This is a genomic window from Bradyrhizobium sp. 137, assembly GCF_023074095.1.
GTDB lineage: Bacteria > Pseudomonadota > Alphaproteobacteria > Rhizobiales > Xanthobacteraceae > Bradyrhizobium.
Map to the genome: position 1 here is coordinate 1 of NZ_JADPKU010000026.1, position 165,696 is coordinate 165,696.

Annotated in this window: 171 protein-coding genes and 1 tRNA gene; 87 read left to right on the forward strand and 85 right to left on the reverse strand. The window is 64.3% G+C overall.

Going from position 1 to position 165,696, the window contains the following annotated elements; all coding sequences use genetic code 11:
• Positions 1 to 117 precede the first annotated feature (117 nt).
• Positions 118 to 1,332 carry an NADP-dependent isocitrate dehydrogenase gene (locus IVA78_RS04370; RefSeq protein WP_247280674.1) on the reverse strand — a complete coding sequence of 405 codons (1,215 nt, stop codon included), beginning with the start codon at positions 1,330 to 1,332 and terminating at the stop codon, positions 118 to 120.
• A 336-nt stretch (positions 1,333 to 1,668) separates the two neighbouring features.
• Here IVA78_RS04370 and IVA78_RS04375 point away from each other — a divergent pair, with 336 nt between their 5' ends.
• Both IVA78_RS04375 and cynS read left to right on the forward strand, forming a co-directional pair.
• Positions 1,669 to 2,877: a TrmJ/YjtD family RNA methyltransferase gene (locus tag IVA78_RS04375; protein WP_247418770.1), complete on the forward strand. Its 1,209-nt coding sequence runs from the start codon at positions 1,669 to 1,671 to the stop codon at positions 2,875 to 2,877.
• 263 nt (positions 2,878 to 3,140) lie between these two features.
• A complete protein-coding gene (gene cynS, locus IVA78_RS04380) occupies positions 3,141 to 3,629 on the forward strand; it encodes a cyanase (protein ID WP_247280676.1) in 489 nt (162 codons plus the stop codon).
• Positions 3,630 to 3,762: 133 nt separating this feature from the next.
• On the opposite strand, the gene IVA78_RS04385 is transcribed toward cynS, so the two are convergent.
• Positions 3,763 to 4,086, reverse strand: a complete 324-nt coding sequence (locus tag IVA78_RS04385) for a DUF1476 domain-containing protein (RefSeq protein ID WP_247280677.1) — start codon at positions 4,084 to 4,086, stop codon at positions 3,763 to 3,765.
• A gap of 309 nt (positions 4,087 to 4,395) precedes the next feature.
• Here IVA78_RS04385 and purC point away from each other — a divergent pair, with 309 nt between their 5' ends.
• Complete coding sequence (purC, locus tag IVA78_RS04390) at positions 4,396 to 5,163, forward strand: phosphoribosylaminoimidazolesuccinocarboxamide synthase (RefSeq protein WP_173015815.1); 768 nt, start codon at positions 4,396 to 4,398, stop codon at positions 5,161 to 5,163.
• 15 nt (positions 5,164 to 5,178) lie between these two features.
• Entirely contained in the window at positions 5,179 to 5,418 is a 240-nt protein-coding gene (gene purS, locus IVA78_RS04395) for a phosphoribosylformylglycinamidine synthase subunit PurS (RefSeq protein ID WP_247280678.1), read from the forward strand.
• 12 nt (positions 5,419 to 5,430) lie between these two features.
• Here purS and IVA78_RS04400 read toward each other — a convergent pair whose 3' ends face one another.
• Positions 5,431 to 6,447 (reverse strand): magnesium and cobalt transport protein CorA, encoded by a 1,017-nt coding sequence (locus tag IVA78_RS04400; RefSeq protein WP_247280679.1) that lies wholly within the window; start codon positions 6,445 to 6,447, stop codon positions 5,431 to 5,433.
• Positions 6,448 to 6,616: 169 nt separating this feature from the next.
• Here IVA78_RS04400 and purQ point away from each other — a divergent pair, with 169 nt between their 5' ends.
• Together purQ and IVA78_RS04410 are read left to right on the forward strand one after the other, a co-directional pair.
• Positions 6,617 to 7,318 (forward strand): phosphoribosylformylglycinamidine synthase subunit PurQ, encoded by a 702-nt coding sequence (purQ, locus tag IVA78_RS04405; protein ID WP_247464614.1) that lies wholly within the window; start codon positions 6,617 to 6,619, stop codon positions 7,316 to 7,318.
• Positions 7,315 to 8,286 carry a tripartite tricarboxylate transporter substrate binding protein BugD gene (locus tag IVA78_RS04410; RefSeq protein ID WP_247280681.1) on the forward strand — a complete coding sequence of 324 codons (972 nt, stop codon included), beginning with the start codon at positions 7,315 to 7,317 and terminating at the stop codon, positions 8,284 to 8,286. Before purQ ends, IVA78_RS04410 begins: the two co-directional genes overlap by 4 nt.
• A gap of 180 nt (positions 8,287 to 8,466) precedes the next feature.
• Here IVA78_RS04410 and IVA78_RS04415 read toward each other — a convergent pair whose 3' ends face one another.
• Entirely contained in the window at positions 8,467 to 9,432 is a 966-nt protein-coding gene (locus IVA78_RS04415) for a DMT family transporter (protein ID WP_247280682.1), read from the reverse strand.
• A 74-nt stretch (positions 9,433 to 9,506) separates the two neighbouring features.
• The gene (locus IVA78_RS04420) at positions 9,507 to 9,986 is read right to left on the reverse strand and encodes a PaaI family thioesterase (RefSeq protein WP_247280683.1); all 480 of its coding nucleotides are present in this window, start codon (positions 9,984 to 9,986) and stop codon (positions 9,507 to 9,509) included.
• A 184-nt stretch (positions 9,987 to 10,170) separates the two neighbouring features.
• On the opposite strand from IVA78_RS04420, the gene purL reads away from it, so the two are divergent.
• Positions 10,171 to 12,381, forward strand: a complete 2,211-nt coding sequence (gene purL / locus IVA78_RS04425) for a phosphoribosylformylglycinamidine synthase subunit PurL (protein WP_247280684.1) — start codon at positions 10,171 to 10,173, stop codon at positions 12,379 to 12,381.
• A gap of 33 nt (positions 12,382 to 12,414) precedes the next feature.
• Here the strand turns inward: purL and IVA78_RS04430 are convergent, their stop codons facing one another.
• Entirely contained in the window at positions 12,415 to 13,602 is a 1,188-nt protein-coding gene (locus IVA78_RS04430) for an acyltransferase (RefSeq protein ID WP_247280685.1), read from the reverse strand.
• 169 nt (positions 13,603 to 13,771) lie between these two features.
• Here IVA78_RS04430 and IVA78_RS04435 point away from each other — a divergent pair, with 169 nt between their 5' ends.
• The gene (locus IVA78_RS04435; RefSeq protein WP_007612121.1) at positions 13,772 to 13,945 is read left to right on the forward strand and encodes a DUF1328 domain-containing protein; all 174 of its coding nucleotides are present in this window, start codon (positions 13,772 to 13,774) and stop codon (positions 13,943 to 13,945) included.
• A gap of 73 nt (positions 13,946 to 14,018) precedes the next feature.
• Here the strand turns inward: IVA78_RS04435 and IVA78_RS04440 are convergent, their stop codons facing one another.
• Positions 14,019 to 14,378: a DUF427 domain-containing protein gene (locus IVA78_RS04440; RefSeq protein WP_247280686.1), complete on the reverse strand. Its 360-nt coding sequence runs from the start codon at positions 14,376 to 14,378 to the stop codon at positions 14,019 to 14,021.
• Positions 14,379 to 14,553: 175 nt separating this feature from the next.
• Here IVA78_RS04440 and IVA78_RS04445 point away from each other — a divergent pair, with 175 nt between their 5' ends.
• Together IVA78_RS04445 and IVA78_RS04450 are read left to right on the forward strand one after the other, a co-directional pair.
• On the forward strand, positions 14,554 to 14,808 hold the full coding sequence (locus IVA78_RS04445) for a BolA family transcriptional regulator (protein ID WP_028137365.1): 255 nt from the start codon (positions 14,554 to 14,556) through the stop codon (positions 14,806 to 14,808).
• Positions 14,809 to 14,847: 39 nt separating this feature from the next.
• The gene (locus tag IVA78_RS04450; protein ID WP_247280766.1) at positions 14,848 to 16,029 is read left to right on the forward strand and encodes a low temperature requirement protein A; all 1,182 of its coding nucleotides are present in this window, start codon (positions 14,848 to 14,850) and stop codon (positions 16,027 to 16,029) included.
• A gap of 11 nt (positions 16,030 to 16,040) precedes the next feature.
• Here the strand turns inward: IVA78_RS04450 and egtD are convergent, their stop codons facing one another.
• The gene (egtD, locus tag IVA78_RS04455; protein ID WP_247280687.1) at positions 16,041 to 17,012 is read right to left on the reverse strand and encodes an L-histidine N(alpha)-methyltransferase; all 972 of its coding nucleotides are present in this window, start codon (positions 17,010 to 17,012) and stop codon (positions 16,041 to 16,043) included.
• A 51-nt stretch (positions 17,013 to 17,063) separates the two neighbouring features.
• Complete coding sequence (gene egtB, locus IVA78_RS04460; protein WP_247280688.1) at positions 17,064 to 18,362, reverse strand: ergothioneine biosynthesis protein EgtB; 1,299 nt, start codon at positions 18,360 to 18,362, stop codon at positions 17,064 to 17,066.
• A 235-nt stretch (positions 18,363 to 18,597) separates the two neighbouring features.
• Here egtB and grxD point away from each other — a divergent pair, with 235 nt between their 5' ends.
• The 4 genes from grxD to IVA78_RS04480 are packed head-to-tail and all read left to right on the forward strand — an operon-like array spanning position 18,598 to position 22,075.
• A complete protein-coding gene (gene grxD, locus IVA78_RS04465) occupies positions 18,598 to 18,924 on the forward strand; it encodes a Grx4 family monothiol glutaredoxin (RefSeq protein WP_247280689.1) in 327 nt (108 codons plus the stop codon).
• Positions 18,925 to 18,927: 3 nt separating this feature from the next.
• Complete coding sequence (locus IVA78_RS04470) at positions 18,928 to 19,479, forward strand: O-acetyl-ADP-ribose deacetylase (RefSeq protein WP_247280690.1); 552 nt, start codon at positions 18,928 to 18,930, stop codon at positions 19,477 to 19,479.
• A gap of 45 nt (positions 19,480 to 19,524) precedes the next feature.
• On the forward strand, positions 19,525 to 20,811 hold the full coding sequence (locus IVA78_RS04475; RefSeq protein WP_247280691.1) for a serine hydrolase domain-containing protein: 1,287 nt from the start codon (positions 19,525 to 19,527) through the stop codon (positions 20,809 to 20,811).
• A gap of 1 nt (position 20,812) precedes the next feature.
• Positions 20,813 to 22,075, forward strand: coding sequence for a serine hydrolase domain-containing protein (locus IVA78_RS04480; protein ID WP_247280692.1), 1,263 nt, complete (start codon positions 20,813 to 20,815; stop codon positions 22,073 to 22,075).
• A 45-nt stretch (positions 22,076 to 22,120) separates the two neighbouring features.
• Here IVA78_RS04480 and IVA78_RS04485 read toward each other — a convergent pair whose 3' ends face one another.
• From IVA78_RS04485 to IVA78_RS04520, 8 genes are all read right to left on the reverse strand, one after another.
• Positions 22,121 to 23,188, reverse strand: coding sequence for a threonine aldolase family protein (locus tag IVA78_RS04485; protein WP_247280693.1), 1,068 nt, complete (start codon positions 23,186 to 23,188; stop codon positions 22,121 to 22,123).
• A 274-nt stretch (positions 23,189 to 23,462) separates the two neighbouring features.
• Complete coding sequence (rpsD, locus tag IVA78_RS04490) at positions 23,463 to 24,080, reverse strand: 30S ribosomal protein S4 (protein WP_247280694.1); 618 nt, start codon at positions 24,078 to 24,080, stop codon at positions 23,463 to 23,465.
• 199 nt (positions 24,081 to 24,279) lie between these two features.
• Positions 24,280 to 25,047, reverse strand: coding sequence for an acyltransferase (locus tag IVA78_RS04495; protein ID WP_247280695.1), 768 nt, complete (start codon positions 25,045 to 25,047; stop codon positions 24,280 to 24,282).
• 112 nt (positions 25,048 to 25,159) lie between these two features.
• Positions 25,160 to 25,543 carry a cupin domain-containing protein gene (locus tag IVA78_RS04500; RefSeq protein ID WP_247280696.1) on the reverse strand — a complete coding sequence of 128 codons (384 nt, stop codon included), beginning with the start codon at positions 25,541 to 25,543 and terminating at the stop codon, positions 25,160 to 25,162.
• 67 nt (positions 25,544 to 25,610) lie between these two features.
• On the reverse strand, positions 25,611 to 26,384 hold the full coding sequence (locus IVA78_RS04505) for an aldolase/citrate lyase family protein (protein WP_247280697.1): 774 nt from the start codon (positions 26,382 to 26,384) through the stop codon (positions 25,611 to 25,613).
• Between the two features lie 61 nt (positions 26,385 to 26,445).
• Entirely contained in the window at positions 26,446 to 27,243 is a 798-nt protein-coding gene (gene murI / locus IVA78_RS04510) for a glutamate racemase (RefSeq protein ID WP_247280698.1), read from the reverse strand.
• Positions 27,244 to 27,477: 234 nt separating this feature from the next.
• Positions 27,478 to 28,284, reverse strand: a complete 807-nt coding sequence (locus tag IVA78_RS04515) for a cyclic nucleotide-binding domain-containing protein (RefSeq protein WP_247280699.1) — start codon at positions 28,282 to 28,284, stop codon at positions 27,478 to 27,480.
• Positions 28,285 to 28,546: 262 nt separating this feature from the next.
• Complete coding sequence (locus tag IVA78_RS04520) at positions 28,547 to 29,623, reverse strand: preprotein translocase subunit SecD (RefSeq protein ID WP_247418786.1); 1,077 nt, start codon at positions 29,621 to 29,623, stop codon at positions 28,547 to 28,549.
• Positions 29,624 to 29,868: 245 nt separating this feature from the next.
• Between IVA78_RS04520 and IVA78_RS04525 the strand changes: the two genes are divergently transcribed.
• Together IVA78_RS04525 and IVA78_RS04530 are read left to right on the forward strand one after the other, a co-directional pair.
• A complete protein-coding gene (locus IVA78_RS04525; protein WP_247464617.1) occupies positions 29,869 to 31,776 on the forward strand; it encodes an acyl-CoA synthetase in 1,908 nt (635 codons plus the stop codon).
• Positions 31,777 to 31,980: 204 nt separating this feature from the next.
• Positions 31,981 to 33,786 carry a caspase family protein gene (locus tag IVA78_RS04530; protein WP_247280702.1) on the forward strand — a complete coding sequence of 602 codons (1,806 nt, stop codon included), beginning with the start codon at positions 31,981 to 31,983 and terminating at the stop codon, positions 33,784 to 33,786.
• A 428-nt stretch (positions 33,787 to 34,214) separates the two neighbouring features.
• Here IVA78_RS04530 and IVA78_RS04535 read toward each other — a convergent pair whose 3' ends face one another.
• Positions 34,215 to 35,384, reverse strand: a complete 1,170-nt coding sequence (locus tag IVA78_RS04535; protein WP_247451541.1) for a M20 aminoacylase family protein — start codon at positions 35,382 to 35,384, stop codon at positions 34,215 to 34,217.
• 147 nt (positions 35,385 to 35,531) lie between these two features.
• Entirely contained in the window at positions 35,532 to 36,839 is a 1,308-nt protein-coding gene (gene purB / locus IVA78_RS04540; RefSeq protein WP_247280704.1) for an adenylosuccinate lyase, read from the reverse strand.
• Positions 36,840 to 37,405: 566 nt separating this feature from the next.
• Here purB and IVA78_RS04545 point away from each other — a divergent pair.
• Entirely contained in the window at positions 37,406 to 37,993 is a 588-nt protein-coding gene (locus tag IVA78_RS04545; RefSeq protein ID WP_247280705.1) for a TetR family transcriptional regulator, read from the forward strand.
• Positions 37,994 to 38,026: 33 nt separating this feature from the next.
• Here the strand turns inward: IVA78_RS04545 and IVA78_RS04550 are convergent, their stop codons facing one another.
• The 3 genes from IVA78_RS04550 to IVA78_RS04560 all read right to left on the reverse strand — a co-directional run bounded on the left by IVA78_RS04550 (position 38,027) and on the right by IVA78_RS04560 (position 40,468).
• The gene (locus IVA78_RS04550; protein ID WP_247280706.1) at positions 38,027 to 38,332 is read right to left on the reverse strand and encodes a hypothetical protein; all 306 of its coding nucleotides are present in this window, start codon (positions 38,330 to 38,332) and stop codon (positions 38,027 to 38,029) included.
• A 104-nt stretch (positions 38,333 to 38,436) separates the two neighbouring features.
• The gene (locus IVA78_RS04555; protein ID WP_247280707.1) at positions 38,437 to 39,090 is read right to left on the reverse strand and encodes a response regulator transcription factor; all 654 of its coding nucleotides are present in this window, start codon (positions 39,088 to 39,090) and stop codon (positions 38,437 to 38,439) included.
• A gap of 7 nt (positions 39,091 to 39,097) precedes the next feature.
• Positions 39,098 to 40,468, reverse strand: coding sequence for a histidine kinase (locus tag IVA78_RS04560; RefSeq protein WP_247280708.1), 1,371 nt, complete (start codon positions 40,466 to 40,468; stop codon positions 39,098 to 39,100).
• Positions 40,469 to 40,682: 214 nt separating this feature from the next.
• On the opposite strand from IVA78_RS04560, the gene IVA78_RS04565 reads away from it, so the two are divergent.
• The 5 genes from IVA78_RS04565 (at position 40,683) to IVA78_RS04585 (ending at position 45,021) form a co-directional block, all read left to right on the forward strand.
• On the forward strand, positions 40,683 to 41,453 hold the full coding sequence (locus tag IVA78_RS04565) for a MotA/TolQ/ExbB proton channel family protein (protein WP_247280709.1): 771 nt from the start codon (positions 40,683 to 40,685) through the stop codon (positions 41,451 to 41,453).
• Complete coding sequence (locus IVA78_RS04570) at positions 41,450 to 42,121, forward strand: hypothetical protein (protein ID WP_247280710.1); 672 nt, start codon at positions 41,450 to 41,452, stop codon at positions 42,119 to 42,121. Before IVA78_RS04565 ends, IVA78_RS04570 begins: the two co-directional genes overlap by 4 nt.
• The gene (locus tag IVA78_RS04575) at positions 42,114 to 42,719 is read left to right on the forward strand and encodes a hypothetical protein (protein ID WP_247280711.1); all 606 of its coding nucleotides are present in this window, start codon (positions 42,114 to 42,116) and stop codon (positions 42,717 to 42,719) included. The genes IVA78_RS04570 and IVA78_RS04575 overlap by 8 nt, the downstream gene beginning before the upstream one ends.
• Before the next feature lie 116 nt (positions 42,720 to 42,835).
• Positions 42,836 to 43,576, forward strand: coding sequence for a metallophosphoesterase family protein (locus IVA78_RS04580; protein ID WP_247280712.1), 741 nt, complete (start codon positions 42,836 to 42,838; stop codon positions 43,574 to 43,576).
• Between the two features lie 5 nt (positions 43,577 to 43,581).
• Positions 43,582 to 45,021 (forward strand): bifunctional serine/threonine-protein kinase/universal stress protein, encoded by a 1,440-nt coding sequence (locus IVA78_RS04585; RefSeq protein ID WP_247280713.1) that lies wholly within the window; start codon positions 43,582 to 43,584, stop codon positions 45,019 to 45,021.
• 22 nt (positions 45,022 to 45,043) lie between these two features.
• On the opposite strand, the gene IVA78_RS04590 is transcribed toward IVA78_RS04585, so the two are convergent.
• Positions 45,044 to 45,235 carry a hypothetical protein gene (locus IVA78_RS04590; RefSeq protein WP_247280714.1) on the reverse strand — a complete coding sequence of 64 codons (192 nt, stop codon included), beginning with the start codon at positions 45,233 to 45,235 and terminating at the stop codon, positions 45,044 to 45,046.
• Between the two features lie 50 nt (positions 45,236 to 45,285).
• On the opposite strand from IVA78_RS04590, the gene IVA78_RS04595 reads away from it, so the two are divergent.
• The gene (locus IVA78_RS04595) at positions 45,286 to 45,471 is read left to right on the forward strand and encodes a hypothetical protein (RefSeq protein ID WP_247280715.1); all 186 of its coding nucleotides are present in this window, start codon (positions 45,286 to 45,288) and stop codon (positions 45,469 to 45,471) included.
• Positions 45,472 to 45,733: 262 nt separating this feature from the next.
• On the opposite strand, the gene rpe is transcribed toward IVA78_RS04595, so the two are convergent.
• Positions 45,734 to 46,435 carry a ribulose-phosphate 3-epimerase gene (rpe, locus tag IVA78_RS04600; protein ID WP_247280716.1) on the reverse strand — a complete coding sequence of 234 codons (702 nt, stop codon included), beginning with the start codon at positions 46,433 to 46,435 and terminating at the stop codon, positions 45,734 to 45,736.
• A gap of 252 nt (positions 46,436 to 46,687) precedes the next feature.
• On the opposite strand from rpe, the gene IVA78_RS04605 reads away from it, so the two are divergent.
• Positions 46,688 to 47,485, forward strand: coding sequence for an EF-hand domain-containing protein (locus IVA78_RS04605; protein ID WP_247464619.1), 798 nt, complete (start codon positions 46,688 to 46,690; stop codon positions 47,483 to 47,485).
• A gap of 112 nt (positions 47,486 to 47,597) precedes the next feature.
• On the opposite strand, the gene IVA78_RS04610 is transcribed toward IVA78_RS04605, so the two are convergent.
• From IVA78_RS04610 to IVA78_RS04620, 3 genes are read right to left on the reverse strand one after another with little or no spacing between them, the layout of a single operon-like run.
• Positions 47,598 to 47,810, reverse strand: a complete 213-nt coding sequence (locus IVA78_RS04610; protein WP_247280718.1) for a KTSC domain-containing protein — start codon at positions 47,808 to 47,810, stop codon at positions 47,598 to 47,600.
• A gap of 36 nt (positions 47,811 to 47,846) precedes the next feature.
• Positions 47,847 to 48,857 carry a P1 family peptidase gene (locus IVA78_RS04615; RefSeq protein ID WP_247280719.1) on the reverse strand — a complete coding sequence of 337 codons (1,011 nt, stop codon included), beginning with the start codon at positions 48,855 to 48,857 and terminating at the stop codon, positions 47,847 to 47,849.
• A gap of 58 nt (positions 48,858 to 48,915) precedes the next feature.
• The gene (locus IVA78_RS04620) at positions 48,916 to 51,753 is read right to left on the reverse strand and encodes a PAS domain S-box protein (RefSeq protein WP_247280720.1); all 2,838 of its coding nucleotides are present in this window, start codon (positions 51,751 to 51,753) and stop codon (positions 48,916 to 48,918) included.
• A gap of 233 nt (positions 51,754 to 51,986) precedes the next feature.
• Here IVA78_RS04620 and IVA78_RS04625 point away from each other — a divergent pair, with 233 nt between their 5' ends.
• On the forward strand, positions 51,987 to 52,373 hold the full coding sequence (locus tag IVA78_RS04625) for a response regulator (RefSeq protein ID WP_247280721.1): 387 nt from the start codon (positions 51,987 to 51,989) through the stop codon (positions 52,371 to 52,373).
• Between the two features lie 76 nt (positions 52,374 to 52,449).
• Here the strand turns inward: IVA78_RS04625 and IVA78_RS04630 are convergent, their stop codons facing one another.
• The 5 genes from IVA78_RS04630 to IVA78_RS04650 all read right to left on the reverse strand — a co-directional run bounded on the left by IVA78_RS04630 (position 52,450) and on the right by IVA78_RS04650 (position 57,562).
• On the reverse strand, positions 52,450 to 53,568 hold the full coding sequence (locus IVA78_RS04630; RefSeq protein WP_247280722.1) for a branched-chain amino acid ABC transporter substrate-binding protein: 1,119 nt from the start codon (positions 53,566 to 53,568) through the stop codon (positions 52,450 to 52,452).
• Positions 53,569 to 53,741: 173 nt separating this feature from the next.
• Positions 53,742 to 54,485, reverse strand: coding sequence for an ABC transporter ATP-binding protein (locus tag IVA78_RS04635; protein WP_247280723.1), 744 nt, complete (start codon positions 54,483 to 54,485; stop codon positions 53,742 to 53,744).
• A complete protein-coding gene (locus IVA78_RS04640) occupies positions 54,482 to 55,315 on the reverse strand; it encodes an ATP-binding cassette domain-containing protein (protein ID WP_247280724.1) in 834 nt (277 codons plus the stop codon). Before IVA78_RS04640 ends, IVA78_RS04635 begins: the two co-directional genes overlap by 4 nt.
• Positions 55,312 to 56,613, reverse strand: coding sequence for a high-affinity branched-chain amino acid ABC transporter permease LivM (gene livM / locus IVA78_RS04645; protein ID WP_247464666.1), 1,302 nt, complete (start codon positions 56,611 to 56,613; stop codon positions 55,312 to 55,314). Before livM ends, IVA78_RS04640 begins: the two co-directional genes overlap by 4 nt.
• Before the next feature lie 31 nt (positions 56,614 to 56,644).
• A complete protein-coding gene (locus IVA78_RS04650; RefSeq protein ID WP_247280725.1) occupies positions 56,645 to 57,562 on the reverse strand; it encodes a branched-chain amino acid ABC transporter permease LivH in 918 nt (305 codons plus the stop codon).
• Positions 57,563 to 57,838: 276 nt separating this feature from the next.
• Here IVA78_RS04650 and IVA78_RS04655 point away from each other — a divergent pair, with 276 nt between their 5' ends.
• Together IVA78_RS04655 and IVA78_RS04660 are read left to right on the forward strand one after the other, a co-directional pair.
• The gene (locus IVA78_RS04655) at positions 57,839 to 58,000 is read left to right on the forward strand and encodes a hypothetical protein (protein WP_164934786.1); all 162 of its coding nucleotides are present in this window, start codon (positions 57,839 to 57,841) and stop codon (positions 57,998 to 58,000) included.
• A 183-nt stretch (positions 58,001 to 58,183) separates the two neighbouring features.
• Positions 58,184 to 58,708 carry a hypothetical protein gene (locus IVA78_RS04660; protein WP_247280726.1) on the forward strand — a complete coding sequence of 175 codons (525 nt, stop codon included), beginning with the start codon at positions 58,184 to 58,186 and terminating at the stop codon, positions 58,706 to 58,708.
• Here the strand turns inward: IVA78_RS04660 and IVA78_RS04665 are convergent.
• From IVA78_RS04665 to IVA78_RS04675, 3 genes are all read right to left on the reverse strand, one after another.
• Positions 58,670 to 59,062, reverse strand: coding sequence for a carboxymuconolactone decarboxylase family protein (locus IVA78_RS04665; RefSeq protein WP_247280727.1), 393 nt, complete (start codon positions 59,060 to 59,062; stop codon positions 58,670 to 58,672). The two genes, IVA78_RS04660 and IVA78_RS04665, sit on opposite strands and share 39 nt — an antisense overlap.
• A 106-nt stretch (positions 59,063 to 59,168) precedes the next feature.
• Complete coding sequence (gene pcaD, locus IVA78_RS04670; RefSeq protein WP_247280728.1) at positions 59,169 to 59,951, reverse strand: 3-oxoadipate enol-lactonase; 783 nt, start codon at positions 59,949 to 59,951, stop codon at positions 59,169 to 59,171.
• A 27-nt stretch (positions 59,952 to 59,978) separates the two neighbouring features.
• Positions 59,979 to 61,334: a 3-carboxy-cis,cis-muconate cycloisomerase gene (locus tag IVA78_RS04675; RefSeq protein WP_247280729.1), complete on the reverse strand. Its 1,356-nt coding sequence runs from the start codon at positions 61,332 to 61,334 to the stop codon at positions 59,979 to 59,981.
• Positions 61,335 to 61,503: 169 nt separating this feature from the next.
• Between IVA78_RS04675 and IVA78_RS04680 the strand changes: the two genes are divergently transcribed.
• The 10 genes from IVA78_RS04680 to IVA78_RS04725 all read left to right on the forward strand — a co-directional run bounded on the left by IVA78_RS04680 (position 61,504) and on the right by IVA78_RS04725 (position 69,345).
• A complete protein-coding gene (locus IVA78_RS04680) occupies positions 61,504 to 61,950 on the forward strand; it encodes a carbon monoxide dehydrogenase subunit G (protein ID WP_247280730.1) in 447 nt (148 codons plus the stop codon).
• A gap of 135 nt (positions 61,951 to 62,085) precedes the next feature.
• A complete protein-coding gene (locus tag IVA78_RS04685; protein WP_247280731.1) occupies positions 62,086 to 62,571 on the forward strand; it encodes a (2Fe-2S)-binding protein in 486 nt (161 codons plus the stop codon).
• A gap of 33 nt (positions 62,572 to 62,604) precedes the next feature.
• Positions 62,605 to 63,411, forward strand: a complete 807-nt coding sequence (locus IVA78_RS04690; RefSeq protein WP_247280732.1) for a xanthine dehydrogenase family protein subunit M — start codon at positions 62,605 to 62,607, stop codon at positions 63,409 to 63,411.
• A gap of 61 nt (positions 63,412 to 63,472) precedes the next feature.
• Positions 63,473 to 64,396 (forward strand): MoxR family ATPase, encoded by a 924-nt coding sequence (locus IVA78_RS04695; RefSeq protein ID WP_247464622.1) that lies wholly within the window; start codon positions 63,473 to 63,475, stop codon positions 64,394 to 64,396.
• Between the two features lie 116 nt (positions 64,397 to 64,512).
• Positions 64,513 to 65,715 (forward strand): VWA domain-containing protein, encoded by a 1,203-nt coding sequence (locus IVA78_RS04700; protein WP_247280734.1) that lies wholly within the window; start codon positions 64,513 to 64,515, stop codon positions 65,713 to 65,715.
• A gap of 10 nt (positions 65,716 to 65,725) precedes the next feature.
• Positions 65,726 to 66,049 (forward strand): XdhC family protein, encoded by a 324-nt coding sequence (locus tag IVA78_RS04705; RefSeq protein ID WP_247280735.1) that lies wholly within the window; start codon positions 65,726 to 65,728, stop codon positions 66,047 to 66,049.
• 2 nt (positions 66,050 to 66,051) lie between these two features.
• Complete coding sequence (locus IVA78_RS04710) at positions 66,052 to 66,753, forward strand: XdhC family protein (protein ID WP_247280736.1); 702 nt, start codon at positions 66,052 to 66,054, stop codon at positions 66,751 to 66,753.
• Positions 66,750 to 68,354, forward strand: a complete 1,605-nt coding sequence (locus tag IVA78_RS04715; protein WP_247280737.1) for a molybdopterin-binding/glycosyltransferase family 2 protein — start codon at positions 66,750 to 66,752, stop codon at positions 68,352 to 68,354. The genes IVA78_RS04710 and IVA78_RS04715 overlap by 4 nt, the downstream gene beginning before the upstream one ends.
• Before the next feature lie 110 nt (positions 68,355 to 68,464).
• Positions 68,465 to 68,854 carry a DUF4189 domain-containing protein gene (locus tag IVA78_RS04720; RefSeq protein WP_247464625.1) on the forward strand — a complete coding sequence of 130 codons (390 nt, stop codon included), beginning with the start codon at positions 68,465 to 68,467 and terminating at the stop codon, positions 68,852 to 68,854.
• Between the two features lie 80 nt (positions 68,855 to 68,934).
• Complete coding sequence (locus IVA78_RS04725) at positions 68,935 to 69,345, forward strand: DUF2000 family protein (protein ID WP_247280739.1); 411 nt, start codon at positions 68,935 to 68,937, stop codon at positions 69,343 to 69,345.
• Positions 69,346 to 69,430: 85 nt separating this feature from the next.
• Here IVA78_RS04725 and IVA78_RS04730 read toward each other — a convergent pair whose 3' ends face one another.
• The 3 genes from IVA78_RS04730 to IVA78_RS04740 are packed head-to-tail and all read right to left on the reverse strand — an operon-like array spanning position 69,431 to position 70,662.
• A complete protein-coding gene (locus IVA78_RS04730; RefSeq protein WP_247280740.1) occupies positions 69,431 to 69,844 on the reverse strand; it encodes a GFA family protein in 414 nt (137 codons plus the stop codon).
• A 12-nt stretch (positions 69,845 to 69,856) separates the two neighbouring features.
• Positions 69,857 to 70,330 carry an SRPBCC domain-containing protein gene (locus tag IVA78_RS04735; protein ID WP_247280741.1) on the reverse strand — a complete coding sequence of 158 codons (474 nt, stop codon included), beginning with the start codon at positions 70,328 to 70,330 and terminating at the stop codon, positions 69,857 to 69,859.
• Entirely contained in the window at positions 70,327 to 70,662 is a 336-nt protein-coding gene (locus IVA78_RS04740; protein WP_247280742.1) for a metalloregulator ArsR/SmtB family transcription factor, read from the reverse strand. The genes IVA78_RS04735 and IVA78_RS04740 overlap by 4 nt, the downstream gene beginning before the upstream one ends.
• Before the next feature lie 108 nt (positions 70,663 to 70,770).
• Between IVA78_RS04740 and IVA78_RS04745 the strand changes: the two genes are divergently transcribed.
• The 6 genes from IVA78_RS04745 to IVA78_RS04770 all read left to right on the forward strand — a co-directional run bounded on the left by IVA78_RS04745 (position 70,771) and on the right by IVA78_RS04770 (position 76,914).
• Positions 70,771 to 71,463 carry a TetR/AcrR family transcriptional regulator gene (locus tag IVA78_RS04745; protein ID WP_247280743.1) on the forward strand — a complete coding sequence of 231 codons (693 nt, stop codon included), beginning with the start codon at positions 70,771 to 70,773 and terminating at the stop codon, positions 71,461 to 71,463.
• On the forward strand, positions 71,460 to 72,407 hold the full coding sequence (locus IVA78_RS04750) for an efflux RND transporter periplasmic adaptor subunit (RefSeq protein WP_247280744.1): 948 nt from the start codon (positions 71,460 to 71,462) through the stop codon (positions 72,405 to 72,407). Before IVA78_RS04745 ends, IVA78_RS04750 begins: the two co-directional genes overlap by 4 nt.
• Entirely contained in the window at positions 72,404 to 73,336 is a 933-nt protein-coding gene (locus tag IVA78_RS04755; RefSeq protein ID WP_247280745.1) for an ABC transporter ATP-binding protein, read from the forward strand. Before IVA78_RS04750 ends, IVA78_RS04755 begins: the two co-directional genes overlap by 4 nt.
• Before the next feature lie 12 nt (positions 73,337 to 73,348).
• Positions 73,349 to 74,512 (forward strand): ABC transporter permease, encoded by a 1,164-nt coding sequence (locus IVA78_RS04760; RefSeq protein ID WP_247280746.1) that lies wholly within the window; start codon positions 73,349 to 73,351, stop codon positions 74,510 to 74,512.
• A 30-nt stretch (positions 74,513 to 74,542) separates the two neighbouring features.
• Entirely contained in the window at positions 74,543 to 75,850 is a 1,308-nt protein-coding gene (locus IVA78_RS04765) for an adenylate/guanylate cyclase domain-containing protein (protein ID WP_247464628.1), read from the forward strand.
• Positions 75,851 to 76,008: 158 nt separating this feature from the next.
• Complete coding sequence (locus IVA78_RS04770) at positions 76,009 to 76,914, forward strand: PhzF family phenazine biosynthesis protein (protein ID WP_247418795.1); 906 nt, start codon at positions 76,009 to 76,011, stop codon at positions 76,912 to 76,914.
• 130 nt (positions 76,915 to 77,044) lie between these two features.
• Here the strand turns inward: IVA78_RS04770 and IVA78_RS04775 are convergent, their stop codons facing one another.
• Positions 77,045 to 77,506, reverse strand: coding sequence for a DUF488 domain-containing protein (locus IVA78_RS04775; RefSeq protein WP_247280749.1), 462 nt, complete (start codon positions 77,504 to 77,506; stop codon positions 77,045 to 77,047).
• 8 nt (positions 77,507 to 77,514) lie between these two features.
• The gene (locus tag IVA78_RS04780) at positions 77,515 to 78,351 is read right to left on the reverse strand and encodes a DUF72 domain-containing protein (protein ID WP_247280750.1); all 837 of its coding nucleotides are present in this window, start codon (positions 78,349 to 78,351) and stop codon (positions 77,515 to 77,517) included.
• Positions 78,352 to 78,451: 100 nt separating this feature from the next.
• Between IVA78_RS04780 and IVA78_RS04785 the strand changes: the two genes are divergently transcribed.
• From IVA78_RS04785 to IVA78_RS04800, 4 genes are all read left to right on the forward strand, one after another.
• Positions 78,452 to 78,832, forward strand: coding sequence for a hypothetical protein (locus tag IVA78_RS04785; RefSeq protein ID WP_247280751.1), 381 nt, complete (start codon positions 78,452 to 78,454; stop codon positions 78,830 to 78,832).
• Positions 78,833 to 78,920: 88 nt separating this feature from the next.
• Entirely contained in the window at positions 78,921 to 79,124 is a 204-nt protein-coding gene (locus tag IVA78_RS04790) for a hypothetical protein (RefSeq protein ID WP_247280752.1), read from the forward strand.
• A 259-nt stretch (positions 79,125 to 79,383) separates the two neighbouring features.
• Entirely contained in the window at positions 79,384 to 80,517 is a 1,134-nt protein-coding gene (locus IVA78_RS04795; RefSeq protein WP_247280753.1) for a glycosyltransferase family 2 protein, read from the forward strand.
• Between the two features lie 6 nt (positions 80,518 to 80,523).
• Positions 80,524 to 82,026, forward strand: coding sequence for a glycosyltransferase family 39 protein (locus tag IVA78_RS04800; RefSeq protein ID WP_247280754.1), 1,503 nt, complete (start codon positions 80,524 to 80,526; stop codon positions 82,024 to 82,026).
• 5 nt (positions 82,027 to 82,031) lie between these two features.
• On the opposite strand, the gene IVA78_RS04805 is transcribed toward IVA78_RS04800, so the two are convergent.
• Both IVA78_RS04805 and IVA78_RS04810 read right to left on the reverse strand, forming a co-directional pair.
• Positions 82,032 to 83,921 carry an adenylate/guanylate cyclase domain-containing protein gene (locus IVA78_RS04805; RefSeq protein WP_247280755.1) on the reverse strand — a complete coding sequence of 630 codons (1,890 nt, stop codon included), beginning with the start codon at positions 83,919 to 83,921 and terminating at the stop codon, positions 82,032 to 82,034.
• A gap of 61 nt (positions 83,922 to 83,982) precedes the next feature.
• Positions 83,983 to 84,507, reverse strand: a complete 525-nt coding sequence (locus IVA78_RS04810; protein ID WP_247280756.1) for a FecR domain-containing protein — start codon at positions 84,505 to 84,507, stop codon at positions 83,983 to 83,985.
• A 671-nt stretch (positions 84,508 to 85,178) separates the two neighbouring features.
• On the opposite strand from IVA78_RS04810, the gene IVA78_RS04815 reads away from it, so the two are divergent.
• A complete protein-coding gene (locus IVA78_RS04815; protein ID WP_247280757.1) occupies positions 85,179 to 86,285 on the forward strand; it encodes a DUF2778 domain-containing protein in 1,107 nt (368 codons plus the stop codon).
• A 7-nt stretch (positions 86,286 to 86,292) separates the two neighbouring features.
• On the opposite strand, the gene IVA78_RS04820 is transcribed toward IVA78_RS04815, so the two are convergent.
• Both IVA78_RS04820 and IVA78_RS04825 read right to left on the reverse strand, forming a co-directional pair.
• The gene (locus IVA78_RS04820) at positions 86,293 to 86,922 is read right to left on the reverse strand and encodes a glutathione S-transferase N-terminal domain-containing protein (protein ID WP_247280758.1); all 630 of its coding nucleotides are present in this window, start codon (positions 86,920 to 86,922) and stop codon (positions 86,293 to 86,295) included.
• Between the two features lie 11 nt (positions 86,923 to 86,933).
• On the reverse strand, positions 86,934 to 87,527 hold the full coding sequence (locus IVA78_RS04825; RefSeq protein WP_247280759.1) for a cysteine hydrolase family protein: 594 nt from the start codon (positions 87,525 to 87,527) through the stop codon (positions 86,934 to 86,936).
• Between the two features lie 128 nt (positions 87,528 to 87,655).
• On the opposite strand from IVA78_RS04825, the gene IVA78_RS04830 reads away from it, so the two are divergent.
• The 4 genes from IVA78_RS04830 (at position 87,656) to lepB (ending at position 89,406) form a co-directional block, all read left to right on the forward strand.
• A complete protein-coding gene (locus tag IVA78_RS04830; RefSeq protein ID WP_247280760.1) occupies positions 87,656 to 88,489 on the forward strand; it encodes a LysR family transcriptional regulator in 834 nt (277 codons plus the stop codon).
• A 170-nt stretch (positions 88,490 to 88,659) separates the two neighbouring features.
• Positions 88,660 to 89,070, forward strand: coding sequence for a S26 family signal peptidase (locus IVA78_RS34265; protein WP_253075130.1), 411 nt, complete (start codon positions 88,660 to 88,662; stop codon positions 89,068 to 89,070).
• Positions 89,001 to 89,183: a S26 family signal peptidase gene (locus tag IVA78_RS34270; protein ID WP_253075131.1), complete on the forward strand. Its 183-nt coding sequence runs from the start codon at positions 89,001 to 89,003 to the stop codon at positions 89,181 to 89,183. Before IVA78_RS34265 ends, IVA78_RS34270 begins: the two co-directional genes overlap by 70 nt.
• Positions 89,113 to 89,406, forward strand: a complete 294-nt coding sequence (gene lepB, locus IVA78_RS34275) for a signal peptidase I (protein WP_346275286.1) — start codon at positions 89,113 to 89,115, stop codon at positions 89,404 to 89,406. The genes IVA78_RS34270 and lepB overlap by 71 nt, the downstream gene beginning before the upstream one ends.
• Positions 89,407 to 89,581: 175 nt before the next feature.
• Here the strand turns inward: lepB and groL are convergent, their stop codons facing one another.
• A complete protein-coding gene (groL, locus tag IVA78_RS04840; protein WP_247458406.1) occupies positions 89,582 to 91,222 on the reverse strand; it encodes a chaperonin GroEL in 1,641 nt (546 codons plus the stop codon).
• 42 nt (positions 91,223 to 91,264) lie between these two features.
• Positions 91,265 to 91,579, reverse strand: a complete 315-nt coding sequence (locus tag IVA78_RS04845; RefSeq protein WP_247280104.1) for a co-chaperone GroES — start codon at positions 91,577 to 91,579, stop codon at positions 91,265 to 91,267.
• A 379-nt stretch (positions 91,580 to 91,958) separates the two neighbouring features.
• On the opposite strand from IVA78_RS04845, the gene IVA78_RS04850 reads away from it, so the two are divergent.
• Both IVA78_RS04850 and IVA78_RS04855 read left to right on the forward strand, forming a co-directional pair.
• Positions 91,959 to 92,246 carry an usg protein gene (locus IVA78_RS04850; protein ID WP_247280103.1) on the forward strand — a complete coding sequence of 96 codons (288 nt, stop codon included), beginning with the start codon at positions 91,959 to 91,961 and terminating at the stop codon, positions 92,244 to 92,246.
• Between the two features lie 164 nt (positions 92,247 to 92,410).
• Positions 92,411 to 92,938 carry a cupin domain-containing protein gene (locus tag IVA78_RS04855; RefSeq protein ID WP_247280102.1) on the forward strand — a complete coding sequence of 176 codons (528 nt, stop codon included), beginning with the start codon at positions 92,411 to 92,413 and terminating at the stop codon, positions 92,936 to 92,938.
• Between the two features lie 134 nt (positions 92,939 to 93,072).
• On the opposite strand, the gene IVA78_RS04860 is transcribed toward IVA78_RS04855, so the two are convergent.
• Positions 93,073 to 94,323 carry a nucleoside transporter C-terminal domain-containing protein gene (locus IVA78_RS04860; protein ID WP_247280101.1) on the reverse strand — a complete coding sequence of 417 codons (1,251 nt, stop codon included), beginning with the start codon at positions 94,321 to 94,323 and terminating at the stop codon, positions 93,073 to 93,075.
• A gap of 184 nt (positions 94,324 to 94,507) precedes the next feature.
• Between IVA78_RS04860 and IVA78_RS04865 the strand changes: the two genes are divergently transcribed.
• Entirely contained in the window at positions 94,508 to 95,746 is a 1,239-nt protein-coding gene (locus IVA78_RS04865; protein WP_247280100.1) for an MFS transporter, read from the forward strand.
• Positions 95,747 to 95,905: 159 nt separating this feature from the next.
• Here IVA78_RS04865 and IVA78_RS04870 read toward each other — a convergent pair whose 3' ends face one another.
• The 5 genes from IVA78_RS04870 to IVA78_RS04890 all read right to left on the reverse strand — a co-directional run bounded on the left by IVA78_RS04870 (position 95,906) and on the right by IVA78_RS04890 (position 100,957).
• Positions 95,906 to 96,664 carry an SDR family oxidoreductase gene (locus tag IVA78_RS04870; RefSeq protein WP_247280099.1) on the reverse strand — a complete coding sequence of 253 codons (759 nt, stop codon included), beginning with the start codon at positions 96,662 to 96,664 and terminating at the stop codon, positions 95,906 to 95,908.
• A gap of 24 nt (positions 96,665 to 96,688) precedes the next feature.
• Positions 96,689 to 97,447, reverse strand: coding sequence for a proteasome-type protease (locus IVA78_RS04875; protein WP_247280098.1), 759 nt, complete (start codon positions 97,445 to 97,447; stop codon positions 96,689 to 96,691).
• Positions 97,448 to 97,618: 171 nt separating this feature from the next.
• Positions 97,619 to 98,467: a transglutaminase family protein gene (locus IVA78_RS04880; protein WP_247280097.1), complete on the reverse strand. Its 849-nt coding sequence runs from the start codon at positions 98,465 to 98,467 to the stop codon at positions 97,619 to 97,621.
• 124 nt (positions 98,468 to 98,591) lie between these two features.
• Positions 98,592 to 99,536, reverse strand: coding sequence for an alpha-E domain-containing protein (locus IVA78_RS04885; RefSeq protein WP_247280096.1), 945 nt, complete (start codon positions 99,534 to 99,536; stop codon positions 98,592 to 98,594).
• A 2-nt stretch (positions 99,537 to 99,538) separates the two neighbouring features.
• Positions 99,539 to 100,957: a circularly permuted type 2 ATP-grasp protein gene (locus IVA78_RS04890; protein ID WP_247280095.1), complete on the reverse strand. Its 1,419-nt coding sequence runs from the start codon at positions 100,955 to 100,957 to the stop codon at positions 99,539 to 99,541.
• A gap of 277 nt (positions 100,958 to 101,234) precedes the next feature.
• On the opposite strand from IVA78_RS04890, the gene IVA78_RS04895 reads away from it, so the two are divergent.
• The 3 genes from IVA78_RS04895 (at position 101,235) to IVA78_RS04905 (ending at position 103,273) form a co-directional block, all read left to right on the forward strand.
• Positions 101,235 to 101,972 (forward strand): molybdopterin-binding protein, encoded by a 738-nt coding sequence (locus tag IVA78_RS04895; RefSeq protein ID WP_247280094.1) that lies wholly within the window; start codon positions 101,235 to 101,237, stop codon positions 101,970 to 101,972.
• 42 nt (positions 101,973 to 102,014) lie between these two features.
• Positions 102,015 to 102,542 carry a xanthine phosphoribosyltransferase gene (gene gpt / locus IVA78_RS04900; protein ID WP_247280093.1) on the forward strand — a complete coding sequence of 176 codons (528 nt, stop codon included), beginning with the start codon at positions 102,015 to 102,017 and terminating at the stop codon, positions 102,540 to 102,542.
• A gap of 113 nt (positions 102,543 to 102,655) precedes the next feature.
• Positions 102,656 to 103,273, forward strand: coding sequence for a hypothetical protein (locus IVA78_RS04905; protein ID WP_247280092.1), 618 nt, complete (start codon positions 102,656 to 102,658; stop codon positions 103,271 to 103,273).
• Positions 103,274 to 103,291: 18 nt separating this feature from the next.
• Here the strand turns inward: IVA78_RS04905 and IVA78_RS04910 are convergent, their stop codons facing one another.
• A complete protein-coding gene (locus IVA78_RS04910) occupies positions 103,292 to 104,314 on the reverse strand; it encodes a methionine synthase (protein WP_247280091.1) in 1,023 nt (340 codons plus the stop codon).
• Positions 104,315 to 104,419: 105 nt separating this feature from the next.
• Here IVA78_RS04910 and IVA78_RS04915 point away from each other — a divergent pair, with 105 nt between their 5' ends.
• The gene (locus IVA78_RS04915) at positions 104,420 to 105,028 is read left to right on the forward strand and encodes a 2-hydroxychromene-2-carboxylate isomerase (protein WP_247280090.1); all 609 of its coding nucleotides are present in this window, start codon (positions 104,420 to 104,422) and stop codon (positions 105,026 to 105,028) included.
• Complete coding sequence (locus tag IVA78_RS04920; protein ID WP_247280089.1) at positions 105,028 to 106,005, forward strand: NADPH:quinone oxidoreductase family protein; 978 nt, start codon at positions 105,028 to 105,030, stop codon at positions 106,003 to 106,005. The genes IVA78_RS04915 and IVA78_RS04920 overlap by 1 nt, the downstream gene beginning before the upstream one ends.
• A gap of 91 nt (positions 106,006 to 106,096) precedes the next feature.
• On the opposite strand, the gene IVA78_RS04925 is transcribed toward IVA78_RS04920, so the two are convergent.
• From IVA78_RS04925 to IVA78_RS04960, 8 genes are all read right to left on the reverse strand, one after another.
• Complete coding sequence (locus tag IVA78_RS04925) at positions 106,097 to 106,987, reverse strand: crotonase/enoyl-CoA hydratase family protein (RefSeq protein WP_247280088.1); 891 nt, start codon at positions 106,985 to 106,987, stop codon at positions 106,097 to 106,099.
• A gap of 139 nt (positions 106,988 to 107,126) precedes the next feature.
• Complete coding sequence (locus IVA78_RS04930) at positions 107,127 to 108,548, reverse strand: amidase (protein WP_247280087.1); 1,422 nt, start codon at positions 108,546 to 108,548, stop codon at positions 107,127 to 107,129.
• On the reverse strand, positions 108,541 to 109,713 hold the full coding sequence (locus IVA78_RS04935; protein WP_247280086.1) for a M20 aminoacylase family protein: 1,173 nt from the start codon (positions 109,711 to 109,713) through the stop codon (positions 108,541 to 108,543). Before IVA78_RS04935 ends, IVA78_RS04930 begins: the two co-directional genes overlap by 8 nt.
• A 13-nt stretch (positions 109,714 to 109,726) precedes the next feature.
• The gene (locus tag IVA78_RS04940) at positions 109,727 to 111,232 is read right to left on the reverse strand and encodes a M81 family metallopeptidase (protein ID WP_247420734.1); all 1,506 of its coding nucleotides are present in this window, start codon (positions 111,230 to 111,232) and stop codon (positions 109,727 to 109,729) included.
• A 276-nt stretch (positions 111,233 to 111,508) separates the two neighbouring features.
• Positions 111,509 to 113,158 carry an ABC transporter ATP-binding protein gene (locus tag IVA78_RS04945; protein WP_247280085.1) on the reverse strand — a complete coding sequence of 550 codons (1,650 nt, stop codon included), beginning with the start codon at positions 113,156 to 113,158 and terminating at the stop codon, positions 111,509 to 111,511.
• A 129-nt stretch (positions 113,159 to 113,287) separates the two neighbouring features.
• Positions 113,288 to 114,175 carry an ABC transporter permease gene (locus IVA78_RS04950; protein ID WP_247280084.1) on the reverse strand — a complete coding sequence of 296 codons (888 nt, stop codon included), beginning with the start codon at positions 114,173 to 114,175 and terminating at the stop codon, positions 113,288 to 113,290.
• Between the two features lie 19 nt (positions 114,176 to 114,194).
• The gene (locus IVA78_RS04955; protein WP_247464632.1) at positions 114,195 to 115,136 is read right to left on the reverse strand and encodes an ABC transporter permease; all 942 of its coding nucleotides are present in this window, start codon (positions 115,134 to 115,136) and stop codon (positions 114,195 to 114,197) included.
• 232 nt (positions 115,137 to 115,368) lie between these two features.
• The gene (locus IVA78_RS04960) at positions 115,369 to 116,499 is read right to left on the reverse strand and encodes a M20/M25/M40 family metallo-hydrolase (RefSeq protein WP_247280082.1); all 1,131 of its coding nucleotides are present in this window, start codon (positions 116,497 to 116,499) and stop codon (positions 115,369 to 115,371) included.
• 268 nt (positions 116,500 to 116,767) lie between these two features.
• On the opposite strand from IVA78_RS04960, the gene IVA78_RS04965 reads away from it, so the two are divergent.
• Both IVA78_RS04965 and IVA78_RS04970 read left to right on the forward strand, forming a co-directional pair.
• Positions 116,768 to 118,378, forward strand: a complete 1,611-nt coding sequence (locus IVA78_RS04965) for an ABC transporter substrate-binding protein (RefSeq protein WP_247464635.1) — start codon at positions 116,768 to 116,770, stop codon at positions 118,376 to 118,378.
• 206 nt (positions 118,379 to 118,584) lie between these two features.
• Positions 118,585 to 120,225 carry a glycosyltransferase family 39 protein gene (locus IVA78_RS04970; protein ID WP_247280080.1) on the forward strand — a complete coding sequence of 547 codons (1,641 nt, stop codon included), beginning with the start codon at positions 118,585 to 118,587 and terminating at the stop codon, positions 120,223 to 120,225.
• On the opposite strand, the gene IVA78_RS04975 is transcribed toward IVA78_RS04970, so the two are convergent.
• Together IVA78_RS04975 and IVA78_RS04980 are read right to left on the reverse strand one after the other, a co-directional pair.
• Complete coding sequence (locus IVA78_RS04975) at positions 120,216 to 120,353, reverse strand: hypothetical protein (RefSeq protein WP_247280079.1); 138 nt, start codon at positions 120,351 to 120,353, stop codon at positions 120,216 to 120,218. The genes IVA78_RS04970 and IVA78_RS04975 overlap by 10 nt on opposite strands.
• 54 nt (positions 120,354 to 120,407) lie before the next feature.
• On the reverse strand, positions 120,408 to 121,658 hold the full coding sequence (locus IVA78_RS04980; RefSeq protein WP_247280078.1) for a multidrug effflux MFS transporter: 1,251 nt from the start codon (positions 121,656 to 121,658) through the stop codon (positions 120,408 to 120,410).
• Between the two features lie 368 nt (positions 121,659 to 122,026).
• Here IVA78_RS04980 and IVA78_RS04985 point away from each other — a divergent pair, with 368 nt between their 5' ends.
• Positions 122,027 to 123,316, forward strand: coding sequence for a hypothetical protein (locus IVA78_RS04985; RefSeq protein ID WP_247280077.1), 1,290 nt, complete (start codon positions 122,027 to 122,029; stop codon positions 123,314 to 123,316).
• Between the two features lie 114 nt (positions 123,317 to 123,430).
• On the opposite strand, the gene IVA78_RS04990 is transcribed toward IVA78_RS04985, so the two are convergent.
• Positions 123,431 to 123,519: transfer RNA gene (locus IVA78_RS04990), tRNA-Leu, on the reverse strand.
• Between the two features lie 173 nt (positions 123,520 to 123,692).
• Here IVA78_RS04990 and IVA78_RS04995 point away from each other — a divergent pair.
• The gene (locus IVA78_RS04995) at positions 123,693 to 124,115 is read left to right on the forward strand and encodes a twin-arginine translocation pathway signal (RefSeq protein ID WP_247280076.1); all 423 of its coding nucleotides are present in this window, start codon (positions 123,693 to 123,695) and stop codon (positions 124,113 to 124,115) included.
• 25 nt (positions 124,116 to 124,140) lie between these two features.
• Here IVA78_RS04995 and IVA78_RS05000 read toward each other — a convergent pair whose 3' ends face one another.
• Together IVA78_RS05000 and IVA78_RS05005 are read right to left on the reverse strand one after the other, a co-directional pair.
• Positions 124,141 to 125,343, reverse strand: a complete 1,203-nt coding sequence (locus IVA78_RS05000; RefSeq protein WP_247280075.1) for an FAD-dependent monooxygenase — start codon at positions 125,341 to 125,343, stop codon at positions 124,141 to 124,143.
• 19 nt (positions 125,344 to 125,362) lie between these two features.
• Positions 125,363 to 125,608 carry a zinc-finger domain-containing protein gene (locus IVA78_RS05005; RefSeq protein ID WP_007602543.1) on the reverse strand — a complete coding sequence of 82 codons (246 nt, stop codon included), beginning with the start codon at positions 125,606 to 125,608 and terminating at the stop codon, positions 125,363 to 125,365.
• A gap of 305 nt (positions 125,609 to 125,913) precedes the next feature.
• On the opposite strand from IVA78_RS05005, the gene IVA78_RS05010 reads away from it, so the two are divergent.
• Both IVA78_RS05010 and IVA78_RS05015 read left to right on the forward strand, forming a co-directional pair.
• Entirely contained in the window at positions 125,914 to 127,050 is a 1,137-nt protein-coding gene (locus tag IVA78_RS05010; protein WP_247420733.1) for a hypothetical protein, read from the forward strand.
• Between the two features lie 165 nt (positions 127,051 to 127,215).
• Entirely contained in the window at positions 127,216 to 127,971 is a 756-nt protein-coding gene (locus IVA78_RS05015) for an alpha/beta hydrolase (RefSeq protein WP_247280110.1), read from the forward strand.
• Here the strand turns inward: IVA78_RS05015 and IVA78_RS05020 are convergent.
• Positions 127,957 to 129,333 (reverse strand): hypothetical protein, encoded by a 1,377-nt coding sequence (locus IVA78_RS05020; RefSeq protein ID WP_247280073.1) that lies wholly within the window; start codon positions 129,331 to 129,333, stop codon positions 127,957 to 127,959. The two genes, IVA78_RS05015 and IVA78_RS05020, sit on opposite strands and share 15 nt — an antisense overlap.
• A gap of 276 nt (positions 129,334 to 129,609) precedes the next feature.
• On the opposite strand from IVA78_RS05020, the gene cysE reads away from it, so the two are divergent.
• Positions 129,610 to 130,434: a serine O-acetyltransferase gene (gene cysE / locus IVA78_RS05025; RefSeq protein WP_247464638.1), complete on the forward strand. Its 825-nt coding sequence runs from the start codon at positions 129,610 to 129,612 to the stop codon at positions 130,432 to 130,434.
• A gap of 126 nt (positions 130,435 to 130,560) precedes the next feature.
• Positions 130,561 to 130,779, forward strand: a complete 219-nt coding sequence (locus IVA78_RS05030; RefSeq protein ID WP_007602550.1) for a DUF3126 family protein — start codon at positions 130,561 to 130,563, stop codon at positions 130,777 to 130,779.
• A 584-nt stretch (positions 130,780 to 131,363) separates the two neighbouring features.
• Here IVA78_RS05030 and IVA78_RS05035 read toward each other — a convergent pair.
• The gene (locus IVA78_RS05035) at positions 131,364 to 132,071 is read right to left on the reverse strand and encodes a hypothetical protein (RefSeq protein WP_247280071.1); all 708 of its coding nucleotides are present in this window, start codon (positions 132,069 to 132,071) and stop codon (positions 131,364 to 131,366) included.
• 222 nt (positions 132,072 to 132,293) lie between these two features.
• Here IVA78_RS05035 and IVA78_RS05040 point away from each other — a divergent pair, with 222 nt between their 5' ends.
• Positions 132,294 to 132,623, forward strand: a complete 330-nt coding sequence (locus IVA78_RS05040) for a hypothetical protein (RefSeq protein ID WP_247280070.1) — start codon at positions 132,294 to 132,296, stop codon at positions 132,621 to 132,623.
• A 95-nt stretch (positions 132,624 to 132,718) separates the two neighbouring features.
• A complete protein-coding gene (locus IVA78_RS05045; protein ID WP_247280069.1) occupies positions 132,719 to 133,249 on the forward strand; it encodes a gamma carbonic anhydrase family protein in 531 nt (176 codons plus the stop codon).
• Positions 133,250 to 133,300: 51 nt separating this feature from the next.
• Here IVA78_RS05045 and IVA78_RS05050 read toward each other — a convergent pair whose 3' ends face one another.
• Positions 133,301 to 133,465: a hypothetical protein gene (locus tag IVA78_RS05050; protein WP_247280068.1), complete on the reverse strand. Its 165-nt coding sequence runs from the start codon at positions 133,463 to 133,465 to the stop codon at positions 133,301 to 133,303.
• 95 nt (positions 133,466 to 133,560) lie between these two features.
• Between IVA78_RS05050 and IVA78_RS05055 the strand changes: the two genes are divergently transcribed.
• Positions 133,561 to 133,932, forward strand: coding sequence for a hypothetical protein (locus tag IVA78_RS05055; RefSeq protein ID WP_247449062.1), 372 nt, complete (start codon positions 133,561 to 133,563; stop codon positions 133,930 to 133,932).
• Between the two features lie 103 nt (positions 133,933 to 134,035).
• A complete protein-coding gene (locus IVA78_RS05060) occupies positions 134,036 to 134,386 on the forward strand; it encodes a hypothetical protein (RefSeq protein ID WP_247280066.1) in 351 nt (116 codons plus the stop codon).
• Positions 134,387 to 134,573: 187 nt separating this feature from the next.
• On the opposite strand, the gene IVA78_RS05065 is transcribed toward IVA78_RS05060, so the two are convergent.
• The 6 genes from IVA78_RS05065 to IVA78_RS05090 form a co-directional block, all read right to left on the reverse strand.
• Positions 134,574 to 135,068, reverse strand: coding sequence for a hypothetical protein (locus tag IVA78_RS05065; RefSeq protein ID WP_247280065.1), 495 nt, complete (start codon positions 135,066 to 135,068; stop codon positions 134,574 to 134,576).
• A gap of 178 nt (positions 135,069 to 135,246) precedes the next feature.
• Positions 135,247 to 135,978 (reverse strand): aspartate/glutamate racemase family protein, encoded by a 732-nt coding sequence (locus tag IVA78_RS05070; protein ID WP_247280109.1) that lies wholly within the window; start codon positions 135,976 to 135,978, stop codon positions 135,247 to 135,249.
• Positions 135,979 to 135,982: 4 nt separating this feature from the next.
• The gene (locus tag IVA78_RS05075) at positions 135,983 to 136,861 is read right to left on the reverse strand and encodes an ABC transporter permease (protein WP_247280064.1); all 879 of its coding nucleotides are present in this window, start codon (positions 136,859 to 136,861) and stop codon (positions 135,983 to 135,985) included.
• A 3-nt stretch (positions 136,862 to 136,864) separates the two neighbouring features.
• The gene (locus IVA78_RS05080) at positions 136,865 to 137,824 is read right to left on the reverse strand and encodes an ABC transporter permease (protein ID WP_247280108.1); all 960 of its coding nucleotides are present in this window, start codon (positions 137,822 to 137,824) and stop codon (positions 136,865 to 136,867) included.
• Complete coding sequence (locus IVA78_RS05085; protein ID WP_247280063.1) at positions 137,824 to 139,113, reverse strand: extracellular solute-binding protein; 1,290 nt, start codon at positions 139,111 to 139,113, stop codon at positions 137,824 to 137,826. Before IVA78_RS05085 ends, IVA78_RS05080 begins: the two co-directional genes overlap by 1 nt.
• 42 nt (positions 139,114 to 139,155) lie before the next feature.
• Positions 139,156 to 140,142 carry an ABC transporter ATP-binding protein gene (locus tag IVA78_RS05090; RefSeq protein WP_247280062.1) on the reverse strand — a complete coding sequence of 329 codons (987 nt, stop codon included), beginning with the start codon at positions 140,140 to 140,142 and terminating at the stop codon, positions 139,156 to 139,158.
• Positions 140,143 to 140,398: 256 nt separating this feature from the next.
• Between IVA78_RS05090 and IVA78_RS05095 the strand changes: the two genes are divergently transcribed.
• A complete protein-coding gene (locus IVA78_RS05095; protein ID WP_247280061.1) occupies positions 140,399 to 141,106 on the forward strand; it encodes a GntR family transcriptional regulator in 708 nt (235 codons plus the stop codon).
• 33 nt (positions 141,107 to 141,139) lie between these two features.
• Here IVA78_RS05095 and IVA78_RS05100 read toward each other — a convergent pair whose 3' ends face one another.
• Positions 141,140 to 141,334: a hypothetical protein gene (locus tag IVA78_RS05100; protein ID WP_247464641.1), complete on the reverse strand. Its 195-nt coding sequence runs from the start codon at positions 141,332 to 141,334 to the stop codon at positions 141,140 to 141,142.
• A gap of 365 nt (positions 141,335 to 141,699) precedes the next feature.
• On the opposite strand from IVA78_RS05100, the gene glsA reads away from it, so the two are divergent.
• The 4 genes from glsA to IVA78_RS05120 all read left to right on the forward strand — a co-directional run bounded on the left by glsA (position 141,700) and on the right by IVA78_RS05120 (position 146,729).
• Positions 141,700 to 142,695 (forward strand): glutaminase A, encoded by a 996-nt coding sequence (gene glsA, locus IVA78_RS05105; RefSeq protein ID WP_247420731.1) that lies wholly within the window; start codon positions 141,700 to 141,702, stop codon positions 142,693 to 142,695.
• A gap of 69 nt (positions 142,696 to 142,764) precedes the next feature.
• Positions 142,765 to 144,432 carry an MFS transporter gene (locus IVA78_RS05110; protein ID WP_247464659.1) on the forward strand — a complete coding sequence of 556 codons (1,668 nt, stop codon included), beginning with the start codon at positions 142,765 to 142,767 and terminating at the stop codon, positions 144,430 to 144,432.
• A 359-nt stretch (positions 144,433 to 144,791) separates the two neighbouring features.
• A complete protein-coding gene (locus IVA78_RS05115) occupies positions 144,792 to 145,355 on the forward strand; it encodes a DUF308 domain-containing protein (RefSeq protein ID WP_247280058.1) in 564 nt (187 codons plus the stop codon).
• Positions 145,356 to 145,412: 57 nt separating this feature from the next.
• Entirely contained in the window at positions 145,413 to 146,729 is a 1,317-nt protein-coding gene (locus IVA78_RS05120) for an amidohydrolase family protein (RefSeq protein WP_247464670.1), read from the forward strand.
• Between the two features lie 107 nt (positions 146,730 to 146,836).
• Here the strand turns inward: IVA78_RS05120 and IVA78_RS05125 are convergent, their stop codons facing one another.
• Positions 146,837 to 147,064 (reverse strand): hypothetical protein, encoded by a 228-nt coding sequence (locus IVA78_RS05125; RefSeq protein ID WP_247280057.1) that lies wholly within the window; start codon positions 147,062 to 147,064, stop codon positions 146,837 to 146,839.
• A 130-nt stretch (positions 147,065 to 147,194) separates the two neighbouring features.
• On the opposite strand from IVA78_RS05125, the gene IVA78_RS05130 reads away from it, so the two are divergent.
• Entirely contained in the window at positions 147,195 to 148,742 is a 1,548-nt protein-coding gene (locus tag IVA78_RS05130) for an FAD-dependent oxidoreductase (protein WP_247280056.1), read from the forward strand.
• Positions 148,743 to 148,866: 124 nt separating this feature from the next.
• Here IVA78_RS05130 and IVA78_RS05135 read toward each other — a convergent pair whose 3' ends face one another.
• The 3 genes from IVA78_RS05135 to IVA78_RS05145 form a co-directional block, all read right to left on the reverse strand.
• Positions 148,867 to 149,490, reverse strand: a complete 624-nt coding sequence (locus IVA78_RS05135; protein ID WP_247280055.1) for a transglutaminase-like cysteine peptidase — start codon at positions 149,488 to 149,490, stop codon at positions 148,867 to 148,869.
• A 332-nt stretch (positions 149,491 to 149,822) separates the two neighbouring features.
• Positions 149,823 to 150,434 (reverse strand): PilZ domain-containing protein, encoded by a 612-nt coding sequence (locus IVA78_RS05140; RefSeq protein ID WP_026312634.1) that lies wholly within the window; start codon positions 150,432 to 150,434, stop codon positions 149,823 to 149,825.
• Between the two features lie 169 nt (positions 150,435 to 150,603).
• Entirely contained in the window at positions 150,604 to 151,845 is a 1,242-nt protein-coding gene (locus IVA78_RS05145) for an MFS transporter (protein WP_256468109.1), read from the reverse strand.
• Between the two features lie 170 nt (positions 151,846 to 152,015).
• Here IVA78_RS05145 and IVA78_RS05150 point away from each other — a divergent pair, with 170 nt between their 5' ends.
• Positions 152,016 to 152,777 (forward strand): class I SAM-dependent methyltransferase, encoded by a 762-nt coding sequence (locus IVA78_RS05150; protein ID WP_247280054.1) that lies wholly within the window; start codon positions 152,016 to 152,018, stop codon positions 152,775 to 152,777.
• Here the strand turns inward: IVA78_RS05150 and IVA78_RS05155 are convergent.
• A complete protein-coding gene (locus tag IVA78_RS05155; protein ID WP_247280053.1) occupies positions 152,761 to 153,240 on the reverse strand; it encodes a GNAT family N-acetyltransferase in 480 nt (159 codons plus the stop codon). The two genes, IVA78_RS05150 and IVA78_RS05155, sit on opposite strands and share 17 nt — an antisense overlap.
• A 182-nt stretch (positions 153,241 to 153,422) precedes the next feature.
• On the opposite strand from IVA78_RS05155, the gene IVA78_RS05160 reads away from it, so the two are divergent.
• The 4 genes from IVA78_RS05160 to IVA78_RS05175 all read left to right on the forward strand — a co-directional run bounded on the left by IVA78_RS05160 (position 153,423) and on the right by IVA78_RS05175 (position 157,865).
• Positions 153,423 to 154,574, forward strand: coding sequence for a zinc-binding dehydrogenase (locus tag IVA78_RS05160; RefSeq protein WP_247280052.1), 1,152 nt, complete (start codon positions 153,423 to 153,425; stop codon positions 154,572 to 154,574).
• Positions 154,575 to 154,662: 88 nt separating this feature from the next.
• A complete protein-coding gene (locus IVA78_RS05165) occupies positions 154,663 to 155,088 on the forward strand; it encodes a VOC family protein (protein WP_247280051.1) in 426 nt (141 codons plus the stop codon).
• Positions 155,089 to 155,183: 95 nt separating this feature from the next.
• Positions 155,184 to 155,696 (forward strand): hypothetical protein, encoded by a 513-nt coding sequence (locus tag IVA78_RS05170; protein ID WP_247280050.1) that lies wholly within the window; start codon positions 155,184 to 155,186, stop codon positions 155,694 to 155,696.
• 216 nt (positions 155,697 to 155,912) lie between these two features.
• A complete protein-coding gene (locus tag IVA78_RS05175; protein ID WP_247280049.1) occupies positions 155,913 to 157,865 on the forward strand; it encodes a DEAD/DEAH box helicase in 1,953 nt (650 codons plus the stop codon).
• Between the two features lie 94 nt (positions 157,866 to 157,959).
• Here IVA78_RS05175 and IVA78_RS05180 read toward each other — a convergent pair whose 3' ends face one another.
• From IVA78_RS05180 to IVA78_RS05190, 3 genes are all read right to left on the reverse strand, one after another.
• Positions 157,960 to 158,250, reverse strand: a complete 291-nt coding sequence (locus IVA78_RS05180) for a hypothetical protein (protein WP_247280048.1) — start codon at positions 158,248 to 158,250, stop codon at positions 157,960 to 157,962.
• Between the two features lie 151 nt (positions 158,251 to 158,401).
• A complete protein-coding gene (locus tag IVA78_RS05185) occupies positions 158,402 to 159,541 on the reverse strand; it encodes a DJ-1/PfpI family protein (protein WP_247280047.1) in 1,140 nt (379 codons plus the stop codon).
• 146 nt (positions 159,542 to 159,687) lie between these two features.
• Positions 159,688 to 160,242, reverse strand: coding sequence for a PAS domain-containing protein (locus IVA78_RS05190; RefSeq protein WP_247280046.1), 555 nt, complete (start codon positions 160,240 to 160,242; stop codon positions 159,688 to 159,690).
• 453 nt (positions 160,243 to 160,695) lie between these two features.
• Between IVA78_RS05190 and IVA78_RS05195 the strand changes: the two genes are divergently transcribed.
• Both IVA78_RS05195 and IVA78_RS05200 read left to right on the forward strand, forming a co-directional pair.
• On the forward strand, positions 160,696 to 161,517 hold the full coding sequence (locus IVA78_RS05195) for a rhomboid family intramembrane serine protease (protein WP_247280045.1): 822 nt from the start codon (positions 160,696 to 160,698) through the stop codon (positions 161,515 to 161,517).
• A 247-nt stretch (positions 161,518 to 161,764) separates the two neighbouring features.
• Positions 161,765 to 162,193: a CBS domain-containing protein gene (locus IVA78_RS05200; protein ID WP_247420719.1), complete on the forward strand. Its 429-nt coding sequence runs from the start codon at positions 161,765 to 161,767 to the stop codon at positions 162,191 to 162,193.
• A 6-nt stretch (positions 162,194 to 162,199) separates the two neighbouring features.
• Here the strand turns inward: IVA78_RS05200 and IVA78_RS05205 are convergent, their stop codons facing one another.
• Complete coding sequence (locus tag IVA78_RS05205) at positions 162,200 to 163,231, reverse strand: patatin-like phospholipase family protein (protein ID WP_247280043.1); 1,032 nt, start codon at positions 163,229 to 163,231, stop codon at positions 162,200 to 162,202.
• A gap of 235 nt (positions 163,232 to 163,466) precedes the next feature.
• On the opposite strand from IVA78_RS05205, the gene IVA78_RS05210 reads away from it, so the two are divergent.
• Together IVA78_RS05210 and IVA78_RS05215 are read left to right on the forward strand one after the other, a co-directional pair.
• Entirely contained in the window at positions 163,467 to 164,555 is a 1,089-nt protein-coding gene (locus IVA78_RS05210) for a hypothetical protein (RefSeq protein ID WP_247464664.1), read from the forward strand.
• Between the two features lie 136 nt (positions 164,556 to 164,691).
• Positions 164,692 to 165,126, forward strand: a complete 435-nt coding sequence (locus IVA78_RS05215) for a hypothetical protein (protein ID WP_247280041.1) — start codon at positions 164,692 to 164,694, stop codon at positions 165,124 to 165,126.
• Positions 165,127 to 165,696: the final 570 nt, after the last annotated feature.

The window sequence follows — 165,696 nt, forward strand, 5'->3', positions numbered from 1 at the left end:
TGCGCTCAATCGTCCGGTCATAGCTGTTGTCGCGCATCGGATCGTCCTCCGCTGGAGCGATCCAATCAGCGAATTAGTGAACATGCACAGCAATGACGGTTGAGGCGAGACGCCAGCTTACGCTGCCAGCGCCTTCGTGAGGTTCTCGGCGACCTTGTCGAGAAAGCCGGTGGTCGAGAGCCAGCGCTGGTCGGCGCCGACCAAGAGTGCGAGATCCTTGGTCATGTAGCCGGCTTCGACGGTGTCGACGCAGACCTTCTCCAGCGTGTTCGCGAACTTGGCGAGCTCGGCATTGTTGTCGAGCTTGGCGCGATGCGACAGGCCGCGCGTCCAGGCGAAGATCGAGGCGATGGAATTGGTTGAGGTCTCCTTGCCCTTCTGGTGCTCGCGGTAGTGGCGGGTCACCGTGCCGTGGGCGGCTTCGGCTTCCACCGTCTTGCCGTCGGGGGTGAGCAGCACCGAGGTCATCAGGCCGAGCGAGCCGTAGCCCTGCGCAACCGTGTCGGACTGCACGTCGCCATCGTAATTCTTACAGGCCCAGACGTAGCCGCCGGACCATTTCAGCGCCGAGGCCACCATGTCGTCGATCAGGCGGTGCTCATAGGTCAGGCCCTTGGCGTCGAATTCCTTCTTGAACTCGCGGTCGAAGATATCCTGGAAGATGTCCTTGAAGCGGCCGTCATAGACCTTCAGAATCGTGTTCTTGGTCGACAGATAGACCGGGTAGCCGCGCAGCAGGCCGTAGTTGAAGGAGGCGCGGGCGAAGTCGATGATGGAGTCATCGAGATTGTACATCTCCATGGCGACGCCGGCGCCCGGCGCCTTGAACACTTCCTTCTCGATCACGGTGCCGTCCTCGCCGACGAACTTCAGCGAGAGGGTGCCCTTGCCCGGGAACTTGATATCCGTGGCGCGGTACTGGTCGCCATAGGCGTGGCGGCCAATGATGATCGGCTTGGTCCAGCCGGGAACGAGACGCGGCACGTTCTTGCAGATGATCGGCTCGCGGAAGATCACGCCGCCGAGGATGTTGCGGATGGTGCCGTTCGGCGACTTCCACATCTGTTTGAGATTGAACTCCTTCACCCGGGCTTCATCAGGGGTGATGGTGGCGCACTTGACGCCGACGCCGACCTTCTTGATCGCCTCGGCGGCGTCGATGGTGACCTGATCGTTGGTGTGGTCGCGGTATTCCATCCCCAGGTCGAAATAGAGCAGCTCGACGTCAAGGAACGGGTTGATCAGCTTGTCCTTGATGTACTGCCAGATGATCCGGGTCATCTCGTCGCCATCGAGTTCGACGACGGGATTGGATACCTTGATTTTTGCCATGATCGGGGAAGCCTCTTGGGAACGGCGCTTTGGGCGCGCCACGGGAATATCCGGCGCCTCTTAGCACCGCCGCGCGGCGGGCGAAAGCCAAGGGATTATGCACTTTTAGCCCATCCAGCTTGCGCAGACGGGAAGCGGCAGCCGGCTCCCCGGCCGGGCCGGGCTGACGTTCCAGGCGAGATTCAAAAGTCGAATCCAAGCCGTTATTTCCCTTGAGAATTCTGTCAGGACAGGCAAACGACAAGCGGCGATGCGGCCGGTCCGGTGGGCCGGCTTGAATCAACTCCTGAAGCGGCCTCTGCAAGGCCTTGAGAGACAGCGTGAAAGCGAAGTGAGATGTCGGGGACTGACAAGAGCAAAGCGGGGCTTTCCCTCGACGGTCCCATCGTGATCCTGGTCGAGCCGCAGCTCGGGGAAAACATCGGCATGGCCGCGCGCGCCATGGGCAATTTTGCGCTTGCCGCCTTGCGCATCGTCAATCCCCGCGACGGCTGGCCCAACATCGCCGCGCAGCGCGCCGCGGCCGGCGCCGACCACATTCTGGAAAAGGCCGAACTGTTCGAGACGGTGGAAGAGGCCGTCGCCGATCTCGATCTGTTGTTCGCCACCACGGCGCGGGCCCACGACCAGGCCAAGCCGGTGGTCGGGCCGGAGGCGGCAGCGGCCGAGATCTCGGGTCACATCGCCACAGGGGGCAAGGCCGGTATCCTGTTCGGCCGGGAGCGCTGGGGCCTGACCAACGAGGAGGTCGGGCTCGCCAACCGTATCATCACCTTCCCGGTCAATCCTGGCTTTGCCTCGCTCAACCTCGCCCAGGCCGTGCTGCTGGTCGGCTATGAATGGTTCAAGCGCGCCACGTCAGGCGAGCTGCCGCACGGCATGCCCGAGCGCTCCGAACGCGCCTCGCAGCACCAGATGCAGGCCTTCTTCGACAACCTCGTGCGCGAGCTCGACAAGGTGGAATTTTTGCGCCCGGCCGAGAAGCGGGACACCATGCTGGTCAACCTGCGCAACATCTTCACCCGGATGGAGCCGACCAAGCAGGACATGCACACGCTGCACGGCGTGGTGATGGCGATCGCGGAAGGCCGCAAGGGCCCGGCCAAGGGCGGCGTGCTCGACGGCGAGCAGGCGACGCGCCTGCGCGCGCTCTTGGCCGAGCACGGGCAGGGCGGCAGCGTGCCTGACAGCGGCTCGACTGTGCGCGGGCTCGCGCGCCTGCTCCGCCGCAACCCGACCGACGCCGAGCGCCTGCTGTGGCAGGCGCTGACCCGCGACCGCCGCTTCGCCGGCCAGTTCAAGCGCCAGACCCCAGTGGGGCGGCACATTCCCGACTTCGTCTCCTTCCCGCACCGGATCGCGATCGAGCTGGTCAACGCGGGCGAAGGGGAAGCCATTGCGGCAGATCGCGCGTCGCGGCAGGCTTGGCTGGAGGCGCGGGATTATCGCGTGCTGGAGATCCGGGCGGCGGACGTGGAGCGCGATCTGGAGGCGGAGCTGGTGCGGCTGCAGGGGCTGATGTCGGAAGGATCGAGCGCTTCGTAGCAGGTAGCCTCAGACAGGGTGCCACCATCGAACAAAGACTATTGGCTGCTTCGTCGAGCAACGTCTTCGATAACGTTGCTCTTATCGCAGTCGCTGGAGAACGCGCGGAGAGGACATCATCGACGAGCGGGCGGTCAGGCGGATTCACGGACTTGCCGTCACGAGAGGCGCCGCCATGAAGCGCTAGCCTCATTTATTGGCACGCTTCGTGCCTCCCAAAGCGGCAGGCCCGGCACAATGCCGAACCAAGAGGAGACCCTGACATGAAACGCGAAGACCTCACCGAAAAGCTGCTCGACATCAAGCGCGAGAAGGGCTGGAGTTGGAAATACATCTGCGAGAAGATCGGCGGCTATTCCGAAGTGCTGATAACGGGCGCGATCCTCGGCCAGATGAAATTGACAAAACCGCAGGCCGCCAACGCCGGCGAGCTGTTCGGCCTGTCGAAGGCGGAAGTTGCGATGCTCAACGAGGTGCCGATGCGCGGCACCGGCACGCCGATGCCGCCGACCGATCCCCTGATCTATCGCTTCTACGAAATGGTGATGGTGAACGGCCCGGCCTGGAAGGCGCTGATCGAGGAAGAGTTCGGCGACGGCATCATGTCGGCGATCGACTTCGACATGGGAATCGAGCGCGTCGCCAACCCGAAGGGCGACCGCGTCAAGATCACCATGAGCGGCAAGTTCCTGCCGTACAAATATTACGGCGCCAGCGGTAACGTGCCGGAATACGGCTTCAAGGAGGGGTGATTCAGCTCTGTCATTCCAGACGCCGCGCCAGCGGCGATCCGGAATTCCGAGATTCTCAGGTGCGCACTTGCGCACCTGAGTTCGGACCTGCGGACCGCCCCGGAACGATGGTGTGTGTGGATGCGCCTCGCGTCTACTTTCCCGCCTTCACCTCGGCGGCCGCCACTGCGAGCAATTCGCTCATCTTGGCGCGAATCGCCTGCTCGGTGACGGCAACGTTCTTGGCGGCGAAATCGGCCATGATCTTGCGCAGGACGTCGGCATCGCCGGCCTCCTCGAAATCCGCCGCGACCACCTCCTTGGCATAGGCAGTGGCGGCATCGCCGGTGATGCCGAGCTTTTCCGCCGCCCACAGGCCGAGCAGCCGGTTGCGGCGGGCCTCTGCCTTGAATTTCTGCTCCTCGTCGAGGGCGAACTTCTTCTCGAAACCTTCCTGCCGCTTGTCGAACTCGCTCATGCCTTGTTCCAAATCCCTCTGAATGGAGCGGAGCCTTCCGTTGCGGCGCCCCGACTGCATGCCTACATAGATAGCAGATATCGGCAAAACAACGGGCCGTTAAGCCGCAGTCAAGGCGGTATAAGTCGGCGTCGGATGGACCGGATCGATTGTGCTGGGACAGCCAATCGGATAGGTTGCCTGAAGGTTTGGTTCCTGTTCTGTTTCCAGAGGTTCCAGGCCGTTCACGGCAGCTCCGCTGTGGGTCGTAATCCTAGTCAACCGGAGCACACCAGATTCATGGATTTCAACAAAACACGGTACATCCCAATGAGCCGTCGGCGTCGCATTTATGAAGGCAAGGCAAAGGTTCTCTATGAAGGCCCGGAGCCCGGTACCCTGATCCAGCACTTCAAGGATGACGCCACCGCGTTCAATGCGAAAAAGCATCAGGTGATCGAGGGCAAGGGTGTCCTCAACAACCGGATCTCGGAGTACCTGTTTCAGCACCTCAACGACATCGGGGTGCCGACCCATTTCATCCGCCGGCTCAACATGCGCGAGCAGTTGATTCGCGAGGTCGAGATCGTGCCGCTGGAAGTGGTGGTGCGGAACGTTGCCGCCGGCTCGCTGTCGCAGCGCCTCGGCATCGAGGAGGGCACCCAACTGCCCCGTTCGATCATCGAGTTCTACTACAAGAATGACCAGCTCAACGACCCCATGGTGTCGGAAGAGCACATCACTGCGTTCGGCTGGGCGACGCCGCAGGAGATCGACGACATCATGGCGCTCGCCATCCGCGTCAACGATTTCCTCACCGGCCTCTTCCTCGGCATCGGCATCCGCCTCGTCGACTTCAAGATGGAGTGCGGCCGCCTGTTCGAGAACGAGATGATGCGGATTATCGTCGCCGACGAGATCTCGCCGGACTCCTGCCGTCTATGGGACATCAAGTCGAACGAGAAGCTCGACAAGGACCGCTTCCGCAGAGACCTTGGCGGCCTGCTCGAGGCCTATACCGAAGTCGCAAAGCGCCTCGGCATCCTCATGGAGAACGAGCGTCCGCAGGGCTCCGGCCCAGTGCTGGTGAAAAGCTGAAAGAGGATCTTTGACGTGAAGGCACGTGTTACCGTTACCTTGAAAACGGGTATCCTCGATCCGCAAGGCAAGGCCATCGAAGGCGCGCTGAAGTCGCTCGGCGTCGACGGCATCGCCAGCGTCCGGCAAGGCAAGGTGTTCGACATCGAGCTCGCCGGCGCCGACAAGGCCAAGGCGGAAGCCGCGCTGAAGGAAGCCGCCGACAAGCTGCTGGCGAACACCGTGATCGAGAATTATCGGGTCGAGATCGTCTAATGCGCGTGCCGCTCACAGCCATCCCACGCTGCGAAAACGCCAGTACAGCGCGCCGCATGCCGTCAGCATCACGCCGAGCAGCATGTAATAGCCGTATTCCCATTCCAGCTCCGGCATGTGCTTGAAGTTCATGCCGTAGATGCCGGCGAGGGCAGTCGGGATGGCGATGATCGCGAGCCAGGAGGCGAGCTTCTTGGACACCGCCGTCTCCTGCGCCTGGCCGACCAGCAGGCTCGCCTCGAAGGCGAAGGCCAGCACCTCGCGCATGGAATCGATGCGCTCCTGGATGTTGCGGACGTGGTCCGTGACGTCGCGGAACAGCGGCTGCATGGCTTGGCGCACCATGGCGAGTTCGTCGTGCTCCAGCCGGCGGCAAACCTCCACCAGCGGGCCGATCGCGGTCCTGAGCCGCAACAGGTCGCGGCGCAGCATGTAAAGCCGCTCGATCTGCGCCTTGCTGATCGGCTTGGAGAGCACGTCGTCCTCGATGGCCTCGACTTCATCGTGAATGCTTTCGAGCACGGGCGAGTAATTGTCGACGATGAAATCGAGGATGGCGTAGAGGATGTAATCCTCGCCGCGCGCCAGCGCCCGCGGGCAGCTTTCGCAGCGTTCGCGTACCGGCGTGTAGGAGGTCGAAGCGCCGTGGCGCACCGACACCAGATAGCCTTCGCCGACGAAGATGTGCGTCTCGCCGAAGGCGATGCGGCCCTCGATCAATTGCGCGGTGCGCGCGACGATGAACAGAGCCTCGCCATATTGCTCGATCTTGGGCCGCTGATGGGCGTGGTTGGCGTCCTCGATGGCGAGCTCGTGCAAATCGAACTGCTTCTGCACGGCGCCGAGGAGCGCCATGTCGGGTTCGTGCAGGCCGATCCAGACCACGTGTCCGGGCTTGGCCCGCCAGCTCGAGGCCTCGCTGATGGCGATATTGGCAACGCGGCGGCCGTCGACATAGGCGCCGGCCGCGACGACGCCCTCGGCGGACACCGGTTCGGCAGGAGATGCGGACAGCGACGGGACGTTCATGGCTTCAATCCCGGGCAATTCGAGCGGCCAAACCGCATGCGGCCATGGCCTGTGTACAAGGCCCTTTGCCGAGGCTAGCACTGGTAAAATCCCCGTCAAATCGTTATGTCTCTTGGCGAATTGGCCCTCCCTGCCATCTCGATTCCAGCCACCGTCGGAACATTACGCCATGAAAGCCGCCATCCTCGTCTTTCCCGGAATCAACCGCGAGCGCGACATGGCGCGTGCCTTGAGGCTGATCTCCGGCCGCGAGCCCGTGATGGTGTGGCACGCCGAGACTTCACTGCCTGCGGGCACCGACCTCGTGGTGGTGCCGGGCGGCTTCTCCTATGGCGACTATTTGCGCTGCGGCGCGATCGCGGCGCGCGCGCCCGTAATGGACGCGGTGCGCGACTATGCAGCCAAGGGCGGCCTCGTGCTCGGCGTCTGCAACGGTTTCCAGATCCTCTGCGAATCCGGCCTGTTGCCGGGCGTCTTGATGCGCAATGCGCGGCTGAAATTCATCTGCCACGACGTGCATCTGCGGGTCGAGCGTTCCGACACGCCGTTCACCCGCGGCTACAATGCCGGGCAGGTGATCCGCGTGCCCGTCGCGCATGGCGAGGGCAATTACGAGGCGGACGAAGAGACTATCAAGCGGCTCGAAGGCGAGGGGCGGGTGCTCTATCGCTACTGCTCCCCTGAGGGCGTGGTTGATGAGACCCATAACATCAACGGCGCGGCGCATTCCATCGCCGGCATCGTCAACGACAAGGGCAACGTGCTCGGCATGATGCCGCATCCGGAAAACCACGTCGAAGACATCATGGGCTGCACTGACGGCCGCGGCCTGTTCGCCGGCCTCGTCCAGTATTTGGAAAAAGCCGCGTGATCTGGTTCGTGCTGAAGCGCTCGCTCGCCGCGCTCGCGGCGCTGTCGTTCGCGACCGTTGCGTTCGCGCAGGATTATCCCAAGCGTCCAATCACCATGATCGTGCCGTTCGCGGCCGGCGGCACCTCGGACGTGATCGCGCGGACCGTGGCCGAGCAGATGGGCATCGCGCTCGGCCAGACCATGGTGATCGAGAACGTCGCCGGCGCCGGCGGCTCGACGGCGCTGGCACGCGCCTCCCGCGCCGAGCCCGACGGCTACACCATCGCGATCGGCAATGCCGGCACCAACGCGGCGACCTACACGATCTATCCAAAGCTGCCGTTCACGCCGGAATCGTTCGTGCCGATCGCCATGGTGGCGAAGACGTTCGGCGTCGTCGCCGTGCGCAAGGATTTTCCGGCCAAGGACCTGAAAGAGTTCATCGCCTACGCCAAGGCCAATCCAGGCAAGATCAATCTCGGCCATGCCGGCGTCGGCTCCTCGAACTATCTGATCTGCAAGAGCTTCGTCACCGCCGCCGGGATCGACGCGACGCTGGTCGGCTATCGCGGTGCCGCGCCCGCGCTGACCGATGCGATCGGCGGCCAGATCGACGGCGTCTGCGATGCGGCCGCCTCCGTCTCGCAAGCAATCAACGACAAGCTGGTAAAGGGCCTCGTGGTCGGCTCGACCGTGCGGCTGGCCTCTTTGCCCGATCTGCCGACATCAGCCGAAGCCGGCCTAGCCGAATTCGAGGCGCAGGGCTGGAACGGCCTGTTCGCGCCCAAGGGCACCCCGCCGGCCGTGATCGCCAAGCTGAATGCCGCCGCGCGCACGGCTGTGGAATCCGACGCGGTGAAGAAGCGCTTCGCTGACCTCTCGACCGTTGCGCCCGATCCCGACGAGCACACGCCGGAAGTGCTGCAAAAGCTCGTGACGCGCGACGTGGAAAAATACCGGAAAATGCTCGCGGACGAGGCCAAGTAGCGGCCAGCCTTCGATCGACAATCATTCATTTGTTTCAGGCGGCGCAGCTATGGTTGCGCATCACTAGCGCCTGACCGAAAGTCAGCTCAATCAGGAGGGGTCGGGCTCGTCACAAAAATGGAGCGGAAGAAGGGGGCGCATCTTCCTCGTGGCGGCCGCTACGCCCCATCTCATCCCGCTCTAGCGCAGCTTCAGCCGTTCGGTCGGCACCGTCATTGCCGCAACACCGGCCATGACCAGCAGCAGACCCAGCGCGAGGTTCGACGGCACGCTCTCGCCGAGCAGCAGCACGGAGAGGCCGACGCCGATCGGGATGCGCAAATAGCCTTGGGCGTTCGTCGTGAGCGTGCCGAGCCGCCCGAGGCAGACATAGAACAGCATCAAGCCCAATGCGCTCGACACGATGCCCATGACGATGGTGGCGGTGATCGCGGTCGGCGTCGGGTGCAGCGTCCAGGGCTGGTCGATGAGAAGCGAGGGCGGCAGCAGGATGATGCCGCCGAACAGCAGCGAACCGGCCGCCACCACCATCGGGTCGTAATCGGACAGGCGCAGGCCGAAGATCGTGGCGCAGGCAAACGAGATGGTGGCGAAGAGGATCGCGACCTCCGCGATGATCTCGCGACTGAGCCCGCGCAGCGCATCGAGGCCGACGATGAGAATCGTGCCGGCAAGCCCGAGGATCGCGCCCGCGAGCTTGAGCAGCGTCGCCGGCTCGTGCCGCGTGATCAGCGATGTGATCAGGAAGGCGAAGATCGGCGTCGTCGAAGCCAGCACCACCGTGTTCGACGCCGGCACATATTGCTGCGACCAGGTGATGATCAGGAACGGAAAGGTCGAGTTGATCAATTGCTGGGTCGCGAACAGCTTCCAGGCTTTCGCGTCGGTCGGGATCGTGACGCCGCGCATCCACAGGATCGCGAACAGGAAGGCGGCCGCGATCAGCGAGCGCGCCGCGATGAAGGTGATGGGTGGGATCGTGTCCAGCGCCAGCTTGGCCAGCGGATAGGTCGAGCTCCAGCAGCAGGCCAGCGCCAGCAGCAGCGCGAAGTCGCGCCAGCTGCGTGCCCCGGTGGTGGCGATTGACGGCAACGGCGTTGATGCGGACGCCGTCGTGCGACCCGCCTCCGATGTGCTCTGCGGCACCTTGTTCTTGCTCCCCGGCGCACAAGCGCTTGACCAACTCTGGGCGAGGGAGCGTGAAAAGGGAAGGCGTCGAGCTATGCGTTTGGCTGGGGCTGCGGCTTCCGCTTCACCCGCTTGATCGTCCCGGAAAAAGTGAACAGCGGCCGTCCGTCGGAGGCCAGCTTGCCACGCAGGAAGATCAGCGAGCCGCCGGCGCGAGACACTTCGCCCACGCATTCGATCAACTCGCCCTCGCGTGCTGCATCGAGGAAGTCGCAGGCGAAATTGGTGGTCACGGCAGGCCCATCCAGCTCATGGGTGGCGATTGCAAACAGGCAATAATCGGCGAATGCCATGAAGCAGCCGCCATGGACGTTGCCGGAGCCGTTGAGGTGCTTCCTCTCCACCCGGAAGGCGCAGCGGACGCTGCCGTCCGCCTCGATCCGGTGCCAGAAGGGGCCGACATGGGATTCAAAACTGTCGCGAATCCAGGTCCGCCAGCCCTTGAATTCGCCGTCTGTGGCGACGTGGAGGTCGGGGCGGCGGGGCGGAGGGGCTTTGGTCAATTCGTGCAAGGACGTGGGCCTTCAATTGCGGGTCTTTAGCCCTTAAATCCGATCCGTCCGCGCCGTGCAATTCCTGTTCCCGCAGGTCGCCTGCCGCAAAACGTGGGACAGCGGGAAAATGCGCCACAAAGGGCTTTTCGTGAGCCCCCGATGTTCCTAAGAACGGCCAAACGCTGCCGAAAGCCCCCAATCCATGAAGAATGAACCCAAGATCACCCCAGAACTGGTTGCCGCCCACGGGCTCAAGCCCGACGAGTATGAGCGCATCCTCAAGCTGATCGGGCGGGAGCCGACCTTCACGGAACTCGGCATCTTCTCGGCGATGTGGAACGAGCATTGCTCGTACAAGTCCTCACGCATCCATTTGCGTGGTCTGCCGACCAAGGCGCCCTGGGTGATCCAGGGGCCCGGCGAGAATGCCGGCGTGATCGATATCGGGGATGGGCAGGCTGTGGTCTTCAAGATGGAGAGCCACAACCACCCGAGCTACATCGAGCCGTACCAGGGCGCGACCACCGGCGTCGGCGGCATTTTGCGCGACGTCTTCACCATGGGCGCGCGTCCGGTCGCTTGCCTCAATGCGCTGAGCTTCGGCGCGCCGGAACATCCCAAGACGCGGCATCTCGTCTCGGGCGTGGTGGCTGGCGTCGGCGGCTATGGCAATTCCTTCGGCGTGCCGACGGTCGGCGGGCAGGTGCGCTTCCACACCCGCTATGACGGCAACATCCTCGTCAACGCGATGGCCGTGGGCCTCGCCGATGCCGACAAGATCTTCTATGCGGCTGCCTCCGGCGTGAACATGCCGATCGTCTATTTGGGCTCCAAGACCGGGCGCGACGGCATTCATGGCGCCTCGATGGCGTCGGCCGAGTTCGACGACAAATCCGAGGAGAAGCGCCCGACCGTGCAGGTCGGCGATCCCTTCGCCGAGAAGCTGCTGCTCGAGGCCTGCCTCGAGATCATGGAGAAGGGCTGCGTCATCGCGATCCAGGACATGGGCGCGGCGGGCCTGACCTGCTCGGCGGTCGAGATGGGCGCCAAGGGCGACCTCGGCGTCGATCTCGATCTCGATGCGGTGCCGACGCGCGAGACCGGCATGAGCGCCTACGAGATGATGCTCTCGGAGAGCCAGGAGCGCATGCTCATGGTGCTCAAGCCCGAGAAGGAGAAAGAGGCCGAGGCGATCTTCAGGAAGTGGGGGCTCGACTTCGCTGTCGTCGGCTACACCACGCCGAGCAAGCGTTTCGTGGTCAAGCATGGCGGCGACGTCATGGCTGATCTGCCGATCAAGGAGCTCGGCGACGAGGCGCCGGTCTATGACCGCCCGCATGTCCCCTCCGCCGCGCTGCCGATCGTGCACGCCCGCGACGTGCCGGCGCCGATGGGCCTCGGTGCGGCCTTGGAGAAGCTGATCGGCACGCCGGACATGTGCAGCAAGCGCTGGATCTGGGAGCAGTACGACCACGTCATTCTCGGCAACACCATGCAGCGTCCCGGCGGCGATGCCGCCGTGGTGCGCGTGCAGGACGGGCCGAAGGGCCTGGCGCTCACTGTCGATGTCACGCCGCGCTATTGCGAGGCCGATCCGTTCGAGGGTGGCAAGCAGGCGGTGGCGGAAGCCTGGCGTAACATCACCGCGGTCGGCGGCAAGCCGCTGGCGATCACCGACAACCTCAATTTCGGCAATCCTGAACGGCCCGAGATCATGGGCCAGTTCGTCGGCTGCCTGCAGGGCATCTCGGAAGCCTGCCGTACGCTCGACTTCCCGGTCGTCTCCGGCAATGTCTCGCTCTACAACGAGACCAACGGCCGGGCGATCCTGCCGACACCCTCGATCGGCGGCGTCGGTCTGCTCGACGATTTCACCAAGTCTGCCTCCCTGGCCTTCAAAGCCGAGGGCGAAGCGATCCTGCTGATCGGCGAGACCCATGGCTGGCTCGGCCAGTCGGTGTACCTGCGCGACATCTGCGGTCGCGAGGAGGGCGCCCCGCCGCCGGTCGATCTTAGCGCCGAAAAGCGCAACGGCGATTGCGTGCGCGGCATGATCCATGCGGGCACCGCGACGGCCGTGCACGACCTCTCCGATGGCGGTCTGCTGGTCGCGCTCGCCGAAATGGCGATGGCGAGCGGCATCGGCGCAAGACTGCTCGCAGCACCGACCGCGCTCGTTCCGCAGGCCTATTGGTTCGGCGAGGACCAGGCGCGCTATCTCGTCACCGTGCCGGAAACGGAGGCCGGCCGCGTGCTCGCCAAGATGCGCGGCTGCGAGGTGCCCTGCGTGCGCATCGGCACCACTGGTGGCGATGCGGTTGCGATCTCAGGTGAAGCGGCGGTGGCGATCGACGTGTTGCGTCAGTCGTTCGAGCGCTGGCTGCCGGAGTATATGGGCGGGAAGGTGGCCTGAGCGGCTTCCGCATACTCAGACCCGGATTACGCCTCACAACACGTGCGACGCGCCCGGAATCTTCCGCAACGCCGCAGTCAGGCCCCAGCTCAGGATCACCGTGAGCACGAAGCCGATCGCCGCCTTCGCGATCGCAGGCCACGCATAGTCGAACAGGGCGTACTGGATCCACAGCGCGATCGGATAATGCACCAGGAACATGCCGTAGGCATCCGCCTGCATGCGGTCGAGCAGGGTCGACCCCGGCGCCTTCGAATGCAGGAAGAAGGCGAGAATCGCGAGCAGGATCGAGGCCGAGAACAGCACGACGAAGGTGCCGTAGAACACATGATACCAGTGCGGCAGCCGATCCGGATTCCCGAGGATCTCACGCTTGATATAGATCATGCCCCACATCAGGCAGTAGGGGATCAGCGTGACGACCACCCACAGCCAGCGGGTTTTCGGCAACTGGCCCTCGGCGCTGAGCACACCGCGGTCGAAGTTCGCCGCACCGACGCTGACGCCTATGAAGAAATACGCGAAATAGAGCAGGATGCGGCTCGCCTGCACCGAGAACGGCCCGAACTCGAACCACTTGTTGGCCCCGAAATAGACCAGCGCCGGCACGTAGACGATGACACTGATGGCCGCGAGCAGCAGCCAGAATAGGGCCGGCTGCTCGAAACCGCGCACCGAGATGCGGTTGACCGGATCGACCAGATGCGCCGAGACCCGGTAGAGCAGGCTCGCCGTCAGGTCGAACGCCAGCAGCACCCAGACGAACCAGATCGGGCCGCTCGGCCACGGGCCCGCCGTCACCGTCTTCCACCAGAACGAAGCGAAGGTCAGCTCCGGCTCCTGCCGCAGCGCGATCGCGTAATAAGCGAGCGGAATGACGGTGAAGGCCGCGATCACGAACGGCAGCCCGAGGCGCAACAGGCGGTCGCGGAGAAAGACTGACGGCGCCTTGCGCGCGATGCCCGGCCAGGTGAACAGTCCCGACAGGAAGAAGAACATCGCCATGAAGAAGCTGTCAGTGGCGAGCACGATCACGTCGAAGCCGGCCCAGGAGGCCGGATCGGTGTGACCGAAATGCGTGTAGGGGATCACCGCGTGATGCAGCAGCACGACCAGCGTCAGGAAGGTGCGGGCGCGATCGAGCGACAAATTGCGCGCCTTGCTCTTGGGCGCAGCATGCGCCTCCGCGCCGATCGTCGCTGAATGTGACATCGTGATCATCGTTGCCCCGCGCTCCCGCTCCCGGTGCGGACTGTGCCGCCGGGAACCAGATTCATCAAGGGCCCTTTGGGCCGCCCCCAGTCATAGGAACCAGTTCCGCGCAGCGAAGTTAGCGTTCGCGAAAAAGGTGTGAGGGCCGCGAGGGGGCGGCACCAATTCGGAGGCGGCGATGACGATCCTGAAGTGGGCGCTGATCTTCTTACTTGTCTCGATCGTGGCCGGTGTGCTCGGCTTCACCGGCATTTCGGCCGCCTCCGCCGATATCGCCCGCTTCCTGTTCTACGTCTTCGTCGTGATCTTCCTGGTGCTGCTAATATTGGGGCTCACGATCTTCAGGGCGTAGCCCCGCGGCATCCATGCTTACACTCGTCATGGCCGGCGACGAGCCCGGCCGTGACGGCGGCGTCTAGCCAGGGCTAGCCCACTTCCTCGATCTTCACCTTGTCCGGATAGAAGGCGAGATGGCCGGAAATCTCCGTCATCGCGGGGAAGGGCGTCTCGTAGGTCCAGATCGCATTGTCCAGCGTCTTGCCATCGGCCTTGATGCTGTAATAGCTCGCGTCGCCCTTGTACGGGCAGTGGGTGACGCGGTCGGTGCGCTCGAGCAGCGCCATATTGGCGTCCTCCCGCGGTACATACTGCACCGCCGGATATTTGGCCTCCTTTAGAGTCAGCGCCTTGCTGGTCTCGGCAATCACGATGTCGCCGGCCGTGACGCGGACGCGCCGGGGATTTTGGGTGATGGTGATGGGGTGGTCGGGCCCTGGAAGCTTCATGATGTCACGCCTTTTCGATCAACCTGCCGCGCGCGGCACTTTGTCGTGCCTTCCTGTTGCGATCAGGGATATAGTGCCGGACGGCGTGACGGTGAAGGCCGTCCACGCTAAGTTTGGCCGTGCCGGTGAGGGGACCCCGGCAAGCGATTCGAGACCAGAAGGAGCAAGACCCGAAATGCCCATGGACGCCCACGATATCGAGGCGATGATCAAGGCAGCGATCCCCGATGCCGAGGTGACCATCCGAGACCTCGCCGGCGACGGCGATCACTATGCCGCGACCGTGATCTCTGAATCCTTCCGCGGCAAGTCCCGCGTCCAGCAGCACCAGATCGTGTATCAGTCCCTGCGCGGGCAGATGGGCGGCGTCCTGCACGCCCTGGCGCTGCAAACCGGGGTACCTGGCGGACCCGGGGCGCCGGGCACCTGATCTGAACGGCACCTGATCTCGGCGCGACGGGGGACGATGATGGCTGCGGACAACCCGCGCGGCGCAATGTTTCGCGTCATCGGTCCGAACCAGCACGGCCGCGTCACCAATGCCGAGCTGTTCTTCGACCTCGTCTTCGTCTTTGCCGTCACGCAAATCTCCCACACGCTGCTGCACCATTTCACGCCGCTCGGCGCGGTCCATGTCGCGGTGCTGTTTCTGGCGGTGTGGTGGGTGTGGGTCTACACCGCCTGGGTCACCAACTGGCTAAATCCCGAGCTGACGCCGGTCCGCATCCTGCTGTTTGCGATGATGCTGGGCGGCCTCGTGCTGTCGACGACCATCCCAACCGCCTTCGAGGGCCGGGGCCTGTGGTTTGCGATTGCCTATGCGGCCATGCAGGTCGGACGCACGGCGTTCTGGCTGTTCGCGACCCCGCATCATCGCACCGCGGTGCGGCACAACGCTATTCGCATCCTGACCTGGCTCTCGCTCTCCGCTGTGTTGTGGATCGCAGGCGGCTTGTCCGAGGGAGACACCCGGCTATGGCTGTGGATCGCAGCAGTGACCTGGGAGTACATCTCGCCGGCCGCACGCTTCTGGGTCCCGAAGCTGGGCTTCTCGTCGGTCGAGGCCTGGGCCGTCGAAGGCGCGCACATGGCCGAGCGCTGCTCTTTGTTCGTCATCATCGCGCTTGGCGAAGCCGTCGTCGTCAACGGCGCCACTTTTGCTGAGCTGACCTGGACCGCGGGCAACATCCTCGCCTTCGTCTCGGCCCTGGTCGGCGCCATCGCGATGTGGTGGGTCTATTTCCACAAGGGCGCGGAGGCCGGCTCCGAGCGCATCTCCAAGTCCACCGAATCCGGGCGGCTGGCGCGGCTCGCCTACACCTATCTGCACATGCCGATCGTCGCCGGCATCATCCTGACCGCGGTCTCGGACGAGCTGGTGCTGAAGCATCCCACTGGTCATTCCGACCTGCGGATCATCCTGAGCACGATCGGCGGGCCGCTGGTATTCCTGGTCGGCACCATCCTGTTCAAGCACGCCATTCGCGGCTTCCTTCAGCTCTCCCACGGCATCGGCATCATCCTGCTGCTGGTGCTGTGGTGGTTCGCCGCCGACCTCTCGCCGCTCTGGCTGTCGGTCGCGACGTCCGTGATCATGATTGTCGTTGCGGTGTGGGAATCGGTGTCGCTCGGGTCGGCAACCGAGGCCTAAGCGCGGAAGGCCTAGTCGGCGACCTCCAGCGCGTGCACCGAGAACATCTTGGCCGCATCGGTCCAGCTGTCGCGCACGCGCCAGCCTGCGTCTTGCGCCAACGCAGCAAAGCGCTCGAGGCTGTATTTGTAGCTGTTCTCGGTGTGGATGCTCTCACCGGCGCGGAACGAGAAGCTGGTGCCGAGCAGGCGCACGGTCTGGCTCTTCTTGCTGATCAGGTGCATCTCGATCCGATGACGCTCGCGATTGTAGATCGCGCGATGGGTGAACGCGGAGAGATCGAAATTGCCGCCGAGCTCGCGATTGATGCGGACCAGCACATTGAGGTTGAAGCGCGCGGTGACGCCGGCGGCATCGTTATAGGCATCAAAGAGCACCCGCTCGTCCTTCTCGAGATCGGCGCCGATGATCATCTGCGCGCCGCGGCCGAGGATCTTGCGTGCGCTCTTCAGGAAGCCCTCGGCTTCCTGCGGCTCGAAATTGCCGATGGTCGAGCCAGGGAAGAAGCCGACCTTGGACATGGACGCGACCGCCCTGGGCAGCTCGAACGGCGTGGTGAAGTCGGCCGCCACCGGGTGGATGCCGAGCGCGGGAAAATCCCGCTTCAAGCCGTTCGCCTGCGCCTTCAGGAAATCGCCGGAGATGTCGACCGGCACATAGGCTGCAAACTTGCAGTGGTTCAACAGCAGCCGGACCTTCGTGGTCGCGCCGGCGCCGAACTCGACCAGGGCCGCATGCTCTGGGATGATCTTCGCGATCTCGCTGCCGCGCTCTTTCAGGATCGATAGCTCGGTGCGCGTCGGATAATATTCCGGCAGGCGCGTGATCGCCTCGAACAATTCCGATCCGGTCGCATCGTAGAAATATTTCGGCGACAGTTTTTTCGGCTGCTGCGAGAGATTCTCGATCGCCTCGCGGGCGAAGGCAGTCGTCTGCTCGTCGGGGAGATGGGCTTCGGCCAAAGCGCTGGCGTGCACATTCATGATACTCTCCTGAACGCGCTGTCCGGCGCGCATTTGTCGTCGGAAGTTTTTTTACTCGTAGCCGGCAAGCCGCAGCCCCGTGAACTGCCAGCGGTGGTGCGGATAGAAGAAGTTGCGATAGGTGATACGGCTGTGGCCTTCGGGAGTTGCAAGCGAGGAGCCGCGCAGCACCAACTGGTTGACCATGAATTTTCCGTTGTATTCGCCGAGCGCGCCTTCGACGGCGCGGTAGCCGGGGTAGGGCGCGTATGAAGAGCGGGTCCATTGCCAGACAATGCCGAAAGCATCGTTGAGCTGGCCCGTGCGGGCCGCGACCTCCCATTCTATCTCGGTCGGCAGGTGCTTTCCGGCCCAGCGCGCGAACGCATCCGCCTCGTAATAGCTGACGTGGCAGACCGGCGCGTTCGGATCGATCGGCTTGAGGCCGGCCAGCGTCATCACGTGCCAGGCGCCATCGACCTCGCGCCAATGGCCCGGAGCGTCCCAGCCCTCGTTGCTCACGGTGGCAAAACCGTCCATCAGCCACAGCGTTGCGGTCCGGTAGCCGCCGGCGCGCATGAAGGCGAGCCATTCGCCGTTGGTGACGAGATGGCGGGCGATCTTGACCGGGCCGACGAGGGCGCGATGCGGCGGCTTCTCATTGTCGAAATGGAAGCTGTCGTCGACGTGGCCGACGGTGTGGATGCCCTCGTTCAGCGTCAGCCAGTCCTCGCCGCCCCGGGTCGCGGCCGGGAAACGCCAGTTCGCATCGTAGGCCGGCGAGACCGGGTTTTGCGCGAAGGCGTGCAGGATGTCGGTGAACATCAATTCCTGATGCTGCTGCTCGTGATTGAGCCCGACCTCGACCAGCGGTGCGATCTCGCGCAGCTTGTCCCAGCCGGCCTCGCGGAAGAATTTGACGACGGCCGCATCGACATAGTTGCGATAGGCGCCGACCTGGTCGGCGCTGGGACGGGTGATATCGCCGCGGCGATGCCGGGCATGACGCGGGCCGGCGCTGACGTAATAGGAATTGAACAGGAACGCGAAATCGGGGTGGAAGGGCCGGTAATCAGGACAGTGCTCGCCGAGCAGGAATTGCTCCCAAAACCAGGTGGTATGCGCGCGGTGCCATTTCGTCGGGCTCGCATCGGGCATGGACTGGATCTGTTGGTCCTCCGGCGACAGGGGGGCGGCGCGGCGCTCGGTCTCGTCGCGGACGGTCAGAAACGCGTCTTGAAGCCGCTGGGCGAACTTGCCCGGATCGGAGGACAGCGACGAAAGCTGGGGGGCGGCCGTAGCGGAGGCTGGTTTCGTCACGGTTTTCTCCAGACAGGACAAGAGAACGTTGTTCGCGTTTCCCGGTTCCATGACCAGGGTTCGTCCTAGATAGGGGCTCCGTTACGGTATGAAAGTCCTCCCCGGCGATGATATTGTTGTCATCAGCCTATGGACCGGCGCGGTTCAGACCGGCCGCCGCCGACCGTTCGCCGCCATTTTACTTTGGATGCACAACGGTTTGGGCTACATATATGACAGATATCGGGTTAGATCGGCTGAGCCGGCCCGACGTGAAAGAAGGGCTCCGCCCCAGAAGGACACGGATATGAGCATCGAGGAATTCATCGCCAACGAAGTGAAGTCGAACGACGTGGTTCTGTTCATGAAGGGCACGCCGCAATTTCCGCAGTGCGGGTTCTCCGGCCAGGTCGTCCAGATCCTCGACCACATCGGCGTCGGCTATAAAGGCCTCAACGTCCTCGAATCCGCCGAGCTGCGCAACGGCATCAAGGAATACTCGAACTGGCCGACCATCCCGCAGCTCTATGTGAAGGGCGAGTTCGTCGGCGGATGCGATATCGTCCGCGAGATGTTCCAGGCCGGCGAATTGCAGCAGCTCCTCTCCGAGAAGGGCGTCGTCGTCGCGGCTTGATGCATGGCCCGGCTGACGCGCCGGATCGGCGGCGCCGAGCTCGAGGTCATCGTTGCCGACATCACCACGCTCGGCGTTGACGCCATCGTCAACGCCGCAAATTCGTCTCTCCTTGGTGGAGGCGGTGTCGACGGGGCGATCCACGACGCTGCCGGTCCCGAGCTTCTCGCCGAATGCCGGACGCTCGGAGGATGCCCGACCGGCGATGCCAAGATCACCAAGGGCTATCTTCTGCCTGCGCGCCATGTGATCCATGCGGTCGGCCCCGTCTGGCACGGCGGGGGCCGCGGCGAGGCGGAGGCGCTGCGCTCGTGCTATCGGCGCGCGCTTGAGCTCTGTCAGGCCAACGGGCTGACTTCGCTGGCCTTCTCCGCGATCTCCACCGGCGTGTATCGTTTCCCGGCTGACCAGGCCGCGACGATTGCAGTTCATACGACCATCGACACGCTGCCGGCCACGCCCTCGGTCACCCGCGTCATATTCTGTTGTTTCTCGGAGAGAAGCGCCGCTCTTCACACGGCCGTTCTGGCGCGATACGGCAGCCCTTGTGCCTGACAACGCGGTCGGTACACTCCGCGGGCCATGTTCCGGGGAGGGGATATGATTTCACGATCAGGATTGCGTGCGCTGGTCTGCGGCGCGCTGATGTCGCTTGGCCCCGTGTCGCTGGCGCGGGCGGAGGGCATTTACGAGATTCCAGCCGGCGCGCATTTCAACCAGGACAAGCTCGCGAGGATCAGCGAGTTCTTCAAGAACGAAGTCGCTACCGGCAAGATCGCCGGCGCGACCGTGCTGATCAAGCAGCACGGTAAGCCGGTCTTTCACGAAGCGTTCGGCGTTCAGGACGTGGTCAGCAAGGCCCCGATCACCGATAAGACGATCTTCCGCCTGTTCTCGATGACCAAAGCGATTACCTCGGTGGTCGCGATGCAATTGGTCGAGGAGGGCAAGATCAAGCTCGACGATCCCGTCGCGAAATACATCCCGTCCTTCGCCAATGTGAAGGTCGGCGTCGAGAAGAAGGCCGAAGACGGCAGCAGGTCGCTCGAACTGGTGTCGCCCAACCGGCCGATGACCGTGCTCGACCTGATGCGCCACACCTCGGGCATCACCTATGGCTTCTACGGCGACAGCCTGGTGCGAAAAGCCTATCGGGAGGCGAATATCTATGCCGGCGATTTCGACCTTGCCGAGTTCGCCGAGCGGATCGCAAAACTGCCGCTGCACAACCAGCCGGGTGCACTCTGGCAATATGGCCATTCCACCGACGTGCTGGCGCGCGTGATGGAGATCGCGGCCGGCAAGCCGCTGATCGATATCATGCGGGAAAAGCTGCTCGATCCGCTCGGCATGGTCGATACCGGGTTCTTCGTCACCGACCCGGAGAAGCAGAAGCTGCTGGCGAAGCCGGTGCCGAACGACGGCGATTTCCGGGTCGGCCGGATCAACGATCCAACAGTCGTCAAGAAGATCCAATTCGCCAGCGGCGGCATGGTCACGACCATGGCCGACTATGAGCGCTTTGCGCAGATGCTACTCAACGGCGGCAGCCTCCACGGCAAGACCATTCTCAAACCCGAGACCTTCAAGCTGATGGTGACCGATCAGGTCGGACCAGGCTCCGGCGTCGAGCGCGACTACTTCTACTTTCCCGGTGACGGTTTTGGCTTCGGCCTCGGCCTTGCCGTCCGCACTGATCCCGGCAATGCCAAGCCGCCGCCCCCGGGCAATCTCGGCGAATTGAAGTGGGACGGCGCCTCCGGCTGCTATTTCGTGATCGACCCCAAGCAGGACATGTTCTTCGTCCTCCTGGAACAGACCCCGACCGAGCGCCAGCGCGTGCAACGGACATTGAAGCAGTTGGTCTATGAAGCCATGGAGAAGTGAAGTGCGCGGGCGCCGCGCGCTGATCGCGGGGCTCGTTGTTCTGGTCGGTGCCTTCGGTGCGAAGGCCGGCTCTGAGGGACGGGCCGCGCGCAGCTTCTCGCCCGAGGGGTTGGCGAAGGTTTCCGACTACATCCGAAACGAGATCGCCACCGGCAAGATCCCCGGCGCCATCCTGCTCCTCCAGCAGCACGGCAAGCCGGTCTATTACGAAAATTTCGGCGTCCGCGACGTCGCGACCGAGATCTCGATGAGCGCGGACACGATCTTCCGGCTCTATTCGATGTCGAAGCCGATCACCTCTGTCATGGCGATGATGCTGGTCGAAGAGGGCAAGCTTTCGCTCGACGATCCCGTCTCGAAATACATTCCGGCCTTCGCCAAGATGAAGGTCGGCGTCGAGAAGAAGGCCGAGGACGGCAAGGTCGCGCTGGCGTTGGAAGCGCAGAATCGTCCCGTCACGATCAAGGACCTGCTTCGCCACACGTCGGGTCTGCCCTATGGCTATTATGGTGGCGGCATGGTGCGGGAGCTCTATGCCGAGGCCAATCTGTTCCAAAGCAATCTCAGCAATGCCGACTTCGTCGCGAAGATCACCACGCTGCCGCTGGTCGAGCAGCCGGGCACCGCGTGGGATTACGGCTTTTCCACCGACGTGCTCGGCCGCGTCATCGAGGTGGTCGCGGGAAAGACCCTGCTTCAGTTCGAGAAAGAGCGGCTGCTCGATCCGCTCGGCATGACCGAGACCGCGTTCTTCGTCGCCGATCCCGCCAAATTCCCGCGCATTGCCGAGCCGATGCCCGAGGATCGCAACATCAACCCGACCACGCCGGTTCGCGACATCAGGCGGCCGTCGAAATGGGAATCGGGCGGCGGCGGCATGGTCGGCACGGTCGGCGACTACGCCCGTTTCGCGCAGATGCTGCTCAGTGGCGGCATCTATGAGGGACGGCGTTATCTCAAGCCCGAGACGATCGCGCTGATGGCATCCGATCACATCGGACCTGAGACGAAGATCGCGCGCGACCAGAACTATTACCCGGGCGCCACCAGCGGATTCGGCCTCGGCTTCGCCGTACGTACCGCGGTGCCGCCGGGGACTTCCTGGCCGCTTGGCGAATATCGCTGGGACGGCGTCGGCGGCACATTCTTCTTCATCGATCCCGAAGACGACCTGTTCGGGATCTTCATGGTGCAGACCCCCTCGCAGCGTGGCCGGATCCAACTGGCGCTGAAGACGCTGATTTATCAAGCGATGGGGCGGTGATCGCGAGCGGTTGGTTGGTCGGCCCGTTACTCCATCTACGCGACTTTACGCCCCGCGCACGATCTCGCGCACGTATCCGATCGTCTCCTCGATCTGGCTCGCATTGACGTCGAGATGGGTGCAGGCGCGGATGCGGCCGTCCATCATCGCAAGCGTCACGCCGCGCTGGCGCAACGCTGCGACCATCTTGTCGCCGGGAATGCCGGCGCCGTCGGGCTTGAAGAACACCAGATTGGTTTCGGGCTCCTGCACCTCGATGCCTGCGATCTGCGACAGCCCGCGGGCGAGCGCGCGCGCATTGGCGTGATCGTCGGCAAGGCGCTCAACGTGATGGTCGAGCGCGTAGATGCAGGCGGCCGCACAGATGCCGGCCTGCCGCATCGAGCCGCCGAGGCGCTGCTTCCATTGCCACACCGCGTCGATGAAGACGCGTGAGCCTGCAAGCACGCCGCCAATCGGCGCGCCGAGGCCCTTGGAGAAGTCGATCCAGGCCGAATCCCATCCCGCGGTCATGTCACGCGGCGAGATTCCGCTCGCCACGGTGGCGTTGAGCAGGCGCGCGCCATCCATGTGCGTGATGAGGCCGTGCTGCTTGGCGATCGCGACGATCTCGTCGAGCGCCGCCTTCTTCCAGATCGTGCCGCCGCCGATATTGGCGGTCTGCTCGACGCTGACGACGGTCTGCGGCGGCTGATAGCGCGTGCGTGGATGCAGCGCCTTACGGAGAGTCTCCGGCGTGAACTGGCCGTTGGCGCCCTTGAGCTGCGTCACCTGGAAGCCGCCGATCGCGGCATGCGCGCCGCCTTCGCGGGCGATGATGTGCGCGGTCTCGTGCGCAAGGATCTCGTCGCCGGGACGGCAATGCACAAGCGTCGCGGTGACGTTGCACATCGTGCCCGAGGGCATGTAGACCGCCGCTTCCTTGCCGAGCAGATCCGCCACGCGCTCGCACAGCGCGTTCACCGTCGGATCGTCGCCGACCTGCTCGTCGCCGACCTCCGCCCGCGCCATCGCCTCGCGCATCGCAGCCGTCGGCTTGGTCTGCGTGTCCGAGAGCAGATTGATGCGCACCGGCGGTGCCTTGGGGTCGATGGGGGGAGGGGTGTAGAGCATCAACTTGCTCCCTGAGGGATTGGCATTCACTCGCGGTCAGCGAGTTCTAGGTGGACGCCGAGCGGCGTGACGAAACCGCATAATAGCGATTTCTGTCTCGGTCACACGATAATCGATCAGATAAGGATAAGCGTTGACCGGCAAGCGACGGACGTATGCACGCGTGGTCTGCCGCCCTGCATAAGGATGCGGATGGGCTGAGACATCGGAGTGGCTGCCTGAACGAAAAAGGCCCCGGAAACCGGGGCCTTTAAACTTCGATCTGCCGAAACGATTAGCGCGAATAGAATTCGACGACCAGATGCGGCTCCATCTGCACCGGGAACGGCACGTCGGAGAGGTTGGGGATGCGCGTGTATTTCGCGGTCATCTTGCCATGGTCGACATCGAGATAGTCGGGCACGTCACGCTCGGGGAGCTGGCTGGCTTCGAGCACGTGGGTGAGCTGCTTGGAGGCTTCCTTGACCTCGACGACGTCGCCGACCTTGAGCTGGTAGCTCGAGATGTTGACCTTGCGGCCGTTCACCTTGATGTGGCCGTGGTTGATGAATTGGCGCGCGGCGAAGATGGTGGAAACGAACTTGGCGCGGTACACGACCGCGTCGAGACGGCGCTCCAAAAGGCCGATCAGGTTCTCGCCGGTGTCACCCTTGAGGCGGCTGGCTTCCACGTAGATGCCGTGGAACTGGCGCTCGCTGATGTTGGCGTAGTAGCCCTTCAGCTTCTGCTTGGCGCGCAGCTGCACGCCGAAGTCGGAGAGCTTGCCCTTGCGACGCTGGCCGTGCTGGCCGGGGCCGTATTCGCGGCGGTTCACGGGGCTCTTCGGGCGGCCCCAGATGTTCTGGCCCATACGACGATCGATCTTGTACTTCGCCTCACTGCGCTTAGTCATCGCGTCCTCTTCAGGTACATGGTTTGAGGAAACGCGCCCTCCTGTGTGACGGGGAAATCCCGGCACCGACAGGTCCGATCCCCAAAGCTTAAGGGACAGAACCACGGGTCGCGAAACGCTTCGCGGGCCGAAATCGGCCCGCGAGCAGGCGGCTTTTAGGGGAGTTTGGGGTTCGCTGTCAATGCGAATGGACCCGGAATCAGGTACCCACCGCCCGGATCGGCTTTGGCCCGGCCGCACGCAATTCGCCAGCGATTTCAGTGTTCAGGACCTGTTCCAGCCGGGTCAGGACCCGGGCGATCGGGGCGGCATCCGTCACCCGATGGTCCCAGCGGATCACGACATGGATGGTCTGGTCCGCCTCAACCACCCCATAGCTGACGATGAAGGGTCCCGGCGTGATGGGGTGGAGCTCGCCGCCGCCATAAGCGGCCACCGAGCTCACCGCGAAGCTGCCGAACCAATTGCCGCGCTGCCGGCCGAAATTCAGCCCCACCGCCCAAGACAGGCGTCGCAGCGGCAACGGGAGGCGGGTCGCCCGCATGATCTTGCGGTACATGGGAACCTCCTCAACCGGTGCCGTCTTGGCGCGCCGGATCTCGGCGTCGACCGCCGCCAGCGTCATGGCCTCGGGGGCCGCAATTCGCTGTGGCATCACGCATTCCTCGCCATCCTCGACGCGGGCGACCGCCACCAGTGCCACGCTCCTGGGCAGTTCATAGAGGGCTGGCCGGGGCCATTTGGCGTAGAGCGTGCGGAGGATCGGCTCCTCACTTGCAACCAGGGCGAAAGCCTTCACGAACATCGCTGCCCAGCCGGCGCGCGCCGTTGCGCCCGCGCGAGCTTCCAGCAGAGGGCGGACGTTGAGCGAACGGGATAGCGAAACGAAGGGCACGCCCATCGAAGCGTGCATGAGGTCGCAGATCAGACGGCGCCGCAGGGAGATGGTCTTGGGCGTCCCGCGCATTGGTCTCCGGGTCCTGGGGATCAAAGATGAAAGTATGTGCAGCGAGTGGGTCGTCCGCTCGCCGCGTGCTCTAGCACGAACCAACGGGTTTGGACCCGGTCGGTTCGCCGCATCAGGGTGCCGGCGACGCCAGCGGCTTGGTTTTGTCGACGACGTAAATTCCAAGCACTTTCAATGATTTGTCACCATGGGTCTTGGCGTCGTGCACGGAACCCGCCGGGATCTGGTAGGAATCGCCGGCTTTCAGGCGCTTGTCCGGCTGGGCGTCGATGAGGAGGTCGAGCTCGCCCTCCAGGACATAACCCGTCTCGATCCCCGGATGGGTATGCCGGCCGGCGGCGCCGCCGGCCGGCACCTCGGCGATGGCGGTCACGGTCGTGTAGCCCTCCGGAAAGTCGATCTTCTGGAGCGGGGTGCGCTTGATGCCGGATTGCTGGGCAGAGGCCGCGACGGCGATGCCAGTGAAAGCGAGCGCAAGCAAAGTCTTTCTGAGCATGGTTTTTCCTCCCTGGAGCCGACGACCCTAGCAGCGCCGCGGTTCCCAGCAAGGCCGTATCGGCGATTCAGCGCCTGACCCCTTCGAACGCCGCCATGATGCCGCGCTGGAACAGCGACCAGTCGAAGCCGAGCGCGATCGCGCGGTAGCCACGGTCAATCAGAGCGTTGGCCTGGTCGGCGGTGCGGGCCACGCCGCCGATCGGCACGCCGCTTCTGAGGATGCCGACTTCCGCACGGGCGACCAGCTCGAGCAGCTCCGGATCGTCCATCTGACCGCGCTTGTTGATGGAGGTGGCGAGATCGCCCGGACCGATGACCGCGACGTCGACGCCCGGCGTCGCCATGATCTCGTCGATGCGATTGACGGCGTCGACATGCTCGATGGTGATCATGCAGATCATCTCGTCGTCGGCTGTAGCCATATATTCCGGCATCGACTGGCCCCAGCGGAATGGCGCGTGGAAGGGACCCCAGAGTCGATCGCCGCGCGGCGGGTAGCGCACGCTGCGCACCGCTTTCTCGGCATCGTCGCGGTTGGTGATCATCGGGAAGTTGATGCCGAAGGCACCGATGTCCATCGGTGCTTTCGCAAGCCATGGCTCGTTCGCGGCGATCCGAACCAGCGGCGTGCACGGCGTGCCTGTGGTCGCGGCGATCATCGCATGTGCTTCGGTCAATCCAATCGGGCCATGTTCGAGATCGACGATGATCCAGTCGAGCGAGCGCGCCATGATCTGCACCATCTGCACACTCGGGATCGTCGCGATCGCGCCAAAGGCGGGGCGCCCCTCGCGCCAGAGCTGGCGAAGACGGTTGAGTGGTGTGGAGGGGACCGACATGGGAAGGCCTGCGGCAAGGTGACGACGGCAAAGCCTAGCAGCGCGCCGTTGCCGCGCAAAGTCAGGCGAGGGCGCGGCCGCCGAAGAACGGCGTCAGCATCGCCGAAAGGCTATGCACGCGGTTCGAAGTAAAGATCATCTCGGCGCCGGACTGCGCGATGCCGACGATCCGCCGGCCAAGCAGATCCGAGACGCGGCGGGCGATCGCGGGCGCCGGGTCGATCCAGTCAACCGGCCAGGGCGCCAGCCGCTTGAGCCGGCCGAGCAGCAGCGGATAATGCGTGCATGCGAGCACCACCGTGTCGGTGCGCGATGTCGCATCCCCGGCGTCGCCCACGAAGCAGGGAGCGAGTTCGGCAAGGATGGCCTCATCGCTGATCGGAGCGCCGCTCAGCTCGGCTTCAGCCAGCGAGGCAAGCTGGGGCGAGCCGACCAGCGTCACCTCGCAGCCCTGCGCGAACTCGCGGATCAAAGCTTTCGTATATTCCCGCTTCACCGTGCCCTTGGTGCCGAGCACCGAGACGCGGCGGGTCTTCGACTGCGCGCAGGCCGGCTTGATCGCCGGCACCGTGCCGACGAAGGGCAGGGAGTAAGCGGCGCGCAAGTGAGACAGTACCAGGGTGGATGCCGTGTTGCAGGCGATAACGACGAGGTCGGGATCATGCGTGCCGATCAATTCCCCCATCAATGGCACCACGCGGGCGATGATCTCGTCCTCGCCATGGTGGCCATAGGGGAAGAAGGCGTCGTCGGCGACATAGACGTAATGCGCGTCCGGGCGTGCGGCGACGACCTCACGGAGCACCGTGAGTCCGCCAAGGCCGGAATCGAACACCAGGATCGTCGGAGAATTGGTCACGTCATTATCCTAAGGCGCCATGGTTACCAATCTGTTTTTAGGGCGGTTTTGCGGCGGGGCCGCTTGGGGCGGATCTGGATCGGCTGAATGCCCTGCGGAGGGCGACACATCCGCAAAATTCCCGGGGGGCACCGCTGAAGCGCTGCGCTGCGTCCGGCGCAGGAGGAAATGTGGCACGCGCAACGACGGAGCAGATGTGTCCCCGCCATTCCGTATCGGCGCCGGCCGCAGCGGTCACGCGATCCTGTTCGTCGTTGCCGCTCGCTCGGCCGCGAGCTGGCTCTGCAGACGCTCGATGTTTTGCAAGAGGCGCTGGCTGGTTAGCACCAGGAAGTAATAGCCGAACTGCGGATCCTGGAAATAAATCTCGAGCAGCCGGTCATAGGTGATCGTCAGCACGTGTCCGTCTTCGATGCATTCGACCGTTCCGGTACGCCGGTTGTCCGGCGTGAGGAAGCCCAGTTCACCCATCAGAGCTCCGGGCAAAATTTCGACGTTGATCTCCTTGACCAGAAACTTGCCCGTGACCGTGAGGAACATTTCGTTAGCGGGGTCGCGCAGCTTGAAGAGGATGTCGCCGCGGCGGTATTTGCGCTCGGTCATGAACGGCTTGAGCCATTCGATCGACATGTCGCCTTCGGCGGCATGGCGCGCCTTCTTGACCAGCTTGAGCATCTGCCGCAGGCGCAGGGCGTTGATCGGAAGCAACAGAAGATACAGCAGGAACGTCGCGACGTTGGCGGAGAGCGCGCCGAAAACGGCGAACAACGCGCAGCCGACCATGTTCGCGACGCGCAGCGGCACCATCGTCCGCATCAAGAGGGTGGCGACGAAGAAGCCGGCGCCGACCGCGGCAAACAGATTGGCCAGCGTGATGTTCTGGACAAAGATCTCCAGCAGCCGATTGAAGATGGCGTCGTAGGTGACGTTGTTGGGATCGAGGCCCATCTGGACCAGGATCTTCGCGATCCTGAGGTTGTCCGTTGCCGCGTCGAGAATGCGGTCGAGGATCGACGAAACGTCTGCGCTGCCGGACGGCATGATACTAACCCCGCGTAAGGCCTTCAGTCCTGGTCGGTATGCTCGACACGTGTAGCCCAAATCGAATGACGGCTGGCTGAAATGAAGCCTTTGGCCGTCATGCCGCAAGAGGCAAATTTTAGCTCGATCGGGCGTTTCGGCAATTGCCCGTTGGTTTGCGCGTCTGGCCGCGGCGCGCTGATGATTCGAGGCCTCGGCGCGGGCTTTGGTGCCGGGGATGGACCCGGGCGCCGCAACAACGCGGGGCCGCCCGATCTCCGCCTCAGGGCCTGGCGGCGGGCTGCACGACCTGCTGCTCGACGAGGCCAAGGCGTCCGGGCAGTGAGCCCGCGCGCAACAGCATGGCGATGCTGTTGGCCTCTTCCAGGCTGAAGTTGCCGGAGATCTGGCCGGAGCCGCCGGTGATGGGCTCGCGGATCACGGGGGTGGAGAGCACCCTGTCTTCGAGCACGATGGCGAAGGGCTTGCCGATGTTCTCTGCGGTGATGTGGGCGAAACGCCGCGTGCCGCGGCCGTTGAAACGGAACGAGGCGATCGGCTCTTTCGTGCTGCTCGCAAATCCCGGTCCCGCATAGCTGATGTCGTCGCCGTCGAGCACGCTGGCCTTCACCAGATAGGGGAGCTTGTCCTTGAAGCCGAGCAGGACTTCCGTGCCAGCGGGCGGCGTGCCGGATTGCGCCTGCTCCGGCGACATCGAGAGATCGATCAGGCGGAAGCTAACCCGCACCTTCTTGGCGAAGATCGCGGTGATGCGCTCGGGCTGCATCGTGCCCGGCAGCAAGATGCGGATGCGGTCTGTTCCCTCAACCTGGACGCTGGCGAGCGTGATGCCGGCGTCCTTGAGGCGCTGCTCGATCATGGCGATGGAATCTTCGACTAGGTCGTGCAGCCGTGCGGCAGATGCGGCGTCGGTCGGCGCGAGCCTGATCAGTCCATCTCCGGCATCGGTCACGCTGAGCGCTTGCGTGGCCAGCCCCTCCGCCGCCGAGGTGAGCATGTGCGTGAGCTGTTCGCGGCCCTTCGCGTCCGGGATTTTAACGTCGACGCCGCCGTCACGGATCGCAAGCCCGGAGAAGGCGATCCGGCCCTCGCGCAGGATCTTGTAAATGTGGTCGCGCAGGTCCGTGACAACCGCCTCGCGCAGGGCGTCGGTGTCGACCTTGTAGATGATGCGGGACCCGCCCAGCTTCTCCATCTTGTCGGCGACGAAAGCCGCGACCTTGGCGCGCATCTTGTCGAATTGAGTGTCGGCGAACGCCGCGCGAGGCAGCACGATCGTCGATGCCATCGCGAGCACGACGAGCAGGCTTGTGATGCGGTTCCGCAGATGCGTAGGCATAATCACCTCAAGTCTTGCGGCAGGACGCTGGTAGGCGAATCCGACGCCAGTTCTTGGTCCCGGGATCGGGCGCGGAGGTTCAAATTCGGTCTAGATCGAGCCTAACCGCCGCTGTCCACGGCCATGGACGAACGCCAAATCATCCATCATTCTGTCCGCGCTCGACGGGCCATCGGTCGAGGCCCCGCCGAACCAAATGTCAAAAGAAGGGGTGGGGACATGCATCTGAGGGAGGACGGAAATCCATGGCGGGCATCCACGCGCTCGATCGGCTCATCGGCAACGACTATCCGGATTTGTTGACAGACGCGGAGGTCCGGGCCTTCGAGCAGGTTCCTTACGCCGATCGCGTCGCGGCCGAGAGCACGTATGACGCGATCCGGCTGGGTGCAACGCGCAACCCCGACGGGGCGGCGATCCAGTTCCTGCAAAACGCCGATCCCGCCGACACGCCGGTCGTGGTCACGTATCGCGATTTCATGGCGCGCGTCATGCAGGCCGCCAACATGTTTCACGCGCTGGGCGCGGAGAAGGGCGACGTCATCAGCTTCATGCTGCCGCTGGTGCCGGATGCTTTCGTGACATTGTTCGGCGCCGAAGCCGCCGGCATCGCCAATCCCGTTAATCCGCTGCTCGAGCCGCACCAGATCGCGGAGATTCTGGAGGCTGCGAACACGAAAATCCTGGTGGCGCTTGGGCCGATGCCGGGCACCGACATCTGGCAGAAGGTCGAGCAGATCCGGCCGCAACTCAAGCATCTCAAGGCAACGGTCCAGGTGTTCGGCGGCGGCGATCCGGCGAACGGCATCTTTGCCTTCAGCGACCTGATCAAGCTGCAACCGGCGGACCGGCTTATCAGCGGCCGCAAGATCTTGGGCAGCGACATCGCCGCCTATTTCCACACCGGCGGCACCACCGGCACGCCGAAGCTGGTGCGGCACACCCATGCCAACCAGGTCTATCAGGCCTGGGCGCTCAATCTGCTGCTGAAGGCCAAGCCGGGCGCAAACCTGCTGTTCGGCATGCCTCTGTTCCACGTCGGGGGCTCGCTGACACAGGCGTTGCTGACGCTGTCAAGCGGCGGCTCGCTGGTCGTGCTGTCGCCGAGCGGCTGGCGCAATCCGAATGCGGTGAAGAACATCTGGGGGCTGGTCGAGCGCTTCAAGCCCGAGGCGCTGTCGAGCGTGCCGACGGTGCTCGCTGCCGCGCTGGCGGTGCCGCCGGGCAAGGCGGATATTTCGAGCCTGAAATATGCGGCAGGTGGCGGCTCGGCGATTCCGGTCGCGGTCGGCTCGGCGATTCAGAAGAAACTGAAGCTGCCGGTGATCGAGGTCTACGGCATGACGGAGACCTCGAGCGTGCACACGCTGGCCTATCCGTCGCGGCCCATCCGGCTCGGCTCGGTCGGCCTTCCCATGCCTTACGCGCGTGTGCGCATCGTGCAGCTCGATGCCGAGGGACGCCTGATCCGCGATTGCGCGCCCGACGAGATCGGCGTCGTCATCATGGCCGGGCCCGGCGTGTTCGGCGGCTATCTCAACGACGAGCACAACAAGGGCGCCTTCATCGATGAGGTCTGGGTCAATTCCGGCGATCTCGGTCGCCTCGATGCCGACGGCTATCTCTGGATCACAGGCCGCGCCAAGGACCTCGTGATCCGCGGCGGCCACAACATCGATCCGGCGCCGATCGAGGAGATCATGTTCAGACATCCCGCCGTCGGCTTCGCCGCCGTGGTCGGCCAGCCCGACGCCTATGCCGGCGAATTGCCGGTGGGGTATGTGCAGTTGAAGCCCGGCGCGAGCGTCGAGCAGGGCGAGCTCGAAGCGTGGGTGCGCGAGCGCACCCCGGAGCGCGCCGCCGTGCCGGTGCAGGTCATTCCGATCGATCCGATGCCACTGACGGGCGTCGGCAAGGTGTTCAAGCCGCAGCTGCGCTGGGACGCAGCGCAGCGTGTGTTCACCAAGGTGCTGGCACCGCTGGTCGAGCGCGGCATCGATTGCAAGGTCAAGGTCGGTCCGCACGGCAGCCACGGCTCCATCGCCACCGTGACGCTGACCGGCTTGCCGGCGGGTCAGCGCGAAGCGGTCGAGGGCGAGGTGCACGCGCTGCTGGCACCGTTCGTGATGCGCCACGAGGTGGTGCAAGCGTAGCAGCCCCGAAGGACCGTGGCGTCAGCTGGGGCAGCAGGGCGACGCTTCGCCGCATTATCCATACCCCTGTTTGAGGACCTCTATGTGACCGGTATCACATAGGAAGAATTAGCAATCGGCGACGCTACCGAATAGTCTCAGGGAATTGCATCCGGGGGGACGCAAGTGATTCCGTTTCGGCTATTTGCATTGTTGATATTGGCGATGAGCCTTGCGTGCGGACCGGCACACGCCGACCGGCGGGTCGCGCTCGTCATCGGCAATTCCGCCTACAAGAGCGCTCCGAAGCTCGGCAATCCCGTGAACGACGCCACCCTGGTCGGCGGCATGTTCAAGAAGGCCGGCTTCGATTCTGTCGACGTCAGGCTCGATCTCAGCGCCAGCGAGATGCGGCGCATGCTGCGCGAATTTGCCGGCAGGTCGCGTGATGCGGAGATGGCGGTGATCTATTACGCCGGCCATGGTATCGAGCTCGACGGCAACAACTATCTCATCCCGACCGACGCCACGCTGGAGACGGATGGTGACGTTCTCGATGAGACCATTCCGGTCGAGCGGGCATTGTTCGCGGTCGAACCGGCCAAGCAGCTGCGGCTGATCATCCTGGACGCGTGCCGGGACAATCCGTTTGCGAAGACGATGAAGCGCACGCTGGCCTCGCGCGCGGTCGGGCGCGGCCTCGCCAAGGTCGAGCCCACCAGCCCGAATACGATGATTGCATTCGCCGCCAAGGCAGGATCGACGGCATCGGATGGCGATTCCCGAAACAGCCCGTTCGCCGCCGCGCTGGTCGAGCACCTGCCGAAGCCGGGTCTTGATCTGCGCAAGGCCTTCGGCTTCGTGCGCGACGACGTTTTGAAAGCGACCGGCTACAAGCAGGAGCCCTATGTCTACGGCTCGCTCGGCGGCGACGACGTGCCGTTGGTCGCGGTCAAGCCGGCCGCGACTGGTCCGCAGGCCAACCCGCAGGAGGCCGTTCGCAGGGATTACGAGCTGGCGCTCCAACTCGGCACGCGGGACGGCTGGGAAGCGTTTCTGGCGGCGTATCCGGAGGGCTTCTACGCCAACCTGGCCAAGGGGCAGTTGAACAAGATCGCCGCCGAGGAGACGCGCGCGGGGGCCGAACAGAAGGCAAAGGCCGCCGAGCAGGAGAAGGCGAGGCTCGTTGCCGAGCGCGCCCAGAAGGCCGAGCAGGAGAAGGCGGCCGCGGCGGCCAAGGCCGCCGAAGAGGCGCGGATCGCGGCCGAGAAGCAGAAGCAGATCGAGCAGGCGAGGGCCGAGGCCGCCGAGCAGCAGCGCAAGGTGGCCGAAGCGGCGGCGGCGAAGGCATTGGCCGAGAAGCAAGCAGCGGAGAAAGCTAGGGCCGAACTCGCTGCAAAGCAGGCGGCAGAGAAAGCGGAGCAGGCCGCAAAGCCGGCGACCGACCGGCAGATTCCCGAAGTTGAGAACCAGAAGGTGGCCGCGCTCTCGCCTGCACCGACCTCGACGTTATCCGCAGCTGAGCTCGCCAAATCGGTTCAGAGCGAACTGCGCCGCGTCGGCTGCCTCACCTCGGCTGCAGAGGGCGAGTGGACTTCGGCCGCGCAGCGCTCGCTGACGCTGTTCAACAAATATGCCGGCACCCAGTTCGACGTGAAGCTCGCAAGCAGCGACGCACTCGATGCGTTGAAGGCGAAGCCGGGGCGCGTCTGCCCGCTGGTGTGCAATTTCGGCTTCAAGGCCGACGGCGACCAATGCGTGAAGATCACCTGCCGTGCCGGCTATCGCGTCGGTGACGACAATGAGTGCGAGAAGATCCCGGAGAAGAAGCCGGTTGCGACGCGCGAGGATTCGAAGAGGCGGGATCGGGACCGAAAACAAACGGAAGCCGCGCCCTCAGCGCCGCAGGCATCTGGTCAGGTGATCTGCAACGCGGCCGGGTGCAGGCCGATTGCCAAAGGGTGCCGGCTCGGGACGGCCAATCATCCTTCCAATCCGGCGTCTAAAATACCTGCCGAAATATGCAACTGATGATCAAGCGTTCATTTCGAGCGTACTCGTCGCGCTTAGAGCTCTCGGCCTGGACCTGCGCAAAGCGTTTGGCTTCGTGCGCGATGATGTGCTGAAGAGCACTGCCGGAAGACACGCGTGCCGCAGCCGAGCAAAAGGCGAAGGCGGCCAAGCAGGAGAAGGTGAGGCTCGTTGCCGAGCGCGCCCAGGTTGAGGCGACACCGTCCAAGCCGCATACATCTGGCCAGATCTTTTGCAATGCTGCCGGCTTGTCGGGAACGGATGCAGAATGGAGCGCGCTAGCACCGCTGATGCGAGTTCAGTGATGGTTGGCCGGACGAGAGACGTCTGCGATTGAGTCGGGTGAGTTAGCAAGTGTAGCCGACCACTTTACGTCCGCGTCGACAGAAAAATGGTGGGTTACGCCTTCGGCTAGTCCACTACAGACTCTACGCCGGCATCCGCGTCTCGATCAGCCGGGCCCAGAACGAGGCGCCGTGGCCCAAAATGTTGTCGTTGAAGACATAGGCCGGGTGGTGGCACTCGTTGCCGTCGCCCATGCCGACCAGGATCATCGCGCCGGGGCGGGCTTCCAGCATGAACGAGAAATCTTCGGCGCCCATCATCGGAATGAACTTGTCGTTGACGCGCTCGGTGCCGACGATGTCGCGGGCGACGTCGGCGGCAATGCCGGCCTCGCGTGCGTGGTTCATCGTCACCGGATACATCCGCGTGTACTTCGTCTCGGCCGAGCCGCCATAGGCGCGGGCGACGCTGTCGGCGACTTCGCCGATGCGGCGCTCGACGAGATCGCGCACTTCAGGATCGAGCGTGCGCACGGTGCCCGCGAGCTCGGCGACCTCCGGGATGATGTTGAAGGCCGTGCCGGCGTGGAATTGCGTGATCGAGATGACGGCCGATTTCAGCGGATCGACGTTGCGCGCGACGATCGATTGTAGCGCACCCACGATCTGCGAGCCGATCAGCACGCTGTCGATCGATTTGTGCGGACCCGCGCCGGCGTGGCCGCCCTTGCCGTGGACGGTGATCTGGATGTTGTCGGACGAGGCGAGCATCGCGCCAGGGGTGGTTGCGAAATGACCTTCGGGCAGGTTCGGCATGTTGTGCATGCCGTAGACCTCCTGGATGTTCCAGCGCGTCATCAGCCCGTCCTCGACCATGGCCCTGCCACCGCCGCCGCCTTCCTCGGCCGGCTGGAAGATCAACACGGCCGTGCCGTCGAAATTGCGCGCCTCGGCGAGATATTTGGCAGCGCCGAGAAGCATGGCGGTGTGGCCGTCATGTCCGCAGGCGTGCATCTTGCCCGGGACCTTGGAGGCGTAGGGCACGCCGGAGGTCTCCATGATCGGCAGCGCGTCCATGTCGGCGCGCAGGCCGATGGTCTTGCCGGATGCCGACTTGCGGCCGCGGATCACGCCGACCACGCCGGTGCGGCCGATGCCCGTCACCACCTCGTCGCAGCCGAATTCGCGCAGCTTGTCGGCGACGATGCCGGCGGTGCGGTGGACTTCGTAGAGCAGCTCCGGATTCTCGTGGAAGTCATGGCGCCAGGCGGCCATTTCGTCGGACAGGGCGGCGATGCGGTTGACGATGGGCATGGGGGATCCGTTTCTTGTGGGTTCTTGTCTTTCCGGGGGGATGCGAAGCATCGAGCTATGGTGCGCATTTGTGCACCAGAGAATCTGGAGATTGTAGCGCGAGATTCCGGGCTCACGCTTCGTGTGCCCCGGAATGACGAAGAAAATTCAGCTCTGCCCGAACACGCGCTTGAAGATCGTGTCGACGTGCTTGAGGTGATAGCCGAGGTCGAACTGCTCCTCGATCTCGGCGTCGGTAAGATACTTCTTCACCTCAGTGTCCTTCTTCAGCAGCTGAAGGAAGTCGCCTTCACCGCGCCATACCGGCATCGCGTTGCGCTGCACGAGCTTGTAGGAATCCTCGCGGCTGGCGCCCTTCTGCGTCAAGGCCAGCAGCACGCGCTGGGAGTGCACGAGGCCGCCGAGGCGGTCGAGATTCTTCTGCATGTTGGCGGGGTACACCAAGAGCTTGTCGATCAGGCCGGCGAGGCGCACCAGCGCGAAGTCGAGGGTCACCGTCGCGTCCGGGCCCATCATGCGCTCGGCGGAAGAGTGCGAGATGTCGCGCTCGTGCCAGAGCACGACGTTCTCCAGTGCCGGCGTCACATAGGCTCGCACCATGCGCGACAGGCCAGTGAGGTTTTCCGACAGCACCGGATTGCGCTTGTGGGGCATCGCGGACGAGCCCTTCTGCCCCTCCGAGAAGAACTCTTCGGCCTCCAGCACCTCGGTACGCTGCATGTGGCGGATCTCCACGGCGATGCGCTCGATGGAAGAGGCGATCACGCCGAGGGTCGAGAAATACATCGCGTGGCGATCGCGCGGGATCACCTGGGTCGAGATCGGCTCCGGCACGAGGCCCATGGCCTTGGCCACATGCTCTTCGACGCGGGGATCGATTTGCGCAAATGTGCCGACGGCGCCGGAGATGGCGCAGGTCGCGACCTCCTTTCGCGCCGAGACCAGACGTTCCTTCGCGCGCGTAAATTCGGCATAGGCATAAGCGAGCTTGAGGCCGAAGGTGACGGGCTCGGCGTGGATGCCATGGCTGCGGCCGATGGTCGGCGTCATCTTATGCTCGAAGGCGCGCTTCTTCAGGGCGGCCAGCACCTTGTCGATGTCGGCGAGCAGCAGGTCGGCGGCGCGAGTGAGCTGGACGTTGAGGCAGGTGTCGAGCACGTCGGAGGAGGTCATGCCCTGGTGCACGAAGCGCGCCTCGGGACCGACGATCTCGGCAAGGTGGGTGAGAAAGGCGATGACGTCGTGCTTGGTCTCGCGCTCGATCTCGTCGATGCGGCCGACGTCGAAAATAGCATCCTTGGCCTTGGCCCAGACCGTCTTGGCAGCTTCCTTCGGGATGGTGCCGAGCTCGGCGAGCGCGTCCGCCGCATGCGCCTCGATCTCAAACCAGATCTTGAACCGGGTTTGCGGCTCCCAGATCGAGGCCATTTCCGGGCGGGTATAGCGGGGGATCATCTGACGGCTCCAAGAGGTGGGCGGGACGCCCCTGGGGATGCTGGGGGCGTGGGCACCGGCCAAAATGCTTTTTACGCCGCGATTTAGCAGAGCGGGGAGGGCGAAACAAACGATCCGGGCCCGCGGCCGGGGGTGCGGGGTAACTATCCACCGGTGGGCGGAGCCAGCCACGCGCTGGACCAAAGATCAGCTATCAATCACGGATCATTGACTGACAGATATTGAAATCTGTCAGCGAGATGTGTATATCCGTCTCCGGACGCTCCGATTGGGCGTCCCGCGACAAGCCCCGGGGAGCCCGACATCCGAAGCAAGCTCGGATCGGAGGGCCGATTGAAGAACGGGGAAAGCGGACGAATGGAGACTTAAGACATGACGACCGAAATCCTCAATTTCACCGGCATGATTGGGCATTGGCTCAATTTGCTGGTGGCGCGCCAGATCGCGGCGCAGGCTGCAAAACTGCCTCATTAAGGCATAGGCTTTCCGAAACGACCGGCGAGGGCGCTTCGGAAACAGCCCTACTGCCGGGTAACTGAGCCCTGAACGGGAACAATGGTGCTGGCATGAATGAAGCTGTTGTCTTGACGCCGGAGCGGATCCTCGAAGTCACCGAGGACGTGCTCAGGCGCTTCGGACTTGCCAAGGCCACCGTGGTCGACGTTGCCCGTGCGCTCGATGTGAGCCACGGCAGCGTCTACCGCCATTTCCCGAGCAAGGCCTCGCTGCGCGAAGCCGTTGCCAAACGCTGGCTCGACCGCATCGACGCGCCGTTGCGCGCGATTGCCGAGGAGCAGGGCCCCGCGCCTGATAGGCTCGGCCGCTGGCTGCGCACGCTGTTCGCCGCCAAGCGTTCGCGCGTCCTCGACGACCCCGAGATGTTCCAGACTTATCTGACGCTGGCGCGCGAGGCCTGCGCAGCCGTCAAATGTCACAAGGACACCATGATCGACCAGATCGCGGCGATCCTGGCCGACGGCATCAAGCAGGGCGTATTCGAGGTGGACGACGTCAAGACGACCGCGCGCGCCATTTTCGATGCCACCGTCCGCTTCCACCATCCGGCCCATGCCGACGAGTGGAAGGACGCCGATCTTTCCGCGCGGGTCGATGCAACGCTGGCGCTACTGCTGCGCGGATTGAAGGCGGGTTAGGCCACGCCACCTGCCCAATTGGCGCGAGGGCCATCAACCTCTCGCCTTGTGAAGAAAGCTACCATTGCGGGCCGGGGGCGCCGAAGCCGAGCGTTTCCGCGCATGGAAGTTCGGCTCGGACGATGGCACCACCGGGGGACTTTCAGGGTATGCATTGACCGCGATTTCGACAGCATCCTTTGACCGCTTGCGCAGGCGGTAGAAGGTTAGCTCCTGATCGAGCATGGGGCAGCGGAAGTGGACGACGGCGGTGTCCGGCAGACGGCAGAGTTCGTCGATGAGCTCGCCTACTGTGATGATCGGGGGATGGTCGACTGCGTTGTGATGACCCTTACTCATGACCGTTTACTCCTTCTGCCGTACTAACCGGAGCCGGATGGGCTCCGTTCCAATTTCGTTCGGCAGATTGGCGAGCTTCAAGACGGAGTGCGGCAGCTTTGCTGCTAGATCCTCGTCAGCCCGCACGTTGCTGCGAGCCGCACGAGCTGTGCATCCGTGCGTGCGCCGGTCTTTGATTTGATCAAATAATGGTAGTTCTGGACTGTTTTCACACTGAGATTGAGATGCGTTGCAATCTGCTCGGTGGTAGCGCCGCCGGCGAATTGGCGCAGGATCTCGATCTCCCGCTCGCCCAGCTGATCCAGCGCTGAACCCGTCGGCGATAGGCTGTCCTCGGCGAGAATATGCGCGATGTCGTCGCTCATGGCGCGCTCGCCGCGCGCCACGCTGCGGATCGCATTCACGATGGCGGACGGCTCGCTGCTCTTGGTGACGAAGCCAGAGGCGCCGGCGCCGAAGGCGGCTTTCACCAGCACGGCTTCGTTGTGCATCGTGAAGATGAGAATGCGCGCCCGCGGGCTGCGCGCGCGGATGTTGCGGATCGCTTCCAGCCCGCTCGCGCCGGGCATCGAGATATCCAGCACGACCACGTCGGGGTCATGCGCCTTGAAGGCGCCATAGGCGTCCGCAGCATTGTCGGCTTCCGCGACGACACGAAGATCGCCCTGGCTTTCCAGCACACGCCGGTAGCCCTGCCGCACGATCGGGTGGTCGTCGACCAATAGCACGGAGATGCCTGTTGCCGCGATATCATTCACGTCGGCCTCATGCGGCGAGCGGGATGGTGGCGGCCACGCTGAGGCCGCGGTTCGCAGGCAGGATCGACAGCGATCCACCGGCGGCTGAAAGGCGTTCGCGGATGCCGGTGAGGCCGAATCCGGCCGATTGCGCGACGCGCTTGGCATCGCCGCCGCCGTCGTCTTCGACCCGGATCAGGAGCGCGTCGTGCTCGCCCGCGCGCCGCTCAACGCGTAGCGAGATCTCGCGCGCGGAGCTGTGGCGCAGGGCGTTGGTCAGGCATTCCTGCGCCACGCGATAGGCGGTGATGGCCGCCGGGCCGCTGATATCGGTAAGATCGCCCCTGAGGTCGAGCTGGATTGTCGGTCGCGCCGCGCTCTGCGAACGCCAGCTATCTACCAAATTCACGAGACTTGCCTCGAGCCCGAGCTCCTCGGGCAGGGGATTGCGCAGCCGCTTCAGCGCATCGCGCAGCGAGGCCATCAGATGATGGGTGGCCTGTGAGATCATCCGCGCATCCTGCGCGATGCCTTTATCCCTGTCATGCTTCGCGCTCGCCGTCTCGATGGTGTTGGCGAAGGCGAGGATGGCGGAGAGATTTTGTCCGAATTCGTCGTGCAGCTCCCGGGCGAGCGCGCGGCGTTCGTCGTCGCGGATCTCGATCAGCCGCCGGGTCAGCGCCGCGCGCTGCTCGGTCGCTTCCTCCAGCCGGCCGCCGAGCGCATCGACGGCGCTGCCGATCATCGCAAGCTCCATCGAACGGAAGCGCGGCAGCTTCGTGCGATACTGGCCGCGCGCCATACGCTGCAACGCGGTGACGATGGTGCGTGCCGGCGCCAGCGCGTGCGCGATGGCGAGCGAAGCCAGCAGCGCGATTGCCGCCGCCATCAAGAGCGCGACGTCGATCACGTTGAGGATGTACTCCCAGGCGAGCGAGATCGCGGCGGCGGCGTCCGGGGTTGCAACCACCGTGCCGGCGGCCGCTGCGCGCGGACTGACGGGCCGCACCACCTCGGCATGGCTGCCGAGGAAGGTCGGCACGATCGATGCGAACCAGTGCGGCGGCGTCTTGCCGATGCCTTGGCTCTGGCCGCAGAGCGGCTTCTCGAACGCCGCGGCCGGCTGGAACTCGACGCAGACGCCGGGCGAGATCAGCTTCATTGTCTCCAGCGAACGCCAGTCCGGAACCGGCAACAGATGTTCGCGTGCTCTGCTGCTGCGCAACAAGAGCTCGCGCCAATATAGCGCCTGAAGCGCCTGCGCGACCCTTTGTGCGGAAGCCGCGGTCGCTCGGTCGACGCTGCGATAGGCGTCGAACGTCGCCCATACCGTCGCTGCTCCCAGGCACAGCGCCACGATGAGCAGCAGACGGGCGACGAGCTGAAGCACGAGGCGCATGCGATCACCCCCAACCTTTGGTAAGCTCAGCCTAACAACGCCGCCGCGCCTTGCCAATTGCGGGGAACGGCAGGATGGCAGCTCGGGCAAATTTCCCAAGCCGGATTGGGCATGGCTCTTTGGACCTGGCGCGGCGGCTTTGATCTAATCGGCCAAAGAATCCTTCTAGGCCAATCTTTCTCGGCCAATCGTCGCAAGCCAGGAGCAGTGCAGCATGAGTTCGATGACGATTGGGCCGATCGCGGGCCACGCTGCCGACCCGACCGAGCGCAGCGCGCTGCTGTTCTGGATGATCTTCACCGGGCTCTCGATCTTCGCCGTCGTGCTGTTGTGGCGCTTCGGCCTGATCCACCTGATGCTGACCTCGGACCGCACCTACATTTCGAGCGTGATCGCGCTGCTTTACGTCGTTACCTGCGGCCACTGCTTCCTGCGGACGCGGGCGATCGCGCGGGAGGGAGCAGCGGCACGGCGCTGCCGGGCGGTGCTGTCGGCCGCCGGCGGCAGCAAGGCGCTCGACGCTAGCGCAACAGCGCTTCCGCGCGGCCTGGTGCGCGACCACATCGAGAGCCTCGTGACCAAGGCCGCTGCGCAAGGCTACCGGCCGGTCGACCAGACGCTGCTGCTGCGGACGCTCGCCGACCGGCTGCGCGGCTCCAACGGTTTTGGCGCCTTCGTCTCGGACACGCTGATGAAGCTCGGCCTGCTCGGCACCATCATCGGCTTCATCATCATGCTGGCGCCGATCGCGGGCCTGGATGCCGCCGACAAGGCCGCGATGCGGTCCTCGATGGGGCTGATGAGCGACGGCATGGCAGTGGCGATGTACACGACGCTGGCCGGCCTCGTCGGCTCGATCCTGGTCCGCATCCAGTACTACATGCTGGATGCCGCCACCCAGCGGGTGTTCTCGGACGCGGTGGTGCTGACCGAGACCTATGTGACGCCGGTCCTGGAGCGCAAGGGTGCTGGAACGCCGTCATGATGGATGATTTCGGTCTCTATCCGCGCGAGGAGCCGTTCGATCCGCTCGGCGTGATGCTGTTCAAGGCGCTCCAGGTGATCGCCTTCCTGTTCTTTCTGGCGCTGCTCGCGGTCTCCCCGGACGCCAAGGAGGGCAAGATCGACTCCAAGGCCGAGTTCATGATCACGCTGGACTGGCCGGACAACCACCCCGATGATCTCGACCTGTTCGTGCAGGACCCCGCCGGCAACATCGCCTGGTATCGCCACCGCGAGGCCGGCTTTCTCACGCTTGATCGCGACGACCGCGGCGGGGCCAACGACTTCATCATCGTCGCCGGCAAGAAGATCGCCTCGCCCATCCGCGAGGAGATTGTCACGGTGCGGGGCATCGTCGCCGGCGAATACACCGTCAACGTCTCGCATTTCGTGGCGACGACCGGCGAGCCCGTGACGGCCAACGTGAAGGTGCAGAAGCTCAATCCGACTGCGCAGGTGGTCTTCGACAACAAGTTCACGCTCGATCACACCGGCGACGAGAAGACCGCGGTCCGGTTCCGGCTCGATGCCGAAGGCAAGGTCGTCAATGTCGACCAGCGGCCGAAATCGCTATTGGAGACGTTCCGCAGCAGCTGGCGCAACGGCGCCGATGTCGATCCGAAGACCCGGGTGAGGGTGCGCCGTGAGTAATCTGCAAACGGTCATCCTCACTTTGTCGGTCGCCTATGCGGTGATCGGTGCGCTGCTGCTGGTCGTGCTGGTCTATGCGCGGCTGCACTGGGTCCTGAAGGCGACGGCCGTCGTCATCACCAGCGCCTTCTATGTCGTCAGCTTTACCGAAATGCGCGGACTGCTCGGCTGGGCCAGCTCCGACCGGATGCCGACCGCCTTCAAGCTGCTCCAGGCCCGCATCGTCGAGCCGCATTCGTTGGAGGGCGATCCCGGCTCGATCTATCTCTGGGTCGAGGCGCTCGATGAGGACAATCGGCCGAGCGGCATTCCGCGCGCCTTCCGGGTGCCCTATGACGACAGGCTGGCCGACAAGACCCATGCGGCGCAGAACGAGATCGCGGCTGGGCATCCGCAGGGCGGGCGCGCCGCCGATTTCGGCGGCGGTGACGGCAGCCTGATCGACATGGTGCGGGAATATGTGACGCCGAAGACGATCTTGGAGACCAGCGGCGGCGATTCTTCGACCGGCGAGTTCAACGCCCCGCCGGCCGGCGCGCAGGGCGTCGTGTTCACGCCGCTGCCGCCGCCGCGGATGCCGCCAAAGGACGAGCAATAGCCCTTCACCATCGCGGCAGCGGCCCGCTGGAAAACCGGCACGCGCCGGCGCATGTTCTTGACGTCCCTCAATTTGGCCTTATCGGCTTCAGATAAGATTTTGAGGGTGGAGGGTGCGTGCTCCTAGCTGTCTTCTCGGATATCCACGGCAACCGGCAGGCGTTCGAGGCGTGCCTGAAGATGGCCCGCGCGAAAGGCGCGGAGCGCTTCATCCTGCTCGGTGATTTCGTCGGCTATGGCGCCGATCCGGAATGGGTCGTGGACACTGCGATGGAGCTCGTTGCCCGCGGCGCCATCGCCGTGCGCGGCAATCACGACCAGGCGGTCAATTCCTCGGCTGAGACCATGAACGCCGAGGCGCAGGTTGCGATCGAATGGACTCGCGGCCGGCTCGACAGGGCGCAGCGTCGGTTTTTGGCCGAATTGCCGATGCTGATGGAGGACGACGGTCGCCTGTTCGTGCATTCGGAAGCCTCCAGCCCGCAGCGCTGGCACTATGTCCGGTCGACGGCGGATGCGGCCAAGAGCCTGATCGCGACACCCGCGCATATCACCTTCTGCGGCCACATCCACAGACCTGCGCTCTATTCGATGTCGGTGACGGCGAAGATGACGAGCTTCGTGCCGAAGACCGATGTCTCCGTGCAGCTCCTGCGTGGGCGGCAATGGCTTGCCGTGCTCGGCTCGGTCGGCCAGCCCCGCGACGGCGATCCGTCCGCGTCCTTCGTGCTGTTCGACACGGTCTCGTGCCAGATCACCTATTGCCGCGCGCCCTATGACGTCGCGACCGCGGCCGGCAGGATCCGCGACAACGGCCTGCCGCATTGGCTGGCCGACCGGCTGTCGCAGGGGCGCTGACGGTGATGCCGAAATCCCTGGTCAAAGCAGGTGCGGAAATCGACGGTTTCACCATCGGTGAATGCGTTCATGCTGGCGGCATGGCGACGTTGTGGACCGTCACCCATCCCGGCATCGACATGCCTTTGCTGATGAAGATCCCGCGGGTGTCGGAGGGTGAGGATCCCGCGGCGATCGTCTCGTTCGAGATGGAGATGATGATCCTGCCGCGGGTTGCAGGCCCGCACGTGCCGGCCTGCTTCGGCACCGGGGATTTCGCGCATCAGGCCTATGTCGTGATCGAGCGTATCCCCGGGGCGACGCTCTACAAGCGACTGCCGGACTTGCCGCTGCCTTATGACGAGGCGCGGCAGCTCGTGGCGAAGATCGCGACCGCGCTCGCCGACCTGCATCGGCAGAACGTGATTCATCACGACATCAAGCCGAGCAGCATCATGTTCCGCGGCAGTGGCGAGGCCGTGCTGATCGACTACGGCTTGTCGCACCACAACCATCTGCCTGACCTGTTGCAGGAAGAATTTCGTCTGCCTTACGGGACCGCGCCCTACATGGCGCCGGAGCGGCTGTTAGGCGTGCGCGACGATCCGCGCAGTGACCTCTTCTCGCTCGGCGTGCTGCTCTATTTCTTCACCACGGGCGAGCGTCCCTTCGGCGAGGGTGAAACGTTGCGCGCGATGCGGCGCCGGCTGTGGCGCGATCCCTATCCGCCGCGCGCATTGCGCGCCGGCTATCCGCCCTGGCTGCAGGAGGTGGTGCTGCGCTGCCTCGAGATCGAGCCGGTGTGGCGTTATCCGACGGCGTCCCAGCTCGCCTTCGATCTCACCCATCCGGACCAGGTCAAGCTCACCGCGCGCGCGGAACGGCTGAAGCGTGATTCCCTCGGCGTGGCGTGGCGGCGCCGCTTCAATCAGGGCGTCATGCAGCCACGAGCGAAATCGGATGTCGCGGCGCAGATCGCGTCGAGCCCAATTCTTGCGATCGCGCTCGACACTGTGGAGGGCGCACCGGAGCTGAACGAGGCACTGCGCGTGACGACCGAGCGCATTCTCGCCACGCTGCCCTCGGCGCGGCTGGCCTGCCTCAACGTGCTCAAGCTCAATCGCATCGCGATCGACCGGACGCTCGACGAGCAGGGCTCCAACAAGCATATCGACCGCCTGGTGGCGCTCCGGCATTGGGCGGCGCCGCTCAAGCTGGACGAGAGCCGGTTGTCGGTCCATGTGCTGGAGGCCGTCGATCCCGCCGCTGCCATCCTGGAGTTCGCCGAGGTCAACCATGTCGACCATGTCATCATCGGCGCGCGGCAAGGCTCGTTCAGGCGCACCTTGCTCGGCAGCGTCTCGGCCAAGGTGGCCTCGGAGGCGAGCTGCACCGTCACCATTGTGCGGCCGCCGCGGATGGCGGGGGATGTGGCTGAAGCGGATGACGGCGAGGCGGCCGGATAGGGCTGCGCCTACAAACGGCGGATCAGGCCGCGTGGGCCGTGTGAGCCGCGTGCTTACGGCGGATGGGCCAGGAGAATTGCGGGTCAGCCTCGCCGTGATCCGCGCTGCCGCCGAAATACTGGATGATCTCGCGGCAGGGCTCGCAATTGAACAGGTTACGCGACGCGGATGCCTTGGTCATTTCCTTCAGGCAGTTCGGGCAATGCGGTCTCATGGGGCGGTCCGGAAAAGGAAATCTCAGTGTCGGCGCTGCGAGGCAAACGAATGGTCGACGTCCGCATTGCTGGGCCCGGCATCGTCGTTCCGCGTGCGATCGGCGCGTTCGAGGCGGCCGAAGAAGTAGTCGAGATTCGGATGCGGTCGCCGTGGAATACGGCACCTGCGCTTCGGCTGACGTTTCACGAGTGCGAGCTGCATGGCATCACCCCCGGCGACGCTGAAGGTGAATGATGCGGGCAGAGGATGCGGCCTTCACCGGTCGCGCCATGTAGAGGCTGCGAGCTGCAATCGCAGCATTCAATCCAAACCACAACGCTACGCCAGTCCAAACCAGGGTCGTCGTCATGATGTGCTCCCGTCAAAAGCAGGCAGGAGTCACTTGCGGTGATTTGCGCGAATCAGGGAAGTCCGGATGAGTACGGATCAAGATTCCGTTTAGGCATTGCGCGCCGCAACACTTGGGAGCTGCAGGTTTGCGGACTCCCGATCCAGCTCAAATCGCTTCGCCGCGTGCGCCTGCGGCTGCGTTGCGGATGGCAGCGATGTTGGTCTTGTAGGCCTCCTGCGTGCCGCCCCTGAACACGGAGGTGCCGGCGACGAAGGCGTTGGCGCCGGCGGCCGCAAGCGGGCCGGCAACGTCAGGACCGACACCGCCATCGACCTCGATGTCGATCGGGCGTCCCGCAATCATCGCGCGGATGTCGCGGATCTTGCCGATCGCGGAGGGGATGAAGGCCTGGCCGCCGAAGCCGGGATTGACCGACATCACCAGCACGAGATCGACCAGGTCGAGGACGTATTCGAGCGCGCTGATCGGCGTGCCCGGGTTGAGCGACACGCCCGCCTTCTTGCCGAGGCCGCGAATGGCCTGGAGCGAACGGTGCAGATGGGGACCTGCCTCCGCATGCACCGTGATGTGGTCGCAGCCGGCTTTCGCGAAAGCCTCAAGATAGGGGTCGCAGGGCGAGATCATCAGGTGCGCGTCGAAGATCTTCTTCGTATGCGGGCGCATCGCCTTGATGACCTCGGGACCGTAGGAGATGTTGGGAACGAAGTGTCCATCCATCACATCGAGATGGATCCAGTCGGCGCCTGCCGCGTCCACCGCGCGCACCTCCTCGCCGAGCCTTGAGAAGTCCGAGGCGAGGATCGAGGGCGCGATGGCCAGGGGACGGGGGGCGAAAGCTTGGGTCATGGCGCGTTTTCCGGGTGGCGGCCGAAGAAGAATGGCCTCGCCTAACATGGGCCTCTGCGGCGGGCAATGCAGGGGGAGGCTGCTTCCTGTGGGCGGAAATTTCTGCCGCGACCGGCACGAATTGCCGGTGTTCCCGGGCTGTGCAAGGCGCAGCGAAGGCGGATTTTGTTGAGCTTTTGACGCTGGCACGACGCTTGCTGACGTCGTTCGGAACATTGGCCGCGGCATGCCGCATCGGGTTGGAGTTGTGCAATGTTGTTTGCCCTTGGCGCGGTATCGAGTGCGCTCGACGCGATCCAGTCGTTGACGAACTCGAAGTCGTCATCGGCAACGCAGAAGGCCGGATCGACGCATAAGACCGGATCTCCGCAAGGCGCGACCAACCCGTTCGCGATCGACAGCAGCAGCATGACGTCCTCGTTGGTCGGCTCAGGCAGTCCGCCACAGATCGCGCCGGCGACCATGACGGCGCTGCTCGCCGCGCAGAGTCAGTCGACCGATGGTGCGAGCGGCGCGACCAGTTCGACCTCATCGGCGCCCTCGACCTCGAAGGGCCGGCAGGCGGCGCTGAAAGATCTGTTCTCGCAGATCGATGCGGACGGCGACGGCAAGATCACGAAGGCCGAGTTCGAGGACGCGCTCAGTGCCGGCGGCACCAATCTCGCACAGGCCGATGACCTGTTCTCGAAGATGGATGCGAATTCGGATGACAGCATCAACCTCGGCGAAATGACGAAGGCGCTGACGAGCGGCCATGGCCGCCATCAGGCGCAAAGCGCCGGCGGATCGGGCGATGCGGCAGGCGGCGGATCGGAATCCTCGAAGGCAAGCAGAGGATCGACCTCGACGACGACGACCAATGCCGATGGCTCGACCATCACCACCGTCACCTATGCGGACGGCTTCAAGATGTCGACGACGGTCCCTGGCGCGTCCCGCTCGTCAACCGCGAATAGTGGCGGCAATTCGCCGTATGACTGGTTCGGGCAGATGATGCAGCGCCAGGCGCAGGCCGCGTCCACCGCTTCTTCGACGTCAATGAGCGTGTGAGCGGGATCCAGGCTACAGCATGATCTGGGAAAGCGTGCAGCGGTTGTCCGAATAGATCATGCTCAACCAATAACCCAAAGCGCAATGACGTTCATCCTGATCTCATCGCGCTTTAGCCTACGTAGTCGTGGGTAGTGTCACGATAGGCATACCGATCGCGGATTTCGCGGTTGAAGAACGATCCCTTTGAGCGGGCCTGACTGAACGCGGCCGCGACCTCGGCCGGAACGTCCTCGTAGACATACAGGCGACCGCTGACGAAAGTCACCTTCAGCTCACGCGTATCGGGCGCATAGCGAAAGAAGCGGATCACTGACGACGGCATGACGGTGCACCTTGGCTCCGTCGGAATAACGCCATGTCAGGCGTTTCGTTGCTCTCCGAAGCGATCGTTCCACGCCGGCTGCGCCCCGGCGAACGGCAGGGCCGTCGCGCCGTAAACGCCGCGGGCGATGGCACGCGCGACCACGTTGGCTGCGACCGTGCCGAGTTCGGTGAGGCCGACCAGCGGCTCGATCGGCTTCACGCAGGTCGCGGCGGCGAACAGCACGTCGCCGTCGGTCGGCGCATGCACCGGATAGATCGCGCGGGCAAAGCCGGTATGCGCGATCATCGCCAGCCGCTTGGCCTGGGGCTTGGTCAGCACCGCGTCGGTGACGACGACGCCGATCGTGGTGTTTTCGCGCGCGCTCGCGGCAGGACCGCCCTTGATGCGCATGCGGAGCATGTCGTCGGTGAACTTGTCCGGCAGGCCGCGTCCGCCGAATTCGCCGTCCACCTCGAACGGCGCCGCCCAGAACCACGGTCCGTTGCCGACGGTGACGCTGCCCACCGCGTTGACGGCGACGATCGCCGCGACCTTGACACCGTCGGGCGTCAGCGCCGAGGCCGAGCCCAGCCCGCCCTTGAACGTTGCGGTGGTGGCACCGAGGCCGGCGCCGACGCTGCCGAGCGCGAAGTCCGTGCCAGCGGCGGCTGCCGCGGCGTAGCCGAGCTCGCGATAGGGCGAGAAGCGTCCCCAGGCCTTGTCGCCGCCGTTGAGGAGATCGAACAGGATCGCGCCCGGCACGATCGGGATCAGCGCTTCGCGAACCCGGTGGCCGCGGCCCTGCTCGGCGAGCCAGGCCTGCACGCCGCCGCCGGTATCGAGGCCAAAGGCGGAACCGCCCGACAGCGCGATGGCGTCGATGCGCTCGACGGTGTTGGCAAGATCGAGCAATGCGTCCTCGCGTGTGCCGGGTCCGCCGCCGCGAACGTCGATCGCGGCGATCGCGGGAGAATCGAAGATGACCGCGGTCGCGCCAGAGGCGACTTTTGCGTCTTCGGCATGGCCGACGCGGACGCCGGCAACGTCGGTGAGGAGATTCTTCAAACTGGCCTCGCGAGCTGAGAGGAGTTCGCCTCTGCGATAGCGCAGAGACGTCGCAGGCTCAACTGGCGAGGGCCGCCCTGAGCATCTTGGCGAGCTCGGATTTGCGGTAGGGCTTGGCCAGCAGCAGCACGCCGGAATCGAGCCGGCCGTGATGGACGATGGCGTTCTCGGTGTAGCCCGAGGTGAATAGCGTCTTCAGGTCGGGGCGGCGCTTCTGCGCTTCGTCGGCAAGCTGGCGGCCGTTCATGTTGCCTGGCATGATGATGTCGGTGAAAAGCAGGTCGATGGTCTTGTCGTTGTCGATAATGGTGAGGGCCTCGGCGCCGTTGGCGGCCTCGAGCGCGGTATAGCCGAGGCTCCTGACCTGCGTCACAACATATTGCCGCACCAGGGCGTCGTCCTCGACGATCAGGATCTTCTCATTGCCGCCGGCGATCGGCGCATTCTGGAGCGCCTCGAACGCGGTCTCCTGCACCCCGGTCGAGCGCGGCAGGTAGATCTTCACGCTCGTGCCGTGGCCTTGCTCGCTGTAGATTTTGATGTGGCCGCCCGACTGCTTGACGAAGCCGAACACCATGCTCAAGCCCAGGCCGGTGCCCTTGCCAACCTCCTTGGTGGTGAAGAAGGGATCGAATACCCGGTCGATCAGGTCCGGCGGAATTCCGGTGCCGGTGTCGCTGACGGCGATCATCACGTAATTGCCGGCGACCACGTCGGGATTCATACTGGCATAGCCGTCGTCGAGGAAGATGTTGCGCGTCTCCAGCACCAAGGTGCCGCCGTCGGGCATGGCATCGCGCGCGTTCAATGCGAGATTCAGGATCGCGGTGGAGAGCTGGCCCGGATCGACCAGCGCGGGCCAGGCGTCCTCGGTGAGCTGCGGCAAGATCGTGATCTGCTCGCCCAGGGTCGGATGCAGCAGCTTGGCAGCTTCGAGCACCAGTGCATTAACGTCGATCTCGCGCGGCTGGAGCGGCTGCTTGCGTGCGAAGGCGAGCAGGTGCTTGGTCAGTTGCGCGCCGCGTTCAGCCGCATCGTCGATCAACTTGGTGATGGCGGCAAGCTCCGGCCTGTCGGCGACGGCGTCGCTGAGAATGCCGATCGTGCCCGTGATGACGGTCAGCACGTTGTTGAAGTCGTGAGCGACGCCGCCGGTCAACTGGCCGATCGAATCCATCTTCTGGACCTGCCGGAGCTGGGCCTCGGCCGCCTGCTTGTCGGTGAGATCGCGGCCGATGAAGAAATGGCGTTTCACCGGCTCCGACCAGGTGCCCATCCAGTTCAGCGTGACCTCGTGACCGTCGTAATGGTAGTAGCGCGCCTCGAAGCTGCGCTTGACCGCGCCACGCCGGGCTGCGCGCATCTCGCTCCGCGTCTTCTCCAGATCGTCAGGATGGATGAACTCGGTCGCGCTGTGCCCGACCATGTCCTCGGGGCTGTAGCCGAGAATGTTCTTCACGCTCGGGCTGACCTGGACGAAATTGCCATAGCCGTCGGTGACCAGGATCAGGTCCTGCGATGTCTCGAAGATGCGCTGGCGTTCTTCAGTCTCGCGGCGAAGCTTCTCTCTCGCCTGCTTCTCTTCGGTAATGTCGTGGGCGATCTTGGAGGCGCCGATGATCTCGCCCTGATCTGTGCGCAGGGGAGAGATATTCAGGACGACGTCGAGTGGGCGTCCGTCTTTTCGGATGCGGACCGTCTCGTGCTGGGCGATCGACTCGTTGCTGGCGACCCGGTTGAGGATGCTCCTGACTTCGCCCTTGCGGTCCGGCGGCACGATGATGTCGATTGGCTGGCCGACGGCTTCCGCAGCGGAATAGCCGAACAGATGCTCGGCGGCCTTGTTCCAGCCGGTGATGATGCCGTCGAGCGTTTTCGTGATGATGGCGTCGTTGGAGGACTCGATCACCGCGCCATATAGCGCGAGGCGCTTGCCGTAATAGTCGCGTTCCGAAGCCGATTGCTGGCGCAACCTGCCGACGAGGCCCATCGTGTGCGCCTGAAGACGGACATTCTCGATGAGGAGCACCGCGAGCACGAAGGTCGCTGCGGCGAGGCCGTAGAGCCGGCCGGCATAGAAGCCGAGGTCGAAGCGCGCGACGTTGACGATCGCCGACAGCGCGATGTCGAACAGCCAGGCGCACATGACGACCATGAGCCAGACGTCGATGACCGTATGCGGTCTGCGGAACCAGAGCGAGACAAGCGCGGCAAAACTCAGCGACCACACGAAGGACACGACGCCGATCATGGTCGGCGTGTAGTGGCCGTCGCGCAGCAGGACCGGCAACAGATCGTGTTGCGCGGTGACGATCCAGGTGCAGACGGCCATCGCGACGATGATTCCGAGCACGCAGGCATAGATCGCACTGCTCGTCGCACCCCGGAGCCGGGAGCCTCCGTCCTTTTCCTTCAGCCAGGCATAGCCCAGCACGCATAGCGGGAAGACGCCGTGCCAGATCATGTAGAGCCAGACCGTGGTTTGCCGGCCCGCGCCGAAGAGCCCGGTCGGTGTGAACAGGCCGGGGAAGGTGAGGGCATGGACCAGTGCCGCTGCGGCGGTGAAGAGATAACCGGTCGCGAGCCATAGCAATGCACGAGTCCGCAAGACTGCGAATTGCGAGAGCAGCAGCACTGCCGTGACGATGTCGCTGATGGCGAGCGCCGATTGGTAACTCGCGACGAAGGCGGGGACCGGCAGTAGCGGGATACCCGCGAAGGGTACAGCCGCTGCGAACAGGATCGAGGACACGCCGACAATCGTCAATGCCGCAGCGCGGTCGGTCGAGGTGGCCGGCAGGGTCGAAAGAAATGTGCTTCGGTCGATCGTTGCAGGCACGTCCACCTCTCGCAGGTCGATTTTGAGCTGGTCGGTCTTCAGCAGGGTCTTGAGCATCTCCGCTAGTCTCATTCGACTGCGAGCCCGTTCATGGTAGCGGGTTCTGGCGCTCATCGTGAACGGAACCGGCTTACGACTCAACCGACGGTTACAGCTTACTTAATTCTGGTGAGAACGCGGAGCAGGGATCGGTAAGATGGGCTTTACTGGACGGTGTCATAATGCCCCTCCGCCGCGGCGGGTTCCAGGTTTAAATCAGGCGATCTGATTTCGATATCGAGAGTTGTCCCATGCCCCGCGTTCTCGTCATCGACGACCAAAAGGACGTCCGCGCGATGGTCGCGATCGTGCTTCGGGTCAATGGTTTCGAGGTCGTGGAGGCCAAAAGCGGTGCGGCGGGGCTGAAAGCCTTCGCGGAAAGCCCCTTTGACGGGGCGATCGTCGACATCTTCCTCGGTGATACCAACGGCCTGGATGTCATCGCGGCCCTGCGCGAGCGCGCGCCTGCGCTCCCCGTCATTGCGGTGTCCGGAATGACGACGCTCGATTTCATGGACCAATCGCCCCACCTCGCCAATGTGGTCTGCCTGCAAAAGCCGTTTCGACCGAATGATCTCCTGCAAGCTCTGCGAAAGGCCGAGGCGGCGCCGAGCGGCGAGCTGCCGGCCGCGGTCTGACCTCACGCAAGAAGAACGCCCCGGGGCGAGCCGGGGCGTGGTGATGATTGGTCGGTCTGAGGCCACTCTAGCGGGGTTAGGTGCCGTTGCCCCTGATCTCGACGTAACCGCCCTTGGCATCCCATTTGTAGACGACGTAGTCGATCTGCTTGATGTCGCCCTTGGCGTCATACTCGATCGGGCCGATCACGGTGTCCCACTTGCCGGCCTTGATCGTCTCCATGACCTTCTTGGCGTCGGTGGTGCCGGCCTTCTTGGCCGCCTGCGACCAGACCTGCATCGCCGCGTAGGTGTAGAGCGTATAGCCCTCGGGATCGATGCCCTTGGCCTTGAACGCCTCGACGATCTTCTTCGCCGTCGGCTTATTGCGCGGATCGGGGCCGAAGGTGAACAGCGTGCCTTCGCCGGCCGGACCGGTGATGGAGGCGTACTCCTTGTCGGCGAGCGCGTCGCCGGCCATTAGCACGGTCTTGAGGCCCTGATCGCGCATCTGACGCAGGATCAGGCCGCTCTCCTGATGATAGCCGCCGACATAGACGAGATCGATGTTGTCACGCTTCAGGCGCGAGACGATGGCGTTGAAGTCTTTGTCACCCTTGTTGTAGGACTCGTACATCTTCTCGGTGATGCCGGCCTTGTTGAGCGCCTTCTTGGTCTCGTCGGCAAGACCCTTGCCGTAGGTGGTCTTGTCGTTGAGGATCGCGATGTTCTTGCCCTTGTAATTCTTGGCGATGTATTGCGCCGCGATCAGGCCTTGCTGGTCGTCGCGGCCGCAGACGCGCGCCACGTTCCAGAGCTTGCGCTCGGTGAACAGCGGGTTGGTCGAGGCCGGCGTGATCTGGAGCACGTTGCCGTCGGCATAGGCCTCCGAAGCGGGAATCGACGAGGACGAGCAATAATGCCCGGCCACGAACGGGATTTTCGCGCCGGCGATCTTCTCGGCGATCGAGCGCGCCTGCTTCGGATCGCAAGCGTCGTCCTCGACGGACAGGGCCAGCTTCTTGCCGTTGAGACCGCCGGCGGCGTTGATGTCGGCCACGGCCATCTCGGCGCCATTCTTCATCTGGCGGCCGAAGGCGGACTCGCCGCCGGTCATCGGGCCTGCGACTGCGACGGTGACATCCTGCGCGAATGCCGCGCTCGAGAGCGCGAGCGATGCGCCGAATGCCAGGCCGATGAGCTTCAGTGATTTCATGAGATACCTCGCGGGTGGTCGCCTGTGGAAGTTGCCGGGCTTGCCCGGTTCAAACCGGCGCCATTCTCGAATGAATTTGAGGAGAAGTCACCGGCAAAATACGGGCATCGGCGGAGATATCTCGCCACATTCGGCCCGCACGTGGGTCGGCCCTTGTCCGGCTTCGGCGGGCGTCAGCCGCGCCGGCCGCCTTCGAGGTAGGCGGCGCGAATCTCGGGGCGCTGCAACAACTCGGCGCCGGTCCCGGCCAAGGTGATCAGGCCATTGACCATGACATAGCCGCGATGGGCGAGCTTGAGCGCATGGTTGGCGTTCTGCTCGACGATCAGAACGGTCAGACCATCCTGCCGGTTCAGGGTGCGGATCGCATCGAAAATCTGACGGGCGATCAACGGAGCCAACCCGAGCGAGGGCTCGTCGAGCAGGAGCAGGCGGGGGCGGCTCATCAGCGCGCGGCCAATTGCCAGCATCTGCTGCTCGCCACCGGACAGGGTTCCACCGCGCTGGGCATAGCGTTCCTTTAGCCGCGGAAACAGCGTGAACACGCGCTGGAGCGTCACCTCGCGCTCCACATCCGTGCATTCGGTGGCATCCGCTCCCATCTGAAGGTTTTCCGCAACGCTCATGCGCGGGAAGATGCGGCGGCCTTCCGGCGATTGCGCGATGCGCAAATGCGCGATCTCGTGGGTGGGAACGTCGGTGATATCGCGGCCTTCGTACAGGATCTGGCCGGCACGGGCGCGCGGCTTGCCGAAGATCGTCATCATCAGCGTCGACTTGCCGGCGCCGTTGGCGCCGATCAGGGCAACGATCTCGCCGGCATTGATCTCGACATCGACGCCCTTCAGCGCCTCGATCTTGCCGTAGGCGGCGCGAAGGCTGCGGATCGCGAGCAGGGGATTGGGCGCAGACGTCACGTCCCGCCCTCCATCACGGCCACCGCCTCGTCCTCGTCGGCGCCGAGATAGGCGGCGATCACCTTGGGATCGTCGCGGACGTCGCGCGGAGAGCCTTCCGCAATCTTGACGCCATGGTCCATCACCACGATGTGGTCGGAGATTTCCATCACCACCGACATGTCGTGCTCGATCAGCAGGATCGAGGTGCCGAGCTCGTTGCGGATCGAGAGCAGGAGCTCGCTCAAGGCCGCGCTCTCGCGTGCATTGAGGCCAGCGGCGGGCTCGTCCAGGCACAATAGCGCGGGCTCGGTGCACATCGCGCGGGCGATCTCGAGCCGGCGCTGGTCGCCATAGGCGAAATTGCCGGCAGCGTCGTCGGCGCGCTCGAGCAGGTTGACCCGTTGTAGCCACTCGGTGGCGAGATCAATCGCGCGCTTTTCGGCGTCGCGGTAGGCGGGCACGCCGAGGAGACCGAGGAGGGTGAAGCCGGAGGCGCGCATCAGCGCGTTGTGCTGCGCCACCATCAGGTTCTCCAGCGCGGTCATGCCGGGAAACAGGCGGATGTTCTGAAAGGTGCGCGCCACCTTGGCCTGCTTGGCGATGCGGAAATCGTTCAGGCTCTCCAGTGCGATCAGCTTGCCGTCGTCATGCTTCAGGCGGATGCTGCCGCCGCTCGGCTTGTAGAAGCCGGTGATGCAGTTGAAGACGGTGGTCTTGCCGGCGCCGTTCGGGCCGATCAATGCGGTAATCTTCTTCCGCTCCGCCGAGAGCGACAGGTCCTGCACGGCGACGATGCCGCCGAAGCGCATCGTGAGCCGGTCGACGCTGAGAATCTGGTCGCGGCTCATCCGTGCCCTTCCTTGACGAGATCGGAGGAGATCGCATGCGCCTTGGTCAGATACACGGTGGGGGCGCGATGGCCGATCAGGCCGCGCGGCCGCCAGATCATGATGAGCACCATCGCCATGCCGAACACCAGCATGCGGTAAGTCTCAAGGCTGCGGAACAGCTCGAAGCCGCCGATCATGGCGAGCGCCGCGAGCGCAACGCCGAGCTGCGACCCCATGCCACCGAGCACGACGATGGCGAGCACCAGCGCCGATTCCTGGAAGGTGAAGGATTCCGGGCTGATGAAGCCCTGGCGCGTGGCGAAGAACGCGCCGGCGAAGCCGCCGAACATGGCGCCCGTCGCAAATGCCGTGAGCTTGGTGGTCGTGGTGTTGATGCCGAGCGCGCGGCAGGCGACCTCGTCCTCGCGCAAGGCTTCCCAGGCCCGCCCGATCGGCAGGCGGCGCAGGCGAATCGTGACCCAGTTGGTGAGAAGCGCCAGCGCCAGGATCAGATAGAACAGGAAGACGATGCGGTGGGTCGGCGAATATTCGATGCCGAGCTTGGCAGCTAGCCCGTCGTCGCTGTTGTCGAGCGGGATGCCGAAGAAGGAGGGCCGGGGAATGCCCGAGACGCCGTTGGGACCGCCGGTGAGCTCCTGCCAATTGATGATGACGAGGCGGATGATCTCGCCGAAGGCGAGTGTCACGATCGCGAGATAGTCGCCGCGCAGGCGCAGGACGGGGAAGCCGAGCAGCACGCCCCAGAATGCGGCGAGGATGCCGGCGAGCGGCAGGCAGATCCAGAACGACCAGCCGAAATTGGTGGCGAGCAGCCCGTAGGAATAGGCGCCGACGGCATAGAAGGCGACGTAGCCGAGATCGAGCAGGCCGGCGAGGCCGACCACGACGTTCAACCCCCAGCCCAGCATGACATAGGTGAGCACGAGGATCGCGAGGTCGAGGATGTAGCGCTGGTTATAGAAGATCACGGGCACCAGCAGCGTGAAGATCAGGAGCGCCGGCGCGAGGTAGCGGCCGATGAAGGATATGCCGCTCTGCACCGCCGGAGGTACCAGCTTCTCGGCACCGCTCGGGCCGATCCATTGCCGCAATAGCTCCATCACGATCGAGCCGCCGAACACCACGGCGACGAGGGAGGCGACCTCGCCGAATCGCGTCCAATAGGTGAGCTGGCCGGAGGATCCTGCCTCGGTGCGCACGCCGACCATCAGCGAGAACAGCACCAGCGCGATTAGCGCGCTAAGGAAGGATTTCTTCAAAATGTAGGAGATGCCTGCTGGGCGATGGTCGGACATGGTCGAGGGAGTTGTCACGCGGGCCGGTCCGTCAGACTTTTTCGACTTCGGGACGGCCGAGCAGGCCGGTCGGCATGAAGATCAGCACGACAATCAGAATCGAGAACGCGGCGACGTCCTTGTACTCCACCGAGAAATAGGCCGACCAGAACGTCTCGATCAGGCCGATCGCAAGTCCGCCGAGCATGGCGCCGGGCAGCGAGCCGATGCCGCCGAGCACGGCGGCGGTGAAGGCCTTGATGCCGGCGACGAAGCCCATGAAGAAATCCACCAGGCCATAATAGAGCAGGTACATCAGGCCTGCGACCGCGGCGAGCGCGGCGCCGATCACGAAGGTCATGGAGATGGTGCGGTCGACGTCGACGCCGAGCAGCGCCGCCATGGTCTGGTCCTGTTCGCAGGCGCGCATGTCGCGTCCGAGCCGGGTGCGTGACACCAGCCAGGTGAAGATCGCCAACAGCACGATGGTGGTGATGACCACCATGATCTGGATGTTGGAAAGCTGGATGACGAAGCCGTCCGGGCTCTCATGCAGCGTGTAGCCGCCGGTGATGAAAGGCGGGATCGGCTTGACGCGCGCGCCTTGCGCCACCTGCGAGTAGTTGGTCAGCACGAAGGACATACCAATCGCCGACAGCATCGGGGCGAGGCGGAAGGAATGACGCAGCGGCCGGTAGGCGATGCGCTCGATGGTCCAGCCGTAGAGCGCGGTGATCGCCATCGAGACCAGCAGAACCACGAGCAGGATCACCGGGATTGCGGTGAGGCCGAGCGAGATCAGAATCAGGAAGGTAATCAGCGCAATGAAGCCGCCGATCATGAAGACGTCGCCATGGGCGAAGTTGATCATGCCGACGATGCCGTAGACCATCGTGTATCCGATCGCGATCAGGCCGTAAATCGAGCCCAGGACGAGACCGTTGATGAGCTGCTGGGCGAAATAATCCATGGGCTGCCGTTACCAAACCTGACGCGGCTCAAAGGGAGCTCTTCGAGAGAGAGGTCGCAAGTTCTCCTCGGGCCCCGGCAGCCCTTGAGCATTCTTCCAGTTTTGTAACAGGAGGGAACTGGACGCTGCAACTGGCCAGATGTCGACATCCAGGCTTGTACAGAGGTCATTTTCGCCTTCGGTTCCCTCGAACCGCGAGGAATCGGGTTCCTGAGCAACCAAAATGGAGCGTGGCCGTTGTCTCGCCTCTGACGTCCAACAAGGGAGTTCCCCCGAATGACGAAGCAGCAGAACCAGAATCCGGGTCAGCAGAGTCAGAACCCCGGCCAGCGCACGCCTCAGCAACAGCAGGGCGGCGGCCAGAAACCCGGACAGCAGCAGCAGGATCCGATGCGCCAGGGCGACCGGCCCGGTCAGCAACAGGGTCAGGACAAGTAGTTTGGGAGCCCAGACGTGAAGAGGGGCCCTGCCGTAAGGCGGGGCCTTTTTTGTGGGCGCCCGGTCCGCCGGGCGGTTAAGGTAAACAAAGGGTTTAGATTGCCGCCACAGTCTGATGCGAGTTAGCTCCGGCAAAGCCATTGCCTTCCGTTGAGGGCTTTCGGCAAGCAAGCGGGAAGCGGCATGTTCAGGAATTGGCGGATCGGCTCGGTCAACGGCGCGCTGCTGGCGGCCTACTTCATCCCGGCCTGGACGCTGGTGGCCTTCAACATCATGGTCGCACCGGTGCACGGCCTCTACGAGCGGCCGAGCGTCGCGGTCGCCCTGTTCCTCAGCGACCATCTCGACATGGCGGGGATGAGCACGGTGCGGGCCGCCTGGCTGCTGGCCCTGGGACGGCTGACCGTCGTGGCGTTCTTTCTGATCTATCTCGCGCTGCTCTGCATCCGCCGCACGCGGAAGAATGGCGGCAGTGACGAGGCGCTCGGCATTGCCCTGGCGATCGGCAGTCTGATCTCGTTTGCCAGCATGGTGATGGCCTCGAAGGTCGGCGAGATGGCCGCGCTCCGGCTGCACGCGACCGAGCTTCTGCTTCTGCTCGGCGCGGCCATCGTCGTGGTGATCGAGAAGCCGGCGGCAGCGCCGAAGACCGTCGAGATCGCCGCTCCCCTAGGTCTTGAGCAGGCCGAGCTCCTGCACAATCGCTGAGGCTTCCTTCACGGCGTGGTTCGCCGCCGGAACGCCGCAATAGATCGCCTGCTGCAGCAGGATCTCCTTGATGTCGTCGGGCGTGAAGCCGCCTTCGGCGAGCGCCGCGCGCACGTGCAGGCGGAATTCGTCCCATTGCCCGAGCGCGACCATGGTGCCGATCACCAGCACCCGTCGCGTGCGCTCGTCGAAATGCGGCCGCGTCCAGATCTCGCCCCAGGCGTAGCCGGTGATCAGGTCCTGGAAGTCGGTGTTGAAGGCGTTGCGGTTCGCGATCGACTTGTCGACCCAGGCATTGCCCAGTACTTTTCGGCGTACATTCATGCCGGCATCGCGGCGGTTTTGGTCGTCCATATCTATCCTCCTCTCTGTCATTGCGAGCGAAGCGAAGCAATCCAGAATCTTTCCGCAGACGGCAGTCTGGATTGCTTCGCTGCGCTCGCAATGACGCGTGGTGAGATCAGCGCTGCGTCAAAAATCCTACCACCGCATCTGTAAACGCGTGCGGCTGCTCGACGTTAGAAATGTGGGCGGCATCGATGATGGTCATGCTGGCGCCGGGAATGTTCGAGCGGATCAGCTCGCCCGCCGAGATCGGCGTCGCCATGTCATGGCGGCCGGCGATCACCAGCGTCGGGCTCTTGATCTTGGGAAGCAGCGCGCGCTGGTCCAGTGTCGACAGCGCCTCGCAGCAGGCGAGATAGCCCTCGACGGGCGAGGCAAGCAGCATCGACTTCATCTTCGCGGTGATCTCGGGCTCGCGCTCGCGGAAATCCTGGGTCAGCCAGCCCGCAAGCACGGCATCGGCGACCGCCGCGATGCCGCCCTTCTTCACAGCGTCGATGCGTTCCAGCCATTTGGTCGGTTCGGCATAATAGCAGGAGGTGTTGGCGAGGATGATCTTACCGAAGCGTTCCGGCGCGTTCGCGCCCAGCCATTGTCCGACCATGCCGCCCATCGACAGGCCGCACCAATGCACCTTCTCGATGTTGAGATCGTCGAGGATCGCGAGCACGTCGCGGCCGAAGCGCTCCATCGTGTAGGGACCGGGCGGAACGTTGGACTTGCCGTGGCCGCGGCGGTCGTAGCGGATGACGCGGAACACCTGCGTCAGCGCCTTCATCTGCGGCTCCCACATTTGCAGCGTGCAGCCCAGCGAATTGGAGAGCATCAAGGTCGGTCCGCCGTCGCGGCCCTCGACCGAGACGTTGAGCAGGCAACCGTCGGCATCGATCATGGGCATGCGGCGTCTCCGTCGGATTCGCGGTTCTTATTCGCGATCGAGGCTGTCGAGCAGCCGGTCGATCAGGGCTTGGGAAGCTCCTTGATAGGCCATCGGCTCGAACAATGCCGCAATTTTTTCCGGCGGCAGATGAGCGGTAACAAGCGAATCAGCCGACAGTACCTCGCGCAGATGCTTCTTCTCGGCGACCGCGCGCTTGCTGGCGGCCTCGACGAGATGATGCGCATCGCTCTTGCCGATCGTCTCTGCCAGCGCAAAGGTGACCGCTTCCGCCATGATCAAGCCGTGCGTCGCATCGAGATTGCTGCGCATGCGCGCGGTGTCGACGTCAAGGCCCTCGGCGATGTCAACGACGGCGGCAAGCGCGCCCGAGGTGACCAGCATCAATTGCGGCAGCGTCGGCCATTCCGCGTGCCAGGGGCCGGCGCTGCGTTCGTGGTCCTGCACTTGCGCGGCAAAAATCGTCGCGGCGAGTTGCGGGGCCATGGTCGCAGCGCCAAGCGCGCTGGCGGCGGCGACTGGGTTGCGCTTGTGCGGCATAGTCGAGGAGCCGCCGCGGCCTTCGCCGGCGGGTTCGAACGCTTCGGCGACGTCGGTCTGCATCAGCAGCGAGACGTCGCGGGCGATCTTGCCGCAACTGCCGGCGAGAATCGCAAGGCAGGACGCCGCCTCCGCGATGCGGTCGCGATGGGTGTGCCAGGGCGCATCCGGCAATGGCAGGTTCAGCTCCTGCGCCAGCCGCTCTGCAACAGCTAGTCCCTTGTCGCCGAGCGCGGCGAGCGTGCCGGCGGCGCCGCCGAATTGCAGCGCGAGACCCTCGCGGGAGAGCCGCCTGAGGCGGCAGCGGCTGCGGGCAAGGCTTGCGGCGTATTCGGCAGCCTTCAGCCCGAACGGCATCGGCAGCGCGTGCTGGAGCCAGGTGCGCGCGACCATCGCGGTGGCGCGATGGGCGCGCGCCAATGCGGCAAGACCCTTGATGGCGCGGCTGAGGTCGGCGTCCAACGCACCGATGCCCGCGCGCAGCGTGAGCATGGTCGCGGTGTCGATGACGTCCTGGCTGGTCGCGCCCCAATGCACGTAACGCGCGGCCTCCGCATCGGCCCTGCCGACATTGGCGGTCAGCGCCTTGACCAGGGGAATCGCGAGATTGCCTGATCGCGTCGCGGCCTCGGCCAGGGCTGCCATATCAAAGGCATCAGCCTTGCAGGCGGACGCGATCGACTCCACCGCGGATGGGGGAATCACACCTGTGGCGGCTTCGGCCCGTGCCAGAGCTGCCTCGAAATCGAGCATGTTCTGGAGGGTCGACCGATCGTCGCAGACCGCGCGCATGGCTGCGCTTGACAGCATCGGCGCGAGCAGGGGGGAGAGGGATGTGCTCATATTGTGCGGGACCTAACCACCATGGCCCGCCTGTGCCAATCCCAAACCATCGGCGCAAGCTTTTTGCAGTTGCGAATATGCATTGCACGTGACCGGGGGCCGCCCTTTCCTTTACGGCCTCCGTGCGTTACTTGAGCAGCATTATAGTTGTGCGATCCGGGAGGCACCCATGGCCATGACGATGAACGGCGAAGTTCAGCTTGCGGCGCCGCGCGAGGCCGTGTGGGACAAGCTCAACGACCCCGAGGTGCTGAAGGCCTGCATCCCCGGCTGCGAGGAGCTGGAGAAGACCGACGACGGCGGCTTTCGCGCAACGGCGAAAATGAAGGTTGGCCCGGTGTCCGCGCGCTTCAAGGGCAAAGTCATGCTCTCCGATCTCGACCCGCCCAACGGCTACAAGATCTCCGGTGAGGGTGAGGGTGGGGTGGCCGGCTTCGCTAAGGGCGGCGCGGCCGTCAGGCTCGCGGAGAAGGACGGCGGCACACTGCTCTCCTACGACGTCGAGGCGCAGATCGGCGGCAAGTTGGCGCAGCTCGGCCAGCGCCTGATCAACGGCGCCGCCAAGAAGCTGGCCGACGAATTTTTCGCGAACTTCGCCAAGGCGGTACAGGGCTAAAGGCTATCGCCTTTGGACATGGCGCCTTGCGTCCGGGGCGATGTTGCTCCCGGGCATAATGGCCCATATGATGGGTCGGAATAATTATAAGAACCGCTTCGATGGGACCCGTCGGGGCGCTGATAGAGAGTGCTTATGGCAAAAATCTCCCTCATCGTGAACGGCAATCCAGTCACGGCCAATGTCGATCCCCGCACCCTCCTGGTGCAGTTCCTGCGCGAGAATCTGCGGCTGACCGGGACCCATGTCGGCTGCGACACCTCGCAGTGCGGCGCCTGCGTCGTGCATCTCGATGGCAAGGCCGTGAAGTCCTGCACCACGCTGGCGGTGATGGCCGATGGCCACGAGGTCAAGACGATCGAGGGGCTCGCCGCGGATGGCGCGCCGTTGCATCCGATGCAGGAGGCCTTCCGCGAGCATCATGGCCTGCAGTGCGGCTTCTGCACGCCCGGCATGATCATGACCGCGATCGACATCGTGCATCGCAAGGGCCATGAGCTCGACGACCACACTATCCGCGAAGAGCTGGAAGGCAATCTCTGCCGCTGCACCGGCTATCAGAACATCGTCGCCTCGATCACCGCCGGTGCGAAGGCGATGGCCAAATCCGATCTCGCGTAGACCGCGCGCGCATTCCGCGATCAGGACACACCCATGTATGAATTCAAATATCATCGCCCCGGCACCGTGCGCCAGGCGGCCAATCTCCTGGTGAAGAACGAAGACGCCAAGGTGATCGCCGGCGGCCACACGCTGATTCCCGTCATGAAGCAGCGCCTCGCCAGCCCGCCGCATCTGGTCGACCTCTCTCACATCGAGGGGCTCGACACGATCGAGATGAAGGGTCGCTCGCTGGTGATCGGAGCCACCGCCAAGCATGCCGAGGTCGCAAGCTCCCCGATCGTCGGCGAGGCGATCCCGGCGCTCGCCAGCCTTGCGGGTGGAATCGGCGATCCCGCCGTGCGTCACAAGGGCACGATCGGCGGCTCGCTCGCCAACAACGATCCGACCGCGGATTATCCGGCCGCCGTCCTCGCGTTAGGGGCGACCATCGTCACCAACAAGCGCCGCCTGAAGGCGGAAGAGTATTTCCAGGGCCTGTTCTCGACCGCGCTTGAAGCCGACGAGATCATCACCAAGGTGATGTTTCCGCTGCCGAAGAAGGCGGCCTATGTCAAATTCCGCAACCAGGCTTCGCGCTACGCGCTGGTCGGCGTGTTCGTGGCGCGGCGTCCGTCGGACGTGCGCGTCGCCGTCACCGGTGCCGGCTCCGAAGGCGTGTTCCGCGTCACCGCGTTCGAGGAGGCCCTGAAGAAGCGCTTCTCGTCGAAGGCGCTTGACGGCATCGTGATGCCGGCCGAAGGCCTCAACAGCGACATCCACGGCAGCGCCGAGTACCGTGCGCATCTCATCGGCGTGCTGACGCGCCGCGCCGTCGATGCCGCCAATGCCAAGGAATGAGCTGACCTCATTCCGCGGCCCAAACTGTCCCCGGTGAGGGCGTAGCGAGACTGGCTTTTTCATGACTTCAGCGGCCAATTCTTCCGGTGCTTTGCCGGCATCGGTCGATGCGATGCTCGAACTCCTGACCTCGTGTGGCTACCTCGCCGAGCGGTCGCTGGCCACGGTGACCTATCTCTCGCTGCGCATGGGCCGGCCGCTGTTCCTGGAAGGCGAGGCCGGCGTCGGCAAGACCGAGATCGCCAAGGTGCTTTCGGCGGCGCTGCGGCGGAAATTGATCCGCCTTCAGTGCTACGAGGGCCTTGACGTCTCCTCCGCGGTCTATGAGTGGAACAGCGCCGCGCAGATGATCGCGATCCGGATGGCGGAAGCGGCCGGCGACACTGATCGCGACCAGCTCTCGAGCGACATCTTCGCGGACCGTTACATGATCAAGCGGCCGCTCCTCCAGGCGCTGGAGCCCGACGTCGCCGGTCCGCCGGTGCTGCTGATCGATGAACTCGACCGCGCCGACGAGGCGTTCGAGGCGTACCTGCTCGAAATCCTCAGCGACTTCCAGGTGACGATCCCCGAATTTGGTACCGTGAGGGCGCCGCACCCGCCGATCGTCATCATCACCTCTAACCGCACCCGCGAGATCCACGACGCGCTGAAGCGGCGCTGTCTCTATCACTGGGTGGATTATCCCGCCGCCGAGCGCGAGCTCGCGATCGTCAAGACGCGCGTGCCCGGCATATCGGCGGAACTTTCGGAGCAGGTCGTGCGCTTCGTCCAGGCGCTGCGCAACCAGGACTTCTACAAGTCGCCGGGTGTCGCCGAGACCATCGATTGGGCCACCGCTTTGTCGGAGCTCGACGCCCGTTCGCTGACCCCGCAAGTGGTCGGCGATACGCTGGGCGCGCTGCTCAAATACCAGGACGACATCACCCGGATGCAGGGCGATGCCTTGCAGAAGGTGCTGAAGGACGCCACGAGCGAGTCGTAGGTCCGTCGTTCCGGGGCGCGACGCAGTCGCGAACCCGGAATCTCGCGCCGCAATCTCTGGATTCCGGGTTCGCCGCTTGAGCGGCACCCCGGAATGACGGAGAGAGGGATTAGACCATGGCTATCAACCATCTTGCCCCGGAGCAGACCGAGCAGTTCGCCGACAACATCGTCGGCTTTGCCCGCGCGCTGCGTGCGGCGGGGATGCCGGTGGGCCCAGGCGCCGTCATCGATGCGATGAGCGCGCTCCAGGTGATCGACATCGGCAGCCGCACCGATGTCTTCGCCACGCTTGAGGCCATCTTCGTCAAGCGCCACGAGCATGCGCTGATCTTCAAGCAGGCTTTCAACCTGTTCTTCCGCGCCTCTGAAGAGTGGAAGCATATGCTGGATTCGGTGCCGCTGCCGGAGCAGGCCAGGAAGAAGCCGCAGGCAGGCTCCCGCCGCGTGCAGGAGGCGATGTCGCAGCCGCGCATGACGGAGACGCCGCAGCACCAGGAGCAGGATCTGCGCCTGTCGGTCTCCGACAAGGAGATCCTCCAGAAGAAGGACTTTGCGCAGATGAGCGCGGCCGAGATCGCCGAGGCGCTTCGCGCCGTCGAGCGGATGCGGCTGCCGCAAGCCGAGCTCCTGACGCGCCGGCGCCGGCCCGATCCACGCGGGCTACGCCTCGACCTGCGCCGCACGCTCCGAGCATCTTTACGCACTGGCGGCGACATCATCGACATCCATCGCCTTGGACGGATCGAGAAGCCCGCGCCGATCGTTGCGCTGCTCGATATCTCGGGCTCGATGAACGAATACACCCGCCTATTCCTGCATTTCCTCCATGCCATCACCGATGCGCGCAAGCGCGTCTCGGTGTTCCTGTTCGGCACCCGGCTGACCAACGTCACCCGCGCGCTGCGCCAGCGCGACCCTGATGAGGCGCTGGCGAGCTGCTCGGCGTCGGTCGAGGATTGGGCCGGTGGCACGCGGATCTCTGCCTCGCTGCACAACTTCAACAAATTGTGGGCGCGGCGCGTGCTGAGCCAGGGTGCCATTGTGCTGCTCATCTCCGACGGGCTGGAGCGAGAGGCCGATTCCAAGCTGGCCTTCGAGATGGACCGGCTGCACCGATCCTGCCGGCGGCTGATCTGGCTGAACCCGCTGCTCCGGTTCGGCGGTTTCGAGGCCAAGGCGCAGGGCATCAAAATGATGCTCCCCCACGTTGACGAATTCCGCCCGGTACATAATTTGAGTTCGATCCAGGAGCTGATCACCACGCTCTCCCAGCCGCTGCCGCCGCATCACCGCAGCCTGATCCGCTCCGCAGCTTGAGAGGCCACCCATGCTCGATCGCGACGAGGATATTATGAAGGCGGCGGAGGACTGGCAGAAGGCGGGCCGTGGGGTTGCGCTCGCCACCGTCGTGGAGACCTGGGGCTCGGCGCCGCGTCCGGCGGGCTCGAGTCTCGTCATCAATGACGAGGGCACGTTCTTGGGCTCCGTCTCCGGCGGCTGCGTCGAGGGCGCCGTGGTCACCGAAGCCATGGACGTGATCGAGAGTGGCAAGCCCAAGATGCTGGAGTTTGGCGTGGCCGACGAGACCGCCTGGAATGTCGGGCTGTCCTGCGGCGGCACCATCCGCGTCTTCGTCGAGAAGGTCGGCTAGCCGTGAAGCTCGCGATCCTGCACGAACTCAACGCCGAGCGCGCCGCGCGCCGGCCGGTCATTCTGGTGACGGACACCGAAAGCGGCGAGCAGCGCCTGGTGAAGGCGAAGGACTTTGCCAAAGATCCGCTGCGCGCAGAGCTGGAAAAGCAGCTTCGCGCCGGCAAGAGCGCCAATGTCGAGGCCGGCGGCAAGAAGCTGTTCCTCAACGTCTATGCGCCGACTGCCAAGCTCGTCATCATCGGCGCGGTGCATATCAGCCAGGCCTTGGCGCCGCTGGCGCGCTCGCTCGGCTACGACGTCACTGTGATCGATCCACGCACGGCGTTTGCAAGCCCTGAGCGCTTCCCCGATATTCCGCTGATCGCCGAATGGCCCGACACTGCGCTGCCGCCGCTCAATGTCGATGCCTACACCGCCTTCGTCGCGGTAACGCACGATCCCAAGATCGACGATCCCGCGCTGCTGCACGCCTTCGAGCGCAATTGCTTCTACATCGGTGCGCTCGGCTCGCGCAAGACGCACGCCAAGCGGGGCGACCGGCTGCGGGCGCAGGGCGCGAAAGAAAGCGACATCGCGCGCATCCATGCGCCCATTGGCCTTGCGATCGGCGCGGTCTCGCCGGCCGAGATCGCGGTGGCGATCATGGCCGAGATCACGGCGGTGCTGCGCCTGCCTCCGAAAGAAAGAGAAGAAGCGGCATGAAGTTCGGCCCGGCGAGTCCGAGGGATGCGATCGGCGGGGTGACCGTCCACACCCTGCGCCAGGGACCGCTGGTGCTCAAGAAAGGCACGACGATCGGCCCCACCGAGGTCGAGACGCTGGAGCGCGCCGGCATCAAGCAGATTGTCGTGGTACGCATGGAGGCGGGCGACGTCTCCGAGGACGTTGCGGCCGCCAGCATCGCGCTTGCCGTCGGCGGCGAGGGCATCCATGTCGAGCGCGCCTTCACCGGCCGCGCCAATTTGTTCGCCGCGCGGGCGGGCGTGCTGGTGATCGACCGCGCCGCAGTCGACCGCATCAACAATGTCGACGAGGCCATCACCTTTGCCACGCTGCAGGCGTTCAAGCCGGTGGTCGAGGGCGAGATGGTCGGCACCGTCAAGATAATCCCGTTTGGCATCGGGGAGAGTTTGCGCGATGCCGCGGTGAAGGCCGCCGGCAAGGACGTTCTCAGAATCGCCCCTTACGTCGTCAAGCGCGTCGGCGTGGTCTCAACGCTGCTGCCGGGCCTGTCTTCCAAGGTGATCGACAAGACGCTGCGCGTCACTGCCGAGCGCCTTGCACCGGCCGGCGCCGGCATCGTCGCCGAGCGGCGGGTCCCGCATGAGGAGCAGGCGCTGTCGGCGGCGATCAAGGAGTTGCTCGAGCTGGGGGCTGAGCTCGTGATCGTGTTCGGCGCGTCCGCGATCGCTGATCGCCGCGACGTGATTCCGGCAGCCGTCACCGGCATCGGTGGTGAGATCGAGCATTTCGGCATGCCGGTCGATCCCGGCAATCTGCTGCTGATCGCCCGCGCTGGCGACGTCCCGGTGCTGGGCGCGCCCGGCTGCGCGCGCTCGCCGGTCGAGAACGGTTTTGACTGGGTGCTGATGCGGCTGCTCGCCGGCATCAAGGTGACGCGGTCCGAGCTGATGGGCATGGGCGTCGGCGGCCTCCTGATGGAGATCGTGACGCGGCCGCAGCCGCGCGCAAAACCCGAGACCGAGGGCAACAGTCAGGTCGCCGCCATCGTGCTGGCGGCGGGCCGCTCCACCCGGATGGGCGGACCGAACAAGCTGCTCGCGGAGTTCGAAGGCAAGAAGCTGGTGCGGATCGCCACCGAGCGGGCACTGGCCTCCCGGGCATCCGAGGTGATCGTCGTCACCGGCCACCAGGCCGAGCTGGTCGAGCAGGCGCTGCAAGGCCTGAAGGTCAAATTCGTCCGTAACCCGGATTTCGCCGGCGGCATCGCGAGCTCGGTCAAGGCCGGTATCGCGGCCGTGCCCGAGACCTGCGATGGCGCCGTGGTTTGTCTCGGCGACATGCCGCTGATCGACGCCGGCCTGATCGACCGCCTCATCTACGGCTTTGCGCCGGACCGCGGCAACCTCATTGTCGTGCCCGTCAGCGAGGGCCGCCGCGGCAACCCGGTGCTATGGTCGCGTCGCTTCTTTAAGGAGTTGATGACGCTCGACGGCGACGTTGGCGCGCGACACTTGATCGCCAAGCACACCGAAGCGGTGGCCGAAGTGCCCGTCGACGGCGAGAGCGCCTTCCTCGACATCGACACCCCGCAGGCACTGGAAGCGGCACGGCGCGGATGACAGTGTCGTAGCAACCCTCGCAAGTCGCCCATTTCAACCGCCCGTTCACCATCTGGAAACGACCGCCGCTTAGAGTCGCCTTCGCCTGCCTTGGGGGGAGGGGTTTTTCCATGGCTTCGAACGTCGTCGCGCGCCGTTGCGCGATGTTTTTCTTTGCTCTCTCGGTTTGTGTCTCCGGCGCCCGTCACATCACAGAAGCTCACGCCGCCGGTGCCATTGCGGTTGGCAAGTGCGGCGCCTATGGCCAAGCCTATGATTACGGCGCCGAGCACGAGGCCCGCGCCGTGGCACAGAAGCAGTGCAAGGGTGATTGCACCACCGTCACGATGAAGCGCGCCTGTGCTGCGATGTCGGTCGATCTCGTCAACCCGTGCGGCGCCTATGGCTATGCCGTCAAACCGAAGATCTCGGCGTCGCTGAATGCGGCGACGCGCGAATGCTACAAATACGGCGACAAGGAATGCGTGATCCGCGCCTGGGCCTGCGACGCCAAGGGTTGATCCCTCGAGCGCTGAATCTTCTTGCCGTCATTCCGGGGCGATGCGTAGCATCGCGCGTGGAATGACAGTTAGGAATACACATGCAGTTCGACACCAAGATCGCCATCGTGATCCGCACCGATCTTCAGGCCTGGCAGAAGCTCAACATCGCGTCTTTCCTCACCAGCGGCATCGCCGCGGCCTTTCCGGAATGTATCGGCGAAGCCTATGAGGACGCCTCGGGCACGAAATATCACGCGCTGATCGGCCAACCGATCCTGATCTATGGCGCGGATGGTCCGGCATTATCACGCGCGCTCGACCGGGCACTGACACGCAACGTCAAACCGGCGGTCTATACCGAGGACATGTTCAAGACCACGCACGATGCCGCCAATCGCGAGGCGGTGAGGGGCGTGGCGCGCGCCGAGCTCAATCTCGTCGGCATCGCGATGCGTGCCGAGCGCAAGGTGATCGACAAGATCGTCGACGGTCTGAAGTTTCACAGTTGAATTTAGCTGCTGGTGTTTCACCTCTCCCGCTTGCAAGCGCTGGTGTTTCACCTCTCCCGCTTGCAAGCGGGAGAGGGAACGCACCTCACCCCGGCGGCATGCCATCGAACTTTAGCAGGCTGGGGTCGAGGCGGTCCCAGTCATGGCCGCGCGCGGCGAAAGTGACCGCCTGCGGCTTGTAGCGGGCGGGCTCGTCGAGGCTTGCGGCGCGGATCGTGAAGACGTCGGGCTGTGCCGCGAAGGTCATGTACACAGGCACGCCGCATTGCGTGCAGAAACCACGCGTCTTGACGTTGCCGCTGTCGGCGACCATGTCCCAATGCTTAGCCTCGCCGGTCACCGTGACGCCGGCGCGTGCGAACGTCGCGTACGAGCCATGCCCACTGCCGCTTTCCCGCTGGCAGTCGCGGCATTGGCAGTGGTTGCTGAACAGCGGCTTGCCGGCAATCGAATAGCGGATCGCGCCGCAGGCGCAGCCACCGGTATAGGGTTTGTCCATCGCGATATCTCCTCACTTCTCGCCGCTGATCTCGTCGAGCTGTCTGACGACCTTTTTCCAGCCGCCGCTCATCACGTTGTAGGCCGACTCGTTCCTCGGCATGACGAAGCCCGCATGGATCAGGCGGATCCGGGTGCCGGCTTCGACCGGAGCGAGGGACCAGGTCACAACGGTGTCGAGCGGCGCGCCGTAACCGGTGTTGCGCTCATCGCCGCCTTTCCAGGCGTAGACAAGACGCCTGTTGGCCACCACCTCGAGAACCCGGCAATGAATGACGCCGTCCCAGGCGCCGCCCGGGGTGGTCTGGAATGTGAAGGTGTTGCCTTCAACCGGCTCGAAGCCAGTCGGCTTCATCAGCCAACGCCCGATCAACTCGGCACTGGTCAGCGCCTTCCAGATCGTCTCCGGCGCATGAGGGAGCACTTCGTCAACGACGATGTCCCGGACGATATCTTGGGTCTCGGCTTTCAACTCGGCTGCACTCACGGATCGATCTCCTTCAAGAGGTCACGCAGGTTCTGGAAGCGCTCGCGCCAGAACACGCCGTAATGGTCCATCCAGGTGACCAGGGGCTCGAGCCCTTGCGGCGCGGCGCGGTAGTAGACATTGCGGCCCTCGGCGCGCTCGGCGACGAGGCCGGCCTGCTTGAGGGATTTCAGGTGCTGCGAGATCGCGCCCTGGGTCACGCCGCTGCCGCGTGTCAGCTCGGCGACGCTGATTTCCCGGCTGTCGAAGACGCGTTCAAATACGGCGCGGCGGGTCGGATCGGCGAGGGCGCGCATCACGGCCGTTACGGGGTTGGGGGTGGCTTCCATCATGAGAGACGCATTAGCATACACTAATTCATTAGTAAATGCTAATTCGTCGCGTCTAGTGCGATTCCGTCACCTATTGACGATGACTGACTAGTCAGTCATGAATTATGCATGACGAAGAAGCCAGCCAGAACGATCGCATCCGCGGCTCAAGCCGCAAGCCAGGCACCCGAAGCCGGCGCTGAGGCCGAGGCCCGCGTTTCAAATCGGGCCGCCCGCGCGGCGGAGCGGCGCGCCGCGATCGTGGAGGCGGCGATGGACGAGTTCATCGCGCGCGGCTTTGCCGCGACCCGGCTCGACGAAATCGCCAAACGAGCCGGCGTCGCCAAAGGCACGATCTACCTGCACTTTAAGGACAAGGAATCGATGTTCGAGGAGCTGGTGCGCACCGTGATCGTGCCGGTGGTCACGCGCCTTACGACGCTGCCGCCGCCGACCGGAACGGTCCGCGACCTTGTCGAGACCTTCGCCAGCAACTTTCTGAAGGAGGTCATCGGCACCAGGCGCGGCGACCTCGTGCGCCTGATCGTGGCGGAGGGGCCGCGCTTTCCGTCCGTTGCCGATTTCTACTACCGCGAGGTCGTCTCGCGCGGAATCGCGGGCATGCGCGCGCTGATCGAGCTCGGCATCGCCCGTGGCGAGATCCGCGAGAAAAATCTCGCGCGGTTTCCCCAGATCCTGGTTGCGCCCGCGATGATCGCGGTGATTTGGCAGAGCTTGTTCGCACGGCACGCGCCGCTCGACGCGCAGGAGATGCTGCGCGTCCATCTCGATTTGATTTTTGGCGAACGGAGGACGACATGAGGTCGTCGCAAATCATGTCTGACCTCATCCTGAGGAGCGCGGAACGCGCGTCTCGAAGGATGCAGGCCCGGCTGTGGCTCCTCGCCCTTCGAGAGGCCGCGGAGCCTGTCATCGGGCCGCGCTCCGCGCGGACCCGTTGGCGGCTCCTCAGGGTCAGGGGGCGACAGCTGTCGCGCCTTTGCTCGATCGTGGTTCTGGCGATCGTAACCTCGCTTGGCGGCTGCAAGGAGAAGCGCGATCCCGGCTTCCAGGGCTGGGTCGAGGCCGACATGATCTTCGTCAGCCCGGACGAAGCCGGCCGGGTGACCAAGCTCAATGTCCGCGAGGGCGACGAGGTCAAGGTAGGCGATCACCTCTATTCCGTCGATGACGACCTCCAGCTTGCCGATCTCAACCAGCAGAAGGCGACGCTGGCGAATGCGCAGCAGACCTATGACCGGGCGGCCTCGCTGAGCAAGACCGGCTCCGGCACGCAGGCCAATCTCGATTCTGCTGTTTCGGCTTTACGGGTGGCGCAAGCGCGGGTGGCGACGTCGGAGACGCGGCTAGCGCGTCGCAAGGGCTTTGCGCCGGTCGCAGGCACCATCCAGCAGATCTATTTCCGCGAGGGCGAGATGGTGGCGGCGCAGCGGCCGGTGCTCTCGATCATGCCGCCCGGCAACATGAAGCTGCGCTTCTTCGTGCCGGAGACCGAGCTGCCGAAGCTCGCCATCGGGGACACAGTGCGCATCGCCTGCGACAATTGCGCGGCCGATCTCACCGCAAAGATCTATTTCATCGCGACCTCGGCCGAATACACCCCGCCCGTCATCTACAGTCTCGATGAGCGGAACAAGCTGGTCTATCTGATCCAGGCGCGGCCCTCGCGCCCCGACGCCTTGCGCGTCGGACAGCCGATCAACGTCTATCTCGATCCGAAGACACCGGTGGCGGATAGGCGATGAGCGGCGGCAACGGCATCGCGATCGACGTCAAGGGCCTGACCAAGTCGTTCGGGGGCCGCGAGGTCGTGCACGATCTGTCGATGCAGGTGAGGCGCGGCTCGATCTACGGCTTCCTCGGGCCGAACGGCTCGGGCAAGACCACCACCATTCGCATCCTCTGCGGCCTGCTCACGCCCGACAGCGGCGAGGGCACCTGCCTCGGCTACGACATCCGCCGCGATGCCGAAAAGATCAAGCGCCAGGTCGGCTACATGACCCAGCGCTTCAGCCTGTATCAGGATCTCTCGGTGCGCGAGAACCTCGAATTTGTCGCGCGCCTCTATGGCCTCACTGACGCGCGCGGCGCTGCGCGCGACATGATCAAGCGGCTCGGACTGTCGGGCCGCGAGGAGCAGCTGGCCGGCGAGCTCTCCGGCGGCTGGAAGCAGCGCCTGGCATTAGGTGCCTGCACGCTGCCCAATCCGCAACTCCTGCTGCTCGACGAGCCGACCGCCGGCGTTGATCCCAAGGCGCGGCGCGACTTCTGGAACGAGATCCACGCGCTCGCCGCCGACGGCCTCACCGTGCTGGTCTCGACCCATTACATGGACGAGGCCGAGCGCTGTCACGAGATCGCCTATATCGCTTATGGTCATCTCCTGACGCATGGCACGGTGGAGCAGGTGATCGCCAAATCCGCGCTCACCACCTACACGGTCACGGGCGAAGACCTCAATGAGATCGCGGCCGCGCTCACGGGCAAGCCCGGCATCGATATGGTGGCGCCGTTCGGCACCTCGCTGCACGTTTCGGGGCGCGACGTCGCTGCGCTCGAGGCCAGCATCGGGCCGTGGCGCGAGAGAAGCGGCCTGCACTGGCAGAAATCGTCGCCATCGCTCGAAGACGTGTTCATCGAGCTGATGAGCCGCTCAAAGGACAATTTCCAGTAAGGACAATTTCCCATGAGCGCTGTCGATCATCCCGCGCCGGCCCACGAAATCCGGGAGCGCTTCGGCTTCTGGAAACGCTCCTATGCGATGCTGGTCAAGGAGTTCATCCAGCTGAGGCGCGACCGCGTCTCGTTCGCCATGATCGTGATGCTGCCGGTGATGCAGCTCATGCTGTTCGGCTATGCCATCAACACCACACCGCGTAACCTGCCAAGCGCGGTGCTGCTCCAGGAGGACTCCGATCTCGCCCGCTCGATCCTGAAGGCGCTGGAGAACACCGCCTATTTCCGCTTCCTCTATGAAGTGCACGATGTCGATGATTTCGACAATCTGCTGAAATCCGGCAAGGTGCTGTTCGGCGTCGAGATCCCGCGCGGCTTCGAGCGGGCGGTGCGGCGCGGCGACAGGCCGGCGCTGCTGGTCGCGGCCGACGCCACCGATCCGGTTGCGGCAAGCTCGGCGATCGGTTCGCTCGGCATGGTGGTGCAGACCGCGCTCAAGCACGATCTCTACATCGGCGATCCCCCGGAGATGCCGTTCGAGATCCGCGCCCATGCCCGCTACAATCCGGCCGCGGCCTCCAGCCTCAATATCGTGCCGGGCCTCGTCGGCACCATCCTCACCATGACCATGCTGATCTTCACCGCGCTGTCGGTCACGCGCGAGGTCGAGCGCGGCACCATGGAGAGCCTGTTGTCGATGCCGATCAAGCCGGTCGAGGTGATGTTCGGCAAGATCGTGCCTTACGTCCTGGTCGGCTTCCTCCAGGCCTTCCTCATCATTGGCATTGGTGTCGGCCTGTTCGGCGTGCCCCTGCTTGGCAATCTGTTCCTCCTGGCGCTGCTCTCGACGCTGTTCATCACCACGAATCTGTCGATCGGCTACACGATCTCCACGCTGGTGCAGAACCAACTTCAGGCCATGCAGATGTCGATGATGTTCTTTCTGCCGAGCATCCTGCTCTCCGGCTTCATGTTCCCGTTCGCGGGGATGCCGGCCTGGGCGCAATATCTCGGCGAGGGCCTGCCGCTGACCCATTATCTGCGTATCGTCCGCGCCATCATGCTGAAGGGCGCGACCATGCAGAACCTGCGCTTCGACACGCTGGCGCTGGCGGCCCTGATGCTGCTTGCCATGACCATCGCAGTGACGCGCTTCCGCCGCACGCTGGATTGAGGCAAGATGCCCCCGGAATCGAGGGGCGGAATGGCGAAATTTGCGAGCAGGAAGACGCGGCAGCATGCCGTGCTATCGGGCGATTTCGAGCGTGAGCTGACGCGGGAGGTGCTGCGCACCGAACTGTTGCGGGTGCGCGCGCTGATCATGACGGGCTGCGTCATGGTGTTGTTCCTCACCGCGATCTATCTGATCGAGCCCGCTGTCGTGAACCGGGTCTGGCGCGGAACGGAAGGGCTGATCGAGGTCTATGGCCTTCTGGTCGGTTTCATCCTGTTCGAAGTCTGGGTCCACACCCAGATCAGGAAGAACCTCCGCCTCGATCGCGACCTGCCGGTGATCAGGCGCTATATCGGCACGCTGATCGAGACCTCGCTGCCCACGGTGATTCTCATCCTGCAAATCCGGACCATGGGCGCGAGCCAGGCGCTCGGCTTCGCCGTGCCGCTGATGTACTTCATTTTTGTCATCCTCTCGACCCTGCGGCTCGATTTCTGGCTCTCCACCTTCACGGGTTTCGTGGCCGCCGCCGGACTTCTGGCCGTCGCGCTGTATTACAATTCGGCGAGCGAAGCCGGCGAGCCCCAGATCTATTTTCACGCGGTGCGCAGCATTGTCATCCTGATCTGCGGCGTGCTCGCCGGCGCCGTCGGCGCGCAGCTGCGGCGGCAATTTGCCGCGAGCATCGCGGCGGCGACCGCGCGCGACCGGGTGACCAATCTGTTCGGCCAACACGTCTCGCCGCAGGTGGTGGAGCGGCTGATGGCGGCGGGAACGAGCGCCAGCGGTGATCTCCGCCGCGTCGCGGTGATGTTCGTCGATTTCCGCGGCTTCACGGCCGGCGCGCAGTCCCGCACGCCCCAGGAGGTGGTCGACCGGCTCGACGGCGCCTTCGCAATATTGGTCGACATTCTCGATCGCCACGGCGGTATCGTGAACAAGTTTTTGGGTGACGGTTTTCTCGCGCTGTTCGGCGCGCCGCTGGAAGCCTCCGACGCCGCGCATCGCGCTGTCGCCGCAGGCCGCGAGATGCTAACCGCGATGAATCGCATCAACGCGCAAACCAGCTGGCCGCTGCGGATCGGCATCGGCATCCATTTCGGTGAGGTTGTCGCCGGCAATATCGGCTCGCCCCGACGCAAGGAATACACGGTCATCGGCGACACCGTGAACTTCGCCTCGCGGCTGGAGGCGCTGAACAAGGAGTTCGGCTCCCAGCTCCTGATTTCCGCATCCGTCCGCGAAGTGCTGGGCGACGACGGCAGCGACGCCGTGGCGCTGGGCGAGGTCGAGGTGCGCGGCTATGAGCGGCCGGTCGCGGTGTTTCAGCTGGGGTGAGCGCTGTCTGGAACGGGGCGTAGGCAAAGCGCTCACCGTCTCTTCCGCGAATGCTCCGATTGCTCCGAATTTTGGGGCATGACGGGCGATGCTGCCGGCCTGTAGTGTTGCCGAAGACGCGGCCGGTTGCGGCCGCGACTTGCATGGGGAAACGAAAGATGCAGCGCCGCTACATCACCGTCGATGTGTTCACCGACCGCGCCTTTGGCGGCAATCAGCTCGCCGTGGTGCTCGATGCCGGCGGGCTCTCCACTGAGCAGATGCAGGCGATCGCCACCGAATTCAACTACTCCGAGACGACCTTCGTGCTGCCGCCGCGCGACAAGGCGAATGATGCCGAGGTGCGCATCTTCACCCCCGTCAGGGAGATGCCCTTTGCAGGTCATCCGAATGTCGGCACGGCCTTCGTGCTGGCGACGATCGCCAAGGAGCCGAAGCCGCGCCTGCTGTTCGAAGAGAAGGCCGGACTCGTGCCGGTCGACATCCGGCGGGAGCAGGGCCGGGTGGTGAGCACCGAGCTCACCGCGCCGCAGCCGCTGTCCCGGCTGTCGCAATTGCCTGCCCTGGATGCCGCGAGCTGTATTTCGCTCAGCGCGGAGGATATCAAGGTCGACCGTCACGTGCCGCAGGTTGTCGGTGTTGGAACGCCATTTCTGGTGATCGAGCTGCATTCGCGCGATGCGCTCAAGCGGGCGAGATCCGATGCGGCGGCCTTTGGCCGGGTATTTCCGCGCGACGGCGCGGCCTCGGCCTGGTTCTATACGCGCGATGTGCCCGCGGCGGAGGCGCCCTGCGAGCTTCAAGCGCGGATGTTCATGCGCGGTGCCGGCGGTCTCGCCGAGGATCCTGCCACCGGCAGCGCCACGGTCGCGGCCGCCGCGCTGTTCGCCGACCTCGACCCCGCGCGCGACGGCGAATTCAAGCTCACCGTCGGTCAAGGTTTTGACATGGGCCGGCCGAGCCTGCTGCTGACGCGGGTGCGCAAGCAGGACGGCAAGATCCGCTCCGCCCATGTCGGTGGCAGCTGCGTGCAGATGATGGAAGGGACGTTTAAGCTGGGCTGATTTGTCGTTCCGGGGCAGCGCGTTGCGCTGAGCCCGGAAGCCGTCCACCAACTCTGCCGCCCGATGGATTCTCAGGTGCGCAATTGCGCACCGTAGTTCGCGCTGACGCAGGCTCCGGAATGACGAAGCGCTACACCTGCCGCCCCGCCAGATTCGTCACCGCCACGCCATCGCGCTCCTCGATGATCTCCGCAATCATCTGGCGGTGGCAGTGGGTGTGGTCGCGCTCGTAGCAGAGCAGGCACACCGGGCCGGCCTTCTTCACCAGCGCCGAGAGCTCGTCCATCTCTTCCCTCGCCTGCGGCGTCTTCAGGTGCTTTGAATAGATCTTCTCCAGCACGTCGTATTGCCCGCTGCGCGCGGCGAGCCGGCCTTCCTTCGGAGTGCCGAGCGCGGCGAGGTGGACATAGCCGATGCCGCGCTCATCGAGGCCCGCGGACAGCTGCTTCTTGGAAAAGCCCGGCCGGCGCGAGGACGTCACTGCGCGCACGTCGACCACGAGCTTGACGCCGGCCTGCTCCAGCTCGTCGAGAACCGCTTTGGGCGGTGTCTGCTCATAGCCGATGGTGAAGAGTTTTTTCGCCTTCGCCATGGACATCCTCAGCTCACCCGCGCGATCAGTTCCATGGCGCCCTGCGGCGCGCGCACCTTGCCTTCGTGGATGACGTAGGCGAACACGTCGCGCGGCTCCTTCTTCGGCTTGGCTTTGTCAACCTTCGGCAGGTCATCGGGTTCACTGCCCGAAGCCCAGGCCTGAAAGCGCGCGGCCCAGGCATCGAGCTGCTTCGGCGGATAGCAGGTCTTGATCTCGTCATTGCCCTTCTGAAGCCTTGCATAGACGAAGTCGCCGGCGACGTCGGCAATCGCCGGATATTTGCCGTGCTCGGCGAACACCACCGGCGTCTCGAATTCGCGGATCAGCGCAACGAAATCCGGCGTGCAGAAGCTGTCATGGCGCACTTCCACGACATGGCGCAGCGCGCGTCCGTCGAGCTGGCGCGGCAGCAGCTCCAGAAACTTGCCGAAATCGGCGCCGTCGAATTTTTTCGTCGGCGCGAACTGCCAGAGCACCGGCCCGAGATGGTCGCCGAGCTCCAGCACGCCGGAATCGTAGAACCGCTTGATGGAATCGCCCGCCTCGGCGAGCACGCGGCGATTGGTGGCGAAGCGCGGTCCCTTCACCGAGAACACGAAACCCTCGGGCACCTCGCTCGCCCATTTGCGAAAGCTCTCCGGCTTCTGTGAGCCGTAATAGGTGCCGTTGATCTCGATCGAGGTCAGCTTCGAGGCGGCGTACGACAGCTCCTTGGCCTGCGTCAGCTTCTCCGGATAGAACACGCCGCGCCAGGGCTCGAAGGTCCAGCCGCCGATGCCGATGAAGATGTTGCCGGATTTTTTTGACGCGGTTTTTGCTTTGGCCACGGAAGGATCTCGCATCGACGGGGAGGGACCTCATCCTAATCAAACCAGTTGTGATTGGCCAGTTGGCCGGTCCTGTCTAAGCTCGCGCCTGGACCCGCGAAAAAAGGAGAACAAGATGCGGATGCTGTTGCTGGGAGCCGCGCTCGTCATGATGACATCTGCTGCCATGACATGTTCTGCTTTGGCGGATGACGACGACACCAAAAGCGCACAGAAACTCGCCCAGCAGGGCCGCGACGATTACTGGCATTGCCTGGCGCGGGAATATTCCCGCGACTCTAATCAGGGCCTGTCGGAACAGGATTTTGGCCGTTCGGTCGCGGGCGCCTGTCCATCGGAGCGGCAATATTATCGCGTGGTGCTGCTCGATTATCTCACCACGCATTACCCCAACATCGATGCCGGCGCCCATCTCGATACCGCAAACAGGGCGGTGGAGTCGGCGCAGAAGGACATTGTGATGGCCTACGTCAAGCACCGGCCGCCGCAGAAATAGCTCCATTGAGCTTTGCGGCATGGCGAACCCTTCCGGCTGTGCGGTCATCCATGATATCACTGGGCGCATCTGGAACAGGGATGGGTCCATGTCGTCTGAGTCGGTGGGGGGCATTCTGGGCGCGATCGTCGCGGCGGCCGTGCTTGCGGTCGCCGTCGTATTCGGCCCGATTGGCCAGTACGGCAGGCCGCCCAAGCCGGTAAAAGTCGAGTCAGCCCCTGCCGCGGCACCCGCCGCCCCTGCCGCGCCGGCGCCGCGAGGGCCTGTGATTCGGGAAGTGCCCAACCAATAGGGGGCGGAAAAGTGCCCTGAAGGGGGCCTTGCGGAGCGGCCTCGCCATTCCTATCTAGCTTCTAACGGCGACGTTGAGTGACGTTCTCCGTCGTTGGAACGACCTTGGAATAGCTCAGGCCTGCGCCGGATGTACGCGCGGCCCGCCGTTCCGGGGTCGTTGGCATTTTAGGCCCTCTTTTGGGCCGTTCCCCACACAAACCTCGGCTTGGTAGCGCAAGAACTTGGCAGCGCAAGACACGGCGGATATACGCTCCGTCATGAATGAAGCGATCAGACCGGGCGCCGACAACCTGCCGCAGGCTCAAGAGGGGCCGGAACTGTCGGTGATCGTCCCGACTTTCAACGAGCGCGACAACGTCACGGTGCTGTACCGGCGGCTGGAGGCGACGCTCGCCAGCGTCGCCTGGGAAGTCGTGTTCGTCGACGACAATTCGCCCGACGGCACCTGGGACGTCGTGCGTGCGCTGGCGCAGCGCGACAGCCGTGTGCGCTGTGTCCGCCGCATCGGCCGCCGCGGCCTGTCAGGCGCCTGCATCGAGGGCATCCTCGCCTCGAGCGCACCCTATGTGGCCGTGATCGACGCCGACCTGCAGCATGACGAGACGCAACTGCCGAAGATGCTGTTGCTGCTCGCGAGCGATCAAGCCGACATCGTGGTCGGCAGCCGCTACATCGAGGGCTACAAGAGCGAGGGCTTCAACAAGCAGCGCGCGGGGGCCAGCGCGCTGGCGACCGAGTTCGCCCGGAAGATGCTGCGGGTCGAGATCGCCGATCCCATGAGCGGCTTCTTCATGATCCGCCGCGATCGTTTCGAGCAGCTCGCGCCAAAGCTGTCGGTGCACGGTTTCAAGATCCTGCTCGACCTGGTCGCGACCGCGCATGGCAACTTACGTGCGGTCGAGATTCCCTACACCTTTGGCGCCCGGCAGCACGGCGAGAGCAAGCTCGATTCCATGGTCGCGCTGGACTTCCTTGGCCTCGTGCTGGCCAAGCTGAGCAACGACATCGTCTCGCTGCGCTTTATCTTGTTCGCGATGGTCGGCGGCATCGGCCTCGTGGTGCATCTCGCCACGCTGTTCATCGCGCTTCAGCTGTTCAAGGCGCCGTTCGCGGAGGCGCAGGCCGCCGGCGCCATCGTCGCCATGACCAGCAATTTCATCCTCAACAACTTCCTCACTTATCGCGACCAGCGGCTGAAGGGCTTTGCGCTGCTGCGCGGCTTGATCGCCTTCTACATCGTGTGCAGCGTCGGCCTGCTCGCCAATGTCGGCGTCGCCTTCTCGGTCTACGACCAGGAGCCGATCTGGTGGCTGGCCGGCATGGCCGGTGCATTGATGGGCGTGGTGTGGAACTACGCGATGTCCGGACTGTTCGTCTGGCGCAAGAAATAGCGCGATATGGGCGGAGCTGACGCGCGGATCGTCCGCAACACCGCGCTCACGATTCTTGCGTTGGTCGTGTTGCGGCTGGTCGCCGCGGCTTTCACGCCGATCACCTTCGACGAAGCCTATTACTGGATGTGGTCGAAAAATTTGGCGGGCGGTTACTACGACCACCCGCCGATGGTGGCCTATGTGATCCGCGCCGGCACCATGATTGCCGGCGACACTGAGCTCGGCGTCCGCCTTGTCTCGATCCTGCTGGCGCTGCCGATGAGCTATGCGGTCTACCGCTCGGCCGCGATCCTGTTCGGCAGCGCGCGCGTGGCCGCCACCAGCGCCATCCTGCTCAACGTGACGATGATGGCCGCGGTTGGCACGCTGATCGTCACGCCTGATGCGCCGCTGCTGGTCGCCTCCAGTTTCGTGCTGTTCTTCCTCGCAAAGGTGCTGGAGACCGGACGCGGAGCATGGTGGCTTGCGGCCGGCGCGGCCGTCGGTGCGGCGCTGCTGTCGAAATACACCGCGATGTTCTTTGGGCTGGCGATCCTGATCTGGCTCGCTTCCGTCCCGAAGCTGCGGCACTGGTTTCTCTCGCCCTGGCCCTATCTCGGCGGTCTCGTGGCCCTCGCGCTGTTCTCGCCGGTGATCCTCTGGAATGCGGACCATCACTGGGTGTCGTTCGCAAAGCAGCTCGGCCGCGCCAGAATCGAGGACTTCCGTCCCGTCTTCATCGCCGAGCTGATCCCGACCCAGATCGCGTTTGCGACCCCGCTCGTCTTCATCCTGGGCGCGATGGGGCTGCATGCGCTGACCTGGCACCGGGCCGGCGCGCTGGCCTCGCGCGTGCTGATCGCGACGATGTTCTGGACCGTCGTTGCTTATTTCGTCTGGCATTCGCTACACGCCCGCGTCGAGGCCAACTGGTTTGCGCCGGTCTACCCACCCTTCGTCGTCGCCGCGGCCGCCGCCGCCAACCTCGTGCAGTGGAAGCCGCGCCAGCGGCGCCTGGTGGATTTCTGCCTGCGGTGGGCCGCGCCGGTCAGCATCGTGATGTTTGCGGTCCTGATCGTGCAGGCCAATACCGGCTGGCTGTCCGGCTATCGCCGCGATGCCACTGTGCGCAGCGTCGGCGTCGGCTGGCGTGAGCTTGCCGCGCAGATCGAAGCGGTGCGCGCGCGCAGTGGCGCGACCTGTGTGCTCGCGCAGGACTATGGCACCACGGGCTGGCTCGCCTTTTATTTGCCGCGCGGCACCTGCGTGGCCCAGCAGACCCAGCGCATCCGCTGGGTCAACATGCCCGACCCCGATCCCAAGCTGCTCGCCGGCAAGCTGCTCTATGTCGACGAGCTGCGCAGCGATGGTCATCCTGCCCTCAACGACCTCTTTGAGAAGGTGACGCAGATTGCGCAATTGCAGCGCAAGCGCGGGCCGCTCGTGGTCGAGACCTACGGCATCGATCTCTTGGAAGGCGCCAAGGGCGACGTGCTCGACCGCTCCCCGCCGCCGGAAGCGCGGTAAGGGCTTCAGCCGATCATCTCGGCCTTGGTGGCGGCCTGGTCCGGTACGTCCCGATCGCGCCAGAACCAGACGGTCACGACGCCGGAGCGGCCGCGGACTTGCGTGAGCAGGGGGCCTGACAGGATGCCGTCGGGAGCGCCGTGGAAGTCGGCGGTGTCCAGCAGCGTATCGCTCAGCGCAAGCCGCGCGCCGTTCCGGGCGGCGACCTCCATCAGCCGGCTCGCGACGTTGACGGTGTCGCCGGTCGCCGTGATGTGCTGGTGGCTTTCGCCGAGGCGGGAGGCGACGATCTCGCCGAAATGCGCGCCGATCTTGAAGCCGAGCTGATGTCCGATGGCAGGCGGCAACGAGGCGATCCAGCGCTCGACTCCGCGATGCAGGTCGATCGCGCATTTCAGCGCGCGCGCCGCGTCATCGGGTATTGCGCGCGGCAGTCCGAACAGGATCATGGCGCCATCGCCGAGAAAGCCGGTGATCAAGCCGCCGCAATCGGCTGCGGTCTTGTCCAGCAGCGCGTGGAACGCCTTCAGGATGTCCTGGAGCGCGTCCGGATCGGTCCGTTCGCTCAAGCCTGTGAAGCCAGAGAGATCGATGAAAACCACGGCGGCGTCTTGCCGAATGGGCTTGGACAGGAAATTCGGATCGCGCGCCAGCCAGTCCTGCACCGCCGGCGCCTGGAATTGCGCCAGCGACCTGCTCTTGGCGGCGAGATATTGCGTGCGGCGGCCTCCCGCCCACAGCTGCACGCCGGCAAAGATCGCAACCGGCGGCACGGCCGCGGCGAGCGTCGTCGCGGCATTCAGCCAGATGCCGTGGGTGAACGCGAACAGGTTCAGCCCGGCCCACGCGATCATCACCGCGGCCGCCGCCATGATGCCGAGTGCACTGCGCCGCCAGGCAAGCAGGCCGACCAACAGCATTGGCAAGAGGATCGCGGCGAATGCGTCGGCGGTATGCACCCTGCGGTCGCGCACGATGCCGTCGCCAGCGACGAGGTGGGTGATTGCGGTCGCGACCACCTCGACGCCGGGCATCAGCGAATCGAACGGCGTCGGGTAGAAGTCGCCGCCGCCGGCGACCGCGGCGCCGATCACGACGATCCGGTTCTCGATCGCGGCGCGGTTGAGCGTGCCGTCGAAAATGCTCTGCGCGCTGACGGTGCGGATGGTGCGGCGCGGGCCGTAATAGGTGATCGGCAGCGCGAAGTCGGTATCGGTCGGCACCACGCGGTCACCGAGCCTGAGATGATCCGGCGCGATCGTCAGCGGCTTGTCGAGCGCGCGGGCCGCCACGCGCAAAGGAAACGACAGCTCGACCTTGTCGGCCGTCCGGAACAGCATCGGCACCGAAAGCGGCGAGCCCGACTGTCCCGTCGCGACGTTGACGACGCCGACCTCTGCATGCTCGGCGAAGGCGGGCAGCGGCAGCAGGAAGCGCTCGGCCTGCGGCAGGACCGCAAGGGGACCTTCGCTGCTCGGCGCCACGGTCTCGCTGTCGGTCGGGAAGATCGCCGCCGCCGCGAGCACCATCGGACCGGTGGCGAGCGTGTTGGCGAGCGTCGCATCGCCGATCGCGGCACTGCGGTCGACCAGCAGCAAGTCGATCGCGATGACCTTCGGCTTGAACTGCACGATGGTGTCGACGACGCGGGCGAGATCGGCCCGGGGCAGCGGATAGCTGCCGCCGCGCTTCACCACAGTATCGTCGATCGCTACGATGGTGACGAGATCGGGCGGGCGCTGCACGCCGCGGACCTGGGTCCGCCAATCCGTCAACGTCGCTTCGAGGCGGTCGAGAAAGCGCAGATGGCCGTTGGCGTGCGCGGCAAAGATGCCCGCGCCCCATAGCGCGGTGAGAACGAGTGCCACCAGGATCTGAACGCGTCGGCTACGCATGCGGTCGGTTTGCAATCTTCTACTGTCCAAATCTTATTGAGCTGAGCCTTATCGACCCAGCTTATTGTCCGAGTCGTGCCATCAGCGCGTCGACGCGCGGCTGGCCCCACGTCTTGACGGTCAACGGGCCGGTTGCCTCGACATCGACCCCTTCGCCGGGTCCGAGCACGACACCGCGTCCACGAGCCCTGCGGGTCACGCCGACGCGGCCGTCAGCGACGAACACGGAGGTCTTGGCGTCCGCGACATCGACCGCCCATTTCGTGCCGCGCACCGCCGCGATCGCCTGCGGGGTCAACACCTTGAAGGGATTGCCGCCGGGCTTCTTGGGCACCTCGATCAGCAGGGCTTTGCTGCTCAATTCCACGGAGTCTATATGTCCGTCGCGGTTGGCGTCCTTTAGTTCAAATCTGGCGCCGTTTTCCGCAACGATCGTGATGCCGTTGTCGCAGCGCCAAACCTGCGTGCCCACGGCCGACGGCGATGCCGTACAGCCCGCATTGGCAGCAGACTGTGCCCTTGCAAACCCAATCAACAACAATAAACACGCCAGGGCGCAAAACCCGGCGCGCGAAAAGCCTCTCATGCCTGCCTCCGTTTGCGTGCTCGGCACAGTTCAAGGCGATGTTGATACGGTACCGTATCACACGCAGAGGCTGCCGAAAAGTACTGACTCAGGAGCTATTTTCTCGTCGCGGCGATTTCCAGGCCGGCGCGATCAACTTTCAGTCACAGCGCCGTGCCGCGTGAGCACTTCCGTCCCGCGGTGCGTGACCTGCATGAGCTGTTGCCGCGACCGCCCGGCGCGCGGCAGGGCGGCTGGAGTCCACCAGCCTCGCAACCCCTCGGCGCTGTGGTCAGGCCCAGTTTGATGATCACGAAAAAGGCGCTGTTGGGTGCGTCTTGGCTGCGGGCGGAGGCGTCGGGTGGCCGGCCTGAACCGGTCGAGAATTCATGGTTAACAGTTTCGGCTAAGGCCGTAATTCTGCGGGCTTTTTTCCCGAAATGGGACGACGTTAACGAGTTGCCCCATATCCGCCTGAACTTAATCTGCATTTAACTAAAAGTCGCCTTAATGACGCTCCGACCCTCTGCGAGATGCTGGTCCCGGATCGTGACCAGCGGCGCTTCGAAGGGGGACTGAGTGACACCGTCCTGGACGCAAGGCGAATGAGTACGAGTATCGCTGCGCAGAGTAACGCGGCACGGAAGTCCAAGAAATTCTCGAAGAATTATTCGCGGAAATCTTCCCGGAAAATGACCACCCGTAATTGGCTCGGCGCCACGGCGATCGGCTGCGTCGTGATTGGCGCCGGCTGGACCATCTACCACAACATCCTTGGCGCCAGCGTCTATCCGACCGTCGGCAACAGCGGCTACGACGAGCCCGTGATCAAGCGCGCACCCAAGGTGGTGCTGCGCGAGGCGGGCGAGGCGGTCAAGGAAACCTTCGCGCTCCTGCCGGACCGGTTGCAGGTGACCGCGCCGATCTCGCGCGAGATGTTCAACGAGCGCTTTGCCGCGGCTGCGACGCAAGGCGTGGCCTCGAGCGCGGCCAGCGCCGCGCCTGCAGCGCCGGCAATCAGCGTTGCCGAGGCCAAGGACGCTATCAAGGATGCGTCGAAGGAAGCCGCGAAGCCCAACGTGATCGCGAAGGTCGCGGACGCGCTGAAGCCGCAAGGCTCGGCCAAGATCGTGGACGCTGCCAAGGCCAAGCGCGCTGACGCCGGTGTGCAGCTGGCCTCGGCCGATCCGGCCGAGATCGTGCCGGCGCCCGAGGCTAAACCAAAATCCTTCGCCGATCGCGCCAAGGCTGCGGTGATGTCGATCACCGGTCCGCGCCAATCGATGGTCGAGAAACTCTGGGGCAAGCGTGAGCCGTCCGGCGGGCTCTTGGCGTATGCCTCGGCCGATGCCAGCATCACAGCGTCCATCGCGCCGAAGGAGCAGAATCCGATGTTCGGCGGTGCGCCGCCCTATGAGCGCGACACCGCGGTCTACGACATCACCGCCAAGACGGTTTATCTGCCCGATGGCACCAAGCTCGAGGCGCATTCCGGCCTCGGCTCCAATCTCGACGATCCGCGCTCCCAGCGCCAGCGTATGCGCGGTGTGACGCCGCCGCACATCTACACGCTGAAGCCGCGCGAGGCGCTGTTCCACGGCGTGCCGGCGCTGCGCCTGACCCCGCTCGGCGGCGAGAGCGCGATCTACGGCCGCGACGGCCTGCTCGCGCACACCTTCATGCTCGGTCCGAACGGCGATTCCAACGGCTGCGTGTCGTTCAAGGATTATTACGCGTTCCTGGACGCCTACCGCAACAAGGGCATCCGCAAGCTCGCGGTGCTGGCGCGGGTGGAGTGAGACGCGCTCAACTCGCCATCGTCTTGCGCAGCGCCATCTCGGTCGCGATCGCCTCACGCACGGCGGGCCGCGCCTGCATGCGCTCGAGATAGGCGGCCAACGATGGCCACTGCGCGATATCGATTCCTGCATGACGGAGCAGCAGCAACGCCCAGGTGAGATGCGCATCCGCAACGGTGAAGCCGTGACCGACCAGGAATTCGCGGTCCGCCAGATGCGCTGATGGCGCCGACAATGTCTGCACAATTCTAGCGCGCGGCTTGGCGAGCGAGCCGTCGTCCTTGTACCAGAAGGCCGGAAACAGGAACGCCTTGTGGATCTCGGCGCCGATGAAGCTCAGCCATTCCTGGAGGCGATAGCGGTCGGGATCGCCAAACCGGGGCGCAAGGCCCGCCTGCGGCCTCACATCGGCGATGTATTGCAGCACTGCCGCGCTTTCGGTCAACCGCTCGCCGTTCTCCAGGACGAGGACCGGCACCGCGCCCTTCGGCGACACATCGCGGAAATCGGTGTCGTCGTCCACGACCTTCTTCGTCCAGATATGGGCAAGGTGATACTGAGCCTCGACGCCCGCCTCCATCAGCGCGATACGGCTCGAGAGCGAGCAGGCCATCGGGAAGAAATAGAGCTGCAGCATCCTGAACTCCTTCACGCCAGCGCATCGCCGCGCGCGATGATCGCGAAGCGGTCCGAGAGCTCGGCCAGCGCGACCTCGTGGATGGTCCGGGCATCCAGCGTGCCGCCGCGGCCGTCGGGCAGATCACGCGTGGCGCAGGAATCGGCATCGATGGTCGTGCGAAACCCGAGATCGAGCGCGGCGCGGGCGGTGGAGCTGACGCACATGTGCGTCATGAATCCGGCCAACACGATGTTGTTGCGTCCGCTGGCGGCGAGCTGCGCCTGCAGGCCGGTGCCGGCGAAAGCGTTCGGCAACTCCTTCTCGATCACGAGCTCGTCCGCAAGCGGCGCGAGCTCGGCGACGATGGCGCCGCGATCGGCGGAGCGATCGAACAGGCCGCCGGGCTTGCCGCGATGGGCGATATGGATGATCGCAGATCCGCGCTCGCGCGCCCGCGCCAGCAGGACGGTCGCCCGCGCGATCGCAGGCTTGGCGTCCGGCAGGGCGAGGGGACCTGCGAGATATTCGTTCTGGATGTCGATCAGCACCAGCGCGGCGTCGTCAAGACGCGGCGGAGTGAGGTCGGCACCGGCGAGCTGCAGCAGGGTCTTTGCGGGCATCATGATCTTCAGAATCTCCAAGCGTAAGGTTGGCCGAGCATAGCTCGTCGGTAGCCTGCCGATATGCAGGGATATTGCAGCCGACGGCTGCGATATTGCAGGCCAATGCCAGCCGATGTAGCCTTGAAACCATGAATTGGGACGATCTTCGCATCATCGCCGCGGTCAGAGACGAGGGCACCTATGCCGGCGCCAGCGCGCGGCTGCGCATCGACGAGACCACGGTCGGACGTCGGCTGGCGCGCATCGAATATGCGCTCGGCCTGCGCCTGTTTGAGGCTGCCGACGGTGTCCGCAAGCCGACGCGTCAGTGCGAGGCGGTGCTGGCGCACGTCCAAGCCATGGCCGCGCATGCCGCCGAGATCGGTCGCATCAGTGAGAGCATGCCCGGCCCCGTGGGGCGGCTGCGCATCGCCGCGACCAATGCGGTCGCCGAGGAGGTGCTGTCCCCGCATGCGAGCGAGTTCCTGCGCGCCAATCCCGGCCTGACGCTGCAATTCCTGACCTCGAGCGAGAACGTCAGGTTCTCGCGCTGGGAGGCCGATCTCGCGATCCGCCTGCGCAAGCCCGACAAGGGCGACTTTTCGATCTCCAGGCTCGGCGACATCCGCATCTACTATTTTGAACCGGACGCGACTGAAGGCGAGCCGGTGCTATGCGCTTATCCGGACGAGCTCGGCGCCATTCCCGAGATGCAATTCCTGCGGACGAAGAAAATCCGCCCTCGCTGCGTGACCGACAATGTCCGCATCATCCGCACCCTGATCCGCTCGCATCAGGCCGCTGGCGTGTTGCCGGAGCACAGCTGCACCGAGCTGCTCGGCGATCGCCGCCTGCGCGCCACGCTGCTGCCGAAACGCCGCGACGTCTGGCTGCTCGTGCAAAACCATCTCAAGCGCGACGCCGCGACACGTGTGACGATCGACTGGCTGCGAGCGTGTTTCAGCGAACTTGCGCGGGGATAACCCGAGAGCGCGTGAAAACCCGAAGGCCCATGGGCGGCCTTCACATATCCGTTGTGTCGCCCTTGCCATGAATGGCCGAACCTATGCGACCGAGATCACGGAGCCGGGATTGCACGCGCGCGAAAGTTGCGTAATCTCGCGACGGCTACGGATTTGATCAGGGCAGGTGCATGACCATTCAGGAAACATTCCGGCCGCGGTCGTCGGCGCAGTCGCGTGAATGGAAGGCGATTGTCATCCTGATCCTGTTGATTCCGCTGCTGTGGTCGCCGCCGTTCCTGTTTCGCTTCTTGCTGTATCAGCCGTTCAACATCCCTTCTCGTTCGATGGCGCCGACGCTGATGGTCGGCGACTACGTCTTCGTCGCGAAATATGCCTATGGCTACGGCCGCTATTCCTTTCCTTTCGCGCCGTCCTGGATCTCGGGCCGCCTGTTCGCCGCCGAACCGGAATATGGCGAATCGTCGTGTTCCGGACGGCGAAGGACAGTTCGGTCGATTACGTCAAGCGCATGGTCGGGCTGCCCGGCGACCGCATCCAGGTGCGGCAGGGCCAGCTCATGCTCAACGACCGTCCAGTGACGCGCGCCGCTCGAGCACGGGCTCGCAGGCATCGCCTGCGGTGTGGATGGCAGCTTCAAGGTCAAGCGGTGGCGCGAGACGCTGCCGAGCGGCGTGTCCTATGTGACCTATGACTGCATCGATAACGGCTTCCTGGACAATACGGATGTCTTCACGGTGCCGCCGGGCCACTTCTTCGTGCTCGGCGACAACCGGGGCAATTCCACCGACAGCCGCATGACGTCGACATTCGGTTTCGTGCCGATGGACAATCTCGTCGGGAAGGTGACGCGGATCTTCTGGTCGTTCGACGAAGACGGCGAGCCGCACATGGAGCGGCTGGGGAAGGTGCGGTGAATGGTCTCGTCATCCAGGCGGTGTGCGTGGCCGGATTGCGCTGCGCTCCGTCCGCTCGTCATTCCGGGGCTCGCGCCCAAGAGGGCGCGCCCCGGAATGGCGGTGGCGGGAAGGTTGCCCAAAACAAAAACCCCGGCATTGCTGCCGGGGTTTCGTACTCCTTGAGATGGCTGGATCAGAAGTCCATGCCGCCCATGCCGCCGCCGGGGGGCATCGCCGGGCCGGCGCCGCCCTTCTTGGGCAGCTCGGCGACCATGGCTTCCGTGGTGATCAGGAGCGCGGCCACCGAGGCTGCGTTCTGGATCGCGGTGCGGACCACCTTGGTCGGGTCGATGATGCCCTTCTTGACGAGGTCGGCATATTCGCCGGTCTGGGAATCGAAGCCGTAATTATAGGCCTTGTTCTCCAGGATCTTGCCGACGATCACCGAGCCGTCTTCGCCGGCGTTGATAGCGATCTGGCGAGCGGGCGCCGACAGCGCCTTGCGCACGATCTCGACGCCGGTCTTCTGGTCGTCGTTCTTGGTGCGCAGGCCCTTGAGCTGCTCGGAGGCACGGAGCAGGGCGACGCCGCCGCCGGGGACGATGCCTTCTTCCACGGCCGCGCGGGTCGCATGCATCGCGTCATCAACGCGATCCTTGCGCTCCTTCACCTCGACCTCGGTCGCGCCGCCGACGCGGATCACCGCGACGCCGCCGGCGAGCTTGGCCAGACGCTCCTGGAGCTTCTCACGATCGTAGTCCGAGGTGGTCTCCTCGATCTGCGCCTTGATCTGGGCCACGCGCGCCTCGATGTCGGCCTTCTTGCCGGCGCCGTTGACGATGGTGGTGTTCTCCTTGTCGATCATCACCTTCTTGGCGCGACCGAGCATGTTGAGCGTGACGTTCTCGAGCTTGATGCCGAGGTCTTCCGAGATCGCCTGGCCGCCGGTCAGGATCGCGATGTCCTGGAGCATGGCCTTGCGGCGATCGCCGAAGCCCGGAGCCTTGACGGCCGCGACCTTGAGGCCGCCGCGGAGGCGGTTCACGACCAGGGTCGCGAGCGCTTCGCCTTCCACGTCCTCGGCGACGATGACCAGCGGCTTGCCGGTCTGCACAACGGCCTCGAGCAGCGGCAGCAGCTCGTTCAGCGAGGAGAGCTTCTTCTCGTTGATGAGGATGTAGGCGTCGTCCATCTCAACGCGCATCTTGTCGGCGTTGGTGACAAAGTAGGGCGAGATGTAACCGCGGTCGAACTGCATGCCCTCGACGACGTCGAGCTCGGTCTCCAGCGACTTGGCTTCCTCGACGGTGATCACGCCCTCGTTGCCGACCTTCTTCATGGCGTCGGAGAGGAACTTGCCGATTTCGGCGTCGCCGTTGGCGGAAATGGTGCCGACCTGGGCGATTTCGTCGTTCGAGGTAACCTTCTTCGAGTTCTTCTCGAGGTCTGCCACCACGGCTTCGACCGCGAGGTCGATACCGCGCTTGAGATCCATCGGGTTCATGCCGGCGGCGACAGACTTGGCGCCTTCCTTCACGATCGCGGCCGCGAGCACGGTCGCGGTAGTGGTGCCGTCGCCGGCCGCGTCAGCGGACTTGGAGGCAACTTCGCGCACCATCTGGGCGCCCATGTTCTCGAACTTGTCCTCGAGCTCGATCTCCTTGGCGACGGTGACGCCGTCCTTGGTGATGCGGGGAGCGCCGAACGACTTGTCGAGCACGACGTTGCGGCCCTTGGGACCGAGCGTGACCTTCACCGCGTTGGCGAGGATGTCGACGCCGCGCAGCATCTTGTCGCGCGCCTCAACCGAGAATTTGACTTCTTTGGCTGCCATCTGGATTTTTCCTTGAAATTTAAAGGGAAGGGAGCGGGGCTCTTAAGCCGCCTTCTTCTTGGACTCGCTGACTTCGAGAACGCCCATAACGTCGCTCTCCTTCATGATCAGCAGATCCTGTCCGTCGATCTTGACCTCGGTGCCGGACCACTTGCCGAACAGCACGCGGTCGCCGACCTTGAGGTCGATCGGGATCAGCTTGCCGGACTCGTCGCGGCCACCGGGGCCGACGGCGATGACTTCGCCCTGGGAGGGCTTTTCCTTGGCAGTGTCGGGAATGATGATGCCGCCAGCGGTCTTCTCTTCTGCGTCGATGCGCTTGACCACGACGCGGTCGTGAAGCGGACGGAATTTCATGCAGTCCTCCTAAGCAATTGCAAGAGTTGAGGAATTCGAGGTTGTTAGCAGTCGTTGCCCGCGAGTGCTAGCACAGGCGAGGAAGAAATAGGACAGGAATTTTGCGGGGGCAAGGGCTTCTAGCAGAAAATTAGCACCCGGAAGCGCGGACTGCCAGAATCTCTTTCACATCGTTAACGGTGCGCCGGGCCGTATTAGCACGGAGCCGCATCTGCTGCTAACGCATTGAATTTCAACAGCTTGTTAAACTTTTGGGCTTGAGATGAATTGTCAGTTTGCGTCACATTTCTCACATGTGAGCGCATCAGTACCGGGTGGCTCGTAAGGCGCACACCGACCAGGCCGCCCCTTGAATGCGCTCCTGCAAAGGAGGTTTGGCATGGGACTGCAGAGTGGGGGCGTTTCCGAGGATTTCCGGAAGCAGATGCTGGGTTACGGGCTGACGACGGCGCAAATTCTCTATCGGATGCCGGATCATCCGTCGCTGCTCCAGACTTACGTCTGGCAGAATTACGACATGTTTCCGAAATTTCCGGCGCTGAAGGATTTCCTGGCGTTCTGGCAGGAAAGGCTCGACGGCCCCCTGCACTCGGTTACCGTGGCGCATTGCAAGCTGATCAAGCCGGCCGAACTCCGCGCTGTCGACGGCGTGTTCCGGCTGCATTGAGATCGAGCACCGGCTTCGTAGGCGAGCAAAGGCGCGCTCGCGCCGCGCCCACCGTCTCCGCGACTGCTTCTCGCAATGGTGGGCACGTTTCGCTTTGCCCCCGCTACATCATCTCGTTCTGTGCTAGTCTCGCCGCATAATAACAAGCAACGGGAGGCGGGCCGATGGTCAAAAAAGTAAGATCGCGCAGCGCAGCGCAAGCCGCGGTGAAGAAGCGGAGTGGAGCCAAGGCCGCAGCTCGATCCGCGGCGCGCAAGGCAGTGAAGGCGAAGGCGCGTATGCTCGCTCAGAGCAAACCCGCCCGGCCCAAGCAGCGCATCGCCATCAGCCATCACCGCGAAGAGGATTTCAAAGCCGACGGCCTGCGCGCCTATGCCAAATATCGCGACCTTGGCATCGCCGATGCGACCCATGGCCTGGCGCAAGCGCATGTCATCCGTCTGCAAGGCCCGTGTAATCCGGCCGAGGTCTCAAAGCTTCACTATCACGATGTCGAATTCCAGATGGTTTACGTGCTCAAGGGCTGGGTGAAGACTTATATGGACGGGCAGGGCGAGACCTTGATGAAAGAGGGCAGCGCCTGGACCCAGCCGCCGAAGATCAAGCACATGATTCTGGATTACTCGGACGATGTGGAATTGCTGGAGGTGATCCTGCCGGCGGAGTTCAAGACGGTGGAGTTGAAGGCGTAGGCGCTATTGTTGGAGGGGCGCAGGCCTCTCAACTCGTCATTGCGAGGAGCCCTTGCGACGAAGCAATCCAGAATCTCTCCGCGGATGCAGACTGCATTGCTTCGCTTCGCTCGCAATGACAAGCGGAGAGAAGTCTAGTTCAATACCCCCACCACCGCTCCCATCAGGCACGTCGTCAGCGTCCCCGACACGATCGACTTCAGCCCCAGCGCGTTGATCTCCTCGCGCCGCTCCGGCGCCATCACCCCTAAGCCGCCGATCATGATGCCGAGGCTGGCGAAATTGGCGAAGCCGCACATCGCGTAGAGCATGATCAGGCGCGAGCGCGGATCGAGCGCGTCGGGCGGCAGTTTTGAGAAGTCGACATAGGCAATCAATTCGTTGAGCACGGTTTTCGTGCCCATCAAGCTGCCGGCGGTGACCGCCTGGTCCCATGGCAATCCCATCAGCCAGCACACCGGCGCCATCGCGAGGCCCAGCAGGCGCTGCAACGAGATCGCGGCGCCGCCGATATCGGGCAGCAGGCCAAGGATGGCGTTGACGAGATAGACCAGAGCCACCAGCACCAGCAGCATTGCGACGATGTTGAGCAGCAGCTCGAGGCCCGCGGTGGTGCCCTTCACGATCGCGTCCATCGTGCCGGAGACCTCCATCTCGGGATTTTCCAGCGCGCCGCCGGTGCGTCTGTCGGATGTCTCGGGCACCATGATCAGACTGACGAGGATCGCGGCCGGCGCGCCCAGCACGGAGGCAATGACGAAGTGCGCGGCGGCATCGGGGATAAGGGGTGCCAGCAGCGTCGCATAGAGCACCAGCACGGTGCCGGCGATGCCGGCCATGCCGCCGGTCATCACCAGGAACAATTCGCTGCGGGTCATCTGCTTCAGATACGGCCGCACGAACAGGGGCGCCTCGACCATGCCGAGAAAGATGTTGGCGGCGGTCGACAGCCCCACGGCGCCGCCGACCCCTAAGGTGCGCTCCAGCAGCCAGGCCATGCCCCGCACGATCGGCGGCAGCACCCGCCAATAGAACAGCAGCGTCGTCAGCACGCTCATCACCAGCACGATCGGCAGCGCCTGGAACGCCAGGATGAAATCCGCACCGGGCACTTTGACCTCGAAGGGCAGGGCGCCGCCACCGATATAGCCGAACACGAACGAGGAGCCGGCGCGCGAGGCCGCGGAGATCGCGCCGACCGCGTCGTTGATGGCGCCGAAGGCGCGCGCGACCGCGGGTAACTTCAGGAGGACGATGGCGGTGACGAAGGTGACGAAGAGGCCGATCGCCGCCTGCCGCAGCGATACGGCGCGGCGATTCTCTGCGAGCGCGAAGGCGATCAGCAGCAATGCGAAAATGCCGAGTGCCGATTGCAAGCGCAGCATGATGTCCCCAAAGCCTCAATGATTATGGCCGCGCCTGCGTTGCAAAGGCAATGCCGGGACATGCGGGAGGCGTCCCGCTGTTGACAAGCCGGTCCCCCTCAGTCACGCGGGGGCGCGTCGAGATCAGGGCACGGACGGTCCGAGGGTGACCCAAAAGACGATCCAAGAGGTGGTCGAAGCGGCGATGCCAGAGCAGTCAATATCCGGTAATCCGCCGGTCAGTGCCCGCGCGCTCCTCGCCCACCGCGCCTTCCTGTTCTTCCTGCTCTCGCGCAGCCTGTCGCGTTTCTCCAGCCAGATCGCGGCGGTCGCGATCGGCTGGCAGATCTACGATCTCACCGGCTCGGCCTTCGATCTCGGCATGGTCGGCCTCGTGCAGTTTCTGCCCACCGCGCTGCTCGTGTTCGTCGCCGGCCATGCCGCCGACCGCTACGAGCGCAAGCGCGTCGTCCAGCTCTGTCAGCTCGTGGAAGCGGCAACCGCACTCTATCTCGCTGTGATCACCTATCTCGGCGCGGTCGGCGAGGTGCAGATCTTCGTCGCAACCTTCGTGCTCGGCATTGCCGGCGCCTTCGAGAGCCCGACCACGGCGGCGCTGCTGCCGCTGATCGCACCGCAAGGTTCTCTCCAGCGCGCCACCGCGGTCTCCAGCGGCGCGGCGCAGGTCGCGACCATTACGGGGCCCGCGCTCGGCGGCTTTGCCTATGCGGTGGCGCCGCATCTCGCCTATGCAGTGATGGTGCTGTTCTGGATCCTTGGGATGATCTTGACCGGCTTCATCCGGCCGCGTCCGCAGGCGGTCGCCAAGGAAGGGACGAACTCGGACAACATCTTTGCCGGTGTCCGCTTCATCCGCAGTAATCCTGCGATCCTCGGCACCATCTCGCTTGATCTGTTCGCAGTGTTGTTCGGCGGCGTGACGGCGCTGCTGCCGATCTATGCCCGCGACGTCCTCCAGACCGGGCCAGTCGGGCTCGGCGTGCTGCGTGCGGCACCTGCGGTTGGCGCGCTCTTGATGACCATGGTGCTGGCGCGTCACGCCGTCTCGCGGCATGTGGGCCTGCGCATGTTTCAGGCCGTGATCGTGTTCGGTGTCGCCACGATCGTATTCGCGCTGTCGTCCTGGATGTGGCTCTCGGTGCTCGCGCTCGCCGTTCTCGGCGCCGCCGACACGATTAGCGTCGTGATCCGTTTCTCACTGGTGCAGCTGTCCACGCCCGACGAGATGCGCGGCCGGGTCGGAGCGGTGAATTTCCTCTTCATCAATGCCTCGAACCAGCTCGGCCAGTTCGAGAGCGGCCTCACCGCCGCCCTGTTCGGCGCCATGCCCGCCGCTGCGCTCGGCGGCGTCGCCACCGTCGCGGTGGCGCTCCTGTGGATGAAGCTGTTCCCGAGCCTGCGCCAGGTGGAGAGTTTGGAGTAACACTCCGCCCTTCGACGCGTGATTGCGAGGAGCTCGCGACAAAATTGCGAAGCAATTTTGCGCTGATGCGACGAAGCAATCCAGAATCCCTCCGCAGAGAAATCCTGGATTGGTTCGCCGCGCTCGCAAGGATGATTGTGGAGGCGCTGCGTTCTTTGTTTACCCCCGCCCCACGAACGGCATCTTGGTCGCCATCACCGTCATGGTCAGCACATTGGCGTCGAGCGGCAAACTCGCCATGTAGGCGACGGCATCGCCGACCGCCTTGGCATCCATGCGCGGCTCGTGCTTGGTGGTGCCGTCGGGCTGGAGCACGCCGGGACCGTTGACCATGCGGTCGGTCATCGGGGTGGCGGCATTGCCGATATCAACCTGGCCGACCGCGATGTCATACATGCGGCCGTCAAGATTGGACGCCTTGGTGAGACCCGTGATGGCGTGCTTGGTCGAGGTGTAGGCGGCAGAGAACGGCCGCGGCGCGTGTGCCGAGATCGAACCATTGTTGATGATACGGCCGCCGCGCGGGGTCTGGTCCTTCATGATGCGGAAGGCGTGCTGAGTGCACAGGAACGGGCCGGTGAGGTTGGTGTTCACTACCGCCTGCCACTGCTCAAGGCTGAGATCCTCGAAGTTGACGGCCGGCGCGCCCATGCCGGCGTTGTTGAAGAGCAGGTCGAGGCGGCCATAGGTCTCCTTCACCTTGGCAAACAGCGCCGCGATCGAGTCCGGTTTGGTCATGTCGGCGGTGACACACAGGCTTTTTCCTGCGGGGCCGAGCTTTGCGGTCTCCTCGAGCATGTCGAGCCTGCGCCCGACCAGCACCACGGTGAAGCCGGTGTTCATCAGCGCCAGCGACGCCGCACGCCCGACACCGGTGCCGGCGCCCGTCACCACTGCGATCTTTTTTGCTTCACTCATCGTTTCCTGCCTTTTGTCATGCTGTCAGGTTTTGGGTTCTTTTTCGTTCTTGTAGGGCGGGCGCGGAATGTTCTGATGTGCGGCGCGCAACGCCGCCGACCAGCGCGAGCGCAAATCGTGGAAATAGGGCTCGCCCGCCTCGATGCGGTGATTGAGATCGGCCTCGCAGGCATCGTTGCGCACCACCAGCACGTCGATCGGCAGGCCGACGCCGAGGTTCGAGCGCATGGTGGAGTCCATCGAGATCAGGCCGGTCTTCAGCGCCTCGTAAAGCTCGACGTCGTAGTGCATGGCGCGGTCGAGCACCGGCTTGCCGTATTTGTGCTCGCCGATCTGCAAGTACGGCGTATCTGTGGTGCACTCGATGAAATTGCCCGCGGTGTAGATCATGAACAGGCGCATCCGGGAACCCTTGATCTGGCCGCCGAACAGGAAGGAGACGTCGAAGGAAACGTCCTCGGACTTCAGCGCCGGACCTTCGGTCGCGTGCACGGCCCGGATCGCCCGGCCGATGCGCTGGGCGGCCTGGAACATGGTCGGCGCGTTCATCAGCGTCTCGATCTCGCCCGTGTCGGGGTCCTCCAGGCCTTCCGTCAGCGTCGACAGCACCGACTGGCTGATGGCGAGGTTGCCGGCGCTGGCGATCGCCATGATGCGCTCGCCGGGCTTGGAGAAGATGTGCAGCTTGCGGAAGGTCGAGACGTTGTCGAGGCCGGCATTGGTGCGGGTGTCGGCGATCATCACCAGACCGTCCCGAACCAGGATTCCGCAACAATAGGTCATTTCCAGTCCCCGAACGCGTTTGCGCGGAATTACTAGCCAATTTCGGGAGCCGCTCCAACCCCGATTCCTAGGGATCATGTCGTCATTCCGGGGCGCCGGAAATCCATTCCTCCGCTAACTCTGCGGCCAATGGATTTCGGGCTCGTGCTGAGGCACGCCCGGAACGACGAGTTAGCTTTGCCGCTGTGACTGCGATTGCGACTGCCCGCCGCGGCCGGCCTGCTCGACCTTGACCGCCACCGCCAGAGTCTCCGTGCCGCCGCCATAGCGGGTACCGCGCACGGGGGCTGCGCCGAGATAATCGAGTCCGATCGCGACGCGGACATGGGCGTCGGTGGCGCAGATGCTGTTGGCGGGATCGAAGCCGACCCAGCCGAGATCGGGCACGTAGGCCTCCGCCCAGGCGTGGCCGGCCTCCTGGTGCACCGTACCGTCAGAGCGCAGGAAGTGTCCGGAGACGAAGCGCGCCGGCACGCCGCCGCTGCGTGCGCAGGCGATGAAGATGTGCGCGTAGTCCTGGCAGACCCCGCGCTTGAGCGTGAACGCCTCCGCCGCCGAGGTGCCGCTGTTGGTCGGGTCCTCGTCGAAGGTCATGTGATCGCCGATCTCGGTCATCAACGTGTGCAGGAAGCCGAGCGTGTCGCTCTCGGCCTCGCTGCGCAACTGGCGCGCAACCGCCATCATCGCTGGATTGACGGAGGTGAGGTCGGTTGAGCGCAGAAACATGCCGGCCGGAAAGCGCTCGTCCGTGCCGCGCAGCACGCCGCCGGTGTCGTGGGTCTCGATCAGGCCTTCGGCGGTGATCTTGATGTCGCCGACGGGACCGCAGGACAGCACATGGGTGACGTTGCCGAACGCGTCCTCGTGCGTGTCGAGCTTGGTGTCCGTCGAGACGTCGATCTGCCATTCCGCCACGTATTGCCCGTCATGGCTGCCGGGCGTCATGCGCAGGATCTGGATCACGCTGGTCGCCGGCGGCTCGTAGCGATAGGTCGTGGTGTGCTGGATTCGCAGGCGCATGGTGATTAACTTGCTCCGTCATTCCGGGATGGCCCGAAGGACCAGACCCGGAATCTCGAGATTCTCAGGTGCGCAATTGCGCACCATAGTTCGCCCTTCGGGCGCCCCGGAATGACAGCCTGTATCAGATCAAATACTGCTTCGTGATGATTTCGCCCAGCCTTGAATTGTCCGTAATGAATTCCTGAATGAATTCATGCACGCCGTGCTGGAAAATGTCGTTCATATTGCTGTGTTCCAGCCGGTTGCGGATGCCGCGGGCGTGGCGCTGAGCGGGGCCCTGGCGGCCATAGGCGACGCCGATCTGGTCGAGGTTGCGCACGAGATTGCCGTAGCAGCTTGCCAGCGAGCGCGGCAGCGTGTCGTTGAGGATGAGCAGGTCTGCGATCAGCCACGGTTTAAGCGTCTCGCGATAGACCCAGTGATAGGCCGTCAGCGCCGAGACCGAGCGCAGAATCGAGCTCCACTGATAGAAGTCGAGCGGGCCGCCGACATGCTCTTTCTCGGGCAAGAGCACGTGATACTTCACATCGAGGATGCGCGCGGTGTTGTCGGCGCGTTCGAGATGCACGCCCATCCGCGAGAACCAGTAGGCGTCGTTGCGCAGCATGGTCCGGTAGGCCGACCCGTCGAAGCGCAGCGAGGTCTCCTGCACGAAGCGCAGGAATTTTGCGAGGTCCTCCCGCGTGGAGGTGCCCTTGCTCCAGACCGCCTGAAGCTCGATCCAGGCCGAGTTGATGGTGTCCCACATCTCGCTGGTGAGCGCGGTGCGCACCGAGCGCGAGTTGAGGCGGGCCGCCTCGATGCAGTTCTTGATCGAGGACGGGTTTGCCGCCGAGAACGAGAGGTAATCGACGACGTTGTGCTCGTTGGCTTCCTCATATTGCTGATAGAAACTGCCGGCGACACCGGCGGTGAGCAGCGCCGAGTCCCATTCATTGGTCTTGCCGATATAGGCGGCGGGAAGCGCGGTGACGCGCAGCGTCGCATCGATGGTGCGCGCGAGGTACTCGGCCCGTTCGACGTAGCGAGCGAGCCAGTAGAGGTTTTCGGCGGTACGCGACAGCATCTCTACTCGTCCAAAATCCAGGTGTCCTTGGTGCCGCCGCCCTGGCTGGAATTGACGACCAGAGAGCCTTCCTTCAGTGCAACGCGTGTCAGCCCGCCCGGCACGATCGTGGTGCGCTTGCTGCCCGTGAGCACGAAAGGCCGCAGGTCGACATGGCGCGGGGCGAGGCCGCTTGCGGTACAGGTCGGGCAGGTGGAGAGCGCCAGCGTCGGTTGCGCGATGAAGCCTTCCGGCTCACGCTTCAGTTTTTCGCGGAAGGCCTCGATCGTGGCTTTCGTCGCGGCGGGGCCGATCAGCATGCCGTAGCCGCCGGAGCCATGGACTTCCTTGACGACGAGTTCGCCCAGATTGTCCAGCACATAGGCGAGATCCTTCGGCTCGCGGCAGCGCCAGGTCGGCACGTTCTTCAGGATCGGCTCCTCGCCAAGATAGAATTTTACGATGTCGGGCATGTAGGAGTAGATCGCCTTGTCGTCGGCGATGCCGGTGCCGACAGCATTGGCGAGCGTGATGTTGCCGGCCGCATAGGCCGACATCAGGCCCGGCACGCCGAGCACGGAGTCGGGGCGGAAGGTGAGCGGATCGAGGAAATCGTCGTCGACGCGGCGGTAGATCACGTCGACCCGCTTCAACCCCTCCGTCGTCCGCATGAACACTTCGTTGTTCTTGACAATGAGGTCGCGGCCCTCGACCAGCTCGATGCCGAGCTTGTCGGCCAAGAACGAGTGCTCGTAATAGGCGGAGTTGTAGACGCCGGGCGTGAGCAGGGCGACCGTCGGCTCGCCGGAGGCGCTTTGCGGCGCGACCGAGCGCAGCGCCGCGAGAAGCTCGTCCGGATAGCGTTCGACCGGCGCCACCCTGTGGCGGGCGAACAGATCCGGAAACAGCCGCATCATGATCTCGCGGTTTTCCAGCATGTAGGACACGCCCGAAGGCGTCCGCGCATTATCCTCCAGCACGATGAAGTCTTCAGCGTCGGTCCGGACGATGTCGATGCCGGCGATGTGCACATAGACATCGTGCGGCACCTGCTGGCCGTTCATCTCGGGCCGGAACACCGGGTTCTGGAAGATCAGGTCGTCGGGCACGATTTCGGCGCGAAGGATATCGCGGCCGTGATAGATGTCGCGCAAAAACATGTTGAGCGCACGCACGCGCTGCTTCAGGCCCTTCTCCAGCAGCGCCCATTCCTTGCCGGACATGATCCGCGGGATCACGTCGAATGGGATCAGGCGCTCGGTCGACTCGGCTTCGCCATAGACCGCAAAGGTGATGCCGATGCGGCGGAACAGCAACTCCGCCTCCTGGCGGCGATATTCGAGGGCCTCGGGAGGCGTCTCCTTGAGCCAGCGCGCCAGCTCCTGATAAGCAGGCCGCAGGTCGCCGCCGGGAATATTCATTTCATCAAACGCGACTGCCATAGATCCCGACTGTTCTCCCAGGCGTTGCGGCATGAGCCAAGTCGCGCCGGCCTTGGTGGAGACCGCAACGTCCTGTGGCCATGCGGCAAGAGTGCATGACTTTCATGTGGTAGCAAGGGGCGGGCCAGCGCGATAAGCATGGAGGATGGGCATTTGCCGAGGATGGCCGGCGGCTTGCCTGAAAAAATGGCTGAGGACTGCTTATTTCGGCGGCAAAACCGCGTGACTTCAACGCGTTACCTCGGCAAAGTTGGCGCCACAGGTGAGGGACAGTTTTATGAGCGAGATCGTCACGGCGGGCATTCTGGTCATTGGGGACGAAATCCTGTCCGGCCGAACCAAGGACAAGAACATCGGGTTCATCGCCGAATACCTGACCAATATCGGCATCGACCTCAAGGAAGTCCGGATCGTCTCCGACGACGAGGACGACATCATCGCCGCGTTGAATGCACTGCGGCAGCGCTACACCTATGTCTTCACCACCGGCGGCATCGGCCCGACCCATGACGACATTACTGCCGACAGCGTCGCCAAGGCCTTCGGCGTCGGCATCGACCATCACCCGGAGGTGGTCGCCCGCTTCCGCGAGCGCTGGAGCGAGCAGGACCTCAACGAGGCCCGCTTGCGCATGGCTCGCATCCCTGACGGTGCTGAGCTGATCCAGAGCGCGACCATCCTCGCTCCGGGCTTCAAGATCGGCAATGTCATCGTGATGGCCGGCGTGCCCTCGATCATGCAGGCGATGATGGACATCGTCTCGCCCAAGCTGAAATCCGGCGTACGCATGCTTTCCGAATCGGTCCGCGCCAATGCGCGCGAGGGCGACATCGGCAGCCCGCTGCGCGCGATCGCGGCCGCCCATCCCGACACCATCATCGGCAGCTATCCCTTCATGGATGAGGAGCAAAGGCCGAACACCAATCTGGTGGTGCGCTCGCGCGATGCGGATAAGCTCGCGGCGGCGATGTCGGCGGTGAAGGAAATGCTGGCGGGATTGAACATCACCCGCTAAAGCGCCCGGCTTGCCGGACGTTTTACGAAGCAGGAGACGACAATGGCGGGTGAATCACCGGAACTGAGCGCGCAGGAGCGGGCGGGCAAGGCCTTCCCGGTCTCCTGGGACCAATTCCACCGGGATTGCCGGGCGCTGAGCTGGCGTCTCAACGAGGTCGGTCCGTTCCATGCAGTGATCGCGATCACCCGCGGCGGCCTGGTGCCGGCCGCGATCGTGGCGCGCGAGCTCGGCGTGCGCGTGATCGATACGGTCTGCATCGCCAGCTACGACCACAACAAGCAGGGCGAGCTTCAGGTCCTCAAGAGTATTTCCGAGGCGGCGATGAAGCTCGGCGGCGGCACCGGAAAGGGGCTTCTAATCGTCGACGACCTTGTCGATACCGGAAAGACCGGCAAGCTGGTGCGCGAGATGCTGCCCAATGCGCATTTCGCCACCGTCTACGCCAAGCCGATGGGGCGTCCGCTGGTTGATACCTTCATCACGGAAGTGTCGCAGGATACCTGGATCTTCTTCCCCTGGGACACTGCGCTGTCCTACCACCCGCCGCTTCGCGACGGGGCCGCGTGAGAGACGAAGTCATTCCGGAGCGATGCGAAGCATCGAACCCGGAATCTCGAGATTCCGGGTTCGGTCCTGCGGACCGCCCCGGAATGACGTCGGTTTAACGGGCGGAGGCAGCCATGCCCCTGCAAAATCGCGTCACGCCGACTGGTGAGATCATTGCCACGCCCCATCGCGGCCTGTTCACCGGCAATCGCGGCATCATCCATGATCCCGCGACGAAGACGCTGCTTCGGAAGCGGTGGTCGTCGCCGGCCTGGCTCACCTGCACTTGCGAATTCCGCGGACGGCGCCGCGAGGTGATGGCACAGCGAAGCTGGACCGAGCTGTTCTTCCTGGACGAGGCCACTGCGCTCGCCGCCGGCCATCGCCCCTGCTTCTATTGCCGCCGCGACGATGCCAATCGCTTCCGGGCTGCGTGGGAAAAGGGCAATCGCGTGCACGGCGTCCGCATGCACGACATCGACACGGTGCTGCATCATGAGCGGCTCGATCACGGCAGCAAACGACTGCACGTACTGCTGGTGCCGCTCGACCAGCTCCCCGACGGCGCAATGGTTCAGCAGGGCGAGGAGAGTTTTCTGGTGATGCGGGGCAGGGCGCTGTTGTGGTCGCCGGCGGGTTATACCGCGGTCGAGCGTCAGCTTGGCGAAGCGACGTTACTGACGCCGCCCTCGACGCTGCGCACATTGAACTCCGGCTACGCGCCCGTGTTGCATCCGACGGCGCTGCCTTAGCACAGCGCGCCCTTGCCATTACCCGAGTTTCTCGCGCGCCAGCGCCGCGCCGGCGCCGAGCGCCATCAGCTTGGCTTCGGCGATCTCCCGCCGCATCGGCGCCATGCCGCAATTGGTGGTGGCGATGATGTTGCTCTTCGGGACGAATTTCGACACTGCCTCGATCACCTTCACGACGTCGTCCGCCGTCTCCACCGTGTCGCTGGCTACGTCGATCACGCCGGCCTGCACAATCTTGGTCTTGAGCAGCGCCAGCAGGTCGAGCGGCACCTTCGAATTGCGGCACTCGATCGCGACCTGCTGGATCGGGCTGGCATCGATTGCCGGGAAGATCTGCTCATACTGCCGCCATTGGCTGCCGAGCGTCGCCTTCCAGTCAGTGTTGGCCTTGATGCCGTAGCCATAGCAGATGTGCACGGCGGTGGCGCAGGTGAGACCCTGCGCCGCGTGCTCCAGCGCCTTGATGCCCCAGTCGTTGACCTCGTCCATATAGACGTTGAAGGCGGGCTCGTCGAACTGCACGAGATCGACGCCGTCGGCCTGGAGCGCCTTGGCCTCTTCGTTCAGCAGCTCGGCGAAAGCGAACGCCATCTTCACGCGGTCGCCGTAATAGCGGTCCGCAATCGTGTCGATGATGGTCATGGGGCCGGGCAGCGTGAATTTCAGCTTCTTTTTCGTGTGCGAGCGCGCGACGCGCGCCTCGTCGGCATGAACGCGGCCCTTGAGCCGGAGCGGAGCGACTACCTGCGGCACCATCGCCTTGTAGCGGTCCTTGCGAATGCCCATCTCGACCTTGTGCGCGAAGTCGATGCCTTCGACCTTCTCCAGGAAGCCGTGCACGAAATGCTGGCGGGCCTGCTCGCCCTCGGTGACGATGTCGATGCCGGCGTCCTCCTGGATCTTCAGCCAGATCAGCGTCGCGTCGCGCTTGGCGCGCAAGAGCTCCTCGCCCTGCGATTTCCAGGGCGCCCACAGCATGTTGGGCTCGGCGAGCCATTCCGGCTTCGGCAAGGAGCCGGCGATCGTGGTTGGAAACAGCATGGCGGCCTCCCGGCGGGTTATGTTGCGCCTCTTCCTGCCATGTCTTAACGTCGAGGTACAGAACGACAAAAGTCGTCAACCCCGCGACGCCGGACCGGAAACGCCATGATCGAATTCTTCTTCGACTGTTCCAGCCCCTGGACCTATCTCGCCTTTCACAACATCCAGCCGCTGGCGAAGGAGCTCGGCGCGGAGATCATCTGGCGGCCGATCCTGGTCGGCGGCATCTTCAACACGGTCAATCCGAGCGTCTACGCGCAGCGCGAAAAGCCGGTGCCGCTCAAGGCGCGTTACATGAAGAAGGATCTCGCCGATTGGGCGCGCTCGGCAGGCCTGTCGATCAAGATGCCGCCGACCGTGTTTCCCGTGAACAGCGTCAAGGCGATGCGCGGCTGCATCTGGCTCGGCAATCACATGGTGCCGTTCGCCGCGGCCGTGTTCGAGACCTACTGGGGCGAGGACAGGGACATCTCGCAGGACGCGGTGCTCGCCGACATCTGCAAGAAGGTCGGCATCGACGAGCAGAAATTTTTCGCCGGCATCGCAGAGCAGGGCATCAAAGACCAGCTCAAGGCCAATACCGAAGAGGTCGTGGCGCGTGGCGGTTTCGGCTCGCCGACGATCTTCGTCGGCAAGACCGACATGTACTTTGGCAACGACCGCCTGCCGCTGATCCGCGAGGCGCTGCAGCGTCAAAAGGCGAGTGCGGCCTGATGGTGCGGGCCGTCATCTGCCGCGAACTCGGCGCGCCCGAGACGTTGCGGCTGGAGGAGTTTCCGTCGCCGCCGCTAAAGCCCGGCGAAGTGCGCGTTGCGATCCGCGCTGCCGGCCTGAACTTTCCCGACGTGCTGATGGCGGCTGGCGAATATCAGCTCAAGCCGGAGCTGCCGTTCACGCCCGGCATGGAAGCTGCCGGGGACGTCATCGAGGTGGGTGCGGAGGCGAGGGGCGTTGCCGTCGGCGACAAGGTCATCGTGAAGATGCGCCACGGCGCCTTCACGGATGAAGCGGTGGTGACGCCATCGCAACTCACCCCTAAGCCGTCCACTTTCGACTATGCTGAGGCCGCGACCTATCTCGCTGGTCATGGCACGGCCTATCATGCACTGATCGATCGCGGCCGGGTCGCGCCGGGCGAGGTGCTGCTGGTGCATGGCGCCGGCGGCGGCGTCGGTCTCGCGGCCGTCGAGATCGGCAAGATGCTGGGTGCGACCGTGATCGCAACCGCCTCCAGCGACGAGAAGCTGGCGATCGCGAAATCGCGCGGCGCCGATCATCTCGTCCGCTACGATCGTGAGCCGTTTCGCGATGCTGTCAAGCACATCACCGACGGCCGCGGCGCGGATGTGGTGTTCGATCCCGTCGGCGGCCAGGTGTTCGAGGATTCGATGCGTTGCATCGCCTGGGGCGCGCGATTGCTGGTGATTGGCTTTACCGGCGGCATCGGTTCGGCCAAGACCAATCTCCTGTTGATCAAGGGCGCGAGCGTGTTAGGCGTGCGCGCCGGCGAAGCGGTTCGAAGGAATCCCGCACTCGGCGACGTGCGCCTGAAGGCGCTGCTGCAATGGGCGGAGGAGGGCAAGCTGCGTCCCAACGTCTCGCATCGCCTGCCGCTGGAAGACTATGCAAAGGCGATGCGATTGCTGATCGAGCGCAAGGCGATCGGCCGCGTGGCGCTGGTGATGGATTGAGTTTTACCACCGTCATTCCGGGGCGCCCGAAGGGCGAACCCGGAATCGAGATTCCGGGTTCTCGCTTCGCGAGCCCCGGAATGACCGTGAACTATTTATATTCCCGCTCGGTCCACCACGGGAAATAGTCCGGCATATCGCTGGACACCTTGTTCTTGAATTGCGCCGGACGCTTTTCCAGGAACGACACCACGCCTTCCTTCACATCGTCGGAGCGGCCGCGGGCGTATATGCCGCGGCTGTCGATCTTGTGCGCCTCCATCGGATCGTCCGCGCCCATCATGCGCCACATCATCTGGCGGATCAGGGCGATCGAGACCGGCGCGGTCTTGGCGGCAAATTCCTGGGCAAGCGCGCGCGCCGTCGGCAGGAGATCATCGGGCGGCACGACCTTGCTGACGAGACGGCCGGAGAGCGCTTCCTGTGCCGGGAAGACGCGGCCGGAATAGCACCATTCCAGCGCCTGCGAGATGCCGACGATGCGCGGCAGGAACCAGCTCGAGGCGGCCTCCGGCACGATGCCGCGCTGGGAGAACACGAAGCCGAAGCGAGCGGCATCCGAGGCGATGCGGATGTCCATCGCGAGCTGCATGGTGACGCCGATGCCGACGGCAGGGCCGTTCACGGCAGCGATGACGGGCTTCAAGCATTTGAATATGCGTAGCGTCACCTGGCCGCCGCCGTCGCGCACCTGCGGATCGCTGTAATCGACCTTGCCGTCGGCGAGCCGCTTCACCGGCCCGCGGCGCGCGTCGCGGTCGAACGTATCCGCGCCGGACGAAAGATCGGCGCCCGCGCAAAAGCCGCGGCCCGCGCCGGTGACGATGATGGCGCGGATATTGTCGTCCTTGTCGGCGGCGTCGAACGCGTCGATCAGCTCTGCTTGCATCTGTGCGTTGAAGGCGTTGAGCTTGTCGGGCCGGTTCAGCGTGATGGTGAGGATCTGCTCGGCGACCTCGTACTTGATCGTCTCATAGGCCATGGTGGTTTCCTTCCCTTGTCATTGTTGAATCAATTCTGTCATTGCCGGGCTTGACCCGGCAATCCATCTTTTTCGGAGAGGATGGATACGCGGGTCGAGCCCGCGCATGACGAGTTGTGCGCAGACGCTAGATGCGATTCTAACCCGCCGGCGGGCTCGGCCAAGGCCGCTGCGGGCCGCGTAGACCTTCAAAAGTCTTGGCCATGCCGAGCACGCCGATATCGTCGAAGCGACGGCCGACGATCTGCACGCCAATGGGAAAACCCTTGGCGTCGAAGCCGCCGTTGACGGAGATCGCGGGATTCTCCGACATATTCCACGGCACGGTATAGGCGATGTGCTCGAACGGCTTCATGGGATCGTTGGTGGGCGAGGCCCATTCCGCCGGATAGTTCACATTCGGCGCGGTCGGCGAGATCACATAGTCGATCTCGCAGAACAGCTTTCCTGCTGCTGCGCGGATCGCCATGGTCTGATTGAAGCCGCGGATGACGTCGACGCCTGACAGCTTTGCGCCGGACTCGCCCCATTTGAAGATGTAGGGCAGCACCTTGGCCTGCTCGGCCGGCGTCAGCTTGGACAGATCGTCCCACATGCGCGCACGCCAGAAATTGTCGAGGCCGTCGAGCATGTCGCGTGTGAGAATGCCGTCGACCTCGGTCACGATCGCGCCGGCGGATTCGAACGCCTTGGCCGCCTTCACGGCGACCTCGCGCACCGGCTTGTCCAGCGGCAGGCCGACGCCGGGATCGAGCATCAGGCCGATGCGCAGTTTGCGCGGAGACTTCTCCAGCCCCTTCCAGTTGAGCGGCTCGGCCGGCAGGCTCATCCCGTCGCGGCGATCGGGCTTGGCGATCACGCTCATCATCAGCGCACAATCGTCGACCGTGCGGGTCATGGGACCTGCGACGCGGCCGACATAGGCGGGATCGATCGGCACGCGGCCGAAGCTCGGCTTCAATCCGACGAGGCCACACCAAGCGGCGGGCAGGCGCACCGAGCCACCGATATCGGTCCCGAGATGCAAGGGACCATAGCCGGCGGCAGCGGCGGCGCCCGCACCCGCGCTGGAGCCGCCGGGATTCTTGGAGAGGTCCCAGGGATTGCGCGCGAGCGCGTGAAAGCTGGAGAGACCGGAGGACAGCATGCCGTAATCGGGCATGGTGGTCTTGGCGAAGATGATGGCGCCGGCCTCGCGCAGCCGCGCGGCGGGCGGTGCGTCCTTCTCGGCCGGCACCAGCTTGACGCTGGCAGCACCCAGCGGCACCGGCACGCCCTTGGTCGCGATGTTGTCCTTCACCGTAACAGGCACGCCGTCCAGTGCGCCGCACGGCTCGCCGCCGCTCCAGCGCGCGGTCGAGGCCTTTGCGACCTCGCGCGCGCCGTCGGGATCGAATGCATAGAGCGCCTTCAGATGCGGTTCCCACGCCGCGACATGCGCAAGCACGTCTTCAAGCACCTCGCTCGGCGAGAACTGCTTGGCGCGATAGCCCGCGATCAGATCGACCGCCGACAGATCATGCAGCGAGGTGACCGTCTCTTCGACGCTCTCTTTATGCATTGCCACCCACCGGCATGCGGGTTTCGATGATGCGGGCAAACATGCTGGCGCCGATCGGCAGGATCTTGTCGTCGAGCACGAAACCGGGATTGTGCACAGGCACCGAGCCGTCATGGCCGACCCAGAAATAGGCGCCGGGGATGGTCTGCAGCATGTCGGCAAAATCCTCGCTGCCCATCTTCGGTTGGGCGCGGGTGATCACGTTGGCAGGATCGACCACGGTGCGCGCGACCTCCTCGACCACCTTGGACTGCTCAACCTGGTTGACCAGCACGCCGAACGTGTCGCGGATGTCGGCCGCGATCTCGCACTGGAATGCGGCGGCGATACCAGCGCAGATCGTGCGGATGCGCTCGCTGATCATGGCGCGGACTTCGTTGGAGAAGGTGCGGATGGTGCCGCAAAGATGCGCTTCGCCTGGGATGACGTTATAGGCGGAGCCCGCATGGATCTGGGTGATCGAGATGACGGCGGATTGCAGCGGCTCGACGTTGCGGCTGACGATGGTCTGGATCGCCTGCGCCAGCGTGGTCGCGATGATCACCGCGTCCTTGGATCGCTCGGGCATCGCGCCATGCGCGCCGTAGCCCGTGATGCGGAGGTCGAAGAAGTCGGCGCCGGCCATCGCCGGGCCCGGCAGAATCGCGATCTCGCCGTGGTTGAGATCGGGCGCGTTGTGCAGGCCGTAGAGCTCGTCGCAGGGAAATTTTTCGAACAGTCCGTCCTTGATCATGGCACGGGCGCCGCCGAGGCCTTCCTCGGCCGGCTGGAAGATCAGGTGCACGGTGCCGTCGAAATTGCGGGTCTCGGCGAGATAGCGCGCGGTGCCGAGCAGCATGGTGGTGTGGCCGTCGTGGCCGCAGCCGTGGAAGCGGCCGGGAATTTTCGAGCTCCATTTCAGATTGGTGTTCTCTTCCATCGGCAGCGCGTCCATATCGGCGCGCAGGCCGATGCGCTTGCCGCTCGTGCCCTTACCCTTGATGACGCCGATCACGCCGGTGCCGCCGAGACCGCGATGCACCTCGATGCCCCAGCTCTTCAGCTTGTCGGCGACGATACCGGAGGTGCGCACTTCCTCAAAGCCGATCTCGGGATGGGCGTGGAGGTCGCGCCTGATAGCGGTGAGTTCGTCGGCATAGCCGTCGATGCGGTCGATCGTGGGCATGTGTCCTGTCCGGTTAGCGTGAGGAAGGGGTGAAGGCGGGTCCGTTCGGCTTGATGCGGATGCCCGGCCGCAGGCGCGTCCAGGGCAGGCAGGCGGTGTCGGCCGGCATCGCGCCCGGTGCGGCGCAAATCAGCAGCTTTTCCGCGATCGGCTCGAAATCGGCGCGGAAGTGCACCGAGCTCTTGTTGACCAAAATCTTCTCTCGCGTCGGCTCGATGCCGACATAGCGGTACATTGCCTGATCGGCGAGCTGCGCCTTGTGCGAGGAGACGACGACGCGGACGTCGCCGATGCGCAAGGCTGCGGAGGGGCCCATCTCCATCTCGCGGCCGCCATAATAAGGGCCGGACGCGATGAAGCGGCCGTCGGAGAGTTTTTCGACCACGAAGGTCTCGCGATAGGGCTCGTCGCCCGGAATGCCGGACTTGCCGCCGAGCGACAGCGTGACGGCGGCCCCGACGCCGGCTGCATGCGCGGCTCTGGCCGATTCCGGATCGTAGATCACCCCCGTCGCGGCACTTGCCTTGTTGCGCACCAGTGCGCGCAGCATACCGGTGGTATCGGAATCGCCGCCCGCGCCGGGATTGTCCTGGGTGTCGGCGATGACGATCGGCTTGCTCGCACCCTTGGAAAGCTCCATCGCATGGCGCACGCCGTCGTCGGGCGACCAGATCTTGCCGTCGAAGTCGTCCTCGTGGCTTTCGATCAGCTTGAGAAGCGCATCGGCCGCGCGGTCGGCGTCCGCTTGCGTCTTGCCATAGGCGAACACGCTCGGCCCGCAATCGCGGAAATCGGCGGCGGGGAAGCCGGGCGCGAAGGACAGCGTCGGAACCGCGTCACCCTCCAGCGCGGCGAGCTTCTCGTAGATGCTTTTGGTCGGCTGGTCGCTCGTGCACTGCCAGCTGATCGGGATCAGGAATGGCAATTGCCGGAACGCCTTTGCGAAGCGTTGCCTGGACTTCAGGAGCAGTGCGAGATGGCGCGCACAGGCGCGGCCGGTTGCGGCCATGTCGACATGCGGATAGGTGCGGTAGGCGATCAGCGCGTCGGCATGCTCGATCATCTCGGGCGTGACGTTGGCGTGCAGGTCGAGGCTCGCGACCAGCGGAATATCTTTGCCGATGATCCGGCGCACGCGCGCCAGGATCTCGCCTTCGCCATCGTCGAGGTGCTCGGCCACCATCGCGCCGTGCAGGTCGAGATAGACGGCATCGAGCGGACCGGCGGCTGCGATGCCGTCGATCATCACCTTCACGATGCGCTCGAAAGCATCTTTGGTGACATGCGCCGACGGGCTCGCACCGCAGGCGATCGTTGGGATGAGTTCCCAATCGTTCATTTCAGCGCCGTCGACGAAGCCCGCGAGACCGACATTGATGCGCCGCATCACCTTCAACACGTCGGCGCCCTGCGTCATCGCCGGCCAGCCGCCGCCATGCTGGAAGTCCGCGAACGTCGCCTTCGTCGGCGCGAAGGTGTTGGTCTCGTGCAGGAAGCCGCCGACGGCGATACGTGTCATTCGATCCAGTCCAATCGATCAAGAGTGCGCGAAGTTAGCCTTGGCCTTGCTGCAAGAGCAAGGTGGGAAGCAATCGCGCCATGCATGGGGTCAGATCGTTTTGGGAATGCTGCGGATGCGGTGGGGTGTGAGAGGAGCCATCTGCCACACCGCGGAGTCGTCCTGGCGAAGACCAGGAGCCACCGCGAGGTCCATCTGTCGTGTGCGCTGTAGTCCCGAGTGATGAGCCTCGCCAAACGTCTCCCGTAATGGGTTCTGGCTTTCGCCAGAACGACGTCAGGCGCTCGCCGCCACGCCCTCCGACACCGGCCGGAAGTTCGCAAAGTCCCAGCCTCGCCCCGGAGCCGCATCCAGCAGTGCCTTGGTGTAGGCCTCCTTCGGATGCGTCAGCACTTCGGCGGCGGGGCCCTGTTCGACGACGCGGCCGTGCTGCATCACCACGACCTCGTCGCAGATTTGCGCGGCGACGCGCAAATCATGGGTGATGAACAGGATCGCGATGCCGAGCCGCTTCTGGATCTCGTCGAGCAGCTCCAGCACTTGCGCCTGCACGGAGACGTCGAGCGCGGAGACCGCTTCGTCCGCGACCAGCACATCGGGATCGAGCGCGAGCGCCCGGGCAATGGCGATGCGCTGGCGCTGGCCGCCGGAGAACTGGTGCGGATAGCGCGACACCGCATCGACCGGCAGGCCGACCAACTCGAGCAGATCGCGCGCCCGCTTCATCGCCTCGGTGTGCGAGACGCCGTAGTTGATCGGGCCTTCGGCGATGCTCTCGCCGACGGTGACGCGCGGATTGAGCGAGCGATAGGGATCCTGGAACACGATCTGAATCTTTTGCCGGTGCGGCTGGAGCAGGCGGCGCGAGATATCGGCAATCTCGCGGCCGGCGAGGCGCACGCCGCCGGAGGTCGGATCGATCAAGCGGACGATGCAGCGCGCGACCGTCGACTTGCCGGAACCGCTCTCACCGACGATGCCGAGCGTACGGCCCTTGCGCAGTGTCAGCGTCACCTTGTCGGCGGCGACGACCTCACGGCCTTTGCCGAAGAAGGCGCGCTCCTTATAGACCTTGCTGAGCTCGTTGGCTTCCAGCACCACCGGCTCCTTGGTCTCGTCCCGCGCCGCGCGCGGCACCAAGCTCGGCACTGCGGCGAGCAAATTGCGGGTGTATTCCATGGTGGGATTGCGCAGCACGGTATCGAGCGCGCCGGTCTCGACGAGGCGGCCCTGCCGCATCACCGCGACCCGGTCGGCGATCTCGGCCACCACGCCCATATCGTGAGTGATGAACAGCACGGCGGTGCCGTGATCGCGCTGGAGGTCGCGGATCAGGGTCAAAATCTGCTTCTGCGTGGTGACGTCGAGCGCGGTGGTGGGCTCGTCCGCGATCAGCAGCTTCGGCTCGAGCACGAGCGCCATTGCGATCATGATGCGCTGGCGCTGGCCGCCGGAGAGGCGGTGCGGGTAAGAGGCGAAGATGCGCTCGACCTGGGGCAGGCGGACCTGCTCCATCATGTCGAGGATGCGCTTCTTGCGCGCTTTGGCGTCAAGATCGGTATGGGCGCGCAGCACCTCGTCGATCTGGCGGCCGACCGGCACCACCGGATTGAGCGCGGTCATCGGCTCCTGGAAGATCATCGCCATCTGCGTCGCGCGGAGCTGGCGCAGGCGGCGGTCGGTCGCGGTCAGCAGCTCCTCGCCGACCAGCTTGATGCTGCCGCCGGTCGGCACCAGCGTGCCCTTCGGCAACAGGCCCATCGTGGTGAGGGAGGTCACCGACTTGCCCGAGCCGCTTTCGCCGACGAGGCACAGCGTCTCGCGCTCGCGTACCTGGATCGAGATGCCGTCGATGATCTTCGGCCCACCCGGCTTCTTGCCGATGGAGACGACGAGGTTGTTGATGTCGAGGATGGTGCTGGTCATGCAGGGTCTTTCGTCATTCCGGGGCGCGCGCAGCGCGAACCCGGAATCCACCGGGCGTCAGTCCAAGCGGTGAAATGGATTCCGGGTTCGCGCCAAGAGGCGCGCCCCGGAATGACACTATTACCTGTTTCACTTCCCCTCCCGCTGCTTCATGCGCGGATCGAGGGCGTCGCGGGCGGCATCGCCGATCAAATTGATGCTGAGAATGGCGATCGAGAGCAGCAGGCCCGGCCAGAAGATCAGCGACGGCTTGAGCTGGAAGTACTGGCGGCCCTCGGCCATGATGTTGCCCCAGGTCGGCGTCTCCGGCGAAATGCCGGCGCCCAGGAAGGAGAGGATGGCCTCGGTCAGGATCGCGGAGGCGCAAACATAGGTGCCCTGGACGATCAGCGGTGCAATCGTGTTCGGCATCAGATGCCGCCACATGATCTTCGGCAGGCTGGAGCCGACCGAAATCGCTGCCTCGACGTAGGGCTCCTCGCGCGCCGACAGCACCACCGAGCGCACCAGGCGCGCCACGCGCGGGATTTCCGGAATAGTGATCGCGATCAGCACGGTCCAGAGGCTGGCGCCAGAGAGTGACACCACGGCGATCGCGAGCAGGATGCTCGGCATCGCCATCAGGCCGTCCATGATCCGCATCATCACGGCATCGACCAGCTTGAAGAAGCCGGACACGAGACCGATTGCAAGCCCAATGGCGACCGAGAGAATCGCCGAACCGATGCCGATCAGGAGTGAGATGCGGCCGCCATAGATGACACGCGACAGCAGGTCGCGGCCGTAGGCGTCGGTGCCGAGCAGGAACTGCGCCGACGACGGCTTCAGCCGCTGCGACGGCGCAAGCTGGATCGGATCATGCGGCGCGATCAGCGGCGCGAGAATCGAGATCACCACGACCAGCCCGAGCAAGACCGTGGCCGTCGCGATGATTGGCGTCGAGGTGAGAAATCCGAAGCGCGGCCGCAGCGGCGACGTGATCGGAATGGATGACTGGGGAAGGCTATCGACCGACATTATTGTTGTTACCCTTGCCTCAGTACCGAATCCGGGGATCGAGCAGCGTATAGGCGACGTCGATCAGGAGATTGACGACGACATAGATCAGCGACGTCAGCAGGATCATCGCCTGGATCACCGGATAGTCGCGCGCCAGCACCGCATCCACGGTGAGGCGGCCGATGCCGGGAATGTTGAACACGCTCTCGGTGACGACGACGCCGGAGATCAGCAGCGCAAAGCCGGTGCCGATCACGGTGATCACGGGCACGGCCGCGTTGCGCAGCGCATGCCGCATCATCACCGCGACCTCGTTGATGCCCTTGGCGCGCGCCGTGCGGACATAATCTTCGCCGAGCACGTCGAGCATCGCCGCACGCGTCATGCGCGCGATCAGCGCGATGTAGATGAAGGAGAGCGCGCAGGTCGGCAAGATGATGCGTTCGAAGAAGGGCCCAAAACCACTCGAGATGCTCTTGAAGCCCTGCACCGGGACCCAGCGCAGATTGATCGCGAAGATTTCGATCAGGACATAGCCGACGACGAACACCGGGACGGAGAAGCCCAGCACGGACAGGCCCATCACGAAACGGTCGATCCAGGTGCCATGCTTCCACGCCGCGATTACGCCCAGGGGCACGGCGACGACGACGGCGAGGATGATGGTCGACAGCGCGATCGAGATCGACGGCTCGACACGCTGGCCGATCATCTTCATCACCGGCAGGTTGGAAATCAGCGACGTCCCGAGATCGCCGTGCAGCAGCTTGTTCACCCAGGTGACGAACTGCACGATCAGGGGCTCGTTGAGGCCGAGCGAGGCGCGGATGCGCTCCAGCCGTTCCGGCGTCGCGTTGTCGCCGGCAAGAATCGCGGCGGGATCGCCGGGGGTGAGGCGGAGCAGCAGGAAGACGAACAGCGCGACGAGGCCCATTACGGGCACGGCGGCGAAGATTCGGCGAACGAGATATCCGAGCAAGTTGGATCCGTCAGATTAGAGTCAAATCGGGCAGGGCCTTCGGCAAGCCTGCCATTAGCCTAACATTTCAGCAATTCCCGTGCCATCCGGGCCACAGCTTTTACAGGGCGGCCTGTCGTGGCGTGCTCTCTTTGCCCGTCGTCATTCCGGGGCGCGTCGAAGACGCGAACCCGGAATCTCGAGATTCCGGGCTCGGTCCTTCGGACCGCCCCGGAATGACGGACTCAGACAGTCACTCCAGCGTTGCCAGCAGCCCCGCCATCAGCCGGCCGCGTTCGACCAGGCTTTCGACCTCGATATACTCTTCGAGCGTGTGGCCGTTACCGCCGCGCACGCCCAGGCCGTCGAGCGTCGGGATTCCCATTGCGCCGGTGAAATTGCCGTCGGAGCCGCCGCCGGCACTCGCATGCGGCAGCTCGGCGCCGAGCGACTTGGCGATGCCGCGGGCTTTTTCATACAGCGCCATGGTGCCGGCGTCCGGTTCCCACACCGGCCGCGTTACGCCACGGGTGACCTTGAAGGTGACATCATTGGTTGTGCCCGACAGCGCCAGCATCCTCTCGACGCCGCGGTCGAGATCGGCCTGGCGCTTGGCCATCGAGAGCGCTTCGCCTGTGGCCGTCGTGGCAACGCAATTGACCCATTGGCCGCCATGCACGACGCCGACCGAGAAGGTGCAGTCGTCCGTGGTCATCGCGTCGATCGCGAGGATCTGCCGGGCCATCTCACGGATCGCCGAGCGTCCCGCCGACAGCGTCGCGCCGGCGTGGCTCGGGCGGCCCGTCGCCTCGAGATTGAAACGCGCGATGGCGTATCGTCCGGTGGTGACGCCATTGTCGGCGCGGCCAGGCTCGGGCACCAGCACGTATTTGTTGCGCGCGGCCTCCGCCTCGATGATGTCGCGGGTGGCGGGCGTGCCGACTTCCTCATCCGGCGTGAACAGCACGGTGATCGGCAGCGGCGTAGTGAAGGCGGCGCGCGCCAGCTGCCGGATCGCCTCCAGCGAGAGATAATTGCCGCCCTTCATGTCGTAGATGCCGGGGCCGTAGCACTTGTTGCCCTCGCGCCGCCATTTCAGCTTCTCGATGGTGCCGACCGGGTGCACGGTATCCATGTGCCCGGCGATCAGGATGCCCGGCCCGCCCTGCTTTGGATGGGGGAAGCGCGCGCGGATCACGCCGCCAAAACCCTGGCGGCCGGCGATGCGCTCGATCGTCGCACCCATGATCGCCATATCCCGCGCTGCGATATCGAGCATGCGGTTCACGGCGCCTGCGTCCCAGGTCGGACTCTCGCATTCCACCCAGCCGCGCAGGCCCTGGAGCATCGCCTCGGAATCGAAGGGAAGATTGGCTGGGTTCATCTCAATGTCTCTCAAGCTTCAAAGCTGGAACGCGCATTGCATTGGCGCAGGGGAGGACGGGCCGAGAGCGTTGTAAAGCCAAACCGATCTTTTTGGAGCCCTTGCACACGCCGCGACGGCTTGCACCGAAACCGGATTGACGCGCTCGGCACTGTCTGCAAGTCTCGAAAGATAAAGGCATTGCATGAGGTTAGTTCGCCCAAAGAACGAACCGGATGCTCAATCAATAATCTGCCTTTGAACAGTTTCACGTCAGGAGAAACTTTCCATGTTCAACTTCATGCGCCGGGGGCCTCGCGCGTTCGCCTCCAAACTTGCGCTGTCGGTGGTCGCGCTTTCGGTCGGCTTGGCCTCGCCCGTGCTTGCCGCCGGCAAGACTCTTACGGCGGTGATGCATTCGGATCTGCGCATCATCGATCCGATCTTCACCACCGCGTACATCACGCGGGACCATGGCTACATGGTCTACGACACGCTGGTCGCCACCGATTCAAACTTCAAGATCCAGCCGCAGATGGCGGATTGGAAGATTTCCGATGACAAGCTCACTTACACCTTTACGCTGCGCGACGGCCTGAAGTGGCATGACGGCGCGCCTGTGACGGCGGAAGACTGCGTCGCCTCGCTGAAGCGTTGGGCCGCGGTCGACGGCATGGGCCAGAAGCTCATGGATTTCACCGCGAGCATCGAGGCGACCGACGCCAAGACCATCACGTTGAAGCTGAAGGAGCCGTACGGCCTCGTGCTGGACTCCATCGGAAAACCCTCTTCGCGCGTCGCCTTCATGATGCCGAAGCGCCTCGCCGAGACACCGCCGGACAAGCAGATCCCGGAGCAGATCGGCTCGGGTCCCTTCAAGTTCGTGCAGTCGGAATTCCAGCCGGGCGTGAAGGCGGTCTACGTCAAGAACACCGATTACGTGCCGCGCAAGGAGCCGGCGAGTTGGACCTCGGGCGGCAAGGTGGTGAAGGTCGACCGCGTCGAATGGATCACCATGCCGGACTCGCAGACTGCGGTGAACGCGCTGCAATCGGGCGACATCGATTTCATGGAGAATCTGCCCTACGACATGCTGCCGATACTGGAGGCGAACAAGGAGCTCACGATCGAGGTCTCGAACAAGTTCGGTTTTCAGACGCTCGGCCGCATGAACTTCCTGCATCCGCCGTTCGACAACGTCAAAATACGCCGCGCAGCCTTCCTGGCGATAAACCAGAAGGACGTGCTCGACGCGCTGGTCGGAAACCCGAAATATCAGAAGATCTGTGGTGCCTTCTTCGTGTGCGATACGCCGCTCGCAACCGAGGTGGGCGCCAAGACCCTGGTGAAGGGCAACGGCATGGCGGAGGCCAAGAAGGCGCTCGCCGAGTCCGGCTATGACGGCACCCCGGTCGTGATCATGGCCCCAGGCGATGTCACGACGCTCAAGGCGCAGCCTATCGTTGCGGCCCAGCTACTGCGCGAGGCCGGCTTCAAGGTCGATCTGCAAGCGACCGATTGGCAGACGGTGGTAAGCCGCCGCGCCAGCCAGAAGCCCCCGAAGGAGGGTGGCTGGAACATGTTCTTCACCAACTGGGTCGCGGCCGACGTCTCCAACCCGATTGCCAATCTCTCGATCGGCGGCCAGGGCAAGAAGGGCGGCTGGTTCGGCTGGGCGGAAGACGCCAAGATCGAGCAGCTCAAGGATGCCTTCGTCCGCGCGTCCTCGATCGACGAGCAGAAGAAGATCGCCGCGGACATCCAGAAGGAAGCCTATGAACAGGTGATCTACATCCCGCTGGGGCAGTATCTCCTGCCGAGCGGCTGGCGCAAATCGCTGACCGGCGTGCTCGACGGCCCGGCGACGCCGCTGTTCTGGAACGTCGACAAGTCGGAGTGAGCGGAAGACGTATCCTCGCGCCATTGGCTCGATGATCCTGCGGCGCCGCTGTCATGAGCGGCGCCGTTGTCGTTTGTCAGCCTCGCGTCAGTTTGAAACCGGTGGAGCTCTTAACCCTTCTGACTTCCAATCATTGCTATTTGTTTCAATCCTGAAATAGATGTCCTTGTCCTCACGCATCACTTTTCCTCTCGAATTTAGTTCCTGTGCCGATCGATTTTGCATTCCAGGCGAGGGCCGAACGGTCCGATCGCGCGCCGGCGCGTTGGCGGCGACCGTTCCTGCGTTGGCTGGATGGCGTCGAGGCGGGTTGGGCCGTGCCGCTTCTCATCGCCTGCTTCGTTGCGATCTGGACGCTCTATCTGGCGATCGCCTATGCCGGAGGCGGTCTGCACCCTGATACGCTCGAGGCCTGCACGCTGGGGCGGCATTTCGCCTGGGGCTATCACAAGCATCCGCCCTTGATGGGCTGGATTGCCGCTGGCTGGACTTCCGTGTTCCCGCTCAGCGACTGGTCGCTGCAATTGATGGCAATGGCCAATGCCGGGCTTGCACTGTACTTCGTCGACCGGATCGCACGGCAATTCGTGACCGGACACAAGCGCGTCCTGGTGCTGCTGCTCCTGATGCTGACGCCGGCCTATCAGTTCCATGCTCAGCGCTTCAATGCCAATGCCGTGCTGCTCGCGGTCTGGCCGCTGGCGACCTGGTGCTTCCTGCGTGCGTTCGAGACGCGCGCAGTATCGTGGGCGGTCGCGCTAGGATGCACGACAGCGCTGGCAATGGTCGGCAAGTATTATTCGATCTTTCTCGTCGCGAGCTTCGCGTTTGCCGCGCTGGCGCACCCGGCGCGGCGCGCCTATTTTACCTCCGCTTCGCCCTGGATATCGGTGGTCGTCGGCCTGGCGGCGCTATCACCACACGTTTATTGGCTGGCGACGACGGGGGCGCCGACTTTCAGCTATGCGTTGGCGCACGCTAACGGCAATGTCCTAAGCTCGCTCGGCGAAGCCAGGAACTTCCTGCTCGGGCTGGCGGCGGCGATGATCGTGTCGGCTGTGACGTGGGTATTCATCGCCGGCACGCGATTGAAGCAGTTTCCGGCCGACTTCGCCGCAATGGGTCCGGGACTGCGACTTCTGTTCCACGTTGCCATAGGCACGATCGCGCTGCCGATAATGACATCCCTCATGATGGGCACCGATCTGCCCTCGCTGTGGGCCTTGCAGGGGCTGTTCCTGTTCGCCGTTCTCGTGGTCTGCGGCGCGCGCTATCCGATCGAGCGCTTCTACACCGTCAATCTCACCGTGATCGTGGCTGGCGTCGCGCTCGCCGCCGTCCTGGTCGCCGCGCCGATCCATGCCGTCTATCGTAACGATCACGGCTACGAAGAAGGCAGGAATTTCTACGCGCAGCTGGCTAGCGAATTGACGCGCGAGTGGCGCGAGCTGACCGGTACGCCGCTCAGCGCCGTGAGTGGTGATGATTCGCTGGCCTTTGCGACGGCGTTCTACAGCCCCGATCATCCGTATTATGCACGACCGTTCGAGTCTGAATACGGTTCGGGCTTGCAGCGCAAGACGACGCCCGACCGAGGCTGGGCCGCGGCGTGTTTCCGCGGCCAGGACTATTGCGGCCGCTGGATGGAATGGGCGTCCTCGAAAGCCGAACACGTCGTCCGACGCGAGTTCACGGTACAGGCCAATTTGTGGGGCCGGCGCGGTCTGGCGTGGCACGTGGTCGTGCTGATGGTGCCCCCGCGGGGAAGCGGGCCGGCGCACGAGGCCGCTGCGGATGATTTCAGCGCCAGCAGGCGGCGACCGACCAGACTTCGTGATCAGCAGTGACTGTCGCGCAACTGTTCGAGCCCTTCGCTCGCCAAAGGCGTCGTGGACGTGGTCCGCTCAGCGGCCGGCTCTGAACGCTCCTGCTCCTGCTGTTCCGGCTCGCGGTCTTCGCGGTGTTTCAGTCCCATCTCGTCATCCTCTCGAATTGCTGCGGTACAACATCGAGGGGAGCGGGAAGTTCCTCAGATGGCAGGGCGATGATGCGGCTTGAACAGCCGCCCCTTCTCCACCACCAGCACGATCGCAAGCGCCGCAAGGGTCGACAGGAAGAAGCCGACCGAGAACGGCAGCAGCGTGCCGTCGAAGCTCTGTCCGATCGCCATGCCGACCGCGATTCCGATCAGTGTCGTGATCGAGCCGTAGAGCGAGGACGCGGTGCCGGCGATGTGGCCCTGCGGCTCCATCGCGAGCGCGGTGAAGTTGGCGATCATCATGCCGAACGAGAACATCATCAGGGCGGAGAGCGCCATGAACAAGGATAGCGGCAGCACGCCGAGGCTTTCGGTGAGCAGCATCACGCCCGCGACCGCGGTGTAGAGCATGAGTGCCCCGTGCGAGATCACGCGCATGCCGAGCCGACCGACCAGCCTCGCATTGAGGAAGCCGGCGATGGCGGTGCCAGCCGCAATCGCCGCGAAGGCGAGCGGGAAGTAATGGCCGAGGTGATAGATGCCGGAGAAGACCTGTTGGGCGCAGAAGACGTAGGCAAACAGGGCGCCGATGACGCTGCCGGCCGCCGTGGCGTAGCCAATGGTCTGGCGATTCGTCACGGTCTGGCGGAACGCCGAGAGCACGTCGGCGGGCGCCAGCGATCTGCGCTCGGACTCGGGAAGGGTTTCAGGCAGCCGCAGCACGCACCATGCGAGCGCGAGCAGGCCGTAGAGCATCAGCACGACGAAAATGCCGCGCCAGGCCGTCACCAGCAGCACCGCCTGTCCGAACGAGGGGGCGACCACGGGCACCGCGATGAATACCATCATCGCGAGCGACATCACGCTCGCCATGCGGCGGCCGACGTAGCAGTCGCGCACGATCGAGGTCGCGATCACGCGCGTCGCCGAGGTGCCGAGCCCTTGCAGCGCGCGCGCCAGCAGCAACGTCTCGAACGAGGGTGCTGCCACTGCCAGCACGCTCGCCACCGCATAGACCGCCATGCCGCCGAGCAGCACGGGGCGGCGGCCGAAACGGTCCGACAACGGGCCCATGACGAACTGGCCCGCGCCGAAGCCGACCAGGAAGGTCGACAGCACCAGTTGAAGATGGTTGGCGATAGGAATCTGGAAGGCGGCGCCGATGTTGGGCAGCGCCGGCAGCATCATGTCCATCGCAAGCGGATTCAGCGCCATGATGGACGCGATCACGATGACGAATTCGGGAAAACCCATGGGACGGTGCCCGGAGGACACCCAATCATCGGCATTGACGTCGGACAAGAAGCTCACCTCTGAAATTGAGAGCTTTATTTAGTCCGATGTTGCGTTGCACAACCCCCGTTTCGGGATAGCTGTCAGGCGCAGCCGGAGCGGACAAGAATTGGTGAGAGACCAGTGTTCCCTGCCACTGGATCCCGCGGATCGCGCAATCTCACGCCGGCCGGAAAACCAGTGATTCACCATCCCGTCCTAAAGATTGGCGTCCGGCGTGGCCTGTCCCTCTGGCAATAAAACCGAAACGCATCCTGCCCAGAGTGCGGCTGAGATGATGACGCGCCGCAGCGGCGCCGAGAGAAACAAGCCAAACAAGGTATCCGCCGATGTCCGAGATGTCAGGTGCAGCACGATGGTTGGAGCCCACGGCCAACATGGCCACGAGGCGCAACGTCTGGCTTGCCGGCCTGATCGCGCTGACGACGCTGCTGGTGCTCGGCAATCTCGCTAACGACGCCAGGCTCGATTTGAAATATGGCTATGGTTGGGACATTCGCGTGAATTGCGCTGCGGTCGACGCGTATGTCGGCGGACTCGATCCTTATTTCGTCAAGAACCTGAAGGGCACCAAGCTCTCCTACCCCTATCTGCCGGTGACGCTGGACGTCTTTCGCCCCCTGTGCGCGGGCGGCTTTCTGCTCGATCACTACAGAGGAATCTTTCTCGTCCTCGCCGTGCTCTGCGGCCTCCTCTTACCCAGGCTCGGCCGAAGGGGCCCGAGCGCGCGCGATGCTGCGCTCAAGGTGCTGTGCGCGCTCGGCGCGTTCGTCGGTTTCGAATGGGTGCAGGCCTCGGGCAACTTCGCGATCCTGAGCGGACTGCTGACCGCGATCGCGCTGAGGCTCCTGCTTCCTCCGCCATCCTCCGGAGCGTTGGAGGGCCGCAACTCTTTGCTCCGCGTCGCGGGCGCTGCGTTGCTCGGTTTCGTGATGTCGTTCAAGTTGGTGTTCTTTCCCGTTCTGGCCGCGCTTTACTTCCTGCCTCTGCCGTGCGGCCGCAAGCTGGCGCTGATCGCGGTGGCGACATTCAGCTTCGCATTGCCGATCCTGATATCGGGGCTGGAATATCCCGATCTGTTCGCAAGCTGGCGGCTTGCGATGGCCCGAGAAATCCCCGACCAACACGTCGTCGATCTCTTCGAGATCAATCCGTCGCTGCTGCTGCTAGCGCGAAACCTCATGGATCATGCCGGCCTCGGTGAAAGCAAGCCGGTCATATTCGCGACATATGCGTGCGCCGCGTTAGCGCTCGTGCTCGTGCCGTTCGCTTTGTCCATCTTCCGCGTGGCCGTAAGCCAACCTGCGCGGGAAGGGGCATCGGTTCTGAAGCGGCTGGATCGCTGGTTGATGGATCATCCCCGCGCGGCCATGCGCGTCACGATGCTCGCCATGTTTGCGCTCTATCTCAGCTCGCCGCGTCTCAAGGAATATGCCTTCTTCGAGCTTGCGCTCTATGCTGCCATCCTCATCGTCGATCTTCCGGCCCTGGCGCTTGCCGCATGTCTCTCGATCGGACTCCTCGTTCCGGCGCTGATGTCGCTTTTGGGAGCGATGATCGAGGGCACTTTCGCCCTTCTCGTCGTTTCCCTGTCATGCTTCTGGATCCTGCTGCTCGATTTTCGCGCCGAGCCGAAGCGCCTTGAGACGGAAGGCGCGCAACCATGAGCAACGTCGCCGCGTCCGCAGTGCGTCAGAACAAGGGCGCTTTGCCGCCGCGCTCCAGCCGGTTCGGTTGCCTGCTTTGCGGATCTGCACGCAGGCGAGCGTCATCAGCACCGATGGTGCGGGCAGCCGGGGTCGAACCGGCACAGCGCTTGCGCGCCGAGGGATTTTAAGTCCCTTGCGTCTACCAATTCCGCCATGCCCGCTTGATCCAACGAGATCAATCACTTAAGGCCACTCCCGGCCGTCTGGAATTGGCGTCTTGCCGGCCGGATGGTCGGTCCTTCCTTAAGCGAGCCGGGCGCACAAGGCAAAGCCTCAATCCGGACATCTGTTGTTGCTTTAGGCATTCTCAATCCACGGGGGCTATTTATCCGACATGGCTGCTTCGTTTTCCTGTCTCCTGCGCGGCTTCGGCGCGCTCCTCGCGCCGCTTGCGGCCGGCGTCGCGCTGTCCGGCTGCGCCGGCATGAGCGAGACGGTCGCGCCGGCCTTCGCCGATCCCGGCAAATACGAGTTGTACGACTGCAAGCAGCTCGAGACCGAGCGCAAGGCGCTCGCCAACCGCACGGCCGATTTGCAGAGGCTGATGGACAAGGCGGAGACCGGCGCTGGCGGCGCGGTCGTGTCCGAGCTTGCCTATCGCAACGACTACATCGCGGTGCGGGGCCAGGCCCAACTTGCCGACGAGGCCTGGCGCCGCAACAGGTGCCGGGACACACCGCCCGAGCCGACACCGCCCGCCACGTCACCGTCATCCGCTGCCAAGCCGGCGTCGAAATCCGGAAAAGCGATCCGCTGAGGCACCGCGCCGGCGGTGCCTCGCTTCAGGGCCGCCAGTTGTAGATCCAGTCCTGCCGCGCCAGCATGCGGTCCGGTCCGAGTGCGCGGATCGCAAGATCGCGCGCGATCGCGAGCGGCCCGCTGAAATGATAGATGCGGCCCTGCTGTCGCGCGGTCCGCTGCACCCGCCGCACGCGCGCTTGGCGCGCGCGGCCATATTGCGTCAGCGCGGCTGTGATGCCGGCGGTGCTCTCGGCCGCCTCGACGCTCAAATGCCGGGCGAGCACGGCGGCATCCTCGATCGCCATGCCGGCGCCCTGCGCTGCGAACGGCAGCATCGCATGCACGGCATCGCCGAGCAGCCCGACGGGACCCTTGCTCCAGGGGCAGCCGTCAGGCACGCCGAACAGCGCCCATTTTCGCCAGGCTTCGACCGCGGCGAGCATCATCCGCGCCGGTGGCGGCCAGCGCGGTGCGGCGAAAGCCTCCATGACCTCGGGAGGATCGCCGGGCGTGCTCCAGCCCGGCCTGTTCCACGTGCCCGGCAGCACCGCGACCACGTTGATCTGGCGTCCGCCCGCGATCGGATAGGCCACGAGATGGGCGTTCGGGCCCATCCAGAGCTGCACCCGGCGCGCGGTGTAGTCCTTCGGCAGTTGCGTCGCATCGAGCGTGCCGCGCCAGGCGATCAGGCCTGAAAAGCGCGGCTGCACGTCGGGAAACAGATGCTGGCGGACCGTCGACCAGATGCCGTCGGCGCCGATCAATGCGCTCGCAAGATCGCTGCGGCGGATCGTGCCGCTGCGATGGACCACCGTCAGCCCCTTGGTGTGAGGCGCGACGTCCTCGAAGGTTGCGCCCAGCTTCAGGTCGATATCAGGATGGTCGGACACCGCGCCGGCGAGCGCCGATTGCAGATCGGCGCGGTGCACCACCCAATAGGGAGCGCCGGCGCGCGCGGAGGCTGCCTCGCCAAGCGGCATGCGCAGCAGCTCGCCGCCGGCCCGCGCGCTCATGATCGAGACCGCCTCCGGGGTCACGGCGCCCAGCTTGAGGCGTTCGGTCAGGCCGAGCTCGACCAGCACGCGGCTGGCATTGGGGGAGAGTTGCAGACCGGCGCCGGCTTCCTCGAGGCGCTCGGCTTTTTCCAGCACGACGATGCGGAAGCCGCAGGCCGCGAGCGTCAGCGCGGCCGTCAGGCCACCGATGCCGGCACCGGCGATGACAATCGTTCGGGAGAGCGCCACCCCTGACCGATGAGAGCGGTCAGGCCACCTTGTCCTTCAGCACGCATTCCGGCGGACGGGCCTCGCCCGCCTTCAGGTCGGCCGCGAAGCGGTACAGCGTCGAGCAATAGGGGCAGATGATCTCGTTGTCGTTGCCGAGATCGAGGAAGACGTGCGGATGATCGAACGGAGGATTGGCGCCCACGCACATGAACTCTTGCGAGCCGATCTCGATGACGGGAACACCGGCATCGTTATGGAAGTGCGGGACGACATGGTCGGACATCGTAGTTCATCCTGGAGTGGCAATGGCGGCAGATACAATCAAACTGACGCGGCATTAGTAAGGCGCCGCGGACCATACTGGCGGGTGTAGATGATTGCTAGTCCAGCGGAACCGAAAGCTCCGCAATTGCCCCATGCTCATTTGCTCATGCAAATTCGACACAATCTTGCGGCTTGAGAGAAGCCCTTCTTTCGTCGGGGACGTTGTGTCGCAATTTCGGCGTACTATGTCTGTGGGCGAGCGCAATTGCGACGACAGACGAAGCGTCAGGCGTCAACGATTTTAGGACCGTCCAGGCTTTCCGCATGAAATGGCTGCGAATCAGCACAGCGTTGACCGGTGTCGCGGCATGCGCGTTCCTGCTCGCGCAGGTTGCGCCGCATGCCCGCGAGGCCGGCGCGCTTCTCGCCGCCCAGGATGATCCCGCGGTGCTCTCCGAGCTCAAGCTCGATGCGCTGCTGCGGCAGAACGATCGCCTTGTTCAGGACAACATCGAGGCTGCGCTCGCCGCAGGCGACGCCGATCTCGCCGACAGTTTCGTCGCGCTCGCGCGTGACCGCAACATCGCGCTGCCGGACGACCTCCTGAACCGCGTCAGCGATGCGGTCAAAGCCGAGAATTCCACCCCCCATTTCGCCAAACGATTTGCCACCGGTCTCGTCACCGGCAATGCCGACGACGTCGCGAGCCTGTCGGGAACGGTGGCCGGCGATCTCTTCGTAATCGGCGACATCAGGGACGTCGTCCGCGAAGGCAAGCACCTCGCCATGGGCGAGGATACCGACCGCCTCGTGCTGGGGCTGGCGGCGGCAGGCCTTGCGGTGACGGCGGCGACCTACGTCACCGTCGGTGGTGCCGCGCCGGTGCGCGCCGGGCTGACGCTGGTGAAGGACGCGCGCAAGGTGGGGCGGCTCGGCGAGGGGCTGGCCGTGTGGGCCGGCCGGTCCGCGCGCGAGATCGTCGACGCGCCGATGCTTCAGAACGCGGTCGCCAAGGGTTCGGTGCTGCGCCCGGGCGAGACCGTGAGTGCGATCAAGGCTGCGTTCCGCGCCGAAAAGGCCGGCGCGCTGGTTCGGCTCGGCAAGGACGTCACGCGCGTCGCCGGAAAGACCGGCACGCGCGGGGCGATGGACACGTTGCGGATCGCCGAAGGCCCGAAAGATGTGGCGCGCGCGGCGCGGCTCGCGGAAGCGCAGGGCGGCAAGACCCGCGCCATCATGAAACTGCTTGGCCGCGGCGCGCTGCTCCTCATTGGCGGTGCGTTCGATCTGACGCTCTGGCTATTCGGCGCGGCACTGACCCTGTTGGGACTGCTGTCCTCGATCAAGGCGACCACCGAGCGCCTGACCCAGGCCTGGTGTGATCGCAGGCGCGCGCGGCGGCTCCGCCGGGCGCAGGGGGCCGCCGAGGCCGCTCTGGCGGATGCAGCCCTCAGGGTCTGAAGCGCGATGAGATTGAGGTCATTCGTAGCCGCGATAGAGGCTATTGTTTGAGCATGATCTCCGCGCAAACGCGTTCCGCGTTTGTGGAGCGGAAAAACCCGCTGCACACTTGTCCGGATCGTGCTCTAAGATCGACTTTTCCCCTCAAGACCTGCGGAACTGATGATGCCGAGCTTCCACAACGGCGCCGTTGAAATTGCCTATCTCGACGAAGGTGAGGGCGACCCGATCATTCTCGTGCACGGCTTTGCCTCCAGCAAGAACGTGAACTGGGTCTATCCGACCTGGGTCTCGGAACTGCGCAAGAACGGCCGCCGTGTCATCGCACTCGACAATCGCGGCCACGGCGAGAGTGCGAAGCTCTACGAGTCCCAGCAATACTCGATCCCAATAATGGCCGGCGACGTGCTGGCACTGATGGATCATCTCGCGATCCCGCAGGCCGACATTATGGGCTATTCGATGGGTGGACGGATGGCGGCGTGGCTTGCGCTCCACGAGCCGCAGCGCCTGCGCTCGGCGATCCTCGGCGGCATCGGCATCGGCGGTCTGATCGAGGGCACCGGCCCCGGTGAGAACGTCGCCAAGGCGCTGGAGGCGCCCTCGCTCGACGACGTCACCGATCCCGTTGGGCGCACCTTCCGCGCCTTCGCCGATCAGACCCGCTCGGACCGTCGTGCACTCGCCGCCTGCCTCCGCGGCACGCGTGACCTCATGACGAGGCAGCAGGCTGCACGCATCGAGGTGCCGGTGCTGATCGCGGTCGGCACCGCCGACGACGTCGCAGGCTCTGCCGGCGCACTCGGTGCGATCATCCCGGGCGCGCAAGTGCTCGATATCCCGGGCCGCGATCACATGCGGGCGGTCGGCGATAAGGTCTACAAGACCGGCGTGCTCGATTTCCTCTCACGCCGCGGTTGAGATCTCATCCGCCAGCGCGTCGTCGCCGAATGAGCGAAACAGAGCCGTCAGCACCACGAAGGTCGCAAGCCACGCCATCCGCGCGCCATAGCGGTCGTGCGGGCCCGAGATCACGCCGCAGATGAAGGCATTACCGAGCAGCGCCAGCGACACGGTTGCTGCCAGCAGCGTCAGATCGTCAAGCCGACGCTTGGCAAGCGCATGCACCAGCAGCACGACGAGTGCCGCCATCGAGGCCAGCGCGGCGGGGACGTGCAGCCAGTTGACGCCGTCGAAATTGACGGCCCAGTGCTGCTGTCGCGCCGCGCGCATCGGCGCGACTTGCGAAGGCACGTAACGTTCGATGATGCCGTAGGTGTGCGGGATCCAGCCGTTGGTGCCTTCGCCGGTTGCGACATGGAGCAATTGTTGCCCGATCGCCCGCAGCGCCGCGCCGGCCTGCCAGGCCGGATAGTCCGCGAGTGAATGCACGACGATGTAGCCCATCTCCTCGTTCAGCCCATCGAAGCGGCCGAGGGTGTTGAACATGCTCTTGCCCCACAGAAATTCGTCGGCGCTCGCCGGCAGCTCGTTGCGATAAGGGCAGAGCTTGTAGTGTTCGCGCGGGCAATGGTCGTTGAGATAGCGCGCCACGATGCCGTCCTGCATCATGCGACCGAAGGCGACGCCATAGCCGCCGGGCGTCCAGGTCCATTTGCCCGACAGCGCATAATTCGCCGACGTCAGCATCAGGCCGCCCGCGACGATGCTGAGACTCGCCAGCGCCAGTCCCGCAAACGGAAGGCGAGGCCCAAGGAGCGGCCGCGCCATCCAGCCGGCGGCGCACAGACCGAGCAGCACGCCGAGCGTTGCGCTGTGGGTCGCTGCGGCAAAGGCGGTGAGGACGAACAGCGCGATTTTTTCGGGCACCGAGGTGCGGTGTCGTCCGATGACCAGGAGGAACAGCGACAGCACCGACAGTCCCGCAAAGATGTCGGTAAGCAGCATGCTGGCCAGCCAGGGCAGGGCGGTCGACAGGATCAGGAGCAGACTGATCGGGACGAAGCGGAAGGTCTGCATCAGGCCGAGCACGCGCAAGCTGAGCTGCAACAGCCACAGCGTCGCCAGCGACTGGACCGCGAGGTTGATCCAAAAATCAAAACCCTCGCCATAGTGCAGATAGAGGCCGAACACGGTGGAGCGGCTGGGGACGAGATAGCCCTCGTACCAGCGGGCCAGATAGCCGCCGGTATCCCATTGCAACAAGGGATAGCCGTTCCAGAACGCCGGCGCGATCATCAGGAGGGGCAGGGCCATTGCGGCCAGCCGCAGCCAGAACGTGTCAGCGGCGCGCGCGCGCAATTGGTCGGTGGTGATGCTCAAATCTGCTCCGTCCTCGCTCGGACCATGCCCGCAATAACGGTTGGGGGAGAATTCACCAATAGTTTGACGCGGCCCGGCTTGAATTTGGCAAAACTCTGGCCACCTTGAGCCGACCTTGCCGCTTGGGGGCGTCAGAAGAAAGTCTTGTATATCAGTACTTTGGCTTGGTGTGTCGAGGCAAGGCACTGTTCACTCTCAGGCAAGCCGGTCAGGACTTTGTCGCCTAGACTGTGCTATAGAACCAACAAAACGAGCCCATTCGAAAGAGCAGATCCCATGTCAGTGCATCAGGTCAATCCGGGAGGAAAGCTCGCATCGCTCGATCCGATCTGGGACCGGATCCGGAGCGAGGCGGAAGACATCGTCCATCGCGAGCCCGAGCTTGCGACCTTCATCTATTCGACGGTGCTGCATCACAGTCGCCTGGAAGATTCCGTGATTCACCGTCTCGCCGACCGGCTCGATCACTCCGCGCTGTCGGGCGATCTTGTGCGCCAGACCTATGACGAGGGGCTGCGCGACGATCCCGATCTCGGCAACGCCTTCCGCGCCGATCTCGTTGCCGTCTACGACCGCGATCCCGCGACTTCGCGCTTCATCGATCCCTTGCTCTACTTCAAGGGCTTTCATGCGATCCAGACCCATCGCCTGGCGCATTGGCTCTATCTAAAGGGCCGCAAGGATTTCGCATACTACCTCCAGAGCCGCGCCTCGGCGGTGTTCCAGACCGATATCAATCCCGCAGCGCGCATCGGCCGCGGCATCTTCCTCGACCACGCCACCGGTTTCGTCTGCGGTGAGACGGCTGTCATCGAGGACGACGTCTCGATCCTGCACGGTGTCACGCTCGGCGGCACCGGCAAGGAGAACGAGGACCGTCATCCGAAGATCCGCCATGGCGTGCTGATCGGCGCCGGCGCAAAGATCCTCGGCAACATCGAGATCGGCCATTGCGCACGCATCGCCGCCGGCTCGGTCGTGGTCAAGCCGGTACCGCACAACGTCACGGTTGCGGGCGTCCCCGCCAAGATCGTCGGTGAAGCCGGCTGCGCCGAGCCGTCGCGCACCATGGATCAGATGATCAACGCCATGGGACTTTGATCTTCGTTTGATCGGAACAGGATTTTCCGACCCTTTCCCTCCCAAATTTCGTTGGCAATTCATGCTGGCGGTTCGTCGCGTCTCGTCGTAAACCCCGCCACGTTAGATTTCGATTGGAGACTTGCCGTGGACGTCAAGGAAGTGAGAAAGCTCGATGCGTATCTGAAGCGCGTATTCGGCAATCCCAAGATTCGCGTCGTGCCGCGGCCGAAGAAGGACGATTCCGCCGAGGTCTATATCGGCGAGGAGTTCATCGGCGTGCTCTTCGTCGACGATGAGGACGACGATCGCTCGTTCCAGTTCCAGATGGCGATCCTCGAGGACGATCTCGTCGATCAGGAATAGTGGTGACACGGAGACTTCGGCTTCGTGCCCCGGACGCAGCGCAGCGCCTCTTCGGCGATGCGCTGCAGAGCCGGGGCCCCATGCAGCAGCGGAGTGCGGTGCCTTCTGGATCCCGGCTCGGCGTCGCAGCAGCGTAAGAACGCTGCAGCGCGTCCGGGACACGCGAGCTGCGAATGCAGCGCCCCAATATGTCGTGATTGTTTCGCCGCCGTTCTTGAGCTGGACAAGCCTCTCGCAACGACGGGCATTGGCGACGCAGCTGCACAACTCGACTTTTTTGCAACAATGCGCAGCCGCGCCGCGGCATCGGCAACGATGATGCCCTCCGATCGACGAGCTCGGCATGCACGACCATGTCGCGATCAGTGTGCTCCACGATGCGCGCACGCGCCGGGATGGGGACACGCGCCGAGCTGCAGGAAAAGCATGATGACATCATGCCCCTGTTTTGCCCGACGGGTCAAGTTGAGATTCGAAAAATACGAAAAACCCCGATGCCCCCAATGCTTGGCTACTGTGCATGGGGTTGTTTTCGCAGTTTTTGTTTGGGAGGCTCCAGCCCGTCCTTCAAGCCGAGGCCCGGCTCAGCCCTTCGGCCCGCGCAGCTGCGCGGTCAGCTTCTCCATCGCCTCCGCCACATCTCGCCACTGCGACAGCCAGCTTCGCGGAAAGCGGAAGGTGAGGTCGGCGCCGCCGACGCGGCGCTCGGAGAGGCACATGCCGGGAGTGGCCGCATCGCGGGTGCAGCGTGCGGTCAGCGCCGGACTTGCGGCGGAATAGAGATCCTCGCTGCCGTAAGGGGTCTCAGCGCGAAACATCCGCATCGTCAGGCCCTCTTCGGGCATCGTCGCGGCCCGGTCGAGATAGCGCGGATAGATCGTGGCCGTTCGCTGCTCGGGCGCGAGTGCATCGTGATGGGCCGCGATCGACAGGAAGATGCGGTCGATCGATTGCGCCGCCGCCTCCACCGTATCGGCGGTGACGTGCTTCGGAGCGCCGGGCGGTTCCAGCGAGGGATAGAGGAAATCGAGATCGATGCGCTCCTGCGGCCCGGAGTGTCGCTGGATCTTCATCCGGATCGCCGTCACAGGCAGGTTGAACAGGGTGCCGCCGACGCTCACCGGTAGCTTGTCCGGGGCGTTCGCACCGCGCGTGCCCCAGGTCGGCCACAGCAAATAGGCAACGAGCGCGACCGCGCACGCCGCAGCGGCGCCGCCGAGCGCGATCGGGACGACGTGCGCTCGGGTGCGCGTCCGGGGAGAGCGAGAGGAGGCTGCCGAAAACACCGTCATGAGCTAGCGCAAGGTAAGCCGCAGTCGGCCGCTGGCCGACGAATCAGCGGCGAATATGCCATGTGCCGGCGATTTCGCGCAGCGCTCCCCACCTGCGGAGAGCGGGAAGGCCCCTGCGCGGGTTGGCGGGCGGCGTTAACCTTCCCTTAAGGATAATGTAGCGTTAACCGGCACGATTTGTCACAGGTGGGCGCCAGCGTCGCGTAAGGGCGGACCGTTCCGATGACACCTGAAGCTCTCAATACCTTCTTCTCGATCTGCATCGGTTTCGCGCTCGCGGGCGCGCTCGTGAACGGATACCAGGCGTTCGCGCAGCGTCCCGCCGGCTTCGGCTTGTTGCAGGACGGCGTCGCGCCGAAGACCTTCGCGGCCGTGCCCTTCCTGGTCTTCGCGGCGCCCTTCATCATCATGCGCAACACGCTCCGCGGCATCCGTGTGGAAACCCGCCGCGCCGAATTCGTGATGATGGCGACCCTCATCGCCGGCTTCTGGAGCATGATGAGCGGCACCTTCTTCCTGATGACGCTGCGCGCAGCTGGCGTGCTGGGCTGACGCCTCCCGCGCGACCCTTGACGCTCCGCGTGGCGGCCCCTTTGCGTCCAGGCCGCCGTTTCGCTATGCCAGGATCATCCTGACAGGAGACCTCCATGGCGATCTACGAGCTCGACGGGCAGGCGCCCGATCTTCCCGCCGACGGCAATTATTTCATCGCGGAGACCGCCACCTTGATCGGCCGTGTGCGCCTGAAGCCGGGCGCGAGCGTCTGGTTCGGCGCGGTGCTTCGCGGCGACAATGAATGGATCGAGATCGGCGAAGGCGCCAACGTGCAGGACGGCTCGACCTGCCACACCGATCTCGGCTTCCCGCTTCACGTCGGCAGGAACTGCACGGTCGGCCACAACGTCATCCTGCACGGCTGCACCATCGAGGAGGGCGCGCTCGTCGGCATGGGCGCGATCGTGATGAACGGCGCGAAGATCGGCCGCAACAGCATCGTCGGCGCCGGCTCCGTCATCACCGAGGGCAAGGAGTTTCCCGAGCGCTCGCTGATCATTGGCTCGCCGGCGCGCGTGATCCGCACGCTCGAAGATGCCCAGGTCCAGAAGATGGGGAGTGCGGCCAAGTTCTACGTGGCCAACGGTCCCCGCTTCAAGAAGGGTTTGAAGCGGATCGGCTGAGATGCCCGGGGCCGTGTCGGTCCAGTCGGTGCGGCTGCAGACGACCTATCGTCACATGCCCTCGGATTCGCGTGCCTCGATCGCGCCTGCCACCTTCTCGTGGCCGGCGGCCCATAGCGCATGCTCGTCGCTGCCGTCCGAATAGGGATTGGCTTCTGCCGGGATGCTTTCGCGCGCAGCGCGTTCGCCTTCAGCAAAGGGATCGCGATGGGTCATCGTGATTTGGCCTCCTCGCTTTCAAGCTGATGTGACGGCATTTGTTCCGGAACAGGTGATCGCGGCAGCGGTTGACCGGCAAAGGAGAATTTCCAATGTCTGCCAGATCGTCCGCAACCAAGACCATGATGGTGATCCTCGCACTCGCGGCGATTCCGGCCGTATCGTTCGCGCAAGCGACCGGCGGCTCTGCCGGATCGACCGGAGGCTCTGCGAGCTCGACCGGAGGTTCTGTGGGATCGACCGCAGGCTCTGTGGGATCGACTGGAAGCTCCGCGGGACCGACGGGCGGTGTCGCCAACTCGCCGGCCCCGCCGCCCGGGACCAACAGCCTGGGTGCGGCTCAATCATCCGGCCCGGGCTCCGGAGTCGCCACCGGCGGTGCAGGTGGGGCGGCTGATGCCACCGTCAACGCCGAGAACCGGCTGCTCGACAAGAAGATGAAGAGCATCTGCCGCGGCTGCTGACGCTCGCGCGGAAGTGAGACAGCGTGGCTGTCAGAAATGTCGAACTGACATTAGCTTGATCCGGCTTTGAAGCGTGGAGCGTATCCACGCGGAGGATCGAGTGATGTTACGCAAGATGATCATGGCGGCGGTGACCGTCGCGGCGGTAGGGCTGTCGGCGCCGCAAGTGGCCGAGGCGCGCGGTTTCGGCCATGGCGGCTGGGGCGGTGGCGGTTGGCATGGCGGCCACGGCCATTGGCACGGCGGCGGCTTCTGGCCGGGCGTCGCGATCGGGGCGGGGCTTGCCGGCGCCGGCTACTATGGCGCTTATTATGGCTATGGCTATCCGTATTACGGCAGTCCTTATTATTATGGTGCCGGCTATGACGATGGTTACGGCGGCTGCTACGTCGTTCGCAAGCGGGTCATGACGCCTTCGGGATGGCGATACCGGCGCGTGGACGTCTGCGAATAGCATCCTTGGCGAGTAGCCGGCCCACCAAAAAACAAGGCCGTTGACGCAGTATACCGTCAACGACCTTGCCAGCCCCGGACATTGAAATCGGCTCACGCCATCCGGTATCGCAAGCATCGCGCGGAATCACACGCGCGAATGTGATCCAGTTCACAAGTCGAAAAAATTCGTCGGTGTCGTGAGTTGCTCAGCCGCGCGACCGCTTGCCCGCGCTGGCCTGAACGCGGTGCCGCGCCGGTTTCCTGCGGGTAACGGAGGGTGTTTCGGCCTCGCTGGCCCGGGTGCTGGCAAAGGACTGCCGTAAGCCGTCGACGGACTCGTTCAGCGCCGCGACCTGCTCGGACAGGCGCTTGGTGTCGGCCTGCTGCGCCGCCATCAGCCGCTTCATGGTCTGGAGCTGGTCCTGCACGACCTGGAGCTGGTCGATCGATTCCTGCTGGGTCGCCTCCAGCCCTTTGGTCTTCTCGACGAGTTGCTCGGACGCCTGTGCGGTGCGGGCCTGGAGCTGCCGCGATGCTACCAGCCGGTCGGTCTCCGGTGCCGCGCCGGTATAGGCACGCCAGCCCGCGATCGAGGTCACGCCGGCGATCAGCAGGAGAAGCGCGGCCGCGGTCAGCGCGATCGGCTGGGCGCCGAGGCGAAGGAGAGGGGCGGATGGTGTGTCCTGTGCGAGATCGATCATCGCTGACAAAACCCAAATTGAAACTTGGTGAGTGGCGAAGACCGGCAACCCAGAGGATCACCGGGGCGTCCCGAAAGCCTTACGTTTCGGCAAGGAATGGGACCAAAAAGAGGCTAAGGGCAAAAAAACCAGCAATCAGCGGGAGTTGAAGCGTCCGAAGGCCCGTCGGGACCACGGATCAGGGCTGAAATTGCGAAAACGGCCCGGAATAGGTCTTCGACCGCGGCGCGGCATAGGGCCCGAGCCGGGACGTCGTCAGCCCGAGCCGCACCACTGATTCCGCCAGCGTCACGGCGGCCGCGACGCCGTCGACGACGGGCAGGCCGTGCGTGGCGGCCAGCTCGGCGGCGAGATCAGCCATGCCGGCGCAGCCGAGCACGATGGCTTCGGCGCGGTCATCACGAATCGCGGCCGAGATCTCCGCGGAGATCTGGCCGACGGCATCGGCATTGCGCTCCTCGAGCGCGAGCACGGGGACCTCGGCGGCGCGCACGCGGGCACAGCGTTCGGCGAGACCGTATTTTCGCAAATTATGTTTGATCGGCACGATGGAGACAGCGAGCGTCGTCACCACGGCGAAGCGCGCAGCGATCAGGCTTGCCATATGAAAGCCGGCTTCGCCGATGCCGATCACCGGGGCCTTCGCGGCGGCGCGCGCCGCGTCGAGGCCGGTGTCATCGAAGCAGGCAATGACGTGCGCATCCGCGCCGTCGCGATCAGCCTCGCGGATGCAGCCGAGCATGCCGGGCACGGCAAAGGCCTCGTCGTAAAATCCCTCGATCGAGACCGGGCCCATCGCCGGCTGGCGCGCATCGATCACGGTGCTGGGCAGGGCAACGGAGCGCGCGGCAGCGGCGATCTTCGTCGTCATCGCAACAGTGGTATTGGGATTGACGACGTGAAGCCGCATCGGATCAGACAAGTCCCTTGCCAGCGTCCGAGCCCTTGGCCGCCTGCCGCTTGTTGAGCATGTGGATGGTGCCGAGCGCAAGCGCGATCACCGTGAACGAGACGGCGGAGATCACGGTGCCGAGAGCATAAATGTCCGGGTTCGTCACGGTGGTGGTGAGGCCCTGCAGATCCAGCGGCAATGTATTTACAGCTCCGATCGCCTGGCTCGAGCGGGCGAGTTCGTCCCAGGATAGCGTGAAGCCGAATAGGCCAATGCCGATCACGGATGGCAATATGATCGGCAGCACGACATGGCGGAACGTCTGCCACGGCGTCGCGCCGAGATCGCGTGCGGCTTCCTCGAGCCTGGGGTCGAAGCGGTTGAAGATCGCGAACATGATCAAGAGGCCAAACGGCAGCGTCCAGGTCAGGTGGGCACCGAGGCCCGAAGTGAGCAGCCCCATCGAGGTCTCGAAGTTTTCGTTCCAGTGCGCCTTGATCAAGTCGTCGATGATGCGGAACTCTAGCGATATACCGAGCGAGGTGATGATCGAGGGCACGATCAGGCTTGCGATCGCCGAATAGAACAGGATGCTCTGCGCCCTGAACTTGCGGCGGAAGGCCATGCCGGCGGCGACTGACAGCACGACGGTGAGGATCATCACGATGATGCCGAGCAGCAGCGAGCGGTGGAAAGCCGCGCCGAGATCGACGATGCCGGTGCCCTGGAACAGCTTCGCGATCCAGAAGGTCGACACGCCATTCATCGGGAAAGTGAGGCCGCCCTGCGGCCCCTGGAACGACAGCACGTAGATCGCGATCATCGGGCCATAGAGAAACAGCACATAGGCCGCGAAGAAGATCGCGAGCACGTAGAAAGAGCGCGGGCGTCCTTCCTTCATGCTCTAGAGCTCCTTCTTGATGTCGACGATGCGCGACATCATGGTGATGATCAAGAAAGTGATCGCGAGCAGGATGACGGCGTTCGCCGCGGCGGCCGGGAATTGCAGCGCGTTCACCCGCGTCTCGATGATCTTGCCGGCGGCGGCGATCTGCTGGCCGCCCATCACGCCGATGGTGATGAAGTCGCCCATCACGATGGTAATGACGAAGATCGAGCCGATCACGATGCCGGGCTTTGCCAGCGGGATGATGACGTTGACCAGCGTCTGGAAGCCGCTCGCGCCGGCGTCATAGGCGGCCTCGATCAGCGACTTGTCGATGCGCACCATCGAATTGAAGATCGGCACCACCATGAAGAAGGTGAAGAGGTGGACCAGCGCCAGCACCACGGAGAATTCGGAGAACAGCAGCCATTCCAGTGGCTGGTTGATAAGTCCTGCTTTGACAAGGCCGGAATTGACCAGGCCGTTGCGGCCCAGCAACGGGATCCAGGCGATCATGCGGATGACGTTGGAGGTCCAGAACGGGATCGTGCACAGCAGCGACAATCCCATCTGCCAGGTCTTGGACTTGACGTGGAAGGCGAGGAAGTAGGCGACCCAGAAGCCGATGAAGAGCGTGATGGCCCAGACCATGAAGCACAGCTTCAGCGTCATCACGTAGGTGCGCCCGATCGTGCAGAGATCGGGGAGCTGCGCGATGCAGCCTTCGAACGTGTCGGTGTAGCCGCGGCCCGAGAAGGCCGGCAGCAGCTGGTATTCGTTGTAGTCCCAGAACGAGACGATGACGACGAAGACGAGCGGGATGAGGAAGAAGGCGAGAAACACCAGCATCATCGGCCCGGCCTGGAGCCAGGAGATGAAGGACGGGGACAGCCGCGTCAGTTTTGCGGCGCGCGCTGTGCCCGACCCCGGAATCAAGCCCGGGGCCGCCTGTTGCAGGACCTCTTCCGACATGTCGATTACGCCGCGATGAACTCATTCCATTTGCGGACCATGTAGTCGTTCTCGTCCATCACCGCGTTCCAGCAGGCGACGCCGCCCATGCGGTCCTCGTAGGAGCCGCCGTCACGCACGGCACCAGCTTTCTCGAGCAGCGAGCCGTCGGGCGCCTTGATGTCCTTTTCGGCCGGCTTGCCTTCCATCCAGTAGGCCCATTCGTAAGGCTCCATGTTCGCCTTCGCGGTGGAGAGCACGGCAGAGTAGTAGCCCTGGCGGTTGAGGTAGGCGCCGGCGTAGCCGGACAAGAACCAGTTCACGAACTCGTAGGCCCATTCGAGCTTGGGACCCGAGACGCCCTTGGAGACGCAGAAGCCCGAGGCCCAGGAGCGGTAGCCTTCCTTCAGCGGCTGGAAGGTGCAGGGGATCCCCATCGAGCGCACCTTCGTCACCGCCGGCGACCACATCGACTGGATGACGGTCTCGCCTGAAGCCATCAGGTTGACGCTCTCGTTGAAGTCTTTCCAGAAGGCACGGAACTGGCCGGCCTTCTTGGCTTCGGTCATCACCTTCATGGTGAGGTCGATCTCTTCCTTGGTCATGTTGCCCTTGTCGGCATATTTGTACTTGCCGGAGGCCTCCACGACCATGGCGGCGTCCATGATGCCGATCGAGGGAATGTTGAGGATCGAAGCTTTGCCCTTGAATTCGGGATTGAGCAGCTCGGACCACGAGCTGATGGGGCGCTTGATCAGGTCGGGACGGATGCCCAGCGTGTCGGCGTTGTAGACGGTCGGAATCAGCGTGACGAATTCAGTCGCCGACGTCGCGAACTTCTTGGAGTCCTTTCCTTCGAGATAGAGCACCTTCCAGGGCGCGGTGCCCTGGCCTCCAATCTTCTTGCCGCCGGGCGTCTCGCCCTTGGTGAAGACCGGCGTGATGTTGTCGAATTCCTTGATCTTCTTGGCGTCGAGGGCAAGGATGTTGCCGGACGGCACGATCTTCTTGAGCGAGAAATATTCGGTGTCCAGCACGTCGAAGGAGTTCGGTTGGGTCATCACGCGCTTGGTGACGTCGTCGGTGGTCGCGGTGATGTATTCGATCTTGATGCCGGTGTCCTTCAGGCATTGCTTGGAGATGTCGTCGCCCTCGTTTACGGCGGTGCCGAGATAGCGCAGCACCTTCGCATCGGCCGACTTCACATATGGAAAGCCGGTGATCGCGCCGGAGCCGGCGGCGAGGCCGGCAAGACCTGCAGTGCCCTTGAGCAGCGTGCGGCGGCTGACGCCCTTCGTCCTGGTGGTCTCGGTCATATCAGTCACTCCTCTGTTGCGCATTCCAGTGATCGATCGGCGCTATTGCAGGCGTTGCGCCTTGGCGGGATCCCAGGTGGCCAGCACGCGATCGCCCGGACGGAACGGGTGGACGTCGAAGGTTGCCTCGGGAACGTGGGAGAACAGGGCGGTGCCATCGTCGAGCGTGAGCGAGACAGCGATGAAGGAGCCCTGGTACTCGGTCTGGGTCAAAAGCGCCGGCGCGCCGAAGGCGCCGTCAGTGAACGGGACGATGCCGAGCTGATCGGCGCGCACCGCGATCAGCTTGCCGGAATCGTTGAGCACGTTATGGCCACCGATGAAGCGCGCCACGAATTCGGTGCGGGGACGGTGGAATATCTCGCGCGCGGTGCCCTGCTGCTCGATCCTGCCGTGGTTCATCACCACGATGTGGTCGGCGAGCGCCATCGCCTCTTCCTGGCCGTGGGTGACCTGGATGAAGCTGATGCCGAGCTCGCGCTGCAGCCGCTTCAATTCGCCCCGCATTTTCACCCGCAGGAAGGGATCGAGCGCAGAGAGCGGCTCGTCGAGCAGCAGAATCTGCGGCTCGGTGATCAGCGCGCGGGCGAGTGCCACGCGCTGCTGCTGGCCGCCGGAGAGCTGTGCGGGCAGGCGTCCGGCATAAGGGCTCATCGCCACCAGTTCGAGCAATTCGCCGGCGCGCTTGTGGCGCGTCGGCTTGTCGATGCCACGCATCTTCAGCGCAAAAGCGACGTTATCGATGACGCTGAGATGCGGAAACAGCGCATAGGACTGAAACATCATGGCCGTGCCGCGCTTGGCGGGCTCAACGTCGGTGACGTTCTGCGCGCCCAGGATGATGTCGCCCTCGCTGACGGCCTCATGGCCCGCGATCATGCGCAGGGTCGAGGTCTTGCCGCAGCCGGAGGGGCCGAGCAGGCAGCAATAGGTGCCGGCCGGGATCTTCAGGCTGACATCCTCGACCGCCAGCGTCGCGTCGTAGCGTTTGGTGACGGCAACCAGTTCGAGAGCGGCAGGAGTGGCCATGGCGTGTCCGACGGGAGGGCGATGCTTCCCGCCTCTCTCCGCAAGGTCCGTGCCAACGGCTCTCGGCGGTCAATTTCTCAAAACTGTGCAGCGGAGTCAGATCGTTAGATTGAATCTGGCCGATCCGGGCTGCCTGCCGCCTGCGCAATCACCTGCACACAAAACGGGCGAAGATTGTATAAAGTTTCGCCTGTGATTGGATACAGCTCGTCGACTAACATTCGCAGCCGAACGTTCTCGATCGAGCCTGACATCCATGGCCGCCAAGACCCGCCCGAAATTCGACGTGCCGGACGCGAGCGATCGCGTCAGTCGTATTCGGGAGGGCGTGACCGCCGCGATCCTCGAGCACCGCCTGTTACCCGGCACGAAGCTCGGCGAGGACGAGATCGGTGACATCTACGGCGCCAGCCGTACCCTGGTCCGCACCGCGCTGCAGCAGCTCGCGCATGAAGGCATCGTCAACATCGAGAAGAACCGCGGAGCCTTCGTCGCACGTCCGACGCCTGCGGATGCCCGCGAAGTGTTCGAGGCGCGCCGCCTGATTGAGCCGACGATCATTGGTCACGCCATCGACGCGGTATCGCCGGCCTGGATCGACCGTCTCCAGCGCCATCTCACCGAAGAACGCGAGGCCGAACTGCGCGGCGACGCGCGCGCCTCGGTCCGCCTCTCCGGCGAGTTTCACCGTCTGGTCGCCGAGATGAGTGGCCACAGCATCTATCTCGGCTTCCTCAAGGAGCTGATCGCGCGTTCCTCGCTCATCATCCTGCTCTACCGCCGCCATGACACGCCGGCCTGCGGCACCGATCACCACGCCGGCATCGTCGCCGCGATCCGCAAGCGCGACAGAGAGGCGGCCCGCGCACAGATGCTGTCGCATCTGACCGAGATCGAGGCCGAGCTGTTCTTGAAAGATCCCGCTGCCGATGAGCTGCGGCTGGTCGATGTGCTCGGCGCCTGAGCGAACCGCGTCAGTTGCCTATGGCAACGAAGATCATTCGTTTCGTTTGACGATTTTCAGCACGAGTAAACCCGCGCCAAGCACCAGGAAGAGAACGCCGAAGAAAGTCGTCCCGCTGGATTCGAAGGTCACGCCGACTGCGGTCAGCAAGCATCCGATGACGATTGCGAAGAGGCCGCCGAGCTTTTTGACCAGCAGGACATGTCCGTCAGTCGTTTGTGCCACCATGTTACGCCTCGTTTATATAATGTGGATTTCTTCGCGCTTCTCTTTCGCCCAATGATCCTTTCGCAGCCGCGCATGATCGTACTCCAGCGCAAGCGAATTACAATCTGACCTTGATTCTTATCTCGGTCGGTATTTGCTTTTGAATAGAGTTCGATACATGGCTCGACAGCGAGGCTTACGCATATGCCAGAAATTCCCGCTGCATCGCGCGGTCGCTGCATCTCTTGTGGAGTCGTATGGCAGGCCTGCAAAATCGCCTTGTGGTTGTAAATTGACTCGCTCGAGCTGGGGGAATCAACTGGTGGCGAGCGTCGAGTTCTAGAACGGAGCCGACATCAGTTGAATCCGTTCTACGGAGTGGTGCCATGGCGCGTCCTCTGGTTGACGAACGAGAGACGGCTTACGTCTCGACCGGCCATCTGCCCGGCGCGGACGCCGTGCAGTCGCTGGTGACCGAGGCACAGCGACGATTTCAAGCAAATCATGATGGAACCAACTCGCAGGTCTACCCCGCGCTCGCGCGCGTGCCGAGTGAGCTGTTCGGCGTCTGTGTCGTTGCGACAAGCGGGCAGATCTTCGGCGCTGGCGATGCCGACTACGAATTCTCCATCATGAGCGTGTCAAAACCGTTCCTGTTCGCGTTGGTCTGCGAGGCCATCGGGCCGGAGGAGGCCCGCGCCAAGCTCGGCGCGAACGCGACCGGTCTCCCATTCAACTCGCTCGCCGCGATTGAGCAGGGCAGCGGCCGTACCAACCCAATGGTGAATGCCGGCGCGATTGCGACGACCAGCCTGGCGCCTGGCGCTACCGCCGCGGCGCGATGGGCATTCATTCATGACGGATTGTCGCGCTTTGCCGGCCGCACGCTGCCGCTCAACGAAGAGGTCTACGCCTCGGCGTCGGAGACCAATTTTCGCAACCGCAGCATAGCGCGGCTTCTGGAGAGCTATGACCGCATCTACTGCGACGCAAAGGAAGCGACCGATCTCTATACCCGGCAGTGCTCTCTGAATGTGAGCGCGCGCGACCTCGCGGTCATGGGCGCAACGCTCGCGGACGGCGGCGTCAACCCCGTGACCAAGCAGCGCGTCGTCGATGCCTCGATCTGCCATTACGCATTGGCTGTTATGATCACAGCCGGGCTCTACGAGACCTCCGGCGACTGGCTCTACGACATCGGCCTGCCGGGCAAGAGCGGGATCGGCGGCGGCATCGTCGCGGTGTCCCCAGGCAAGGGCGGCTTCGGCACCTTCGCGCCGCCGCTCGATGCCGCCGGCAACAGCGTGCGGGGGCAACTCGCCGCAAAGTTCCTGTCGCAGCGGCTGGGAATGGATCTGTTCGTATCGAAACCAGAAGAGTGAACCGATGCTGAAAGGATCGGTCGGCTCATAGCCTGGCCGGTCGCAACGCCGATCAAGCTGGAGGACGCCATGGCCACGCAGACAATGTCGATCGGCGGCATTCACCAGGAGGAGCGCGCCTCATGGGTTCCCATGATCGCAATCGCGCTCGGCCAGATGATCATGTCATTCAACGTGGCTTCGCTGCCGGTGGCCATGGGTGGAATGGTCGAGAGCTTTGGCGTCGCGCCCACGACAGTCGCGACAGGCATCGTAGCTTACTCCATGCTGGTTGCCGGCTTCGTGATGCTCGGCGCCAAGCTTGCTCAACGATTTGGCGCGGTGCATGTGTTCCGCGGCGCGGTCGTGCTGTTCTTCGTCTCACAGCTCATGATGACGTTCAGCCCGTCCGCATCGGTCATGATTTCCGCGCAAGCGCTGTGCGGTCCCTCGGGTTCGGTGATCGTGCCTTCGCTGGTCGCGCTAATTGCCGAGAATTATGCGGGCCGCCAGCAGGCAACCGCGCTGGGTGCGCTCGGCTCGGCCCGTGCGGCTGCCGGCGTGCTGGCGTTTGTGGTCGGCGGCGTCTTTGGAACCTATATCGGCTGGCGGCCGGCGTTCGGAATTCTGATCGCGGCCTCCGCTATCGTTTTTCTCATGAGCTTCCGCCTCAAACCTGACCACGGTCGGCCTGACGTGCAGATCGACCTCGTCGGCGTGATGCTCGCCGCGACCGCGATCATCCTCATCAGCTTCGGCTTCAACAATCTGAACGGCTGGGGGCTCGCGGTGGCGACCCCGAACGCACCGTTTGATCTGTTCGGCCTTTCGCCCGCCCCAGTCATGATCTTGCTCGGCATCGTGCTGGGCCAGGCATTCCTGCTGTGGACGCACAGGCGGCAAGCCGCCGGCAAGACGCCGCTGCTGGCCTTGGCGGTAGTCGACTCGCCGGAGGAGCGTTGCGCGGTCTTTGCGCTGTTCGCGGTGGTCGCGCTGGAGGCTGCACTGAACTTCACGGTGCCGCTCTATATGCAAATCGTGCAGGGGCGTTCGCCGCTTGCGACCGCTATTGCGATGATGCCGTTCAACCTCACGGTCTTCTTCTCGGCGATGCTGATCGTCAATGTCTACGAGCGACTAACGCCGCGCCAGATCGGTCGCTACGGGTTTTCGGTTTGCACCATCGCGCTGGTCTGGCTCGCCTTTGTCGTGCGCAACGACTGGAGCGAAATTCCCGTGCTGTTCGGGCTTTTCCTGTTCGGCATTGGTCAGGGCTCGCTGGTGACGCTGCTGTTCAACGTCCTCGTGACAGAGTCTCCAAAAGCACTCGCCGGTGACGTCGGCTCCTTGCGCGGCACGACGCAAAATCTTGCCGCCGCAGTCGGGACCGCGGTCGCAGGAGCTCTTCTGGTCGGTCTACTCAGCACCATCGCACTCGGCAGGATCACGGCAAGTCCCGTGCTGACGCCGGAGCTTCAGGCCCAGGTCGATCTCGACAACATCACCTTCGTCAGCAACGACCGCCTGCGCACCGTGCTGGAAGGCACGAGCGGATCGCCGCAGCAGGTCGCGGAAGCCGTGCGGGTGAACACCGAGGCACGCCTGCGGGCGCTCAAGATTGGACTCTTGATCATGGCGGGTCTCGCCCTGATTGCGATTATCCCGGCCGGACAACTTCCTAACTACCTGCCGGGTGAGATCCCAATCGATGAAGCCCCTGCGAGAGCCTGCGTTGAAGAAGGGCAGAGGATTTCGTGAAAGAGAACCCAGGAATGAGATCAGTAAGCGAGATGGATCGACGCGCCGCGTTGCGGATGCTGTTGGGAGGCGTGATGGTCGCTGGTGCAGGAGTGACCCTAGGGTCGTACGATGCTGTGGCCCTGCCGGAGCCAAAGGATCATCCCGTTCCGAGCAGGCGCGAGCCCGCTGCCGGCACCTTTGCGCAGCAGACTGCCCGTCCGTTACAGGACCCCGGCCAACGCCCAGCGCGTCGGCCGCCACAACGTCCACGGCCTCGCCCGCCATCATGGCATCGGCGGCGTCGGCGCTGGGAGTGCTGGTGGCACCGTGGCCGCCGTCATTGCGGATGGCGTTGGAGGTAAACCGAGGAGGATGTCATGACCACTTACGACAATAGCGCACCCATGGGCGCGACGGGCCTGCCGCAACCGCCTCGCTGGGTCTGTGTGCTGCTGGGTCTGTTCATGGTGCTCGCAGGGCTGATGGTGCTCGGCGACATCGCGTTCTTCACCGTGGTCAGTGCGCTGTTCATTGGCTGGATGGCCATCGCCGCGGGCGCTTTCGAAATTTTCCACGCCTTCTGGACCAAGGGCTGGGGCGGCTTCGTCTGGCAGATCATCCTCGGCATGCTCTATATTGCCTTCGGCATTGTTCTGGTCACCCAGCCGCTGACCGGAGCGCTCCTGCTCACTTATGTGCTCGGCATTGCGCTCCTGGTCTCCGGTGTCGTACGCATGCTGATCGGCATCGGCCGCTGGCAGCAGGGCGGCGGCATCATATTCGCGTCGGGCGTGTTTGGTGTTCTGGCGGGACTCATCATCCTGACGGGCTTTCCGATGACCGGGCTGTGGGTTCTGGGACTGTTGCTCGGCATCGACTTGTTGTCTCATGGCATCGGGTGGCTGACTTTTGCGTGGCTCCCTGTGGCAAAGCCTGCGTAAGCGCTGCGGAGATTACATATGAGTTGGCGTAGGCCGGCGACGCTCCTGCGGGCTGTCATGGCGCTTTGGTTCGTTGGAGGCGTCTTCGGTCTTCCGTCACCGGTATCGGCGCAGCAGGACCCCGCTATCCTGTTCCGCAACGTCCGGATATTCGACGGCAAGTCCGTTTCGCTCTCTGCACCATCCAGCGTTCTTGTCCGGAACAAGACCATCGAGAAAATCTCAATTGGCGAAGCCACTGCTGCCGGTCTGGTAATCGACGGCGGTGGCCGCGTGTTGATGCCCGGGCTGATCGACGCACACTGGCATGCGATGCTGGTGCGCCCGACGCCGATGGCCGCGCTCGCAGGCGATTTTGGCTACAACAATCTGCTCGCCGCGGCCGAGGCAACTGCGACGCTGATGCGCGGCTTCACGACCGTGCGCGATATGGGTGGCCCCTCGTTCGGACTGAAGCAGGCCATCGACGAAGATCTCGTTGCCGGCCCTCGCATCTATCCCTCGGGCGCAATGATCACCATCACCAGCGGTCATGGCGATTTTCGTCAGCTTTCGGATCTGCCGCGCACGATCGGCGGCATGCTCAGCCGCATGGAGCGGATCGGCGGCAGCATGGTCGCCGACAGTCCCGACGAGGTCCGCATGCGGGCGCGCGAGCAACTGATGCAAGGCGCTTCGCAGGTCAAGCTTGCGGCGGGCGGTGGTGTCGCGTCGCCGTTCAGCCCGCTCGATGTCTCGACCTTCACCGAGCCCGAACTCCGCGCCGCGGTCGAGGCGGCCGACAATTGGGGCACCTATGTCGCGACCCATGCCTATACCCCGGTCGCGATCCAACGCTCGATCGCGGCCGGCGTCAGATGCATTGAGCACGGTCACCTCATGGACGAGGCGAGCGCGAGGTTGATGGCGGAAAAGGGAATATGGCTGAGCACACAGCCGTTCCTCGATCTCGCCGGCGCGGCCGCGCTTGGGCCTGCCGAACAGGACAAGATGCGGCAGGTGGTTGCCGGCACTGACCGCCTTTATGCGCTGGCAAGAAAGTACGGCATCAAAACCGCGTTCGGCACCGACGTCTTGTTCTCGAAGGCACTGGCGGACAAGCAAGGTGCGTTGCTGAGCGCGCTCACGCGCTGGTACACGCCGGCCGAAGCATTGACTATGGCGACGTCGACCAATGCGGAACTGCTGCGCCTCTCCGGTCTGCGGGATCCCTATCCCGGCAAGCTCGGCGTCGTGGAGGAGGGGGCGCTCGCCGATCTCCTGCTCGTCGACGGCAATCCGCTCGAAGACATCAGGCTCATCGAAGATCCCACGAAGAATTTTGTGGTGATCATGAAGGACGGCAGGATCTACAAAAACAGTCTTGAGCACTGACACGCGCGCGCGTATCTGCGCCGCTTGTCGCCTGCGCCGGATGGTTTTTGGCTCGACGGTCAGGACCGGCGTTTTGTCGAAGTCGCGGCCGGACCCCAGCGAGCGCATCAGCGACTGTACTCGCTTTCGGCGGCAAGCTGCCCGTCAGGCGTGATCTCGTATTCGCCGTCCTGCTTGGTCATCCATCCTGACCTGACCATCTCGCGTGCAAGCTGGATCGAGCAGATCGGATGATTGCCTCCTGGGTAATACAGCCTGTCATTCCGGACGAGCAGGTGTCCGTACAATTGGGCTTGACGTAACGCCCTGCGCATTCCGGGTGATGGATTTTTCATGCGGTTTCAAGCGCGAGCGCGATGAAGGTTCCTAATGAATGTGGTGATCTTCAATGGCATTTCCGCTCGCCGGCGGTCGGAGAGGAACCCTCGTCCCGTCGCATCGTTTGTTGCTTCGAGGAGTAGTGTCATGAATGTACGAGACGAGCACACCCGATCGCTCTGGATGGATGTTTCGGTTGCCGACGCCCCGGCGCTATCCGGTACGATGGGTACGGACGTCGTCATTGTCGGTTCTGGAATTGCCGGGCTGTCGGTCGCCTATGAGCTCGCCAGCCATGGACGCTCGGTCGTGGTGCTGGACCGCGGCGGCATCGGCAGCGGGATGACGGCGCGGACCACTGCCCACCTGGCCACCGCGCTCGACGACGGTTACGACGAGTTGGTGAGGGTGCGCGGGCTTGATTGCGCGCTCCGCTACTATCAGAGCGTTGCTGCCGCGATCGATCGCGCCGAGGCCATCCAGGGTGCCGAGCACATCGATTGTGATTTTCGACGCGTCGACGGTTACTGGGTGCTGGCGTCCGAAACGCCCGCATCGGAGCTGGACAAGGAATTGGATTGCTGTGGCAAGCTCGGAATTCCCGTCGAGAATTGCATCGAGCCAACCCCGTTCCATGCCAAGGGCCAGGTGCGTTCGCTGCGCTTTCAAAGCCAGGCGCGCATGCACCCGACCAAATATCTCGCGGGGTTAGCGCGTGCACTCGAGCGGCGGGGTGTGCGGCTCTTTAGCAACACCTGTGTTGAGAGCATCGGTCAACGCCACGGCGACATGGTCGTGACGACGGCCTCGGGTCACGAGGTCCACGCCGCCGACGTGGTGGTCGCGACGAACTCGCCCGTCAATGTGCAGGTGGCGATCCACACCAAGCAGGCGCCTTACCGCACCTATGCGCTTGCGGCGAAGATTGCGGCCGGCGCGCTGGAGGATGCGCTCTATTGGGATACGCTCGATCCCTATCATTATGTCCGGCTCCAGCCGTTCTCTGCCGACGAGGACATCGTGATCATCGGCGGCGAAGATCATAAATCGGGCGAAGCGAACGACGGCGCACAGCGCCTTGACGCGCTCGAGCGCTGGGCCCGCGATCGCTTGCCCGGTTTGCGCGAGGTCACTCATCGCTGGTCCGGCCAGGTGCTGGAGCCGGTTGATTTCGCCGGCTTCATCGGCCGCAGCCCCGGCGAGGAGCATCTGTTCATCGTCAGCGGCGATTCCGGGCAGGGGATCACGAATGGGCTCGTCGCCGGCCTTTTGGTGACGGATCTGATCACGACGGGTGCGAGCCCGTGGCAAGAGATCTACGCCCCGTCACGGAAGATCCAGAAGAACATCGGCGAGTTCATCAGTGAGAACATCACCCCGCTGAAGAATTTTGCGGAGTATCTTGCGGCGAGCGAGATTGCGAGCGTCGAACGGCTGCGGCCGGGCGAGGGGCGTCTCGTCCGCAGCGGCCTGAAGAAGATTGCCGCTTGCCGGGACCGCAACGGACGTCTGCATCTGCACTCGGCCAGCTGCACCCATCTCGGCTGCGTCGTGCACTGGAATGCGCTGGAGCAGTGCTGGGATTGTCCCTGTCACGGCTCGCAGTTCGCGCCTGACGGCACGGCGCTCAATGGTCCTGCCGTGTCACCGCTCGGCGAGGTCGATAGGCCCGCTAATCTCGAAGCCGCGGAGTGAGCGGCAATTCCCTCAAAAAGTTGCGGCCAGGCTTTGGGGGAAGCCTGGCCGCGCGCGAACCGGTCTGGGACGGGGAGGGGTGGGGATGTGACCGGGCCGCGTGACTCTTTCCTTGGGTGAACGATCAATCTCTCGCGCTGGCGGTCGAGACCGCCGGCTTGGTATCGCCCAGCGAGACCCAGACGTTGGGATCGCTCTGCGACTGGCGCTTGACGAAGCGGTAGCCGGTCTCCGTCCAGGCAAGGACGTTCTCGTTCTGATTGTCGAGAACGAACTCGCCCTTGTCGGTCTTCACCGTCAGCACCGCGTGACCTTCGCCCTTCTTGTCGCGCACGACGGTGATGAGCAGGGCCTCGCGCGGCCATCCGGCATCGATCAGCATCTTGCGCTTCAACAGCACGTAGTCTTCACAGTCGCCGTAACCGTCTGAGGGCAGCGACCACTTCTCGATCACGCCCCAGTGCTCCTGGTCGGTCAAAGGCTTCACCGTCTCGTTGACCCAGCGATTGACCTTGATGAGGTCGCGCCATGCAGCCTGCGACATCACGATATCGCGTGCCTGCGTCGGCCCGCCCTGGCACTGAGCGGCATTGTCCGCACAGAACTCGACCCAGCCGATCGGCGCACGCGTGGTGTCGCCGAGGCTCGCGTAGAGCAGGCGGCCTTCGCCGGCCTGCGCTGCCGCGCTAAATCCGAAGAGCATGGCAGCCAGCGCCAGCCCTTTCCCCTGTCCCCTGAAATCAAACATTGCGGCCCCCGTTTCTTGTTGGGACCACATTTCGCACGGAGCTTTTGAGTTGCCGCTAAGTCATCCAAGTCAAGTCGAGACGAATGCAAGTAAAACGCGCGTCGAATTCGAACTATACTTGAATCGAATTCTCATAAAGTTTGAAATGACTGCAATTGATTCAATTTTTATCTATTAACGCGGCAAACGCTGCTGAAGCCGTCGTTTGCGCGCAGCTGCAACCCTTGCGTTAACCCGCGGGGGGCCGGTCGCAACGCACGAAAAAGGCGGCGTCCGCATCACGGAGGCCGCCTTCGAGGCTGGAAATGCAGTGGTTTTGGGGTCGTTGCGCTTTACCGGGCGGTAACGCTCTCTTCGAGTGTCTCGGCCGGCTGCTCGTGCATGAACTCCAGGGCGAAGCCGTCTTCGAGGTTTCGGACCACCCGGCCCTGGACCCGGCCGAGCAGAACCGTCGATTTCAGCGGCGGGCGGTTCTCCGCGGCGATCGCGGCGCCCGACAGCGACAGGTCGATGATGCGGCAGGTCATCTTGGTGCCATCCTCGAGCGTCAGCACCGCGATCGGGTTGCGCGGCACGATACGGTCGTGGCGGCGGTCTTCCGGCAGATTGAGGATGTCGCGGTTGGCGAGCCAGGTCAGTTGGGCCGCAAGCTTGTCGCGCTTCCGCGGTGTCGCACCGATCGTCATGGCGAAGCCATTGTCGATGATCCGGGTGATCTTGCCCTCGACGCGGCCGATATGGTCGAGATAGGCGACGACGCGGTCGCCGACATTGCCGATGCCGGGGGCCAGCAGTGCCAGCCCGCCCGGCGACATGTTGATCACCTGGCAGGGGAATTCGCGGCGGTCCGGCAGCATGTAACGGCCGAGCAGGTGCACTTTCACCCGCTGGAAACGCCGACGCTCCTCGGCGGCCGGAAGAAATTTTTTGTTCGCCAACGCCATTTCCAACACCCGACCCCCCGCCCGGGCGGAGTCCGGGACGACCCTAAGGTGCATAGGGTTAATGCCGCGTTAGGATCGGGCCCGCCGGACACGGACAGACACAATGCGCTGGAAAAGCCACATCAAGGGCGGGCAGGCCCGTCCGCGCACCCCAGCCGGGCTGAGCCGGTCAAGCCTCTCGCACCCGCCGCCGATAGAGAAGACACAGCCCTGCGAGCAGCACGGCGGCCGAGAGCCCGAGCGACCAGTGAATGCCGACCGCCGCGCCTGATAGTCCGACCGTGATGCCGCTGAAGGCGCGCATGCCGAGGCCGGCCATGTTGTAAAGGCCGACGACGCGGCCGCGGATGTCGGACGGTGCGTTCAGCTGCACCAGCGCCTGCGCCATGGTGTTGAACGACAGCTCGAAGAAGCCCGCGCAGAATAGCAGCACGATCGCGGCCGGATAGATCCGCACCAAAGCGAAGCCGAGCAGCGCCCCGCTCCAGCACATCGCCAGCATGATCGCGGTGCGCGGCGTGCCCTTGAGACGCCCCCAGGATTCCAGCGCGATGCCGGCGAGCAGCGCTCCGGCCGCGTCGGCCGCGAGCAGCATGCTGTAGGAGACGCCGGGATCGCCATGGCCGAGATCGCCGGCAAAGCCCGGCATCTGGGCATGATAGGCGTTGCCGATCATGAAGGAGGTGAGGCCGGCGAGCCACGTCATCGCTGACAGCACCGGCTGCGTGCCGATCGCGCGCATCGTCAGCACGATGTCGGCAAGGCCGCGCACCGCGAAGCGCCGCATGGCGATGCTCTTGTCGCGCATCGGCGCCCAGAACAGCCACAGCAGCATCGGCAGATAGAACAGCGTGTTGAAGATGATGCCGTGCGAGGTGCCGAGGCTGAGCATGATGATGCCGCCAACGGCAGGCCCGACCAGGATGCCGAGATAGCGTGCCATCGCGTTCAGCCGTACTGCGCTCGGCAGATCGGCGGGGCCGACGAGGTCGTAGAGCAGCAGCTGGTTCGGCGTCTGCCACAACACGCCGGCGCAGCCATGGATCACCAGCAGCAGCATCGCGTGCCACATCTGGATAGTATCGGTGAGAAAGAAGAAGCCCCAGCCGCTCGATGCCACGATGAACAGCACCATGCCGCACTGGATGATGCGTCGCGGATCGAACCGGTCCGCGAGCCCGCCGACCGCGACCGAGAACAATAGGAACGGCAGCCAGTGCGACAGCACCGCAAAGCCCGCCAGCGCCGGCGAATGGAATTTCTGGAACACCACCCAATAGCTGATCAAATGCTCGATATTGTCGGCCATCATCGCCAGCACGTAAGCCGTGAACTGGAGACGGTAGGGCACGGACTTCATCGCCGCGAACGAGCCGGACGCGGCCAAGGGATTCTGGGGGAGGGGGTTCAAGCGAGCACCTTGGTGGACTGCTCGGGCCTTACACGGTCGCTGGCGAGCGCTCAAGACAATTGGGTGTGTGAGAGGGTTGCTCGGCCTCGTATGCAGCGCGATCACCAGCGCGCGGTCCGGGGACAAGTCACCTCGTGCCGCTCACGAGATTATCCTGTACAATTGCCTTCATGGAACAGAACAGCCTCTACGACCGCCCTGACCTCTACGATTTGATGGCGCCGCGAGAGCCGATCCTCGAACGCTTTTATGTCGAGATCGCAAGCGAACGCGGCGGCCGCGTGCTCGATCTCGCGTGCGGCAGCGGTCGCCTGACCATTCCGCTGGCGCAAGCCGGGCTTGAGGTGGTCGGAGGCGATTTGTCGCCGGAGATGCTCGATCGCGCGCGGAAGAACGCAAAGGCGCAGGCGGTCGAGCTCGATCTCATCCAGCTGGACATGCGCGATTTCGATCTCGGCGGGCGAACGTTCGACACCATCATCGTTGCCATGAACTCGATCCTCCACCTGCATAGCCTCGACGACTTGAAAGGCTTCTTCGGATCGGTCGGCAGACACCTATCGCCGAAGGGTCGGTTGGTGTTCGACGCCTTCCTGCCCAATATCGCCATACTCAACTCTGATCCCAACAAGCGCGAGTTGATCGGCGCGGTGGTCCACGACGGTCTTGGCGCGATCACTGTCGAGGAGACTGCGAGCTACGACCCGCTCACCCAGATCAGGCACGTTGATTGGTACTGGTCGAGCGAGACGGAGATGGACTTTTGGCAAGCCGCCTTGCCGATGCGCTGCATCTTCCCGCAGGAGATGCCGTTGCTCGTGGCCTCGGGCGGCCTGCGCGTCATCGCGCGCTTCGGTGATTTCGATCGCAGACCGCTGACTGCGGGAAGTATGCGACAGGTTTGCGTGTGCGGCCTTACGCCAGTGCCTTGACGTAGACCGCATAAGGCACGCCAGAGATATCCGGCGCCTCGCGCACTTTCTCGAATCCCATCCGCAGATACATCGGCAGAGCGACCGTCATGATCGGCGTCGTATGCAGTGCGATGATCGGCGACTGGTCGCGCTCGGCGCGGCGAACGCATTCTTCCGTGAGTTGCCGGCCAATGCCCTTGCCGCGCGCGAAGGGGTCGACCACCAGCATGCGGATGATCGGCCAGGCCGGATCGAAGAACGGCGGCTTTGGCTGCCGTGGGCCGATATAGGCCACGGCGCCGACGATCTCACCACCGTCTTCGGCGACGATGATCTCGCCCGTCCTGGAAAGCGCCGTTATCTTCGCGACATTGGCTGTAAACGTCGGCCAGTCGGAATAGTCCTGCTCGAATTGCGCGAAGGCGGCGAGAGCGACGCGCCTGACCGCTTCCGCATCCGCCGGCTGATAGTCACGCAGCATCGGCATTCTCCTCGATCATAGCCCGGATGGCGTGCAGCGCAATCCGGGGCCGCCGAGCCCGCATTCCGCTCTGCTGCATGCGGGCTACGAGACTCGCGCTTGGCACAACGGTGCATCTCACATACGTTTCGCCTCACGCCCGCACCAATCAATCATAACAGACGGGCAGCGAGGACACAGCCATGGAATCCATCCGCGTCTGCACCCACGCAGGACCGGGCTCGGAGCCTGTCATCCGCACCGTGCCGTGGCCGAAGGTCGGCCGCAAGGCGGCGCTGATCAAGGTCGGCGCCTGCGGGGTCTGCGGCACCGATTTGCATATTCTCAAGGGACATTGGCCGAAACCGCTGCCGTGGCCGTTCACGCTCGGCCACGAGCTCGGCGGTGTCATCGTCGAATGCGGCGACGAGTTCACCGAGGACTTCATGAGCAAGCCGCTGAAGGTCGGCTCGAAGGTGATGATCCCGCCGCTGATGCCCTGCGGCCGCTGCTATTACTGCATCCATTATCCGCAAGTCGCCAACAAGTGCCTGACGCCGGTCTATTACGGCCGCTATCTCGGCTTCGAGAAGGCGCCTCACATGTGGGGCGGCTGGGCCGAATATGTCTATGTCGATCTCGACATGCTGCCGGGCACCAAAATTTACAAGCTGCCCGACGACATGTCGCTGCGGCTGGGCGCGCTGTCCGAGCCGCTGACGTCCTGCATCCGCGCCTTCAATCGCGCGATCCGCGCCGGCGGTTTTTCCTGGGGCGATACCGTGGTGATCCAGGGCTCCGGCCCGATCGGCATTCTGGCGGTCGCAGCCGCGCAGGAGATGGGGGCAGGGCGCGTGATCTGCGTCGGCGCGCCGGAGCAGCCGCGGCTCAAGCTCGCCCGCGAATTCGGCGCGGAGGCGACCGTCAACATCGAGGAACTGAAGTCGCCGCAAGATCGCATCGCACGCGTGCGCGACATCGTCGGCGGCTTCGGCGCTGATCTCGTGATGGATTGCTCGGGACACCCCTCAGCCGGCCCCGAAGGCATCGAGATGCTGCGCGACGGCGGCACCTATGTCGAGATGGGCCAGTTCACCGACGCCGGCTCGATCGAGACCTCCTGGCACCGGATCTGCACCAAGGACCTCAACGTGCTGGGATCCTGGGGCTTCACCGGCAACGATCTGCCGCTCGGCGTCGACATGCTGTACCGGACGCGCGACAAGTATCCCTGGCTGAAGATGCAGACGATTTATCCGTTCACGGAAGCGGGCGTCGCGCAGGCGGTCCAGGACGCGATGGCGATGAAGACGGTGAAGTCGACCATCGTGCCGTGGCCGGAGCTGGTGGAGTAGGTCATGTTCCCCGTCAAGCGGGTGGCGCTTTGCGCCGACCGTTGGCGCCTTGCGGGGCTACGAGTCGGGGTTTGGAATGAATGACGAGATGACCAACGAACCGACCCTCGAACCGAACCAGCCCCGCTCGCCGTTCAGCGCCATCCGCGCGATCGACTACACCGTCATCTTCGTGCGCGACATGGCGGCGATGCGGCGCTTCTACGAAGACGTGCTCGCCTTGTCCCTGCTGCGCGAGCTTTCGCCGAGCTGGATCGAGTACGGCCTCGGCAGCAACACGCTGGCGCTGGCACGGCCGAGCCGGACCGCCGCTGATGCGCCGACGCCGCCGGGCAGCGCTTCGCTGCAACTGGCCTTCAAGGTGTCGGCAACTGAGGTCGATGCGTGCGCCGACGAACTCGTGCGGCGGGGCGTGGCGCTGCTGTCGCCGCCGACCAACCAGTCCTTCGGCCATCGCACGCTGTTCTTCCGCGACCCCGATGGAAATTTGCTTGAGATCTATGCGGAGATCTGAACCGCCCAGAAAGTTCCATCGGGAATTCGCGAACTCTTCATGCTGCGGTGAAACTTAGGCCCAAGTTCCGGCTTTCAGTTCACGGGAGAGGTGCCGTGAAGCGAATTCTGAAACCCGTCACTTACGTCCTGGCCGCCGTCTACTTCCTTGTGGACGCGGTTTTCATGGCCGTGGCGCGGCCAATTTCGCGCTGGGTCGAGCGGCACCTCCAATTCGCGCGATTGCGGGCCTGGATCAGGTCGCTGCCGCCCTATCCTTCGCTCGCCTTGTTTTCCGTACCCGTGATCATTCTGGAGCCGATCAAGCCCCTGGCAGCCTACCTTGCCGCAACTGGCCAGGTCCTGAGCGGCGCAGCGACCTTCATCATCGGCGAGCTGCTCAAGCTCGTTCTGGTCGAGCGCCTGTTCCATCTCACGCGGGACAAGCTGATGCGGATTCCGGCATTCGCCTGGACCTATGGCAAGTTTGCCGACGTGAAGGCGTGGCTGCAGGCAACCGAAGCCTGGCGCGCCGTCCGCGCCTTGACCTTTGCAGCAAGAGACATTGTTGCGCGGGCGAGGGCGAAGCTGGTCGGCAGCTTCAGCAAGCTGGCGACCTCCAGGGATTAGACGCGCGCCAAGCAATTGCCGGCTGGCAAATCCTTGCGACCTTCAGGCGCGGTTCTCTGGCAGGCCATGCATCATAGGCATGGTGATTTCAGCGCACTTGGCGTAAAGAGCGCCCAGATCACATCCGGCGTGCGGCCGGGCCGTTTGCCGCGCACGCGAGCTCAGGTCCGCCGGTTCACCGTTTGCGCGCCTGAATTAACCAAGGTTCTCCATCCCGTGTCTTTTCCGGCCCTGACCCCGCCGCTCGCCCGCGCTTTGGGCGAGCGGAACTATGATTCCCCGACTCCCGTTCAGCTCGCCGTGCTCGCGGACGAGGCCTCTGGCCGCGACCTCCTGGTCTCGGCCCAGACCGGCTCCGGCAAGACCCTGGCTTATGGCCTTGCCATGGCCAGGGACCTGCTCGGTGACGCCGAGCGGTTCGCGCAGGCCGGCGCGCCGCTCGCGCTGATCGTGGCGCCGACCCGCGAACTTGCCTTGCAGGTTCAGCGCGAGCTTGCATGGCTCTACGGGCATACGGGCGGGCGGGTCGTCTCCTGTGTTGGCGGCATGGATCCGCGCCGCGAGCAGCGCGAACTGGCCGCCGGCGCCCATATCGTCGTCGGCACGCCCGGCCGCCTCTGCGATCATTTGCGCCGAAGCCGTCTCGACATCTCGGAATTGAAGGTGGTCGTGCTCGACGAAGCCGACGAGATGCTCAATCTCGGCTTTCGCGAGGACATGGAGTTCATCCTCGAGACCACGCCTGAGGCGCGCCGCACCCTGTTGTTCTCGGCGACGTTTCCGCGCGGCATCGTCGCACTGGCCAGGCAATATCAACGCGACGCGCTCCGGATAGAGGTCGCTGGCGACGAAGGCGGCCACGCCGATATCGAGTACCGCGCGATCCGGATCGCGCCCGCCGACGTCGAGCACGCGGTCGTCAACGTGCTGCGATTCCACGAGGCGCCGAGCGCGCTGGTGTTCTGCAGCACGCGCGATGCCGTGAGGCATTTGCAGGCGGCGCTGCTCGAGCGCGGCTTCTCCGTGGTCGCCCTGTCAGGCGAATTGACCCAGAACGAACGCACCATGGCGCTGCAGTCGCTCCGGGACGGACGCTCCCGCGTCTGCGTCGCGACCGACGTCGCCGCCCGCGGTATCGACCTGCCGAGCCTCGACCTCGTCATCCATGCCGATCTGCCCAATGACGCCGAAGTCATGCAGCACCGCTCGGGCCGAACCGGACGTGCGGGACGAAAGGGCACGAGCGTCCTCCTGGTGCCGCCGGCACGACGCCGGCGTGCGGAATTGCTGCTCAATCTCTCGGGCATCGAGGCCATCTGGGGTACGGCGCCGCAGGCGGAGGAGATCCGCAAGCTCGATCACGCGCGCATGAAGGATGTGTTGTTCACCGAGGAGACGACCGCCGACGATCTGGTGCTGGCGCAGGCGTTGCTGGCCGAGCGTTCGCCCGAGGATATCGCCGCCGCGTTGGCGCGGCTCTATCGGGCACGGCTGCCCTCGCCCGAGGACATCATCGATCCCGGCGAGCGCAGCGGCAAGCCGCGCGAAGATCGCGGTCGTGACAGGTTTGAAGGTGAAGGCGGCGGCGATCGCCCCGGCAAGCCACGAGCAAAATCCGGGAAGTCCTCGTCGAAACATCGCATGGCCGAGGGCAGCGTCTGGTTCCGCGCCGCCATCGGCCGGCGCAAGAACGCGGAGGCGCGCTGGCTGCTGCCGATGATCTGCCGCCGCGGCGGCATCGACAAGGGCGACATCGGCGCCATCAAGATCATGGACACCACCACCGAGTTCGAGATTTCCGAGCGGGTCGCGGACTCCTTCGCTGCCAAGATCAAGCGTCCGGACAAGGAAGACAGCATCCGCATCGAGCCGATGGCGGACGGGCCGCAGCGGCAGGCGGCTTCGCAGGAGCGGTCATATGCGCCTAGGCGCGAGGCCGCTGACGATGATCACCGTGAGCGTCAGAGCGATCGCGCGCGCGAGGCAGGTGCATTCAAGCCGCGCAGCACGTCTCACGGCGAGCGTGGCCCGAAATTCGGCGAGGCTGCTTCTTTCGGGAAGCAAAAGAAGCATAAGAGCAAACAGGGCCACGCGGAGCCTTCGGTCATGCCGTGGCCCGTGAAGGGCGCGCCGGGGAAGAAGAAGGCGAGGAAGAAACGGCGAGGTTGAGCGTCCGCCATTCAGGTCAGGCAGCAATGATGCCGCCGGATTGCACTGGCGACATCATCTACTGGCGACATCATCTGAAGAGAGAGGCGTGAGCTCAGCGGCCACCGCTGCCCCCACCACCACCACCGCCGCCACTGCCACCGGCATCACGCATCGCGGAGCTATAGCGAGGATCGGTCTGCTTCATGTAAGTCGGCGAGGTGTCGCGATGGGTGACGACGCGTCGTCCGCCTTGATTCGGCATCTCGATCAGGCTGCCACAGCCCTCGAACAAGGCGAACTCGCAGCCGTATGTGCGGTACTGCGCGGCGTTGACACTGGTCGCGATGAACGCGGTCGCCGCAACAAAGGCAATCAAAGCAACTTTCGGCAATGTGAGTTTCATGGAAAGTCTCCAGTCTCGGTTCGGCGAGACCAGAACGGCCCGCACGGTTCTTCGACGGAGGCTGGTTGAAACTGGTTCGAGCAGGTGGGTTCACGCCCGCGTGAGTCGTGAGCGGGGAGGGACGTCACGTTGCAGCGAGATCGCGCTGAGATCAATCCAGCTTCAGATATTCCAGCTGCATCGCCACGAAGTCGGCCGTGCGCGATCCGTAGCGCGCATCGATCGCACGTAGCGTTTCATCCAGCGCCTGTGCCGGCGGCGAGGTGCCGGCTCCCGGCAGCGCCTGCTGCGCAGGCCAATCGTCCGCGATCCGGTCCGGCAGGATGCCGAGGCCTCCGCGGCTCGTGCGCGCCTCTGCCGTGGCGGCGAAGGTGAGGGCGCGTGAGCGATAGGTCCGCGACCATGCATCGGCGACCAGCGCGAGCGAGACCTCGTCGACACCTGGCGTCAGCGCTATACCGAGCTGCTCGCGGTTCCAGAAGGCGAGCGTGTTCGCGATCGCCGTCAGCGCGAAGGGGCGCGTGAAGCTGAACGCGTCGCTGCGGTGGCGCGCATCCCACGCCGCAAGGCCGATGTCGCGGGCGACCGCCTCGGCCTTGGCCCGACCGGCAATGGCCTCGATCAAGGTGAGGGCCATCGGCATGGATGCGGTGATGCCGGTGGTCGTTACGACGCCCTGGTCGACGACCAGTCTGCGGTCCGCCGTATAGCGGACCGTCGAATGCTTCTGAAGGTCGCGCACCGAATACCAATGCGTCGTGGCTCTCTTGCCGTCGAGCAGCCCGGTGTTGGCAACGACCGTGGCGCCGACGCAGACGCCGATCACGATCGCGCCCTTGCCGGCCTGGCTCCTGATCCACTGCAGGACGACTGTGTCGTCGTCGCGGCTCATCGCGGGCACGATGACGTAGTCGGCGCCGTCGGGATGCGCGGCGTCGAACTCGGCGATGGTCGCATGGGGCTGCACCCTGAGTGCGGGATAGAGCGTGACCGGTCCCGGCTGCGTCGCCAGGGTGAGGACGTCGGCGACGTCCGCCCGCGCGAGGATGCCGTAGGGCATCAGATAGTCGGTGGTCTCGCTCATGTCGTTGATGCCGACGATGGCGATCAGAGGGCGCTGTCGCTTCGGCGGTTTCAGCGCGGCCAGCGTCGCCTCGGCTTCGTCTTTGGAGATCGCAGGCGCGGTTCCCGATGCCGGCGCGCCTGGCAGCAGGAGCAGCCACGTTCCGCCGATCGCCACCAGCAATGCCACGCTGCCAAGGAGGGTCCATGCCAGAATGCGCCAGCTCATGATGATGTCACCCGCTCGTCATCTCACGCGGCGCGGAAACTATCCGGTTGGGACGACTTCGGGAATGACGCAAATCCGGCAAAAACGGTCATGCCGCGCGCGACGATCCATCGCGCGATCGGCACCTGCGCAGGAGCTTTCGAAGTCTACCGCAGCCCCTCATACACCATCAGCCCGCGTGCGATCTGCAATTTGCGGATCGCGCGCGGCAGCAGTTTCTCCGGCTGATGCAGATAGCGCCAGGAGGTGAGGGTGAAGGCACCGAGCACGCCGCATTCGTCGTCGAACGGTGCGAGCACGCCGGTCACGCTGACAGGCGTATGCGGGCGGGCATTGAAGGGCAGCAGCAGCAGCTCGAGATGCGCCTTGCTGCCGTTTTCGCGTTGAGCCGTGACGCCGGCAATCGCACCCAAGGTCTCGTCGGCGACGATCGTGGTGATCTCCTCGATCTCGCCGCGGCTGGCTTGCGTGAATAGCGCCGCAAAGCTCCGGTCCTTGAGATCGCCCCCGGCGAGCGCACAGACGCGCGTGCCGGCGACGCGGAACGGGAAGCCGAGCTTCTGCTCGCAGGACAGCACGAAGATATCGCCGAGCAGGTCGCGGACGGCGGCCGGATCGATGTCGGCCCGATCGGGCGCCCGCGCTGCGCCGCGCTTGTTGTCCCAATACGCGAAGAACTCGCGGCTCGACGGATGTTTCATGACTGACGCTTATTCGGGGGCGCAACCTCCCGGGACAAACCTGTCCCGCTTCAGTGCACCCGCGATCCCTTTCGTTGTTGTGCAGGAGGGGATCTGCAGCGTCCATGCCGCTGGGGTGTTTTCAGCTCCTCGGCGGCTGTCTTTGCGTTGTTAACGTTAAATTAACTATGCGCTTTGCACCGCCAGCCTGCCTGCTAAGGTGATCGCGGTCGCAAGCTTCGCCGCTTTCTCCAGGTTCTCGGCGAGGCCTGTACACAGGGCGTCAAACAGTTTGGTCGCGGGCCGCGATGGGTGGGGATACACCTTATTCCCGGGAAGGTACCGGAAGGCCGACAACACGGACAGGGAGGGCTTTTCCCAGGGCCCTCCCATTTCCTTTTGTGCACTTGCGCAAGGCCGGCAAAGGCGACTATCTCCAAGCACCGCTCCGATCGCGCTGAAAGCGAAGCTGCCTTGGATTCCCCGCAAGACTTTCCGCCGCAAGGTTTTCAAACGGACGTGCCGGCCGTCGTTGAGGAGGCTTCGCGCGAGCCGATCCTGACGTTGCCCGCGGCGCTGACCGGCTATATCGCCCTGCTGGCGCTGATCCATCTGCGGGTGCTGCTGCCGCCGGAGATCGAAAACTGGACCATCGACGTCTTCGGCTTCATCCCGAAGCGCTACGATTCCTCGCTGCTCAATCTGCAGATTCCGGGCGGGGCGGGTGCGAAGGTCTGGACCTTCGTCACCTATTCGCTGCTGCACGCCAATTTGACCCATCTCGGCTTTAACGTGCTGTGGCTGCTGCCGTTCGGCAGCGCGCTGGCGCGGCGCTTTGGCGCCATCAGGTTCTTCGTGTTCATGGCGGTGACGGCGGCGGCCGGCGCGCTCGCCCATCTCGTCACCCATGAGCATGCGGTGGCGCCGATGATCGGCGCGTCGGCCTCGGTGTCGGGAGCGATGGCGGCGGCGATCCGCTTCGCGTTCGCCCGCGGCAGCTTCCTATCGTTCAGCCGTTCGGACGCCGATACCGCCGCAAAGGTTCCAGCGCTGCCGCTGTCGCGCGCGTTGCGCGACGGACGGGTGGTCGGCTTCCTCAGCGTTTGGTTCGGCGTCAACATCATCTTCGGCGTTGGCGCAATTGGCATCGATGCTGAGACCACGAGCGTGGCCTGGCAGGCCCATATCGGCGGTTTCTTCGCGGGGCTGCTGCTGTTTGCGCTGTTCGATCCGGTGCCGCGCATGCGAAGCGATGCTGCGGATGCGTCATCACGGGACGTCTCAGACCGTATTTGAAGCGGCGCTTGCGGCGCGGCCCGAATTCATCCATCATTCCCGAGAAGAATGTTCCGAAGCTGCAAGCTGATCGAGCATGATCCGGAAAAGCGTAGCGGTTTTCCGGCGAGATCATGCTCAGACGGTAACAAGGCAATGCTTCGCAAGGCGCCCGAGCGTGAAACCGGCGCTGAAACTGTTAGTTGAAGACTCGCGAACAAGTTCCGGATCGCCAAAGGGCGGACGGCTCCGATTCAGGGAGGCGACAATGACGGTACGTTCCATTCTCAACACCAAGGGCCACCAGATCGTGAGCGTCGAGCCCGACGCCAAGCTGTCGGCCGCGATCAAGCTGCTCGGTGAGAAGAAGATCGGCGCGGTGCTGGTGATGAACCAGAGCCGGCTCGAAGGCATCCTGTCCGAGCGCGACATCGTGCGCGTGCTCGGCGAACGCGGCGCCGGCGTGCTGGAGGAGCCGGTCGCTCAGGTCATGACCCGCAAGGTGGTCACCTGCAAGGAGACCGACACAGTCGCCGAACTCATGGAGATAATGACCACAGGCAAGTTCCGCCATCTGCCCGTGATCGACAATGGCAAGGTGGTGGGCCTGATCTCGATCGGCGACATCGTCAAGCGCCGCGTCCAGGAATACGAGGCCGAGCAAGAAGCCCTGCGCGACTACATCAAGACGGCTTGAGCGGCTTTACTCGCTGATCTTGGGCGCCGCGCCTTCGGGCGGCGGCGCCAGCACGTGGATCGCTTCCTGAATGGAGTCCAACGCACGCTCGGCGGCGCGGGTGCCCAAGGCGATGAGGTCATCGGCACGGTGGAAGTCGAACCAGCCGAAATGGCCGACCCGCGGCGTGATCAGCATATCAGGTGGATCGCCGGCGAGGCGGGCGCGGGTGATGCGGTCCTGCATGATGTTGAAGGCGTCGACCATCACCGACGAAAGGCCGGGGCGGCTGCTGCTTGCGCCGAAAAACTCGCGCTTCACCGTTTTCTCAGGCGAGAAGAATCGCGGGAAGCGCCGTTTTGACGTTGTCTCCTCAGGCACGGGCACGACCGGTTCGGGCATCGCGCCGTGGGAATAGACCGTCGTCGAATAGGTGAAGATATCGCTGGAAAGATTTGCCGCGATAACGATTTCGGCGCCGAGCGCCCGTGCCGCCGAGACCGGTACCGGATTCACCAGCGCGCCGTCGACCAGCCAGCGGTCGCCGATCAGGACGGGAGAGAAGATGCCGGGCAGCGCATAGGAGGCGCGCATCGCGTCGACCACGCGCCCGCGCGTCAGCCAGATCTCGTGGCCGGTGCGGACCTCGGTGGCGACCGCCGCGAACTTGATCGGGAGATCCTCGATCAGGGTTCGGCCGCACGCTTCCTCGAGCCGGGTCGCCAGCTTCTCGCCGCCGATCAGGCCTGAGCCGTTGAGGCGGATGTCGAGATAGCCGAGGATGTTGCGCATGCCTTGCAGGCTGCGGCCCCATTCTTCCAGCGTATCGAGCTGGCCGGCCGCATAGAGGCCGCCGACCACCGCGCCGATCGAGGTGCCGACCACGACGTCGGGCGCGATGCCGTTGGCGAGCAGAGTCCGGATGATGCCGATATGGGCGAAGCCGCGCGCCGCACCGCCGCCGAGGGCAAGGCCGATGACCGGCCGGCGGATGCTGCCCAAGCCGACTTTCTCGCTATTCGAGCCGTTCGCGCCCCGACCCTTCAAGATGTCCAGCACTGAAAAACTCCCCTGGGCCAGGCCCGTATCACTAGACTAAGCACCGCACTGGCACTCCGCCAGAACCGGGGCAGAGCATGGTTTATGCCGCTTTGGGAAGGGCACAGGGCAGGAGTATGGCGATGGACGGTTGCTGCGAGACTAATCACGCAGGCGTCAACCGGGTTCCAAATGACCGTATTCCAGCGGGTTCCTGAGGCTTGAATTTGCCGCGTTTTCAGTGAAAAGCAGGGACATGACACGCGGGGGTGACGGCATCATCAGATGGCGGCGCAGCGATCGGCTGCTGCCGGCGCTGACCCTTGCGGCGTGCCTTGCGTCCTTCGGCCCGGTCTCCCTTGGCCAAAACGCGGCGCAAGCGCAGCTTTTCTCCGATCGTCCGCCGCCGGTGCCCCCTGCGTCGGTGCCGGATCCCGGCGGCGCCATCAATCTGGCACCGCCCTCGGGGGCAGGCGCCGGGCCGCTGAGCCTGCCGCCGACCCTGATGCAGCCGACTTCGCCCACCATGCCGCCGCCCGCGGTCACGACCGTGCCGCCGGCCGCGCCGCTGAATGCGGCCGTGCCCGGCCAGGGCGTGCTGTCGCTGACCGCGAAATACGGCAAGGATGCTCCGCCGATCACCAGCGGCCTGGTCTGGCGCGTATTTGCCGACCGTCCCGACGAGAACGGCACCTTCAAGCTGATCCGCGAGGACCGCAGCGCCACGCCCAACATCGTGCTGCCGCCGGGCAATTACGTCGTGCACGTCGCCTTCGGCCTCGTCAGTGCGGTGCGCACCGTCAGCCTGAAAGCGGAGACCGACCGTGAATCCTTCGTGCTGCCGGCCGGGGGCTTGCGCATCGAGGGCCGCGTCGGCACCAGCCGCATTCCGCAGAACCAGATCTCGTTCGCGATCTACAAGGGCAGCCAGTTCGAATCCGGCGAGCGGGCTTCCCTGGTGCCGAACGTCGCCGCCGGCGACGTCGTGCTGATACCGGAGGGCACCTACTACATCGTCTCCAACTATGGCGATGCCAACTCTGTGGTGCGCTCCGACATCCGCGTCCAGGCCGGCAAGCTCACCGACGTCACCATCACCCACCGCGCTGCCGTGATCACGCTCAAGCTCGTCAGCGACAGGGGCGGGGAAGCGCTGGCCAACACCGCCTGGTCGGTGCTGACCCCGGGCGGCGACGTCATCAAGGAATCGATCGGCGCCTTCCCGCGCGTCGTGCTCTCCGAAGGCGAATACCGCGCCATCGCCAAGAACGAGGGCAAGGTCTACGAGCGCGGCTTCAACGTCGTGAACGGCGTCGACGGCGAAGTCGAGGTCGTCGCGCGGTGATGCTGGCGGCGATGCCCGCCGGTGGTGGTCTGGTCCGGATGCTGGGCTTCGCGCCTCGAAGATCCTCCGCTTCTCACATGGCGCACAAGCGCACCATCTTCCGTTACCTCTGCGATAGGTGAGCAGACGCTCACTGTTGCCGCTCCTGTGTTTTGAATCCATAGGCCTGCGCGGCCAAGCAGCGTCTCGAGGCGCGAAGCAACACCGCCATCAGCGCCTTATTCCCGAAGCGCGAGTTCACCGCACCGGTGGACGCTCAATTCCGATCATCAATTTTTATTCTCTTTCCATCCTGCTGGGTTATATGTCGCAGTCGGATGCGCAGATCATCGACGCCTGCGCCATCGGTAATGAGCAGGGGGCCCGGCCCGTCGGCATGTTCGAAGTGGTCCTAACAAGGCGCAAGCGGTTTGGCTGGCGATGGCAAGTGTGCGACCAGTCCGGCAAGATATTTGCGGACGGGTTCGAGCGCACGCGCCCGTCCGCCAAATATCAAGGCGAACGCGCGCTGTTCTTCCTGCTGTCGCAGGCCCATTTGAACGACCGCTCCGCCGCCTCGAGCGAGGACTAGCGGCACACCTGCGCTTTGCACTGAATTCGTAACCGGGTGAGCGGCTTGTCTGCACTAGCTCGGCGAGCGAAGTCGGAAGCGACACTCGGGATGCACGGCAAGATTCCCGGATCTCGCTTCGCTCATTCGGATTACGAGACCTTGCGTTGCCCGCCGGGCGAAACACCAAGCCGTGGGTCAACGTGCGCCATCCAAAATATTCCGCTTTACCGAAATTCGGAAATCGCGTATGTGTCGCCCAAGCAAGAGGGGCGTATCGCGATCGTCACGACACGCGGGCCGGGCGGCGGTGGACGCAGGTCACATCGGTGCGAAGGGCTTCGCAGGGCGGAGAGCCGTGAGCGAGGACCTCGCGCACTCGACCGGTGTGATCGGCGTACGGCGAAATCGTGTGGTCCTGGCGCCCGGGGTCTGTGCGCCAAGTCTTGCGGTGATGTGAGCGGCCCAACCGGACCGCGGCATCAGCCATCGGCAAGGCGACGGGGGCAATAGTGCATCGCTCCCCGGGGAGCAACTGTGTTGAAGTAGACCGGTGATCGAGCGGGCTCAAGGCTGGCGCTGCGCGCCCCC

What these genes read in the sequence shown, in the direction of transcription:
- IVA78_RS04685 (WP_247280731.1), top strand. Translation starts at nt 62,086, where the DNA reads ATGGCAAAAATCTCCCTCATCGTGAACGGCAATCCAGTCACGGCCAAT.
- purB (WP_247280704.1), bottom strand. Translation starts at nt 36,839, where the DNA reads ATGATCCCCCGCTATACCCGCCCGGAAATGGCCTCGATCTGGGAGCCG.
- IVA78_RS04975 (WP_247280079.1), bottom strand. Translation starts at nt 120,353, where the DNA reads ATGGGACTGAAACACCGCGAAGACCGCGAGCCGGAACAGCAGGAGCAG.
- IVA78_RS04605 (WP_247464619.1), top strand. Translation starts at nt 46,688, where the DNA reads ATGTTGTTTGCCCTTGGCGCGGTATCGAGTGCGCTCGACGCGATCCAG.
- IVA78_RS04445 (WP_028137365.1), top strand. Translation starts at nt 14,554, where the DNA reads ATGCCCATGGACGCCCACGATATCGAGGCGATGATCAAGGCAGCGATC.
- IVA78_RS04505 (WP_247280697.1), bottom strand. Translation starts at nt 26,384, where the DNA reads ATGTCGGTCCCCTCCACACCACTCAACCGTCTTCGCCAGCTCTGGCGC.
- IVA78_RS05115 (WP_247280058.1), top strand. Translation starts at nt 144,792, where the DNA reads ATGACCACTTACGACAATAGCGCACCCATGGGCGCGACGGGCCTGCCG.
- IVA78_RS05005 (WP_007602543.1), bottom strand. Translation starts at nt 125,608, where the DNA reads ATGTCCGACCATGTCGTCCCGCACTTCCATAACGATGCCGGTGTTCCC.
- IVA78_RS04860 (WP_247280101.1), bottom strand. Translation starts at nt 94,323, where the DNA reads ATGCTGCGCTTGCAATCGGCACTCGGCATTTTCGCATTGCTGCTGATC.
- IVA78_RS04720 (WP_247464625.1), top strand. Translation starts at nt 68,465, where the DNA reads ATGGCTTCGAACGTCGTCGCGCGCCGTTGCGCGATGTTTTTCTTTGCT.
- IVA78_RS05185 (WP_247280047.1), bottom strand. Translation starts at nt 159,541, where the DNA reads ATGAGCTGGCGCATTCTGGCATGGACCCTCCTTGGCAGCGTGGCATTG.
- IVA78_RS04385 (WP_247280677.1), bottom strand. Translation starts at nt 4,086, where the DNA reads ATGAGCGAGTTCGACAAGCGGCAGGAAGGTTTCGAGAAGAAGTTCGCC.
- IVA78_RS05090 (WP_247280062.1), bottom strand. Translation starts at nt 140,142, where the DNA reads ATGGCCACTCCTGCCGCTCTCGAACTGGTTGCCGTCACCAAACGCTAC.
- IVA78_RS05095 (WP_247280061.1), top strand. Translation starts at nt 140,399, where the DNA reads ATGGCCGCCAAGACCCGCCCGAAATTCGACGTGCCGGACGCGAGCGAT.
- IVA78_RS05075 (WP_247280064.1), bottom strand. Translation starts at nt 136,861, where the DNA reads ATGAAGGAAGGACGCCCGCGCTCTTTCTACGTGCTCGCGATCTTCTTC.
- IVA78_RS05210 (WP_247464664.1), top strand. Translation starts at nt 163,467, where the DNA reads ATGACACGCGGGGGTGACGGCATCATCAGATGGCGGCGCAGCGATCGG.
- IVA78_RS04660 (WP_247280726.1), top strand. Translation starts at nt 58,184, where the DNA reads ATGTTCAGGAATTGGCGGATCGGCTCGGTCAACGGCGCGCTGCTGGCG.
- IVA78_RS05035 (WP_247280071.1), bottom strand. Translation starts at nt 132,071, where the DNA reads ATGACGGTGTTTTCGGCAGCCTCCTCTCGCTCTCCCCGGACGCGCACC.
- IVA78_RS04650 (WP_247280725.1), bottom strand. Translation starts at nt 57,562, where the DNA reads ATGGATTATTTCGCCCAGCAGCTCATCAACGGTCTCGTCCTGGGCTCG.
- IVA78_RS04595 (WP_247280715.1), top strand. Translation starts at nt 45,286, where the DNA reads ATGGTCGACGTCCGCATTGCTGGGCCCGGCATCGTCGTTCCGCGTGCG.
- IVA78_RS04400 (WP_247280679.1), bottom strand. Translation starts at nt 6,447, where the DNA reads ATGAACGTCCCGTCGCTGTCCGCATCTCCTGCCGAACCGGTGTCCGCC.
- IVA78_RS34270 (WP_253075131.1), top strand. Translation starts at nt 89,001, where the DNA reads ATGGTCGGGCTGCCCGGCGACCGCATCCAGGTGCGGCAGGGCCAGCTC.
- IVA78_RS04495 (WP_247280695.1), bottom strand. Translation starts at nt 25,047, where the DNA reads ATGCGCGGGACGCCCAAGACCATCTCCCTGCGGCGCCGTCTGATCTGC.
- IVA78_RS05200 (WP_247420719.1), top strand. Translation starts at nt 161,765, where the DNA reads ATGACGGTACGTTCCATTCTCAACACCAAGGGCCACCAGATCGTGAGC.
- IVA78_RS04920 (WP_247280089.1), top strand. Translation starts at nt 105,028, where the DNA reads ATGGTGCGGGCCGTCATCTGCCGCGAACTCGGCGCGCCCGAGACGTTG.
- egtD (WP_247280687.1), bottom strand. Translation starts at nt 17,012, where the DNA reads ATGAATGTGCACGCCAGCGCTTTGGCCGAAGCCCATCTCCCCGACGAG.
- IVA78_RS04790 (WP_247280752.1), top strand. Translation starts at nt 78,921, where the DNA reads ATGTCGTCTGAGTCGGTGGGGGGCATTCTGGGCGCGATCGTCGCGGCG.
- IVA78_RS04470 (WP_247280690.1), top strand. Translation starts at nt 18,928, where the DNA reads ATGGCCCGGCTGACGCGCCGGATCGGCGGCGCCGAGCTCGAGGTCATC.
- IVA78_RS05010 (WP_247420733.1), top strand. Translation starts at nt 125,914, where the DNA reads ATGAAATGGCTGCGAATCAGCACAGCGTTGACCGGTGTCGCGGCATGC.
- IVA78_RS04845 (WP_247280104.1), bottom strand. Translation starts at nt 91,579, where the DNA reads ATGAAATTCCGTCCGCTTCACGACCGCGTCGTGGTCAAGCGCATCGAC.
- IVA78_RS04830 (WP_247280760.1), top strand. Translation starts at nt 87,656, where the DNA reads ATGAATTGGGACGATCTTCGCATCATCGCCGCGGTCAGAGACGAGGGC.
- IVA78_RS04675 (WP_247280729.1), bottom strand. Translation starts at nt 61,334, where the DNA reads ATGAGCACATCCCTCTCCCCCCTGCTCGCGCCGATGCTGTCAAGCGCA.
- IVA78_RS05040 (WP_247280070.1), top strand. Translation starts at nt 132,294, where the DNA reads ATGACACCTGAAGCTCTCAATACCTTCTTCTCGATCTGCATCGGTTTC.
- IVA78_RS04855 (WP_247280102.1), top strand. Translation starts at nt 92,411, where the DNA reads ATGGTCAAAAAAGTAAGATCGCGCAGCGCAGCGCAAGCCGCGGTGAAG.
- purQ (WP_247464614.1), top strand. Translation starts at nt 6,617, where the DNA reads ATGAAAGCCGCCATCCTCGTCTTTCCCGGAATCAACCGCGAGCGCGAC.
- IVA78_RS04620 (WP_247280720.1), bottom strand. Translation starts at nt 51,753, where the DNA reads ATGCTCAAGACCCTGCTGAAGACCGACCAGCTCAAAATCGACCTGCGA.
- IVA78_RS04950 (WP_247280084.1), bottom strand. Translation starts at nt 114,175, where the DNA reads ATGTCGGTCGATAGCCTTCCCCAGTCATCCATTCCGATCACGTCGCCG.
- purL (WP_247280684.1), top strand. Translation starts at nt 10,171, where the DNA reads ATGAAGAATGAACCCAAGATCACCCCAGAACTGGTTGCCGCCCACGGG.
- IVA78_RS04825 (WP_247280759.1), bottom strand. Translation starts at nt 87,527, where the DNA reads ATGATGCCCGCAAAGACCCTGCTGCAGCTCGCCGGTGCCGACCTCACT.
- IVA78_RS05085 (WP_247280063.1), bottom strand. Translation starts at nt 139,113, where the DNA reads ATGACCGAGACCACCAGGACGAAGGGCGTCAGCCGCCGCACGCTGCTC.
- IVA78_RS04740 (WP_247280742.1), bottom strand. Translation starts at nt 70,662, where the DNA reads ATGATGGAAGCCACCCCCAACCCCGTAACGGCCGTGATGCGCGCCCTC.
- IVA78_RS05050 (WP_247280068.1), bottom strand. Translation starts at nt 133,465, where the DNA reads ATGACCCATCGCGATCCCTTTGCTGAAGGCGAACGCGCTGCGCGCGAA.
- grxD (WP_247280689.1), top strand. Translation starts at nt 18,598, where the DNA reads ATGAGCATCGAGGAATTCATCGCCAACGAAGTGAAGTCGAACGACGTG.
- IVA78_RS04870 (WP_247280099.1), bottom strand. Translation starts at nt 96,664, where the DNA reads ATGAGTGAAGCAAAAAAGATCGCAGTGGTGACGGGCGCCGGCACCGGT.
- IVA78_RS04695 (WP_247464622.1), top strand. Translation starts at nt 63,473, where the DNA reads ATGACTTCAGCGGCCAATTCTTCCGGTGCTTTGCCGGCATCGGTCGAT.
- IVA78_RS04905 (WP_247280092.1), top strand. Translation starts at nt 102,656, where the DNA reads ATGCCCCTGCAAAATCGCGTCACGCCGACTGGTGAGATCATTGCCACG.
- IVA78_RS05165 (WP_247280051.1), top strand. Translation starts at nt 154,663, where the DNA reads ATGACCAACGAACCGACCCTCGAACCGAACCAGCCCCGCTCGCCGTTC.
- IVA78_RS04545 (WP_247280705.1), top strand. Translation starts at nt 37,406, where the DNA reads ATGAATGAAGCTGTTGTCTTGACGCCGGAGCGGATCCTCGAAGTCACC.
- IVA78_RS04590 (WP_247280714.1), bottom strand. Translation starts at nt 45,235, where the DNA reads ATGAGACCGCATTGCCCGAACTGCCTGAAGGAAATGACCAAGGCATCC.
- cysE (WP_247464638.1), top strand. Translation starts at nt 129,610, where the DNA reads ATGTCAGTGCATCAGGTCAATCCGGGAGGAAAGCTCGCATCGCTCGAT.
- IVA78_RS04745 (WP_247280743.1), top strand. Translation starts at nt 70,771, where the DNA reads ATGACGAAGAAGCCAGCCAGAACGATCGCATCCGCGGCTCAAGCCGCA.
- IVA78_RS05070 (WP_247280109.1), bottom strand. Translation starts at nt 135,978, where the DNA reads ATGCGGCTTCACGTCGTCAATCCCAATACCACTGTTGCGATGACGACG.
- IVA78_RS05160 (WP_247280052.1), top strand. Translation starts at nt 153,423, where the DNA reads ATGGAATCCATCCGCGTCTGCACCCACGCAGGACCGGGCTCGGAGCCT.
- IVA78_RS04610 (WP_247280718.1), bottom strand. Translation starts at nt 47,810, where the DNA reads ATGCCGTCGTCAGTGATCCGCTTCTTTCGCTATGCGCCCGATACGCGT.
- IVA78_RS04805 (WP_247280755.1), bottom strand. Translation starts at nt 83,921, where the DNA reads ATGCGTAGCCGACGCGTTCAGATCCTGGTGGCACTCGTTCTCACCGCG.
- IVA78_RS04880 (WP_247280097.1), bottom strand. Translation starts at nt 98,467, where the DNA reads ATGCGCCTGCGAATCCAGCACACCACGACCTATCGCTACGAGCCGCCG.
- IVA78_RS04515 (WP_247280699.1), bottom strand. Translation starts at nt 28,284, where the DNA reads ATGCCGTCCGGCAGCGCAGACGTTTCGTCGATCCTCGACCGCATTCTC.
- IVA78_RS04865 (WP_247280100.1), top strand. Translation starts at nt 94,508, where the DNA reads ATGCCAGAGCAGTCAATATCCGGTAATCCGCCGGTCAGTGCCCGCGCG.
- IVA78_RS04535 (WP_247451541.1), bottom strand. Translation starts at nt 35,384, where the DNA reads ATGCCCATCGTCAACCGCATCGCCGCCCTGTCCGACGAAATGGCCGCC.
- IVA78_RS05125 (WP_247280057.1), bottom strand. Translation starts at nt 147,064, where the DNA reads ATGAAAAATCCATCACCCGGAATGCGCAGGGCGTTACGTCAAGCCCAA.
- IVA78_RS04750 (WP_247280744.1), top strand. Translation starts at nt 71,460, where the DNA reads ATGAGGTCGTCGCAAATCATGTCTGACCTCATCCTGAGGAGCGCGGAA.
- IVA78_RS04890 (WP_247280095.1), bottom strand. Translation starts at nt 100,957, where the DNA reads ATGGCAGTCGCGTTTGATGAAATGAATATTCCCGGCGGCGACCTGCGG.
- IVA78_RS05190 (WP_247280046.1), bottom strand. Translation starts at nt 160,242, where the DNA reads ATGAAACATCCGTCGAGCCGCGAGTTCTTCGCGTATTGGGACAACAAG.
- glsA (WP_247420731.1), top strand. Translation starts at nt 141,700, where the DNA reads ATGGCGCGTCCTCTGGTTGACGAACGAGAGACGGCTTACGTCTCGACC.
- IVA78_RS34265 (WP_253075130.1), top strand. Translation starts at nt 88,660, where the DNA reads ATGACCATTCAGGAAACATTCCGGCCGCGGTCGTCGGCGCAGTCGCGT.
- IVA78_RS05120 (WP_247464670.1), top strand. Translation starts at nt 145,413, where the DNA reads ATGGCGCTTTGGTTCGTTGGAGGCGTCTTCGGTCTTCCGTCACCGGTA.
- IVA78_RS04705 (WP_247280735.1), top strand. Translation starts at nt 65,726, where the DNA reads ATGCTCGATCGCGACGAGGATATTATGAAGGCGGCGGAGGACTGGCAG.
- IVA78_RS04910 (WP_247280091.1), bottom strand. Translation starts at nt 104,314, where the DNA reads ATGCTGTTTCCAACCACGATCGCCGGCTCCTTGCCGAAGCCGGAATGG.
- livM (WP_247464666.1), bottom strand. Translation starts at nt 56,613, where the DNA reads ATGTCCGACCATCGCCCAGCAGGCATCTCCTACATTTTGAAGAAATCC.
- IVA78_RS04770 (WP_247418795.1), top strand. Translation starts at nt 76,009, where the DNA reads ATGCAGCGCCGCTACATCACCGTCGATGTGTTCACCGACCGCGCCTTT.
- IVA78_RS05150 (WP_247280054.1), top strand. Translation starts at nt 152,016, where the DNA reads ATGGAACAGAACAGCCTCTACGACCGCCCTGACCTCTACGATTTGATG.
- IVA78_RS04565 (WP_247280709.1), top strand. Translation starts at nt 40,683, where the DNA reads ATGAGTTCGATGACGATTGGGCCGATCGCGGGCCACGCTGCCGACCCG.
- IVA78_RS04570 (WP_247280710.1), top strand. Translation starts at nt 41,450, where the DNA reads ATGATGGATGATTTCGGTCTCTATCCGCGCGAGGAGCCGTTCGATCCG.
- IVA78_RS04935 (WP_247280086.1), bottom strand. Translation starts at nt 109,713, where the DNA reads ATGCCCACGATCGACCGCATCGACGGCTATGCCGACGAACTCACCGCT.
- IVA78_RS04485 (WP_247280693.1), bottom strand. Translation starts at nt 23,188, where the DNA reads ATGCTCTACACCCCTCCCCCCATCGACCCCAAGGCACCGCCGGTGCGC.
- IVA78_RS04655 (WP_164934786.1), top strand. Translation starts at nt 57,839, where the DNA reads ATGACGAAGCAGCAGAACCAGAATCCGGGTCAGCAGAGTCAGAACCCC.
- IVA78_RS05135 (WP_247280055.1), bottom strand. Translation starts at nt 149,490, where the DNA reads ATGTTTGATTTCAGGGGACAGGGGAAAGGGCTGGCGCTGGCTGCCATG.
- IVA78_RS05140 (WP_026312634.1), bottom strand. Translation starts at nt 150,434, where the DNA reads ATGGCGTTGGCGAACAAAAAATTTCTTCCGGCCGCCGAGGAGCGTCGG.
- IVA78_RS04520 (WP_247418786.1), bottom strand. Translation starts at nt 29,623, where the DNA reads ATGCCTACGCATCTGCGGAACCGCATCACAAGCCTGCTCGTCGTGCTC.
- IVA78_RS05015 (WP_247280110.1), top strand. Translation starts at nt 127,216, where the DNA reads ATGCCGAGCTTCCACAACGGCGCCGTTGAAATTGCCTATCTCGACGAA.
- IVA78_RS04725 (WP_247280739.1), top strand. Translation starts at nt 68,935, where the DNA reads ATGCAGTTCGACACCAAGATCGCCATCGTGATCCGCACCGATCTTCAG.
- rpsD (WP_247280694.1), bottom strand. Translation starts at nt 24,080, where the DNA reads ATGACTAAGCGCAGTGAGGCGAAGTACAAGATCGATCGTCGTATGGGC.
- IVA78_RS04625 (WP_247280721.1), top strand. Translation starts at nt 51,987, where the DNA reads ATGCCCCGCGTTCTCGTCATCGACGACCAAAAGGACGTCCGCGCGATG.
- purC (WP_173015815.1), top strand. Translation starts at nt 4,396, where the DNA reads ATGAGCCGTCGGCGTCGCATTTATGAAGGCAAGGCAAAGGTTCTCTAT.
- IVA78_RS04475 (WP_247280691.1), top strand. Translation starts at nt 19,525, where the DNA reads ATGATTTCACGATCAGGATTGCGTGCGCTGGTCTGCGGCGCGCTGATG.
- IVA78_RS04375 (WP_247418770.1), top strand. Translation starts at nt 1,669, where the DNA reads ATGTCGGGGACTGACAAGAGCAAAGCGGGGCTTTCCCTCGACGGTCCC.
- IVA78_RS04715 (WP_247280737.1), top strand. Translation starts at nt 66,750, where the DNA reads ATGAAGTTCGGCCCGGCGAGTCCGAGGGATGCGATCGGCGGGGTGACC.
- IVA78_RS04560 (WP_247280708.1), bottom strand. Translation starts at nt 40,468, where the DNA reads ATGCGCCTCGTGCTTCAGCTCGTCGCCCGTCTGCTGCTCATCGTGGCG.
- IVA78_RS04585 (WP_247280713.1), top strand. Translation starts at nt 43,582, where the DNA reads ATGCCGAAATCCCTGGTCAAAGCAGGTGCGGAAATCGACGGTTTCACC.
- IVA78_RS04985 (WP_247280077.1), top strand. Translation starts at nt 122,027, where the DNA reads ATGGCCACGAGGCGCAACGTCTGGCTTGCCGGCCTGATCGCGCTGACG.
- IVA78_RS04755 (WP_247280745.1), top strand. Translation starts at nt 72,404, where the DNA reads ATGAGCGGCGGCAACGGCATCGCGATCGACGTCAAGGGCCTGACCAAG.
- IVA78_RS04440 (WP_247280686.1), bottom strand. Translation starts at nt 14,378, where the DNA reads ATGAAGCTTCCAGGGCCCGACCACCCCATCACCATCACCCAAAATCCC.
- IVA78_RS05065 (WP_247280065.1), bottom strand. Translation starts at nt 135,068, where the DNA reads ATGATCGATCTCGCACAGGACACACCATCCGCCCCTCTCCTTCGCCTC.
- IVA78_RS04895 (WP_247280094.1), top strand. Translation starts at nt 101,235, where the DNA reads ATGAGCGAGATCGTCACGGCGGGCATTCTGGTCATTGGGGACGAAATC.
- IVA78_RS04730 (WP_247280740.1), bottom strand. Translation starts at nt 69,844, where the DNA reads ATGGACAAACCCTATACCGGTGGCTGCGCCTGCGGCGCGATCCGCTAT.
- IVA78_RS05100 (WP_247464641.1), bottom strand. Translation starts at nt 141,334, where the DNA reads ATGGTGGCACAAACGACTGACGGACATGTCCTGCTGGTCAAAAAGCTC.
- IVA78_RS04915 (WP_247280090.1), top strand. Translation starts at nt 104,420, where the DNA reads ATGATCGAATTCTTCTTCGACTGTTCCAGCCCCTGGACCTATCTCGCC.
- IVA78_RS04450 (WP_247280766.1), top strand. Translation starts at nt 14,848, where the DNA reads ATGGCTGCGGACAACCCGCGCGGCGCAATGTTTCGCGTCATCGGTCCG.
- IVA78_RS04925 (WP_247280088.1), bottom strand. Translation starts at nt 106,987, where the DNA reads ATGGCCTATGAGACGATCAAGTACGAGGTCGCCGAGCAGATCCTCACC.
- groL (WP_247458406.1), bottom strand. Translation starts at nt 91,222, where the DNA reads ATGGCAGCCAAAGAAGTCAAATTCTCGGTTGAGGCGCGCGACAAGATG.
- egtB (WP_247280688.1), bottom strand. Translation starts at nt 18,362, where the DNA reads ATGGAACCGGGAAACGCGAACAACGTTCTCTTGTCCTGTCTGGAGAAA.
- IVA78_RS04885 (WP_247280096.1), bottom strand. Translation starts at nt 99,536, where the DNA reads ATGCTGTCGCGTACCGCCGAAAACCTCTACTGGCTCGCTCGCTACGTC.
- IVA78_RS04850 (WP_247280103.1), top strand. Translation starts at nt 91,959, where the DNA reads ATGGGACTGCAGAGTGGGGGCGTTTCCGAGGATTTCCGGAAGCAGATG.
- IVA78_RS04800 (WP_247280754.1), top strand. Translation starts at nt 80,524, where the DNA reads ATGGGCGGAGCTGACGCGCGGATCGTCCGCAACACCGCGCTCACGATT.
- pcaD (WP_247280728.1), bottom strand. Translation starts at nt 59,951, where the DNA reads ATGCCCATGATCGATGCCGACGGTTGCCTGCTCAACGTCTCGGTCGAG.
- cynS (WP_247280676.1), top strand. Translation starts at nt 3,141, where the DNA reads ATGAAACGCGAAGACCTCACCGAAAAGCTGCTCGACATCAAGCGCGAG.
- IVA78_RS04765 (WP_247464628.1), top strand. Translation starts at nt 74,543, where the DNA reads ATGGCGAAATTTGCGAGCAGGAAGACGCGGCAGCATGCCGTGCTATCG.
- IVA78_RS05060 (WP_247280066.1), top strand. Translation starts at nt 134,036, where the DNA reads ATGTTACGCAAGATGATCATGGCGGCGGTGACCGTCGCGGCGGTAGGG.
- IVA78_RS04760 (WP_247280746.1), top strand. Translation starts at nt 73,349, where the DNA reads ATGAGCGCTGTCGATCATCCCGCGCCGGCCCACGAAATCCGGGAGCGC.
- IVA78_RS04965 (WP_247464635.1), top strand. Translation starts at nt 116,768, where the DNA reads ATGTTCAACTTCATGCGCCGGGGGCCTCGCGCGTTCGCCTCCAAACTT.
- rpe (WP_247280716.1), bottom strand. Translation starts at nt 46,435, where the DNA reads ATGACCCAAGCTTTCGCCCCCCGTCCCCTGGCCATCGCGCCCTCGATC.
- IVA78_RS05180 (WP_247280048.1), bottom strand. Translation starts at nt 158,250, where the DNA reads ATGAAACTCACATTGCCGAAAGTTGCTTTGATTGCCTTTGTTGCGGCG.
- IVA78_RS04690 (WP_247280732.1), top strand. Translation starts at nt 62,605, where the DNA reads ATGTATGAATTCAAATATCATCGCCCCGGCACCGTGCGCCAGGCGGCC.
- IVA78_RS04550 (WP_247280706.1), bottom strand. Translation starts at nt 38,332, where the DNA reads ATGAGTAAGGGTCATCACAACGCAGTCGACCATCCCCCGATCATCACA.
- IVA78_RS05055 (WP_247449062.1), top strand. Translation starts at nt 133,561, where the DNA reads ATGTCTGCCAGATCGTCCGCAACCAAGACCATGATGGTGATCCTCGCA.
- IVA78_RS04640 (WP_247280724.1), bottom strand. Translation starts at nt 55,315, where the DNA reads ATGAGCCGCGACCAGATTCTCAGCGTCGACCGGCTCACGATGCGCTTC.
- IVA78_RS04930 (WP_247280087.1), bottom strand. Translation starts at nt 108,548, where the DNA reads ATGCATAAAGAGAGCGTCGAAGAGACGGTCACCTCGCTGCATGATCTG.
- IVA78_RS04780 (WP_247280750.1), bottom strand. Translation starts at nt 78,351, where the DNA reads ATGCGAGATCCTTCCGTGGCCAAAGCAAAAACCGCGTCAAAAAAATCC.
- IVA78_RS04820 (WP_247280758.1), bottom strand. Translation starts at nt 86,922, where the DNA reads ATGCTGCAGCTCTATTTCTTCCCGATGGCCTGCTCGCTCTCGAGCCGT.
- IVA78_RS04960 (WP_247280082.1), bottom strand. Translation starts at nt 116,499, where the DNA reads ATGAACCCAGCCAATCTTCCCTTCGATTCCGAGGCGATGCTCCAGGGC.
- IVA78_RS04435 (WP_007612121.1), top strand. Translation starts at nt 13,772, where the DNA reads ATGACGATCCTGAAGTGGGCGCTGATCTTCTTACTTGTCTCGATCGTG.
- IVA78_RS04430 (WP_247280685.1), bottom strand. Translation starts at nt 13,602, where the DNA reads ATGATCACGATGTCACATTCAGCGACGATCGGCGCGGAGGCGCATGCT.
- IVA78_RS04680 (WP_247280730.1), top strand. Translation starts at nt 61,504, where the DNA reads ATGGCCATGACGATGAACGGCGAAGTTCAGCTTGCGGCGCCGCGCGAG.
- IVA78_RS04630 (WP_247280722.1), bottom strand. Translation starts at nt 53,568, where the DNA reads ATGAAATCACTGAAGCTCATCGGCCTGGCATTCGGCGCATCGCTCGCG.
- IVA78_RS04945 (WP_247280085.1), bottom strand. Translation starts at nt 113,158, where the DNA reads ATGACCAGCACCATCCTCGACATCAACAACCTCGTCGTCTCCATCGGC.
- IVA78_RS04795 (WP_247280753.1), top strand. Translation starts at nt 79,384, where the DNA reads ATGAATGAAGCGATCAGACCGGGCGCCGACAACCTGCCGCAGGCTCAA.
- IVA78_RS04995 (WP_247280076.1), top strand. Translation starts at nt 123,693, where the DNA reads ATGGCTGCTTCGTTTTCCTGTCTCCTGCGCGGCTTCGGCGCGCTCCTC.
- IVA78_RS05130 (WP_247280056.1), top strand. Translation starts at nt 147,195, where the DNA reads ATGAATGTACGAGACGAGCACACCCGATCGCTCTGGATGGATGTTTCG.
- IVA78_RS04525 (WP_247464617.1), top strand. Translation starts at nt 29,869, where the DNA reads ATGGCGGGCATCCACGCGCTCGATCGGCTCATCGGCAACGACTATCCG.
- IVA78_RS04665 (WP_247280727.1), bottom strand. Translation starts at nt 59,062, where the DNA reads ATGGACGACCAAAACCGCCGCGATGCCGGCATGAATGTACGCCGAAAA.
- IVA78_RS04500 (WP_247280696.1), bottom strand. Translation starts at nt 25,543, where the DNA reads ATGCTCAGAAAGACTTTGCTTGCGCTCGCTTTCACTGGCATCGCCGTC.
- IVA78_RS04785 (WP_247280751.1), top strand. Translation starts at nt 78,452, where the DNA reads ATGCGGATGCTGTTGCTGGGAGCCGCGCTCGTCATGATGACATCTGCT.
- IVA78_RS04530 (WP_247280702.1), top strand. Translation starts at nt 31,981, where the DNA reads ATGAGCCTTGCGTGCGGACCGGCACACGCCGACCGGCGGGTCGCGCTC.
- IVA78_RS04700 (WP_247280734.1), top strand. Translation starts at nt 64,513, where the DNA reads ATGGCTATCAACCATCTTGCCCCGGAGCAGACCGAGCAGTTCGCCGAC.
- IVA78_RS05045 (WP_247280069.1), top strand. Translation starts at nt 132,719, where the DNA reads ATGGCGATCTACGAGCTCGACGGGCAGGCGCCCGATCTTCCCGCCGAC.
- IVA78_RS04875 (WP_247280098.1), bottom strand. Translation starts at nt 97,447, where the DNA reads ATGACCTATTGTTGCGGAATCCTGGTTCGGGACGGTCTGGTGATGATC.
- gpt (WP_247280093.1), top strand. Translation starts at nt 102,015, where the DNA reads ATGGCGGGTGAATCACCGGAACTGAGCGCGCAGGAGCGGGCGGGCAAG.
- IVA78_RS04775 (WP_247280749.1), bottom strand. Translation starts at nt 77,506, where the DNA reads ATGGCGAAGGCGAAAAAACTCTTCACCATCGGCTATGAGCAGACACCG.
- IVA78_RS05155 (WP_247280053.1), bottom strand. Translation starts at nt 153,240, where the DNA reads ATGCTGCGTGACTATCAGCCGGCGGATGCGGAAGCGGTCAGGCGCGTC.
- IVA78_RS05110 (WP_247464659.1), top strand. Translation starts at nt 142,765, where the DNA reads ATGGCCACGCAGACAATGTCGATCGGCGGCATTCACCAGGAGGAGCGC.
- IVA78_RS04940 (WP_247420734.1), bottom strand. Translation starts at nt 111,232, where the DNA reads ATGACACGTATCGCCGTCGGCGGCTTCCTGCACGAGACCAACACCTTC.
- IVA78_RS04815 (WP_247280757.1), top strand. Translation starts at nt 85,179, where the DNA reads ATGACCACCCGTAATTGGCTCGGCGCCACGGCGATCGGCTGCGTCGTG.
- IVA78_RS04370 (WP_247280674.1), bottom strand. Translation starts at nt 1,332, where the DNA reads ATGGCAAAAATCAAGGTATCCAATCCCGTCGTCGAACTCGATGGCGAC.
- IVA78_RS04810 (WP_247280756.1), bottom strand. Translation starts at nt 84,507, where the DNA reads ATGAGAGGCTTTTCGCGCGCCGGGTTTTGCGCCCTGGCGTGTTTATTG.